Annotated in this window: 150 protein-coding genes, 1 other RNA gene and 1 pseudogene (1 of these 152 cut by a window edge); 41 read left to right on the top strand and 111 right to left on the bottom strand. The window is 71.1% G+C overall.

The features are described from left to right. From ACIREE_RS08570 to ACIREE_RS08510, 13 genes and pseudogenes are all read right to left on the bottom strand, one after another. Positions 1-326 (bottom strand): annotated as a pseudogene (locus ACIREE_RS08570) (NAD-dependent malic enzyme); the annotation flags it as partial. A gap of 389 nt (positions 327-715) precedes the next feature. Continuing rightward, the gene (locus ACIREE_RS08565) at positions 716-3,103 is read right to left on the bottom strand and encodes a HelD family protein (RefSeq protein WP_404148158.1); all 2,388 of its coding nucleotides are present in this window, start codon (positions 3,101-3,103) and stop codon (positions 716-718) included. Positions 3,104-3,194: 91 nt separating this feature from the next. Next, on the bottom strand, positions 3,195-4,007 hold the full coding sequence (locus ACIREE_RS08560; protein ID WP_404148156.1) for a zf-HC2 domain-containing protein: 813 nt from the start codon (positions 4,005-4,007) through the stop codon (positions 3,195-3,197). Continuing rightward, complete coding sequence (locus ACIREE_RS08555) at positions 4,004-4,579, bottom strand: sigma-70 family RNA polymerase sigma factor (RefSeq protein ID WP_365573088.1); 576 nt, start codon at positions 4,577-4,579, stop codon at positions 4,004-4,006. The genes ACIREE_RS08560 and ACIREE_RS08555 overlap by 4 nt, the downstream gene beginning before the upstream one ends. 128 nt (positions 4,580-4,707) lie before the next feature. After that, positions 4,708-5,313, bottom strand: a complete 606-nt coding sequence (locus ACIREE_RS08550) for a CGNR zinc finger domain-containing protein (RefSeq protein WP_404148154.1) — start codon at positions 5,311-5,313, stop codon at positions 4,708-4,710. A gap of 64 nt (positions 5,314-5,377) precedes the next feature. After that, positions 5,378-5,920 carry a GNAT family N-acetyltransferase gene (locus tag ACIREE_RS08545; RefSeq protein ID WP_404148152.1) on the bottom strand — a complete coding sequence of 181 codons (543 nt, stop codon included), beginning with the start codon at positions 5,918-5,920 and terminating at the stop codon, positions 5,378-5,380. 63 nt (positions 5,921-5,983) lie between these two features. Next, complete coding sequence (locus tag ACIREE_RS08540; protein ID WP_404148150.1) at positions 5,984-7,150, bottom strand: uroporphyrinogen-III synthase; 1,167 nt, start codon at positions 7,148-7,150, stop codon at positions 5,984-5,986. A gap of 139 nt (positions 7,151-7,289) precedes the next feature. Beyond that, on the bottom strand, positions 7,290-8,651 hold the full coding sequence (locus ACIREE_RS08535; RefSeq protein ID WP_404148148.1) for a nitrate/nitrite transporter: 1,362 nt from the start codon (positions 8,649-8,651) through the stop codon (positions 7,290-7,292). A gap of 133 nt (positions 8,652-8,784) precedes the next feature. After that, positions 8,785-9,681 (bottom strand): hypothetical protein, encoded by an 897-nt coding sequence (locus ACIREE_RS08530; RefSeq protein WP_404148145.1) that lies wholly within the window; start codon positions 9,679-9,681, stop codon positions 8,785-8,787. Between the two features lie 161 nt (positions 9,682-9,842). Further along, positions 9,843-11,135 (bottom strand): acyltransferase, encoded by a 1,293-nt coding sequence (locus ACIREE_RS08525; RefSeq protein WP_404148225.1) that lies wholly within the window; start codon positions 11,133-11,135, stop codon positions 9,843-9,845. Between the two features lie 404 nt (positions 11,136-11,539). Continuing rightward, on the bottom strand, positions 11,540-13,726 hold the full coding sequence (locus tag ACIREE_RS08520) for a glycosyltransferase (protein ID WP_404148143.1): 2,187 nt from the start codon (positions 13,724-13,726) through the stop codon (positions 11,540-11,542). Further along, positions 13,727-14,536 carry a hypothetical protein gene (locus tag ACIREE_RS08515; protein WP_404148140.1) on the bottom strand — a complete coding sequence of 270 codons (810 nt, stop codon included), beginning with the start codon at positions 14,534-14,536 and terminating at the stop codon, positions 13,727-13,729. 184 nt (positions 14,537-14,720) lie between these two features. Next, positions 14,721-15,725: a LysR family transcriptional regulator gene (locus tag ACIREE_RS08510; protein ID WP_404148137.1), complete on the bottom strand. Its 1,005-nt coding sequence runs from the start codon at positions 15,723-15,725 to the stop codon at positions 14,721-14,723. Between the two features lie 83 nt (positions 15,726-15,808). Here ACIREE_RS08510 and ACIREE_RS08505 point away from each other — a divergent pair, with 83 nt between their 5' ends. After that, positions 15,809-17,134, top strand: a complete 1,326-nt coding sequence (locus tag ACIREE_RS08505) for an MFS transporter (protein WP_404148134.1) — start codon at positions 15,809-15,811, stop codon at positions 17,132-17,134. 10 nt (positions 17,135-17,144) lie between these two features. Here ACIREE_RS08505 and dacB read toward each other — a convergent pair whose 3' ends face one another. The 7 genes from dacB to ftsE form a co-directional block, all read right to left on the bottom strand. Then, positions 17,145-18,743 (bottom strand): D-alanyl-D-alanine carboxypeptidase/D-alanyl-D-alanine-endopeptidase, encoded by a 1,599-nt coding sequence (dacB, locus tag ACIREE_RS08500; RefSeq protein WP_404148130.1) that lies wholly within the window; start codon positions 18,741-18,743, stop codon positions 17,145-17,147. 53 nt (positions 18,744-18,796) lie between these two features. After that, positions 18,797-19,765, bottom strand: a complete 969-nt coding sequence (locus tag ACIREE_RS08495; RefSeq protein WP_404148127.1) for a PHB depolymerase family esterase — start codon at positions 19,763-19,765, stop codon at positions 18,797-18,799. 190 nt (positions 19,766-19,955) lie between these two features. Next, positions 19,956-20,343, bottom strand: a transfer-messenger RNA (tmRNA) gene (gene ssrA, locus ACIREE_RS08490). Between the two features lie 142 nt (positions 20,344-20,485). Further along, entirely contained in the window at positions 20,486-21,037 is a 552-nt protein-coding gene (gene smpB / locus ACIREE_RS08485; RefSeq protein WP_404148124.1) for an SsrA-binding protein SmpB, read from the bottom strand. 19 nt (positions 21,038-21,056) lie between these two features. Next, positions 21,057-22,220 (bottom strand): S41 family peptidase, encoded by a 1,164-nt coding sequence (locus ACIREE_RS08480; protein ID WP_404148120.1) that lies wholly within the window; start codon positions 22,218-22,220, stop codon positions 21,057-21,059. A 79-nt stretch (positions 22,221-22,299) separates the two neighbouring features. Next, positions 22,300-23,217, bottom strand: coding sequence for a permease-like cell division protein FtsX (gene ftsX, locus ACIREE_RS08475; protein ID WP_404148117.1), 918 nt, complete (start codon positions 23,215-23,217; stop codon positions 22,300-22,302). A gap of 68 nt (positions 23,218-23,285) precedes the next feature. Further along, positions 23,286-23,975: a cell division ATP-binding protein FtsE gene (gene ftsE / locus ACIREE_RS08470; RefSeq protein WP_404148114.1), complete on the bottom strand. Its 690-nt coding sequence runs from the start codon at positions 23,973-23,975 to the stop codon at positions 23,286-23,288. 308 nt (positions 23,976-24,283) lie between these two features. Between ftsE and ACIREE_RS08465 the strand changes: the two genes are divergently transcribed. Continuing rightward, positions 24,284-24,475, top strand: coding sequence for a hypothetical protein (locus ACIREE_RS08465; protein ID WP_404148111.1), 192 nt, complete (start codon positions 24,284-24,286; stop codon positions 24,473-24,475). Between the two features lie 78 nt (positions 24,476-24,553). Here ACIREE_RS08465 and ACIREE_RS08460 read toward each other — a convergent pair whose 3' ends face one another. The 4 genes from ACIREE_RS08460 to ACIREE_RS08445 form a co-directional block, all read right to left on the bottom strand. Beyond that, a complete protein-coding gene (locus tag ACIREE_RS08460; RefSeq protein ID WP_404148109.1) occupies positions 24,554-25,324 on the bottom strand; it encodes a hypothetical protein in 771 nt (256 codons plus the stop codon). Between the two features lie 338 nt (positions 25,325-25,662). Beyond that, positions 25,663-26,781, bottom strand: a complete 1,119-nt coding sequence (gene prfB / locus ACIREE_RS08455) for a peptide chain release factor 2 (protein ID WP_404148107.1) — start codon at positions 26,779-26,781, stop codon at positions 25,663-25,665. 67 nt (positions 26,782-26,848) lie between these two features. Next, entirely contained in the window at positions 26,849-28,087 is a 1,239-nt protein-coding gene (locus tag ACIREE_RS08450; protein ID WP_404148104.1) for a serine/threonine-protein kinase, read from the bottom strand. Positions 28,088-28,231: 144 nt separating this feature from the next. Beyond that, a complete protein-coding gene (locus ACIREE_RS08445; protein WP_404148101.1) occupies positions 28,232-29,896 on the bottom strand; it encodes a protein kinase in 1,665 nt (554 codons plus the stop codon). A 424-nt stretch (positions 29,897-30,320) separates the two neighbouring features. Between ACIREE_RS08445 and ACIREE_RS08440 the strand changes: the two genes are divergently transcribed. The 6 genes from ACIREE_RS08440 (at position 30,321) to ACIREE_RS08415 (ending at position 40,631) form a co-directional block, all read left to right on the top strand. Then, on the top strand, positions 30,321-33,419 hold the full coding sequence (locus ACIREE_RS08440; RefSeq protein ID WP_404148098.1) for an FHA domain-containing protein: 3,099 nt from the start codon (positions 30,321-30,323) through the stop codon (positions 33,417-33,419). Positions 33,420-33,641: 222 nt separating this feature from the next. Further along, positions 33,642-35,012 (top strand): ABC transporter substrate-binding protein, encoded by a 1,371-nt coding sequence (locus ACIREE_RS08435; protein ID WP_404148095.1) that lies wholly within the window; start codon positions 33,642-33,644, stop codon positions 35,010-35,012. Positions 35,013-35,151: 139 nt separating this feature from the next. Continuing rightward, positions 35,152-36,480: a carbohydrate ABC transporter permease gene (locus ACIREE_RS08430; RefSeq protein WP_404148221.1), complete on the top strand. Its 1,329-nt coding sequence runs from the start codon at positions 35,152-35,154 to the stop codon at positions 36,478-36,480. Beyond that, the gene (locus ACIREE_RS08425) at positions 36,477-37,358 is read left to right on the top strand and encodes a carbohydrate ABC transporter permease (RefSeq protein WP_404148093.1); all 882 of its coding nucleotides are present in this window, start codon (positions 36,477-36,479) and stop codon (positions 37,356-37,358) included. The genes ACIREE_RS08430 and ACIREE_RS08425 overlap by 4 nt, the downstream gene beginning before the upstream one ends. A 159-nt stretch (positions 37,359-37,517) precedes the next feature. Beyond that, positions 37,518-39,734 (top strand): CDP-glycerol glycerophosphotransferase family protein, encoded by a 2,217-nt coding sequence (locus ACIREE_RS08420; protein WP_404148091.1) that lies wholly within the window; start codon positions 37,518-37,520, stop codon positions 39,732-39,734. Positions 39,735-39,779: 45 nt separating this feature from the next. After that, complete coding sequence (locus ACIREE_RS08415; protein ID WP_404148088.1) at positions 39,780-40,631, top strand: class I SAM-dependent methyltransferase; 852 nt, start codon at positions 39,780-39,782, stop codon at positions 40,629-40,631. On the opposite strand, the gene ACIREE_RS08410 is transcribed toward ACIREE_RS08415, so the two are convergent. The 7 genes from ACIREE_RS08410 to ACIREE_RS08380 all read right to left on the bottom strand — a co-directional run bounded on the left by ACIREE_RS08410 (position 40,632) and on the right by ACIREE_RS08380 (position 52,839). Beyond that, positions 40,632-41,777 (bottom strand): glycosyltransferase, encoded by a 1,146-nt coding sequence (locus tag ACIREE_RS08410; protein ID WP_404148085.1) that lies wholly within the window; start codon positions 41,775-41,777, stop codon positions 40,632-40,634. After that, the gene (locus ACIREE_RS08405; RefSeq protein WP_404148082.1) at positions 41,774-44,518 is read right to left on the bottom strand and encodes a CDP-glycerol glycerophosphotransferase family protein; all 2,745 of its coding nucleotides are present in this window, start codon (positions 44,516-44,518) and stop codon (positions 41,774-41,776) included. Before ACIREE_RS08405 ends, ACIREE_RS08410 begins: the two co-directional genes overlap by 4 nt. Then, positions 44,515-47,979: a CDP-glycerol glycerophosphotransferase family protein gene (locus ACIREE_RS08400; protein WP_404148079.1), complete on the bottom strand. Its 3,465-nt coding sequence runs from the start codon at positions 47,977-47,979 to the stop codon at positions 44,515-44,517. The genes ACIREE_RS08405 and ACIREE_RS08400 overlap by 4 nt, the downstream gene beginning before the upstream one ends. 164 nt (positions 47,980-48,143) lie before the next feature. Further along, positions 48,144-48,974, bottom strand: a complete 831-nt coding sequence (locus tag ACIREE_RS08395; protein WP_404148076.1) for a TylF/MycF/NovP-related O-methyltransferase — start codon at positions 48,972-48,974, stop codon at positions 48,144-48,146. Between the two features lie 60 nt (positions 48,975-49,034). Then, positions 49,035-50,165: an acyltransferase family protein gene (locus ACIREE_RS08390; RefSeq protein ID WP_404148073.1), complete on the bottom strand. Its 1,131-nt coding sequence runs from the start codon at positions 50,163-50,165 to the stop codon at positions 49,035-49,037. Then, positions 50,162-52,072, bottom strand: a complete 1,911-nt coding sequence (locus ACIREE_RS08385) for a hypothetical protein (RefSeq protein ID WP_404148071.1) — start codon at positions 52,070-52,072, stop codon at positions 50,162-50,164. Before ACIREE_RS08385 ends, ACIREE_RS08390 begins: the two co-directional genes overlap by 4 nt. 62 nt (positions 52,073-52,134) lie before the next feature. Further along, positions 52,135-52,839, bottom strand: a complete 705-nt coding sequence (locus ACIREE_RS08380; protein WP_404148068.1) for a methyltransferase domain-containing protein — start codon at positions 52,837-52,839, stop codon at positions 52,135-52,137. Between the two features lie 133 nt (positions 52,840-52,972). Between ACIREE_RS08380 and ACIREE_RS08375 the strand changes: the two genes are divergently transcribed. Further along, positions 52,973-54,733, top strand: coding sequence for a hypothetical protein (locus tag ACIREE_RS08375; RefSeq protein ID WP_404148063.1), 1,761 nt, complete (start codon positions 52,973-52,975; stop codon positions 54,731-54,733). A gap of 14 nt (positions 54,734-54,747) precedes the next feature. On the opposite strand, the gene ACIREE_RS08370 is transcribed toward ACIREE_RS08375, so the two are convergent. Together ACIREE_RS08370 and ACIREE_RS08365 are read right to left on the bottom strand one after the other, a co-directional pair. Continuing rightward, complete coding sequence (locus ACIREE_RS08370; protein WP_404148060.1) at positions 54,748-56,295, bottom strand: hypothetical protein; 1,548 nt, start codon at positions 56,293-56,295, stop codon at positions 54,748-54,750. Positions 56,296-56,358: 63 nt separating this feature from the next. Further along, on the bottom strand, positions 56,359-58,452 hold the full coding sequence (locus ACIREE_RS08365; protein WP_404148057.1) for a CDP-glycerol glycerophosphotransferase family protein: 2,094 nt from the start codon (positions 58,450-58,452) through the stop codon (positions 56,359-56,361). A gap of 128 nt (positions 58,453-58,580) precedes the next feature. Here ACIREE_RS08365 and ACIREE_RS08360 point away from each other — a divergent pair, with 128 nt between their 5' ends. Both ACIREE_RS08360 and ACIREE_RS08355 read left to right on the top strand, forming a co-directional pair. After that, the gene (locus ACIREE_RS08360) at positions 58,581-62,045 is read left to right on the top strand and encodes a CDP-glycerol glycerophosphotransferase family protein (protein ID WP_404148055.1); all 3,465 of its coding nucleotides are present in this window, start codon (positions 58,581-58,583) and stop codon (positions 62,043-62,045) included. Further along, positions 62,042-63,553 (top strand): hypothetical protein, encoded by a 1,512-nt coding sequence (locus tag ACIREE_RS08355; RefSeq protein ID WP_404148052.1) that lies wholly within the window; start codon positions 62,042-62,044, stop codon positions 63,551-63,553. The genes ACIREE_RS08360 and ACIREE_RS08355 overlap by 4 nt, the downstream gene beginning before the upstream one ends. Positions 63,554-63,556: 3 nt before the next feature. Here ACIREE_RS08355 and ACIREE_RS08350 read toward each other — a convergent pair whose 3' ends face one another. Beyond that, positions 63,557-63,970, bottom strand: a complete 414-nt coding sequence (locus ACIREE_RS08350; RefSeq protein ID WP_404148050.1) for an organic hydroperoxide resistance protein — start codon at positions 63,968-63,970, stop codon at positions 63,557-63,559. A gap of 133 nt (positions 63,971-64,103) precedes the next feature. On the opposite strand from ACIREE_RS08350, the gene ACIREE_RS08345 reads away from it, so the two are divergent. The 4 genes from ACIREE_RS08345 to galE all read left to right on the top strand — a co-directional run bounded on the left by ACIREE_RS08345 (position 64,104) and on the right by galE (position 68,640). Continuing rightward, entirely contained in the window at positions 64,104-64,568 is a 465-nt protein-coding gene (locus tag ACIREE_RS08345) for a MarR family winged helix-turn-helix transcriptional regulator (RefSeq protein ID WP_404148048.1), read from the top strand. 55 nt (positions 64,569-64,623) lie between these two features. Next, positions 64,624-65,844, top strand: coding sequence for a glycosyltransferase 87 family protein (locus ACIREE_RS08340; protein ID WP_404148046.1), 1,221 nt, complete (start codon positions 64,624-64,626; stop codon positions 65,842-65,844). A gap of 57 nt (positions 65,845-65,901) precedes the next feature. After that, the gene (locus ACIREE_RS08335) at positions 65,902-67,569 is read left to right on the top strand and encodes a glycosyltransferase family 2 protein (RefSeq protein ID WP_404148219.1); all 1,668 of its coding nucleotides are present in this window, start codon (positions 65,902-65,904) and stop codon (positions 67,567-67,569) included. An 84-nt stretch (positions 67,570-67,653) separates the two neighbouring features. Continuing rightward, the gene (gene galE, locus ACIREE_RS08330; protein ID WP_404148044.1) at positions 67,654-68,640 is read left to right on the top strand and encodes a UDP-glucose 4-epimerase GalE; all 987 of its coding nucleotides are present in this window, start codon (positions 67,654-67,656) and stop codon (positions 68,638-68,640) included. A 110-nt stretch (positions 68,641-68,750) separates the two neighbouring features. On the opposite strand, the gene ACIREE_RS08325 is transcribed toward galE, so the two are convergent. The 4 genes from ACIREE_RS08325 to ACIREE_RS08310 form a co-directional block, all read right to left on the bottom strand. Then, positions 68,751-69,050, bottom strand: coding sequence for a hypothetical protein (locus ACIREE_RS08325; RefSeq protein WP_404148041.1), 300 nt, complete (start codon positions 69,048-69,050; stop codon positions 68,751-68,753). 216 nt (positions 69,051-69,266) lie between these two features. Then, positions 69,267-69,920 carry a LysE family translocator gene (locus ACIREE_RS08320; RefSeq protein WP_404148038.1) on the bottom strand — a complete coding sequence of 218 codons (654 nt, stop codon included), beginning with the start codon at positions 69,918-69,920 and terminating at the stop codon, positions 69,267-69,269. A 55-nt stretch (positions 69,921-69,975) separates the two neighbouring features. After that, positions 69,976-70,641, bottom strand: a complete 666-nt coding sequence (locus tag ACIREE_RS08315) for an O-methyltransferase (protein ID WP_404148035.1) — start codon at positions 70,639-70,641, stop codon at positions 69,976-69,978. Positions 70,642-70,693: 52 nt separating this feature from the next. Then, entirely contained in the window at positions 70,694-71,587 is an 894-nt protein-coding gene (locus tag ACIREE_RS08310) for an SDR family oxidoreductase (RefSeq protein ID WP_404148033.1), read from the bottom strand. Between the two features lie 190 nt (positions 71,588-71,777). Here ACIREE_RS08310 and ACIREE_RS08305 point away from each other — a divergent pair, with 190 nt between their 5' ends. Further along, positions 71,778-72,347 (top strand): TetR/AcrR family transcriptional regulator, encoded by a 570-nt coding sequence (locus tag ACIREE_RS08305; RefSeq protein ID WP_404148030.1) that lies wholly within the window; start codon positions 71,778-71,780, stop codon positions 72,345-72,347. A 43-nt stretch (positions 72,348-72,390) separates the two neighbouring features. Here ACIREE_RS08305 and ACIREE_RS08300 read toward each other — a convergent pair whose 3' ends face one another. Together ACIREE_RS08300 and ACIREE_RS08295 are read right to left on the bottom strand one after the other, a co-directional pair. Continuing rightward, on the bottom strand, positions 72,391-73,104 hold the full coding sequence (locus ACIREE_RS08300) for a LuxR C-terminal-related transcriptional regulator (protein WP_404148028.1): 714 nt from the start codon (positions 73,102-73,104) through the stop codon (positions 72,391-72,393). Next, a complete protein-coding gene (locus tag ACIREE_RS08295; protein ID WP_404148025.1) occupies positions 73,101-74,420 on the bottom strand; it encodes a PspC domain-containing protein in 1,320 nt (439 codons plus the stop codon). Before ACIREE_RS08295 ends, ACIREE_RS08300 begins: the two co-directional genes overlap by 4 nt. Before the next feature lie 174 nt (positions 74,421-74,594). On the opposite strand from ACIREE_RS08295, the gene ACIREE_RS08290 reads away from it, so the two are divergent. Beyond that, entirely contained in the window at positions 74,595-75,878 is a 1,284-nt protein-coding gene (locus ACIREE_RS08290) for a PspC domain-containing protein (protein WP_404148022.1), read from the top strand. Next, entirely contained in the window at positions 75,868-76,071 is a 204-nt protein-coding gene (locus ACIREE_RS08285; RefSeq protein WP_404148019.1) for a hypothetical protein, read from the top strand. Before ACIREE_RS08290 ends, ACIREE_RS08285 begins: the two co-directional genes overlap by 11 nt. 601 nt (positions 76,072-76,672) lie before the next feature. Here the strand turns inward: ACIREE_RS08285 and ACIREE_RS08280 are convergent. Both ACIREE_RS08280 and ACIREE_RS08275 read right to left on the bottom strand, forming a co-directional pair. After that, a complete protein-coding gene (locus ACIREE_RS08280; protein WP_404148016.1) occupies positions 76,673-77,197 on the bottom strand; it encodes a DoxX family protein in 525 nt (174 codons plus the stop codon). A gap of 130 nt (positions 77,198-77,327) precedes the next feature. Then, positions 77,328-78,599 carry a hypothetical protein gene (locus ACIREE_RS08275; protein ID WP_404148013.1) on the bottom strand — a complete coding sequence of 424 codons (1,272 nt, stop codon included), beginning with the start codon at positions 78,597-78,599 and terminating at the stop codon, positions 77,328-77,330. A 203-nt stretch (positions 78,600-78,802) separates the two neighbouring features. Between ACIREE_RS08275 and ACIREE_RS08270 the strand changes: the two genes are divergently transcribed. Then, the gene (locus tag ACIREE_RS08270; RefSeq protein ID WP_404148011.1) at positions 78,803-79,666 is read left to right on the top strand and encodes a DUF4429 domain-containing protein; all 864 of its coding nucleotides are present in this window, start codon (positions 78,803-78,805) and stop codon (positions 79,664-79,666) included. Positions 79,667-79,709: 43 nt separating this feature from the next. On the opposite strand, the gene ACIREE_RS08265 is transcribed toward ACIREE_RS08270, so the two are convergent. Continuing rightward, a complete protein-coding gene (locus ACIREE_RS08265; RefSeq protein WP_404148009.1) occupies positions 79,710-80,501 on the bottom strand; it encodes a class II aldolase/adducin family protein in 792 nt (263 codons plus the stop codon). 129 nt (positions 80,502-80,630) lie between these two features. Between ACIREE_RS08265 and ACIREE_RS08260 the strand changes: the two genes are divergently transcribed. Then, the gene (locus tag ACIREE_RS08260; protein WP_404148007.1) at positions 80,631-81,110 is read left to right on the top strand and encodes a pyridoxamine 5'-phosphate oxidase family protein; all 480 of its coding nucleotides are present in this window, start codon (positions 80,631-80,633) and stop codon (positions 81,108-81,110) included. A gap of 24 nt (positions 81,111-81,134) precedes the next feature. On the opposite strand, the gene guaA is transcribed toward ACIREE_RS08260, so the two are convergent. Continuing rightward, complete coding sequence (gene guaA / locus ACIREE_RS08255) at positions 81,135-82,715, bottom strand: glutamine-hydrolyzing GMP synthase (RefSeq protein WP_404148004.1); 1,581 nt, start codon at positions 82,713-82,715, stop codon at positions 81,135-81,137. 334 nt (positions 82,716-83,049) lie between these two features. On the opposite strand from guaA, the gene ACIREE_RS08250 reads away from it, so the two are divergent. Next, complete coding sequence (locus ACIREE_RS08250; protein ID WP_404148002.1) at positions 83,050-83,322, top strand: chorismate mutase; 273 nt, start codon at positions 83,050-83,052, stop codon at positions 83,320-83,322. 513 nt (positions 83,323-83,835) lie between these two features. On the opposite strand, the gene ACIREE_RS08245 is transcribed toward ACIREE_RS08250, so the two are convergent. Then, positions 83,836-84,543 (bottom strand): hypothetical protein, encoded by a 708-nt coding sequence (locus ACIREE_RS08245; protein WP_404148000.1) that lies wholly within the window; start codon positions 84,541-84,543, stop codon positions 83,836-83,838. Positions 84,544-84,902: 359 nt separating this feature from the next. Here ACIREE_RS08245 and ACIREE_RS08240 point away from each other — a divergent pair, with 359 nt between their 5' ends. Together ACIREE_RS08240 and ACIREE_RS08235 are read left to right on the top strand one after the other, a co-directional pair. Then, the gene (locus ACIREE_RS08240; RefSeq protein WP_404147998.1) at positions 84,903-86,981 is read left to right on the top strand and encodes a glycosyltransferase family 4 protein; all 2,079 of its coding nucleotides are present in this window, start codon (positions 84,903-84,905) and stop codon (positions 86,979-86,981) included. 138 nt (positions 86,982-87,119) lie between these two features. Next, on the top strand, positions 87,120-88,133 hold the full coding sequence (locus ACIREE_RS08235; protein ID WP_404147996.1) for a peptidase: 1,014 nt from the start codon (positions 87,120-87,122) through the stop codon (positions 88,131-88,133). Between the two features lie 118 nt (positions 88,134-88,251). Here the strand turns inward: ACIREE_RS08235 and ACIREE_RS08230 are convergent, their stop codons facing one another. The 8 genes from ACIREE_RS08230 to ACIREE_RS08195 form a co-directional block, all read right to left on the bottom strand. Next, complete coding sequence (locus tag ACIREE_RS08230; RefSeq protein WP_404147993.1) at positions 88,252-90,033, bottom strand: GMC oxidoreductase; 1,782 nt, start codon at positions 90,031-90,033, stop codon at positions 88,252-88,254. Positions 90,034-90,099: 66 nt separating this feature from the next. Then, a complete protein-coding gene (locus ACIREE_RS08225; protein WP_404147991.1) occupies positions 90,100-91,743 on the bottom strand; it encodes a succinic semialdehyde dehydrogenase in 1,644 nt (547 codons plus the stop codon). Positions 91,744-91,895: 152 nt separating this feature from the next. Beyond that, a complete protein-coding gene (locus ACIREE_RS08220; RefSeq protein ID WP_404147988.1) occupies positions 91,896-93,578 on the bottom strand; it encodes a serine/threonine-protein kinase in 1,683 nt (560 codons plus the stop codon). 74 nt (positions 93,579-93,652) lie between these two features. Next, complete coding sequence (locus tag ACIREE_RS08215) at positions 93,653-95,230, bottom strand: serine/threonine-protein kinase (protein ID WP_404147985.1); 1,578 nt, start codon at positions 95,228-95,230, stop codon at positions 93,653-93,655. A 66-nt stretch (positions 95,231-95,296) separates the two neighbouring features. After that, on the bottom strand, positions 95,297-96,904 hold the full coding sequence (locus ACIREE_RS08210) for a serine/threonine-protein kinase (protein WP_404147982.1): 1,608 nt from the start codon (positions 96,902-96,904) through the stop codon (positions 95,297-95,299). A gap of 123 nt (positions 96,905-97,027) precedes the next feature. Beyond that, positions 97,028-99,358: a protein kinase gene (locus ACIREE_RS08205; RefSeq protein WP_404147979.1), complete on the bottom strand. Its 2,331-nt coding sequence runs from the start codon at positions 99,356-99,358 to the stop codon at positions 97,028-97,030. Between the two features lie 140 nt (positions 99,359-99,498). Continuing rightward, the gene (locus tag ACIREE_RS08200) at positions 99,499-101,520 is read right to left on the bottom strand and encodes a serine/threonine-protein kinase (RefSeq protein ID WP_404147976.1); all 2,022 of its coding nucleotides are present in this window, start codon (positions 101,518-101,520) and stop codon (positions 99,499-99,501) included. A 403-nt stretch (positions 101,521-101,923) separates the two neighbouring features. Further along, complete coding sequence (locus tag ACIREE_RS08195) at positions 101,924-103,630, bottom strand: glycerol-3-phosphate dehydrogenase/oxidase (RefSeq protein ID WP_404147974.1); 1,707 nt, start codon at positions 103,628-103,630, stop codon at positions 101,924-101,926. Between the two features lie 310 nt (positions 103,631-103,940). Between ACIREE_RS08195 and ACIREE_RS08190 the strand changes: the two genes are divergently transcribed. Both ACIREE_RS08190 and ACIREE_RS08185 read left to right on the top strand, forming a co-directional pair. Then, positions 103,941-105,194, top strand: coding sequence for a nucleotide sugar dehydrogenase (locus tag ACIREE_RS08190; RefSeq protein WP_404147971.1), 1,254 nt, complete (start codon positions 103,941-103,943; stop codon positions 105,192-105,194). A gap of 60 nt (positions 105,195-105,254) precedes the next feature. Continuing rightward, positions 105,255-105,845 carry a hypothetical protein gene (locus ACIREE_RS08185; protein ID WP_404147968.1) on the top strand — a complete coding sequence of 197 codons (591 nt, stop codon included), beginning with the start codon at positions 105,255-105,257 and terminating at the stop codon, positions 105,843-105,845. Positions 105,846-105,919: 74 nt separating this feature from the next. Here the strand turns inward: ACIREE_RS08185 and ACIREE_RS08180 are convergent, their stop codons facing one another. The 4 genes from ACIREE_RS08180 to ACIREE_RS08165 form a co-directional block, all read right to left on the bottom strand. Further along, the gene (locus tag ACIREE_RS08180; RefSeq protein ID WP_404147965.1) at positions 105,920-107,044 is read right to left on the bottom strand and encodes a GuaB3 family IMP dehydrogenase-related protein; all 1,125 of its coding nucleotides are present in this window, start codon (positions 107,042-107,044) and stop codon (positions 105,920-105,922) included. A gap of 104 nt (positions 107,045-107,148) precedes the next feature. Further along, positions 107,149-108,651: an IMP dehydrogenase gene (gene guaB, locus ACIREE_RS08175; RefSeq protein WP_404147961.1), complete on the bottom strand. Its 1,503-nt coding sequence runs from the start codon at positions 108,649-108,651 to the stop codon at positions 107,149-107,151. A gap of 128 nt (positions 108,652-108,779) precedes the next feature. Further along, positions 108,780-109,367: a sigma-70 family RNA polymerase sigma factor gene (locus tag ACIREE_RS08170; protein WP_404147957.1), complete on the bottom strand. Its 588-nt coding sequence runs from the start codon at positions 109,365-109,367 to the stop codon at positions 108,780-108,782. Between the two features lie 293 nt (positions 109,368-109,660). Further along, the gene (locus ACIREE_RS08165; RefSeq protein WP_003948568.1) at positions 109,661-110,272 is read right to left on the bottom strand and encodes a response regulator transcription factor; all 612 of its coding nucleotides are present in this window, start codon (positions 110,270-110,272) and stop codon (positions 109,661-109,663) included. A gap of 390 nt (positions 110,273-110,662) precedes the next feature. Here ACIREE_RS08165 and ACIREE_RS08160 point away from each other — a divergent pair, with 390 nt between their 5' ends. Continuing rightward, complete coding sequence (locus tag ACIREE_RS08160; protein WP_404147954.1) at positions 110,663-111,004, top strand: WhiB family transcriptional regulator; 342 nt, start codon at positions 110,663-110,665, stop codon at positions 111,002-111,004. A gap of 82 nt (positions 111,005-111,086) precedes the next feature. Here ACIREE_RS08160 and ACIREE_RS08155 read toward each other — a convergent pair whose 3' ends face one another. Continuing rightward, the gene (locus tag ACIREE_RS08155) at positions 111,087-111,983 is read right to left on the bottom strand and encodes a LysR family transcriptional regulator (RefSeq protein WP_404147952.1); all 897 of its coding nucleotides are present in this window, start codon (positions 111,981-111,983) and stop codon (positions 111,087-111,089) included. An 82-nt stretch (positions 111,984-112,065) separates the two neighbouring features. On the opposite strand from ACIREE_RS08155, the gene ACIREE_RS08150 reads away from it, so the two are divergent. From ACIREE_RS08150 to ACIREE_RS08130, 5 genes are all read left to right on the top strand, one after another. Beyond that, positions 112,066-112,779, top strand: a complete 714-nt coding sequence (locus tag ACIREE_RS08150) for an MOSC domain-containing protein (protein ID WP_404147949.1) — start codon at positions 112,066-112,068, stop codon at positions 112,777-112,779. A 62-nt stretch (positions 112,780-112,841) separates the two neighbouring features. Further along, positions 112,842-113,615, top strand: a complete 774-nt coding sequence (locus tag ACIREE_RS08145) for an SDR family NAD(P)-dependent oxidoreductase (protein ID WP_404147946.1) — start codon at positions 112,842-112,844, stop codon at positions 113,613-113,615. Positions 113,616-113,829: 214 nt separating this feature from the next. Continuing rightward, positions 113,830-114,201, top strand: coding sequence for a WXG100 family type VII secretion target (locus ACIREE_RS08140; protein ID WP_404147943.1), 372 nt, complete (start codon positions 113,830-113,832; stop codon positions 114,199-114,201). Further along, positions 114,198-115,814: a hypothetical protein gene (locus ACIREE_RS08135; RefSeq protein WP_404147940.1), complete on the top strand. Its 1,617-nt coding sequence runs from the start codon at positions 114,198-114,200 to the stop codon at positions 115,812-115,814. Before ACIREE_RS08140 ends, ACIREE_RS08135 begins: the two co-directional genes overlap by 4 nt. A gap of 16 nt (positions 115,815-115,830) precedes the next feature. Beyond that, positions 115,831-116,553, top strand: a complete 723-nt coding sequence (locus tag ACIREE_RS08130) for a hypothetical protein (protein ID WP_404147938.1) — start codon at positions 115,831-115,833, stop codon at positions 116,551-116,553. Positions 116,554-116,641: 88 nt separating this feature from the next. On the opposite strand, the gene groL is transcribed toward ACIREE_RS08130, so the two are convergent. From groL to ACIREE_RS08110, 4 genes are all read right to left on the bottom strand, one after another. Next, positions 116,642-118,264, bottom strand: a complete 1,623-nt coding sequence (groL, locus tag ACIREE_RS08125) for a chaperonin GroEL (protein WP_404147935.1) — start codon at positions 118,262-118,264, stop codon at positions 116,642-116,644. 127 nt (positions 118,265-118,391) lie between these two features. Further along, on the bottom strand, positions 118,392-118,700 hold the full coding sequence (gene groES, locus ACIREE_RS08120; protein WP_266486653.1) for a co-chaperone GroES: 309 nt from the start codon (positions 118,698-118,700) through the stop codon (positions 118,392-118,394). Positions 118,701-119,002: 302 nt separating this feature from the next. Beyond that, on the bottom strand, positions 119,003-119,860 hold the full coding sequence (locus ACIREE_RS08115; RefSeq protein ID WP_404147931.1) for a polysaccharide deacetylase family protein: 858 nt from the start codon (positions 119,858-119,860) through the stop codon (positions 119,003-119,005). Next, positions 119,857-120,807 (bottom strand): polysaccharide deacetylase family protein, encoded by a 951-nt coding sequence (locus ACIREE_RS08110; protein WP_404147928.1) that lies wholly within the window; start codon positions 120,805-120,807, stop codon positions 119,857-119,859. The genes ACIREE_RS08115 and ACIREE_RS08110 overlap by 4 nt, the downstream gene beginning before the upstream one ends. A 90-nt stretch (positions 120,808-120,897) precedes the next feature. Between ACIREE_RS08110 and ACIREE_RS08105 the strand changes: the two genes are divergently transcribed. Continuing rightward, positions 120,898-122,085, top strand: coding sequence for a methyltransferase domain-containing protein (locus ACIREE_RS08105; protein WP_404147925.1), 1,188 nt, complete (start codon positions 120,898-120,900; stop codon positions 122,083-122,085). A 39-nt stretch (positions 122,086-122,124) separates the two neighbouring features. Here ACIREE_RS08105 and ACIREE_RS08100 read toward each other — a convergent pair whose 3' ends face one another. Next, positions 122,125-123,324: an RNA polymerase sigma factor gene (locus tag ACIREE_RS08100; RefSeq protein WP_404148216.1), complete on the bottom strand. Its 1,200-nt coding sequence runs from the start codon at positions 123,322-123,324 to the stop codon at positions 122,125-122,127. A 124-nt stretch (positions 123,325-123,448) separates the two neighbouring features. Next, complete coding sequence (locus tag ACIREE_RS08095; protein ID WP_404147922.1) at positions 123,449-123,805, bottom strand: YciI family protein; 357 nt, start codon at positions 123,803-123,805, stop codon at positions 123,449-123,451. Between the two features lie 235 nt (positions 123,806-124,040). Between ACIREE_RS08095 and ACIREE_RS08090 the strand changes: the two genes are divergently transcribed. Next, positions 124,041-124,625 carry a class I SAM-dependent methyltransferase gene (locus ACIREE_RS08090; protein ID WP_404147919.1) on the top strand — a complete coding sequence of 195 codons (585 nt, stop codon included), beginning with the start codon at positions 124,041-124,043 and terminating at the stop codon, positions 124,623-124,625. A 25-nt stretch (positions 124,626-124,650) separates the two neighbouring features. On the opposite strand, the gene ACIREE_RS08085 is transcribed toward ACIREE_RS08090, so the two are convergent. The 5 genes from ACIREE_RS08085 to tsaB form a co-directional block, all read right to left on the bottom strand. Beyond that, a complete protein-coding gene (locus ACIREE_RS08085; protein ID WP_404147917.1) occupies positions 124,651-125,688 on the bottom strand; it encodes an LCP family protein in 1,038 nt (345 codons plus the stop codon). Positions 125,689-125,796: 108 nt separating this feature from the next. After that, entirely contained in the window at positions 125,797-126,045 is a 249-nt protein-coding gene (locus ACIREE_RS08080) for a hypothetical protein (RefSeq protein ID WP_404147914.1), read from the bottom strand. Then, positions 126,042-127,169: a tRNA (adenosine(37)-N6)-threonylcarbamoyltransferase complex transferase subunit TsaD gene (tsaD, locus tag ACIREE_RS08075; protein WP_404147911.1), complete on the bottom strand. Its 1,128-nt coding sequence runs from the start codon at positions 127,167-127,169 to the stop codon at positions 126,042-126,044. The genes ACIREE_RS08080 and tsaD overlap by 4 nt, the downstream gene beginning before the upstream one ends. After that, the gene (gene rimI, locus ACIREE_RS08070) at positions 127,162-127,737 is read right to left on the bottom strand and encodes a ribosomal protein S18-alanine N-acetyltransferase (protein ID WP_404148213.1); all 576 of its coding nucleotides are present in this window, start codon (positions 127,735-127,737) and stop codon (positions 127,162-127,164) included. The genes tsaD and rimI overlap by 8 nt, the downstream gene beginning before the upstream one ends. A 26-nt stretch (positions 127,738-127,763) precedes the next feature. Beyond that, on the bottom strand, positions 127,764-128,429 hold the full coding sequence (gene tsaB / locus ACIREE_RS08065) for a tRNA (adenosine(37)-N6)-threonylcarbamoyltransferase complex dimerization subunit type 1 TsaB (RefSeq protein ID WP_404147908.1): 666 nt from the start codon (positions 128,427-128,429) through the stop codon (positions 127,764-127,766). A gap of 164 nt (positions 128,430-128,593) precedes the next feature. Between tsaB and ACIREE_RS08060 the strand changes: the two genes are divergently transcribed. Next, a complete protein-coding gene (locus ACIREE_RS08060) occupies positions 128,594-129,148 on the top strand; it encodes a hypothetical protein (protein ID WP_404147905.1) in 555 nt (184 codons plus the stop codon). A gap of 65 nt (positions 129,149-129,213) precedes the next feature. Here the strand turns inward: ACIREE_RS08060 and ACIREE_RS08055 are convergent, their stop codons facing one another. The 5 genes from ACIREE_RS08055 to ACIREE_RS08035 all read right to left on the bottom strand — a co-directional run bounded on the left by ACIREE_RS08055 (position 129,214) and on the right by ACIREE_RS08035 (position 133,504). Continuing rightward, complete coding sequence (locus ACIREE_RS08055; protein WP_404147903.1) at positions 129,214-129,432, bottom strand: hypothetical protein; 219 nt, start codon at positions 129,430-129,432, stop codon at positions 129,214-129,216. Positions 129,433-129,581: 149 nt separating this feature from the next. Beyond that, complete coding sequence (tsaE, locus tag ACIREE_RS08050) at positions 129,582-130,130, bottom strand: tRNA (adenosine(37)-N6)-threonylcarbamoyltransferase complex ATPase subunit type 1 TsaE (RefSeq protein ID WP_404147900.1); 549 nt, start codon at positions 130,128-130,130, stop codon at positions 129,582-129,584. After that, the gene (locus tag ACIREE_RS08045; RefSeq protein WP_404147897.1) at positions 130,093-131,325 is read right to left on the bottom strand and encodes an alpha/beta fold hydrolase; all 1,233 of its coding nucleotides are present in this window, start codon (positions 131,323-131,325) and stop codon (positions 130,093-130,095) included. The genes tsaE and ACIREE_RS08045 overlap by 38 nt, the downstream gene beginning before the upstream one ends. 43 nt (positions 131,326-131,368) lie before the next feature. After that, the gene (alr, locus tag ACIREE_RS08040) at positions 131,369-132,532 is read right to left on the bottom strand and encodes an alanine racemase (RefSeq protein WP_404147894.1); all 1,164 of its coding nucleotides are present in this window, start codon (positions 132,530-132,532) and stop codon (positions 131,369-131,371) included. Positions 132,533-132,583: 51 nt separating this feature from the next. Continuing rightward, a complete protein-coding gene (locus ACIREE_RS08035; protein ID WP_404147891.1) occupies positions 132,584-133,504 on the bottom strand; it encodes a L,D-transpeptidase family protein in 921 nt (306 codons plus the stop codon). 152 nt (positions 133,505-133,656) lie between these two features. On the opposite strand from ACIREE_RS08035, the gene ACIREE_RS08030 reads away from it, so the two are divergent. From ACIREE_RS08030 to ACIREE_RS08020, 3 genes are read left to right on the top strand one after another with little or no spacing between them, the layout of a single operon-like run. Further along, a complete protein-coding gene (locus ACIREE_RS08030) occupies positions 133,657-134,271 on the top strand; it encodes a TetR/AcrR family transcriptional regulator (RefSeq protein WP_404148211.1) in 615 nt (204 codons plus the stop codon). Next, positions 134,268-135,101: an alpha/beta fold hydrolase gene (locus ACIREE_RS08025; RefSeq protein ID WP_404147888.1), complete on the top strand. Its 834-nt coding sequence runs from the start codon at positions 134,268-134,270 to the stop codon at positions 135,099-135,101. Before ACIREE_RS08030 ends, ACIREE_RS08025 begins: the two co-directional genes overlap by 4 nt. A gap of 1 nt (position 135,102) precedes the next feature. Continuing rightward, complete coding sequence (locus tag ACIREE_RS08020) at positions 135,103-136,557, top strand: NAD(P)H-hydrate dehydratase (protein ID WP_404147885.1); 1,455 nt, start codon at positions 135,103-135,105, stop codon at positions 136,555-136,557. A gap of 206 nt (positions 136,558-136,763) precedes the next feature. On the opposite strand, the gene ACIREE_RS08015 is transcribed toward ACIREE_RS08020, so the two are convergent. From ACIREE_RS08015 to ACIREE_RS08005, 3 genes are all read right to left on the bottom strand, one after another. Then, positions 136,764-137,135, bottom strand: coding sequence for a holo-ACP synthase (locus tag ACIREE_RS08015; RefSeq protein ID WP_404147883.1), 372 nt, complete (start codon positions 137,133-137,135; stop codon positions 136,764-136,766). 38 nt (positions 137,136-137,173) lie between these two features. After that, positions 137,174-138,748 carry a VCBS repeat-containing protein gene (locus ACIREE_RS08010; RefSeq protein ID WP_404147880.1) on the bottom strand — a complete coding sequence of 525 codons (1,575 nt, stop codon included), beginning with the start codon at positions 138,746-138,748 and terminating at the stop codon, positions 137,174-137,176. Between the two features lie 82 nt (positions 138,749-138,830). After that, the gene (locus ACIREE_RS08005) at positions 138,831-139,238 is read right to left on the bottom strand and encodes an ATP-binding protein (protein ID WP_404147877.1); all 408 of its coding nucleotides are present in this window, start codon (positions 139,236-139,238) and stop codon (positions 138,831-138,833) included. 223 nt (positions 139,239-139,461) lie between these two features. On the opposite strand from ACIREE_RS08005, the gene ACIREE_RS08000 reads away from it, so the two are divergent. After that, the gene (locus ACIREE_RS08000) at positions 139,462-140,313 is read left to right on the top strand and encodes a helix-turn-helix domain-containing protein (protein ID WP_404147875.1); all 852 of its coding nucleotides are present in this window, start codon (positions 139,462-139,464) and stop codon (positions 140,311-140,313) included. An 8-nt stretch (positions 140,314-140,321) separates the two neighbouring features. Then, the gene (locus ACIREE_RS07995; RefSeq protein WP_404147874.1) at positions 140,322-140,546 is read left to right on the top strand and encodes a DUF397 domain-containing protein; all 225 of its coding nucleotides are present in this window, start codon (positions 140,322-140,324) and stop codon (positions 140,544-140,546) included. On the opposite strand, the gene glmS is transcribed toward ACIREE_RS07995, so the two are convergent. Together glmS and ACIREE_RS07985 are read right to left on the bottom strand one after the other, a co-directional pair. Further along, positions 140,507-142,354, bottom strand: a complete 1,848-nt coding sequence (gene glmS, locus ACIREE_RS07990; RefSeq protein ID WP_404147871.1) for a glutamine--fructose-6-phosphate transaminase (isomerizing) — start codon at positions 142,352-142,354, stop codon at positions 140,507-140,509. The two genes, ACIREE_RS07995 and glmS, sit on opposite strands and share 40 nt — an antisense overlap. A 10-nt stretch (positions 142,355-142,364) precedes the next feature. Then, positions 142,365-142,625, bottom strand: a complete 261-nt coding sequence (locus tag ACIREE_RS07985) for a hypothetical protein (protein WP_404147868.1) — start codon at positions 142,623-142,625, stop codon at positions 142,365-142,367. 196 nt (positions 142,626-142,821) lie between these two features. Between ACIREE_RS07985 and coaA the strand changes: the two genes are divergently transcribed. Continuing rightward, a complete protein-coding gene (gene coaA / locus ACIREE_RS07980) occupies positions 142,822-143,832 on the top strand; it encodes a type I pantothenate kinase (protein WP_404147865.1) in 1,011 nt (336 codons plus the stop codon). A gap of 85 nt (positions 143,833-143,917) precedes the next feature. Here coaA and glmM read toward each other — a convergent pair whose 3' ends face one another. The 3 genes from glmM to rplM all read right to left on the bottom strand — a co-directional run bounded on the left by glmM (position 143,918) and on the right by rplM (position 146,381). Then, the gene (gene glmM / locus ACIREE_RS07975; RefSeq protein ID WP_404147863.1) at positions 143,918-145,276 is read right to left on the bottom strand and encodes a phosphoglucosamine mutase; all 1,359 of its coding nucleotides are present in this window, start codon (positions 145,274-145,276) and stop codon (positions 143,918-143,920) included. Positions 145,277-145,374: 98 nt separating this feature from the next. Then, entirely contained in the window at positions 145,375-145,893 is a 519-nt protein-coding gene (rpsI, locus tag ACIREE_RS07970; protein ID WP_404147860.1) for a 30S ribosomal protein S9, read from the bottom strand. Positions 145,894-145,937: 44 nt separating this feature from the next. Beyond that, the gene (rplM, locus tag ACIREE_RS07965) at positions 145,938-146,381 is read right to left on the bottom strand and encodes a 50S ribosomal protein L13 (protein WP_404147858.1); all 444 of its coding nucleotides are present in this window, start codon (positions 146,379-146,381) and stop codon (positions 145,938-145,940) included. Between the two features lie 338 nt (positions 146,382-146,719). Between rplM and ACIREE_RS07960 the strand changes: the two genes are divergently transcribed. Further along, positions 146,720-147,568, top strand: coding sequence for a hypothetical protein (locus ACIREE_RS07960; RefSeq protein WP_404147855.1), 849 nt, complete (start codon positions 146,720-146,722; stop codon positions 147,566-147,568). Here ACIREE_RS07960 and ACIREE_RS07955 read toward each other — a convergent pair. From ACIREE_RS07955 to rplP, 29 genes are all read right to left on the bottom strand, one after another. Next, complete coding sequence (locus tag ACIREE_RS07955; protein ID WP_404147852.1) at positions 147,519-148,094, bottom strand: GtrA family protein; 576 nt, start codon at positions 148,092-148,094, stop codon at positions 147,519-147,521. The two genes, ACIREE_RS07960 and ACIREE_RS07955, sit on opposite strands and share 50 nt — an antisense overlap. Next, entirely contained in the window at positions 148,091-148,879 is a 789-nt protein-coding gene (locus ACIREE_RS07950) for a polyprenol monophosphomannose synthase (RefSeq protein ID WP_404147850.1), read from the bottom strand. Before ACIREE_RS07950 ends, ACIREE_RS07955 begins: the two co-directional genes overlap by 4 nt. After that, entirely contained in the window at positions 148,876-150,189 is a 1,314-nt protein-coding gene (locus ACIREE_RS07945; RefSeq protein ID WP_404147847.1) for a UDP-glucose dehydrogenase family protein, read from the bottom strand. The genes ACIREE_RS07950 and ACIREE_RS07945 overlap by 4 nt, the downstream gene beginning before the upstream one ends. 71 nt (positions 150,190-150,260) lie before the next feature. After that, a complete protein-coding gene (locus tag ACIREE_RS07940) occupies positions 150,261-152,099 on the bottom strand; it encodes a glycosyltransferase family 39 protein (protein WP_404147844.1) in 1,839 nt (612 codons plus the stop codon). Beyond that, positions 152,099-153,145 carry a glycoside hydrolase family 26 protein gene (locus tag ACIREE_RS07935; protein ID WP_404147841.1) on the bottom strand — a complete coding sequence of 349 codons (1,047 nt, stop codon included), beginning with the start codon at positions 153,143-153,145 and terminating at the stop codon, positions 152,099-152,101. Before ACIREE_RS07935 ends, ACIREE_RS07940 begins: the two co-directional genes overlap by 1 nt. After that, positions 153,145-154,731: a glycosyltransferase family 2 protein gene (locus tag ACIREE_RS07930; RefSeq protein WP_404147837.1), complete on the bottom strand. Its 1,587-nt coding sequence runs from the start codon at positions 154,729-154,731 to the stop codon at positions 153,145-153,147. Before ACIREE_RS07930 ends, ACIREE_RS07935 begins: the two co-directional genes overlap by 1 nt. Before the next feature lie 200 nt (positions 154,732-154,931). Continuing rightward, a complete protein-coding gene (gene truA / locus ACIREE_RS07925) occupies positions 154,932-155,786 on the bottom strand; it encodes a tRNA pseudouridine(38-40) synthase TruA (protein WP_404147835.1) in 855 nt (284 codons plus the stop codon). A gap of 143 nt (positions 155,787-155,929) precedes the next feature. Beyond that, on the bottom strand, positions 155,930-156,424 hold the full coding sequence (rplQ, locus tag ACIREE_RS07920; RefSeq protein WP_404147832.1) for a 50S ribosomal protein L17: 495 nt from the start codon (positions 156,422-156,424) through the stop codon (positions 155,930-155,932). A 116-nt stretch (positions 156,425-156,540) separates the two neighbouring features. Beyond that, on the bottom strand, positions 156,541-157,563 hold the full coding sequence (locus ACIREE_RS07915; protein ID WP_306939468.1) for a DNA-directed RNA polymerase subunit alpha: 1,023 nt from the start codon (positions 157,561-157,563) through the stop codon (positions 156,541-156,543). Between the two features lie 132 nt (positions 157,564-157,695). After that, positions 157,696-158,100: a 30S ribosomal protein S11 gene (gene rpsK, locus ACIREE_RS07910; RefSeq protein WP_003948617.1), complete on the bottom strand. Its 405-nt coding sequence runs from the start codon at positions 158,098-158,100 to the stop codon at positions 157,696-157,698. 66 nt (positions 158,101-158,166) lie between these two features. Then, positions 158,167-158,547 carry a 30S ribosomal protein S13 gene (gene rpsM / locus ACIREE_RS07905; RefSeq protein WP_404147828.1) on the bottom strand — a complete coding sequence of 127 codons (381 nt, stop codon included), beginning with the start codon at positions 158,545-158,547 and terminating at the stop codon, positions 158,167-158,169. Positions 158,548-158,765: 218 nt separating this feature from the next. Further along, the gene (gene rpmJ, locus ACIREE_RS07900) at positions 158,766-158,879 is read right to left on the bottom strand and encodes a 50S ribosomal protein L36 (protein ID WP_003974245.1); all 114 of its coding nucleotides are present in this window, start codon (positions 158,877-158,879) and stop codon (positions 158,766-158,768) included. A 57-nt stretch (positions 158,880-158,936) separates the two neighbouring features. Then, positions 158,937-159,158, bottom strand: coding sequence for a translation initiation factor IF-1 (gene infA, locus ACIREE_RS07895; protein ID WP_004927214.1), 222 nt, complete (start codon positions 159,156-159,158; stop codon positions 158,937-158,939). 234 nt (positions 159,159-159,392) lie between these two features. Next, positions 159,393-160,229, bottom strand: a complete 837-nt coding sequence (gene map / locus ACIREE_RS07890; RefSeq protein WP_404147825.1) for a type I methionyl aminopeptidase — start codon at positions 160,227-160,229, stop codon at positions 159,393-159,395. 129 nt (positions 160,230-160,358) lie between these two features. After that, positions 160,359-161,006 carry an adenylate kinase gene (locus ACIREE_RS07885; RefSeq protein ID WP_404147822.1) on the bottom strand — a complete coding sequence of 216 codons (648 nt, stop codon included), beginning with the start codon at positions 161,004-161,006 and terminating at the stop codon, positions 160,359-160,361. Further along, positions 161,006-162,319 carry a preprotein translocase subunit SecY gene (gene secY, locus ACIREE_RS07880; RefSeq protein WP_404147819.1) on the bottom strand — a complete coding sequence of 438 codons (1,314 nt, stop codon included), beginning with the start codon at positions 162,317-162,319 and terminating at the stop codon, positions 161,006-161,008. The genes ACIREE_RS07885 and secY overlap by 1 nt, the downstream gene beginning before the upstream one ends. Before the next feature lie 236 nt (positions 162,320-162,555). Then, the gene (rplO, locus tag ACIREE_RS07875) at positions 162,556-163,011 is read right to left on the bottom strand and encodes a 50S ribosomal protein L15 (protein ID WP_404147816.1); all 456 of its coding nucleotides are present in this window, start codon (positions 163,009-163,011) and stop codon (positions 162,556-162,558) included. Positions 163,012-163,013: 2 nt separating this feature from the next. Further along, entirely contained in the window at positions 163,014-163,196 is a 183-nt protein-coding gene (rpmD, locus tag ACIREE_RS07870; protein ID WP_404147815.1) for a 50S ribosomal protein L30, read from the bottom strand. Then, entirely contained in the window at positions 163,196-163,801 is a 606-nt protein-coding gene (gene rpsE, locus ACIREE_RS07865; protein ID WP_356491262.1) for a 30S ribosomal protein S5, read from the bottom strand. Before rpsE ends, rpmD begins: the two co-directional genes overlap by 1 nt. Before the next feature lie 41 nt (positions 163,802-163,842). After that, positions 163,843-164,226 (bottom strand): 50S ribosomal protein L18, encoded by a 384-nt coding sequence (rplR, locus tag ACIREE_RS07860; RefSeq protein ID WP_404147812.1) that lies wholly within the window; start codon positions 164,224-164,226, stop codon positions 163,843-163,845. 3 nt (positions 164,227-164,229) lie between these two features. Continuing rightward, positions 164,230-164,769, bottom strand: coding sequence for a 50S ribosomal protein L6 (gene rplF, locus ACIREE_RS07855; RefSeq protein ID WP_404147810.1), 540 nt, complete (start codon positions 164,767-164,769; stop codon positions 164,230-164,232). Between the two features lie 24 nt (positions 164,770-164,793). Then, a complete protein-coding gene (gene rpsH / locus ACIREE_RS07850; protein ID WP_326020850.1) occupies positions 164,794-165,192 on the bottom strand; it encodes a 30S ribosomal protein S8 in 399 nt (132 codons plus the stop codon). Positions 165,193-165,402: 210 nt separating this feature from the next. After that, positions 165,403-165,588, bottom strand: a complete 186-nt coding sequence (locus ACIREE_RS07845) for a type Z 30S ribosomal protein S14 (RefSeq protein WP_003948630.1) — start codon at positions 165,586-165,588, stop codon at positions 165,403-165,405. 5 nt (positions 165,589-165,593) lie between these two features. Beyond that, a complete protein-coding gene (rplE, locus tag ACIREE_RS07840; protein ID WP_324772721.1) occupies positions 165,594-166,151 on the bottom strand; it encodes a 50S ribosomal protein L5 in 558 nt (185 codons plus the stop codon). Continuing rightward, positions 166,151-166,474, bottom strand: a complete 324-nt coding sequence (rplX, locus tag ACIREE_RS07835) for a 50S ribosomal protein L24 (protein WP_324772723.1) — start codon at positions 166,472-166,474, stop codon at positions 166,151-166,153. The genes rplE and rplX overlap by 1 nt, the downstream gene beginning before the upstream one ends. Positions 166,475-166,476: 2 nt before the next feature. Continuing rightward, entirely contained in the window at positions 166,477-166,845 is a 369-nt protein-coding gene (rplN, locus tag ACIREE_RS07830; RefSeq protein WP_003974257.1) for a 50S ribosomal protein L14, read from the bottom strand. Between the two features lie 105 nt (positions 166,846-166,950). Then, positions 166,951-167,235: a 30S ribosomal protein S17 gene (gene rpsQ / locus ACIREE_RS07825; RefSeq protein WP_018528358.1), complete on the bottom strand. Its 285-nt coding sequence runs from the start codon at positions 167,233-167,235 to the stop codon at positions 166,951-166,953. Beyond that, entirely contained in the window at positions 167,235-167,459 is a 225-nt protein-coding gene (gene rpmC / locus ACIREE_RS07820) for a 50S ribosomal protein L29 (protein ID WP_404147804.1), read from the bottom strand. Before rpmC ends, rpsQ begins: the two co-directional genes overlap by 1 nt. Then, positions 167,459-167,508: the end of a 50S ribosomal protein L16 gene (rplP, locus tag ACIREE_RS07815; protein WP_018528356.1), read on the bottom strand. The gene runs 370 nt beyond the window's last position; only the last 50 of its 420 coding nucleotides appear in the window; its start codon lies beyond the right edge, outside the window — the gene reads right to left on this strand; its stop codon occupies positions 167,459-167,461. Before rplP ends, rpmC begins: the two co-directional genes overlap by 1 nt.

Genomic DNA, 167,508 nt, shown 5'->3' with positions numbered 1-167,508 from the left:
TCGTCACGGTTGCGGATGGGGTGCTTGGACTGCATCTCGATCTTGCCGCCGAGGTGCATGAGGAACGTACGGTCGGAGACCTTCCCGAGCGTCACGCCCTCGATGCGCCGCAGCTCCGTGACGATCTCGTCCGCGTGGGACGTCGAGCTGGCCGCGATCGTGACGTCGATCCGGAGCTTCTCGTGGCCGGAGGCGGTGACGTCGAGGCCGGTCACCGAGCCGCCGGAGGACTCCACGGCGGTGGTGAGCTGCGAGACAGCCGTACCGCTCGCGGGCACCTCCAAGCGGACCGTCATCGAGTAGGAGACGCTGGGCGCCGTTGCCATGGCCGACTTCCTCTGCTTTCACCGTGTACTTGTTGCTGTCCGATGGTCGCACCTACTGCCGAGTACGTGGTACTCGCATCGGATTGTGAACCTTTCGTTCACCGCTCTTTCGGATGCGCCCCCAGGGACGCATCTTTCGGAAAGTAGTTTCCACCATACGAGAAGTTGCGGGAAACGAGAAGAGGCCCACGTCACGGGGTGACGTGGGCCTCTCTCTCAACGTTCATGACACCGGCCCGCCATGCTCGCCTCGCGGCAAGTGGTCCCTCTGAGGGACGAAGGTTGGGCCCGGGGGCTTGGATCGAACCGGTGCCGTCATCAACGGTACTGCATTCTCTGGGAACACCCCAGACCCCGGCGGCGCCCGCGGACACCTACGGACACAAGGGTCAGTCGCGCAGCAGGTCCGGCACCCCGTTCGCGTCGGGTTCGTCGCGCTCGCCGGAGACCACCGTGAGCTGCTGAGTGGCGCGGGTCAGCGCCACGTACAGGACCCGAAGGCCGGCCGGCGACTCGTCGGCGATCTCGGCCGGCGAGACCACCACCGTGGCGTCGTACTCCAGGCCCTTGGCCTCCAGCGAGCCGAGCGCGACCACCCGCTCGCCGAGCCCGGCGAGCCAACGGGCCGCCTCCGCGCGGCGGTTCATCGCCACGACGACGCCGACCGTGCCGTCGACCCGGTCGAGCAGCCGGGCCGCCTCCTCCTTGACGGTGTCGCCGAGCCTGCCCCGTACGGCGCTGAAGCGCGGCTCGACGCCCGTGGAGCGCACCGCGGACGGGGAGTCGGATCCGGGCATCGCGAGCGCCAGGACCTTGGCGGCCAGCTCCGCGATCTCGGACGGATTGCGGTAGTTGACGGTGAGGGTGAAGCGGCGGCGCGGGCGCGAGCCCAGCGCGTCGTCACGGGCGGCCGCCGCCTCGTCCGGATCGGACCAGGACGACTGGGCCGGGTCACCGACCACCGTCCACGTGGCGTGCCGGCCGCGGCGGGCGACCATGCGCCACTGCATCGGCGTGAGGTCCTGCGCCTCGTCGACGATGACGTGCGCGTACTCGGTGCGCTCCTGGGCGAGGCGCTCGGCGCGCTCGCGCTGGGTCTCCTCGCGCTGCGGCATCAGCTCCTCGAGGCCGGTGAGCTGGTCGAGCGGGTCGTACTCGCGCCTCTTCCTCGGGCGGGCCGGGGCGCCGAGGACGGCGGTCAGCTCGTCGAGGAGCGCGACGTCGTGCACCGAGAGTGCCTCGCGCCGCAGGGACCGGGCGACCTTGCGGACCTCGCCCGGGTTCAGGATGCGGCGCGCCCAGCGGCCCAGGCGCCGCTCCTCGGACATCGCGGACAGGACGGCGCGGGGCGTCAGCTCCGGCCACCAGGCGTCCAGGAAGCGCAGGAAGTCGTCCTCGCTCGTGATGTCCTCGTCGAAGGAGGAGCGCAGCTCGGCCGCGAGCTCCGGGTCGCTGTGCCGGCCCCCCGCGCCTGACCGCTCCCACAGGGCGTCGAGAAGGAGCTTGCGGGCACGCGGACGCAGATGGTTGACCGGCGCCGTGCCACCGAGGGCGGCCTGCCGGATCCGGTTGAGCTGGTCGGCCTCCAGCTCCAGGCGGCGGCCGAAGGCGACGACCCGCAGACGCGTGGGCGTACCGGTGGCAGCCGGGGCCTCGTCACCGTCCTCGTCACCGAAGGCGAGCTGCCCCGCGGCGGGCGCGGCGGGGCGGCCCGACTCCAGGGCTCCGCGCGCCGCCCTGCGCAGCACCTGCAGCATCCGCGACGAGCCCTTGACGCGGGCCACGGCCGGGCTGTCGTACTCGGTGGCCTCGGCCCCGTCGACCAGGGAGCCGACCGCGCGGATCGCGACCTGGCCCTCCTCGCCGAGCGAGGGCAGCACGCCCTCGGTGTACGCCACCAGAAGGGGCGTGGGCGAGACGATCAGGATGCCGCCCGCGTACCGGCGGCGGTCCTGGTAGAGGAGGTAGGCGGCGCGGTGCAGCGCCACCGCCGTCTTGCCCGTACCCGGGCCGCCCTCGACGTAGGTCACGGACGCGGCGGGCGCCCGGATCACCTGGTCCTGCTCGGCCTGGATGGAGGCCACGATGTCGCGCATCGTGTGGCTGCGGGCCTGGCCGAGCGCGGCCATCAGGGCGCCGTCGCCGACGGCCGGGAGCCGCTCGCCGCCCAGGTACGCGGTCAGCTCGGGGCGCATCAGGTCGTCCTCGACCCCGAGCACCTTGCGGCCCTTGGAGCGGATGACGCGGCGGCGCACGACGCGGCCCGGGTCGACCGGCGTGGAGCGGTAGAACGGCGCCGCGGCCGGCGCGCGCCAGTCGATGACCAGCGGCGAGTAGTCCGCGTCCAGGACGCCGATGCGGCCGATGTGCAGGGTCTCCGAGATGTCGGCCGTGTGGTCCGCGCGCACCGCGCCCTCGGCCGGTTCGACGGCCGTGTACGCGCCGTCCGGGCCCTTCTCGCCGTCCCTGCCCTGGAGCAGGTCGATACGGCCGAAGAGGAAGTCCTCGAACTCGTTGTTGAGACGGCTGAGGTGAACACCCGCGCGGAAGACCTGCGCGTCGCGCTCGGCGAGCGCGCCGGGCGTGCCGACCTGTCCGCGCTTGGCGGCGTCGTCCATCAGGAACTCCGCCTCGTGGATCTTCTCTTCCAGGCGGTGGTAGACGGCGTCGAGATGCTGCTGTTCGACGTCGATCTCGCGGGCACGAACGGAGTCCGTATCCGAGTCCACCGCTGGATCCTGGTCCACCGCTGGATCCTGCTGAGCCTGAGCGGCCACCGGGCCCCCTTCTGACGTGCTGGGCAGCCGTCAAAGGTACGCGAAAGGGGGCCCCGGAAGCTACGTCCGTGACGGTCGGCTCACCAGGCGGTCACGCGTTCACCTCCACGAGCCGCTTCCCGTCGAGCGTCTCGACCTCGAAACGGGCGATCTGATTCCGCTCGAAGGCCGCGCCTCCGTGCACGTACAGCGGGTATTTCGCGCTCTCGTGCGGGCTGGAATCGATCCCGTACCCCCACTTCGGGACGGCCCAGGTGGTGACCGTCTCGCGCTCGCCGTTCTTGCCGACCGCGACGAGGGAGCACGTGAGCGGGCCCTTGACGTTCTTCAGCCGCAGGACGGTGTGGGTCCCCCAGGCCTTCTTCTCCATGCCGATGGTCGCGCTGACCTTCGTCGTCGCGTCGGTGCCCGACACCTTCTCGTCCATGTGGTGGAAGAAGGCGTCCTCGGCGGGGCTCGTGGGGTGCGGCTCCGCGACGCTCCCCGTGGTGCCGCCGCCGTCGGTGACGGCCATGACCGTCAGCGGGCCGCCGATGATCAGTGCCGCGGCGGCCGCCACCAGGTACAGGCCCCGGCGCCGCTTCTTCACGCGGCTGCGGGCGACCTCACCGATCAGGGACCGGGCGAGACGGGAGCTGGGCGCGGCCGCCAGGGACTCCCCGATGTGCCGCACGGCGGGCGCGTCGCGCCGGGGCGGCAGATCGGCGAGAGCCGCGAGCATCGGCTCCATGCCGGCGAACTCCTCCAGCTGCGCCGCGCACCGCTCGCACGTCGCCAAGTGGGCCTCGAACGCGGTCGATTCGGCGTCGTCGAGGATGCCGAGCGCGTAGGCGCCGACCGCCTCGTGCCCGTCGTCCGCCGGCTCGTGACCGGACGGTCCGTACGATCCGTACGCCGACGTCATGCCGTCACCCCCCGCTCCTCAAGCGCCAGCTTCATGGAGCGCAGCGCGTAGAACACGCGGGAGCGCACCGTGCCGCTGGGGATGCCGAGCGTCTCGGCCGCCTCATTGACGGTACGCCCCTTGAAGTACGTCTCCACGAGCACTTCGCGGTGGGCGGGGGTCAGGTCCTCCAGGGCATCGGAGAGGGTCATCAGCCACAGCGCCTTGTCGATCTCGTCCTCCGCGGGGATCACCTCCAGCGGCGACGCGTCGACCTCCTGCGGCCGGGCCTGCCGGCTTCGGTGGCCGTCGATGACGATCCGTCGGGCGACCGTCACCAGCCAGGGGCGTACCGAGCCGGTCGCACGGTTGAGCTGGCCGGCGTTCTTCCAGGCACGGATGAGCGTCTCCTGCACGACATCCTCCGCGCGCTGCCGGTCCCCCGCCACCAGGCGGAGCACGTAGGCGAGAAGCGGCCGCGCGTGCTCGGCGTAGAGCGCGCGCATGAGCTCCTCGTCCGGCTCCGGGGGCCGGGACGCGCGATGTCGGGCCCGCGGAGGGCGTTCATCGGCCACGGCGGAATCCTTGCGCACGCCTACCTCCGGTGTCCCCGGTTCGACGATCCGGCCGTCTCGTTTCGGCTGGGCTCACGGGTGGGATACGTAGGCGAACGCACGGATGTTCAACGGGAGTTCGGGATGTCGCGAGGCAACGCGCGGGGTCACGCCCGCGCCAGCGCCGCCCTGCGACGATGCCGGGCCACCCGCTCCCGGTTGCCGCACACCTCACTGGAGCACCAGCGGCGTCTGCGCCCACGGGACGTGTCGAGGTAGATGATCGGGCAGTTGTCGCCCTCGCACTGGCGCAGGCAGCCCCGTGCGGCGGGGTCGGTGAGCAGGTCGACGACGTCGCGGGCGACGGCCGCCAGCAGGGCCGGGCAGTCCGGCTCGTCGTGCAGGGCTTTGACGAGGCCGCCGTCGGCGGCGCGGACGGCGCGCGGGGCGGGCGGGGCGGCGCGGGCGAGCAGGTTGACGCGTTCCAGCGCGGCGGGCGCGGGATGTCCGGCGAGCTCCCCGCGCACCAACTGGCCTACACGGCCGCGCAGTTCGCAAAAGGCGGCGAGCCAGGCCGACGTGCATACGGGCAGCGCGGCGGGATCGGGGACGAGTCCGGCGCCGACGAGCCAGGCGCGCAGCCGGTCGGTGGAGGTCAGGCGTTCGTCGGGGTGTGCGGTGGCGACCAGGTCCAGGCAGAGGCGTCCGGAGTCGAACCGCAACTCATGCGGAGGGAGAGGGGGGTGGGAGGGCTCTGTGGGTACTGCTGCCATGTCCTCTACAGTGCCCGCCTCGACGCCCTGCCGGAACCCCGCCGGAACTCCCGGTAACGCCGGACTACTTGGGGATGTGCGCGGGCGGCCCGTCGTGCAGCAGCCGCTGGAAGAGGACGTGGTCGCGCCATTGTCCGTCGATGTGCAGGTAGGCGGGGGCCATCCCGTACTCGACGAAACCGCACTTGGTGAGCACCCGTTGCGAGGCCTTGTTGTCCGTGAGGGTGCCCGCGTCGAGGCGGTGCAGGCCGAATTCGTCGCGGGCGGCGCGGCAGAGCTCCTCGACGGTGGCGGAGATCAGGCCGCGGCCGCCGTACTCGCTGTCGATCCAGTAGCCGAGGCTCGCGCTGCACAGGGGGCCGAGCACGATGCCCTGGAGCGCGGCGCGGCCGACGACGCGTCCCCCGGCCGCGTTGTCGAACAGCAGCCACATCGCGTTGCCCGGCTCGGCGATCCGGGCGGCCTGCGCCTGCGCCGTGTAGTAGTCCTCGCCGCGGTACGGCTCCCAGGGGCGCAGGTACTCCCGGTTGCGCACCATGGCGTCGGCGAGAGCCTGGGCGTCGGCGGGGTCGGCTCGGCGGAGTTCGATCTCGGGGGTGATCAGCATGCTCGTACGATAGGACTTCGCCCCGCGGCGGCGGATCCGCTGTCGGACCTCACCGGGCGGGGATCACGTGTCCGCGTACTTGGCGTCGGCCGACGTCGGGTCGAGCGCCAGCCGGTACCCCCGCTTCACCACCGTCTGGATCAGCTTCGGCGCGCCGAGCGCCGACCTGAGCCGCGCCATCGCCGTCTCCACCGCGTGCTCGTCGCTGCCCGCGCCGGGCAGCGCGCGCAGCAGCTCCGCGCGGGCCACCACCCAGCCGGGCCGCCGTGCAAGGGACCGCAGCAGCGACATGCCGGCCGGCGGCACCGGGCGCAGTTCCCCGTCGACCACGACCGCGTGGCCGCGGATCTCCATCTGGTGGCCGGCCACCGGCAACGTCCGGGCGCGCGAGGGGAGTTCGCGGCAGAGCAGCTGGACCAGCGGGCCGAGCCGGAAGCGCTCCGGCTGCACCGTGTCCACGCCGTGCGCCTGCAGCGGCAGCGCCGTCACCGGGCCCACCACGGCCGGGACCACGTCGTGCTGCAGCGCCGCGACGAGGTCGGGCAGCAGCCCGCGCTCCTCGGCCCGGTTCAGCAGCGACGCCGCCGCCGGCGCCGAGGTGAACGTCAGCGCGTCCACGCCCCGCGCCACCGTCGCGTCGAGCAGCCGGTCCACGGGCCCGATGTCCTCCGGCGGCATCCACCGGTACACCGGCACGCCCACCACCTCGGCACCGGCCTCCCGCAGCGCCTCGACGAAACCGGGCAGCGGTTCGCCGTGCAGCTGGACCGCGACCCGCCGGTCCTGGACGCCCTCGGCGAGGAGCCGCTCCAGCACCTCCGCCATCGACTCCGACGACGGCGACCACTCCTCCGTCAGACCCGCGGCGCGGACCGCGCCCTTCACCTTCGGGCCGCGCGCGAGGAGCTCCACCCCGCGCAGCCGGGCGATCAGCTCCTCCCCCAGGCCCCAGCCGTCGGCCGCCTCGACCCAGCCGCGGAAGCCGATGGCGGTCGTCGCCACCACCACGTCCGGGCCGTGGTCGATCAACTCCTTGGTGGCGGAGAGGAGTTCGCTGTCGTCGGCGAGCGGCACGATCCGCAGCGCGGGCGCGTGCAGCACCGTGGCGCCGCGGCGCTGGAGCAGCGCGCCCAGTTCGTCGGCCCGGCGCGCGGCGGTCACCCCCACGGTGAAGCCCGCGAGCGGGCCGTGCGGCTGCTCGGCCCTTGAGGCGTGCTGTTCGTCGTCCATGCTGCTTCTCGTCCCGCTCGACGGTCGTCCCGTGCACTGCTGTGCTGTCGCGTCCGCTGTCCTGCCGTGGTCCGAGCCTGTCAACCCACCGTGACGGGCCCGGATCAGCGTGATTGCGTGCGTGTTACGCCCCCGATCCTTACACCTCGGCGTAGCTGAGCTGCGGCTCGGCCCCGGCAGTGGGGGCGGGGGCGGACCGCGCGGCCGAGCGGCGAAGGTATACGGCCCAGGTCACCGCGAAGCACACCGCGTAGAAGACGAGGAAGGAGACGAAGGCCCCGGTGCCGGTGCCCGCTGTCTGGAAGGACTGGCGGAACGCGAGGTTGATGCCGAGCCCGCCGAGCGCCCCGACCGCGCCGATCAGCCCCATGGAGGCGCCGGAGAGGCGTCGCCCGTACGCGGCCGCCTCCTCGCCCGTGAGGCCCATGCCCAGCGCCTTGGCCTGGAAGATGCCGGGGATCATTTTGTACGTGGACCCGTTGCCGAGGCCGCTCAGCACGAACACGACGATGAACGCGACCGTGAACAGGGCCAGGGACTTCTCGACCGACGCGAGGGTGACCACGGCCGTCGCCGCGGCCATCGCCACGAAGTTCCACAGCGTGATGCGGGCCCCGCCGAACCGGTCCGCGAGCCGGCCGCCGACCGGCCTGATGAGCGAGCCGAGCAGCGGCCCGATGAAGGTGACGCCGGCCGCCTGCAGCGGCGTACGGCCGAACTGGGTCTGCAGGACGAGCCCGAACGCGAACGAGTAGCCGATGAACGAGCCGAACGTGCCGATGTAGAGGAACGCCATGATCCAGGTGTGGGCGTCCTTGACCGCCTCCCGCGCGGCGCCGGTGTCGTTCTTCACCGTCGTCAGGTTGTCCATGAAGAGGGCCGCGCAGAGCGTCGAGACGAGGATCAGCGGGATGTAGATGCCGAGGAGCACGCGCGGGCCGCCGCTCAGGCCGATGACGGCGAGCGTGACGAGCTGGATGACGGGGACGCCGATGTTGCCGCCGCCCGCGTTCAGGCCGAGCGCCCAGCCCTTCTTGCGCATCGGGAAGAAGGAGTTGATGTTCGTCATGGAGGAGGCGAAGTTGCCGCCGCCGATGCCGGTGAGCGCCGCGCACACCATGAACGTGCTGTACGAGGTGCCCGGCTCCATCACGACGAACGCGGCGATCGTCGGCGCCAGCAGCATGCTCGCCGCGACGATCGTCCAGTTCCGGCCGCCGAACAGGGCGACCGCGAACGTGTAGGGCACGCGCGCGAAGGCGCCGACGAGGGTGGCCATCGAGACGAGGAAGAACTTCCCCGCCGGGTCGATGCCGTACTCGGGCCCCATGAACAGGACCATCACCGACCACAGGGTCCAGACGGAGAACCCGACGTGTTCGGAGAGGATGGAGAAGACGAGGTTGCGCCGGGCCACCTTCGCGCCCATCTCCTCCCAGAACGTCGCGTCCTCGGGGTCCCACCGCTCGACCCACGTGTGGGTCCGGCTCCGGCCTGCCATCTGAACGCCTCCAGGGTCGCGGTTCCTGCCTGCCGCGACCGACGGTAGGGAGACCGGATTTCCGGGCTGTGGCGTGCGATGACCGGTGGGGAACGTTGCTCTCACCCGGGGCTGCGGCGCGCGGTGAGGCGGATCAGGTGGAGCCCTCCCCGGACCAGGGCAGCTTCACCGAACCGCCCTTGTCCCATTTCAGCGTGATGACGTCGGAAGCCTGCGTGAGGTTGGCGGCGAACACCTCGTCGCCGGTGTCCTGGCCCAGGCAGGACACGGCGATCCGGAAGCCGGTCCCGTTCTGCGTCTGCCCGATGCCGCTGCAGATGCCCTTACCGCCCGAATCGATGTAGGAGACGCTGTACTTGCCCTTGGCGTTGCCCGACGCGATCTTGGCACCGACGGTGAGGGTCTGTGTCTTCTCGTTCTGCCACTGCCCCTGGTAGCCGGTGTCTCCGGCCGGGCGCTCGCTGGGCCCGTCGTCGTCGGCGTACGGGTCGTCGGTCGGCTCGTCGCTGTACGGGTCGTCGGAGGCGGACGGATCGGAATCCGGGTCGGCTCTCTCGCTGGGCGGCTGGCTCACGCTGCCCGTCGCGACGATGCTGCTCTGCTCGGCGACCGGTTTGTCGTTGCCGTTGTCCCCGCTGGTGGCCAGCAGGATGCCGCCGCCGGCCAGCGCGGCGACGACCACGACCGCGACGGCGATCAGCACGGCCCGCTTCTTGCCGCCGCCCCCGCCGGGGCCCTGCCCCGGCTGAGGCGGGAACGGGCCCTGCGGCGGCGGGAATTGACCGTACGGGGGCTGCTGCGGCTGCTGCCCGTAGCCGGGTTGCGGCGACTGGCCGTGCCCCGGCTGCTGCCCGTAGCCCGGCTGCGGCGCGGTGGGCGCTCCCGCGTACGGGTTGTCGGCGCCGTACGGGCCCGGCGGCTGGGGCGGGGCGCCGTAGGGGCCCGGTGCCCCGTAGGGACCGGCGGGCGGCTGTTGCGGCGGCGGTCCGCCGTACCCGTACCCCTGACCGTCCTGCGGCGGCTGCGTCATGGTCGTCCCCGTCCCCGTGGTCCCCGTGGTTCCTCGTGCGCACCGTGCGGCTCACGCCGCACAGTTCGCACAAGTCAACCCGGAGGGAGCCTCCGGGCACAACCCCCACCGCTACCGGAGCCCCGCGCCTCGGTGGCGCTTCTGTTCAGTGGCACTTCTGTTCAGTGGCGCTTCTGCTTCTTCTTTCTGTTCTTCCTTCCGCCGTCGGGCCACAACCGGGGCGGACGCTTGGCGGCGAGGTCCTCGATCCAGCCCATACTCACGATCGCGAGCGCTATCAGCGGCCACACGAGGACGAACGACCAGAACATGTAGGTCGTGTCGAGGGCGGAACTCAGCCGGTCGTTCATGAACGGAAGCGAATAGAGCAGGTCGATCAGCGGGAACGTCGCCATGATCAGCAGGTTGTGCCAGAGGTAGATCGTGACGGCCCGGTTGTTGGCCAGCGTGATCGGCCTGTCCCAGCGGGCGAGGCGCCCCGGCAGTTGCTGCCAGGAAGGCGAGTACTGGAGCAGGATGACGACGAACCCGAAGGACCAGGTGGCCTGGGCCAGCGGGATCTCGTTCAGGTCCCAGCCCTCGTCGGTCAGGTGCCCGGAGGCCCACCACAGCCCGAAGGCCATGACGAGCGTGGCACCGGAGACCGCCAGATACCTCGGTACCTTGGCGAGGACGCCCTCGTGGTGGGCGAAGCCCAGCACCCAGCAACTGCCGTAGACGGCGAAGTCGGTGACCGTCTCACCGGTCCGGCCGGGGATGGTGACCAGGCCCGTGCCCACGACGGCGGTGAGGGCCAGCGGCGCGAGCAGCGTCGCCCACGGCACCTTGCGGAACGCCCACAGGAGCAGGGGCGAGGCGATGACGAACCAGAGGTAGGCGCGGAGGTACCAGAGGGGGCCGATGCCCTGCTCGGCCCAGGTGCTCTCCAGGAAGCCCGGCGGGTTCGCCATCTCGAAGGGGAAGGCCGGCGCGCTGATCGGGACGACGTAGTCGACGATGCCGAGCCAGCCCCAGAGGCCTCCGCTGTCCGGGTCCTTGCCGGGGTTCCAGCCGCCGATGTACAGCAGGGACAGGGCGAGCGCGCTGAACGCCCACAGGGGCGGCAGCAGTCGCCGGATGCGCCCGCGGATCACGCCGAGCGCGGGGCGGCCGAGCGAGCGCGCCATCAGCGAACCGGCGAGCGCGAACATCACGCCCATGGACGGGAACAGCACGCTCAGCCACGCCCACCCGAAGAGGTGGTAGGCGACGACGCGGACGAGCGCGATGGAACGCAGCAGGTCGAGATACCGGTCCCGGCCCGGCTTCTTGGGCGCGGCCGGAGCCGGGGCGGCCTCTTCCTGGGCCGGTTTCGGTATCTGCCTCGGCGCGTACGGAAAAGGGTGTGTGGGGTACGTCTGCCGGGGCGCCGCGCCGAGCCGTGCGGTCGGCTCGGGGTGCGGGAAGGAGGACATCGGCCGGGACTGCGGCCAGGATGTCGTCGGCTCGGGCTGCGGGAAGGCTGGTGTCGGCCCTGGTTGCGGCCAGGATGACGCCGGTTCGGCCCGCGGCCCGGAGGATGTCGGCTCGGGCTGCGGGAAGGACGACGTCGGCTCGGCCTGCGGGAAGGACGACGTCGGCTCGGCCTGCGGGAAGGACGACGTCGGCTCGGGCTGCGGGAAGGACGACGCGGGCTCGGCCTGCGGGAAGGAGGACGTCGGCTCGGCCTGTGGCCACGACGAGGTGCGGGGTCCGCCCGTCGCCGCCGACGGCCAGCCCGGCCCGGCACCGGCGGTGTCCGCCTCCGTCTCGCGCCGCCACTCCGCTTCCCGGCGGGACGCCCCGGGGACCCCGGAGCCGTCTTCGTAGGAGGGATGCGTCATGCCACCGGCCTCCTGTCGCCGCCGGACACCGAGGCGGACCGCTGACTCGGCAGTCCGTTCAGTGCGGAACCCAGCGCGCCCGTGCGGCGCAGCTTCTGCCAGCGCAGCCGGCCGCCGGTGAGAGCGGTGATCCACGACTGGAGCAGCACGACGTACATCAGCTGCCGGTAGAGGAGTTGCTGGAGCGGAAGCGAGATGAGGTGGGTCATGCGTTCCTTGTCGAGCCGGAAGGCGTACGCCGCGCAGACCGCCTGGACGGCGAGCACGCCGAGCCAGGCCACGATCGTCTTCTGGGTGGGGCCGAACACCACCCCGTACAGCAGGAAGACGTCGATCAGCGGGGCCAGAAGCGGGGCCAGGACCATGAACAGGGAGACCAGGGGCAGACCGACGCGGCCGAAGCGGCCGGAGGGGCCGCGCTCGATCAGGGCGCGGCGGTGCTTCCAGATGGCCTGCATGGTGCCGTACGACCAGCGGTAGCGCTGCGACCACAGCTGCTGCACGGACTCGGGGGCCTCGGTCCACGCGCGCGCCTTCTCCGCGTACACGACGCGCCAGCCGTCGCGGTGCAGCGCCATGGTGACGTCGGTGTCCTCGGCGAGCGTGTCGTCGCTCATGCCGCCGATGCGCTCGAGGGCCGACCGGCGGAAGGCTCCCACGGCCCCCGGGATCGTCGGCATGCAGCGCAGGAGGTCGTACATGCGGCGGTCGAGGTTGAAGCCCATCACGTACTCGATGTGCTGCCAGGCGCCGATCATCGAGTCACGGTTGCCCACCTTCGCGTTGCCCGCGACGGCGCCCACGCGCGGGTCGCCGAACGGCTGGACCAGCTCGCGCACGGTGGCCGGTTCGAAGACGGTGTCGCCGTCCATCATCACGACGAGGTCGAACCGGGCGTTCGCCAGGCCCCTGTTGAGGGCGGCCGGCTTGCCCGCGTTGTGCTGGCGCACGACCCGGACGCCCGGCAGCCGCAGGCTCTCCACGATGAGGGCGGTGCCGTCGGTGGAGCCGTCGTCGATGACGATCACCTCGACGGGGTGCTCGCTCGCCATCAGGGAACGGACGGTGCTCTCGATGCACTTGGCCTCGTTGTACGCCGGTACGAGCACCGACACCGGTTCCGTGACCGGTGGGCCCCAGGCGAAGCCGCGGCGGCGCACCCGGCGGGCGTGCAGCGCGGACAGGAGCAGCATGAGGCCGAAGCGGCCCATGACGAGGACGCCGATGACGGCGAGCCCGACGACCAGGACGCCCGTGATGTTCTCCGAGGCCTGGACCGCGTAGATCCACGCCCGGCCCTTCCACAGCTCCACGCCGGTGACGGGCGTATGCGCACTGGGGATGTCGAGGGCTTCGGAGAGGTTCAGGAACTTGTAGCCCTCGCCCTGCAGTTGGGGCAGGAAGCGGTCGAGCGCGGCCACGGTCTGCGCGCGGTTGCCACCGGAGTCGTGCATCAGGACGACGGCGCCCTTGCCGCCGTGCGGTGTGGCGCGCCGGATGATCTCGCCGACGCCGGGGCGCTTCCAGTCCTCGCTGTCGGTGTTGTTGACGACCGTGATGTAGCCGCGGCTGGCCGTGTACTCGGTCACCGGCCAGGACTTGTCGTCGAAGGCGTCGGAGAACGACGAGTAGGGCGGCCGGAACAGCGAGGTGCGGATGCCGGCCGCGCCCTCGACCGCCAGCTGGCTCTGCGACAGCTCCCAGTCGATGCGGCTCTTCGACTGGTAGGAGAGGTCCGGGTGGTTGAAGGTGTGCAGGCCGACCTCGTGCCCCTCCGCCACCATGCGGCGCACCAGGTCCGGGTAGCGCGAGGCCATGGTGCCGGTGACGAAGAAGACGGCGTGCGCGTGGTGCTTCTTCAGGACGTCGAGGACCTTGGGAGTCCACTCCGGGTCGGGCCCGTCGTCGAAGGTGAGCACGAGCTTCTGGTGCGGGATCCGGGCGGTGTTGATGTGGTGGTCGCGGGCGTCGATGACGGGTCCGCCGTCGAGGACACGGTGCGGCACCTTGTCGGTCGCCGCCTCGGGCTGGATGCGGTGGTCGGCCATGATCTCGCTGTGGACGTAGCCGCGCAGCATGAGCATCGCGATCATCGCCACGAGGAGCAGCGACGGCAGGAGGTAGCGCAGCGGAAGCCGGCGCTTACGGGCACGGGCCCGCCGGGAACGTGAGCGGACGGACATCTACAGGACGCTGCTTTCGGGGGACGCGGCGGACGATGCCGACGGAGTGCCGCCGGAGAGCTGCTCGACGGACGCACTCGACCCGGTGCCGTCGGCGACGGTCTGGGTGCCGGTGCCGCCGGAGGGCTCGGAGACGGGATCGGACGGGCCGGCCGGTGTGGACGGGTCGGCCGGCGGCGTCGTGTGGTTCCCCGGCTTGGTCGGGTCGGCCGGCGACGTCGTGTGGTTCCCCGGCTTGGTCGGGTCGGCGGGCGGCGGCGTCCTGTCGTCGGCGGGCTTGCCGGGCGCGGTGCTGCCGGTACCTGCACCGGCGCCCTTGCCGGGCTTCTTGTCGTCCGTGCCGGCCCCCGCGGACGGCGCTGTGCTGCCGCGCCGGGTGGGGCCTGCGCCGGGCGTGGTGCCCGTGGCGCTCGGGCCCGGGACGATGCCCGTCGACGTGGACGGTGACGAGGAGTCGGCGGGCACCACCGGCTTGGTGTCGACCTTCTCCGCGGGCGCCTTCGGCATGGGCAGCCAGGGTGCGCTCGAGTTTCCGGACAGCAGGGTGATCACGATGGTGACCGCGTACACCGCGCAGGCGATGCCGACCAGCACGCCGACACGTCGGAACGTACGGCTGCGCCGCCCCGAGTCGTCGACGAAGACGGGTATGTCCTTGCCGTCACCCGGTGGCCTCGCGGGCTCTCCCGGTAGCCCTGGTGTCCCTGACCGTCCCGGCTTTCTCTCCGCGTCGAGGAGACTGCCCAACTGGCGGCCTGCGCCGTCGAGTTGCACCGTCACTTCGTTCGGATCGTGAGTCTGTCCGGGCAAGGCGTTTTCTCGCCAATTTTCCACCGTACGCACATCCCCCCAAGGACATGTTCAATGGGTGCGCGCACGACTCGCCGGGCATTTGTCGGCCGGACCGGGCCCCCACCCGATCCGAGCGCCCCCCTTATCACACTGCACCCGGACCACGAATGTAGCGCACCGGAGTGTCAGCCGTGTCCGCCCGTCAAACGTGACTCATCATAATGAGTGCATCTGTGGCCGGTATCCACCCATTCTCGGGGCGGATGAGCCATCCTTCCTCGTCGGCAAGTGCGGCCGCGGCAGCCCTAAGTGCCTCAATTCCTGCGTGTTTACGCCCCTTTCGCCACACCAGCGACACCGGTGACAGCGGGACGGGGTCGATCAGCGGCCGGAGCACCGATCCAGGCATGGCCGGAAAATCGACGCCGACGAGGACCGGATTCCGGTACTTTGCCATGATCCGCCGGAACTCCTCCTCGCCGACGGCGAGCGGCGCGGGCGGCGCGATCGCGATACCGCGCCCGGCGAACAACTGCCGTGCCAGGTCGGTCCATTCGGGCGTACGGGGGTTGCCGGCACCGGCGTAGATCGTCTCGCCCGCGAGCCGGCCGAGCGGCACGGCGTCGAGGCCGGCCAGCGGATGGTCCACGGGGAGCATGACCGCCATCGGCTCGTACCGCATGGGCTGCTGGGCGAGGCGTTCGCGCACGGCCGGGTCGAGCCCCGCGAACCGGCCGAAGGAGACGTCGATCCGCCCGGCGAGGAGTTCGGCCGCCGCGCCGGTCAGACCGCTCTCGTAGCGGGCCATCAGCTCGTGTTCCGGGACGAGTTCGCGCGCTCGGGCGAGGACGCGTTCGTGCACGAGGCCGGGGCTGTTGACGTCGACGAGCAGCGGCCGTGCCTCGGGCGCGGACCGGGCGAAGGCGGCGAGCAGCTCGTCCTGTGCCTCGATCGCGCGCCGCGCGTAGGGCAGCAGCCGCGCACCGTCCGCGGTGAGCGTGACCTGCCGTGTGGTCCGGCCGAACAGCTCGGCTCCGAGCTCGCGTTCGAGGCGCCGGATGTCCCGGCTGAGCGCCTGCTGGGCGACGTAGAGCCGGGCGGCGGCGCGGGTGAAGTGCAGCTCGTCGGCGACGGCGAGGAACGCGCGCAGCAGGCGCGGCTCGACGTTGCGAGGAACGGCCGAGGGGGAGCTCGGGGCGGGCAGCATCGGGCGAACTTACAACAGTGGTGCGTGAATTGGCGCCGAGTAGGTGTTGGACCGCGTACGTGACCTGCGGCGACGCTCTTCACATGCCTGACGCGACCACGCCCATCACTTCAACCACGCCCCCCACCTCGACCACGGCCACGCCGCCTACGACCACCACTTCGACCACGGCCACGCCGCCTACGACCACGGCCACCGCACCTTCACCCTCCGCCGCCCCCCGGAAGATCACCTACGCCCGGCTCTTCACCATCCCCGGAGCCCGCGCCTTCACCCTCGGCAACCTGATAGCCCGCTTCCCACAGGGCATGTTCAGCATCAGCGCGGTCATCATGATCTCCGGGGCGCGGGGGTCGTACGCGCTCGCGGGTGCCGTCACCGCGACGGGCCTGGTGGCCAACGCGGTCGTCGGCCCGTGGACGGCCCGGCTCGTCGACCGTTACGGGCAGGCGCGCATCGCCGTCCCGGCCACGGTGATCTCCGCGTGCGGCTCGCTCGCCCTGCTCCTGTGCGTGCATCTCGGGGCGCCGGACTGGACCCTGTTCGCCGCGTACCTGGCATCGGCCGCCACCCCCAACACGGGCGGCATGTCCCGGGCCCGCTGGGCGCATCTGTTGAAGGGCGACGCGGACGCGCTGCACACGGCGAACTCCTTCGAGCAGGCGGCGGACGAGCTGTGCTACATGCTCGGCCCGGTGATGGCCGCCTTCTTGTGCGGATCGCTGTTTCCGGAGGCGGGCACGCTGGTCAGCGCCGTACTCATGGTGACGGGCGTGCTGATCTTCACCGCGCAGCGCGCCACGGAACCTCCGGCGCATGCGCGTACGGAGGCGACGAGAACGCCGCTACGCGCGCGTGGCATGCCGCCGCTGCTGATCGCGTTCCTCGCCATGGGTGCGATCTTCGGCTCCCTGGAGGTCGTCACGGTCGCTTTCGCGGACGCGCAGGGCCACAAGGTGTGGGCGGGCGGCATCCTGGCGCTGCAGGCGGCGGGTTCGTGCGCGGCGGGCCTCGTCTTCGGGGCGACGAAGCCGACGGGTCCCGCCGACCGGCGCCACCCGATGTGCGTCGCGGCGATGGCGGCCCTGATGACGCTGCCGCTGCTCGCGGCCGCCCTCACCGGCTCGCTCCTCGCGCTCGGCGGGGCGCTCCTGATCGCCGGAATGGCGACGGCGCCGACGATGGTGACGGGCATGACGCTGGTCCAGCGACGCACCCCCGAGGGCCAGTTGAACGAGGGCATGACGCTCGCGGTCACCGGCCTGCTCGGCGGCATCGCGTGCGGCTCGGCGACCGGTGGCGCCGCGGTGGAGCACTGGGGCCCCACCGCGGCGTACACCGTGCCGGTCGCGGCGGCGGCGACGGCACTGCTCCTGTCGCTCTACGGCTACGTACGGCGCCCCAAGTAGCCCGGGGCGCTCAGCACAGGGCGGGCTTGCGCCACGAGCACTCCAGGTTCCCGTTCCGCTCCGCGGCGGGCAGGGACCTTGCGGACTTCGGCGTGACGGCCCTCGCCTCGTTCGATGTCGACTTGGCGAGGGTCACGACGATCGCGTCCTCCAGCGGTTTCACGGAGTCGACCAGGTAGTTGTTCTGGACGACGCTGTAGACGAGTTCGCGTCCGTCGGCGTCCTTCACGTAGCCGGACAGCGCGCTGGCGCCCGTCAACGACCCTGTCTTGCCACGGGCGTTGAGGGCGGCCGGAGTGCCGCACATCCGCGACCGCAGCGTCCCGCCGACGAACCGGTCCGGGGCGCAGGCCACCGGCAGCGAGGTGTACCAGTCGGCGTACCAGGGCTCGTGCCGTACGGAGAGCAGCAGGTCGGCGATCTGCCGTGCGGCGAAGTTGTCCTTGCGCGAGAGCCCCGAGCCGTCGACCTGCCGCACCTTCGTGGCGTCCACCCCGGCGCTCTTCAGGTAGGAGGCGATGGCGGCGAGCCCGTCGCCCCAACTCCCGGCCCGGCCCGTCGACTTGTACCCCATGGCCTTGGTGAGGGCCTCGGCGTGCATGTTGTTGGAGAGCTTCATGAACGGGACGAGCAGGTCCTTCAGCGCCATGGAGTCGTGCGAGGCGACCACCTTCGCGCCGGCCGGGGTGGCGCGCCCCAGCCTGGTGGCGCCGCTCACCCGTACTCCGTGCGCGGCGAGCGCGTCGCGGAAGACGGCGGCCGCGTACCCGGTCGGCTCCCACACGGTGACCCATTCCTTGGTGGTGTCCCCGCCCACCGGCACGGTCCCGCCGACGGTGATCGTGTTGGTGCCGTGCCGCCGCTCCACGGCGACGCTGTCCGTACCCCCGGCGGCCACGGTGCTCGCCCGCACGTCGACGTGCACGTAGTCCGTCTTCGGCGTGACGCGCACGACGGGCTTCTCCCCCGCCTTCTTGTCGGGCGCGACCTCGACGATGACGGTCCCGGCGTCGTAGTCGGTGTCGGGAGCGACGCTCAGCGCCGAGATCTGGGCGGCGTAGTAGGAGGACTCGTCGTCGGCGCCCCAGGTGTCGCCCTGCCGGTGGTCGTCGAAGCGTGTGTCGTCGGCGATCAGCCGCCCGCTCACCTTCTTCACGCCGGTGGCGGCCACCTGCGCGGCGAGCTTGTCGTAGTCGGCGGCGAGCGTGGTCGGGTCGCCGGTCCCGCGCAGATACAGATCCCCGTCGAGCGCTCCGCCGCGCACCCGGTCGCCGGCCAGCACGTCGGTGGTGAACGTGTATCCGGGGCCGAGGAGTTCCATCGCCGCGGTCGACGTGGCGAGCTTGGTGTTGGAAGCGGGCATGAGCCGCCCGGTCGGATCGTGCTGGTACAGGGTCTCGCCGGTGGTGGCATCGGCGACGACGACACTCGCCGCGCCGCCCTCCATGCCCGGGTCGCCGAGGATGGTGTCGATGGCCTCGGGCAGCCCGCCGGGGACAGAGTCGGCCCCGGCGGGCGCGCCCCACGTAAGGGTGGCGGCGGCCACGCCGAGGACAGCGGGCCAGACCCATTTCCTGATCCCCGTACGGGTGTTGGCGCGTGGTGCCACGGGAGGTCCGTCAGCTCTACTCATGCGACAGGAGCATCCCGGACGCCCGCCGATCAGCCAAGACCCCACGAGTGGCCGAGGACCTGGGCGGCGCACAGATTCACATCGAGGACGTACGCCCCCGCGGTCCCGCACTGCGCCGCTCCGCTCCCCGGATCGACGGGCTGCCCGTGCCCCATCCCCGTGATGCTGTACGTCTCCACGGCCGTGGCCCCGGACGCGTCGCGGAAGACCTGGTGCGGGAACCCGGCGACGGTGTCACTCGTATCGGCGGCCTGGTCGGCGCCCCGGACGTCGGTCCACTGCTTCATCAGGTCGCTCATGTTGACGGGCTTCACGGTGTAGTCGGCGCTGCCCTGGAACACGGTCAGCCGCGGCCAGGGCCCCGTGTACCCGGGCCGCGCGGCCCGCACCCGGTCGCCCCACTGCTTCGGCGTCTGGGTGGCCCCCACGTACATGCACACGTACGGCGACCCGGCGGCCTGCGCGCACCCGTACGGCAGCCCGGCGACGACGCCACCGGCGGCGAACTTCTCCGGGTACGCGGCCATCATCACGGACGTCATGCCGCCCCCGGCGCTGAGCCCGGTCACGTAGACCCGGGAGGCGTCCCCGCCCGCGTCGGCGAGTTGCTTGTCGACCATCTGCGCGATCGACGCCGCCTCGCCCTGGCCGCGCGCGATGTCACCGGCCTGGAACCAGTTGAAGCAGGAGCTGAGGTTGTTGCCCGAGGTCTGCTGCGGCAGCACTACGGAGAACCCCCACCGATCGGCCAGGTCGGTCCATCCGCTGCCGGTGCCGTACCCGGCGGCGTTCTGCGTACAGCCGTGCAGGGCGACGACGACGGGCCGCCCGCTTGGCAGCCCGGCGGGAACGTACCGGAACATTTTCAGGGCGCCCGGGTTGGCCCCGAACCCGGTGACTTCCTGAACGGCCGGGGCGGCCTGCGCGGTGGCGGGCAGGAAGAAGGCGAGCAGCGCGGTGAACAGTGCTGCTGCTGTTGCGGCTCTGGTGTGTGTCATGAGCAGCGAAGGTAGGACCGGTCCGCGCCCCCCGATATGGGGCGGGCCCACACAACGACAAAGGCCCGACTGTGGTGACAGTCGGGCCTGAATCGCATGGGATGAGGGGGTCTGGGGGCATGCCCCCCAGAAATCCCCGACGGGACGGATTCTGCTCGCGCAGTGTGCGAGCAGAATCCATGCATCCGTCTCGTGGAGATGGCGGGAATCGAACCCGCGTCCAACGGTGCAGCAGCAGGGCTTCTCCGTGTGCAGTTCGCTGCGATTTTCTCGGCCCCGGTGATCACGCGAACAAGTCGCCGACGGGCCCAGTCACTGTTTGATTTCCCATCGAACCCCGTGACCGGGCTCGATGGTTTAGTTCCCTAGATTATGCCAGGATCCGGGTCGGGAACACCCCCGGGCTGACACCCTTTTAGGGTCCTTCAGTCGCTGTTATTAGGCAGCGAGGGCGAAGGACTGGGAATCGCTCTTGGAATTGGCGATTATTGGTTGCGACATATGGTTAACGAGATCATTGCCGCTTCCTCGACACGCTTCACCTGCTTCGACAGCCGCTGTCGAAACCGATCATCCCCATGTTGTTTTTTCAAAGTGGACCTTGCGATCCGATGTCCCTGCGGTGAGGAACAGCCCCATCGTACGTGACCAACGCAGGTCGGTGCCAGCGTATTCCTCCGGCGCCCGCCGCGAGGGCCGGTCAGCGCCTGTCAGCGCCCGTCAGCGCTCCTGTGCCCGCTGCCGCCGCTTCGCCGACGCGATGGCACGGTCCGAGTCCCGCCGGTCCTGCTGCTCGCGCAGCGTCTGCCGCTTGTCGTACTCCTTCTTGCCCTTGGCGAGCGCGATCTCGGCCTTGGCGCGGCCGTCCTTGAAGTAGATCGCGAGGGTCACGATCGTGTGCCCCGCCTCCTGCGACTTCGACTCCAGCTTGTCGATCTCGTCGCGGTGCAGGAGCAGCTTGCGCTTGCGGCGCACGGCGTGGTTGGTCCACGTGCCCTGGCTGTACTCCGGGATGTGGGCGTTGTGCAGCCACGCCTCGTTCCCGTCGATCTGGACGAAGGCGTCGGCCAGGGACGTGCGGCCCTGGCGCAGCGACTTGACCTCCGTGCCGCTCAGCACGATGCCGGCCTCGTAGGTGTCGATGATCGCGTAGTCGTGCCGCGCCTTCTTGTTCTGCGCGACGATCTTGCGCTTGCCGTCCTTCTTGCTGGACGCGTCCCCCTTGCCCTGCTTGGGCTGGGACTCCTTCGGTACGTACATTCCCTTAGCCATAGTGCTGGCCATTTTCGCACTACGAGGGGGACCCGAGGCCACTCAATACTGTCTCGCCCCTACGGAGGGCCTCGTCGTCGGCCTCGAGGTCGGGGGTGATGCCGCGGCCGTCGACGCTCCGGCCGGAGGGGGTGCGGTAGTGGCCGACGGTCAGCTCCGCGACGGAGCCGTCGGGCAGCCGGCTCGGCATCTGGACCGAGCCCTTGCCGAAGGTTCTGCTGCCCACGACGACCGCGCGGCCGCGGTCCTGGAGGGCACCGGTGAGCAGCTCGGCCGCGCTCATCGTCCCGCTGTCGACGAGCACGACCACCGGTCTGGTGGTGTCGCCGCCGCGCTCGGCGTGCAGGGCGCGCTGCGTACCGCGTACGTCGTACGTCGCCACGAGGCCGCCGTCCAGGAAGGCCGAGGCCGCGCTGACCGCCTCGGCGACCAGGCCGCCGGAGTTGCCCCGCAGATCGAGGACGATGCCCGCGCGCGCGGGTGCCTCGCGCACCGCTGTGCGCACCTTCGTACCGGCCCCCTTGGTGAAGGCGCTGACCTTCACCAGCACTGCCCCGGAGGCGAGGCGCGTGGTGGTGACGGGGTCGGTCGACAGGTTCGCGCGGCGCAGCGTCTCGCTCCACGCGCGCGTGCCGCGCTGCAGCCCGACGCGGACGGCCGTACCGGCGTGCTCGCCGCGCAGCAGACCGAGGACCTCGGTGACGGGGCGGCCGGTGACCGTCCTGCCGTCGACGGCCGCGATGCGGTCGCCCTCGCGGATCCCGGCGTCCTGCGCGGGCGAACCGGAACGGACCTTGGTGACCTGGACGTCGCCGTCGGTGCCCCGCCGCGCCCGCAGCCCGACACCGGTGTACTCGCCGTCCAGGGCCTGCTCGAACTCTTCGTACTCGCCCTGCGAGTAGACGGCGCCCCAGCGGTCGCCGCTGCGGCTGACGGCCTCTTCGGCGGCCTGCACGGGGGACTTGCCGTCCTCCATCGCCTCGGCGGCCGCCTCGGTCGGGTCGTCGTACGGGGCCTCGTGCGCGGCGACGACCGAACTGCCCGGTTCTTCCGCGGCTTTCCGGCCGTCGTCGGGCAGGGAACCGGTCGCCGCGCCGGCCGCGAGAACGCTGGCGAAGACCAATGTCAGGGCCGCCCCGCGGCCGATGCGGCGGGGCCGGGAGAACAGATCCGGGCCTGACATGTCGGTGAGTCTAGGACAACGCGGGGCGCCGTACGGGAGGTTGGCCCGCACGGCGCCCCGCGTTGCCGGGGGACTCTCGTCACACCTTCAGGTACTTGCGCAACGCGACGAAAGCGGCCAGTGCAGGCATCACGACGCTCACCGCGAGGATGAGCGGCAGCTTCGTGAGGACCGCGTCCCAGCCGATGAAGTTGATGAGCTGCAGCTTGTCGGAGAGCGCGACGCCGTTGTCGATGACGAAGTACTGACCGGCCGCCAGGAACACACAGGCGATGCCGCCGCCGATGAGTCCGGCGACCGCGGCCTCCATGATGAACGGCGCCTGGATGTAGAACCCGGACGCGCCGACAAGGCGCATGATGCCGGTCTCCCGGCGGCGGCTGAACGCGGACACCCGCACGGTGTTCACGATCAGCAGCAGTGCGACCACCAGCATCACCGCCATCACCGCGCCCGCCGCGTAGTTCAGGTAGCTGAGCAGCCGGAAGAGGTTGTCGAGCACGCCCTTCTGGTCCTGCACGGACTGCACGCCGGGCCGCCCGTTGAACGCGGTCGCGATGACCTCGTACTTCTCCGGGTCCTTGAGCTTGATCCGGTACGACTCCTGGAGCTGGTCAGGGGTGAGGGAACTGGCCAGCGGGGAGTCGCCGAACTGCTCCTTGTAGTGCTTGTACGCCTGGTCCTGGGACTCGTACGCGACCTTCTGGACGACGGCCATCTTGCCGAGGTCGGTCTGGATCTGCTTCTTCTGCTCGGCGGTGACCGGGCCCTTGGCACAGTTCGGGTCGGACTCGGAGTCTCCCTTGTTGCACAGGAAGATCGAGACGTTGACCTTGTCGTACCAGAAACCCTTCATCTGGTTGACCTGGTCGCTCATGAGCAGCGAGCCGCCGAACAGGGCGAGCGAGAGGGCCACCGAGATGATGACGGCAAAGGTCATCGTGAGATTGCGGCGGAGACCGACACCGATCTCCGACAGAACGAATTGGGCACGCATAACGCTTACTGAGCCTTTCGCAGCTTCTCTCTCGGTACTACTTAGTGCTGGTAGCCGTAGACGACTACTTAGTGCTGGTAGCCGTAGACGCCGCGTGCCTGGTCGCGGACGAGACGGCCCTTCTCCAGCTCGATGACGCGCTTGCGCATCTGGTCCACGATGTTCTGGTCGTGGGTGGCCATCACCACGGTGGTGCCCGTGCGGTTGATGCGGTCGAGCAGCTTCATGATGCCGACCGAGGTCTGCGGGTCGAGGTTGCCGGTGGGCTCGTCCGCGATCAGCAGCTTGGGCCGGTTCACGAACGCCCGCGCGATGGCCACGCGCTGCTGCTCACCACCGGACAGCTCGCCCGGCATCCGCTCCTCCTTGCCGCCGAGGCCGACGAGGTCCAGGACCTGCGGAACGGCCTTGCGGATCTCGCCCCGGGACTTCCCGATGACCTCCTGCGCGAACGCGACGTTCTCGGCGACGGTCTTGTTGGGCAGCAGGCGGAAGTCCTGGAAGACCGTGCCGAGCTGGCGACGGATCTGCGGGACCTTCCAGTTGGAGACGCGTGCGAGGTCCTTGCCCAGCACGTGCACCTGGCCGTGGCTGCACCGCTCCTCGCGCAGGATCAGCCGCAGGAACGTCGACTTGCCGGAGCCGGACGAGCCGACCAGGAAGACGAACTCACCGCGCTCGACCTCCAGGGAGACATCCCTGAGGGCGGGCCGGGTCTGCTTGGGATAGAGCTTGGAGACGTTGTCGAATCGGATCACGGGGGCGCCTCGGAGCGTCGGGGGCGTCGGGGACAGGTGAGCGTGACCATACGCGAACCGGCATGCGCGGCGCAGGCGCCGTCCCCGGTTGCGCGTTTTGTCCCGGCGTGGTGCCGGTTGTGGCGCCGGTTTTGTCCTTCCCGTGGCTGGTCAGAGACGGTCCTGGGAGCGGGCCGCGCCGAAAATCGGGGAAGCTGGCACAGTGGTAGGGGGAACGGTTGCGTTTCCCGGAGCGTTGAGCGGAGAGAACCAGTGGGAATCTGGCGTAATTTTCCGTCGGCTCCGCCGCGCGGGAGGAGGACGAGCGCATGACCTATGACCGGTTGGTGTGCGCGAACTGCGCGGCGCCCGTGAGCGAGGGCCGCTGCCCGGTGTGCCGGGCGAACCGCCAGCGACTGCAGCAGCAGAGCCCGCTGTCCGGGCTGAACCCGATGGCGTTGATCGCGCTCGTGGCCCTGCTGGTGGCGGCCGTGGCGCTGCTCGCCCATCAGACCGTCTAGCCCGCCGAGACATACGAGTCAGGGCCCGGAGCTGATCAGCTCCGGGCCCTGACTCGTATGCACTGTGTCGCTCAGGCGTTACGCCGCGGCGCCGCCGCCGCGGTTGCCGGCGAGGCGCGGCAGGAAGCGGAAGCCGACACCGCCCGCGATCATGGTCGCGGCGCCGATCAGCAGGATCGTGGTGCCGTCGGCACCGGTCTCGGCCAGCTCGCCGCCCTTGCCCTGGGCGCCGGTCTGCGCGGCCGGGGTGGAGCCGGTGTCCTGCAGGCTGTCCTTGCCCTGGCCCTGCTCGACGGGGTTGTTGTTGCCGTCGGGGTTGGTGTTGTCGCCACCGGTGGTGGAGCCGCCGCCGTTGTGGCTACCGCCGCCGTTGTCGCCGCCGTTGTCACCACCGTTGTCGCCGCCGTTGTCACCGCCGGGGTTGCCGGGGTCACCCGGGTTGCCGGGGTCGCCAGGGTCACCCGGGTCGCCGGGGTCACCCGGGTCGCCAGGGTCTCCGGGGTCACCCGGGTCACCGGGGTCTCCGGGATCACCCGGGTCGCCGGGGTCTCCCGGGTCGCCCGGGTCCCCGGGATCACCCGGGTCGCCCGGGTCAGTCGGGTCGCACTCCGGCGTCACCACGATGGTGCAGTCCGGGTCACCCGGGTCGGTCGGGTCAGTCGGGTCGTCGTCGTCCCCGAGGCTGGCACTGACACCGTCGGCCCCGGCGTGCACATCGGCACCGATGCCGAGGATGCCGATGTTCACGTCGGCGGCGGAAGCGGCACCCGCGGCGGTCAGCGACGCGCCGGCGGCGATCACCGCGCCGGCGGCTATCCGCGCTACGCGCATCCGCGTCTTCTTGGTCATATGTCTGCTACCCCCAGTAGCCAATCGTCATTGGAGCAGCGCCCGGGACCGCGTTCAAATAGGGGCAGCAGGCATCACGTTCGACCGGCCCCCGTTCACACACGTCCCACTGATACGCATGCCGCGCGCCAGCCTTCCCAGTTTTCAGTTCAACGTCAAGGTCGTTGCGTACGCGTTGCCCCGAATAGGGCGATCTGACCGTCGTACGGACATGTGACTGTGACGTAAAAGGCCGACAGACCTTCACAGTTGGGTGCCAACCGCGGAAACGACAAGGCAACTACCGCTCCGTGAGCGGCAGTTGCCTTGTCGATAAATCCCGGGTTCTACCTCCCGGGTTACTTCTCCTGCTGCTTGCGCCAGCGAATTCCGGCCTCGATGAAGCCGTCGATCTCACCGTCGAGGACGGCCTGCGGGTTGCCGACCTCGAACTCGGTGCGCAGGTCCTTGACCATCTGGTACGGGTGCAGCACGTACGAACGCATCTGGTTGCCCCAGGAGCTGCCGCCGTCTCCCTTGAGGGCGTCCATCTTGGCCCGGTCCTCCTGGCGCTGGCGCTCCAGGAGCTTGGCCTGCAGCACGTTCATCGCCGTCGCCTTGTTCTGGATCTGCGAGCGCTCGTTCTGACAGGAGACGACGATGCCGGTGGGGAGGTGGGTGAGACGGACCGCGGAGTCCGTCGTGTTGACGCCCTGGCCGCCGGGGCCCGAGGAGCGGTAGACGTCGATGCGCAGCTCGGACTCGTCGATCTCGACGTGGTCGGTCTGCTCGACCACGGGGAGCACCTCGACGCCGGCGAACGACGTCTGGCGGCGGCCCTGGTTGTCGAACGGGGAGATGCGCACCAGGCGGTGCGTGCCCTGCTCGACGGAGAGCGTGCCGTAGGCGTACGGCACCTGGACGGCGAAGGTGGTCGACTTGATGCCGGCCTCTTCCGCGTACGACGTCTCGTAGACCTCGGTCTTGTAGCCGTGGCGCTCGGCCCAGCGCAGGTACATGCGCTGCAGCTGCTCGGCGAAGTCGGCCGCGTCGACGCCGCCGGCCTCCGCGCGGATGTTGACGAGGGCCTCGCGGGAGTCGTACTCGCCGGAGAGGAGGGTGCGCACCTCCATCTCGTCGAGGGCCTTCTTCACGGAGGTCAGCTCGGACTCCGCCTCGGCGCGGGTGGCCGCTGATTCCTCCGGGTCGGATTCCTCCTCGGCCATCTCGAAGAGGACGGAGAGGTCGTCGATACGACCGCGCAGCGCCTCGGCCTTGCGGACCTCCGCCTGGAGGTGGCTCAGCTTGCTGGTGATCTTCTGCGCCGCCTCCGGGTCGTCCCACAGGGACGGCGCGGCCGCCTGCTCCTCGAGCACGGCGATATCTGCCCTCAGCTTGTCGAGGTCCAGGACGGCCTCGATCGACTCCATGGTGGAGGAGAGGGACTTCAGCTCTTCGGAAACATCGACGACTGCCACGGGACCAGCCTAACGGCTGGTGCAAGTGATCCGTTCCGGGCGGTCGGGCCCCTCCTGCTCCGGGGCCTCAGGGGTTCGCCGGAGCCGAGTTGTTGTTGTCGGTGGGCGGGGCCTCGTCGGAGCCGGAGGTGGCGGCCCAGATGCCGCCGCCGACCACCACCGCGAGGACGAGGCCGGCCACGCCCAGCGTGATGCGGCGGCGCCGCGCGGGGTGCCGGTTGCGGGCCGAGCCGGGGCGGCGGGCGCCTGCGGCGCGTGGGGCGCGGGCCGTGCCACGGGCGCCGCCCGCCAGCTCGTCCGGGGCCGGGACGCGCATCGACGTATGGGTGTCGCGGTTGGAGTCCGCGGGGGCGGCGCCGGGAACCAGGGAGACCGCGCCGCGCCGCGGCGGGGCGGGCTCGGCCGGCTCCGGCGCCGGGGCGTCCTGTGACTCATCGGGGGCCGGGTCGGTGTCGGGTTCGTCGACGTCCAGCGGGGCCATGCCCTCCAGGAGGGGTCCCAGTTCGCGCAGCCGGGCCGCCAGCTCGGAGGCCCGCAGCCGGGACGCCGGGGCCTTCGCCAGGCACTGGATCAGGAGCTGCCAGAGCTCGTCGGGGATGCCGGGGAGCGGGACGACCGTCTCCGTGACGTGGCGGCGCAGGATGGCACCGGGGTGGCCGCCGCCGAAGGGGGTGAAGCCCGCGAGGAGTTCGTAGAGGACCGTCGCGAGGGCGTAGATGTCGACCGCCGCGCGGGGCGGCAGGCCCTCGATGATCTCGGGGGCCAGGTAGTCGGGCGTGCCGATGATCTTCGTCGCGCGGGTGCGGCGCGGGGTGTCGATGAGTTTGGCGATGCCGAAGTCGGTGAGCAGGGCCGGGTGCGAGCCGCCGGGGCCGAGCGGGCCCTGCATGTCGAGCAGCACGTTCTCCGGCTTGACGTCGCGGTGCACGATGCCCGCGGCGTGCGCGGCGGCCAGTGCGTCGGCGACGTCCGCGGCGATGGCGACCGCGGACTCGGGGGCCATGCGCCGCTCGCGCTCGAGGCGGGTCCGCAGATCCGTGCCGCGGATCAGGTCCATGACCAGCGCCAGGTCGTTCCCGTCGACGACGAGGTCACGGACGCCGACCACGCGCGCGTGGTCGAGACTGAGCAGGGCGGTGCGCTCCTGGACGAAGCGGCCGACCAGCTCCTGGTCGGAGGCGAGGTCCTCGCGCAACAGTTTGATGGCGACCGGACCGTCGGGTCCGTCGCCCAGCCACACCGTGCCCGCACTGCCGCGCCCCAGGATCTGGTGTGCGGTGTACCGGCTGCCGATCTTCCGTGCCAAGACTGCTCCTACAGACGCGTGTTGGCGCCCAAGCTACGCGGCTCGGACGCCAACCAACGCATCAGCGGGGGAAATCACCCGCAGGATGTCGACAAATCTCCAACCTCACCGTTCGGTTGCCCCAATTGCTGCCGTTCAGTTGTCCTACTTGCCGCTCAGGTCGCCGATCCAGCCGGTCACCGTCGAGAACCAGTCGGAGAGCTGGGCCCAGTACCCCTTGCCGGTGCCGATCCAGTCCTGGAGCGGCGTGAACTCCCAGACCAGCCAGCTCACCACGAACAGGATCACGATCATGAACAGGCAGCCCTTGAGGCAGCCGAGCCCGGGGATCTTCATCGGGTTGGAACTGCGCCGGCGCGGCTCGCGCGGCTCCCGGGCGGGCGGGGCCTGGCGGGGCGGCGGCTCCGGCGGGGAGTACTGCTGCGGCTGCTGACGCTGGGGCGCCGCGTACTGCTGCTGCGGCTGCGGAGTCGATCGGCGCGGCTGCTGCGGTGCGTACTGCTGCGGCCTGGGCTGCTGCTGGGGGCGGGACACCTGGCGCTGCGGGCGGTGGCGCAGCGGGTCGTCGTTCGGGTCGAGATGGGACTGGACCTGCGTCTGCTCGTTGCGGTCGCGGGCCGCCCGCATCTGGTTCTGCCAGGGGTGCTGGTCGTCCGGGGTGCCGCCCTGCGGGTTCTGGCCCGGCTGGTGCGGCGGGACCGGCGGCATGACGGCGGTCGGGTCGGCGGCGCCCCGGTTCGGCAGCACGGACGTGGGGTCCGCGTCGCCGTACTGGTTGGGCTGGCCGGCCTGGTTCCCCTGCTGCTGCATGACGCTGGTCGCCGCGTTCGGGTCGTACGACGCGGCGTTGCTCGGCAGCACCTGGGTCGGGTCGGCGGCGCCGGGGACCTGCGCGGGGTCGGGATCCGGCATCAGCAGGATGCCCACGCCCTCGGCGGCGGCGATCTGCGCGCTGTTGGCGTGCACACCGATGCCCTCGGCGACGGTGCGCAGACCCCGCGCGAGGTTCTCGGCACTCGGCCGGTCGTCGGGGTTCTTGCGCAGGCAGCGCTCTATGACCGTCCACAGCGGGTCGGGGACCGTCGAGGGGCGGCGCGGTTCGGCGCTGAGGTGCTGGTGCAGGACTTCCAGGGCGGAGCCGCCGGAGAACGGCGGGCGGCCCGTGACCAGTTCGTAGAGCAGGATGCCCGCGCCGTAGATGTCGACGGCGCTGGTCTGCGGGCGCCCCTCGGCGGACTCCGGCGCCACATAGGCGGGCGTGCCGACGAACTCGTGGGTGCGGGTCAGCCCCGGGGAGTCGGCGAGGCGCGCGATGCCGAAGTCGGTGAGCATCGGGTGCATCCCCGCGTCGTCCTGTTTGAGCAGCACGTTGGCGGGCTTCAGGTCGCGGTGCACGACGCCGTCGGCGTGGCTGGCGGCGAGCGCGTCGGCGATCTGGGCGGTGAGCAGCGCGGCGGCGACCGGCGAGAACGGGCCGTTCTCGCGCAGGTAGCGGTGCAGGTCCGGGCCGTCGACCAGGTCCATCACGAGGGCGAGCAGTTCGCCCTCGACGACCAGGTCGCGGGTGCGCACGATGTTCGGGTGGGTGAGGCGGAGCAGGACGGAGCGCTCGCGCAGGAAGCGCATCACCACGTCCGCGTCGTTCGCCAGCTCTTCCTTGAGGACCTTGATCGCGACGGTCTCGCCGGGCTGCCCGGCGACGGCCGCCTCGGCGCCCGCGGTCTCGCGCTGGCGGGCTCGCCAGACGGTGCCCGTGGCGCCGCGTCCGAGCGGCTCCTCGAGCAGGTACTTGCTCCCTACCGGCCGCACGTCATGCGCTCCCTGCATCGGTACTTGCTTGGTCTGCCCGGTCCCGGGTGTCGCGACCCACTCTAGTGGCGGGCCCCCGTAGTACCGGCTGTCGATCCTCTTTGGCCTTTCCTGACCACATTCCGTGGCCGAGACCCCCGGCAAACCCGTGTTCGACGAGAAGACGCATACGCCGTGCTCTTGGTTGCCGCACGACGACGTGACTGATCTCAAGCGGCATCCAGGAGGCACGCAGCAGGCACTTTTGCGGGCAGAGCCGACCAATCAAGATCACTTACGGGTGGGTGCCGGGCGTGTTGTCGGTGGCAGGTGCGAGGATGCCTCCAGCACTGGCTGACGTGCCCGTAGCAATGGGGGAATCTGCGGTGGGGGACCGCGGGCTGTCCCGTTCCGGGCGCCCGCGCAGAAGGGACCGCAGACGGCGATGCAGATCCGCCTTACCGTCGTAGACCCCCTGGGCACGCGCCCCGACGCGTCCGCGCGCGCAGGAGCCGCGGGCAGCGCGGTGGACGTGCTGGTCACCGCGCCGAGCGGCACCGCGCTCGCCGCCGTCGCCTCGGGCCTCGCCACCGCGGTCGCGGGCGGCGACGCCCCCTCCTCCGTCCTGTACGCGGGCGCCGAGCGGCTCGACGCGCAGCGCTGCCTACTGGGCGACCCGCCGCTGACCGACGGAGCGGTGCTCTCCCTGGGTGCCCCCACGGATCCAGGACCGGAGCCGGACGGCGCGGCGGCGCAGTTGCACGTGGTGGCCGGTCCGGACGCGGGCGGCGTCCATCTGCTGCACGGCGGGCAGATCCGCGTCGGCCGCTCCGCCGACGCGGACGTGCCGCTCGACGACCCGGACGTGTCGCGGCTGCACTGCGCGGTGACGCTGGCCGCCGACGGCCAGGTCTCGGTGATGGATCTGGGCTCGACGAACGGGACGACGGTCGACGGCCGCCCCCTCGGCGAGCGTCCCGTGCGCCTGGCCCCCGGCACCCTGTTGCGTCTCGGCGAGTCGGCGCTGCGGGTCGTGGTCGCGGGTGACGCGGCCCGCCCGGCCCCGGTGGACACGGCGCCCGACGGCGAGGGGCACGTGCGCATCGCCTTCGGCGCGGCGGAGCCCGCGAAGAAGCCAGGCGACACCGCTGCCGTCACCCCGGGCGAGACCCGGCACGCGTACGGGGACGCCTCCTGGGGCGCCGCCGGCGAGAGCCAGCCGCAGGGCGCCGAGCCCATGGTCCCCGAGCAGGGCGGGGCCCCCGACCTGGAGCAGACGCGGTCCGGTACGCCGCCCCGTGGCACCACGCTGCCCCGCAGCACCCCGCGCCGCCGTGGGGGCCTCGGGCGGCTGCTGCGGCGCGGCCGCGACGAGCAGGACCAGCAGCACGAGATCCACGAGCCGTACGTGCTGCGCACTCCGCACACCCCCGAGTCCTACGAGGACGGGCCTGATCCGGCGCCGCTCCCCGGGCCTCCCGCCGCTGCCGAGACCTGGCCCGACGCCGCCGCGCTGCTGCTCACCGCGCTCGGCCCCGGACCCAGGCTGTGGGAGCGCGGCCCCGGGCATCCGGAGGCGCTGGCCGTGCGGCTCGGCACCGTGGACCGCGCGGGCCCCGGCGGCGGTGGGGTGCTGCCCGCGGTTCCGGTGACCGTGGGGCTCGCCGAGGCGGGCGCGCTGGGTCTGGCGGGGCCGCGGGAGCGCCTTGCGGGGTTGGCCCGCTGCGCCCTCGCCCAGCTCGCCGCGCTGCACGCGCCGGACGGCCTGGAGATCGTGCTGATCGCCACGGACCGGGCGAGGACCGCGGAGCAGCGCGTCGCCGACTGGTCCTGGCTCGGCTGGCTGCCGCATGTGCGCCCGGCTCACGGTCAGGACTGCCGGCTGCTGCTCGCGTACGACCGTGAGCAGGCGGCGGCCCGCACCGGCGAGCTGCTGCGCCGCCTCGACGATCACGCGGCGGGGCTGCGCCCCGGCCGTGCCGGGTCGGCGGGCGGCGAGGCCGTCGCCGTCTCCACGGTGGTCGTCGTCGACGGCGACCCCGGGTCGGCCACCCTGCGGGAGGCCACCGTGCGGCTCGCCGCCGACGGGGCTCCGGCCGGGATCCACGTGCTGTGTCTGGCGGAGGCGCCGGCCACCTCGCCCGCGTCGCCCGTCTCCGAGACGTACGAGGCGGCGTGCGCGCACAGCCCGGCGCTCCGCGCGTGCGGCGCGGTGGCCCTGCTCAGCGGGGACGTGGCGACGGCGCTGCGGCTGCACCGGGCGGCTCGCGGGCAGCTCGTCGGGCAGGGCACCGTCGCCGCGGTGGACGCCGTCTCGCGTCCCTGGGCGGAGCGTTTCGCTCGGGCGCTCGCCCCGCTGCGTACGGACACGGCGACCGGTTCCGGCGCCCGGCAGGCCCGCGTATCCGCTCCGCTGCCGCAACTGGCGCGGCTGCTGGACGAGTTGGGGCTCGCGCGGGCCACACCGGCGTCCTTGATGGCCCGTTGGGCCGCCGCCGCGGACGATCCGGGTTCGCTGGGCGGCCGGGTGTGGGCGGTGCTCGGGGCGGGGCCGCGCGGTCCCGTCGCCGTCGACCTGGCCGCCGAAGGACCCCATCTGCTGATCGAGGGGCCCGCGGGCAGCGGCCGTACGGAGCTGCTGCGCTCGGTCACCGCGTCCCTGGCCGCGGCCGAGCGGCCGGACCGGCTCGGCGTCGTGCTCGTCGACGGGCAGGCCGACGGCACGGGCGGCGAGCGCGGTGAGCGGATCGGCGGGCTGCGCGTGTGTACCGATCTGCCGCACGTCACCACGCATCTCGCCGCCAACGACCCGGTCCGCATGCGGGAGTTCGCCCAGTCACTGACGACGGAGCTGAAGCGGCGGGCCGAGCTCATAGGGCGTACGCACTTCACGGAGTGGCACACCCAGCGGGCCGTCTCGGGGCGGATGATCGCCCAGCGCGTCGCTCCGTCACCGGCCGGCGGCGCCGGTGATCTGGAGGCGCCGCCGAGCTCCACGATCCGGCTGCGGCCCGGCGGGGCGCGGGAGAAGACGGAGCCCGCGCCTCCGCTGCCGCGGCTCGTGGTCGTGGTCGACGATCTGGACGCGTTGCTCGCGCCGCCGCTCGGCTCGCCGGGGCGGCCCGCCGCCGGGTCGGTCGTACGGGCCCTGGAGGCCGTGGCACGGGACGGGGAGCGGCTCGGTGTGCATCTCGTCGCGGCGTTCGCCTCCGGCGCGGCGCCGGGGTGGACGGCGCGGCCGCTGGTGGTGCTCGACCCGGTCGGGTCCGACGCGGAGGATCCCGCGCCGGGGCGCGGGCTGCTGCACGGGGCCGACGGCCGGGACGTGGGCCTGCAGGCGGGGCGGGTGACCGGGCGGATTCCGCGGACGGCCACACAGCGGCCCACTGTGGTCGCCCTCGACTGGGCGCGGATGGGCGACCCGCCGGACCGCCGCCCCGTAAGGGAGTTGGGGAACGGGCCGACCGATCTCGCCCTGCTGGCCAGCGCGTTGGAGCGGGCCGCCCGGTCCGTTGCGGCGCAGGAGGTGCCGTCGCTGTTGTGAGGCCTCTGGGGCGGTTCGGGTAGCCGCCGCCCGGAATCCGCATCGGGCGGCTTGCCCCAACTTCCGTACCCCCCAATTGCGTTGACTCATCACGACCCCGTCACGATCATCGTCCTGACACCACGGGCACTCTTGCCGGTTATCCCTGGTCGGGCGTAGACCAGTGCGCACGGACACCGCTCAGTACGTACGTTCAGCGTTCAGGACGAGAACGGGGCAGCGATGCGCAGCACTCTTCGTACACCCATATTCCGCCGAGCCCTCGTGGCCGTGGCCGTGGGGTCACTGGCCCTTGGGCTCACTTCCTGCGGGGACGACAAGAAGGACGACAAGTCGAGCGGGGACAACAGCAGCAAGTCGCCCGCCTCCGGTGTCCAACTGCCGAAGCTGGACGGTCAGTCGCTGGAGATCGCCGCGGTGTGGACCGGCGACGAGCAGAAGAACTTCAAGCAGGTCCTGGCAGAGTTCGAGAAGCGGACGGGCGCGAAGGTCACCTTCGTACCGGCGCAGGACCCCATCATCAACTTCCTGGGGTCGAAGGTGGCGGGCGGCGCCCCGCCGGACATCGCGATGCTGCCGCAGCCCGGCGCGATCAAGCAGGCCGTCGACAAGAAGTGGGCCAAGCCGCTCGGCGCGGACGCCCAGGCCCAGCTCACCAAGAACTACAGCGCGGGCTGGCAGGAGTTGGGGAAGGTCGACGGGAAGCAGTACGCGGCCTATTACAAGGCCGCCAACAAGTCGCTGGTCTGGTACAACGCCAAGGCGTTCGACAACGCGGCGGCGAAGGTGCCGAAGACCTGGGACGAGTTCCTGGCGACCGCGCAGACCATCTACGACTCCGGTGTGACGCCCGTGTCGATCGGCGGGGCCGACGGCTGGCCGCTGACCGACTGGTTCGAGAACATCTACCTCTCCCAGGCGGGCCCGGAGAAGTACGACCAGCTGGCCAAGCACGAGATCAAATGGACGGATCCGTCCGTCAAGCAGGCGCTGACCACGCTCGCGCAGCTGTGGGGCAAGAGCGACTTCATCGCGGGCGGCAACAAGCAGGCCGTGCAGACCGAGTTCACGAAGTCGGTCGAGCAGACCTTCACCGGCGGCGACCAGCCGAAGGCCGCCATGGTCTACGAGGGCGACTTCGCGCAGGTCAACATCGAGCAGACGAAGGCGAAGATCGGGACGGACGCGAAGGTGTTCCCGTTCCCGGCGGTCGGCGACAAGGCGCCGGTGGTCAGCGGCGGTGACGCGGCGGTGATCCTGAAGGACTCCAAGGCGTCGCAGGCCCTGGTGACGTGGCTGGCCTCGCCCGAGGCGGCGACGATCCAGGCCAAGCTGGGCGGCTACCTCTCCCCCAACAAGAACGTCGACCTGTCGGCGTACCCGAACGAGGTGCAGCGCACGATCGCCAAGGCGCTGGTCGACTCCGGCGACGACTTCCGCTTCGACATGTCGGACCAGACCCCGCAGGCGTTCGGCGGCACGCCCGGCAAGGGCGAGTGGAAGGATCTCCAGGACTTCCTGGTGAATCCGAAGGACATCGCGGGCACCCAGCGGACGCTGGAGGCCGACGCGGCCAAGGCGTACAAGGACTGACGCGGCGATGACACCGGCCGCCGACGGCGGGGGCCCGGACCGCGCCGCCAAGTCGCAGGACAGCTCAGGCGACTTGGCGGCCCCGCCCGGGCCCGCCGGCAACGCGAAATCCGACAAGCCCCCACGACGCTTCAAGAGCGTGACCGGTACCCGTAGAACGGTCGCGCTGCTGTTCCTGCTGCCCGCGCTGGTGCTGCTCGGCGCGCTGGTCGTGTATCCCATCGGGTACTCGGTCGTGCGCAGCTTCTTCGACACCACGGGCAGTTCGTTCATCGGGTTCGACAACTACGAGACGCTGTTCACCCGCAGCGACACCAAAGCCGCGATCAACAACAACCTCTTCTGGGTGGTGCTCGCCCCGACGGTCGCCACGGCGCTCGGCCTGATCTTCGCCGTGCTGACGGAGCGCATCCGCTGGGGCACCGCGTTCAAGCTGGTCGTCTTCATGCCGATGGCGATCTCGATGCTGGCCGCGGGCATCATCTTCCGGCTCGTCTACGACCAGGACCCGGAGAAGGGCGCGGTGAACGCGGTCGTGGTCGGCGTCCACGACACGTTCGCCCAGTCGTCCGCCTTCCCGAAGGCGCATCCGCGGCCGAACGGAACGCTCGCCGGGAAGAGCGGCGGCCCGTTCCTCACCAAGGAGCCGGTGCGGGCCGGGCAGCCGATGAAGCTCGCGCTCGTCGGGGTCGCCGCCGACCAGATGCCGAAGGACGCCGAGCCGGCGAAGGAACCGCGCAACGCGCGGGACGAGGTCACCGGCACCGTCTGGCAGGACTTCACCCTCGGCAAGGGCGCGGGCGGCCTGAACGGGATCGACTCCTCCGAGGTCGGCTATCCGGGCATGCGGATCGAGGCCGTCAAGGACGGCAAGGTGGTGGCCTCCACATCGGCCGCGGCCGACGGCACGTTCAGCCTGCCCGCGAAGGCCGACGGCGCTCAACTCCGGTTGCCCGCCTCGAACTTCGTGGAGCCCTACAACGGCGTCGACTGGCTCGGCGACAAGAAGTTCTTCACCGTCCACCTCGGCGGATTCGACCTCTACCTGAACATCGTGACGACCTCGATCATGGTCTCGTACGTGTGGATGTGGGCCGGCTTCGCGATGGTGCTGATCGGCGCCGGACTCGCCAGCATCCCCAGGGAACTGCTGGAAGCGGCCCGGGTCGACGGGGCGACGGAGTGGCAGGTGTTCCGGCGGGTCACGGTGCCGCTGCTCGCGCCGGTGCTCGCCGTCGTCATGGTGACGCTGATGATCAACGTCCTGAAGATCTTCGACCTGATCTTCATCATCGCGCCCGGCTCCTCGCAGGACGACGCCAACGTACTGGCGCTGCAGCTGTACCGGTCGGCGTTCAGCGAGGGCAACGAGGGCCTGGCCAGCGCGATCGCGGTCCTGCTGCTGCTCCTCGTGATCCCGGTGATGTGGTTCAACATGCGGCGACTTCGGCGGGAGGCACGACGATGACCACCGTCGACGAGACAGTGAAGAAACCGCGGTCGTTCGCGAGCCGCGTCACCGAGAAGGTCGGCGGCGGCTTCCTGCAGTTCGTCCTCATCCTGGTGGGCGCGCTGTGGCTGGTGCCGACGGTGGGGCTGCTGCTCTCCTCGCTGCGCAGCCCGGAGGACATGGCGGCGAGCGGCTGGTGGAAGGTGTTCAGCAAGCCCTCGCAGCTCACCTTCGACAGCTACAGCAGCCTTCTGGAGAATTCCGACGTCACCAAGTCCCTGGTCAACACGGCCCTGATCACGGTGCCGGCGACGCTGCTCGTCATCGTCATCGGCTCGCTGGCCGGGTACGCGTTCGCGTGGATGGAGTTCCCTGGCCGCGACTGGTGGTTCCTGATCGTGGTGGGCCTGCTTGTGGTGCCGGTACAGCTCGCGCTGGTGCCGATCGCCAAGCTCTTCGGCGACATCGGGATCTTCGGCTCGCTCTTCGGCGTGATCCTCTTCCACGTCGGGTTCGGGCTGCCGTTCGCGGTGTTCCTGCTACGGAACTTCTTCGCGGAGATCCCACGCGAACTCCTGGAGGCCGCGCGCCTCGACGGCGCGGGTGAGCTGCGCCTGTTCGTCCGCGTCGTGATGCCGCTGGGCGGTCCGGCGATCGCCTCGCTCGGCATCTTCCAGTTCCTGTGGGTGTGGAACGACATGCTGGTCGCGCTGATCTTCACGGACACCGACAGCCAGCCGATCACGGTCGCCCTGCAGACGCAGGTACGGCAGTTCGGCAACAACGTCGACGTGCTCGGTCCCGGCGCGTTCATCTCGATGGTGATCCCGCTGGCCGTGTTCTTCGCGTTCCAGCGCCAGTTCGTGTCCGGGGTGATGGCGGGCGCGGTGAAGTAGCGAACGAACGATCATGCGGCATCGAGGGGCGGGCCAGGGAACCACGGCCCGCCCTTCCCCTTCGCACGTACGTCCCCCGTCTGCCACATCCGGCGTAACCGAACACTCCGTCGGGCGTTCCCGGGCAGTATGCCCGTGTCGACCCCTGGATGTGCCGTCTTGCCCCGGTTCAGTGTCATCGTCCCCGCGTACAAGGTGCAGGCATACCTGCACGCATGCCTCGCGTCGGTTCTGGAGCAGTCCTTCACCGACCTCGAAGTGATCGCGGTGGACGACTGCTCGCCGGACGCCTGCGGGGCGATCATCGACGAGTTCGCGACGCTCGACCCGCGCGTCAGACCGGTCCACCTCGACGAGAACGTCGGCCTCGGCCGCGCCCGCAACGCGGGCCTGCTGCACGCCACCGGCGAATACGTCCTGTTCCTCGACAGCGACGACACCCTGACACCGGGCTCGCTGCGGGCGATCGCGGACCGCGTCGAGGAGACCGGCTCCCCCGACGTCCTGCTCTACGACTACGCGCGCACCTTCTGGGACGGCCGCGAGGTCCGCAACCAGTACGCGCACCTGCTCACCCAGGAAGGCCCGGTCTCCTTCCAACTCCTCGACAGGCCCGATCTGTTGAGGCTGCTGATGGTGGTGTGGAACAAGGCGTACAACCGGGAGTTCATCGAGCGGGAGGGCTTCGCGTTCCCTCCCGGTTACTACGAGGACACCCCGTGGACCTACCCAGTACTGATGGCCTCCGAGACCATCGCGACCCTGGACCGGGTCTGCGTCCACTACCGGCAGAGACGTCAGGGCAACATTCTGGGTACGACCTCCCGCAAGCACTTCGACATCTTCGACCAGTACGAGCGCGTCTTCGAGTTCCTCGAACAACATCCCGACCTGGACGCCGAGTGGCGCGCGGTCATCTTCCGGCGCATGGTCGACCACCTGTCCACCATCTTCACCAAGCGAGGGCGGCTGCCGCGCCGCAGCCGAGCCGAGTTCCTGCGCAGGGCCCGCACGCTCTACGCCCGGTACCGGACCGTCGGGGCGCGCGTCCCGGCCCGTACCCGCATGCGGCACGCCCTGATCCGCCTCGGCTCGCACCGCACGTACCGCACCCTGTGGACGGTCCTGCGCGTCCAACGGCGCGTGAGCCGGTACGCCGCCCTGACCCGCCGCAACCTCAGAGCCGGCGCCCTGCAGTTCCACTACCGCGTCCAGCTCCGGCTTCCCGTACGGGAGAACGAGGCCGTCTTCGCCAGTTACTGGGGACGCGGCCACAGCTGCAACCCGGGCGCGCTGGAGGAGGCGTTCCGCGCGTACGCCCCGCAGGTGCGCACGGCCTGGATCGCGCGCCCCGAGCACCACCACACGATCCCGGCGGCCACCCGCCGGCTCACCCCCGGCACGGCCGCGTACTGGACGGCGCTCGCCCGCTCCAAGTACCTGGTCAACAACGTCAACTTCGACCGGCGCCTGATCAAGCGCCCCCGCCAGATCCTGATCCAGACCCAGCACGGCACCCCGCTGAAGAAGATGGGCCTGGACCTCCAGGACCATCCCGCGGCCGCCCGCGACACGGACTTCGGGCAGCTGATGCGCAGCGTCGACAAGTGGGACTACGTCCTGTCCTCCAACCGGCACTCGACCCTGGTCTGGGAGCGGGTCTTCCCGTCCTCGTACACGACGCTCGAATACGGCTATCCACGCAACGACCGCTTCCTCCGGGCGACGGCGGAGGAGGTCGCGCGTCTCCGCGAGACGCTCGGCATCCCGCGCGACACGATCGCGATCCTGTACGCCCCCACGCACCGCGACTACCGGGCCACCCAGCGCCTCACGCTGGACCTGGAGCGGATGCTGCGTACGCTCGGCCCGCGCTTCGTGATCCTCGCCCGCTCGCACCACGAGTACGAGGCGCCGCCCGCCCCGGCAGGGGGCGGCCGCGTCATCGACGTGACGGACCACCCGAGCGTCGAGTCCCTCTGTCTCGCCTCGGACGCGCTGGTCACGGACTACTCGTCCCTGATGTTCGACTACGCCTGCCTCGACCGGCCGCTGGTGATCCACGCCGATGACTGGGAGGCGTACGAGGCGGCCCGCGGCACCTACTTCGATCTGCGGTCCTTCCCGCCGGGCGCGGTGGCCCGCTCCGAGGACGAGCTGATCGACATCTTCGCCACCGGGCACTGGCGCGGCTCGCGCTCCGCGCAGCTGCGGGCCGCGTTCCGCGAGCGGTTCTGCGCGTACGACGACGGGCGAGCGGGCGAGCGTGTGGTGCGGCGTCTGGTGCTCGGCGAGACCGTCGCCGCGCCGTCGCCCGCGTCCGGCGCGACGCACCGGATCCCCGAACCACCCGGCGCGGCTCTTCCCCACCCCTGAAAACCCCAGAATCCCCTGAAACCCCACATCGATCCGGGAGTTGACATGCAGCACGAGCCTGACACTCTGCCGCGACCGGCCACCCTCGACGAGGTCAAAGGCTGGTTCCACAACATCGACCAGGTGCTCTTCGACTGGTTCCTGTCCCGGCAGCGGGAGCGCGGCCAGCAGGGAGATCTGCTCGAACTCGGCGTGTACCTGGGCAAGAGCGCCGTCTTCATGGGGCAGTACCTGGAGGACGGCCAGGCCTTCACGGTCTGCGACCTCTTCGACTCGCCCGCGTCCGACACGGCCAACGACAAGGAGATGAACAAGTCGTACAGCACCCTGACGCGGGCCGCGTTCGAGGCCAACTACCAAGCGTTCCACGATGAACTGCCGCGCGTCGTCCAGGGGCCCTCGCACGTGATCACGTCGCTGGTGGAACCGGACAGCTGCCGCTTCGTGCACGTCGACGCCTCGCACCTGTACGAGCACGTGCACGGCGACATCGCGGCGGCCCGCGAGCTGCTCGGCGAGGACGGCATCGTGGTGCTCGACGACTTCAGGGCCGAGCACTGTCCGGGGGTGGCCGCGGCCACCTGGGGCGCCGTGGCCACGACAGGGCTGAAGCCGCTGTGCATCACGGCGACCAAGTTCTACGGGACCTGGGGTTCCTTCGAGCCGGTCCGCGGCGAGCTGGGCGCGATGCTCGCCGGCCGTGACGACTTCTGGCACGGGGCCGAGGAGGTCGCCGGGCACTCGATGATCCGCATCGACGGCCGCAGGGCGAGAGTCCCGGCCCAGCCGACATCCCGGTATGTGGCCGAGGCCGAGGCCGCGCCCGCCGCGACCCCCGCGCCGGCACCCTCGAAGGCTTCGCCGAAGCGGCGGCTGAAGTCGCTGCTCGGGCGGTAGCTACCGCTCCAGGAGGGCGAACAGGTCCTCCCACCTCTCCAGGACCCGCTCCTCGGAGAACCGCTGGACGTTGACGCGTGCCCGCTCCCCCATGGCGTCCCGCATCCGCGGGTTGCCGGTGAGCCGCAGCAGCCGGTCGGCGAGGGCGTCCAGGTCCCCCAGCGGGGCGAGGAGGCCGTCCTCGCCGTCGCGGACGATCTCGCGGACGCCGGGTGCGCAGTCGAACGCGGCGCACGGCACGGCGCTGGCCATCGCCTCCATGAGGGCCAGCGGGAAGCCCTCGCCGCGGGAGGACTGCGCGAACACGGAGGAGGCGGCGAGAGCGCCCGGCACGTCGTCGGTGCGGCCGAGCCACCTCACCGAAGTGTCGAGCCCCAACGCGGTGCACTGGTGCCGCAGTTGGGGCTCGTCCGCGCCCGCGCCGTATACGTGCAGCTGCCAGTCCGCACGGAACGGCGCGACCTTCGCCCAGGTGTCGAGGAGCATGTCGACGCCCTTCTGGTCGGCGAGCCGGCCGATCGAGCAGACGACCTTCTCCGTGCGCGGCGAGGGCAGCGCGGGCAGGTGACCGAGGGCGTTGGGCATGAAGTCCACGTTGTTCAGGCCCTCGGCCGTCCAGATGTCGGCGTCCTCCTGGGTGAGCGCCAGCCAGCGGTCGACGTGCGGATAGTGCCGCTTCACCCAGTGGTAGCGGTGACAGGCGCGGGAGTAGGCGAACGACTCGTGGCTCATGCCGACGATCGTGAGGTGCGAGGTGTCGATCTCGCGCAGCCACTCCATCGGCCACACCTGGGTGACGACGACGACGGAGCCGGGCCGCGCCGGGCGCAGGATCGACTCGAGGGTGGCGACGGCCCGCTTCTTCGCGGCGACCCTGTGGCTCTCGCGGCGGCGCGCGGGCACACTGAACCGGCGGGCGCCGCGCAGCGGCCGCGGGGTCGGCGGGTGCTGCTTGTAGAGGCTGGTCACCGGGTAGCCGGGCGCCTCGGGCACCGCCATCTTGAGGTCGGACTCGTGGACACCGATGACGTGCACACGGTGGCCCGCGCTCGTGAACAGGCGGGCCATCTGGTGGGTCCAGGCGGTGACGCCGCCGAGTTCGTCGGTGGTGTTGGCGACGAGGAAGAGGTCGCGGGCCGCGGTCATGGGCGTGCCTTTCGCGTGAAGAGCGCGTCGACGACGGCGCGGGCGGCGCCTCCGTCGTCGTACGTGCCGAACTCGGCGGCGAACGCCCGCCGCGCCTCCTGCCAGTCGCTGTCCGACTCCTTGATCCCGGCGAGGGTGCGGTGCAGTTCGTCCTGGGTGGCGACGACCGGGCCGCCCGCACGGGCGCGCAGGTCGAAGTAGCTGCCGCGCTCGGCGGCGTACGCGTCGAGGTCGGGGGCGAAGTGCACGATGGGGCGGTCGAGAAGCGCGTAGTCGAACATGATCGACGAGTAGTCGGTGACCAACACGTCTGCCAGGCACAGGAGTTCACTGACGTCGTGGTGCGCGGAGACGTCGATGACGGTGCCCGGCGGAGTGACCGGCAGGGTGGCCGCCTCCATGTAGTGGGCGCGCACGAGCAGCACGTGCGTGTCGCCGAGCCGCTCCGCGAACTGCCGTACATCCAGCGCCAGTTGCACCTTTTTCTTCTTCGGTGTGCCGCGGAACGTGGGGGCGTAGAGGACGACCGTGCGGTGGTCGGGGATGCCGAGTGCGGCGGCCGGGGCCGGCCGCGGGAAGCGGCCTGTGCGCTCGTCACGCTTCCGCGCCTCCACGAGGCGGTCGTTGCGCGGGTAGCCGACGCGCATCAGGCGGTCCCCGGAGATGCGGTAGGCGTGGGCGAGGGTGCTCACGTCGTGTTCGGAGCGGACCAGGAAGTGGTCGAACCGGTCGACCGCGCGGGCGAGCTGTTCACGCTGCGGGGCGTTCTGCGTCTTGTGCCGGATCTCGTCGAAGCCCATCCGTTTGTACGCGGAGCCGTGCCAGGTCTGCAGGTACGTGGTGTGCTTCGGCTTGTCGAGGGCGTGCGGGAAACCCTGGTTGTCGACCCACCACTCGGCGCGGCCCAGGGCCCACAGATACCGCCAGGACCAGCGGCGTACGAGCTTGGCGTCCTTGGGGAAGCCGTCCGGGGACGTCGCGTACGACCACACGACGTGCGCCCCGCGGCGCCGGGCGACGAGCTCCTCGTGGATGGCGCGGGGGCTGTCGCCGTAGCACTTTCCCATGTGGCTCTCGAAGACGACGGTGCCGCGGCTGACGGGCAGGCGGCACAGGACCCGGCGGTAGACGCGGATCTTGACGCGCTGCGAGTGCAGGGCCTGGTACTTCTTGCGGAGCTTCTTCCAGAGCTGCTTGATTTCGCGGGCCGGGCGGAAGTGCGTGGCATAGCGGGCGAGGGCGTTGGTCTTGCGGGCGGCCCTGCCGCGCGGCAGCAGGCAGACGGCGAGGTGGTGCTTCGCGGTGACGTACGGCTGCCAGGTGTCGGCGGTGAGGCGGGTCAGCCGGGGCCGGGCCGGGAGCGCGGCGCCCTGGCCCGGGACGGTGTCCTGCTCGGCGAACAGGTCGAGCGGGAGCAGGAGTTCACCGTCGATACCGAGGCGAAGCCGCGGGTCCCATACGCGGTCGCCGATGCCGCGGGGGCGCAGCGCCCGGGTGAGCGGGACGGCGACGCGCCACGCGATGACGCCGCCGTGCTCGCCGTGTTCACCCTGGAGGCGCACGTCGTCGACGGGCACGGTCACCGTCTTCTCGCCCGCGTCGCGCACCTTGAAGTCGAGGGTCGCGGTGAGGACGCTCGCGCGCTCGCCGTCGAGCAGGCCGAGAGGCACGACGACTTCGCCCTCGACGACGAGCCGCCCGTCCTCGCGGGCGCACCGGGTGACGCGGTTGAGGAGCGCGAGGTCGCGGGGCGCCCGGTGCTGGTGCCCGAGTTCGGTGACGTCGTACGCGGCGTCGGTGTGGCCCGCGCTCCAGTGGACGCGGCCGCCGTCGCCGCGGGCCAGCGGCGTGACGACGGTGCCGGGCCGCTCCAGGGCGTACGCCGCGGTGTGCACGCCGCCCGCGTCCCCGTCGGCGAGCAGTCGGGCGGCGACCCGCTCCAGGGCCGGGAGCCGAGCCAGCACGGCGGCGTCGAGCAGCCCGTCCAGCAACTGGGCCGCCTGGGCCGCCAGTTGGGCGCGGCGCGTGCGGTCGAGGCCGAGGAAGGCGCGGGCGCACGGCAGGACGTGGTCGACGACGAAGGCGTGCGTCCGGCGGGACCGCAGCTCCGGGTCGGCGATCAGGTCGAGGGCGCGGCGGTGTTCGGCGGTGGCCGCGGGGAGGTCGCCGAGCGGGTCGGGGGCGGCGCGGTGCGTGGTGATCAGGTTGGGGACGAGGGCGATGCGGCGGGCGGCGACAGCGCGGCCGAGTCCCGTGGTGGCGCCCTCGATCAGGGCGCGCCGCACGCAGTACCCGGCCGTCAGCGCGGGCCGCGTCAGCAGCTCGGGCTCCTCGCTCACGGTGTCCAGGACCCGCGACCTCGCGTACAGGTCGGCCTGCCACCGGGGGGCGCGTTCCTTCGTGCCGGTGCCGGTCAGCCGGGTCCAGCGGCCCGCGACCAGGTCGGCGTCGGTGCGCCGGGCCGCCGCGTAGAGGTTGCGGCAGGCGTTGCGCTCCAGGAGTTCGCCGGGGGCGAGCGGCAGCACGTAGGTGCCGCGGGGGGCGCCGAGGCGGACCCGGCGGGGATGGTCGGCGACCAGGGCGAGGCCTGTTTCCCCGACGCCGTCGCCGGTGAGCACGGCCTCCGTGCCGACGAGGGTCTGGGCCAGGGCCGAGCGGACCGAGGCCCGCAGCCGCGCCGCGTCGGTGCCGGGCGGGCAGTCGAGAAGGACGCTGACGTCGACGGCCCGGTCGGCGCTCATCGCGGGCCCCCGCCCGTGCCGTGGGCGAGCATCGCGTCGGCGACCTGCGCGGCGGCGGTGCCGTCGTCGAGGTCGCAGAAGGCCTCACGGAACCGCGCGTACGCGTCCCGGTGCCCGGCGACCGCGGCGTCCGGGTCGAGCAGCGCGGCGATCACCTCGTCGCTGCTGCGCAGCAGCGGCCCGGGGGCCTGGGCCGCGAAGTCGAAGTAGAAGCCGCGCAGGGAGTCCCGGTAGTGGTCGAGGTCGTAGGTGTGGAACAGCATCGGCCGGCCGGTCTGCGCGAAGTCGAACATCATCGAGGAGTAGTCCGTCACGAGCACGTCGGCGATGAGCAGGAGTTCGGCCGCGTCGGGGTGGCGGGACACGTCGCGCACGAAGTCGGAGGCGGGCAGGGCGCCGCCGACCAGGTAGTGGCGGCGGACCAGCAGGACGTGGTCGTCGCCGAGGGCCGCCTGCGCCGCCGCCAGGTCCAGCTGGAGATCGAGGCCGTACCGTCCTGACTTGCGGGGCTGGTTCTCGCGCCAGGTCGGGGCGTAGAGGATGACGCGTTTGCCCTCGGGGATGCCGAGGCGTTCGCGTACGGACGCGGTGAGCTTGTCGCGGTCGGGGGCGTGCAGCACGTCGTTGCGCGGATAACCGGAGGCGAGGACCTCGCCGGTGTAGCCGAAGGCGCCGCGCAGGACCGGTGTGGAGAAGCTGTTCGGGGAGACGAGCAGCGACCACTGGGCGGCGCGGGCGGGCAGCGTGGCGATGAACCGCACGTCGGCGGAGGCGCTGCCCGTCAGGTCGCGGCCGATCCGCTTGAGGGGCGTGCCGTGCCAGGTCTGGACGACGTACTGGCCGTCGGCGCGCTCGAACCAGTCGGGCAGGTGCGTGTTGGTGACGATGTACCGGCAGCGGGCCAGCGCCTCGTGCCAGTCGGTGCTCCACATCGCGACGGGCGTGGCGCCGGGCGGCAGCTCCACCTGCTGGTCGCGCACGGCCCATAGGTGCTCCAACTCCGTTCCGCGGGCGGCCAGTTCGTCGAAGACGGCGCGTGGCGAGTCGGAGTGCTGGCGGCCGTCGAAGCTGACGTAGAGGACGGCGTCGCGGCGCGGCAGGGTGCGCTGTGTCGCGTAGGCGGCGCGCAGCGCGTTCTGCGCGCCGCGCCCGCGGTCCCGCTCGGGCAGCGACGTGCCCGAGGTGAGCAGGAGCTGGTCGTGGTGGCGGCGCTGCACGACGAAGTCCCGGCCGGCCAGCTCCCTGGTCAGCGGCAGATCGGGGTGGCGGGCGGGCGCGACGAGGACGGGGACGCGTGCGTCGGGGTCGCCGTCGCCGGTCGCGCGCAGGAACAGGTACCAGTTGCCTTCGGCCAGCGGCAGCGTGCCGGCCGGGCCCGGCAGCGCGTGCGGGTGCAGCGAGACCTCGAAGCGGCCGTCGGCGAGCGCGACCGGGACGACGGTCTCTTCGTCGTGCCCGCTGTGCACGAGGACCAGCTCGCGCCGCCCGGCGCCCGGGTAGCTGCCCGCGAGCAGCAGCCGGCCCGGCTCCTCCCAGCGGACGGTGTCGACGACGGGCCGTACCGTCTGGTCGCGCAGCTCGGTGTTGCCGGACGGGTTGGCGAGCACCATCAGCTCACGGCCGCCGCCGAGGCCGTAGCGGCCGGGCGCGATGTCGGGACGCACGGCGAGCGAGGACCAGCTGCCGTCCGCGCGGACCAGGCCGATGCCCCACGGGTCGGCCGGGCCGTCCGAGCTGCCGAAGAGGGCCAGCGGTACCTCGGCGGTGAAGGTGCGCCCGTCGACGGCGACGCGCAGATCGTGGGCTTCTTTGGTACGCCAGTTCTCGACGCGCACGGCGATCGGCACGGCTCGCCCGCTGACGGCCAACTCGCCTTGCAACAGCACGTGTTCGCCGTCGCTGCTGTGCCCGGCGAGGCGGGCGGGCAGCCGCTCCACGCGCAGCCGCAGCCGCCCGCCCTGCAAGGTCGGCGCGATCCGCAGGAAGTCGTCGAGGTGGCGTACGGGCAGCGGACACGGGCCGCTCATCCGCACCGGCCCGGTGCGCGGCAGCAGGCTGCCCGCGTACGCGCCGAGCTCCAGGTTCCAGGTGGTGCCGGCCCGTCCGGTGACCAGCTTCGCCGGGTCGATGGCCGCCTCGAAGCCGGCCCGGTCGTAGCTGTGCAGCCCCTGCTTGGAGGCGAGCGTCGCCTCGCGCGAGCGGACGGTGCGCAGCCGCAGCGGCACGGCCCGGCGCTTGCCGGCGCGCAGCCAGGCGACGCGGGCGCGGGCACCGAGACGGCCCGCGGGCAGATTGCGTACGTACGCGTAGCCCTTGAGCCGCAGCGTGCCGTCCTCGCCCCAGGCCGCGTGCGTGACGCGGGCGTCCAGCGGCAGGTCGGCCCTGGCGAGGCCGACGACCTTGCGGGGCAGCCGGCCGGTGAGCGCGGGGAAGTCGGCGCGGCGGCCGCGCAGCCCGCGGCGCGCCCGGAAGGCACCCGGGTTCCGCTTCTCGTACGCCATGAAGGCGAGCAGTTCCGTCATGCGGCGCTCGCGGATCAGCCGCCAGCGCACGCGCAGGCCGAGCGGCAGTTCGTCGAGGACGGCCGGGTCGACCCCGGCGGCGAAGGAGTTGGCGTGGTCGAGGAACGCCTCGTGGTACGCGGCGTCCCCGTCCGGCAGCGCCTCCATGAACATCCACAGGTCGCCGGCGAGGACGGAGGCGTCGTAGCGCCGCTTGGCCTCCTGCCACTGGGGCCGCCCGGCGAGGAAGCCGCTGACGTGGGCGACGGACGCGGTGCGGTCGTGGACGGCGCGCGGGAGGGCGCGGCGGTTGGAGATGGAGCCGTCGCGGTCGCGCCACAGGTAGACGGTGTCGTGCAGGACGTCGACGGAGCGGGCCAGGAAGTGGGCGGGCAGAACGACGGGGATGTCCTCGAAGAGCACGCCCTCGGGGAAGGCGAAGGAGTGCTCGTCCCAGAAGGCCCGCCGGAACACCTTGTTGCAGGCGATCCGGTCGGCGAGCAGGTCCCAGTCGCCGGTGACGTGGGTGGCGGTGCGGGTGGCGGCCATCGCCTTGCGGAACATGGGCGACTGCTCGGTGGAGCCGTCGGCGCGCAGCCGGTGGACGTTGCCGGTGACGAAGTCCGAGCCGGACTCCTCGAGGGCGCGCAGCATCAGCTCGTACGCGCCCTCGGGGATCACGTCGTCGCTGTCCACGAACGCGAGGTAGCCGCCGGTGGCGTACCGGGTGCCGGTGTTGCGGGCGGCGCCGAGGCCGGCGTTGGCCTGCTCGACGAGGTGGAACCGGGGGTCCCCGGCGGCGAACTCGCGCGCGATCCCGCCGCTGTCGTCGGTGGAGCCGTCGTCGACCATCACGACCTCGAGGTCCGGCATGGTCTGCGCCGACAGCGACTCCAGGCAGGCGCCGAGGTATTCCTCGACGTTGTGGATGGGAACGACGACGGTGAGGCGGGGTGTCATGCGCTGCGCACATTCCTTCCGGCGAACGGCGATGGGCCTACTCGTTAACAACCGGTGCCGCTGTTCCCGGTCACCCGTCCTGGGCCATACGAGTGATCACAGGTCGGCCCCCGCTCCACGCGACGCGGGGGCCGATCGTCAAGTACACGCAGGTGGGAAGCAGTTCACGGCTTGACCGCGATGCGCCCCTCGTCCATCCGCAGCAGGAGCAGCCGCTCGCCGGTCCGCTCCAGGAACTCGTCGACGGCCTGCCGGGAGCCCTGCCAGTAGCCGTAATCGTCGATGAGCAGGACGCCGCCGGGCACCAACCGGTCGTAGAGGTGGTCGAGTTCGTGCTTGGTGGAGGCGTACCAGTCGGTGTCGAGCCGCAGGATCGCGATCTTGTCGGGGGCCTCGCCCGGCACGGTGTCCTCGACCTTGCCCTGCACGTAGTGGACGCGCTCGGCCGGGTAAGGCACCTGCTGGAAACCGGACTTCACGTCGTCGAGGCCGGCGTACGCCCAGATCGCCTTGTCCTTGCCGTGCCGCGCGAGGATGTCGGCGGCGGGGGTGCCGTCGCGCCGCAGGTCCTCGTCGGTGGGCGGCGTCATGCCGTCGTACGTGTCGAAGAGGTACAGGTCGCGGTCGGCGACGCCGCAGCTGAGCAGCGTCTTCGCGCAGGCCTGCATCGAACCGCCGCGCCACACACCGCACTCGACGATGTCGCCCGGGATGCCGTGCCGGACGATGTGCCGGGTGGCGAGGATGAACGCGTTGAGCCGCTCAGGGGACGTCATGGTCCACGGCTTGACCGCGCGGATCGTCTCCTTGGCCTCGTCGTCGTAGTCGACGGGCAGGTCGAGCGCCTTGGACTTGGACTTACCGGGTGCGGGCGCGGGCGGCGCGGGCTTCGGGGCCTGCTGGGCCCCGCCGCGCGGAGCGGGCACCCGCGGCCGGGTCAGCTGGTATCCGATGAGCGTCCGGAGCGCGCCGTTGACGGCTTTCTTCCATGCCATGGGGCGGGACACTACGCGCATTTCACCCTTCATGTCACCCTGCGTCAGGAGTCGGTCACGTTAAGTGCACTGGCGGCGCGTCCACCAGCGCCGGGCGGGTTCCTCGGCGTAGGTGTACGCGGCCCAGGACAGGGCGGTGACGACGGCCGCGACACCGACCAGCGTGAACACGGACTCGTTCGAGGGCACCGCACGGCCCCAGTGGTCGACGATCAGGCGGTTGACCGTCTGGTGCAGCAGATAGAAGGCGTACGACCATGCGCCGAGCCGCACCATGACCGGCGTGCACAGCCAGCCGCGCTGCCCGTCCCTCTCGCGCTGCACGTACGCGACGATCACGAGCCCGAAGAAGAGCGCCGCCAACGGGCGTACGGAGTAGGTGAGTTGGCCGGTGACGGCGGAGTCGAACCACGTGCCGCGGTGCGCGTACACCACCGTGTACGCGCCGAAGACGGCCGCGAGGATCCCGGGCCGCAGCGGGACGCGCACGCCCCGGCCCACGGCGAGCGCGAGCGTGAGGCCGAGCGCGAACTCGGGCAGCCGGGTCAGCGGGTGCCGCATCACCCATTCGCTGTAGAACGGTGAAAGGTGCGTGGCCGTCCACCAGTTGAGGGCCCACATGGCGACGATCCCGGCCCCGCAGAGCCCGAGCAGGGTCCTGGTCCGCAGCCGGTAGGCGCCCCGGATGATGATCGGGAACAGCAGGTAGAAGAGCGCCTCGACGCTGAGCGTCCACGCCACCCCGTTGCCCGGGAACATCGGGACGACGCCGGGGAACCAGGTCTGCACGAGCACCAGCGACGCCAGGAAACTCGGCAGGTCCCACGGCACGCCGCCCCACACGTGGAACACCCAGATGCACGGCACGGTCGCGGCCAGGTGCAGCGGGAGGATGCGGCCCGCGCGCCGCAGGTAGAACTCCTTGGCGCCGGTCCCGGAGCGGTGCCCCCAGGCGAGCAGGAACCCGGACAGGACGAAGAAGAAGTCGACGCCGGTGATGCCGATCGTCGAGTAGGGGAACAGCACGGGCGCGTGGGCGACGCCACCGGACGGGCTCGCGCCCGTGAAGTGGTGCGTGAACACGGCGAACGCGGCGAGGAAGCGCAGCCCCGTCAGCGAGTCGAGCCGCTCGGCACGGGCCGGCCGGGCGCGCTGCCGCAGCGGCTGGGAGGGAACGAGCGCGGTGGTCACCGGAGCACCTCCTGGGAGACGGGCACGACGGGGGTCGGCCGGGCCGGGGCGAGCGGGATGGGTCGTACATGGCCGGCGCCCGGGGGCGGCTCCACGCCGGTCCCGGTTGCCGGGGGCGGGGGCGGCGTGGGCGGCTGCGGCAACTCCCGCACGGCGTCGGTGCGGTGGTGTCCGCCCGGGGCCGACGGGACGGCCGACGTCGTGGGCGAGGGCGGGACCAGGCGTGCCCCGCAGTCGCCGAGGTGGCCGCGTTCCTTCTGCTTCTCGTGGTTCATCCGGTCGATACGGGGCTTCGCCCACTCCCGTACGGCGTCGATGCGGTGCTGCCCGCCCGGTACGGCGGAGGCGAGGACGTAGTCGCCGCCGGCGCCCTCCGGGTACAGCGGCACGTATCCGGCGGCGGTGAGCCGGGGCCCGGTCAGGCCGGACTTGCCCGGCCAGGCGCCATGGGTGTGAATGAGCTCGGGGCGGGCCTCGCTCAGCACGTAACGCGCGAGGGCGGCCTTGTCGTGGGCCGCGTACGCGTCGGCGATCCTGCGGTCGGTGAGACCCGCGACGTCCACGACCCGCAGCCGGCTGGTGAGCAGCGTGCCGCCCAGGTCGGGCAGCGCGACACCGGCGCCGGGGCGCAGCCCGAGCCGGTCCGCGTACGCGTCGAAGGTGCGGCCGTAGCGGTCGGCGACCCAGCACATGGAGAGCGTCGGCTCGCGCCGGAACCCCTCGCCGCGTGCCCCCTGCCCGGCGAGGGAGAGCACCAGGGCGCCCGCCACGCCGCAGCCGAGCAGGACCCGGGCCCGCGGCCCGGCCCCGCCCGCGATCGCGGTGACGGCGAGCGCGGCGACGGCCGAGCCGAGCACCCACACCGGAGTGGCGAACCGGTACAGCGGCATCCAGTCCCGCGCGAGCGCGCCGTACGCGAGGAGGGTGAGGGTGAGCGGCACGCACAGCACGCCGATCACATGCCGCGCCGGGCCCGGCCGCCCCACGACGATCCCGGCGCAGGCGACGCAGAGGAGGACGAACGCCCAGCCCGCGTAGCCGAGCAGCTCTCCCACCTTCGCCAACTCCGCGAGTCCCGGCGGCCGTTGGGACTTGGCGACGGCCGTGTTGGGCAGCCAGCGCCCGAACTCCGCGAACCGCCACAGCAGGAAAGCGCCGTACCCCGCGCCGAACGCGGCGCAGTTGACCAGCGCCGCCCGCACCGCGCCCCGGTGCCGCAGCAGCAGCACGGTCAGCGGGTACGCGGCGGCGAGCACGGCGCCGTCGGGGCGGGTCAGCGCGGCGAGCAGGGCGAGCCCGGCGGCGCCGCACGCGACGCGGGGTGTGGCGGCGCCCCGGACGAGCAGCAGGGCCAGGGCGGCGGCGAGCAGCCCGTACAGGGAGTTCTCCAGGCCGGAGAAGCACCAGACGACGTAGGCCTGGTTCGCGGCGAGCAGCCCGCCCGTGCCGAGCACGACGAGCCAGGCGCGCGCGGGCAGCGCCACCCGGGCCGCTGCCCCGACGCACGCCAGCGTCCCGGCGACGCAGCCGAGGGCGAGGAGCTTCGGGAACAGCGCGAGGTCGCTCACCCCGAACCAGGCGCCGTGGTCGAAGAGGCCGAGGACCCGCCCGAGCAGCAGCAGCGCGAGCCACACCGGGTTGGAGTACCCCTCGACGGGTGGCGCCCCCGCCTGCTGCACCGGGCCGAGCCCGTCCCCGATGCTGCGTACGTAGGCGAAGGTGACGGCGGCGTCGTCGACGATCCACTGGCCGAGCGCCGCGGCACGGAGCGCGACGAGGGCGGTGCCGCCGAGCACGGCGAGGGGCACGGCCCAGGACCGGGCCGGCACACCGGGCGGGGCACCGGGGCGGCGGGCGCCGGGGACAGCCGGGCGGGCCGGGGCGGAGGGCCGGTTCAGGATCTTCATCCACTGCCCAACCCCCGCGGGGCCGCTCGGTCACCTGCACTGCCCCTGCCGGGTGACCTGCCTTAGCCCACCTGGGCGGGGACCCCCTGCGGTCGCGCGCACAGCTCGCGTCCGTCGAGCGGTGCCGGAACGGCGATGCCGTCGACGCCGCCGACCCGGTTCGCCCACCAGCGGGTCACCGTGCGCACGAGCCACAGCCGCAGCGCCGGGTACTTCTCCGGCCGCCGGAAGACGCCGACCGTGTCACCCCAGTAGGAGTGCTTGGCGTCGATGGACGGGTAGTTGTGGCGGATGCCCTTGAGGGGCGGGAAGTCGGTGTGCACTTCGACCAGTTCGAGCCCGGTGTAGGCGGCGAGCGCCCGCATGCCGTCCGGGTAGTAGCGCCAGCAGTCCTGCGCGTCGTGCGCGTGGCCGCGCGAGGGTGCGGTCACGAAGGCGGTGCCGCCGGGCCTGAGCACCCGGGCGATCTCCAGCATCGTCGCCCAGAAGAACGGGATGTGCTCGAAGGCCTGCCCCGAGATGACGAAGTCGGCGCTCCTCGACTTCACGGGGACGCGGTACGGCTCGGTCATCACCCGGTCCACGTTGCGCCCTTCGAGGACGTCCACGCCGATGTAGTCGATGTCCCGGTCGGCCAGGAGTGCCCGGTGCGTCCTGGTCTGCTTGTCGGAGATGCGCGAGCCCAGGTCGACGACCCGGTGGCGGCCATCGGCGGGCAGGTACTGCTCGACGCAGAGTTTCATGTGGGCGTACGCGGAGGGGTGCATGGGGTCTTGTTCCTCTCGGCTGGGACGTGGCGCACCCTCAACTTCCGAGGTGGCGCGGGAGCTACGGGTCGCGTCAATGCCGCGACGGCCACGTTTTCGTAACGTACCCACTTATGTACCGATAAGTTCAACTATGACCACTCTTCTCGGCGGCAGACGGCTGCCGTTCGTTCCGTCGCCGCAGGGCGGGCCCGCGTCCGGCCGGTCCACGTCACGCGGCCGCACCGCGCGCGCCGCGACCGTCGCCGGACCGGCCCTCACGCTCGCCGTACTCGGCTGGCACCACCGCTGGATCGGCGACGACGGCCTCATCTACACGCGGGTGGTGCGGCAGCTCCTCGCCGGTCACGGCCCGGTCTTCAACGTCGGGGAACGCGTGGAGACCTCCACCGGCACCCTGTGGGTGTGGCTGGTCACCGCGGCGACGTACGTCACCCGGCAGGACCCGGCGACGGTCGCCGTGCTCCTCGGCCTCGCCCTCGCCGTCGGCGGGCTCGCCCTCGCGCTGCTCGGGACGGTGGAGCTGTACGGCCGCCCCGCCCGGGTGGTGCCGCTCGGGGTGCTGGTGCTGCTGCCGGTCCGGGCGCTGTGGGACTACGCCACGTCGGGTCTTGAGACCGGGCTCGCCTTCGCCTGGCTGGGGGCGAGCTGGTGGACGCTGGTGCGCGCGGCCCGACACCCCTCGCCGGGGCGCCCGTTCACCGTCGCGGCCGTGCTCCTCGGGCTCGCCCCGCTGGTCCGCCCGGACCTCGCGCTGGTCGCCGTCGTGTACGCGCCGGTGCTCTGGCTGACGGTCCGCCCCGGCCCGCGGCGCACGCTCAAGGCCGCCGCCGCGGGACTCGCCCTGCCCCTCGCCTACGAGATCTTCCGCGCCGGCTACTACGGGATCCTGGTCCCGCTGCCCGCCGTCACGAAGGAGGCGTCCTGGACGCTGTGGGACCGCGGGCTCGTCTACCTGGCGGACTTCACCGGGCCGTACCACCTCTGGCTTCCGCTCACGGTGCTCGCGGCGGCGGCCGCGCTCCTGGTCCGGCGCCTGGCGCCGCGCGGGCACCGGATGCTGCTCGTCGCGGCGGCCCCGGTCGTGGCGGGCACGGCGACGGCCGTCTTCGTCGTCAAGGTCGGCGGCGACTTCATGCACGGCCGGATGCTGCTGCCGAGCCTGTTCCTGGTCCTGCTGCCGCTGTTCGCCGTGCCGTGGTCCAGGGTCACCGGATGCGCGCTCGCGGCGCTCGCCACCTGGGCGCTGAGCTGCGCGTTCCTGTGGCGCCCCGCGTATCACGGCGGTGACGGCACCTATCACGTGTACGACGAGCACGCGGGCTACGTGGCGAACACCGGGCTGGACCATCCGGTCACCCAACAGGCGCACGCGGCCCGGCGGTTCCTCTTCGCGCGGGAGGTCCGCGACGCCCGCGCGTCGGGCACCCGGACCCTGCTGATCGAGACGCGGTACGACCGCACGGTGCTGAAACTGCCGCTGGCGCCGCGCGTTCCGGCCGCGTTCGTCGGGGTGGAGGCCCGTCTCGGGCACGCCGGAACGGTGATCCCCCTCGCCGACAGGGCCGTCGACTCGCTGAGCCTCGCCAACCCGCTGGGCGCACACACCCCGCCCGTGCTCTTCAGCAAGGCGGGGCACGAGAAACCGGTGAACCCGGCGTGGCTCGTCGCCGACTACACGGCCCCGGCAGCCGGCGACAGCGCCGCGGTCCTGGCCGCCCGCCGCGCCCTGCGCTGCGGCGCGATCGCGGAGCTCCAGGACTCGGTGCGGGCCCCGCTGACCCCGGCCCGCTTCTGGCGGAACCTCATCGGCGCCCCGGCGCGCACCTCGCTGCGGGTCCCGGCGGACCCGGTCCGCGCGGAAGGGGCCTTCTGCGGCCGGGGCCCTGGCTGACGGCTGGACCCCGGCTAACGGTCGGCGCATCCGCGCGCCGGGCCGCCCACCCGCGCGTACAGCACAAGGAGACCGCTGCGGCGGCGTACCTGGGTCAGCGATACGAAGTCCCGGCGCAGGACGGCGAGTTTGGCCCGTTCGCCGGTGGAGTCGGTGTGCCAGCCGGGCCGGCCCGCCTCCGCGTCGAACAGGACCTGGACGCGGGACAGGCAGGCCATGCGGGCGGCCAGTTCGCGCGGGGGCACGTCGGTTCCGTAGAGCGTGCCGGAGGCGGCGCCCGACGCGCGCAGGGACACGTCGCGGACGCCCGCGACCGACGCCGGGTACGCCTCGACGTACCGGCGGCCCGCCTTCGGCAGGTACAACAGGGCCGCGCCCGGCTCCAGTTGGGCCGAGAGCATGCGGGCCACCGAGCCGAGGTCGTCGCGCCGGGCGTCCGCCGAGCGCTGGTGCTGCTGGAGCGGGAGCTGGACGAGGAAGGCGACGGCGACGAGGCCCGCGCCGGCCAGGGCCGGGACCGCCCCCGACAGCAGGCGCGCCCCACGGGCCGGGCGCGGCACCCGGGCGAGGAGCGCCTCCAGGCCCGCCGCCGCCAGGAGCGGCACCCCGGCGAACGCGAAGAGCGCGTACCGGGGCGCGTAGAGCGGGTGCCACTGGGAGACGGCGAAGAGGATCAGCGGGGGCACGAGGGCGAGCGGCACGGCGACCCCGGCCAGGCCGCACGCGCCGCGCGTCCGACGGACCGGCGGCCGGGACACGGCGAGCGCGATCAGGGCGAGCGTCACCGCGTACAGCAGCCCGTCATGGCCGGTCGCCGCGCGCAGCAGGGTCTCGGCCTCCGCCCGGCCCGGCGGCCGGATCCAGGACACCTGACCGCTCTGGTCCCGGGTCACGGCGGCGAGCGGCAGCAGGAGCAGCGCGGCGCACCCGGCCGCGGCGCACCAGCGGCGCCACAGCCGCGGGGGCACTCCGGTCACGGCGAGGGTGACGGCGTGCGCTGCGAGCAGCAGTACGGCGAACTCGTGGAGCCAGGCGGTGACGGTGACGGCGGCCGCGTATCCGGCCCAGTTCCGCGCCGAGGGCCGCTCGACACAGCGCACGAGCAGCAGCGTCGCGGCGGCGGCGCCGGCCGCGACCAGGGCGTAGGAGCGGCCCTCCTGCGCGTAGTACTGGGCGAAGGGCGCGATCGCGTAGAGAAGTCCCGCCCACAGGCCGACCCGGAGCCGCACCAGGCGCATGCCGAGCGCGGCGACCAGGCAGGCCGTCGCGCTCGCGCCGAGCGCGGAGGGCAGGCGGAGCATGAACTCGCCCGGATACAGCGGCAGCGCGAAGTGCATCAGCAGGTAGTACAGGCCGTGCACGGCGTCGACGGTGCCGAGCAGGTGCCACAGTTGCGGCAGGGTGCGGGAGGCGGCCATGACGGTGGCGGCCTCGTCGCGCCACATCGTGCCCCGGTCCAGGTGCCACAGCGCCAGGACGAACGCGGTGGCGCCGGGGACACCGACGGCCAGGGCGCGGGCGCGTGCGGGCCCCGGCTGCAGGATCTGCGGCATCAGCGGCATGCGACGAGCTTGTACGACTGGATGACGAATGCGGTCGTTCACGCGGCCCGCGCGGCGCGAACGTCACCCGTTCAGAAACAGCTTCCGTACGACCCGGTCGGCGGCGCCCCCGTCGTCGTAGGCGCAGAACCGTTCGCGGAAGGCGGCGCGCAGCCGGGTCGTCGCGGGGCTGTCCCAGCCGCCGTCCTGGAAGAGCGCGAGCAGTTCCTCCTCGGTGGTGGCGACCGCGCCCGGGGTGTCGCCGGGCAGGCCCGACAGGAGGTCGAAGTAGGTGCCGCGGGCAAGCCGGTACGCCTGCCAGTCGGGGGCGTAGGTGATGATCGGGCGGTCGAGGCAGGCGTAGTCGAACATCACGGACGAGTAGTCGGTGACCAGGGCGTCGGCGGCGAGGCACAGCTCCTCGACGCGGCCGTGCCCGGTGACGTCGATCAGCCGCGGGTGTGCGTCGGCGAGGCCGGCCTCGGCGCCGTAGAAGTAGTGGGCGCGGACCAGGACGACGTGGTCGTCGCCGAGGGCGTCGGCGAACCGGACGAGGTCGAGCCGGGGCAGGAAGCCCTTCTGGTAGTCGCGGTGGGTGGGGGCGTAGAGGATCGCGCGCTGTCCGTCGCCGATCCCCAACTCCCTTCGCATGGCGCGGATCTCGTCGTCGCCGGTGGCGAAGAACACGTCGTTGCGTGGGTAGCCGAGCTCCAGCGGGGCGTACGCCGCCGAGGGATACACGCGCTCCCACACCTGGGTGGAGTGCGGGTTGGCGGAGAGGCTGTAGTCCCACTGGTCGGTGTGGGCGAGGACCTTGGCGAAGCTGATGCCGTGCGTGCCGGCCGGGTAGCGGCGCTGGTCCAGGCCCATCTTCTTCAGCGGTGTGCCGTGATGGGTCTGGAGGTAGACCTGGCCGGGGCGCTTGGTGAAGCCGCCGGGGAAGGACGAGTTGTTGACCAGGTACTTCGCGGTGGCCATGGCCTGCCAGTAGCGGCGCGAGCCCTCGATGACGTACGGGACCCCGGCGGGGACGCGCTCCTGGTGGCGGGAGGAGACGACGAAGACGCCCTTGAGGTGCGGGGCGATCCGGCGGGCCGCGGCGTGGATGGCGGCCGGGTTGCAGCTGACGCCGCGGTTCCAGTACGCGCCGTAGACCGCGAGGTCCGGGTCGAGGCGCGCGGTGCGCAGATCGGTGCGGTAGGCGGCCTTCATGACGCGGGTGCGCAGCTTCTTCTTGTGCCGCTTCAGGGCCGAACTCACCGATGTCTTCAGCCCGTTGGTCCTCTCCTGCTTCTGGTACGCGGGCCAGGACCCGGCGGCGACGGCCTGCTCCCGCTCGCCCAGGGGCGTGTGCCCGGGGGGCCGGTGGGCGCGGTGCAGTTCGGCGGCGAGGCGGAACAGTTCGGGGCGGTCGGCGGGGGTGGTGCGGGAGGGATCGTCCAGGACGTCGAGGACGCGGCCGACGGCGACCGGGAAGAGGCGCTGGGTGGAGCCGGGCCCTGCGAGCAGCTCCCCGTAGCGCTCCACGACCGCGAAGTGCGCACGTCCGGGCGCCCCGGCCAGATTGCCCGCGCGGCGCCTGCGCCAGCGCACGCAGGGGCGCGGCAGCGTCGCGAGGGTGCCTGCCTCCAGGACGGCGCGGTGGGCGGGGACCACGTCCTCGTACGGGCCCTCCGCGGCGAAGGCGAGACCGCGCTCCGCCCAGAACTCGCGGCGCACGGCGCGGTTCCACGCGGCCGGGGTGAGGGTCAGCGGGTCGGCGTCCCCCGCCAGGTCGTCGCCGCTGGCCCGGACCTTGTCCCACCAGTCGGTGCGGTCGTGGTCGTAGAGCAGGACGTCGGGGTCCCCGGCCTCGGTGAGCGCCACGTCGATCGCGGTGAGGGCGCCGGGCAGCAGGGCGTCGTCGGCGTCGAGGAAGAGGAGGTAGGCGCCGGTGGCCAGGCGCATCCCTGCGGTGCGGGCGGCGCCGACGCCCTCGCGGGCGGGCAGGGTGACGGCCCGCACCCGCGGATCGCGCCGCGTGTACTCCGTGGCGATCGCGCCGCAGGCGTCCGGCGAGGCGTCGTCGACGACGATCAGCTGCCAGTCGGTGTGACTCTGGCCGAGCACGGAGTCCAGGCACTCCCGGAGATAGCCCTGGACGCGATACGCGGGAACAATAACGGAGAATCTGGACATAACACCTGACGGTACCTCAGCGCCCCGTCGCCGGGGCGCGCGCCGGAGCACGCCGGAGCACGCCGCCCGATTGACCCACACGGGCGAGTCGGGGCGAAAGTGCCGACACAAATGGGCAAATAACATGAATGCCCCAAAAGCCTCGCCACCCCCGCCTCAGCGTCGTCGTGCCCGTCTTCAACGTCGAGGACTACCTGGCCGAGTGCCTGGAGTCGATCGCCGCCCAGACCCTCAGGGACCTGGAGGTCGTCCTCGTCGACGACGGGTCCACGGACGACAGCCCGCGCATCGCCCGCGCCTTCGCGGACCGCGACCCCCGCTTCCGCTACGTCCGCCAGGACAACGCCGGGCTGAGCGCCGCCCGCAACGCCGGGGTGCGGCACACCGACCCCGCCGCCGCGTTCCTGACGTTCGTCGACAGCGACGACGTGGTGCCGCACGACGCGTACGAGCGGATGACCGCGAGCCTGGAGCGCACCGGATCGGACTTCGCGACCGGCAACGTGTGGCGGCTGAACGAGCGCGGCCGGCAGCAGGCCTGGCAGTACAAGTGGCTCACCCGGCGCCGCGAGCGCACCCACATCACCCGCGACCGGCAGCTGCTCTCCGACCGCGTCGCCTGGAACAAGGTGTTCCGGCGCGCGTTCTGGGACCGGCACGACCTCACCTTCCCGGAAGGGAAGCTGTACGAGGACACGCCCGTCATGATCCCCGCGCACTTCCTCGCCGAGTCCGTGGACGTGCTCGACGACCACGTCTACTACTGGCGGGTGCGCGAGGGCTCCATCACCCGGCGCCGCACGGACGTGAAGGGGGTCCGCGACCGGATCGCGGCCTGCGACCACGTCAGCCGCTTCCTCGCCGAGCGCTTCCCCGACCGGCCCGACCTGAAGAAGTCCTACGACACGTCCTGCCTGCGCGACGACTTCGTGTACTTCCTCGACGGACTGCCGATGGGCGGGCCCGAGTACCGGCGGGCGTTCTGCGACGGCACGGCGGCGTTCCTGCGCCGCGCCGACCCGGCGGCCGCCGACGGCCTCCCTCTCGACCTGCGCGTGAAGTGGCATCTCGTACGGACCCGGCGGATCGACGACCTCGTCCGCCTGCTCTCCTTCGAGCGCCGCAACGGCACCGCCTTCCGGCTCCGCGGGACGCTGCGCCGCAGCGCCGTCTTCCCGGGCCTGGCCCGCCTGCCCGAACGCCTCGTGAAGGTCGGCAGGCGCGAGATGCCGGTGGTGGCGCGGGTGCGCGAGACGGCGTGGGGCGCCGACGGGAAGCTCCGCGTCAGCGGCTACGCGTACGTGAAGAACGTGGCCGCCGCCCGGCCCGGACACTCGGTGAAGACCGGCCTGCTCAAGGCGGCGGGCAGCCGCGCGCAGCTGCGCCGGGTGCCGACCCGAAACGCCGTGGACCCGCTGGCCACCATCAACTCCGGCCAGGAACTGCACAGTTACGACCACTCCGGTTTCACCATGACGATCGACCCGGAGAAGCTGAAGGCAAAGGGGCGGTGGCGCCCCGGCACCTGGAACCTGGGCATCCTCGTCGCCGGGCACGGGCAGCTGCGCCGCGCGGCCCTGCGCGCGCTCGACGGTTCGGCGCAGCAGCACCTGGTGCGCGACCTCGGCGACGGGACCCGCCTCGTCGTCGGCCACACCAAGGGGCGGCTCGTCCTGAAGGTCGTGGCGCATGCGGCACTCGCCGACGACCACCACGCCGAGGGCGGTGCCATGGTGCTGGCGGGCCGCCTGCTGAACGGCATCGAGCCGCGCACCCTGCGCCTCACCCACAAGCACTCGGGCACCGAGCTCGCCTATCCGGTGACGTGCGCGGGCGGCCGGTTCCTGGTGCGGGTTCCGCTCGCGGACCTGGCGGCGGTGCCGGAGCCGCCGCACCGCGCGCCCAAGGAGGTCGAGCCGCCGCACGGCGACCGCTGGCAGGTCAACTTCTGCCTGGCCGACGGGAAGACGCGTTCGGTGGCGGCAGCGCTCGACCTGCCGCCCGGCCGGTACCCGGCCGGGGAACGCGAGCTGTGCGCGACCGCCAACGACCAGGGCCAGCTCGTCGTCGAACTGACCCGGCAGCCGGTCGCCGACCTGGCGGGCTGGGCGGACGACGGCTCGTTCGTCGTCGCGGGGACGGCGTCCGAACACTGCTGGCGGCAACCGGAGTTCGTGCTGCGGCACAGCTCGACCACCGAGGAGATCACCACCACCACCGAGCACCAGGAGGGCCGCTTCCGGGCGGTCGTCGCCGCCTCGAAGGTGTGGGAGGGCCGCTGGTACGCGTTCCTGCGCGAGGCGGACGACCGGCACGGCGACGGCGTCCCGGTCCGCGTCCTGACCTCGGTCGGCGCCGGCCTGCCCAGCCACCGCCCGGACTCCGCCCGCGACTTCACCGTGGACCGGCGCTTCGGCGACCGGCTGCTCCTCGCGGCGGGCCCCGCCCTGTCCCCCGCCGACCGCGGCCCCTACCGCCGCCACCGGCTGCGCACCCTCCACTACCCGGCCCAGCGCCTGCTCCCCCTGCGCGACGCGGTCCTGTACGTCGACGGGGACTCGCCACGCGCGGTCCACGCGGAGCTGGTGCGGCGCGGCGCGGCCGTCGAGCACCTGTGGGTGACGCGCGACGGCCGCACCCACGTGCCGCCGTCGGCGCGGGGCGTCGAGGAGTTCTCCGCCGAGTGGTACGCGGCCCTGGCGCGCTGCCGCCGTATCGTCACCGCCCACCAGCTGCCCGACTTCTTCGAGCGCCGCACGGGCCAGACCGTCGTACAGACCTGGGACGGCTCCCCGCTCAAGCGGATCGGCGCCGACCTCACGGACACCCTGTACGCGGACCACGACCACCTCACGCTGCTGCCGAAGCTGGCCCGCCAGTGGAACGTCCTGGTTGCCCCCTCGCGCTGGTCGGCCCCGCACCTGTCGCGCGCCCTCTCCTACGACGGCGAGGTCCTGCAGGCGGGCTCCCCGCGCAACGACGTCCTGTTCACCGCGGCCGGCGACCGCCGGGAGCGGGCCGAACGGCTGCGCCGCGACCTCGCCATCGACCCGGGCAAGCGGATCGTGCTCTACGCGCCCACCTACCGCGACCACCTCGCCCACTCCCCCGGCCGCTTCCGGCACGAGCCGGCCTTCGACTTCGCGGCGGCCGAACACGAGCTCGCCGCCGACCATGTGCTGCTGGTCCGCAAGCATCCGCAGGCGACGGGCCGCCTCACCGGCGCCCGCGCCCCGTTCGTCCGGGACGTCACCGGCCACCCGAGCGCGGCCGAACTCCTGCTCCTGGCCGACGTACTGGTGACGGACTACTCGTCGCTGATGTTCGACTTCGCGCACACCGGCCGTCCGATGCTCTTCCACACCTACGACCTCGACCACTACCGGGACACCGTGCGCGGCTTCTACCTCGACTTCGAGGACCACGCCCCGGGCCCGCTGCTCTCCTCCACGGCCGAAGTGGTCGGCGCACTAAGGGAGTTGGACACGCTCGTACCCCGGCACGCGGCCGCGTACGAGGCGTTCCGCACGGCCTACTGCGACCTGGACGACGGACAGGCGGCGGCCCGGGTGGCGGAACGGCTGATGCGATGACGCCGCAGGGCGCCGCCACCCTCACCCGGGGAACGGTCCGCGGCGCGACCGCGCTGCGCGGCGGCCGTTTCTGGCGCCCCACCCCGTTCTTCGTCCTCGGCGGCCTGTTCTGGCTGGTGATGACGCTCGCGTACTGGCGGGTGCCGATGTGCTGCGACTTCGGGCAGCACGCGGCGGTCGTCGAACGCCTCAAGACGTCACTGCTCCACCCCCGCCACCCCATGGCGGACCTGCCGGGCGCGGGCAGCCCCTACTACTCCCCGTACGCGGTCGCCGAGGGCGTCTTCGCGCGCCTGACCGGCCTTGCGGGCTGGGAGGTCGTGAAGCTGGCGGGCCCGCTGAACCTGCTGGTCCTGCTGACCGGCCTGAACCGTTTCGTGCGCTCCCTGACGTCCCGGCCGTGGGCGCCGGTCCTCGCCCTGGCGGCGATGACGCTGCTGTGGGGCACGCGCACGGCCTGGTGGAGCGGGTACCTCGGGCTGCTCTCGATGACGGGCAACCTCGGCTATCCGTCCACGTTCGCGATCGGCCTGGCGTTCTGGGCCTGGGCGTGGGCGGGCCGGCTGCGGCGGGAGAGTTCCTGGTGGGGATACGCGGGGCTCGGCGTACTGGTGGGCGTCATCCTGCTGGTCCACCCGATCTCCTCGGTGGCCGCGGTACTCGGCGTCGTGGCCATCGGGCTGCCCGCCCTCGACGTGCGCTGGGCGCTCACCGTGGTCACGACCGCGGCAACCGCCCTGGTCTGGCCGTACTACGACGTCCTGTCCCTGGTCGGCGACACCAGCGTCGACTCCATCCACCACCAGCTCTACACCGAGATGCCCGCCCGGTTCTGGCTGGCCTTCATCGGCCTGCCGGTGCTGTGGCGCAGGTTCCGCCGCGACCGGCGGGACCCGCTGGCCCTGATGTTCGCGCTCGACGTCCTGGTGATCGCGTACGGCTGGGTCTCCGGCCACTACACGTACGGCCGGATCATGGGCCTGGCCCTGGTCCCGCTCCAGTTCTCCCTGGCGATCGCGCTCGCGGCGCCCCGCCCCTGGACCTGGCCGCGCCGCACCCTGGGCCTGCTGGCGGCGGCGGGCGCGGCGCTCGGCTTCCTCACGGTGCAGGGCGGCGCGGTCGTGCCGCGCGGCTTCGACCAGCCCCCGATGTGGCCGACGTACACCTGGGCGGCGCGGCACATCCCGCGCGGCGACGTGGTCCTGACCAACGGCTACCGGCCGACCCGCTCGCTGCCCGGGTACGGCCCGAACCTGCTCGCACCGGCCTGGCCGGACCCGGCCCTGGACGAGCGGGAGCGCGAGCGGCGCCTGACCGCCGTGCGCGCCTACCTCTCCCCGGAGTCCACCCGCTCGGAGCGGACGGCCGTCGCGCGCCGCTACCGGGTGCGCTGGCTGCTGCTCGACAAGAACCAGAAGCTGCCCGCGGAGGCGGTGATGGTCGACTGGAGCCCCCGCACCGGCGAGGTGCTCGCGCGGGTCGACGGGGGCCCTGCGAAAGCCGGTTGACGCCTACTCGACGACGAGGTCCACGTCGATGTTGCCGCGGGTGGCGTTCGAGTACGGGCACACCTGGTGGGCCTGCTCGACCAGCTTGCGGCCCGTCTCGGCGTCGACCGAGTCGGGCAGCTCGACGCGGAGCACGACCGAGAGGCCGAAGCCCTCGCCCTGCTTGCCGATGGAGACCTCGGCGGTGACGGCCGCGTCGCTGACATCCACCTTGGCCGAGCGGCCGACGAGGCCGAGGGCGCTGCCGAAGCAGGCCGCGTAACCGGCGGCGAAGAGCTGCTCCGGGTTGGAGCCCACGCCGTTGCCGCCCATCGCGGTGGGCATGCCGAGCTGGAGGTCGATCACACCGTCGGAGGAGACGGCGCGTCCTTCGCGACCGTGGGTGGCGGTGGCGACGGCGGTGTAGATGGCGTCCATGAGGGGCTCCTTCTCGGGATCGGGCAAGTTCGCGTTCAAGTTCAAGTTCAAGTGCAAGTACAAGTACAAGTGCAAGTAGAGCACGCAATTCAATTGTGCACAACTAAATGATGTGTTCCGCTACCCTGGAGTCATGACCGACATCCCCGATGCGGACTTCCTGCGGCTGGACCGACAGATCTGCTTCTCGCTGAACGCGGCATCGCGCGCGTTCGGCAGCGTCTACCGCACCCTCCTCAAGGATCTCGACCTCACCTATCCCCAGTACCTGGTCATGCTGGCCCTCTGGGAGGACCCGGAGCACGCGGCGCTCCCGGTCAAGCGCCTCGGCGAGCGGCTGCGCCTGGACTCGGGCACGCTCTCGCCCCTGCTCAAGCGCCTGGAGGCGAACGGCCTCGTGCGCCGCGAACGCAGCGCGCGGGACGAGCGCTCGGTGAACGTGACACTCACCGAGCAGGGCTCCGCCCTCAGGGAGCGGGCGGCGCAGGTCCCGCGCAGCATCGCGCGGGCGACCGGCTTCGAGCTGGCGGAGATCGAGGACCTGCGGGAGCGCCTGAACCGCCTGACGGCGGCACTGGACGCGGCGACGCTCGACTGATCCGGGACACCCGGTTCAGCCCTCAGGGGCAACATGGGACATACGCTCCCACATCGTGACAGTCGACACGCGAGAACGTCCGACGGCCCCGGCCGCCACCCCCACCACCTGGGCCCGCCCGGCCCGCGCCGCACTCCCCGTCACCTGGCTGCTCACCCGCGCCGCGATGCTCTTCCTGCTCGTCCGGGACGGCACGCACCCGCTCGGGGCAGGCGGCGTCGCCCGCGAGGTCCACGACCTGTACGCGCGCTGGAACGTCACCCTCTCCCACGGCACGTTCCCCACCGGCGACCCCCTGTGGCAGTACCCGCCGGGCGCGGGCCCGGTACTGCTCGCCCCCGACCTGCTCCCGGGCCTGACGTACTTCCAGGCGTTCGTGACACTCACCCTCGCCACCGACGCGCTCGTCACGTACGTACTGGTGCGCGGCAGCCGCGACCCGCGCGGCGCCTGGCTGTGGACGGCGGGCCTCCCCCTCCTCCTGCACATCCCGCTCGCCCGCTACGACATCGAGGTCACCGCGCTCGCCGTCCTCGCGCTGCTCACCCTGCACCGCTCGCCGCGCCTCGCGGGCACCTTCGCTGCGCTCGGCGCTCTGGTGAAGGTCTGGCCGGCGCTCACCCTGCTGGGCGCGCCGCGGGGACGTACGACGAGGCAGGCATGGACGGCGGCGCTCGCCGCGGCGGCCGCGCTGATCCTGGTCCTGGCGCTGGCCTTCCGCTCGCCGTTCTCGTTCCTGCGCGGGCAGAGCGGACGCGGGGTGCAGATCGAATCGCTCGGCGGGACGGCACTGATGCTGGCCCGCCGGGCCGGGTGGCCGGGGCGGGTCCGGTACCAGTACGGGGCGATGGAGTTCGTCGGGCCGTACGTGGGCGTCGTGGCGGCCCTCTCGCTCGCGGCCACGGCTGCGGCCTTCGGGGTGCTGCTGTGGTGGCGCCTTCGGGCCCGTCGGTTCTCGGCGGCGACGCCGTACGACGCCGCGCTGTGCGCCGTGCTGATGTTCACCGTCACCAGTCGCGTGATCAGCCCGCAGTACCTGATCTGGCTGCTCGGCCTCGCCGCGGTCTGCCTCACCTCACGGCACACCACCCAGCGCCCGGTCGCACTGCTGGTCCTCGCGGCGGCGGCCGTGAGCGCGCTCGCGTACCCGGTCCTGTACGAGGACGTGAAGACCGGTACATGGCCGGGCGTCGCGGTGATGGCGGTGCGCAACGCCCTTCTCCTCGGAGGGGTTTTGGTGGCGTTCCGTTCCCTTTGCCGTGCCACAAAAGAGTAAAACCTTCCTCTTACCGGACAATTACCTGAAACCCCTAAGATTTACCCTGTGAACGCCCTGGACCCCCCGGCCCCGACCGCACCGACCGACCTGACCGCCTCGGCCGCCCCGACCGTCACGGTCGTCGTCATCGGTTACGACGACGCCGCCCATGTCCGCGACGCGGTGCGCTCGGCGCTCGCGCAGGGGCCGGCCGTGCGCGAGGTGATCGCGGTCGACGACTGCTCCACGGACGGCAGCGGCGCCCTGCTGGACGGGCTGGCCGCCCACGAACCGCGGCTGACGGTGGTGCGCCGCGAGACCAACAGCGGCGGCTGCGGCACGCCCCGCAACGACGGGATCGCCCGCGCCACCTCCTCGTACCTGATGTTCCTCGACAGCGACGACGTGCTGCCGACCGGCGCGGTGGACGCCCTGCTGGCCGCCGCCGTACGGCACGACGCGCAGGTCACCGCCGGGCTGTGCGTACGGCGCGAACTCCCCTCCGGGCACGAGTCCCCCTGGCAGCCCGAGCTCTACGCGAAGGCGGCCGTGGTGACGCATCCGGCCCGCCGCCCGCGCCTCGTCCACGACACCCTCTGCGTCAACAAGCTCTACCGCACGGACTTCCTGCGCGAGCACGCGATCCGCTTCCCCGACGGCCGGTTCGTCTACGAGGATTTCGTGTTCACGGCGCGCGTACTCGCCGCCGCTCCGCGCATGGCCCTGATCCCCGACCGGGTCTACGTGTGGCACGTACGCCGCGCCGCCGAACGGCTCTCCCTCTCGCTCGACCGGTCCGGCATCGACAACTGGCAGGCCCGCCTCGACGCCCACCGCCAGTCCGTCGACATCCTCCTCGCCGCCTCGCAGAAGCGGCTCGCCCGCGCGGCCCGCTCCTACTTCCTCGACCACTCCCTGCGGATGTACGCGCGTGAGCTCGATCTGCGCGGGCCCGAGTACCGCAGCCAGTGGTGGACCAGGACCCGCGCCTACCTGGAGTCCTTCGACACCGCCGACTTCGAGGCGGCCCCGGCTCCGGGCCGCGTCGTCGGCCGCCTGGTCCTCGCCTCCGCCGCCCCGCGCGACCTGCCCCGCGTCAAGGAGGTCGCCGCCCGCCCGGCCCGGCTGCTCCCCCCGTACACACGCGCCCCCGACGGCACGCCCGTCTGGTCGGCCGACCTGCCCCAGGTCTCCCTCGAACACCTGCTGCACCGCCCGATGGACCTGCTCCCGGTGACCGTCGACGGCGAGCTGCGCCCGAGCGCCCGCGGCACCCGGCTCACGCTCCGGCTGCACGAGCTGTACGGGCGGGTGGCCGACGCCGGGCCGCGCACGGCGGACGTGGAAATCATCGACCGGCGGCGCGGCACGGTACTGCAGCGCCGCACGGCGACGTTCGACGCTCTCCACGACGCGTACGCGGAGGAGGCCTCCTCGGATGACGCGGACGACGAGACGTGGGTGGCGACCTCCGTCCTCGACCTGTCCGCGCTCGGCCGCCCCGGCACCTGCGACATCCGGCTCCGCCTGCACTTCGCCGACGGCAGCCGCCGCGACGCCACGGCGCACGCCGTCCGCGGGCCGGGCCTGCTGCGCCGGGTCGCCGTACCGAGCCGCCGCCACGGGCTGCTGCTCGCCCAGCCGTACGCCACCCACTCGGGCGCCCTCGCGCTGCGCACCGCCCCGGGGCTGCGCGGGGTGGTGTCGGTGGTGCGGCGCAGGGCGGCACGGCTGCTTCACTGACCTCCGGGAGTGCACACGCACCGGTTCCGACCAGCATCACGAGCGACAGCGGCACGACGAGCACTACGAGGGGACTTCACCGACATGACCTGGCTGATCACCGGCGGGGCCGGCTACATCGGCGCCCACGTGGTGCACGCGTTGCGCGCGGCGGGCGAACACCCGGTCGTGTACGACGACTTGTCCACCGGCGTGGCCGAACGGGTGCCTTCCGACGTCGAGTTGGTGATCGGCTCGACCCTCGACCGCGCCCTCCTGGACCGGACGCTCACCGACCACGGCGTCACCGGGATCGTCCATCTCGCCGGGAAGAAGCAGGTGGGCGAGTCGGTCGAGCGGCCGCTGCACTACTACCACGAGAACGTGGAAGGCCTGCGGGTCCTGCTGGCCGCGGTCACGGCGGCCGACGCGGTCCGCTCGTTCGTGTTCTCCTCCTCGGCGGCGGTCTACGGCATGCCGGACGTCGACCTGGTCACCGAGGACACCCCGTGCGTGCCCATGTCCCCCTACGGCGAGACGAAGCTGGCGGGTGAGTGGCTGGTCCGGGCGACCGGCCGCGCCACGGGCCTGGCGACGGCGTCCCTGCGCTACTTCAACGTGGCGGGCGCGGCGACCCCGGAGCTCGCCGACACCGGCGTCTTCAACCTCGTCCCGATGGTCTTCGAACGGCTCACGGCGGGCGAGGCCCCCCACATCTTCGGCGCCGACTATCCGACCCCGGACGGCACCTGCGTACGCGACTACATCCACGTCACCGACCTGGCCGAGGCCCACGTGGCCACCGCCCGCCGCCTCGCCGACGCCGCCCCCGGCACGGACCTCACCCTCAACATCGGCCGCGGCGAAGGCGTCTCGGTCCACGAGATGATCACTCTCATCACCGCGGAGACGGGCTACGACCGCGCGCCCCTCATCACCCCCCGCCGCCCCGGCGACCCGCCCCGCGTGGTGGCCTCCGCCGACCGGATCGCGACGGAGCTCGGCTGGAGCGCGAAGCGGGACGTGCGGGACATGGTCGCGTCGGCGTGGGCCGGCTGGACCCGGCCAGGACCGAACCCCTCCGGCGGCTGAGGAGCGAGCCAGGCCCGTCGCCACCGGTTCGGATACGCGAACACCGCGCCTGGACGCGGGCAAACGAAAAGGGGCCCGCTCCTGCTCGGCGGGCCCCCTTCAGAGGTGCGTCAGTGGTTGTCGCCGAACTGCCCGTCGTGGTCGCCTTCGCTCCAGCCGGAGGCCTTGGTGATCCCGGAGGGACCGCCGAGGTTCTCGTAGCGGAAGCCGGCCGCCCAGCCGTTGTCGTGGTCGCCTTCGCTGTGGAAAGCCCCGGCCTTGGTGATCCCGGCGGGGCCGCCGAGGTTCTCGTAGCCGTAGGCGGACTGCGAGCCGTAATCGGCATCGTCGTGGGCGAGGGCGGTGCCACTTGCGCCCAGAACGGCGGCGGCGGCGAGGGCGGTGACTGCCACGGCAGTACGAATACGCATGGGGTCCCTTTCAGGTAGGTGTTCGCGACGTTTGCCCAGGTCATGCCCTCTTCTCAGACCGCACAGACGCCCTCCACCGCATTTCACCCGGATAGCCCCGGGCCGCCTCACCCGTCGAAAACCGACGCCGGGGACGGCCGCCCGGGCTCCCCCTTCAGTCCCCTTCAGTCCCCTTCAGTCCCCTTCAGTCCCCCTTCAGTCCCCCTTCAGTCCCCTTCAGTCCTTCCGCCCCGTGACCGCCACCGTCACGCCCAGGCCCACCATCGCCAGGCCGCCCGTCCCGCCGACCATCGCGAGGCGGCGCGGCGAGCGGGCGAACCAGGAGCGGGTCGTCGCCGCCGCCAGGCCCCAGACGCTGTCCGATGTCAGCGCGATGATGTTGAAGACCAGGCCGAGCAGCAGCATCTGGAGCGTGGTGTGGCCCGCCTCCCGGTCGACGAACTGAGGCAGGACCGCCGCGAAGAAGACGATCGTCTTGGGGTTGGCGACGCCGACCGCGAAGCCCTCCCAGAGGGTGCGCAGCGTTCCGGTGCCGGATCCGTCGGCGCCGTTCTTCGCCAACACCGTCTGCAGCGCCCGGCGTTGGTGTATCGCCTTGATGCCCAAGTAGACGAGGTAGGCCGCGCCGAGCAGCTTCAGTGCCGTGAAGACGACGATCGAGCGCTCTACGAGTGAGCCGACGCCCAGGGCAACGGCGACGACGAGGACGTACGCCCCGATCGTGTTGCCCACGACGGTCGTCAGCGCGGTGCGGCGGCCCTGGGCGAGGGCGCGGCCGATGACGAACAGGACGCTCGGGCCGGGGATCACGATGAGGACGAAGGACATCGCCGCGAAGGCGAGCAGGCGGTCCGGGGACATCAGTGACATGGCTTCCATGGAGCCACAGGTGCGGTCCGGGCCGCACTCCATATTCGGGGCCCGATCAGAGCCGGCAGCTGATTTCGAGGCCGTCGTCGACGGGGAAAGTGACGCTGTGATAGCCGTTGGCGGTCTCGCGGACGTGGTCGAGGTAGGGGCCGAGGTCGGGGAGGTCCACGTCGTCGGCGACGACAAGAGTGCCGGGCGCGATGGACGGCTCAAGGAGCCGCAGGACGGGCAGGCAGAGGTCCTTCCACCCGTCCAGGAACAAGAAATCGACCGGCTGCCGCGGTGTGGCGAGCGTCTGCAGGGCGTCCCCCTCCAGCACGGTGATCACGTCGTCGAGGCCGGTGGCGGCGAAGGTGTCGCGGGCGGCGGCCGCCTTCGTCCGGCTCATCTCCGTGGTGATGACCTGGCCCGTGCCGTTGTCGCGAACGGCGGCGGCCAGGTACAGGGTGGAGATGCCGTACGAGGTGCCGAACTCGACGACACGGGTCGGCCTGGTGGCGCGGATGAGGTTGTAGAGGAGCCTGCCGCCTTCGGCGGAGACAGGCATGTAGATCTCCTGCGCCGTGTCAGCGCGTTCCTGCGCCGTGCGCGCCCCCGGGTCGGAGGGCTGGTCGCGCCCCAGACGCGCCCCGGTCTCTCCGTCTCGGGCGGCGGCTTCGAACATGCGGGTCAGGGCGGCGGAGACACGTGGTTCTTCGAGCGTGCAGGGATGCGTGGGCACGGTGTCGGCTCCTTCGGTGGGTCTACAGGTGGGGGCAGCACGGGGTGTCTCGTCAGGCGGTGTAGGCGCCCGCGTCGATGTCCGCGAGTACGGACGGCCCGGTGGGCTCCCAGGAGAGAAGCTGCCTGGTCGCGTGGGAGGACGCGGTCATGGTGGAGGCGAAGAAGCTGCCGACGAAGCCGAAGTGGGCTCCGGTGTCCTGCGGGGCGACGGATTCGACCGGCAGGCCGAGGCTGCGGCCGATCGCCTCGGCGATCGCCTTGGTGGTGACGGCCTCCTCGGCGACGGCGTGCAGGCGCGTCCCCGCGGGTGCCCGCTCCATGCCGAGGCGGATGAGGCGGGCGGCATCGTCGCGGTGCACCGCCGACCAGGCGGCGGAGCCGTCGCCGACGTAGCCGGAGACGCCCTGCTTGCGGGCGGCCGCGGTCAGGAAGTTGACGAACCCCCAGTCGCCGCTGCCGTGCACGCTCGGCGCGAACCGGGTGATCACGGTCCTGACGCCCCGGGCCACATAGTCCAGGGCCAGGTTCTCGCTGCCGCCCCGGTTGGAGTCCGGGCCGATGGCCGGAGAGACGTCGTCCTCCGTGGCGGGCCGGCCCTCGACGAGGCCGGAGAGAGGCGCGGCGACGACGAACGGGCGGTCGGTTCCGGCCAGGGCGTCGCCGAGGGCCCGGACCGCGGCGCGTTCGGAGCGGTCGGACTCGGCGGGGTTGCCCCAGTCGTGCTTGTTGGCCATGTGGATGACCGCGTCCGCCTGGGCGGCGCCGCGCTGCAGGGAGGCGAGGTCGTCCAGGTCACCGCGGAGGACATCGACGCCCTTGGCCGCGAGAGCCTGCTCGGCCCGGTCGGACCGGGCCAGGCCGATGACCTGGTGCCCCGCCGAGATGAGTTCGTCGACAACGGCGGAGCCGATCCAGCCGGTCGCTCCAGTGACAAATGCACGCATGAGCGTGACCTCCTTCGCCCCGAAAGGGCACGTGAACAGGACATGTGAACAGCGCTGCGGATGACGGAGACAGGTGGCGGGTGGCGGGTGGCAGAGGGGAATGCCCTGACCGCCGGACACCCATTTACGAGTCACCGTGCACCGCAAAGGTAACACATGCGAGACACCGTGCCTCGTATAGAGTGGCGGCATGGTGGATGGAAGTGGCCGCGGCCGGCCCCGCAGTGAGAGCGCACGCACCGCCGTGCTGCACGCCGTCGACGACCTGCTGATCGAAGTCGGGTACGCCGCCCTCACCATGAAGGGCATCGCCGAACGGGCGGGCGTGGGCCGTCAGACCGTGTACCGCTGGTGGTCGAACAAGGCGGAAGTCCTCTACGAGGCCAGCGCCATCGACGCCCGGCAGGAACTCTCCGTGCCCGGCAGCGACGATCCCCGCAAGGACCTCGAGACGTACCTCGACGCCCTGGTCACCTTCTTGTCCCGCTCCCACGCGGGCGCGGCCTACCGCGCGCTCCTGGGGGAAGCCCAGCACGACGCGGACGTCGCCGCGCTGCTCGCCTCACGCGACATCCTCGGGGAAAGCGCCGCAGAGGTCGTGGAGGCGGTGCGGAAACCGAGCGGCACCGCTCTCACACGCGAAGAGGCGACCGCGCTCCTGATCGGCCCGCCCTTCTTCCACATCCTGTCCGGGCGCAGCGCGGACACCATCGACACCGGACAGCTCGCGGAGCAGTTCATGCGCGCCCTGAACCACTAGAAACCGGCCTGCGCAGCGACGGGCGTCCGGCCGGGTCGAACGGTCAGACCAGGCGTCGCGCCGTCGCCCACCGCGTCAGCTCGTGCCGGTTCGACAGCTGCAACTTCCTGAGCACCGCCGAGACATGGGACTCGACCGTCTTCACCGAGATGAAGAGCTGCTTGGCGATCTCCTTGTACGCGTAGCCGCGCGCGATCAACCGGAGCACCTCCCTCTCCCGCTGCGTCAGACGGTCCAGGTCCTCGTCGACCGGGGGCGCGTCCGTCGAGGCGAACGCGTCGAGGACGAACCCGGCCAGCCTCGGCGAGAACACCGCGTCGCCCTCCTGGACACGGAAGATGGAGTCGACGAGGTCCGTGCCGGTGATCGTCTTCGTGACGTAGCCGCGCGCCCCACCGCGGATCACGCCGATGACGTCCTCCGCCGCGTCCGACACCGACAGGGCCAGGAAGCGGACCGGGTTCTGCGCGTCCGACATCAACTGGGCGCTGCGGCGCAGGACTTCGACCCCGCCGCCGCCGGGGAGGTGGACGTCCAGCAGGACCACCTCGGGGCGCGTCGCCGTGATGACGGTGACCGCCTGGTCGACGTCGGCCGCCTCGCCGACCACCTCGACGCCCGTCGACTCGGTGCGGCCGATCTCCGCCTGGACGCCCGTACGGAACATGCGGTGGTCGTCGACCAGCACCACACGCACGTGCCGCCCGGGGCCGCTTTCCTCGGTGGACTCCGCAGTGGACTCCGTCGGTTCCGTCATGACGCCCTCTCCGCCCTCTTCATGGTCAGTTCGACCTCCGTGCCGCCGTCCGGGACGGCCCGCAGCCGGGCCGTCCCGCCGTTGCGTTCCATCCGGCCGATGATCGATTCTCTTACGCCCATGCGGTCCACGGGGATGGAGTCGAGATCAAAGCCGGGGCCGCGGTCCCGTACGGACACGAACACCTCGCCCCCGGCCACTCCTACTCCCTCGACTTCTGCGAAAACCTGTACCGCCCCGCCCTCGCCACCGTACTTGGCGGCGTTCACCATCGCTTCCCTCGCGGCCTGCATCTGTGCGCGCAGGCCGTCGTCGAGCGGGCAGTCGCCGACGACCACGACCTCCAGGGGGACGCCGTGCTTGTCCTCCACCTCCGCCGCGTTGCGCTTGACCGCCTCGGCGACCGTCTCCGGCTCCTGCGGATACTCGGCGGCGGCCGGCTTGTACAGCCACGCCCGCAGGTCGCGCTCCTGGGCGCGGGCGAGACGGCGTACTTCGGAAGCACTGTCCGCGTTGCGCTGGATCAGGGTGAGGGTGTGCAGGACCGAGTCGTGGACGTGGGCCGCCACTTCCGCGCGCTCCTGGGCGCGGATGCGCATCAGCCGCTCCTCGGACAGGTCCTGGGTCATACGGATCAGGTAGGGGCCTGCCAGGAGCGCGATGCCTACGAGGACGGCGAGCGCGGCCTGGAGGATCGAGCCGAGGTGTTCGGTGGCGCCCTGGGTCACGAAGATGCCGGTGACGCCCGCGCCGACCAGGACGACGCCCGCCGCGGCGCGGGCCAGGTTCAGGGTGCGTCTGCGGCGGCCGACCTCGGCCCAGCGGGCCCGGCGCGCGTTGTCGGCCTGGCGCCAGACGAGGGCGACACCCGCGCCGACGAGGACCGTGGGGATCAGGTACGCCTTGGTGTTGCCGGTGAGGTTCACGTTCTGGACGAAGATCATCGCGACGATGACCATCAGCAGCAGCGCGAGGATCTGGCCCTTGTCGGGACGGCGCGCGACCAGCCTGCGGCGCCCGTCGGAGGCCGTCTCGGTGGCCAGCACGGGCGGCCGGTCGGTACCGACCCCGCCCACGCCCAGCGGCACGAAGAACCAGAACGCCGCGTAGAGCAGGGCCCCCAGCCCGTCCGCCATGAACAGGCCCACGAAGACCAGCCGCACCCAGACGACCGGCAGACCGAGATGCCCCGCAAGACCCCGCGCGACCCCGCCGAGCCAGCGTCCGTCGCTGCTGCGGTAGAGCTTGCGCGGCGGCCGCGGGTCACGCGGGTCCCGCGTGTCTTCCTTGAGAGGGACGGTCGCTGCTTCCGGCATGCCACCGATCGTCACACGCCGGACCAGCAACCGGCATCAGGGTCGGCCCCGGATACTCCCCCGATAGGTCCCTGATCTCCGGGCCCGTACGAGGCCGGGCTCAGGGGTGATCTCAGGGTCCGGCCAGGGTTGTCCCGACTGCCGTCGGCGGCGCGGGCCCGTCACCATGGACGTATGACGGAGTACGCCCCGCACGACGCGGTGCCCCACGCAGAGACGGAACCGCCCGCCCCGCCGCGCCGGTTCCGCCGGGACCGGCCGCACAAGACGCTGGGCGGCGTCTGCGCGGGCCTGGGCCGGCACTGCGACATGGACCCGGTGATCTTCCGGATCGGCCTCGCCGTACTCGCCGTGACCGGCGGGATCGGCCTGATCTTCTACGGCTTCGCGTGGCTCTTCGTCCCCTACGACGACGAGGACGAGAACGAGTTCCGCAAACTCCTGACGGGGCGCGTGGACGGGCCGGGGCTCGCCGCCATCGTCACCGCGCTGGTCGGCTGCGGCGTCTTCCTGTCCATGCTGAACAACGGGGGCGCCCTCACCTTCGCCGTCGTCCTCGCCCTGCTGCTCGCGGGCGCCGGCTACTGGTCGCAGCAGCGCCGTACCGCCGACCCCGACCCGGTCACCGCGCAGGCCGCGGCCGACGCCCCGCCGGAGGCGCAGGCCCCGCCGGTCTCCCCGGCGCCGTCGTGGTGGCGCGACCCGATCGTGAAGGACGGCACGCACGTCGGCGGCACCGGCTACTTCTGGGGCCCGTCGGACAGCGAGAACCTCACGGACCTCACGCCCGGGCAGGCCGCCGCCCGGTCCGGGTCCGCGGTCGCACGGCCCGCCGCGCCCCGACGGCCACGCGGCATCGGCGCCCTCACGTTCCTCGCCGCGCTCATCGCGGGCACCGCCGGTACCGGCGCGTCCTGGGAGTCCCGCTCGCTCGGCGCCAGCCTGCAGACCGGGCTCGCCATCGCGCTCGGCGTCTTCGGCCTCGGCATCGCGATCAGCGCGTTCCGCGGCCGGACCGGCGCGGGCTCGATGATCCTCGCGGTGCTCACCGCGGGGCTGCTCGCCGCGTCGGCCGCGCTGCCGTCGAACATCGGCACCGACTGGGTACGGACGGACTGGGCACCGGCGAGCGCGTCGGAACTGCGGCCGCACTACGAACTGGGCTCGGGGGTCGGCACGCTGGACCTGTCGAAGGTGAAGGTGGCCGAGGGCGAGACGCTGGCCACGCACGTCGAGGTCGGAGCGGGACAGGCGAAAGTCGTCGTGCCGACGGGCAGCACGGTGAAGCTGCGCATCGAGGTGGGCGTCGGGGACGTCCAGCTGCCCGGCGACGAATCGAACGACGTCGACATCCGGCCCAGCGTCGAGAAGACCGTCACCTTCGGGGACTCAGGCGGCGTACTGGAGATCAATCTCGAGGTCGGTCTCGGACAGGCGGAGGTGTCCCGTGCGGCATGACTTCCACCCCGGGCGGCTGATCGCGGGGCTCGCCCTGATGATCGCGGCCGTCATCTACTTCGGCGACGCGGGCGGAGCGTGGGACACACCGTGGTTCGTGGTCATCCCTGTGGTGTGCGGGGGGCTCTGCCTGGCGGCGGCGGTGGGGACGGCGACCCGGGCCATCCGCCTCAAGCGCCGACGCTCCGCTTGAACCGGGTTTGGGCGGGGCCCGGTTGAACGGGGTGGGCCCAGGCCCCGGTTTGAACGGGGTCGGCCCCGGCCCGGTGGGGCGTGGTCGACCGCGGGCCCGGTCTGAACGGGGTCGCCCCCCGGCCCGGTTTGAACGGGGTCAGCGCCGGCCCGGTGGGGCGTGGTCGACCCCGGGCCCGGTCTGAACGGGGTCGCCCCCGGCCCGGTTTGAACGGAGTCAGCCCCGGCCCGGTGGGGCGTGGTCGACCGCGGGCCCGGTCTGAACGGGGTCGCCCCCCGGCCCGGTTTGAACAGGGTCAGCCCCGGCCCGGTGGGGCGTGGTCGACCGCGGGCCCGGTGGGGGCTGGTCGCGCAGTTCCCCGCGCCCCTGAGATGCGCACTGCGTGCGCCATCTCAGGCCATGGGGCTGCGGCGAAGCCGCATGCTCCAGGGGCGCGGGGAACTGCGCGAGAAGCCCCCACCGGGCCCGCAGATCCCATACGGCAGAACCAGGCAGACGCTCAGGGGCGCGGGGAACTGCGCGACCCGCGCCCACCGGCCCGCGGCGACCATACGGCCGAACCCGGCAGACACTCAGGGGCGCGGGGCGCGGCCGGCACCGGTCAACCCCGCCACCGCGGCCGCCACCACGCATCCACCGACCACACCGCCGCCCCCGCCAAAACCAACGGCAGCCACGCCATCAGGTACGCCAGGTCATTGCCCAGGTAATACGGCTCCGCAGCCCAGCTCACCGTCAGCCACAGGCTCAGGGAGATCAGCGCACCGCCGACCGCCGCGATCCGAGCCAGCAGCCCGATCAGCGTGCCGATCCCCACCGCCAGCTCGCCGAAGGCAATCGCGTAGCCGAACCCCGTCGGCGACTTCAGCGCCAGGTCGACGAGTTGAGGGATCGCGGCACTGTCGCGCACTCCGCGCATCTGATCCCCGATGGACCCGGCGCCGCTCGCGTGCAGGAACGAGCTGCTGGTGAGCTTGTCGAGCGCCGCGTAGATGAACGTGACGCCGAGAAAGACGCGCAGGGGCACCAGGGCGTACCGCTGGGCGGTGTCGCGCCAGTCACGGCGGCCGCCGCTGCCTCTTTGCAGGTAGCTGCTGTGCAGGTCTGTTCGCATACCGTGCGTCATCGCCGGTCCGCCGCCTCTCGCGCGCTTCTCGCACCTGATGCCTTTACCCGACCATACGTACGAGAAGGCGGCCGGGCTCACTTCCGGTACCGATCAGCTGAAACGATGCACAGCTCAGCGCGAAATCCACTCACTCGACGACGTCGATGGCGCAGCGGTTCGTCTCGACGCCCGTCGCCGTGATCACCTGCACCTCGACCCGGCCGGGCTCGACGTCCACCGGGACCGGCACGGTCAGCAGCGCGTCCGCCGGATTGGTGAAGCCGCCGGGGACGGGGACGAGCGGCACATGGACATGCACGGTGCCGATGCGCACGGCGACCCGGGCGAGCTGGTCGGCCGGGCCCGCGCCGGGCGGCACGAACCCGGCGCCGCGGATCTCGATGTCGTCGCCGGTACGGATCGGCGCGTCCAGGTCGCCGGCCTCGCGGGCCCGCACGACGGAGAGGACGACGGGGCGGCCGCCCTCCGCGTATTTGCCGCAGATGTACGTAGCCGCCGAGACCGCCACCAGAACGGCGAGGCTCCACGGCAGGTCGGGCAGCTGGTCGGGGCGGCGGGCGAGGCGGGCCGCGGCCCACACGAGGGCGGCCGCGCACACGGCGACGTACTGCGTGTCGGTGAAGCTGCCGCGCCCGGAGTCGTCGGTGAGCAGGTCCGCGGCACGCGGCCGGGCGGCGGGCACCTTCTGCAGCCGCTGGCCGAGCACGCGCACGCCGACCACCCGGCGCACCAGCACCGCGACCGCGCACACCACGGCCAGGACGGTCAACAGGCCTGCCCCGCGCGCGAGTTCGAGGCCGTCGATCAGGTCTTCGCGGGCCGCGCGGCCGGACGCCGAGGCCAGTTCGGCGGCCAGGACGAGCACCGCGTAGACCGCGAAGAGCACCATGCCGCCCGCCACCGCGCGGGACGTCGACAGCCGGTTGTCCTCGCCGATCAGGGGCGCGAGGACACCACCACGGGTCCGGTGCACGGACGCGGCGCCGCTCAGCAGCCCGCCCACCACGACGGCGGCGACGAGGCCCGCCGTGCGCGCGGTGCTCCAGCCCGCGCCGATCGCGGTGAGCGCCTGCACGAGCAGCAGCGCGACGACGCCGCCCCACACCACGTACAGGGTGCGCGGCCGCAGGCCCGCCAGCCAGGCCGCGCCCTCCTCACGGCCGCGGTCGGCGACCGCCCGCGCGGACTGGGTGAGTTCGTCGGAGATCCACTGCCGGGAGGCCCCGGCCGAGTGCGCGACGGCGGCCGGCAGACCGCCCCCGGACGCCAGCACGTCCCGCTTCGCGAGGAACGCGGCCACCGCCCTGCGATGCCCCTCGCGCGCCCCGTGCGGACAGTCGCCGCACGTGCATCCGCCCTCGTGCGCGCCCTGCCCCTGCCGCGCTTCCTGCACCGCCACCGCGACGCCCCCGCCCTCAGCTTCTGTGTCGTCCGTCAGTTGGTTGCATGACTCGTCTAGTTGCGTAACCCGTCAACTTCTTTGTGGTGAAGAGGAATTGTGCCGTACGCGGCGCGCGCCCCGGCGCACGGGACCGCCCCCGCAGAGTGAACAGCGTCCGTCCGTATTGACCGGAGCGTTGACGGCACTGCGAGAATTTCCGTATGGCCGAGATCATCCAGCGTGACGGAACCTGGGCCTTCGACGGAACCACGGTCCGCATCACTCCGGGCCTGCACCGCAGCGTGGCCCTGCTGCGGCAGACGTACGGCGAGATCAGCGTGCCGCTCACGGCCGTGACCGGGGTCGCCTACGAACCCGAGCGCAAGCGCGGCCGGCTCCGCCTCACCCTGCGCGAGGCCGCCGACCCGCTGCTGCAGGCCACCGGCGGCCGCCTCCCGGACACCGCCGATCCCTACCGGCTCGCGGTCGACGCGGACCGCTCCGGCGTCGCGGAGTACGTCGCCGAGGAGATCCGCCAGGCACTGATCCTCGAGCAACTCCCGGACGGGCCGGCCGATTCGTACCTCGTGCCGGGGCCCGCGGTCCCGGTCTCCGTACGCTCCAGCGACGGCACGGTCTCCTTCGACGGCAGCCGCATCCGGATCGACTGGAGCGACACCTCGGACCGGGTGAAGCGGGTGACGGGCCCACGCGTCATCGCGCTCGGCGACCTCGACGGCGTCGACTGGGTGCCCAACTCCGGCTACGAGGACGGGGTACTGCGCTTCGTCCTCAAGGGCACGCCGTACGCGAAGCTGCCGCCGGAGAAGGACCCCTACGCCCTCGACCTGTGGGGCAACGCCCGCAAGGACCTGCTGACAGCCCTCGTCGCGGCCGCCGTCACGGCCCGCCTGCCGCACCCGTCCATGCCCCCCGACACTCCCGCCCTGCCGGGGCCGCTCCACACCGACCACGACATACTCCTGCGCCGATTACGGGAGTTGGGCGAGCTGCACCGGCAAGGGGTGCTCACCGAGGAGGAGTTCGCGTTGACGAAGCGGGTCGTGCTGCGCGACTTCCGCTAGCGGAGCGACCCCCAGGCTCCCAGGGGCCCCGGGGCCTCTGGGGTCACGCCAGCAGATCCGGCTCGCTGCGCGTGATGTCCTGCCACATGGACTGGTAATTGATCCACGCGACGAGGTCGCCGCCCGTCTGGTCGCGGGTCGCGGTGGCCTGCCGCCGGTCGATCAGGATCGGCCGCCCGGCCGCGCGCGCCGCGAGCTGCACCTCGCAGCACCGCTCCATCGCGATGAACCACCAGGCCGCCGCGTCCACCGAGTCGCCGACGGTCAGCACGCCGTGATTGCGCAGGACGAGCGCCTTGTAGCCGCCCAGCGCGGCGGCGATCCGCTTGCCCTCGCCCGCGTCGACGGAGACCCCCGTGTACTCGTCGAGCAGCGCCTGGTCCTCGTAGAAGGCGCAGGCCTCCTGGGTGATCGGCTCGACCAGCTCGCCGAGCGCGGCCAGCGCGCGCCCGTACGTGGAGTGGCAGTGCGCCACGGCGACGAGCTCGGGCCGGGCCCGGTGCACCTCGGCGTGCACGGTGAACGCGGCCTGGTTGACGTGCCGGCGGCCCTCGACGACCTGCCCGTCCCCGTTGGCGAGGACGAGGTCGCCGACGGTGATGTGCCGGAAGGGCATCCCGAACGGGTTCACCCAGTAACAGTCGTCGAACTCCGGGTCCCGGGCGGTGATGTGCCCCGACACCCCGTCCTCGTACCCGAGCCGCCCGAAGATCCGCAGCGCCCCCGCGAGCCGTTCCTTGCGGTACCGCCGTTCGTCGGCCGCGTTCGTGTGCACCGGCGGCATGGCGAAGTGCAGCTGGTCGGGGGGTATCGGGACGGGGTTCTGCGTAGACATGGAGCGGAAGGTACCTCTGTGACCTCCAAGGCGACAGGCCCCCGCTGTGAAGAGATCGCGGCGAATCGCCGCCGATACCGATATCGATACCGGACAGAAGGTGTCGGGTATCCGCGTCAGTCTCGACGCATGACGTCGAACTGGGCTGCCTTCGCCACCGCCGAACCGGACCTCGCCAAGACCGTCGAGGCCCGCTTCGGCCTGCATACGCACCACACCCTGGCGACCCTCCGCAAGGACGGTTCGCCCCGCACCTCGGGACTCGAAGTCCGGTTCCCGCACGGCGAGTTGTGGCTCGGCATGATGCCGGACTCGCTCAAGGCCCGCGACCTGCTGCGCGACCCGCGGTTCGCCCTCCAGGCGAACCCGGGCGAGGGCACGACCATGGGCGGCGGCGACGTGCGGATCAGCGGCCGCGCCCACCTCGTCGAGGACCCGGCCGTCATCGCCCGCTACACCGACCAGGTCGACGTCCCCGACCCGGACGACTTCCACCTGTTCCGCACGGAACTGACCGAAGTCACCCGGACGTACATCGAGGACGACAGGTACCTGGTGGCGCAGGTGTGGAAGCCGGGCGAGGCCGTACGCACGATGAAGCGGTCGTAGCAGCGGAAGCCGTGGTGGGTACGGCTACTCCCACTCGATGGTGCCCGGGGGCTTGCTCGTCACGTCGAGGACGACGCGGTTGACGTCCTTGACCTCGTTCGTGATCCGCGTCGAGATCTTCGCCAGCACCTCGTACGGCATCCGCGTCCAGTCCGCCGTCATGGCGTCCTCGGACGAGACCGGGCGCAGCACGATCGGGTGGCCGTAGGTGCGGCCGTCGCCCTGGACGCCGACCGAGCGGACGTCGGCGAGCAGCACGACCGGGCACTGCCAGATCTCGCGGTCCAGGCCGGCCGCGGTGAGCTCCTCGCGGGCGATGGCGTCGGCCTCGCGGAGCAGGTCGAGGCGCTCCTTGGTGACGTCGCCGACGATCCGGATACCGAGGCCCGGACCGGGGAACGGCTGGCGCTGGACGATCTCGTCCGGCAGGCCCAGCTCGGCGCCGACCGAGCGGACCTCGTCCTTGAACAGCTGGCGGAGCGGCTCGACGAGCTCGAACTCGATGTCGTCGGGGAGCCCGCCCACGTTGTGGTGCGACTTGATGTTCGCGGTGCCGGTGCCGCCGCCGGACTCGACGACGTCCGGGTAGAGGGTGCCCTGCACGAGGAAGGCGACCTCAGGGCCGTCCTCCTGGAGGATCTCCAGCTGCGCCTGCTCGAAGACCCGGATGAACTCGCGGCCGATGATCTTCCGCTTCTCCTCGGGGTCGGAGACCCCGGCGAGCGCCTTGAGGAATCGGTCGCTCGCGTCGACGACCTTCAGGTTCGCGCCGGTCGCGGCCACGAAGTCCTTCTCGACCTGCTCGGTCTCGCCCTTGCGCATCAGACCGTGGTCGACGTACACGCAGGTCAGCTGCGAGCCGATGGCCTTCTGGACGAGCGCCGCGGCGACCGCCGAGTCGACGCCGCCGGACAGGCCGCAGATGGCGCGCTTGTCGCCGACCTGCTCGCGGATCGCGGCGACCTGCTCCTCGATCACGTTCCCCGTCGTCCAGGTGGGCTTGATGCCCGCGCCCCGGTACAGGAAGTGCTCCAGGACCTGCTGGCCGTGCGTGGAGTGCATGACCTCGGGGTGGTACTGGACCCCGTACAGCTTCTTCTCGTCGTTCTCGAAGGCGGCGACCGGGACGACCTCGGTGGAGGCGGTCACGGTGAAGCCCTCGGGGGCGGCGGAGCAGGCGTCGCCGTGCGACATCCACACCGGCTGCTCGGCCGGGGTGCCCTCGAAGAGCGTCGAGTCGGCCTTGGAGACGGCGAGCGGGGTGCGGCCGTACTCGCGGGCGCCGTTGTCGTCCACGGTGCCGCCGAGGGTCGTCGCCATCAGCTGGAAGCCGTAGCACATGCCGAAGACGGGGACACCGGCCTCGAAGAGCGCGCGGTCCAGGCTCGGGGCGCCCTCCGCGTAGACCGACGAGGGGCCGCCGGAGAGGATGATCGCCGCCGGGTTCTTGGCGAGCATCTCCGTGACCGGCATGGTGCTCGGCACGATCTCGCTGTAGACCCGGGCCTCACGGACGCGGCGGGCGATGAGCTGGGCGTACTGCGCACCGAAGTCGACGACCAGGACGGTGTCGGGGGCGGCGGCAGCGGAAGTCGCTGATGACACGGGTTGCCTTCCGGCGGCTTTAGCAGGGGGTCGTACCGTTGATTCTAACGGCTCGGCTCGGCTGTCCCTCAGGTCACGGGGCTCCGCCCCGGACCCCGCTCCTCAATCGCCGGAGGGGCTTGAGTTGAGCGCGCTATAGTGGCGCCCATGTTCTCGCAGACGACCTTCGTCTTTACCTATGGCAGCCGGCCCGCCGGATGCCATGGTCGTGCTGCTTGAGTTACTGACAAGCGACTTCCCAGGCGCCCCGGGCCGACAAGGCCCGGGGCGTCTGTCGTTTCCGGGTCGTGCCGGTCCCGGGCTCCGCCCGCCACTGAGACTGGAGCCCGATCCCATGACCACCACCGAAACCACCACCGAAACCCCCGCCGACGTCATCGCCGGTGCCCGCGAGCGCATCGACTCCCTCGACGACCGGATCATCGGTCTCGTCCAGGAACGCATGGCCGTCTCCGCCGTCGTCCAGGAGGCGCGGATCTCCTCCGGCGGGCGGCGCGTGCACCTCTCCCGCGAGATGGAGGTGCTCGGCCATTACAGGGACGCGCTCGGCAAGCCCGGTACCTCGCTCGCGATGACTCTTCTCGAGCTCTCGCGGGGCCGGATCTGAGTGCGCATCCCAGTTCTAATCCGCCCTCACCCGTACGGCGCGTGACCCGGACGCGGCGGGCTTCGTTGGTCCCGGTGTCCGTGCCAGCCAGGGGCGGTCCGATCGAACCACGCGTGGCTCTGCTGGAGCGATGAGACGTCACGGTCATGCCGTACGTCGTGGGACCTCGCTTCAGTGCAGTGACCGGACGGCAGGGGACAGCAGCCCGGTCACATAAGAGAACGGCCGGCCCTGGGGACGCCCGGGACCGGCCCGCCTCCCTTCCCATGAAAACAGCCCCATCGAACGTCACCGAGCACTACCGATCACCACCGAGCACGATGCGCGGGTATCCCCGAGCCTGTGCGTCAAGTCCCCTGCTCCCCAGGTGAGTCGACCCACCCATACTTGCGGCGCGACCCCCCGGCGCCGCTGCGCGGCACCGACGACGCTGCCCTGACGTCGGAGCCGATGCCGAAGGGCCCCGCAGATCCGTCCTGCGGGGCCCTTCGCCCGTCTCGGCCGCGCCGGCCGTCAGGAAGCCTTCGCCCGGGCCACCTTCTTCACCTTGGCGAGCTGCGCATCGACGATCTCCGCAGGCACCTCGGCCTGCTTCGCGTCCGCCATGTTCATGGCGTAGAAGGCGGCCAGGGTGGAGCCACTGCGCACGACGACGTACGTCATCGGGATCGTCTCGCCGTCGACCTTGCCGGTCATCCCGTACGAGACGGCCTCGTCGCCCAGGTCGGGGGCCTCGCGGGGCTTGATGCCGCTGTACTTGTAACCCGTGTGCTCGTAACCGTCACAGTTCTCGCTCGCCGTGCGCAGATCCGCGATCACCTTCTTGGCGTCCGCCTCCTCGTGCGCGAGGAGGCCCATCTGGACCACGGTGGCGTCCGTCTCGGTGAGGCTGGTCAGTGACCGCGCCACGCGTGCGGCGGCGTCGGGTTCGGAGCCGAGCAGGAACATGTCGGCGATCGCCTGGCAGGCGGCCGGTTTCGCGGGCACGCTCACGTCCGGGATCTCGCTGTCGGGCACTTTGCCGACGCGGTACCCCCGCACGTCCGCCCCGGTGATCACCGCTTGCGTCAACTGCGCCTCGCTGAGCGGCTTCAGGGCCGGCTGCGCCGCGGACGCGTCCCCGTTCTTGCCGCCGCCCTTGCCGTCTTCCTTGCCGCCTTGTGCCCCCGAACCGCACGCCGCCGTGGCGGCGAGCGCCGCCGCCACACAGACGCCGGACATCACACGCCCCAGACCTGATCTCACGTCGTTCCCCACCCCACACGCACCCGGGCACGTCCGCCGATCCGGCCGCACCGAGCCGCCATCAAAGCCCGGACCTGCGACGTTTACCAGTCCTTTAGGGTCACTTTGCGTAACGATCGGGGATCGGCGAAATGGTTGTACGGCAGAGGCATGGAAATTGGCGCATTCCCCACGCGATGCTCAACGGGGCGCCCACTGGGAGAGTTCACGCACAGTGCACAACCGCAACATAGACCTCATTCTGTGACTCCTGCCACATTAGGCAACGTTTCACCTCCCCAGTGGTCTCAACCAGTTCACGAGCCGACGTGGCTCGTCTCCTGGGGGGGGAACACATGAAGATCGTCTTCTTGATCAACAACGCATACGGCATCGGCGGCACCATCCGCGCCACTGCCAACATGTCGGGTGCCCTGGCCACCCGGCACGAGGTCCACGTGGTCAGCGTGAACCGGACCGCCGACCGGACGGGGCTGCCCTTCGACCCGCGCGTCCGGACGGCCACCCTGGTCGACCTGCGTGAGGACAGCCCGGAGTACGCGGGCGACGACCCGCTGACCGGGCAGCCCTGCGCGATGTACCACGAGAAGGGCACGCTGGAGGGGCGGCAGCGCTACACCGCGCTGCACGACCGGCGCATCTCCGAATTCCTCACGGAGACGGACGCCGACGTCGTCATCGCCACCCGCCCGATCCTCAACGGCTACCTGGCCCGCTACGGCACCGACCGCTATCTGCGCATCGGCCAGGAGCACCTCTCGCTGGCGGGCCACGCCGACGACGTACGCCGCGCCCAGAACGTGGCGATCGGACAGCTGGACGCGTTCGTCACCGTCTCGGAGGCCGACGCCGCGCAGTACCGCGCCGCGCTGCCCCAGGTGCGTACGACGATCACCTGCGTGCCCAACTCGGTGCCCGCCAGTGACGTCCAGCCCTCGCCGCGCGACTCCAAGGTGATCGTGGCGGCCGGGCGGCTCATCCCCGTCAAGCGCTACGACCGGCTCGTCGACGCCTTCGCGAGGGTCGCGGGTGACCACCCCGACTGGACGCTGCGGCTGTACGGGCGCGGCCCCCAGCGAGACGCCCTGCGCGCCCGCATCGACGAACTGGGGCTCTACGAGCGGGTGTTGCTGATGGGCCCGGTCTCCCCCATCGAGACCGAGTGGGCCAAGGGCGCGATCGCGGCGGTCTCCTCCGACATGGAGTCCTTCGGCATGACCATCGTCGAGGCCATGCACTGCGGGGTGCCGGTGATCGCCACGGACTGCCCGCACGGCCCCGCCGAGATCATCACCCACGAGGAGAACGGGGTGCTCGTGCCGCTGAAGGAGGGCGACAGCGGCATCCAGTCGTACGCCGACGCGCTCGGGCTGCTCATGTCCGACACCGAACTGCGCGACAGACTCGGCGAATCGGCGCGCACCCGCGCCGCGGACTTCGAACCCGCCGCCGTCGCCCGGCGTTACGAGGAACTGTTCCGGACGCTGTCGGCCCGCCGCCACCAGGAACGGGAGCGGGAACCCCAGCGGCGCCGCCCCCTCCTCTGGCGCAGGAACAGAACCACCGCGCCCGCCCAGCCCGAGCCGGCCGAGGTGCCGAAGGCGCCGGTCAGCCCGGTCGCGTTCGTCCGCTCCACCGCCGACGGCGGGTTCACCGTGCGGTTCGACGCGGCGTCCCTGCCGCCCGGCTCGCTCGACTTCGTGGCCCGGCTGCGCAAGGACCCCAAGGGACGGGAGATCCGGGTGCCGTTGCCCGAGGTCGCCACCGCGCCCGACCTGGGCGCGATCTCCGCCACCGTCGCACCCGGCGAACACTCCCTCGCCGAGGGCCGCTGGGACTGCTACATCGCCCGCCGCGGCACGAACCGGCGCACCCGCCTGATCTGCGGCCTCGCCGAGCGGGCCCGGCGCGTGGGCGCGGCCCCGCTCACCGGCCCCGACGGGGTCACGGCCTGGCTGCCGTACCCCACCGTCGACGGCTTCCTCGCCGTGCGCGCCTGGCAGCGGCCCGTGCACGCGGAGGTGCTCCGTGTCGAGATCGGCGAGGAGGAGGCCACGTTCGGCGCCGTGCTGCTCGGATCCCGCGACACCCTCGCCGGGGCCCGCGTCGTGGCCGTCTCGCGCACCGACACGAGCCAGGACTTCTCCGTGCCGGTGACCCAACTCGCGGACGGCGCCTTCGAGTTCACCCTCCCCTACACGGAGGCCGCCGCGCGGCGCGAGGCCACGCGCGACCACTGGGACCTGCGACTGCACTGCGCCACACCCGAACCGGCCGCGGTGCCGCTCGGCCGGTTCGGCGGCGACATAGTCGACCGCAACAAGACCGACCTGTTCCCCGAACTCGGCGCCCACGGCGTGCGCGTGTACGTCACCGCGGCGAACGACCTGGCACTGAGCGCAAGCGAGCGGTGAGTGATCCAGTTCACATAAAGATCTCGTGAGTGAAGGGACAACCATTCCCTCCCATCACAGGTCACATGTGCTGAACCAACGGCCACATCCGCGACCGCCACCGCGGCGGCCTCCGCCTTCGTACCGATCGAGGTCTTGATGAAGCTTCGCCGCGCACTGGTGACGGCGGCCGCGACGGCCGCCATAGCCCCGATCGCGCTCCTGTCCGCCCCGGCCGCGTTCGCCGACCCGGTGCCGAGCGCGTCCGAGACCACCGCGACCACGGAGCCGTCCTCGTCGACGTCGGAGTCCGCGACCGAGACGCCCGCGACGAACACGCCGGACCCGACCGACACCGAGTCGACGGGGCAAACGCCCCCGGCGCCCACCGACGAGACGACCTCGCCGGCCCCGTCCGACACCACGACGGCGCCGACCGACTCCGCGTCCCCCGACCCGTCCGAGTCCGAAGACGAGGACGAGTCCGACGACGAGTGCACCGCCTACGAGGACAGCCCCGGAACCCTCGCCGAGCTGCGCGATCTGCCCTCCGAGATCGTCGCGGGCTCCGGCTGGCACGGCTTCACGTTCCGCGTCTCGAACAAGACGGACGCTGACTTCGAGTCGGTCTCCGCCCAGCTGTACGCCTTCTCCTACGCGTACGACGAGGACACCACGGAGACGAGCAAGTACCTGCACGTCCAGTTCTCCGACAAGTCCGGCTGGCACGACATCGACACCGCCATCGACGTCGAGAACGACGAGCCGTTCACCGAGCTCGGTCCGCTCGCCCGGGGCAAGCACACCGACGTCAAGCTCCGCATCAAGGTCGACGCCAAGGCTCCGGCCGGGCTCGGCGGCGGAGTGGCCTTCGCCACCAGCGTGGACGGCGAGGGCGTCTGCGGCTACAGCGTTCCCGAGGACCAGGAGTACCGCTTCGAGGTGCTGCCCGCGGGGACCAAGCCCGGCACGGTCCCGCCGGCCACGAGCGCGCCGAAGCCGAGCAACACCCCGGCCCCGCAGAGCAGCAGCACCCCGCTCGCCGGCTCGCTCGCCGAGACCGGCTCCAGCTCGATGCTGCCGACCCTCGGGACCATCGGCGGTGTCGCCGTCGTCGCCGGTGCCGGTGTCGTCTACTCCGTGCGTCGCCGCAAGGTGGGCAGCGAGGCGTAAGCGCCCGTCGCCAGAACCCCGCACGTAACGCGAAGGACCCGCACTCGGAGGGGGGTGCGGGTCCTTCGCGTTCAACTGCCGCGCTGTTACTGCTTCTTACTGTTACTGCTTCTTACTGCTACTGCTTCTTGGGCGGCACCGCCGGTATTCCCAGGAGCGGCAGCTTCAGTGCGCCGAACGCCTCCGCCGGGACCGCCGGGCTCTTCGGCTCGACGGGCGCGAGCCGCACGTAGGCCGCGCCGACCGCCGGACGGGGATCGTCCTCGCCGTGGTTCGGCCAGTACGACATCGCGCGCTCGGCCTGCGCCGTGATCGTCAGCGACGGATTGACGCCGAGGTTCGCGGAGACCGCGGAGCCGTCGACCACCGTGATGCCCGGGTGACCGTAGACCCGGTGGTACGGGTCGATCACGCCGGTGTCGGCGCTGTCGCCGATGGGGCAGCCGCCGAGGAAGTGGGCGGTCAGCGGGGTGCCCATCAGCTCGCCGACGTTCGACCCGGCGAAGCCGTTGATCTCGGCGGCGATGGCGGACGCGCCCTGCGAAGCCGCCTTGATCTGCTTGGGGTTGGGGGCGCCGTGGCCCTGCCCGGCGGTGAGCAGGCCCTTGCCGACGCCGTCCGGCTTCAGGTAGGTGGTCAGCGAGTTGTCCAGGGACTGCATGACCAGGCCGATGATGGTCCGCTCCGACCAGCGCCGGTTGGAGAGGGAACGCACCAGCAGGCTCGGGTGCTTCGCCACGTTCGCCAGCCAGCCCGCGACCCTCGACGACCCTTCTGCGTAAGGGACTTGGAGGATGGACATGCCGCCCATCGCGTTCGATCCCTTGCCGTAGCGGACGGGCTCGATGTGCGTGTTCGCGTCCGGGTGGACGGACGAGGTGATCGCGACGCCCTTGGTGAAGTCGACCTTCGCGGCGCCGTGCCGCTTGCGGTAGCGCCGGTCGGTGGTCTGCGCGCCCACCAGGGCCTCGGAGTTGGTACGGGTCAGCTCACCCAACTTCGCGGAGAGGTGCGGGAGTTGCCCGCTCGCCTTCATGCGGTGCAGCAGCGTCTGCGTACCGTACGTGCCCGCCGCGACGACGACCTTGCGGGCCGTGAAGACGCGCCCGGCCGACTTCTTCTTGTCGTCGGTCGGCAGCGTCGCGACCGCGTACCCGCCCTGCGAGTCGTCGGTCACGGACACGACGGACGTCATGGGGTGGACGACCGCGCCCGCCTTCTCGGCGAGGTACAGGTAGTTCTCGTTGAGGGTGTTCTTCGCGCCGTGCCGGCAGCCCGTCATGCACTCGCCGCACTCGGTGCACGCCTTGCGGGCCGGTCCCGCGCCGCCGAAGTAGGGGTCGGGGACCTGCTGCCCCGGCTTCGCCCTGGCGCTCCCGTCGGCGTCGTCACCGTCGCCGAAGAAGACGCCGACCGGTGCCATGTGGAAGGTGTCGCCGATGCCCATGGACTGGGCGGCCGCCTTCAGATGCACATCGGCCGGGGTCATCGTCGGGTTGAGCCGCACGCCCAGCATCCGCCGCGCCTGGTCGTAGTACGGCTTCAGCTCCTCCTCCCAGTCCGTGATGTCCTTCCACTGGGGGTCCTCGAAGAACGGCTTCGGCGGTACGTAGAGGGTGTTGGCGTAGTTGAGCGAGCCGCCGCCGACGCCCGCGCCGGCCAGCACCATCACGTTGCCGAGCAGGTGGATGCGCTGGATCCCGTACATGCCCAGCTTGGGCGCCCAGAGGTAGTTCTTCACGTCCCAGGAGTTCTTCGGGAGCGTGCCGGGGGCGAACCGGCGGCCCGCCTCCAGGACGCCGACCCGGTACCCCTTCTCGGTCAGCCGCAGGGCGGACACGGATCCGCCGAACCCCGAGCCGATCACCACCACGTCGTAGTCATAGCCGTCCTGCGTCACGTGTGCGTTCTCCTTTGAACAGCCCTACGACAACCAGCCCTAAGACACCCGGCCCTACGACAACCGCTACTTCAGCCGGAGCTTCTTCATCACGCTCAGGCTGCGGCTCATGAACGCCGCGTACTTCTCGTCGTCCATCCCGAACGACGGCGCCATCGGCATCACGCGCTGGTGCGCGACGGTCTGCGCCTCGGTGTACTTCAGGAGGCCCTCGGAGCCGTGCCGGCGACCGAGCCCGGAGTCCTTCATGCCACCCATGGGCGACTGGACGCTGCCGTACGCGGGCGCGTACCCCTCGTTGATGTTCACGGTGCCGGTGCGCAGCCGGGCCGCGACCGCGTGGCCGCGCTTGGCGTCCTTCGTCCACACCGACGAATTCAGCCCGTACGGCGTCGCGTTGGCGAGGGAGACGACCTCGTCCTCGTCGGTGAAGCGGTAGATCGAGACGACCGGGCCGAAGGTCTCCTCGGTGCAGACCGCCATCGGCGCCTCCACCCCGTCCAGGATGGTCGGCTCGAAGAAGTACGGGCCGATGTCGGGGCGCGCGACACCGCCGGCGACGAGCTTGGCGCCCTTGGCGACGGCCTCCTCGACGTGAGCCTTCACGGTGGTCAACTGCCGCTCGCCCACGAGCGATCCCATGTCGGCGCCGTACGCGAGCGACTTGCCGAGCCGCATCGCCTTGGTGCGCGCGGCGAACCGCTCGACGAAGGCGTCGGCGACCGACTCATGGACGTACAACCGCTCGATGGAGATGCAGAGTTGGCCCGCGGAGGAGAAGCAGGCCCGCACGGCGCCGGCCGCGGCCTTCTCCACGTCGGCGTCCTTGAGCACCAGCATGGCGTTCTTGCCGCCGAGTTCGAGCGAGACGCCGACCAGCCGGGCGGCGGCCCCCTGCGCGACCTCGCGGCCGGTGCGGGTGGACCCGGTGAAGGAGACGTAGTCGGCGTGCTTGACCAACTCGGGCCCCACGACCGGGCCTTCACCGAGCACGACCTGGAAGACCTCGGCGGGCAGGCCCGCCTCTATCAGGAGGTCGCGGGCCCACAGGGCGGTCAGGCAGGTCTCCGTGTCGGGCTTCATCACGACGGCGTTGCCCGCGACGAAGGCCGGCAGGGCGTCGCCGACGGACAGCTCGAGCGGGTAGTTCCAGGGCGCGATCTGGCCCACGACGCCGCGCGGCTGACGCAGCTCGGTCACCTTGGTGAGCATCGGGACGGCGCCGGTGTGCCGCTTGGGCTTCAGGTACGAGGGGGCCGAGCGGCCGTAGTGCCGGGCCGCGACGACCACGGCCTGCACCTCCTCGTGGGCGTGCAGCCGGGCCTTGCCCGTCTCCAGCTGGATCAGGTCGAGGACCTCGGCCTGACGGGCCAGGACCAGATCGTGGAAGCGGAGCAGCACGGCGGCGCGCTGCCGCACCGGCGTCTTCGCCCACACGTCCTGGGCGGCGCGGGCGCGCTCGAAGGCCGTCGCCACGTCCTCGGGCGTCGACTCCGGAAGATCGGCCAGCTTCTCACCGGTGAACGGCGTGTGGTTCGCCGTCCGCCCCGAGCCGACCACGCCCCGGGTGAGCTGGGCGACCAGCTCGGGCGTGACCACGTCCGCGGCCGTGCGCGCGCCTTCGGGGGCGGCGGCCGGCGGATTGGTGCCGGTCCGCGCCGCGGTCTCTGCGTTCTCGGGGCTCTCGGTGGTGGCCTGCGACTCCGTCATGTGGGGGAGCGTATGCCGTGGCGGACGCTTTCGGTACCCATCGGTAATGGGCTTTCACCGAGTACACACACCGCGCCAGTGATCGCTGGCAGCAAAGCCGCTGATCAGGAGCTTTACGGCGCTGCTGAGTCGACGATCAATTCTTTCCCGGCTCAGGACCCCTCGGTGATGTCCAGGTTGGCCAGAACGTCCTCGGCCACCTCGCGGCCCCGGTCGGTGAAGTCGCCCTTGCCCGGATAGCTGATCGACACCCGGTACATGTCGCCGGCCTTGTTCTTGAAGTAGAAGAAGCGGATCTCGCGCGGCAGGGGGTTCTCGGTGTCGTCCGTCTTGTAGACGACGGTGTTCTGCGCGGCGTCCTGCTCCTTGTACTTGGCGTTCGCGTCCGGGGTGGTCGCGGCGCCCTTCGGCATGTCCAGGACCGAGTCGCCGGAGTCCTTGAACCCGGTGTCGTCGTCGTACATCTGCGCCCTGGCAGAGCCCTTGATCTGGTTGAGGGTGTCGTCCTTCTTGCGGGCCACGTTCACGCCCACCCGGATGCTGCCGCTCCAGTCGGTGTACGTCACCCAGTTCTTGTCGGTGTCCGTATCCGTGGGCCTGCCGGTCCGGTACTCCTCCGGCACCGCGACCGTCACCCCGAGCGCCTTCGTCTCGCGCCCCTTCCAGCCGTCCGGCAACGGCCCCGCGAACGGGTCCGCGACCACCAGGTACGCGGCCACGGCCAGGACCACGACGCCCGCCCCGATCCCGATCAGCGTCCTGCGGCCGAGCCGGAGCCCGCCCCGGGCGGACCCGATCCGTACGACCTGGGTGGGCGCGGGGGCCGGCGGCTCCGCGGCGCGCTCCAGGAGGGCGCGGACCTGCGCCGCGTTCGGACGTCTCGCCGGGTCCTTCTGCAGCAGCCCGTTGATGGCGTCGGCCAGCGGCCCCTGCGCCGAGGCGGGCGCCGCCGGGGTCGCGTTCAGCACGGACTGCAGCGTGGCCGGGGTGTTGCTGCGGCGGAACGGGGAGACGCCCTCCGTCGCCGCGTAGAGGACGACGCCCAGCGACCACAGGTCGGACGCGGGGCCCGGCCGCTGCCCCAACACCCGCTCCGGGGCGATGAATTCGGGCGAGCCGACGAAGCCCCCGGTGTCGGTCAGGTTGGTCTCGCCCTCGATCTGGGCGATACCGAAGTCGGTGAGGATCACCCGGTCGTGCCGGCCGAGCATGACATTGTCCGGCTTCACGTCCCGGTGCAGGATCCCGGCGGCGTGCGCGGCCTCCAGGGCGCCGAGCACTTCGAGACCGACGCGGGCGGCTTCCCGCGCGCCGAGCGTGCCCTCCTGGAGTGCGGCGCCGAGCGAGCGCCCCTGGACGAACTCCATGACGATCCACGGGCGGCCGTCCTCGACGGCGACGTCATGGACGTTCACCACCGCCGGGTGGTCGAGGCGGGCCGCGGCCCGCGCCTCGCGCCGCATCCGCTCGAAGACGTTGGCCCGCTCCCGGTCCGGCAGATGGTCGGGCACCCGGGGCTCCTTGACGGCGACCTCGCGGTCCACCGTCTCGTCCTTGGCCCGCCACACGGTGCCCATGCCGCCGTGCCCGAGCTTGCTCAGCAGCCGGTAGCGGCCGGCCACGAGACGGCCCGCGCCCGGGTCCGACTGGGGCGGCACGGCCTGCGTGGGCGCCGGTTGGTGCGTCTGGCGCGGCTCATGCGACTGGTACGGCTGGTGCGACTGGTGCGGCGCTGCCCCGGCGTACGGGTTTCCCTGCTGCGGAGGCCGCGGCGGCTGCAGATCAAAGCTGGTGGGCTCGTTCGGGCCGTAAGAGGCTCCCCCGTTGTCACTCATGGCACCATCCCTACCGTGCGGACGCCCACGGTTCCACTCGGGTCACGGAGTTGTGACCGGCCCGGTGCCCCGCGTCATCCCGCGGAAGGGGCGAACGTGTCGACGGCGGCGTCGAAGTACGCCCGTGCCTCATCGATTCTGCCGACCGGCGCCGACACCCACACGTCGTACATCCGGCCGCCCTCCTCCCAGCACAGGTCCACGGTGCGCCGGGCGCCCTCGGCGGTGCTGAACCCGTTCCAGGTGAACTCCCACAGCGCGGCGTCGTGCCCGTCGTGCGAGGTGTCGGTGACCTTCCCGCCCCGGTAGCCGGGGTTGGTGCTCGGCCCGTTCGCGGCCGCCCGCCGCTGCGCGGCAGCGGGCCCGCCGTCCTGCTTCCCGGTGATCCGTACGCCGATACGGAACGTTTTTCCCGGCGACATGTAGAACACCCGCGGCCCGTCGAGGGAGCGCGTGAACCCGTCGGGCACCGCGAGGCTGAACCCCTTCTCGTCCTGCACGGTGCGGTATCCGGTCGGCGCGGTGGGCCGCGGCGTCGCCGTGCGGGTCTCCGACCGGGTGACGGTGACGGTCGGGGTGGGCGAGGCCGACGGTGTCGCAGGGTGCGACGGCTCGGAGGCCGAAGTCGTGGGCGCCGGTGGCGTGTTGTGGTCGCGCCCCGCGAGCAGCGCGGTCGCGGCGAGAACCGCCCCGGCGGCCGCCGCGACGAGCGCCGCGGCCACGAGCAGCACCCGCGCCGAGATCTTTCGGTGATGCACGGCGAGCGCGTCCGGCCGGGTCGGCGTGTACGCGGCCCGGGGCGGGGCCGGTTGCGGGGTCGCGCCCGTGGCGACGTACGCGCGCAGCAGCCGCTCGGCCTCGTCGAGCCCCGTCCGCCGGGCGGGCTCCCGCTCCAGCAGGCCCCGGATCACCGGGAGCAGCGGGGCGGCCTCGGCCGGCGGGTGGATCTCCTCGTAGACGACCGCATGCAGGATTCCGCCCAACGAGTCGCGCCGGAACGGGGATTCACCGGCCAGCGCGGCGCACAGCAGCGCGCCCAGCGACCACAGATCGGCTCCGGTGCCCGTCCCGCCGCCCGACATCCGCTCCGGCGCGGTGTACTCCGGCGACCCGACGAACCCGCCGGACTCGGTCAGCGTGGTGGCGCCCGCGACCTGGGCTATCCCGAAGTCGGTCAGCACGACCCGGCCGGTGCCCGCCTCCAGGAGTACGTTCGCGGGCTTGAGGTCGCGGTGCAGCACCCCGGCCGCGTGGGCGACGCGCAACGCGCCGAGCAGCGCGAGTCCGATCCGCGCGGCCTCCACGGGGTCGACGGGGCCCTGGCGCGCGAGCCGGTCGGCGAGCGATCCGCCGTCCACCAGGTCCATGACGATGTACGGGCGTCCCTCGTGCACCACCACGTCGTGCACGACGATGATGTTCGGGTGCCGCAGCTGGGCGACGGCCCGCGCCTCCCGCAGCATCCGCTCCCGCTGCTGGGCCGCCTCGTCCTCGGAGAGCGTCTCGTCGACAGCGAGTTCCTTGACGGCGACCTGCCGCGCGAGCAACGTGTCGGTGGAGCGCCAGACGACCCCCATGCCGCCCCGACCGATCCTGGCCTCCAGCCGATAACGGCCGCCGATCACGCGGACGTTGCCCCCCTCGGTCCCCATGCGTCCCATCATGCCGCACGGTTGTGACCCGGCGTCCTCCGGTTCAGGACAGGCCCCGCACGTCGGCTAGGCGGGCCGCCAGCTCCGCAGAATGGCGTCGAACTGCTCCCGCGCGGTGCCCCAGTCCCCGGCGGGCACGGACAGGTAGATGGCGTACTCCGTGCCGTCCGTCTCCCGGTACGTCTGCTCTATGGCGCGCCGCGGCCCGGACGTCGTGTCCTTGGTCCCGGCCGTCCACGTGAAGTCCCACAGCGAACCGGACAGGTCCCGGAACATGTTGGAGTCGAGCTTCACCCGCTGGTAGTCCGGCAGCGAGCGTTGCAGGTTCTTCTCCAGGGCCAGCTGGTGCTGGTACGAGTCCTGCCAGTCCGACTTCTTGTCGATGGCGATGCGGACGAAGTGCTGACCGTCGTCCGGCGTGTAATCGATCTGCGACCCGTTCGCCTCGCGCGTCCAGCCGGGCGGCAGCATCAGGCTGAACCCCTCGACGTCGTGCTTCCGCTTCCAGTTGTCGGGGATCGCCCCGTCCTGGGTCCCCTGGTTCCCCTGGTCCCCCTGGTCATCGGCCGATCCGTCCTGCCCCGCGACGTCTTGGCCCGTAGCGGTCCCCTGCCCGTCGCCGCGGTGGTCGGCGTAGTACAACGCCCCTCCGACCGCGCCGCCTCCGATGACCAGGACGGCGGCCACGGCGAGGAGCACCCGGGGCCAGCGCCGCCGCGCGGCGGCCGGTACGGGCGTGCGGGCCGGCGCGGGCGGTGACACGGTCGTGGCGGTCTCGGGTCCCGGAACCGGCGTGGGTGCGGGCGCCGGTGCGACCACGTCCACGCGCGTCGGCACATAGGCCTGCGCCGCGCCGGAGCGCCGCCCCTCGGCGGCCTCGGCGAGCATGACCTCGGCCTCGTCGGCGCTGGGCCGGTCCGCGGGTTCCTTGCGCAGCAGCGCGGCGATGACAGGACCCAGCGCGCCCGCGTACTCGGGGACTTCGGGCTCTTCCTCGATGACGGCCTGCATCGTGCTGATCGGCGACGTACGTCTGAAGGGCGATATCCCTTCGATGGCCGTGTACAAGGTGGCGCCGAGACCCCACAGATCGGAGGCGGGCCCCGGCTCGGAGCCCCGCACCCGCTCCGGGGCCAGATAGTCCACGGATCCCACGATCTCGCCGGTCCGCGTAATGGTCGAGTCGCCCTCGACCTGCGCGATCCCGAAGTCGGTCAGCTTGACGCGGCCGTCCTTGGCCAGCAGCACGTTGCCCGGCTTCACATCGCGGTGCAGCACCCCGGCCTTGTGCGCGGCGCGCAGCGCCCGCAGCGTCCACAGCCCGATCCGCGCGGCCTCGGCGGGCACGATGCGGCCGTGCTCCTTGACGGCGTCGGCGAGCGAGGGCCCCTCGACCAGCTCCATGACGATCCACGGCCGGTCGTCGTGCTCCAGCACGTCGTGCACGGTCACGACCGCGGGGTGGTTGATGCGCGCGGCGGCCCGCGCCTCCGTCTGCGTGCGCGCGAGCAGGACCGCGCGGTCGGCCTCGGCCACCCACTGAGCCGCGGTCAACTCCTTGATGGCGACCGCCCGGTGCAGCACTTCGTCATGCGCGCTCCACACGCGGCCCATGCCGCCGCGCCCGATCGACTCACCGATCCGGTAGCGGCCCGCGAGTAGCTGGCCCTGCATCTGATTCACTTTCCCACCAATGGTCTTGACAGGGCCACACTAGGGAGCGGGCGCCTCTCAAGGAACAGGCGGGGTGCCATGAAGACAGCACTGTGACACGTCTCGCGTCCGAAAACTCCCGATTCAGCCGCCGTACTGGTAAGTAGCCGACGCCTGGTCGTACAGCCGCGTCACCTCGTCGCGCTCCGCCTCGGGACCTCGTACCTGTATGACGTGGTATTTCCCGCCGACGACCATGGCCAGATTCCGCACAAAAACTTCACGTCCGTCGGATCCCTGCCAGGTGAACTGCCCCTCGGCCATGCTCTTTCCGCCGACGTCGATGGACTTCATGCCGCTCGACGTGGCCCAGGTGGAGTCGCGGAACGGCTGCAGCTCACGCTCGTTCTCCCGCTGATACTTCATGGGGTCCGCCCCGTACGAGGAGGTGGAGTCCCGCCCGGGGACCAGCAGGAGCTCGAAGTTCCCGTGCGTGTAGAGGATCTGGCCCCGCCCGTTCTTCGACTGCCGCTGCCAGCCCTTGGCGACGGCGACCTCGAACCCCTCGGGGTCCTTGCGCAGGGTGAACCCGGCGGCGACATCGGACTGCGGCTGGGTACTGGTCGGGTCGGAGCTGGTCTTCCCGTCGGGCGACGCGGCGGACTCGGGCGAGGACGGCTTCCCGCCCCCCTTGCCGTCGGATCCGGACGGGGACCGGTCCGGCGCCCCGCCCACCGAGTTGGCGTTCTCCTTCGCACTCGAATCCGAATCGCTCTTCGGCATGAAGGCCACCGCGTACGCCACCGCGCCGACGAGCCCGACGAGTACCAGCACCAGCAGCCACCGGCCGAGCGACCGGGGCCGCCCCTGCCGCGCCTGCTGAACCCGCGGTGCCCTGGGGGCCTTCTGTGCCTTCTGTGTCTGCGGCGCCCTCGGCGCCTTCTGCGGGCTCTGTGCCCTCTGCGGCCTCGGCACCCGCTCGGCGCGGCCGCGCTTGTGCCGGGCGTGTGCCGCGGCGGCCTGCCGCGACCGCCGCCTGCGGACGAGCTCGCCCCGGCGGCGCACGATCGGCAGCCGCGCGGAGTCGAACGGGGGCACCGGCACGACATTCACCCCCGCCTCGGGCTCCGGCGCGGACCGCACCAACGACCGCAGCCAGCCCCGCAGTTCCTCGAAGTCGAGCCGCTCCGTGGGGTCCTGCCGCAACAGGGACTCCACCACGGGCCGCAGCGGCCCGCACTCCTCGGCGAACGCGGGCGGCTCCGCGCACACCATCTGTACGAGCTCCGGCGTGGACTCCTCCGGGTACGGGGCGTGCCCCTGCACCGCCCGGAAGAGCAGGGCCCCCAGGGCCCACAGATCGGTGGCGGGCCCCACGGGCGCCGCCAGCTGCCAGCTCTCCTGCACGGGATAGGCCTGCTCGGGCGCCCACCGCTCGGTGACAGGCCCGACGACAGTCATCCGCACCTGCCGAGCCCGCTCAGCGGCGACGCCACCTAACTCCGGCCCAGCTCCGGCCCCGATTTCAGCCCCTCCGGCGCGTGAGGAGCGGGGTCCGGGGCGGAGCCCCGTGTCTTCACCCCCAGCGACCAGCTCATCCCAACGGGCGGGCTGCACAGCGGAGCCAGAAGGTGAGATGCCCTCGACCGAACGACCGGGCCGAGGCGCGGCCCCGTGCCAGGACTCATCGACCCCGTACGGATCATCGTCCCGCTCCGCGGCAGCGGCCCGCGCTCCCGCGCGATACGCGGCGATCGCCCCCGCCCGAGCGGCCCGGTAATCCCCGGGATCCGGCGCGACAGCGGGCACGGCCGGCAAGGGAGGCGACGGCGGCTCGGGCTCCGCCACTTCCACGGCCGCACCGAACTCAGGCTCTCCGGACACCGGCTGGGGCCGCGGGTCGTACCCGCACAGGGCCTCCTCTGCGGCCCCCGCGGCCATCCCGGTCAGCACGATCCGCCCGTCGTCACAGACCAGCACCGTCCGGGCGGTGATGTTCCGATGGACCCACCCGTGCGCGTGCAACGCCCGTAAGGCGGTCAGCACATCCGAGGCGACCTCGGCTGCCCGGTACGGGCTCAGCGGCGCCTCGGCCAGCACCGCGGCCAGCGGCCTCGCCGCGACGACCTCGCTGACGACCCACAGCGACCCGCCCTCGGCGAACACGTCGAAGACCTGGTCGAGCCGGGGGTGGTCGGGTATCTGCGCGGCGGCCTGCGCGGCCTCGATGGCCCGCGCCACGGCGGGCTCTGCGGACACCCGCGCGGCCGGAGCCCCGGGCCTGAACCCCTCCGGCAGCCCGTCCGCGTCGAGCACCTCGGCCTCGACGACCTCGGGCAACGGCACCTGCCGGACGAGGACTTCCTGCCCGCTGTACGTGTCGAAGGCCCGGGAGTCGTCGAACTCGAGCGTGTCGGGCGCCGGGACGGGCAGGCGGTAACGGTCGGCGAGCACCCGTCCCGCGTACTCGTCCACAACGCCTCCCCCTGACCCGCCCTGCGGTCAATTCCGTTCGCCATGTGCCCAGTTATACGAACTGTTGCGTCACGACGCCTCCTGATACGGCTGCGTACGGTCCGCAAGCACTCACGATACGTGCCGAAGGCGCCTGGGGGTCAGGACTTGGGCTTGAAGCTCTGTGTGAATGTCTTCCACGTCGACTTGCGCTGCGCGCCGCTCCAGTCCGCGTCCTTCGCGGTGTACATCATTCCGTAACCCAGCGAGCCGTTGACCACGAATCCACGGTCTATCGAGCGGTACTTGGTGCCCCCGTCGACGTAGGTGAACTCCCAGTCGGCCGTGTTCCAGCCGCGATAGTCCACCGCCTCTATGCGGATGCGGTCGTACTGGGCACGCCGCATGTAGCCTTCCTGCTTCCGCCAGTCCGCGACCGGGTCGGACTTCGGCGTGCCGGTCCAGCCGACCAGCAGCTTCTGCCCGTCGGGGCCGGTGAAGCGCGCCCCGGCGGCGCTGGTGGAGGCGTACTTCCATCCCTTGGGCAGAGCGATCGAGAAGCCCTGGGAGTGCTTGTACGTCTTGGCCGAGGCGTCGACGCCTGAGCCGTCCTTGCTGGGTGACGCGCCCTGGCCGGGAGCGGTCGCCCCGCCCTCGTTCTCGTCCGGCTCGTTCTCGTCGGGCTCGTTCTCGTCCTCGCCCGAGCCCTTGTCCTCACCCTTGCCCTTGCCCGTCTCCTCGCCCTTGCCGCTGTCGGCGGCGCCGGTGGCACTGACGGACGCGGCCTTGTCGCCGCCCTTGGCGTTCTTGCCGCTGTCGTCACCGCCACTGAGGGCGATCCCCACGACGACGCCGATGACGACGAGCGCGACGAGGGCCGCGATGATCACGAGAGTGCGGCGCGGTACGACATCGGTGATCGAGGCCTTGGGGGCGGGGGTGCGCGGCGGCCCCGCGGGCTGTGCCGGGATCCGCCCGGTGGACACCGGCGCGGAGGGGGAGGGCGCGGCCGACTTCTGCGCGGCCGACTTCTCCCGCGCGGCCGTGGCGGCAGCGGCGGCCTTGCGCACCGACGTGAGCGCGCCCCGCAACCTCTCCGCGGCCTCCTCGCCCTTGGCGGCGACGGCGGCACCGACCTTGCCCGAGGGCTTGTCGAGGGGCGGCACCGGCGGCAGCGGCACGACCCTGGTGGCGTCGACCGGCTCCGGCTCCGGGGCCGGCTTGGGCTCGGGCGCGTGGATGACGGCGTTCAGCAGGGCGCGGGCGCCCGCGTCGTCGAGGCGCTGCGCGGGGTCCTTGGCGAGCAGGCCGTAGATCACCTGCTCCAGCGGGCCCGCGTTCTGCGGCGGGTCGACCGGCTCGGTCATCACAGCGGTCAGCGTCGCGATCGCCGACCCCTTGTCGTACGGGGGCACACCCTCGACGGCCGCGTACAGCAGACCGCCGAGCGACCACATGTCGGCGGCGGGTCCCGGCTTGTGCCCACGGGCCCGCTCGGGCGAGATGTAGGAGGGCGCTCCGACGAGCATGCCGGTGGACGTGACGGAGGGGTCGCCCTCGACCTGGGCGATGCCGAAGTCGGTCAGCACGACCCGGCCGTCCTCGGCGATCAGCACGTTCGACGGCTTCACGTCGCGGTGCAGGATGCCCTCGCGGTGCGCCGAGCGCAGCACGTCGAGGACGGCGAGCCCGACCTCGGCGGCACGCCGCGGCTCCAGCAGCCCGTCCTCCCGCACGGCCTCGGCGAGGGACTTGCCCTCGACGAGCTCCATGACGATCCACGGCCGGTCGTCCTCGTCGACGACGTCGAAGACGGTGACGGCGCCGTTGTTACGGATCCGGGCGATCGCCTTCGCCTCGCGCAACGTACGCGTGATGAGGCGCCGCTTCTCCTCGTCGTCGATGCTCGACGGGAAGCGCAGCTCCTTGACCGCGACCGTGCGCCCGAGTGTCTCGTCCTTGGCCCGCCACACCGTGCCCATGCCGCCGCGGCCGAGCACGTCGCCGAGCCGGTACCGGCCGGCGAGCAGCCGCCCGGTCACGTCCCGGCCGGAAGAGGAGTCCCGATCGGAGGGCCCCTGCCCGTCCTGATCGTCGCGTACGTCCTGAACGTCCTGCGCGGACGAGTCCTGACGAGCGCTCTTGCCTTGACGGGTCTCGCCCGCCCGCTCCGCCTCCGACATGCGTCCCCTCTGCAACCCGCCCTGACAGAGCCTTCATTGTCCCTCACGCAAGGACCGTCCGACGCCCAGGGTCACCCCTGCCACACCATGCACGGATACATCCCGCATGCAGGACCGCGCTGTCGAAGGGGCCCTCATGCCCGTACTCCGGACACTCCGGGCCATACCTGTGGCGGCGGTTCTTTCTGGCTGGATCCGGGCAGCACGCCACCCGTTGATCCATTTGTGGGCGCCACTCTTCCGTTGCTCGTCACCAAGAGCAAGGCCTCGGCCACAACCCTCCTGACCACCGGGGAAACAGCGACCCTCCGGTAACGCCCTTCAACGCCCGCCCCGCACACGGCCACTGCGCGCCGGGGCGTCGAACACGGCTTGCCGGTGGCCGAGTTCTGTCAGTGGTCCGTCAGAGCGGTGCGATGTCCGGCGCCCCGAGCCGGGCGGCGTCGGCCGTGAGGTCGTCCGGCTGCAGCTGCGACTCCCGCTCCGCCTCCACCCTCTTCTCGTAGTGCTGCACCTCGCGCTCCACCTGGTCCTTGTCCCAGCCGAGCACCGGCGCCATCAGTTCGGCGGCCTCCCGCGCGGACCGCGTACCCCGGTCGAAGGTCTCGATGGAGATCCGGGTCCGCCGCGTCAGCACGTCGTCGAGGTGCCGGGCCCCTTCGTGCGAGGCCGCGTACACGATCTCCGCCCGCAGATAGTCGTCGGCCGCGCTCAGCGGCGCCCCGAGACCGGGATCCGCGGTGATCAGCTCCAGCACTTCCTGGGCCAGCGCCCCGTACCGGTTGAGCAGATGCTCGACGCGCACCACGTGCAGCCCGGTGCGGGCGGCGATCCGCGCCCGCGCGTTCCACAGCGCCCGGTACCCCTCTGCGCCCACCAGCGGCACGTCCTCGGTCACGCACTCGGCGACCCGCTGGTCGAGCGCGTGCACGGCCTCGTCCACGGCGTCCTTCGCCATGACGCGGTACGTCGTGTACTTGCCGCCGGCGACGACGACGAGCCCCGGTACGGGATGCGCGACGGTGTGCTCGCGCGACAACTTGCTGGTGGCGTCGGACTCCCCGGCGAGCAGCGGGCGCAGACCGGCGTAGACCCCTTGCACGTCGTCGCGGGTGAGGGGCACGCCGAGCACGGAGTTCACATGCTCGAGGAGGTAGTCGATGTCGGCGCTGGACGCCGCCGGATGGGCCTTGTCGAGGTCCCACTCCGTGTCCGTCGTGCCGACGATCCAGTGCCGCCCCCACGGGATGACGAACAGCACGCTCTTCTCGGTCCGCAGGATCAGCCCGGTCGTCGAGTTGATCCGGTCCTTCGGCACGACGAGGTGGATTCCCTTGGAGGCGCGCACGTGGAACTGCCCGCGCTCCCCGACCATGGCCTGCGTGTCGTCGGTCCACACCCCGGTGGCGTTGACGACCTGCTTGGCCCGGATCTCGTACTCTCCGCCGCCTTCCACGTCCTGGACCCGCGCCCCGACGACCCGCTCGCCCTCCCGGAGGAAGCCGGTGACCCGGGCCCGGTTGGCGGTCTTCGCCCCGTACATCGCGGCGGTCCGCACCAGCGTCGCGACGTACCGCGCGTCGTCCATCTGCGCGTCGTAGTACTGAAGGGCGCCGACCAGCGCGTCCTTCTTCAGGCACGGCGCGACCCGCAGCGCGTGCTTGCGCGTCAGGTGCCGGTGCATCGGCAGCCCGCGCCCGTGCCCGCGGGCCATGGCCATGCCGTCGTACAGGGCGACGCCCGATCCCGCGTACAGCCGCTCCCACCCCTTGTGCTGCAAGGGGTAGAGGAACGGCACGGGCTTCACGAGATGCGGCGCGAGCCGCTCAAGCAGCAACCCCCGCTCCTTCAACGCCTCTCGTACGAGCGTGAAGTCCAGCATCTCCAGGTACCTGAGCCCGCCGTGGATCAGCTTGCTGGACCGGCTCGACGTGCCCGAGGCCCAGTCCCGCGCCTCGACGAGGCCGGTGGACAGGCCGCGCGTCACCGCGTCCAGGGCGGTCCCCGCGCCGACCACCCCGGCGCCCACGACAAGAATGTCCAGCTCGCCCTCGGCCATCGCCGCGAGGGCCTCCGCACGCTGCTCGGGTCCCAGTGTCGCTGCCTTCACTGCTGCCTCCCGCTGTCATAGGCGCCGGCCTCACCGGCAGATGTACCCGGGCTCGCGGGACGCAAGCAGGGGACCGGATGCGGCATGCCCCGATTCTTCCCCCCTTGCCCGATTTCAGCCACCACGAGGACGGCAGGGCCGCACTCCACGGCCGGGCAACACTCCGCAACCCAAGGCCGCGCAATACCGCATATCGGTCATATTTACTCCTAGTCTGACATTGCGCTCGTCCATCCTGTCCACCGGACTTGCGCACTCGTCCCACTCCGGCTAGAAGCCGGGTCCGCCTCCGGGAAGGACGGCCATCGCCATGCCCGCAGATCTCGCCGTCGTCGGCCTCGGCCACCTCGGCCTGCCGCTCGCGCAGGCCGCCGTCGCCGCAAGGATCGCGACTGTCGGCCACGACCCGGCCCGCGCCCAGGACCTCGCCGCGGGCCGCATCCCCGGCGCCGGCGACGACGCGGCCCTGACCGCCGCCGACGTCCGCCGGATGCTCGCCGGCGGTTTCCGCCCCACCGCGAACCCCGCCGAACTGGGCCGGGTCCGCACCGCCGTCATCTGCGCGCCCACCCCGCCCGGGGCCGACGGCACCCCCTCCCTCGCCCCCGTCATCGAGGCGACCCACACCCTGGCCGCCCACCTCCGCCCGCACACGACGGTGATCATCGAATCCCCTGTCCCCCCGGGCACCACCGAGACCGTCCTGCTCCCCCTCCTCGAAGAGGGCTCGGGCCTGCGCGCCGGCCGCGACTTCCACCTGGCCCACGCCCCGGGCCGGCTCGACCCCGGCAACCGCGCACAGGCCTACGCCGCGACCCCCAAGGTCATCGGCGGCCTCACCCCCGCCTGCACGGAATCGGCGGCGGCCTTCTACGGCCGCCTCACCGACAAGGTCGTCCGCGCCCGCGGCCCCCGCGAGGCGGAGACCGTCCACCTCCTGGAGACGAACTACCGCCACGTCAACATCGCCCTGGTCAACGAGATGGCCGTCCTCTGCCACGACCTCGGCGTCGACCTCTGGGACGTCATCCGCTGCGCCGAGACCAAGCCCTTCGGCTTCCAGGCCTTCCGCCCCGGCCCCGGCGTCGGCGGCCACGCGCTCCCCCAGGACCTCTCCTCGCGCCACCTCCCGGCCCGCCCCCTGCGCATGGTGGAAGTGGCCCGCCAGGTCAACAACCACATGCCGGCCTACGTGGTCCAGCGCGCGGCCACGCTCCTCAACGAGCACGGCAAGTCCGCCCGCGGCGCCCGCGTCCTGCTCCTCGGCGTCACGTACAAGCCCGACCTCGCCGACCAACAGGCCGCCCCCGCCCAGGAGATCGCCACCCGTCTCATGCAACTCGGCGCGGCCGTCAGCTACCACGACCCGTACGTCCCGTCATGGAACGTCCTGGAACGTCCGGTCCCGCGCGCCGACTCCCTCTACGAGGCCGCGGCCGACGCCGATCTGACGATCCTGCTCCAGCACCACCGCACCTACGACCTCCAGGGCCTGGCGGTCAAGGCCCAGCTCCTCCTGGACACCAGGGGGGCGACTCCGGCGGGCGCCGCCCATCGTCTCTGACTGCTACTCTGCGGCCTCTCTGGGCACACCCGTGCCCATGTTCACTCTTCGGGGGACCGCATGACTCAGCCGCCACACCCACAGCCGCAGGACGGCAACCCGTACGCCCAGCAGCAGCCGCAGAAGCAGCAGCAGCCCCAGCCGGGCTACGGCTACCCGCAACAGCAGCCGCAACAGCCGTACACCCCGTTCCCGCAGCAGCAGGCCACCCCGGGAGGCTTCATGCCTCCCGCGCCGCCGGTGGGGCGCAGCGGCAACACGGCCCTCGGCATAGTCGCCGCCGTCGTCCTGGCCTTCCTCACGGCCTGGATCTACGGCGCCGTCATGAAGGCCACCGAGCACGAGATCGGCTACGCGGCGGTGGCGGTCGGCCTCGTCATAGGGTTCGCCGCAGGCAAGATCGGCGGCCGCAACACCGTGCTGCCGTTCGTCTGCGCCCTGCTCTCGCTCGGCGCGGTCTACCTGGGGCAGCTCACCGGGTACGCGATGGCGCTCGGCGAGTACGCCCACATCTCGTTCATCAAGGCACTCTTCGACAACTTCAGCCTCATCACCGACGCGTGGCAGCACGAGGCGGACATCAAGACCTACCTGTTCCTGGCCGTCGGCGCGTTCGCGGCGTTCGGCGCCGCCAAGCGCGCGGCCCAGTAACACCCCCGCACAGCGGAAAGGTCGGGCCCCGCCGATTCGGCGGGGCCCGACCCATTTCCTGCTACGACACAGCGTCAGCGCCGGTGCTGGGAATCAGCGACCGTCACCTCGACCCGCTGGAACTCCTTGAGCTCGCTGTACCCGGTCGTGGCCATGGCCCGCTTCAGCGCGCCGAAGATGTTCATCGACCCGTCGGGCGTGGACGAGGGCCCGGTCAGCACCTCTTCCGTGGTCCCCACGCACCCGAGGTCGACCTTCTTGCCGCGCGGCACGTCCTCGTGGACGGCCTCCATGCCCCAGTGGTGACCGCGGCCCGGCGCGTCCGTGGCGCGGGCCAGCGGCGAGCCCATCATGACGGCGTCGGCGCCGCACGCGATGGCCTTGGGCAGGTCGCCGGACCAGCCCACGCCACCGTCGGCGATGACGTGCACGTACCGGCCGCCGGACTCGTCCATGTAGTCACGGCGGGCGGCGGCGACGTCGGCGACGGCCGTGGCCATCGGCACCTGGATGCCCAGCACGTTCCGCGTCGTGTGCGCGGCCCCGCCGCCGAAGCCGACCAGAACGCCCGCGGCACCGGTCCGCATCAGGTGCAGCGCGGCGGTGTACGTGGCACAGCCGCCGACGATCACCGGCACGTCGAGCTCGTAGATGAACTGCTTGAGGTTCAGCGGCTCGGCGGCGCCCGACACGTGCTCCGCGGAGACGGTGGTCCCCCGGATCACGAAGATGTCGACGCCCGCGTCCACCACGGCCTTGGAGAACTCGGCGGTGCGCTGCGGGGAGAGCGCGGCGGCGGTGACGACACCGGAGTCGCGCACCTCCTTGATGCGCTGCCCGATCAGGTCGGCCTGGATCGGGGCCGCGTAGATCTCCTGGAGGCGACGCGTGGCATTGTCGGTGTCCAGCTCGGCGATCTCGTCGAGCAGCGGCTGCGGGTCCTCGTACCGGGTCCACAGACCTTCGAGGTTCAGCACGCCGAGCCCGCCCAGCTCGCCGATGCGGATCGCGGTCGCCGGCGAGACGACGGAGTCCATGGGGGCGGCCAGGAACGGCAGCTCGAAGCGGTAGGCATCGATCTGCCAGGCGATCGAGACCTCCTTCGGGTCGCGGGTGCGCCGGCTCGGAACGACGGCGATGTCGTCGAAGGCGTACGCGCGGCGGCCGCGCTTGCCGCGCCCGATCTCGATCTCAGTCACGTTGTGTGGGCCTTTCCCTCTGGGTCTGCGTGTCCAGTATCCCCGACACACGAGTGAGGGGCGGCCCCGGCAATCCGGGGCCGCCCCTCACACCGGCGTCGGTGTTACTTGCGGCTGTAGTTCGGCGCCTCGACCGTCATCTGGATGTCGTGCGGGTGGCTCTCCTTGAGACCCGCGGACGTGATGCGGACGAAGCGGCCCTTGGACTCCATCTCGTCCACGGCGGCGGCGCCCACATAGCCCATCGTCTGGCGCAGGCCGCCGACGAGCTGGTGCAGCACGTTGGCCAGCGGGCCGCGGTAGGGCACCTGGCCCTCGATGCCCTCGGGGACCAGCTTGTCGTCCGAGGCCACGTCGGCCTGGAAGTAGCGGTCCTTGGAGTACGAGCGGCCCTGGCCACGGGATTGCATCGCCCCGAGGGAACCCATGCCGCGGTAGGACTTGAACTGCTTGCCGTTGATGAACAGCAGCTCGCCCGGGGACTCCTCGCACCCGGCGAGCAGGCTGCCCAGCATGACCGTGTCGGCGCCGGCGGCGAGCGCCTTGCCGATGTCGCCCGAGTACTGCAGGCCGCCGTCGCCGATGACCGGGACACCGGCCGCCCGCGCGGCGAGCGCCGCCTCGTAGATGGCCGTGACCTGCGGGACGCCGATACCGGCGACCACACGCGTCGTACAGATGGAACCGGGTCCGACGCCGACCTTGACACCGTCGACACCGGCGTCGATCAGGGCCTGCGCGCCGTCACGCGTCGCGACGTTACCGCCGATGACGTCGACGTCGACGCTGGACTTGATCTTCGCCATCCAGTTCAGCGCGTTGCTGTTGTGGCCGTGCGAGGTGTCGACGATGAGGAAGTCCACGCCCGCTCCGGCCAGCGCCTGGGCGCGCTCCAGCGCCTCGGGGCTCGCGCCGACGGCGGCGCCGACGAGGAGCCGGCCCTCGGCGTCCTTCGCGGCGTTCGGGTACTTCTCCGCTTTCACGAAGTCCTTGACCGTGATGAGGCCCTTGAGGATGCCCGCGTCGTCGACCAGCGGCAGCTTCTCGATCTTGTGGCGGCGCAGCAGCTCCATGGCGTCGACACCGGAGATCCCGACCTTGCCGGTGACGAGCGGCATCGGCGTCATGACCTCACGGACCTGACGGCTGCGGTCGTTCTCGAAGGCCATGTCGCGGTTGGTGACGATGCCGAGCAGCTTGCCCGCCGGGTCGGTCACCGGGACGCCGCTGATGCGGAACTTGGCGCACAGCGCGTCGGCCTCGGCCAGCGTCGCGTCCGGGTGCACCGTGATCGGGTCGGTCACCATGCCGGACTCGGAGCGCTTCACGAGGTCGACCTGGTTGACCTGGTCCTCGATCGACAGGTTGCGGTGCAGCACACCGACGCCACCCTGCCGCGCCATGGCGATGGCCATGCGCGCCTCGGTGACCTTGTCCATCGCGGCGGAGAGCAGCGGGATGTTCACGCGGACGTTGCGGGAGATGCGGGACGAGATGTCGACCGCGTTCGGGAGGACCTCCGAAGAGCCCGGCAGCAGCAGCACGTCGTCGTAGGTCAACCCGAGCGTCGCGAATTTCTCGGGCACTCCGTCGACGTTTGCAGTCATGACACCTTCCCCAAATGGCCTTGATCGGTGCGGATGTCCATGCTAACGGGAACTATAGGTGTCTCATTCCACGATCAAGATCATCGGCCTACTTTGTACGTTCCCACGTAGGCGGCCGGGGCCCTGTGCTACTGCTCGGCGAGTGCTCGCAGGCGGCTCAGCGCCCGGTGCTGCGCGACGCGCACGGCTCCGGGTGACATGCCCAACATCTGCCCGGTCTCCTCGGCGGTGAGTCCGACGGCGATGCGCAGAAGCAGCAGCTCCCGCTGGTTGTCGGGGAGGTTCGCGAGGAGCTTCTTGGCCCACTCGGCGTCGCTGCTCAGCAGCGCCCGCTCCTCCGGCCCGAGGGAGTCGTCGGGCCGCTCCGGCATCTCGTCCGACGGCACCGCCGTCGAGCCGGGGCCGCGCATGGCGGCGCGCTGCAGATCGGCGACCTTGTGCGCGGCAATGGCGAAAACGAACGCCTCGAACGGGCGCCCGGTGTCCTTGTAGCGCGGCAGCGCGAGCAGTACCGCGACACAGACTTCCTGAGCGAGATCCTCCACGAAATGCCGTGCGTCGCCCGGGAGTCGGGAGAGACGCGTCCGGCAGTAGCGGATGGCCAGGGGGTGGACGTGCGCGAGCAGATCATGCGTGGCCTGCTCGTCGCCGTCGACGGCGCGGCCGACGAGCGTACCGACGACCCCGCGCGGGGTCACTGCCTCGTCGTCACGCATCGGTCCATGGTGCCTTGCCGACGCGCGGTCCGTGGCACCGCGCCCTGGGTTGTGCACCGAAGCGTTATGAGCGGGTGCGCCGGAACTCATCTCCTGCGCCCTCCCCTCTCGCTGACCTTGCTCGCCCGACTCGTCGTCCCCGAGGAACTCCACACCTCAAGGATGCGGCATCACTCGCGAAGCGGCGAAAAGCCGTGGTGCGGCGGGTGGGGCCCGCACCTCTCGCGGCCCCGTCCGCCCTGCGACGGACGGGGAACACCGGCCCCTCATGGGCGGGCCGGACCAGGGAGGCGCTACCTCACCAGGCCCCAGCGGAAGCCGAGCGCCACGGCGTGCGCGCGGTCCGATGCGCCGAGCTTCTTGAAGAGTCGGCGTGCGTGTGTCTTGACCGTGTCCTCGGAGAGGAACAGCTCACGCCCGATCTCGGCGTTGGACCGGCCGTGGCTCATGCCCTCCAGCACCTGGATCTCACGCGCGGTGAGTGTGGGCGCGGCGCCCATCTCGGCCGAGCGCAGTCTACGCGGGGCCAGTCGCCACGTCGGGTCGGCGAGCGCCTGCGTCACCGTGGCCCGCAGCTCGGCGCGCGAGGCGTCCTTGTGCAGATATCCGCGGGCACCGGCGGCGACCGCGAGCGCGACCCCGTCGAGGTCCTCGGCCACGGTGAGCATGATGATGCGCGCACCGGGGTCGGCGGAGAGCAGCCGCCGGACCGTCTCGACGCCGCCAAGGCCTGGCATGCGGACGTCCATGAGAATGAGGTCCGAGCGGTCGGCGCCCCAGCGGCGGAGAACTTCCTCGCCGTTGGCCGCGGTCGTCACGCGCTCCACGCCGGGCACGGTCGCGACCGCGCGGCGGAGCGCTTCTCGGGCAAGCGGGGAGTCGTCGCAGACGAGGACGGATGTCATGTCCGTCCTCCGCAGCTGATGCGCGTCACCTTGAGCCTCCAGGCTTTGTACGAATCGTCACCTGTGCGGTCGACACTCGCAAACAACCGGACAGTTGCCCGAGCGCTTGTTCTTTCAACCGCCTCCGCACTCTCAACGATGGTCACTCGAAAGAGTTACGGGTCGGACGGCCTCGTTCGGCACTCTACGTGAGGGGCCGCACACAGCGCAGACGGCGCAACGGACCCTCAAGCTTTCAACACAAGCTATGCCCCATTTAGCGGCTTTTCTTCCCTTTTGCTGGTGTCTGTAGCTAGATTCGCAATGAGTCATATTTTCATCTCCTTAGACAGTAGATGTACGGTCATGGGCACCGTATCCGCGTCACAACGGCTACAAGGGGACAACGCAATGGCAGATTTCTCCCGCCTTCCCGGACCGAACGCAGATCTGTGGGACTGGCAGCTCCTCGCGGCCTGCCGCGGGGTCGACAGCTCGCTCTTCTTCCACCCGGAAGGTGAGCGGGGAGCGGCGCGCAGCGCCCGTGAGAACTCGGCGAAAGAGGTCTGCATGAGGTGCCCGGTGCGCGCGGAGTGCGCTGCTCACGCCCTACAGGTGCGTGAGCCGTACGGCGTGTGGGGCGGGCTCACCGAGGACGAGCGCGAAGAGCTGATGGGGCGGGCCCGCAACCGGCTCGTCACGGCGACGGCAGCGGGTGGCGGTGGGACCGCGGCAACCGCCGCCCATAACTGAAGGAACGTTTCTGCAACACTTCCGCAATACGCCGACCGCAGGCGGCGACCGCGGGCGCACCCAGGTGCGCCCGCGCGCGGGGTCAGCGCGTGGCGGCCTTCGCCAGGTGGTCGAGGGTCGCGGCGACCGCCGGAACCTGGGACAGATCGGGCAGGGTGAGGGCGACGATCTCGCGCAGTACGGGCGGCTCCACCGTCACTGTGCGTGCACCCTTGGGCCGAACGGACTCGATGGCCAGTTCGGGCAGGACGGCAACACCGAGCCCCGCGCCGACAAGCCCGACCACCGCCGGATAGTCGTCCGTGGCGAAGTCGATGCGCGGGGCGAACCCGGCGCCGCGGCACACGTCGACGAGCTGGCGGCGGCAGCGCGGGCAGCCCGCGATCCACGGGTCGTCCGCGAACGCGTCGATGGTCACCGAGCCCGCCCCGGCGAGCCGGTGGCTCTCGGGGACCAGACCCACGAGCCGGTCGGCGAGCAGCGGGCGTACGACGAGGTCGTCCCATTCCTCCGCGGCGTGCGCGCCTTCGTAACGGAAGGCCAGGGCCACGTCGCAGTCGCCCTCGCGCAGCATCTCCACCGAGCGCGGGGGCTCGGCCTCGACCAGGGAGACGCGGGTTCCCGGGTGTTCGGCGCGCAGGGCGGCCAGGGCCGTCGGGACCAGCGTCGAGCTGCCGCTGGGGAAGGAGACGAGGCGGACGCGCCCGGCGCGCAGGCCCGCGATCGCGGCGACCTCCTCCTCGGCGGCGGTGAGCCCGGCGAGGATGCCCGCCGCGTGCCGGACGAGGGCCTCGCCGGCCTGGGTCAGGCGCATCTCGCGGCCCGTGCGGATCAGCAGCGGCGTACCGGCCGAGGTCTCCAGGGCCTTCATCTGCTGGCTGACGGCGGGCTGGGTGCAGCCGAGCTCACGGGCCGCGGCCGAGAAGGAGCCGGTGGCGGCCACGGCGCGCAGGACACGGAGATGACGGGCCTCGATCATGGTTCAAGCATAAGCGGCACTTGGGGGTAACGCCGATTAATGCGTGGCGACTTTGGTCACGGGTCCCGTAGCGTGCCGTGCCATGAAGATCCTGTCGCTGAATCTGGGGCGCGCCACGCCCGTCGCGTACACCGACCAGCCCGAGGGCGTGACCGGCATCGACAAGCAGCCGGTCACGGGACCCGTGCGGGTGGCCGCGCCCGGGGCGAAGGGGACCGGCGCCAGCGGTCTCGCCGGGGACGCCGTGTGCGACCTGCGGCACCACGGCGGGGACGATCAGGCGGTGTACGCGTTCGCGCGCGAGGACCTGGACGCGTGGGAGCGGGTCCTGGACCGGACGCTGCCCAACGGGGTGTTCGGCGAGAACCTCACCACCGAGGGCGTCGACGTGTCCGGGGCGAAGATCGGCGAGCGCTGGCGGATCGGCCGCGATCTGCTTCTTGAGGTGAGTTCGAGCCGGATACCGTGCAAGACCTTCCAAGGGCATCTGGGCGAGAAGACCTGGGTCAAGCGGTTCACGCAGGAGAAGAAGCCGGGCGCGTATCTGCGGGTGATCGAGCCGGGCGAGATCCGGGCCGGGGACACCATCGAGGTCGTGCACCGGCCGGAGCACGAGGTGACCGTCGCCTTCGAGTTCCGGGCCGTGACGACCGAGCGCGAGCTGCTGCCACGGTTGCTGGCCGCTGGGGACGCGCTGCACCACGAGGTCGAGCGGCTGATCCGGGAGTACGTAGACAAGTACGGCGCCAAGGACGGCGCCAAGTATGGCGAGGAGTACGGCGCGCAGTCCGCGTGACCGGGCCGGGCCGGCGCTCCCGGTGATCACGAGCATCACCGGAGCGTCACTAACCTTGCTCCATGACTACCGCACTGATCACGGGATCCACCGCGGGCATCGGCGCCGCCTTCGCCCGGCGCCTCGCCGCCGACGGCCACAATCTGGTGCTCGTCGCCCGCGACACGAAGCGGCTCCAGGAGCAGGCGACCGAGCTGCACGACCGGCACGGCATCGAGGCCGAGGTGCTGACCGCGGACCTCGCCACGGACGACGGCATCGCGGCCGTCGAGGAGCGGCTGCGGGACCGTAGGGCCGCGGTCGATCTGCTCGTCAACAACGCCGGGTTCGGCAACAAGGGCCACTTCCTTGAAGTGCCCATGGCCGACGAGCTGACGATGCTGAAGGTGCACTGCGAGGCGGTGCTGCGGCTGACGTCGGCGGTGACGGAGGGGATGCGTGAGCGCGGGCGCGGCGGCGTGATCAATGTGGCGTCGGTAGCGGCCTTCGTGCCGCGCGGCACGTACGGGGCGTCGAAGGCGTGGGTCGTGCAGTTCACGCAGGGCGCGGCGAAGGATCTGGCGGGCAGCGGGGTGCGGCTGATGGCGTTGTGCCCCGGCTTCGTGCGGACGGAGTTCCATCAGCGGGCCGGGATGGGCACGGGCAACATTCCGAACTGGATGTGGCTGGATGCCGACAAGCTGGTCGCGGCGGCGCTCGGGGATCTCGCGCGTGGGAAGTCGCTGTCGATCCCGGACCCGCGGTACAAGGCGCTGATGGGCGTCGTGAAGGTGACGCCGCGTGCCCTGCTGGGCGGGGTCACGTCGCGGACGGGGCGCAAGTACGGGCCGCAGTAGCGGAGGTTCCGGCACGAAGGGGGCGCCCTGTGCGATTGCGAAGGCCCGTGCATGCGGGGCCAGTAGCGGGGATGGGCGCCCTCGGCAGGTCTGACCTGGTGCAGACTTGAACGGAATTTTCCCTTCCATTTAATGCCGTCACAACAGCGAATTACCTTGATCAACTAGCGTGCTGGGTGCCGATCTGGCAGACGCGGGAGATTACGGGGGCGCCATGGGTGACACGGGCAGCGGCGGCGACGGCGAGATACTCGACATCAAGATCGCCGATCTGAAGGCGACGGCCCCGCACTTCCACACGCACAGCACCGACCTGGCCAAGGCGCTCACCAAGCTCAGGACGAGCCTCGCGGCGGCGGGTTCTCCGTGGGGTGACGACAAGCAGGGCACCGAGTTCCACCAGAGCTACGGGCCGCAGGTCACGAAGATGGAGAACGCCGCCGGCATCCTCTCCCAGGGCCTGGACAGCATCCACGACGCGATGGTCGACATGGCGGACGGACACATCGACAACGAGGACCTCGTCCGCTCGATGTTCAGCAAGATCCAACCCCGGCCGGGCGACGGCGGGGGACACGCCAAGTGAGCAGTGCCGCCGACAAGGCCAAGGAAATCCTTCAGGACGTCACCGGCATGTGGTGGCCCGCCGCGGACGAGGACGGTCTGCGGGACGCGGCCCAGGCGTGGCGGGACTTCGCCGACGACATCGAGGACGTCACCGCGGCCGCGAACAAGACGGCCCGCGGCATCATCACGCACAACAAGGGCGTGGCGATCTCCGCCTTCGACGACCCGTTCTGGCGCCGCTACTACTACGACGGCCGCGGCTGGCTCCAGGACATGATCGACGGCGCCCGCGACATGGCGAAGGCCCTCGACCAGTTCGCGGACACCGTCCACAAGGCGGTCAAGCACCTGGAACACGAGCTGGAGATCATCGGCGCCACGATCATCGCCGGCACCGCGCTTGCCATCTTCACCTTCGGCATCAGTGAGGCCGCCGCCGCGGCGGCCACCGCGGCGATCGTCGAGCTGTCCGCCACCCTCGGCGTCACCGTCTCCACGGAGATCGCCACCATCGTCGGCACGACCCTCACCACCGCGGCCATCGGCAGCATCGAGTCGGTCACCGTCGACCTGGCGGTCTCGCAGCCCCTCTCGATCGCCCTCGGCGAGAGCAAGGGCATCAGCCTCGACGAGCTGGGCAAGTCCGCGGCGTTCGGCGCGGCCGGCGGCGGAGCGGCCGGTGCGATCGGCGGGACGGTGAAGACCCTGTCCGGAGCCGGGCGAGGGCTGGGAACCGCCGCCGAGGACGTGGCCGCTTCGGGTGGCCGCGCGGTCGTGCCGGACGAACTCGGCACGGAGCTCGACGACATCGTCACGCACGCCCCTCCCCGGGTCTCCCAGGGCGACGCCCCCGCGCCCACGCCTCCGCGCCCGGTGACACCCGACGACATCCCGGCCCCCAGGACCTCACTGGACGACGCCCCCGCTCCTACGCCTCCCAGGCCGGCGACACCGGACGAGGCCCCCGCGTCCCCGCGGCCCACTCAGCTGGACGACGCGCCCGCCCCCGCGCCGGAGTCCCCCAGGGCCCCCGAGCCGACCCGGCTCGACGACGCCGGCGCCGACGGGCCGCCCCGGCTGACCCGCCAGGACGACGACTTCGCCGCGACCCACAGTAAGTTCGGCGGCGGCCTGAGGAAGTCGCACTTCGACCCGGACCGTGGCCTCGTCCCCGCCGACCCGGAGGGCTCGACCACTCCGCTCCAGCACGTGCTCGGCGGCAAGAACAAGGCGGCCAAGGAGTCCAGCCCGTACACGTCGTTCGCGCCCGAGAACGGCACCGGCAAGGTGTACGGCAAGGAAGAGATCCAGGTCGACTACAAGCGCCTGCAACAGGACATCGACGCGGGCAAGGTGGAGGGCGTGAAGATCCTCGCGCCCAAGGACGTCCAGGGCTCCATCGGCGACGAGATCAACAAGGCCGCCGGGCGCGACATCGACGTACCCGGCAACCTGCAACCCGACAAGGTCCAGGAGTTCGTCGACGACCTCGCTCTCAGCAAGGCCAAGTCCCGTAAGGTCACGGACCGGATCGTGGCTCTGCTCAACACCCGCCGGGACGGCGAGTGGCTGATCGGCGGGGTCGTCCCCAAGGAGTACGTCACCGGCCCGCACCCGACCGCGGGCTCGTAGGAAGAAGAACACGACCATGGCCGAGACCCCGCCCCCGGACCACTGGGAGCCCAGCCCCGAGATGCGCGCGCTGCTGTTCACCGACTTCGACGGCGCCCCCGCCGACCCGGACGACGTGATCGCCGACGCGCTGGACGGCGGCTACGCGGAGCGCACTCCCGCCCTGCTCGCGATCCTTCAGGACACCTCGGCCGACCCGGCCGAGCGGCTGCTGGCCTGCGCCGCCCTCACCAGCTGGGCGGACCCGGCCGGATACGCGGCCGTGCTCGCCGCCGCAGAGGCACCCGACGACGCGCCCTGGCGCGGCCAGTCCCACGACCGCTTCTTCTCCCAGGACGACACCTTCGGGCAGCTCGCCGACGCGGTCGCCTCGAGCGCGGACATGGTCGACGAGCGCGGCACCGCGGCGCTGCGCATCGACGCGGCCCGCGCCCTCATCGCCCTCGCGGACGAGGTCCAGTTCGACCGGCATCTGGCGCGGCTCCTGGACGACGGGATCACCGGCGCCTGCCAGGACACCATCCGCTCCGCCCTCGACCGCGGCACCCGGCGCCTGACCGCCGGCCCCCCTCACGCCTTCGACCTGGGCCTCCAACTGGCCCTGCTCGCCGTCGCCCTGCACCGCGTCGACGAACCCGCGGCCGCCGACGCGATGCGCCGCCTCGCCGCCGCGGACCCGGGTGACCGGGCCCGCCGCGAACTGGCCGACGCCACGGGCAGCTCGCTGTGGCTGATGTGAGCGTGCCGGTCGCCGGCGACCGCTGATCCGGAACGCACCGAGGCCCGGCCCCCGCGACGGGGACCGGGCCTCAGATGTGTGCGTCGGGTCAGTGCGAGTGACCGTGGCCGTGACCGGCCTCGGGCTCTTCCTCGGCCGGCTTCTCGACGACCAGGGTCTCGGTCGTCAGGAGCAGGGAGGCGATCGACGCGGCGTTCTCCAGGGCGGAGCGCGTGACCTTGACCGGGTCGATGACGCCGGCCTTGACCAGGTCGCCGTACTCGCCGGTCGCGGCGTTGTAGCCGGAGCCCTTCTCGAGCTCGGCGACCTTGGAGACGATCACGTAGCCCTCGAGGCCCGCGTTCTCGGCGATCCAGCGCAGCGGCTCGACGGCGGCGCGGCGGACGACCGCGACACCGGTGGCCTCGTCGCCGGTCTTGTCGAGGTTGCCCTCGAGGACCTTGACGGCGTGGACGAGCGCGGAGCCACCACCGGAGACGATGCCTTCCTCGACCGCGGCGCGGGTCGCGGAGATGGCGTCCTCCAGACGGTGCTTCTTCTCCTTGAGCTCGACCTCGGTCGCGGCACCGACCTTGATCACGCAGACGCCGCCGGCGAGCTTCGCGAGGCGCTCCTGGAGCTTCTCGCGGTCCCAGTCGGAGTCCGTGTTCTCGATCTCGGCCTTGATCTGGTTGACGCGGCCGACGACCTCGTCGTGGTTGCCGCCACCGTCGACGACCGTGGTGTCGTCCTTGGTGATGGTCACGCGGCGTGCGGTGCCGAGCACGTCCAGGCCGACCTGGTCGAGCTTGAGGCCGACCTCTTCGGCGATGACCGTGGCACCGGTGAGGGTGGCCAGGTCCTGCAGCATCGCCTTGCGGCGGTCACCGAAGCCGGGGGCCTTGACGGCCACGGCGTTGAACGTGCCGCGGATCTTGTTCACGACCAGGGTCGACAGGGCCTCGCCCTCGACGTCCTCGGCGATGATGAGGAGGGGCTTCGAGCCGCCGGCCTGGATGACCTTCTCCAGGAGCGGGAGCAGGTCCTGGATGGACCCGATCTTGCCCTGGTGGATCAGGATGTACGGGTCGTCGAGGACGGCCTCCATACGCTCCTGGTCGGTGACGAAGTACGGGGACAGGTAGCCCTTGTCGAAGGCCATGCCCTCGGTGAAGTCGAGCTCCAGGCCGAAGGTGTTGGACTCCTCGACGGTGATGACACCGTCCTTGCCGACCTTGTCCATCGCCTCGGCGATGAGCTCGCCGACCTGGCTGTCCTGGGCGGACAGACCGGCGACGGCCGCGATGTCGGCCTTGTCGTCGATCGGCCGTGCGGTGGCGAGGAGCTCCTCGGACACTGCCTTGACGGCGGCGTCGATGCCCTTCTTCAGGGCGGCCGGGGAGGCACCCGCGGCAACGTTGCGCAGGCCTTCCTTGACCAGGGCCTGGGCCAGCACGGTGGCGGTGGTGGTGCCGTCACCCGCGATGTCGTTGGTCTTGGTCGCCACCTCCTTCACCAGCTGCGCGCCCAGGTTCTCGTACGGGTCGTCGATCTCGACCTCGCGGGCGATGGTGACACCGTCGTTGGTGATGGTGGGGGCGCCGAACTTCTTGTCGATGACGACGTTGCGGCCGCGGGGGCCGATCGTCACCTTGACCGTGTCGGCAAGCTTGTTGACGCCGCGCTCGAGGGCGCGACGGGCGTCCTCGTCGAACTTCAGGATCTTCGCCATGGGAGCGATTCAGCCCTCTCGGAAAACTAGGGGTGAAGCTGGTGAACGAACCGCGCCCCCGACCCCGGCTTCTTACGGTCGCGGGTGCCAGGGGCGCTGTTCAATGCAAAGGTGCTTCTCGGCTTGCTTACTTCTCGACGATCGCGAGAACGTCGCGGGCCGAGAGGACGAGGTACTCCTCGCCGTTGTACTTGACCTCGGTGCCGCCGTACTTGCTGTACAGCACGACGTCACCGGTCTTCACGTCGAGCGGAAGGCGCTCACCGTTCTCGAAGCGGCCCGGGCCCACGGCGAGGACGACGCCCTCCTGGGGCTTCTCCTTCGCGGTGTCCGGAATGACCAGGCCAGAGGCCGTGGTCTGCTCGGCGTCGAGCGGCTGGACCACAATGCGGTCCTCGAGCGGCTTGATGGCAACCTTGGAGCTGGCGGTCGTCACGATCCGGTCTCCCCCTTCGGAGATCTACGGGGTTAACAGTCTGGGGTGGCGACCAGGTGGATCCGTCGTCGCGGGTGCCGGACCTGCCCGTCGCTGTTGGCACTCTCCAGTGGTGAGTGCCAGGGCCGAGACTATGACCGCGATTAGCACTCGGTCAAGCGGAGTGCCAATCGACTCCGTCGCGGCGGAGGTTTTCGGGCGGCCCGCGCCCGGCGCGGCCGCTCGCCACGGGAGCTCGGATCCCTGGCCGGGAAACCCCCCTCGGCCGTGGTGGCCTTCGGCGCGTCGGCGACCCACGCCGCTCAGAGATAGTCCTCCAGGCGCCCCACCGTGAAGCCCTGTTCCTGGATACGGCGCAGTGTTCGCGCGGTCGTCTCGGTCGGGCTCGTTTCCTTCCGGAAGCCGGTCAGGATGATGTCGCCGGGGCGGAGGGCGTCGTTCTGTGTCGAGGCGCGTCCGAGAACGATCGCGTCGATGCCGCACGCGCCCGCCGCGCGCAGGGTGTCCGCGTCGTAGGTGCCGTGGGGCGGGCGGAGCAGCCGCGGTGCCGTGCCGAAGCGGGCCTTGAGGTGGTCCTGCTGGCCGCAGATCTCGGCGTGCTGCTCCACATAGCCGAGGCCGGGCAGGAACGGGTGCGTGAGGGTGCGGTTCTCGATGCCGGCGCCGAGCGCGCGGAGCCTGCCGAAGTGGTCGTGGCCGGGGGCCCCGACGGGGTGCGTGAGGAACATCGAGATCGGCAGGCGCAGATCGCGGACCATGTCGACGAAGCGGGCGTCGTCCCCCGCGCCATGGTCGTACGTGTCGCGGTACGTGTCGTCGTACGTGAGGAAGACGACCTTCTCCCTGGTGGGGACGTGGTCGACGACCGGGGGGACCGCGCCCGGGGCGCGGGGTGGGAGCACCCGGTGGGCAGGGGGTGCCGGGGCCAAGGGAGCCGCGAGGCCCCAGCGGCGGTGGGCGCCGGGAGCCGGGGCCCCGGCCGCCGTGCCCGTGCCGGTCCGCGGGTGGTGGCGGACCTTCTGCGCGGCCTTCCTGCCCATGCGCTCGATCGGGTCGACGGACTGCGCGCACCCGGAGAGCAGCACGGCGGCGAGGGCGCAGGCGACCGCGCGCCGCGCCCCCGCCGCCCTGACGGCCGCCCCCGCCAGGGGAGTTGTCACAGGTAGTCCTCAAGGCGGGCCACCGCGTACCCCTTGCCGGTGACGTACTTCATGAACGTGCGGATCATGTCGGGCATCGTGCCGTTCCAGTCCTTACGGCCCCGGAAATGCGTGAGGATGATGTCGCCCGGGTGGATGTCCCGGTCCCACTCGCGGTAGTCCATACGGTCCACGAACGCCTCGGCGTTCCAGATCGGCGCGTACTTGATGCCGCAGGCCTTGGCCGCCTTCAGGGTGTCCTGGTTGTAGTCGCCGAACGGCGGCCGGAAGAGCGTGGGCCGCTTGCCGTACTTCTTCTCGATGACGTCCTGCATGCCGCAGATCTCGTGCTTCTGCCGCGCGTAGGACAGGCCCGGCAGGTAAGGGTGGCGCAGCGTGTGGTTGTTGAGGGTGATGCCCAGGTTCTGCGCCTTCTTGAAGTAGCCGTACCCGGGCTTGACCTCGGCGTCGGTCAGGAAGGCCGTGTACGGGATCTTCAGGTCGCTCATCATCTTCAGGAACCGCGGGTCCTTGTCGGCCCCGTCGTCGATGGTGAGGAAGACGATTCTGTGCTTGGTGGGGATGGTCGTGAAGACCGGCGGCAGGCCGAGCGCGGCCTGGTCGTCGACCTCGAAGCCCTTGCGCGGCGTGATGACGGGCTTCTTCGCGGGCGGCGCGGGCGCGGCGAGCGGCACCTTCGCCAGGCCCCAGCGCCTGGCGGCGGCGGCCCGGTGCGCCTGTTCGGCCTTGAGCCTGGTGGCGTACGAGTCGAGGGCGCGGGCGGGCGGCGCGTTCAGGGCCTGCTGCCCCGGGGCCGGCTTCACGGCGTCGTCGGATCCTGCGGCGCAGCCGGTGGCGAGCGCGGCGGCGGCGAGGGCGGCGGCCGTGGCGCGGAGCGCGGCCCGCTTCCCGGATCTCGCGCGGGTCGCCTTTGGTGCAGTTTCTTCATTTTGTCGTACTAGTTGCATGGCGCCGGATCCTCGCAGCTCAAGGCCCCGGGCAAGGGCCGACACCGCCGCCGGGCGCGCGGCATCCTCCGACTGGCCCACAATGATCCGGTGAACGACTTCTCCGCCCTGCTCACACCGCCCGGCCAGGCCCTGCTCGACGCCTTGCGCGATCACGACCCGGCGCAGGAGCTCGCGCTCGCCACCCGGCTGCGCCGAGAGCACCCGGCCGAGCTCGTCTCGGCGGCGCTCGCCCAGGCGCGGCTGCGGCAGCGGGCGGTGGCGAAGTTCGGGCCCGAGGACGCGGCCCGCATGTACTTCACGGCGAACGGGGTCGAGCAGGCGACCCGGACGAGCGTCGCCACGTACCGCGCCGAATCCTTCCGGGCGCTCGGTGTCCGGTCCGTCGCCGACCTGTGCTGCGGCATCGGCGGCGACGCGATCGCGCTGGCCCGCGCCGGGATCTCCGTGCTCGCCGTCGACCGGGACCCGGCGACGTGCGCGGTGGCACGGGCCAACGCGACCGCCCTCGGCCTCGGTGACCTGATCGAGGTGCGGGAGGCGGATGTGACGGAGGTGGACACCTCCTCGTACGACGCCGTCTTCGTGGACCCGGCCCGGCGCTCGGACAAGCGCGGCCGGATCTTCGACCCCGAGGCCTACTCCCCTCCGCTGTCCTGGGCCGTCTCCACCGCGCTCACGGCACCGCTCGCCGCCCTGAAGATCGCGCCGGGCATCCCGCACGAGGCGATCCCGGCCGAGGCCGACGCCGAGTGGATCTCCGACGGCGGCGACGTGAAGGAGGCCGTGCTGTGGTTCGGCACGGAGCCCGGCCGGATGCGGGCCGCGCTGCTGCCGGGGCCGCGAGAGCTGGTCGGGCGAGGACTGCCGGACCCCGAAGTGCGCGCTGTCGGGCGGTACTTGTACGAGCCCGACGGCGCCGTCATCCGCGCGCATCTGGTCGCCGAGATGGCCGCGCAGGTCGGCGGCGGGCTGATCGACGAGACCATCGCGTACGTCACCGGGGACGAGCCGCACCCGACTCCGTACGCCTCCATGTACGAGATCACGGATCAACTCCCCTTCAACGTGAAGAAGTTGAAGGCGCTGCTGCGGGAGCGGGAGGTCGGGGTGCTGACCGTGAAGAAGCGCGGGTCAGCGGTGGAACCGGAGGAACTGCGCCGCAAGGCCATGCCGAAGCCCTTCGGGAAGCGGGCGGTGACGGTGTTCATGACCCGGGTCGCCGGCGCCCCGACCATGCTCGTCGGACAACCAGGACCAAGCCCCTCCGGCACTTGAGGAGCGGGGTCCGGGGCAGGGCCCCGTGCCCGACGCCGGTCAGCGATCGATCCGCCCGAGCAGGAACTCCCGGTCCCGTTCATTGCGGGCCAGCCCCAGCGCCCGGCGGAACTCCGCCCGCGCCTCGGCGCCCCGGCCCAGCCGCTCCAGGAGATCGCCCCGCACGCTCGGCAGCAAGTGATATTCCCGAAGCGCCGGTTCACCCGCGATCGCGTCCACGAGCGCGAGCGCCGCGCCCGGCCCCTCCACCATCGACACGGCCACGGCCCGGTTCAACTCCACCACCGGCGACGGCGTGCGCGCCGCGAGGAGGCCGTAAAGGGCAGCGATATGGCCCCAGTTGGTCTCCTCGTACGCGTACGCCCGGGCGTGACACGCGGCGATCGCGGCCTGTAGGGCGTACGGACCCGGCGGCCCCGAGGAGACCTCGTCCGCCCGGCCGAGCGCGGCGAACCCGCGCCGGATCAGCATCGTGTTCCAGCGCGTCCGGTTCTGGTCCCTGAGCAGGACGGGCGATCCGTCGGCCGCCGTGCGAGCGGCCGCGCGGGAGGACTGGAGCTCCAACAGGGCGGCCAGGCCGTGCACTTCGGGCTCCTTGGGCATGAGCGCCTGAAGCACCCGGGCGAGCCGCAGCGCGTCCTCGCAGAGGCCGGGCCGCAGATGGTCGTCGCCGGCCGTCGCCGCGTACCCCTCGTTGAAGATGAGGTAGATGACCTCCAGGACCGGGCCGAGCCTGGCCTCGCGGTCGGGGCCGGCCGGCACCTCGAAGGCGACGTTGCGCGTGGCGAGGGTGCGCTTGGCGCGGACCACGCGCTGGGCGACCGTCGGTTCGGGGGCGAGGACCGCGCGGGCGATCTCGGCGGTGGTCAGACCGCCGAGCAGCCGCAGCGTGAGCGCGACCCGGGCCTCCGCGGAGAGCGCCGGGTGGCAGCTCATGAAGACGAGGCGCAGCAGGTCGTCGTCGATGTCGTCCGGGTCGGCGGCGACCGGCGCCTCGTACGCGAACTCCGTTGCCCGGCCCACCTCTTCGAGCTTGCGCGCGTAATTCTCCCGGCGGCGCACCAGGTCGACGGCACGGCGCCGGGCGACGGCGGTGAGCCAGGCCCCGGGGCTGTCCGGGACGCCGCTCACCGGCCACTGCTCCAGAGCGGCGACGAGCGCGTCCTGCGCCAGTTCCTCCGCGATGCCGACGTCACGCACGACACGGGTGACGGCGGCGATGATGCGCGGCGCCTCCATGCGGAAGACCGTCTCGGTGGCGCGGGCCGCGGCGGCGTCCTGGCGGGCCGTGGAGCGTTGCTCTGTCACAGCTCACCATCAGACACCGGCGACGGCCCGCGGCCAAGCCGTGGCCCCTGCGGGGTCAGCTGCCGACGATCTCGCGGACCTCGGAGGTGATGGTCCAGTGGTCCTCATGGACCTTGAGGAACCGCTTGGTCCACTCCAGGGCCTCGGCCTCGTCCTTCGCCTGGATGACCGCGTAGCCGCCGATGACCTCCTTGGTCTCGGTGAACGGGCCGTCGGTGACGGTGATCTCGCCCTTGTCGTAGTGCACGCGCTTGCCCTGCGCGGTCGGGGTCAGACCTGCCGTGTCGAGCAGCACGCCGGCCTTCGTCATCTCCTCGATGAGTACGCCCATGCGCTGCATCAGCTCCTCACTGGGGCCCTCGGCGGGTGCGTTCCGCTCGTCGATGCGGATCATCGTCAGGTAGCGCGGCATGTTCGTCTCCTACGTTCTTCGGGCGTTCTTCGGGCGTTCTTCGGGGCGGGCCGGTGGCTGTGCTCCCCGGCCTCTCACCTCTGCGTCGAACGGGCGGCACCTGGATCGACACGGCCGCCGGATTTTCTTCGAAGAATTTCCGGCCGTACGTTTTCGCAGGTCAGCACGGAGCCCAGAGCCCTCGAAGACACGCTCTTACACCCAGCTGATCCGCCGCCTGCCAGGGTGCTCCCCCATGCCATTCGACCACAACGACCACTACCACGGTCTTCTGCTGCGCCACCTGCCGCCGGGCGGCCGTACCGCGCTCGACGTCGGCTGCGGCACGGGCCGCTTCGCGCGCCGTCTCGTCGCGCGCGGCTACCGGGTCGACGCGCTCGACCCGGACCCGGCCACGCTCGGCGCGGCGGAGGCCGCCGGCGGCGGCCCGCGCTACCGCCTGGCGGACGCCGGGACGGAAGAGCTCCCGGGGGCCCACTACGACGTGATCACCTGCCTGGCCAGCCTGCACCACATGCCGTTCGGGACGCTGACCCGCTTCCGCGAGGCCCTCGCGCCCGGCGGCCGCCTGCTCGTCCTCGGCTGCTACGCAGGCGCCACGTCCTGGGACCTGGCCGCCGTCCCGGTGAACGCGGTGGCCCGCGCGGCCGTGTACGGCGCCGAGCGCGCCCGCGGTGTCCGAACGGCCCCGCGCAAGGCCCCGGTCCGGCAGCCGGAGATGACGCTGCCGCGGCTCCACGCGGAGTCGGCGCGTCTGCTGCCCGGCAGCGAGCTGCGTCAACTGCTGTTCTGGCGCTACCTGTTGACGTACACGAAGTAAAAACAGCGGTGCGCGGGGCACGCGGTCAGCGCAGCGACTTCCACAGCTTCCCCGCCTCCGGTTCGTCGGCCACCACCCGGTTCGCGTCCGAAGGCGCCTGCACCACCGGCATCATGACCGTCTTCAAGGAGTCCGCCGACAGCTCGCTCACGCTCCGCGCCAGGCCGCTCAGTTCGGTGAGCGAGTCGAGCCCGGTGTCCGCGGTGAGGCTGCCGGTGGCCGCGTCGGCGATCTTGTAGAGGCGGGCCGGGTCGGTCAGCAGGCCGTCGGTCGAGAGCTTGCCGATCAACGCCTTGACGAGCTGCTGCTGGAGCTTGATGCGGCCCAGGTCGCTGCCGTCGCCGATGCCGTGCCGGGTGCGGGCGAAGGCGAGCGCCTGCGCCCCGTCGAGGTGCTGGTCACCGGCCTTCAGGTGGAGATGGCTGAGGTCGTCGTCGATGGCCTCGTCCGTGGTGACGTCCACGCCGCCGAGCGCGTCGACGATCTTCGCGAAGCCCGCGAAGTCGACCTCCAGATAGTGGTCCATGCGGACTCCGGTGAGGTGCTCGACGGTCTTCACGGCGCAGACCGGACCGCCCACCGAATAGGCGCTGTTGAACATGACGTTGTACGCGACCACGGTCGTGCCGCCGGACTCCGTCGGGCAGGAGGGGCGTTCGACGAGGGTGTCGCGGGGGATGCTCACCACCGTCCCCCCGGTGCGGTCGGCGTCGAGGTGCACGACCATCGCGGTGTCGGAGCGGGCCCCGCCGCTGTCGCCGCCGCCGAGCGCCTTGTTCGCCTTGCCGGTGCGTGAATCGGAGCCCAGGACAAGGATGTTGAGGACGCCCTTCTCGACCGGCTCGGACGACGGCGACGCGGCTGCCGTGGGCGAGGCGGCGGCAGCCACCGGCCTGGCCGGGCGGTCGTCGCCGAGGGCGCTGTCGATGTCGATGCCGCGTATGTTGTGGTCGAGGTGCCAGTAGACCCACCCGGTCCCCGCCCCGCCGAGCACGAGGACACAGCCGAAGGCGATCGCCACCGTCTTCACCACACGCGCGCGGAACCGTTTCTGCTCAGTCACAGAGGGAACATAAGTCCGAATTATTACAACGATAAACCAGTCGGCACACGAAATTCGGAAATCTCAGTCAGTTCTCAGCTGCCCGGGAGCCCGGCGGCGGACCGGGCATCAGACCGCCTCGAAGCGCCACCTGTGCACGGTCCGCGTCACCAACTCATCCCCGGGCTCGGGGAGTTCGGGCAGAACGGCGTCGTAGTCGGCGTCCCACCACGTGATCACGAGGACCCGGTCCTGCGGCGCGCGCAGCGTCTCGCGGCGCTCCGGCTCCCGCTCCAGAACCTGCGCCTTCACCCAGGCCAGCAGAGCCTCGCCGCGCCCCTCCACGGCCCGGGCCTCCCACATCAGCGCGACGCTCACGAGTACAGGTTCTCCTTGCTGACCTCGTGCACGTGATCGTGCCCGTGCCCGTGCTGGTGCCCGTGGTCGTGGTCCTGGTCGTGTCCGGGCACGTGCGGCTCCGTCACCGGCAGCGACGAGTCCGCCGACAGGTCCCAGGACGACGGCTGCCGGTTACGCCCGACCATCTCGGCGCCGAGCGCGGCGACCATCGCGCCGTTGTCCGTGCACAGCTTGGGGCGCGGCACGCGCAGCGTGATCCCGGCCCGCTCGCAGCGCTCCTGGGCCAGGGCCCGCAGCCGCGAGTTGGCGGCCACACCGCCGCCGATCATGAGGTGGTCGACGCCCTCGTCCTTGCAGGCACGCACCGCCTTGCGGGTCAGCACGTCGACGACCGCCTCCTGGAAGGACGCCGACACGTCGCGCACCGGCACGTCCTCGCCGGCCGCCCGCCTGGCCTCGATCCAGCGGGCCACGGCCGTCTTGAGGCCGGAGAAGGAGAAGTCGTACGCGGCGTCGCGCGGGCCGGTCAGACCGCGCGGGAAGGCGATCGCCTTCGGGTCGCCCTCCTTCGCGTACCGGTCGATGACAGGGCCCCCGGGGAAGCCGAGGTTCAGCACGCGCGCGATCTTGTCGAAGGCCTCGCCCGCCGCGTCGTCGATGGTCGCGCCGAGCGGTCGTACGTCCGAGGTGATGTCGCTGGAGAGCAGGAGCGAGGAGTGGCCGCCGGAGACCAGCAGCGCCATCGTCGGCTCGGGCAGCTTTCCGTGCTCCAGCTGGTCGACGCAGATGTGCGAGGCCAGGTGGTTGACGCCGTAGAGCGGCTTGCCGAGGGCGTACGCGTACGTCTTCGCGGCCGAGACACCGACGAGCAGCGCGCCCGCGAGCCCCGGCCCCGCGGTGACGGCGATCCCGTCGAGGTCCTTCGCGGTGATGCCGGCGTCCTTCAGGGCCCGCCGGATCGTCGGGACCATCGCCTCCAGGTGTGCGCGGGAGGCGACCTCGGGCACGACGCCGCCGAAGCGGGCGTGCTCGTCGACGCTGGAGGCGACGGCGTCGGCGAGCAGGGTGGTGCCGCGGACGATGCCGACGCCGGTCTCGTCGCAGGAGGTCTCGATGCCGAGGACGAGCGGTTCGTCAGCCATCATTCTTCTCTTCGGTTCCTGATTCGGGTCCTGATGCGCTTCCCGATGCGGTTCCCACTACGGGAGTCACGGGAAATCCTGGTACGGGCTCCTGGGTGGTGGTCAGGCGCATCACGAGGGCGTCCACGTTGCCCGGCTGGTAGTAGCCGCGGCGGAAGCCGATCGGTTCGAAGCCGAAGCGCTCGTAGAGCTTCTGCGCCCGCTTGTTGTCGACGCGCACCTCGAGCATCACCTCGGTGACCTCGAAGGCGGTGGCGTGCCGCAGGAGTTCGGTGAGCAGCCGGGCGCCGAGCCCGCTGCCCCAGTGGTCGCGGGCGACGGCGATGGTCTGCACGTCGGCACCGTCGGCGGAGCCGCCCTCGGTGCCGCCCCCTGAGTCGGTCCCGGCCACGGCGAGCCCGCCGTAGCCGACGAGCCGGTCGCCGTCGTACGCGACGACGTAGCGCCGCGTCGAACCGACACCGCGCGCGTGCGCGAGCTCGGACCAGAACATGCCGCGTGACCAGGCGTCGTCCGGGAAGAGGTCCTTCTCCAGGGCGAGCACGGGATCAATGTCCCACCAGCGCATCTCGCGCAGTTCCGCCGTCACCGTCGTCACTTGGGGGTGACCACCTTGTAGTTCTTGGGGACCTGGGCGTCGGGGCGGCGCAGATACAGGGGCCGCGGTTCGGGGAGTTCCTCACCGGCCGCGAGCCTCTCGGCGGCGAGGGCGGCCAGCGCGGCGGCGGACACGTGCTCGGGGCCGCGCGGGTCGGTGAACGTGTCGGGGTAGAGCAGCGCGCCCGCGCCGACCGCGGGCAGTCCCGCGACGGCCTCGGCGATCTCCGCGGGACGGTCGACGGCGGGGTCGGTGACCCGGGTGCGCCGGTCCGTGTAGCGCGCCCAGTAGACCTCTTTGCGCCGCGCGTCGGTGGCCACCACGAAGGGGCCCTCGGTGTCGTCGGCGAATTCTGCGGCGTACGCGAGGCCGTCCAGCGTGCACACTCCGTGCACGGGGACGTCGAGCGCGAGCCCGAAGGTGTCGGCGGTCATCAGTCCGACGCGCAGTCCGGTGTACGGTCCCGGGCCCATGCCCACGACGATCCCGGTGACGGCGTCGAGGCCGACTCCGGCCTCGGCGAGCACCCGGTCGACGGCAGGCAGCAGCAGCTCCCCGTGTCTGCGGGCGTCGACCTGACTCGTCTCGGCGACGGCGGTCGTGCCGTCGTGCAGGGCGACGGTGACGGCGGGGGTGGCGGTATCCATGGCGAGCAACAGCACGCAAACAGCCTACGGCTCCGGGAGGGCGCACACGTCCCGGCTGAGGCAAGCCAGGAGGCAGGTCACTGGCTGCTACCGTCACTCAAAGCTGTTATTGGCGTAATAAATGCGTACATACATACATGCGTGCATACGTACATGCGTACTGGAGAGGCAGGCACCTGGTGACACGGAGCAGCACCGGAATCGTGACCGCGCTGACCGCGGGCGCGCTCGCCGCGGTCGGCTTCCTCGCGTACCAGGCGTCGGCGAACTCACCGGCCGACCTCGGCAGACCGAAGGCCGCCGCCTCTCCCTCCGCGACGGCGCCCCGCTCCCCCGACGGCAGGACGGACCCCGCCGCGCTGCCCGCGCAGTCCGGCGTGGGCGAGCGCGTCGTCTACGCCCTGGGCGCCGACCGGGTCTGGCTGGTCGGGGAGAACGCGAAGACGCAGCGCACGTTCCAGGTGACGCCCGGCACGGTGGAACCGGCCGCGGGCACGTACGCGGTGACCTCGCGCTCCGGTTCCGTCACCGGCACCGACGGGGTGCCGATCGAGCACGTCGTGCGGTTCACCAACACGGGCGGGGTGGCGGTCGGGTTCAGCGCGGCGGTCGACGGCTCCACGCCGTCGCCCGATCCGTCGAAGCAGACCGGCGGCATCAGGGAGACGCGGGCCGACGGTGCGGCGATGTGGGAGTTCGCGACGTTCGGCCGGAAGGTCGTCGTCGTCCCGTGACGTCGGGCCGTTCGCCCTCCGGCGCCTAAGCCCCGTTCCCTGCCGCCTGAACCGCCTTCTGGCGCCTAGGCGCAGCGCGGGGTCGCCTCTTCCTCGGGGGCGTGCACCGTACGTGGCCGGTCGTGCTCCGCGCCGCTCTGCCGGGGCGGGGTCGACACGGCCCGCGCCGCCGCGCACGACGCCAGCAGGTCCCCCATCGACACCCCGCGCGCGACGTCCCGCGCCGAAGACGGCTCGGCGCGCCGCACAACACGTTCCGAAACGACACGTTCCGAAGCCGACATGAGCGCCTCCTGAGCAGGCGTGGTTAGGTAGACCTAACTAAGTCTGGTCTCCATGTGAACACGCCGGACACGCGCCGCGCAACATTTTGCCGACGCGTTGTCGGGATACGGGTGGGAAGCGCTCGGGACGCGGGCGGGACGCGGGCGACTCAGCCGGTCAGGGACTCGGTCAGGGATGCGAGGCCGGCCCGGCCCCAGCGCTCCCCGATGCCGTGCAGCGTCACGACGCGCACCTCGTCCGTGGTGTCGCCGGTCGCCCGGTCGATGAGCACGTGCAGCCGGTCGTCGGACAGCTCCTCGACCTTGCCGTCGCCCCACTCCACGACGACGACCGAGTCCGGCAGGGACACGTCGAGGTCGAGGTCCTCCATCTCGTCGAGGCCGCCGCCGAGCCGGTACGCGTCGACGTGCACCAGGGCCGGCCCTTCGGCCAGGGGCGGGTGCACGCGGGCGATCACGAACGTCGGCGAGGTGACCGCGCCCCGCACGCCGAGCCCCTCACCGAGCCCGCGGGTCAGCGTCGTCTTGCCCGCGCCCAGCTCGCCGGTGAGCATCACGAGGTCGCCCGGGTGCAGACGCTTGGCGAGGGCGAGGCCCAACTCCCGCATCTCGTCCGGGGAGTTGACCGTGACCGTGACGGTCGTTACGGGCGTGGCGGGGTCAGCCGCCGGGCTGTGCGGTGCTGCCGGTGTCTCCATGGCTCCCCACGGTAGCGCCAGCGCCCCGCACTCCCGCGCGGGCCAGCAGATCCGCGAGGCGGCCCGTGACGGTCTCCGGGTGTTCCATCATCACCAGGTGCCCGGCGTCCGGCACCAGGACGAACTCGGCGTCGGGAAGCAGCGCCGCGATCGCCTCGCTGTGCCCGCTCGGCGTCACCAGGTCCTGCTCCCCCGCCAGCACCAGGACGGGCAGCGGCGCGAAGCGCTGCAGCGCGGCCGTCTTGTCGTGCTCCTGGAACGCCGGATAGAACTCGGCGACCACGTCGATCGGCGTGCCCTCGATCATCCGCTCGGCGAACCGGGCGATCGCCGGGTCGACGTCCCGGGTCGCGAACGAGTACCGCTTGATGATTCCGGCGAACAGGTCCGCCGTCGCGCGCCGGCCCTTCTCGACGAGGTCGGCCCGCTGCCCGAGCGCCTTCAGGAGGCCGGGCAGCACGCGCCGCACCGCGTTCACCCCGGCGACCGGCAGCCCGTAGTTGACCTCGCCGAGCTTCCCCGACGACGTACCCACCAGGGCGACGCCCACGACGCGCTCGCGGATCAGCTCGGGGCACCGGTCAGCCAGGGCCATCACCGTCATGCCGCCCATGGAGTGGCCGACCAGCACGATCGGGCCCTCGGGCGCGGCCGCGTCCAGGACGGTCCTGAGGTCCTCGCCGAGCCGGTCGATGGAGACGGGGACGCCCTCCTCCAGCTGCTCCGCCCCGCGTTCCGAACGGCCGTGGCTGCGCTGGTCCCAGTACACACAGCGCACGACACCGCGCAGGGCCGCGCGCTGGAAGTGCCAGGAGTCCTGGTTGAGGCAGTAGCCGTGGCTGAAGACGACGGTGACGGGGGCGGGGGCCTTGCGGCCGAAGACCCGGCGTCTGCGCGTGCCGTCGGCGGTGTCCGGCTCCACCTCGTCGACCTCGTAGTACAGCTCGGTGCCGTCGGAGGCGCGGGCCCGGCCGGGGATGCCGCGCAGCGCGCCGTACGGGCCCGAGGCGTCGAGAGCCAGCCGGGCCCTGCGGCGCATGCCGCGCCCCACCGTCAGCCGCTCGACGGCGACACCGGCCGCGGCACCCGCGGCGACCACGCCCAGCGCGGCGCCGGCGAAACCGGCCCGCCGCCAGCTCGTCGAAGCCGCGGCTTCGACGACGGCCACCGTCGCCTGTGCGCTGCTCTCGCTCACGTGCCGCTCCTCCTACGGAGTGTCGGGTCGTCGTCCCAGAAGGTCAGAAGGTGCGGTTCTGCCCCGCGTCTACGTAGACGCGAGGTACCCGGGAACCGATCCGCGTGACGATCTCGTACGCGATGGTTCCCGACGCGGCCGCCCAGTCCTCGGCGGTCGGCTCCCCCGCGTCGCCCGGACCGAACAGCACCGCCTCGTCACCCGCGGCCGGCTCGTCCCCGCCGAGGTCGACGACGAACTGGTCCATCGCGATCCGCCCTGCGACCGTGCGCCGCTTGCCGCCGATCAGGAGCGGGCCCGTACCGGACGCGTGCCGCGGGATGCCGTCCCCGTAACCGAGCGGTACGAGGCCCAGCGTCGTCTCGCCGGGTGTGACGTAGTGATGCCCGTAACTGACGCCGAGCCCACCCGGCGCGTGCTTCACCAGCGCGAGACGCGCCTTGAGCGTCATCACGGGGCGCAGCCCGAAGTCGGCGGGCGTGCCGAGCGCCGGGCTCGGCGAGATCCCGTACATGGCGATACCGGGGCGGACCAGGTCGAAGTGGGTCTCGGGGAGGGTGAGCGTGCCCGGCGAATTCGCGATGTGCCGCACCTCCGGGGTGACGCCCTCCCCTTCCGCGTACGCGACCATCTCGCGGAAGCACTCCAGCTGGGGCGCGATGGAGGGGTGCCCCGGCTCGTCGGCGCAGGCGAAGTGCGACCACAGGCCGGTGACCGTGACGAGGCCCGCGGCCTGCGCCCGCAGGGCTTCGCGCACCAGCTCCGGCCAGTCGGCGGGCAGGCATCCGTTGCGCCCGAGTCCGGTGTCGGCCTTCAGCTGGATCCGGGCCGTGCGGCCCGATTCCCTTGCCGCTTCGGTGACTTCGCGCAGGGCCCACAGGCCGCTCACCGACATGTCCAGGTCGGCCTCGACGCCCTCGCGCCAGGGCCCGCCCGGCACCCACAGCCAGCACATGATGCGGCCGGGCAGGCCCGCCGCGCGCAGCTCCAGGGCCTCCTCCGCGGTGGCGGCACCGATCCACTCGGCACCCGCCTCCTTCGCGGCGCGGGCCACCGGGATCATGCCGTGCCCGTACGCGTCCGCCTTCACGACGGCCATGAACGCGGCCCCCGGCGCATGGGCGCGCAGGGACCGCACATTGGCCTTCAGGGCGCCCAGATCGATCTCGGCGCGGGCCCGGAGCGGGGCAGTCACGTTCTCGTTCATCGTGGGCCCAGTCTCTCAGAGCGGTCCGACAAGCCCTCGGGTACCGGGCTTTCAGGTACCCGGCTTGCGGCCCCACACGTAGACCCGGTCGTTCTTCTTCAGGACGCGCCACAGCTTCTTGGCGTCGGCGACCCGCATGTTCACGCAGCCGCGCGATCCCGGCGGGTTGTACACGCTGCCGTAGATGGCGTGGAAGGCCTGCCCGCCGCTGAAGAACTGGCTGTACGGCATGGGGGTGTTGTAGATCGACGACCAGTGGTTCTTGTGCTTCCAGTAGACCTTGTGCCAGCCCGCGCGGGTCGCGTATCCGGCCCGTCCGCTGCGGATCGGGACCGGCCTGAAGACGATCTTCTTGCCCTTGCTCACCCACATCAGCTGGCGTCGCAGGTCGACGCAGGCGACGCGGTACGCGCGCGTGGGGCACTTTTTCGCCTTGTTCGGGTTCTTGCGCGCGCTCAGCCACTGCATCCGGGACCAGGTGACGGGCCCCGCGTAGCCGATGGCCGGGCGGATGCCCTGCTTGGTCTGGAAGGCGCGGATGGCCCTGCAGTCGGCGGGCGACTGTTTGCCGTCGACCGTGCGCTTCAGCCAGCGCTCGACCCGCCGCTGGTACCTGCCGGTCTTCTTGGTGCAGGCGGCTGCGGCGGGCGCGCCGAGGCTGCCCGGCGCGGACTGCGCCTCGCTCGGCGGCACGTACTCGATGAGCGCGTCGGAGCCGGCCGGCGGCTCGTACGGCTCGATGGAGTCCTCCGCGGCGCCCGGTGCGTACACGCGGGGCGGGAGCGACTGGTCCGGGGTGTCCAGGGGCCGGCTGTCGTAGGGCGTGGTGGGGATGCCGGGAACGAGGGCGGCGGCCGGGCCGGGGGTGGCGGGCCTCGGCGGATCCGGGGCCCCGAACGCCGGCCCGGCGGGCAGGACGGCGGCGAGGGCGAGCAGCGCGGCGAGGGCGCCGCGCACGGGTGGGCTGGTCATGGGCCGAGGGAAGCGGGCCGGATGCCCGATCACCGGCTGCCGCGCGGCGGGTCCCCCGGAAATCCGTTGATCAGCCCAGCGGAACCTAGGTACCGTAAGGAAAAACCTAGGGCCCCTAGGTTATTGAGATGGGGAGTGGAGGCGCGCTCATGATGGCCAGGGCAGGCCTGACGAGGGAGCGGGTGGTGGCGGCCGCCGCCGATCTCGCGGACACCGTCGGCTTCGAGCACATCACCGTCGCGGCGCTCGCCCGCGGCTTCGGCGTGAAGGACGCGAGTCTGTACGCACACGTCAAGAACCTCTCCGACCTGCGTATCCGGGTCGCGATCCTGGCCGGGCTCGACCTCGCCGACCGGATCGCGGACGCGCTCGCGGGCCGGGCGGGCCGGGGCGCGCTCGTCGCCTTCGCGGACGCCTACCGCGATTTCGCCCTCGCCCACCCCGGCCGGTACGCGGCGACCCAGCAGCAGGAACTCGACCCGTCCGTCTACGACGACCATCCGGGCCTGCGCCGCAACCTCACCTGCGCGTACGCGCTGCTCCAGGGATACGACCTGGCCGAACCGGACCTGACCGACGCGGCCCGGCTGCTGCGCAGCACCTTTCACGGCTTCGTCAGCCTCGAACTCGCGGGCGGCTTCCGCCATCGGCGCGAAGCGGGCGCGAGCTGGGCCCGCGCGGTGCAGGCCCTGCACGTCGCCCTCACCAACTGGCCGCCGTCTGCCACCGACACTGCCACCAACAGGCCGGAAAGAGAACGCGGTTGATCACCGCCGACCGGCTTCGCGTGCCCGGCGCGACGCTCTACCACGAGACCCGGGGCGAAGGCCCGCCCCTCCTCCTGCTGCCCGGCGCGGGCGGCGACGCGGCCGTCCTCGACCCGGTAGCCGACGCCTTGGCCGACACCTTCACCGTGCTCACGCACGACCCGCGCGGGTACTCGCGCAGCACGCTTGACGGCCCTCCCGCCGAACAGCGGGTCGACGTCCACGCGGACGACGCCCTGCGCCTGCTCGACGCGGTCGCGCCCGGCGAACCCGCCTACGTGGCCGGCGCGTCCAGCGGCGCGATCGTCACCCTCGACCTGCTGGCCCGCCATCCGGAACGGCTGCGCGGGGCACTGGCGCACGAGCCGCCGTCGTGGAGCGTGCTGCCGGACGCGGCCGAGCAGCTGGCGTTCTTCCAGGAGGTGTACGACACCTTCATGGCCGAGGGGCTGGGAGCGGCGGGCGAGCGCTTCATGGCGGGAATCGGCCCGGTGCTGCTGCCGATGCCGCACGAGGACCCGCTTGCGGAGCGGACCCGGGCCATGCGGCAGCGGCTGTCGGCGAACGCACCCCTCGCGCTCCGCTACGAGCACCGCAGTTTCGCGGCGTACGTCCCTGATCTCGACGCCCTCGCGGCGGCCTCCACCAAGCTGACCCTGGCGGCGGGCACGGGCACGCGCGGCCATCTCCCGTACCGTCCGGCGGCGCTCCTCGCCGACCGTCTTGGCCTGCCCCTTGCGGAGTTCCCCGGCGCGCACAACGGCTGGTCCACGCATCCCGCCGAGACCGCCGAGCTGCTCCGCACCCACCTCCTGGGGGACACTCGATGACATGCGTACTGCCTACGACGTGGAGACGATCCGGGCCGCCGAACGCGCGCTGATGGCGCGGCTGCCCGACGGAGCGCTGATGCAGCGGGCGGCGGCCGGGCTCGCCGCCGCCTGCGCCGGCCTGCTCGGCAAGGTCTACGGGGCGCGGGTCGCCCTGCTGATCGGCTCCGGGGACAACGGCGGCGACGCCCTGTACGCGGGCGCCCGCCTGGCCCGGCGCGGCGCGGGCGTCACGGCGCTGACGCTGTCGCCGGAGCGGACGCACGCGGGGGGCCTCGCGGCGCTGCGCGCGGCGGGCGGCACGGTCCTCGACGCGGAGTCCGACGCCGCCGCGCAGGCCGTGGCCCGCGCCGACCTTGTCCTCGACGGCATCGTGGGCATCGGCGGCAAGGGCGGCCTGCGCCCGCGTGCGGCCCAACTGGCGTCTGTGGCAACGGAGTCGAGGGGCCTGGTCGTCGCCGTGGATCTGCCCAGCGGGGTGGACGCGGAGACCGGCGAGGTGCGCGGCGACGCGGTGCGGGCGGACGCGACGGTCACGTTCGGCGCGTACAAGCCGGGGCTGCTCGTCGACCCGGCGCACGAGTACGCGGGGGTGCTCCGGCTGGTCGACATCGGCCTGGACCTCTCCGCCTCCGCTACGGGCCTGGAGGCGCTGCAGCACGACGACGTGGCGGCGCTGCTGCCGAAGCCCACCGGCGAGAGCGACAAGTACCGGCGCGGTGTGGTCGGCGTCGTCGCGGGCTCGGAGCGGTACCCGGGCGCGGCGGTCCTGGCCACGGCCGGGGCGCTGCACGGCGGCGCGGGAGCGGTCCGCTACGTGGGCCCGGCCGCGGACTCGGTGCTGTCCCGCTTCCCGGAGACCCTGGTGTCGGCGGGCCCGCCGTCGAAGGCGGGCCGCGTACAGGCGTGGGTGATCGGGCCCGGCCTCGGCGACGACGCGGCGGGTCTGTCGGACGTCCTCGCGTCGGACGTCCCCGTACTGATCGACGCGGACGGGCTCCGGCTCGCCGACGTGGAAGCGGTGCGGGGCCGTTCGGCGCCCACGGTCCTGACCCCGCACGCCGGGGAGGCGGCGGCGCTCCTGGGCTGCGCCCGGGAGCGGGTCGAGGGTGAACGCCTCGCGTCCGTGCGGGAGTTGGCGGCACGGTACGGGGCAACGGTGCTGCTGAAAGGTTCGACGACGCTGGTCGCGTCGCCGGACGGGGACGGCGCCCCCTCCCCGGTCCGGGTGAACCCCACGGGTACGCCCTGGCTCGCCACGGCCGGCAGCGGCGACGTCCTGTCGGGCCTGACGGGTTCGCTCCTGGCGGCGGGACTCCGGCCGGTGGACGCGGCGTCGGTGGGCGCGTACGTCCATGGTCTGGCGGCACGCCATGCGGCGCAGGGCGCGCCCGTCTCGGCGCAGGATGTGGCGTCGGCGGTACGGATGGTGTGGCGGGACATCAGCGCCGCCTAGCTTCTGCCGAAAGCGGGTGCACGCCGGTGGGGGCTGAGCGCGCAGTTCCCCGCGCCCCTGAGATGCGCACTGCGTGCGCCATCTCAGAGGGCGCGTAACGCGCCCCATGGGGCTGCGGCGAAGCCGCATGCTCCAGGGGCGCGGGGAACTGCGCGAGAAGTCCCCACTCAGGCGCACCCGGCAACGCACAAGCCACCCCGACGGCGCTACCCCTCAGCCACCACCACAGCGGAAGCGACCCCCGCATCGTGGCTCAGCGACACATGGAACCCGGTCACACCCAACTCCGCGGCCCGCGCGGCCACCGACCCCGTCACCCGGAACCGCGGCTGCCCGCTCTCCTCGACATAGACCTCCGCGTCGAGCCACCGCAGCCCGGCCGGCGCGCCCAGCGACTTCGCGATCGCCTCCTTGGCCGCGAACCGCGCGGCCAGAGAAGCGATGCCGCGCCGCTCACCGCCGGGCAGCAGCAGTTCGTCCCGCAGAAACAACCGGTCGGCCATCCCGGGCGTACGCTCCAGCGACGCCGCGAACCGCTCGATCTCGGCCACGTCGATCCCGACCCCGATGATGCTCATGCGGGCACCCTACGGCCCGGCAAACCGTCGGAAAACACCTAGCGGGCGATCCCGCCGCCTCCCAAGTGGAGGCTCAGCTTCCCGGTGCGCTCGAAAGAGTCGCCGTACAGCCGGGTGACGCCGCCGGTCGACAGCCCGCGGCCCGTGCCGGGCAGCACCCACAAGGACCCGCCCACCTTCTCGTCGTCCGGCGCGGCCACCGTCAGGTCGGCCCGGTGGTCGCCGTCCATGTCGACGAGGCGCACCGTTTCACCGAACGCGGTTCGCGCGCTCTTGCTGCCGCCGATGTCGCCCGCATCGACGACTTGGGCTCCTTCACCGGTCAGGCCGCCTGGACCGCCCAGCAGGAGCAGTACCTGTTCGGGGCCGGTCTTCGCGTACGCCTTGCTGCGGGGGGAGCCGGCCACCACGTCCGCGTAGCCGTCACCGTTGACGTCACCGGTGTCCAGGGAGGTCAAGGCGGCGTCCTCGTCCTGAGGTTCCTCGCCGGGTACGCCCGGGGCGTCGCGGTCGATGGTCGCCGACCGCTTTCCCTCCCCCGGTCCGGCCTTCGAGCCGTACACGACGCTCACCGCGCTGTGGCTCACCTTTCCGCGCCGGGGACTGAGCACGAGGTCCGCGAGGCCGTCGCCGTCCACGTCGCCGACCGCACCTGCCGCCGCGTCGGGGAGGTCGATGTCATCCGGCTGGACGAGGCCGCCACGGCGGGCATGGAAGTAACTGAGCGGCCGGCGTTCCTCGTACGTGGCTGTGCCGAGGGGCTCGTCGTGGTGGAAGGCGATCAGCTCGTCGGCGCCGTCGCCGTCCAGGTCCCCGGCGACGAGGTCCTCATAGGTCGCGCTGCTGACGACCCCGGCGGGCTTGCGCGGTGCGGACACCGGACCGGTGCCCGCGGGGGCGCCGTCGCGGGTGAAGGGACCCTTGAGCAGGCCCTTGTCGGAACCGAGCCCGAAGACCAGGTCCGCATGCCCGTCCCCGTCGAAGTCACCGGCGACGAGTCGCTCTTCCAGGATCGGGTCCGGCACCCAGGAGACATGGCTGCCGTCCGTGCCCGGCACCCGGGCGGCGCTCTTCAGCCCGTCCGGGGACCCCCACATGATGATCACGCTCGGTTCGTCGTCGTAGACGGCGGTGGCGAGGTCGGTGTACCCGTCCCCGTCGAAATCGCGTGCAGCCGTCCAGGACCCGAAGAACGCCTCGTAGTTGGCCTCTCCCGGTATCGCGGCGTCGTTCTGCGTCAGGTACTGGCAGCGGGCGAGCCCGGTACCGTCGCCCGATCCGTACGCCACCGCGATGCTGCCACCGGCGCTGGCCTTCTCCACGTCGCCCAGTGCTCCCGTGGCCAGGTCGGGGTGACCGTCACCGTCGAAGTCAGCGGCGGGCACGGTCCCGGCCGGTGCCTTGGCGCCTTTCGCCGGGGCACCGGAGGGCGCGGTGCCGTGGGCCGCGGTGTGGCAGGTACGGGGTGCGGCGATGCCGGGGGTCCCGGACCGGGCCAGAACCACGCCGACCGCGACGGCGACCGCGACAACGGCCGCGCCGCCCACGATCACCCACCGGCGTGTGCCGCCGCGTTTCCGCTCCGCCCCCTGCTCATCATTTTCGACGTCCATGTGATCAAGCACGTCCCGACGGTGACCAGCGGTTCCGGGCGCCCGGTTGCGAATGGATCACCGCCCTGACGTGCCAGTACACCTAGGCCGCCGCCAGCTCACACCACACGTACTTGCCCCGGTTCTCCCCCGCGCCCAGCGGATGCCACCCCCACCCGTCGGCACACGCCCGCACCAGCACCAGACCCCGCCCCTCCTCCGCCCCGGCGTCCCACTCCCCCGCGTCGGGCGGGTCGGGCGGCTCCGGGTCCGTGTCCCAGGCGCCGATGCGCAGCACCCCGACCGCCCACCGCACCCGCAACGCGGCCGGGCCCTTCGTATGCCGTACGGCGTTGCTCACCAGCTCCGCGGCCAGTAGCTCCGCGACGTCGACCAGGCGGATCAGGCCGTGCATGGTCAGGATCAGGCGCAGGGTGCGACGGCTGACCGTCACCGCGCGAAGGTCGTTCGGGATGTACAGGGAGTACTCCCAGGATTCGCTTTCAGGCATGCGTCAACTCCGTTCGGTGCAGGGGGAGTTATCGGTTCCCGGGCGGTGGCATGCCGCGCCGCCGTGGCACGGCGGAGCAGTGCGCTTCCGGTACCCCGGGGAACGCGCAGAGTGTTTCTTGCGTCACTCAACGTAGACCTGGATTTACAGGTTGAGCAAGCCGATCGCGTAACCTGCCCCCGAACGGGCTGTGCGCTACGCGCCCTACAGCGAGGAGAAGTTGATGGCACTGAGGCGTGACCCGACAGCGCGCCAGAAGCGCCTGGGGGCCGAACTTCGCAGGCTCCGCGAAGCCGCGGGCCTCCTGGGTCGCGAGGCGGCGGAACTCCTGGGAGTCAGCTCCAGCCAGATCAACCAGATCGAGTCCGGCCTCGCAGGCACCAGCGAGCAGCGCCTGCGCCGCATGGCTGTCAACTACTCCTGCACCGACAGCGAGTTGATCGATGCCCTCGTCGCCATGGCGACGGACCGCACCCGGGGGTGGTGGGAGGAGTACCGGTGGCAGCTGCCCACGTCATTCCTGGACATCGCGGAACTGGAACACCACTCGACGTACCGGCAGGACGTCGAGCTGCTGTTCATCCCGGGCCTGCTCCAGACGGAGGGGTACGCCCGCGCCGCCTTCTCCTCACGGGTACCCGAACTCCCTTCTGAGGAAGTCGAGTTGCGGGTCCGCCATCGAATGCGACGCAAAGCCATCATCGAGGGGCAGGACCCTGCCCCGTACGTGGCCATAATCCACGAGGCGGCGCTCCGCATCCGAGTCGGCGACCGTGCCCTCGCACGCGCCCAGCTCGCCCACCTCCTGGAGCTCTCCGAGGCGGAACACATCACCGTCCGCATCGTGCCGTTCGACCTGGACGGCTTCGGCGCGACATGGAGCCCCATGATGCTGGCGGGCGGCGCTCGTCCACGGCTCGACACGGCCGTTCGTGACGCACCCCATGGCACCGCCTTCGTGGATTCCGAGGCCCAACTGGCCGTGTTTCGAACGCTCTTCCGTAAGGTGGAGACGGCGTCGTGGGACGCCATGCGTTCCCGTGACGTCATCCACAAGCTGTCCAAGGAGCTGTGAGGTCTGCCGTGACCACTTCCCCCCTCTGGCGAAAGTCGTCCTACTCCGGCGGCGGCGACGGCAACAACTGCGTGGAGATCGCCGCCCTCCCCACTCACATAGGTATCCGCGACTCAAAAACCCCGGCCCGCGCCACCCTCACCGTCGCCCCGACCGCCTTCACCCCGTTCCTGGACGGGCTGAAGACGGCAGGTCACTCCACGGTCACCGACTTCGCCAGGTTCCGCGGCTGATCCACCTCGTTGCCCCGCGCAGTGGCCAGCTCGCAGGCGAAGACCTGCAGCGGCACCGTAGCGACCAGCGGCTGCAGCAGCGTGGGCGTGGCCGGTACCAGGACCAGGTGATCGGCGTAGGGGGCCACGGCCTCGTCGCCCTCCTCGGCGATCACGATGGTCAGAGCCCCGCGCGCCCGGATCTCCTGGATGTTGGAGACCATCTTGTCGTGCAGGACGGACCGGCCTCGCGGCGACGGAACGACGACGACCACCGGCACGCCCTCCTCGATCAGCGCGATCGGCCCGTGCTTCAACTCACCGGCGGCGAAGCCCTCGGCGTGCATGTACGCCAGTTCCTTGAGCTTCAGGGCGCCCTCAAGAGCGACCGGGTAGCCGACGTGCCGGCCCAGGAACAGCACGGTGTCGTGCTCGGCCAGCGAACGGGCCAGCTCGCGCACCGGCTCCATCGTCTCCAGGACCCGTTCGACCTCCTCGCCGATCCGCGCGAGGTCCCGTACGACCGGGAGGATCTCGTCGGCCCACTTGGTGCCGCGCACCTGCCCCAGGTACAGCGCCACGAGATAGCAGGCGACGAGCTGTGTCAGGAACGCCTTGGTCGAGGCGACCGCGACCTCCGGGCCCGCGTGCGTGTACAGCACCGCGTCGGACTCGCGCGGGATCGTCGAACCGTTCGTGTTGCAGATCGCGAGGACGGTGGCGCCCTGCTCGCGCGCGTGCCGCAGCGCCATCAGGGTGTCCATGGTCTCGCCGGACTGCGAGATCGCGATCACCAGTGAGCGGGCGTCCAGGATCGGGTCCCGGTAGCGGAACTCGCTCGCCAGCTCCACCTCGCAGGGAATCCGCGTCCAGTGCTCGATGGCGTACTTGGCGATCAGGCCCGCGTGGAACGCCGTGCCGCACGCCACGATGACGACCTTGTCGACCATTTTCAGGACCTGCGGGGGGATCCGCAGCTCGTCCAGGGTCAGCTGGCCCCCGGCGCCGATCCGGCCGAGCAGCGTGTCCGCGACGGCCTTCGGCTGCTCGGCGATCTCCTTGAGCATGAAGTAGTCGTAGCCGCCCTTCTCTGCGGCGGAGGCGTCCCAGTCGACGTGGTAGCGGCGCACCTCGGCGGGCCGCCCCTCGAAGTCGGTCACCGTCACCGCGTCCCTGCGCACCTCGACGACCTGGTCCTGGCCGAGTTCGATGGCGGAGCGGGTGTGCGCGATGAAGGCCGCGACGTCCGACGCCAGGAACGCCTCGTCCTCGCCCACGCCCACCACGAGCGGCGAGTTCCGGCGCGCCCCCACGACCACGTCCGGGGCGTCCGCGTGCGCCGCGACCAGCGTGAACGCGCCGTCGAGCCGACGGCACACCAGGCGCATCGACGCGGCGAGGTCCCCGCAGGCCGAGAACTCCTCGGCGAGCAGGTGCGCCACCACCTCGGTGTCCGTCTCCGAGGCGAGCTGGTGCCCGCGTTCGGCGAGCTCCGCGCGGAGTGCGGCGAAGTTCTCGATGATCCCGTTGTGGACGACGGCGACCCGGCCCGCGTTGTCCAGGTGCGGGTGCGCGTTGGCGTCCGTGGGGCCGCCGTGGGTGGCCCAGCGGGTGTGTCCGATGCCTGCGGTGCCGGCCGGCAGCGGCCGGTCCACCAGCTCCTTCTCCAGGTTGGCGAGCTTGCCGGCCTTCTTCGCCGCGGACAGGACCCCGTCCGCGAGTACGGCCACGCCCGCCGAGTCGTAGCCCCGGTACTCCAGCCGTTTCAGCCCGGCCAGCACGACGTCACGGGCCGGCTGCGAACCTACATATCCCACGATTCCACACATGGGCCGCAGCCTAGGACCGGTCTTCGCGCCCCCACAGGAGCCGGTCCCGCGCGTCCTGCACCAGGCCCAGGTACTCGACTTCCTCGCAGCGCGGCTTGCTGCCCATCTCGTAGAAGTCGAGGCAGTCGTCGAGGTCCTCGCCGATGTCCTCGTCGGGCAGTTCGAGGGCCAGCTCGCTGCGGACGTGTCCGGCCCACTCCTCACCGGCCTCGTCGGCCTGTGCCGCGCCGGTCAGCCGCCGCACGAAGCCGGGCAAGCGGAGTACGGACATGACGATTTCCCTCCCGGTCCCTCCCGCCCCGCGGAGACAGCTCTGTCCCACGACGGTCAGGGGAACGTACCGGCCATCTCCACCTCGGGTCCATACCTGTGCACAAGCTGTGACGATCGGTGGCAGGCGGCGCGTCCCCTGTGCCGCGTGACGCACCCCACCCCCCGCGCTGTCCATACAGCCGTAACAATGGACTGTGATCTCTCCGGTCTCCGAGCCCCTGCACTCGACCTCCCGGGGCGCCCACCGGCACAAGCCGGAGGCGACTCCCTACGTCGACCTCACCCGAACCGAGTGGAGTGCCCTGCGTGACAAGACGCCCCTGCCGCTGACCGCCGACGAGGTGGAGCGGCTGCGCGGTCTCGGCGACGTGATCGACCTCGACGAGGTCCGCGACATCTACCTGCCGCTCTCCCGCCTCCTGAACCTGTACGTCGGCGCCACCGACGGCCTGCGCAGCGCCGTGAACACCTTCCTCGGCGACACCGGCCAGAAGGCGTCCCAGGCCGGCACGCCCTTCGTCATAGGGGTCGCGGGTTCGGTGGCGGTCGGCAAGTCGACGGTCGCCCGCCTCCTCCAGGCCCTGCTCTCGCGCTGGCCCGAGCACCCGCGCGTACAGCGCGTCACCACCGACGGCTTCCTGCTGCCCACCAAGGAGCTGCAGGCCCGTGGGCTGATGGCGCGCAAGGGCTTCCCCGAGTCGTACGACCGGCGCGCCCTGACCCGGTTCGTCGCCGACATCAAGGCCGGCAAGGACGAGGTGACGGCCCCCGTCTACTCGCACCTGATCTACGACATCGTCCCGGACCAGAAGCTCACGGTCCGCCGCCCCGACATCCTCATCGTCGAGGGCATCAACGTGCTGCAGCCCGCCCTGCCCGGCAAGGACGGCCGCACCCGCGTCGGCCTCGCCGACTACTTCGACTTCAGCGTGTACGTGGACGCGCGCGCCGAGGACATCGAGCGCTGGTACCTCAACCGCTTCCGCAAGCTGCGCGCGACCGCGTTCCAGGACCCGTCGTCGTACTTCCGCAAGTACACGCAGGTCTCGGAGGAGGAGGCTCTGGAGTACGCGCGCACGACCTGGCGCACCGTCAACCAGGTCAACCTCCTGGAGAACGTGGCCCCCACGCGGGCCCGCGCCGGCCTCGTCATCCGCAAGGGCGCCGACCACAAGGTGCAGCGGCTGCGACTGCGCAAGCTCTGACCCCCTGTGCACACGCGCGCGGCCCCGCCCGGAAGTACTCCGGGCGGGGCCGCGCGCACGTACGGCGAAGTGCCGTGGAAGTGCCTTATCCGAGCGCCGACTTCACGACGTCGGCCAGGCGTCCCGCCACGGCTCGCGCCTGCTCGATGTCGGCGGCCTCGACCATCACGCGCACCAGCGGCTCGGTGCCGGAGGAGCGCAGCAGCACCCGCCCGGTGGCGCCCAGTTCACGCTCGGCGTCGGCCACGGCCGTGGTCAGCTCCTCGGAGGTGGTCACCCGGGACTTGTCCACGTCCGGCACGTTGATGAGCACCTGCGGGAGGCGCTCCATGACGGACGCGAGGTCCTTTAGGCTCCGGCCCGTCTGCGCGACGCGCGCCGCGAGCAGCAGCCCGGTCAGCGTGCCGTCGCCGGTCGTCGCGTGGTCGAGCACGATGACGTGCCCGGACTGCTCGCCGCCCAGCGCGTACCCGTGGCTCTTCATGGACTCCAGGACGTACCGGTCGCCGACCGCGGTCTGCACGAAGGTGATGCCCTCGCGCTCCATGGCCAGCTTGAAGCCCAGGTTCGACATGACGGTCGCGACGACGGTGTCGTCGCGCAGGACGCCCCGCTCGCGCATGGCGAGGGCGATGACGGCCATGATCTGGTCGCCGTCGACCTCGGAGCCCGTGTGGTCCACGGCCAGGCACCGGTCGGCGTCGCCGTCGTGCGCGATGCCGAAGTCGGCCTTGTGCTCGACGACGGCGGCCTTCAGCAGGTCGAGGTGGGTCGAGCCGCAGCCGTCGTTGATGTTGAGCCCGTCCGGCTCGGCGCCGATCGTGACGACGTCGGCACCGGCGCGCTTGAACGCCTCGGGCGACACATGGAACGCGGCGCCGTGCGCCTCGTCCAGGACGATCTTCAGGCCGTCGAGCCGGTTCGGCAGCACACCCACCAGGTGGGCGACGTACTGGTCGAGCCCCTGGTCGTACGCCTTCACCCGGCCGACGCCTGAACCGGTCGGGCGGTCCCAGGGAGCGCCGGTGCTGTGCTGCTCGTAGACGTCCTCGATGCGGTCCTCCAGGGCGTCGTCCAGCTTGTGGCCGCCGCGCGCGAGGAACTTGATGCCGTTGTCCGGCATCGCGTTGTGGCTCGCGGAAAGCACCACGCCGAGGTCGGCCCCCAGCGCACCGGTGAGATACGCCACCGCCGGGGTGGGCAGCACACCGACGCGCAGTACATCGACACCGGCACTCGCAAGTCCCGCGACGACCGCGGCCTCCAGGAACTCGCCCGAGGCCCGCGGGTCACGGCCGACGACCGCGACCGGGCGGTGCCCCGCGAAGGTGCCCGCCTCACCGAGTACATGCGCCGCGGCGACGGAGAGTCCGAGCGCCAGCTCGGCCGTCAGATCCGCGTTGGCCACACCGCGCACGCCGTCGGTGCCGAAGAGTCGTCCCACTTGATGTCCTCCGAAACTTCACGTCATCCATAAGCCGAACGCCCCGGCGGCACGGAACGTGCCGCCGGGGCGAACAGGAAAAGACAAGCAGGCAGCGATTAGCGCTTGCTGTACTGCGGGGCCTTACGGGCCTTCTTGAGACCGGCCTTCTTGCGCTCGACCGCACGGTCGTCACGCTTGAGGTAACCGGCCTTCTTGAGCGCCGGGCGGTTGTTGTCCACGTCGGCCTCGTTCAGCGCGCGGGCCACGCCGAGGCGCAGGGCACCGGCCTGACCGGAGACGCCGCCACCCGAGATGCGGGCGATGACGTCGTAGCGGCCGTCGAGCTCGAGCACCTTGAAGGGCTCGTTGACTTCCTGCTGGTGGACCTTGTTCGGGAAGTAGTCCTCGAGCGTGCGCCCGTTGACCTTCCACTTGCCGGTGCCGGGCACGATGCGAACGCGCGCGATGGCGTTCTTGCGGCGGCCCAGGCCGGCGGCCGGCTGCGGGTCACCGAAGCGGGCCGGGTTGGACTCCGAGGTGTACTCGCCCTCGACAGGCGCGTCCGACTCGGTGGTGTAGCTCTCGACGTCGACGATCTCTTCTTCGACCGGCGTCTCGGCGGTGGTCTCGGCCACGATGCTCCTCAGATTCTTTTCTGTCTTTGGGGGTGTGGCCGGAACTACTGCGCGACCTGGGTGATCTCGAACGGCACCGGCTGCTGGGCAGCGTGCGGGTGCTGGTCGCCCGAGTAGATCTTCAGCTTCGAGAGCACCTGACGGCCCAGGGTGTTCTTGGGGATCATGCCCTTGATGGCCTTCTCGACGGCCTTCTCGGGGTTCTTCGCAAGAAGCTCGTCGTAACGGACGGAACGCAGACCACCCGGGTAACCGGAGTGGCGGTACGCCATCTTCTGCGTCTTCTTGTTGCCGGACAGGTGCACCTTGTCCGCGTTGATGATGACGACGAAGTCGCCCATGTCCATGTGCGGGGCATAGGTCGGCTTGTGCTTGCCGCGGAGGAGGATCGCGGCAGTGGAGGCCAGACGGCCCAGGACGATGTCCTGCGCGTCGATGACGTGCCACTGGCGAGACACGTCGCCGGGCTTAGGGCTGTACGTACGCACTTAGTAGCCTTCGCTTCTTCAGTGGATGGTTCCTGACACTTGGCATCACTGAAGCGATCGTGCAGCTGGGGACGACAGTGCCGGGAACGCTGCCCGTATGCCGCCCACTGGTAACTGCTCCAGGGAACCGGTGTAAGAGCTCCTCACGTGAGAATGAGTAAGCCGATACACATAACGACTAGGCAGAATACCCGTGGCGCCCCGGATGGGTCAAAACGCTGTCCGACCACGGCTCCGGGACCAGGGTCCGCCCGGTCCCCTCCAGCCTAACGGCCCAGTCGGACCCGACCGCATCAGGCGTATCCCTGGCCCCATCCGAGCCGTCTAAGATGCGCCCCATGAGTTACGGGCAGGGGGGACCCCCGTGGGGGTCCGGTGACAGCGGGGGCGCCCCGGACTGGGCGGCGCTGGCCGAGGCATCGGAGACACGCGCGCGCAAGAAGCGCTGGATGATGATCGGCGGGGCCGTCGTCGCCACGCTGGCGGTCGGCTCGGTCGTCGCCTGGGGCATCGTCTCCGCGAACAGCGACAGTGAGGCCGGGAACAAACCCGCCGACCAGCTGCCGAGCACCGCGGACATCCCCAGCGCGGGAAAGACGCCGGGCCCCTCCTTCGCGGAGACGACACCGCCGCCGCCGCTGAATCCGAACGACTTCATCGACAGCGCGGCCAAGGACAAGGCGCCGCTGAGCGCGGACGCCCTGTACCCCGGCAAGACGATCACCGTCGGCGGCCACGTCTACACGAAGGGCGCCACGGCGCGTACGACGGACTGTGCCTCCGTGGGCACCAAGGGCCTGCCCGGCGTCCTGAAGAAGAACGGCTGCACGCAGGTCATCCGCGCCACCTACTACAAGGGCGACGCGGCGGTCACCATCGGCGTCGCGGTGTTCGACACCAAGGCCGCGGCGACCCGGGCCAAGGAGCAGTACGACCTCGACGGCGTGGTCATCTCGCTGCCCGGCTCCGGCGCCCCCACGTTCTGCCGCACCACGGTCTGCCGCCAGACCGCGAACTCCGTGGGCCGCTACGCGTACTTCACCAACGGCGGCCTCACCAACGGCAAGGACGCCACCAAGAAGGACACCGCGGTGTACACCCTGGGCAACGACCTCCAGGAGTTCACGTTCCAGCAGATCAAACGCCGCGGCGAGACGCAGGCCTCGGCGGCGGCCCTGGCGGGCTGACCGCGCGCAGCGTCAGCGTCTCCTCGACCGACTCGACGAAGCCGGCCGTGTCGAAGCCGTGGTGCGCCACCGGAACCCGCGGTGCGCTCTTGAACACCCAGGTGCGGTACGACCAGAACCGGAACAGCGTCGCGACGCCGATGCCGGTGAACTTGAAGAAGTTGCTCCACAGGGCGTCGTGCAGGCCCAGGCCGTACGTCGCCCCGAAGAGCACCCCGTTCTCGATCAGCAGCCCGACGGCGCTGAAGAAGGCGAACAGCGCCATCTCGCGCCGCCGGCTGACGGCCGATTCCCGGTCCCGGTAGGTGAAGTACCGAAAGCCCACGTAATTGCCGACGATCGCGACCGCGGTGGCGGCGACACTGGCACGCACCGTCGGCAGAGTCGTGGCCCAGCGCAGCAGATTGAACGCCGCGAGGTTCACGACGATGCCGAGCAGGCCGACCGCACCGAATTTGGCGATCTCGGCGTACAGCCTGCTCAGCGCGCTCGGAGCGCCCCCGTGCCGCCCGGTCACCCGGGTCACGCCCCGCGGTAACGGCGGCGCAGCCGCAGCGGGATCATGGCCGACTCGATCTGCGTACCGAGGCTCATCTTCGATTCACCCTCGGTCCGCTCCTCGAACCGGATCGGGATCTCTACGACCTCGCACCCGCCGCGCACCGCCTTGTACTTGAGCTCCACCTGGAAGCTGTAGCCCGCGCTGTCCAGGGACCGCACATCGACGGCGGCGAGCACGTCCGCGCGCCACATCGTGAACCCCGCGGTGATGTCGGAGATCTGCCGCGTCCCGAGCACGGTCCGCGCGTATCCGTTGGCGAACCGCGACAGGGCCTTGCGGTGCCAGCCCCACTCCTCGTCGAGCGAGCCGCCCTCGACGTACCGGCTGCCGACGACGAGCCCCGCGTCCGAGTCGAGCGCCGCCGCGAGCATCCTGGGCAGCGCCTCCGCCGGGTGCGAGCCGTCGGCGTCCATCTGCACCACGTACCGCGCGCCCTCGGCCAGCGCCGCACTCATCCCGGCCGCGTACGCCCGCCCGAGCCCGTCCTTCTCCACCCGGTGCAGCACACTCATCCGGGGCTCCCCCGCGGGCGGGTCCGCGTTGTACTTCTCGGCGAGCTCCTCGGCGATCCGGCCGGTCCCGTCGGGGCTGGAGTCATCCACGATCTTCAGATGCAGCCCCGGAACGGGCTGCCCGAGGACCAGCTCGGCGATGCGCGGCAGGTTCGCCGCTTCGTTGTAGGTGGGCATCACCACGGTGACACCGCTGCCGGGTCTCCCCTGACCTCTGCCGCCCATGTCGTACGTCATCTCTTCCCCTCCCCACCGGGCGGCCTCCCCAGCCCCCGGAAATCCCAGCCCGACGCGGCCCATGCGGCCGGATCGAGCGCCCCTCGCCCGTCCACGATGCGTGGCCGGGACACCCAGTGCCGGACCTGCGCCGGATCCAGGGCCCGGAACTCGGCCCACTCCGTCAGGTGCAGCACGACATCGGCGCGGTGCAGCGCCTCCCGCGCCGACAGCGCGTACCCGAGCAGTGGGAACGCCTTGCGGGCGTTGTCCATCGCCTCCGGGTCGTAGACCGTGACGTCCGCGCCGTCCAGCTGCAGGCGCGCGGCCACATTCAGCGCGGGCGAGTCACGAATGTCGTCCGAATCCGGCTTGAACGCGGCCCCGAGCACGGCGATCCGCGCGCCCATGACCGATCTTCCGGGGCCGCCGCACAGCTCACGGGCGAGTTCCACGACCCGCTCACGACGTCGCATGTTGATCGCGTCGACCTCGCGCAGGAAGGCGAGCGGCGCGCCCAGCTCCTCGGCGCGGTGGGCGAAGGCGCGAATGTCCTTGGGCAGGCAACCGCCGCCGAAGCCGACGCCCGCCCGCAAGAACTTCGGCCCGATCCGGTCGTCGTGCCCGATCGCCTCGGCGAGCACCGAGACATCGCCGCCGGCCACCTCGCACACCTCCGCCATCGCGTTGATGAAGGAGATCTTGGTGGCGAGGAAGGCGTTGGCGGCGGTCTTCACCAGCTCCGCCGTCGGAAAGTCGGCGGTCACGAGCGGCGTGCCGGCCCCGAGCACGGGCGCGTACACCTCGCGCAGCAGCTCCTCGGCCCGCGCCGACTCCACCCCGAACACCAGCCGGTCCGGCCGCAGGGTGTCCTGCACGGCGAACCCCTCGCGCAAGAACTCCGGGTTCCACGCCACGTCCACCGGGTGGGCGTCCGCGAGCCGCCGCGCGGTACCCACCGGCACCGTCGACTTGCCGACCAGGAGCGCGCCGGGCTCCGCGTGCCGGGCGATGGCGGCGAACGCCGCGTCCACGTAGCGCAGGTCGGCGGCGTCGGAGCGGCGGCTCTGCGGTGTGCCGACGCACACGAAGTGCACCTCGCCGAAAGCGCCCGCCTCCTCGTAGGAGGTCGTGAAGCGCAGTCGCCCCGAGTCCAGATGCCGCCGCAACAACTCCCCGAGCCCCGGCTCATGGAACGGCACCCGCCCCGCCCCCAGCGCGGCGATCTTGTCGGCGTCCACATCGACCCCGATCACCTCGTGACCGAGCTCCGCCATGCAGGCGGCGTGGGTGGCACCGAGGTAGCCGGTGCCGATGACTGTGAGCCGCATGAGGACGGCCTTTCCTACGGAGACGGTGATGAGGACGAGGACGAGGAGAAGCGGATGCGAGGGAAGACGGCTCAGGCCGTCTTGACCCAGATCCGGTACGTGCCGGTGCCGCTGGAGTTCGTGAAGGGGATATTGCCCAGGAGCCGGTAGTGCGGGTTGCCCTTGACGGAGGCAGCGACGATGTCGTCCACCCGCGGGTTGGTGAGCCCGTCGAGCACGATCAGGTCGAAGTCGCCGTCGCGCACCGCCGAGCGGTATGCCTCGTCACCCGTGAGGTACTTGCCCTTCTTGTTCGCGTACTCCATGCCGAAGACGCTCGCCCACTGCCGCTGGCTGGTCTTCTCCCGCAGGTAGTAGACAGGCACCTCGGGCGTCGAACTCAGGTAGTGGCCCTTGGAGTTCACGTGCGGCGAGATCGTGCGGACCATCTGCGAAGAGTCCGGCCAGACGCCGAAGCGCCAGTCCGCCTGCGAGATGCCCAGGCACAGCACGGCCGTCCACAGCAGAATGCCGAGCTGCGGATAGCGGAAGTGCGCCCCGATCAGTCGGGTGACGCCGATGCCCGCCATGGGCGCCGCGAAGAACAGGCCGAAGCCGACGTGCTTGTAAAGCGAGACGACGGTGGCCAGATGGACCTGGTACGCGGGTGCGAGCAGCGCGGTCCCGCAGAGCAGCAGACCCACCAGCGCACGCCAGCGCCAGCCGGGGTTGCCGAGCCGGCGGGCGAGCGGCGACTCGTTCATCCGGCTGCGCCGCACGTACGAGATCGCGCCGCCCGCCGCCGTGAGGAACATCAGCCCGCCCCACTTGGCGGACTGCTCCAGGAGGAAGCGCGTGCTGTCGGAGCCGTGGTCACGATTGGTGGTGGTCTGCTTCACGCCGTCGAGCAGATCGGTGGCGTATGCCCCGGCCGCGAGCAGCGCGCCGATACCGAGCGCGAGCACCACCATCCGCAGGACCGAGGACTTGGCGCCACGCCGTGGCCAGGCGGTGAGGAGCGCCAGCACCACGATCGTCGGCAGGTACAGGGCGGACGCGTATTTCACACCGACCGCGAGTACCGCGACGGGCGCGGCGAGCAGCACAGCGATCGCGGGCAGCCGGTCGGTGCGCACCACGATCCAGGTGGTCAGGGCGAGCAGGAAGAGAGCCATCGCGTCGTACGTCGCGAAGTACCCCATGACGACGGTCGACTGGACCACCGCGAAGAGTCCGGCCGCGGCCAGCGCCGCCCGCTCGTTGAACATCCGTCGCGTGATCGCGTACAGCAGTCCGGTGACGGCCAGCATGAAGACGAGACTGAGCGAGCGTGCGCCCGCGAGCCCGAACGTCCCGTCCACCAACGCCGCCAGTACCGGATACAGCTGCGGCGAACCGGAGAAGTACGCGGCGTAGTCGACGGGCAGCGGCGTCCCGTGCAGCAGGTGCGCGAGCTCGGCATGGCCCGCGCTGAGATACAACGCCTCGTCCTGGAACGCCGTGTTGGACAACCGCAGTGAAAGCACCGCCTGGATCGCAAGGACGCACAGCAGCACACCGCGGCTCACCCAGGCCCGGCGCCGACTGGCCGTCATGTCCCAGCCGGCTTCCGGCGTCTCCGGTATCTCGTAGGCCGGCCCGGCGGGCACCTCCTCCACCGTGTGCAGCGCATACGTGGGCTGATCGCCCTGCCGCTGCTCGGGGATGGCCCGGGTGTGCGGCTCCGCGTAGTACTGCTGCGGCGGCGCGTACACCTGCCCGTACGGCTCCTGCTGGTACGGGTAGGCGTTCGGCTCGTACCCGTGGTCGGCCGGGGTCCGGTCCTGCTGATCCTGCTCGTCGGAGCGCCCGTCGGAGTTGAACCAGGTGAAGTCCTCTTCGCCGTAAGGATCGTAGGGCTGCGGTACGTAAGGGCTTTCGTTGCGACTCATCACGGCTTCCGTACGTCGAAGCCGAAGCGGTCGTCGGCGGCGAGCCGCTTGAACTCCTTCAGCGCCAGCGGACTCGCCTCCAGACGCCAGTCGGCACGCTTCTTGTGGTTGAACCAGACGAACCCGATGAGACTCTCGTCGGCCTCGACACCGGCGAAGAGGTTGCGGATGTCCGCCCGGCGGCGCTCCCCGCCCGCGGCTGCCGTCTCGGCCAGCAGCACCGGCTTCTTGGTGAACGTACGGACCTCGTCGATGGTCGGACCGAACACGGACGAGAACGCGTTGTCCTCCTCGGCCGTGAAGTAGCCGATGAGCCCGACCCAGTCGACGTACCCGTCACCGGGGTAGTACGGCTTCAGCCGGACGTCCTTGACCGGGTTGATGATGTTGGGCGCCCAGGCCCAGATCACGTTCGAGGCACCGGCGTCGGTGAACGTGTCGTGGATGTGGCGCCACGCGGCGACGTACTCCTTCGGAGTCGTGTGCTTGGTGCCCCACTTCTCCCAGCCGCCGTTCATCTCGTCGGCGAAGTCCATGACGACGGGCAGGTTCAGCTTCTTCACCGCGGCCGCGTACTGCTTCAGGTACGTGTCGGACTTGCCCGCGACGATGTCCGCCATGGTGACGTCGAAGGGCTCCCAGGACATGTAGGTCAGAGCGCCCTCGGCCCACGCGTTGCGCACACCGGTGGCGTCGAAGCCGTCGCCCCAGGCGGCGTAGTACTCGATGAGGTTGGGCTGTTTGCCGGTCATCCTCGTGTACGCGTCGACGGCTTTCATCGACGTCGGCGCGTCCTTGACCGCGGCGCCGAAGTACTTCTTTTCCGGCTTCAACAACGGTGTCACGTCGTACGGCGCCTGACTGTCGGCCTCGGCCGAGGCGCCCGTTCCAGCACCGTCCGCGGACTTCGAACTCCCGCCGTCGGAGCCGGAGTCGTCGAGCAGTGAACAGCCGCCGAGGGCGAGGGACGCGGCCAGCGCGAGACCGCAGGCCCGGGTGGCCCTGACGCGGGAAGTCGCGGCGCGAGTGGTCCTGGTACGGAACATCAGACGGTGCTCTCCGCTCGAGGCTGCACGAGGACCCGGCCGACGACGAGCGCGTAGAAGAGCCCGGAGGACAGGATCAGGGCGAAATCGGGGGCGTGCATCGTGAACATGCGCCACACGGCGGCGCCCACCCAGAGCAGCGCGGTTCCGCCGCCCCAGATCCACATGCCGATCCAGAACCGGCGGGTCTTGTTCTTCTTGGCACCGGAGGAACCGGTGGGCTGCCAGCCCATCCGGTTCTTGCGCAGGATGTCCCAGATGGCGAAGACGTGCGCCCAGCCGTACATCATGCGGGCCGCCCACGCCTCCAGGCGGTAGGGCGCCTTGTGCCACATCGGGAAGATGATCGTGGTGTAAAGGATGCTGGGCAGGACGAGCAGCAGATGCTCGACCTTCAGCTTGCCCGGCATCGTCAGCAGGAGCACGAGCGGGATGACCGGCGCCGCGAACGTGAAGAGCGCGGTGTGGATGTAGTAGAAGAACCCCGACATGTAGCAGAGCCGGCTGGAGAACTTGATCTTCCGTTGCCAGAATTTCTTGCTGGCCATCAGGCTCATCGAACCCGAGCACCACCGGTACTGCTGGTTGAAGAAGGCGCCTGCGCTGTCCGGGCACACGCCTGTCGACACGGCGACCGGCACGTACCGCAGATCCCAGCCGAGCCCCCTCAGGTCGAACCCGGTGTGCACGTCCTCGGAGTGCTCGATGAGGGTGGTCCCGCCGTTGCTCTCCAGCGCGGCCCGCCGGTACACGGCGCAGCTGCCCACGCAGATCGCGCCGTCGCTGCCCTGCCGCGACACCTGGACCGAGCGGTAGAACAGCTCCTGCACGGCGCCCGCGCCGCGCTCGATCCAGTTCTGCGAGTCGAGCACCCGGAAGTACTGCGGCGACTGCACGATGCCGATGCCGTCGTCGGCCTCCATGTACGGGAGCAGTTCCTCCAGCAGGTCGGCGCGCGGCGTGAAGTCGGCGTCGAGGATGAGGATGTACTTGCCGTCCGACTGTCCGAATCCGAAGTGCAAATTGCCGGCCTTCTTGAACCAGCCGCGGTTCTCCCGGGTGCCGTACCGGAAGCCGAAGTCCTTCGCCATGGCGGCAAGATCGGGGTTCGCCCCGTCGTCGAGGACGAACGGCACGCACTCCCCCGGATACCGGTCGGCCATCGCCCGCACGTGCCGCCAGGTGTTGTGCAGCACCTCGATGGGCTCGCCGCACACCGGCAGGAACACGTCAACCGACGGATAGACCTCCGGCCGCCAGTTCTGCACGAGCCGCCGGTGGTGCTTGATGTCGAAGTCGCGGGTGAACCCGTTCACCCGCAGCGACACCAGGTAGTAGATGACGGTGAACACGAGCAGCGGCGTGTACGCCCAGAGCAGTGGCGTGGACTGCGCCAGCTTGAACTGACTGACGACCAGGCAGCAGAAGCTGATCAGTGAGCTGATGGTCAGGATCCACAGCCGCCTGCGGGCATAGGAGTACTTTTCCCTGTCCGACGGCGGCAATGGCAACAGACCGAGCGGCGCGCGTCCCCGCAGGCGCGCAGCGCGACGCCCCCCGGTCCGCACAGAGCCAGATGAACTCATACGGAAACCCCCCGGGCCGTACGCGGCCCGTGCTACCCCCACTTCATCCGGCCACCCCATTCGAACCCCTGGCCGGACCGCGGAAGCATAGCCGAGTTACGAGGGTTAAATACGAACAGACGTGTTACCTGAGGATTTCGTCTCTTCTCGCCTCAGCCGTACAACCATCCCCCTGTTTCAACTGTCGGCACTTCAACGCCTCAGCAGCACCCAGCCCCCGGCAACGTCCGCTTGTTCCGCGCTTCCTTGTTGCGGGCCGCCAGCAACTCATCGGCGGGATAGCCCACTTCCTCCAGTGTCAGACCGTGCGGCCGCACCACGTGCACGGCGGAGTCCCGCACCCCGGCGGCGAGCACCTTGCCCGGCCAGTCGGGGCCCCGGTGCCCGTCCCCCACGAACAGCAACGCCCCGATCAGGGACCGCACCATGTTGTGGCAGAACGCGTCGGCCCGCACGGTGGCGGTGACGATCCCGTCGTCGCCGCGCACGAGACTCAGCTCCTGCAGCGTACGAATGGTCGTGGCACCCTCACGCCGCTTGCAGTACGCGGCGAAGTCGTGCTCCCCGAGCAGGTGCTCGGCGGCAGCGTTCATGGCGTCGACGTCCAACGGCCAGTCGTGCCAGAGCACATGACCCCGCAGCAGCGGATCGACGCCGCCCTGATGGTCGGTCACGCGGTACGCGTAGCGCCGCCAGACCGCCGAGAACCGGGCGTTGAACCCGCTGGGCGCCTCCTGGACCGACCACACCCGCACATCCTTGGCCAGCCGCCCGGCGAGCCGCTTCAGCAGCTTCTCCCGGTGCTCGGCCCACACGCTCTCCGGCAGATCCACGTGTGCCACCTGCCCGCGCGCGTGCACCCCCGAGTCGGTCCGCCCCGCCACGGTCAGCTCGTACGCGGACGAGGACCGGGTCACGGTGCGCAGCGCGTCCTCGATCTCCCCCTGCACGGTCCGCCGCCCGCCGGCCTGCTTGGCCCACCCGGAGAAGTCCTTGCCGTCGTACGACAGATCGAGCCGCACACGCACGAACCCGTCGGCTGCTTCGTCACTCACTCGCAGATCCTTTCAACAACACGAAAGCGGGCCCGCCCCCACGAAAGGGAACGGGCCCGCCAAGCGCCCCGCAGGGGCGCGGGGAACTGCGCGACCAGCCACGACGAAGCCGCAGCCGCCCACAGACAGCACCCGATGGACGACTAGGCGTCCTTCGACTCCTCGGCGGCAGCCGGCTTGGCGTCCTCGACGACCTCGGCGGCCGGAGCGGCAGCCTCGGCGTCCTTGGCGGAACGCTTGGTGGCGGCCTCGGCCTCACCAGTGGCCTGCTGCGCGACCGTCAGGGCCTCGACCAGCTCGATGACAGCCATGGGCGCGTTGTCGCCACGACGGTTACCGATCTTGGTGATACGGGTGTAACCACCCGGACGGTTCTCGTAGCGCGGGCCGATCTCGGTGAAGAGCGTGTGGACGACGCTCTTGTCCGTGATCACCGTGAGCACCTGACGGCGGTTGTGAAGGTCGCCCTTCTTCGCCTTGGTGACCAGACGCTCCGCGTACGGGCGCAGACGACGGGCCTTGGCCTCGGTCGTCGTGATCTTGCCGTGCTCGAAGAGCGACTTCGCGAGGTTCGCGAGCAGCAGCTTCTCGTGCGCGGCACTGCCGCCCAGACGGGCACCCTTGGAAGGCTTCGGCATGATGTTTCTCCTTGGTGTCTGCTCCGGCCGTATCAGGTACCGAAGTCAGTATCCGAGCAGGCGGTCGCCTGTCGGAGATCCGGGGGGCGTGGATCATGCCCCCCGGAGGAGACCGATCAGTACTGCTCGGTCTCCACAAAACCCGCGTCCGCGTCGTCGTCGGCGCCGAAGGCGTCCGCGGCTGCGGTCGGGTCGAATCCGGGCGGGCTGTCCTTGAGGGCCAGGCCCATGCCGACCAGCTTCGCCTTGACCTCGTCGATCGACTTCGCACCAAAGTTACGGATGTCGAGCAGGTCGGCCTCGGAGCGGGCGACGAGCTCACCCACGGAGTGGATGCCCTCACGCTTGAGGCAGTTGTACGACCGAACGGTGAGCTCGAGCTCCTCGATCGGCAGCGCCAGATCGGCGGCCAGGGCGGCGTCCGTCGGGGACGGACCCATGTCGATGCCCTCGGCGTCGATGTTCAGCTCGCGGGCGAGACCGAACAGCTCGACCAGCGTCTTACCGGCAGACGCCATGGCGTCACGGGGACGCATGGCCTGCTTGGTCTCGACGTCGACGATCAGCTTGTCGAAGTCGGTGCGCTGCTCGACACGCGTCGCCTCGACCTTGTACGTGACCTTGAGAACCGGCGAGTAGATCGAGTCGACCGGGATGCGCCCGATCTCCTGACCGACCTGCTTGTTCTGCACCGCGGAGACGTAGCCGCGACCGCGCTCGACGGTCAGCTCCATCTCCAGCTTGCCCTTGCCGTTGAGCGTGGCGAGGACGAGGTCGGGGTTGTGCACCTCGACACCGGCCGGGGGCGCGATGTCGGCGGCGGTGACCAGACCCGGGCCCTGCTTGCGCAGGTACATCACGACCGGCTCGTCGTGCTCCGAGGAGACGACCAGCTGCTTGATGTTGAGGATCAGGTCGGTGACGTCCTCCTTGACGCCCGGCACGGTGGTGAACTCGTGCAGGACACCGTCGATACGGATGGACGTGACCGCCGCACCCGGGATCGAGGAGAGCAGGGTCCGGCGCAGGGAGTTGCCGAGGGTGTAGCCGAAGCCCGGCTCCAGCGGCTCGATCACGAACCGGGAGCGGAACTCGTCGACGACCTCTTCGGTCAACGAGGGACGCTGAGCGATCAGCATGTAAATAAGTCCTTCAGTTCAGGGGCACCCACTATTTGATGCCCTGAGATACATCAAAGGGTACGGGCGGTACCGCCCAAAAGAGCCGTACCGCCCGAAGACCTCAGACCAAGCAGCGACCTGCGTCGAAAATCAGACGCGGCGACGCTTGGGCGGACGGCAGCCGTTGTGCGGGGTCGGCGTGACGTCCTGGATCGAGCCGACCTCGAGGCCGGTCGCCTGCAGGGAACGGATGGCGGTCTCACGACCGGAACCCGGGCCCTTGACGAAGACGTCGACCTTGCGCATGCCGTGCTCCTGCGCGCGACGGGCAGCCGACTCGGCAGCCATCTGCGCGGCGAACGGCGTGGACTTGCGCGAGCCCTTGAAGCCGACGTGGCCGGCGGAGGCCCACGAGATCACGTTGCCGGTCGGGTCCGTGATGGACACGATCGTGTTGTTGAACGTGCTCTTGATGTGCGCGTGGCCGTGAGCGACGTTCTTCTTTTCCTTGCGGCGCACCTTCTTGGCAGCGCCCTGACGTCCCTTGGGGGGCATGTCGTTCTCCTACGGGGGAGGTGGTCGGTCCTACAGCGAAGACCGCTGATGAGCGTCCGCTGAGGACTACTTCTTGCCCGGCTTCTTCTTACCGGCGATGGCGCGACGCGGGCCCTTGCGGGTGCGGGCGTTCGTGCTGGTGCGCTGACCGCGGACCGGCAGACCACGACGGTGGCGCAGACCCTGGTAGCAGCCGATCTCGACCTTGCGGCGGATGTCGGCCTGGATCTCGCGACGGAGGTCACCCTCGGTCTGGAAGTTCTGGTCCACGTACTCGCGGATCTTGACGAGGTCTTCCTCGCTCAGATCACGAACGCGGGTGTTGCGGTCCACACCGATGGTGTCCAGCGTGAGCTGGGCGCGCGTACGGCCGATGCCGAACACGTAGGTGAGGGCAACCTCGATGCGCTTTTCGCGCGGGAGGTCAACGCCTTCAACGCGTGCCATTCATGGCTCCTGTTGATTTTCGGAGGTCTGTAGCAGAGCCACTCCCAGGCCGCCGTCCCCGCTGTCTCCAGCGGTTCGGTACGACTGGGTCCCCGGCCTCCGACCGAAGGTGTCGCCGCAGTGTCCGTATGGGTCCACTGCCGGCGGGCCCTGCATATGTACTCAAATGTTGCGTGCGTCGCGCGAAACTCTGCGAACGAACTGCAGTCAGTCGTGCGTCAGCCCTGGCGCTGCTTGTGGCGCGGGTTGTCGCAGATCACCATGACCCGACCGTGACGGCGGATCACCCTGCACTTGTCGCAGATCTTCTTGACGCTCGGCTTGACCTTCATGGGTGAGGTTCTCCGGGTCAGTTGCCGGCGGCCCGCGGAAAGCGGGACGGGCAAGATCTACTTGTACCGGTAGACGATCCGGCCACGCGTCAGGTCGTACGGAGACAACTCCACCACGACCCGGTCGTCAGGGAGGATACGGATGTAGTGCATCCGCATCTTTCCGCTGATGTGAGCCAGGACCTGGTGGCCGTTCTGGAGCTCCACCCTGAACATGGCGTTCGGAAGAGACTCGACGACAGTGCCTTCGATCTCGATGGCACCTTGCTTCTTGGCCACGCTTCGCCCTTCGAATCGACTACCTTGATCGACTCTTTGATCGCATGCAGGCATGCAGATACACGAGAGCCGACGAGTCAGTCTACGTCAGCACCCCCGGAAAGACGAATCCGAGAATTCTGCCCTATCCGGGAGATCAATAAGCCCCACGACCCACCCCGGCTTCACGCCGACGGATCAGACGCAGCAGCCCCACCGGCTCCGCCCGACCACCGCCCGGGGAGGTCAGGCGGGTCACGCCAGCGGATCAGGCGCCGCCGTCACACCCAGCTCCGCCAGCTTCGCCTTGCCGCCGTCCGGGGAGGTCAGGACCAGCGGGCCCTCCTCCGTCAGAGCCACCGAGTGCTCCCAGTGCGAGGACCAGGTGCCGTCCGTCGTGATGACCGTCCAGTCGTCCTCCAGGACCTCGGTCCTGGGGGTGCCGAGGGAGACCATGGGCTCGATGGCCAGGCAGAAGCCGGGGACGAGCTTGGGGCCCTTGCCGCGGCGGCGCTCGACGTAGTTCAGCAGGTGCGGGTCCATGTGCATCTCGGTGCCGATGCCGTGGCCGCCGTAGTCCTCGACGATGCCGTACTTGCCGCCGCCGGGCTTCGGCTGGCGGCGGATGTAGGACTCGATCGCGCGCGAGATGTCGACCAGCCGGTTGCCCGCCTTCATGGCGGCGATCCCGGCCCACATCGACTCCTCCGTCACCCGGGACAGCTCGGCGAGCTCCGGCGCGTGACCGGTCCCGACGAGCGCGGTGTACGCGGCGTCGCCGTGCCAGCCGTCGATGATCGCGCCCGCGTCGATGGAGACGATGTCGCCGTCCTCCAGGACGACCTTGTCGCTCGGGATGCCGTGGACCACGACCTCGTTCTTGGAGGTGCAGATGGTCGCGGGGAAGCCCCCGTATCCCAGGAAGTTCGGCTTCGCCCCGTGCTCGGCGATGACCTTGCGGGCGACCTCGTCCAAGTCCTTGGTGGTCGCGCCCGGCACGGCCGCCTCACGGGTCGCGGCATGGATCGCCGCGACGACAAGCCCCGCCTCCCGCATCTTGCGAATCTGGTCGGGGGTCTTGATCTGCACCATGGGGGCCTGCGCTCTCCGTCATCCAGTACGAGGTGTACGTACACCAACACTAAGGCCGCGGCCCCCCTGACAGGGAACCGCGGCCTCAGCCACGTACAGAAGAAGAACGTGTACAGAAGGAGAACGGGACTAGCGTCCCAGGGCCTCCATGGCGCGCGCCGTGACCTCTTCCACCTTGCCGAGCGCCGAGATCGTCTTCACGAGCCCCTGCTCCCGGTAGTAGTCGATGATCGGCTCGGTCTGCGTGTGGTAGACCTCGAGCCGCTTGCGCACGGTCTCTTCCTTGTCGTCGTCGCGCTGGTACAGCTCGCCGCCACAGATGTCACAGACACCCTCGGTCTTGGGCTGCTTGTACGCGACGTGGAACACGTGCGCCGAGTCGTTACGACAGATGCGGCGGCCGGCGATGCGCTTGACCACCTCGTCCTCGGGGACCTCCAGGTCCAGGACCGCGTCCAGCTTCACGTCATCCGCCTTCAGGGCGACGTCGAGCGCCTCGGCCTGCGAGACGTTGCGAGGGAAGCCGTCGAGCAGGAAGCCGTTCACGGCGTCCGGCTGCTCCATGCGGTCCTTGGCCATCCCAATGGTGATCTCGTCCGGTACCAGCTGGCCCGCGTCCATGAACGCCTTGGCCTGCTTGCCCAGCTCCGTGCCCTTGCTGATGTTGGCACGGAAGAGGTCGCCCGTGGAGATGTGCGGGATCGACAGGTTCTTGGCAAGAAACGCGGCCTGCGTTCCCTTGCCGGCACCAGGCGGCCCGACGAGGACGATTCGCATCAGCGGAGGAACCCTTCGTAATTGCGCTGCTGAAGCTGGCTCTCGATCTGCTTCACCGTCTCCAGACCAACACCCACGATGATCAGGATGCTGGTGCCGCCGAACGGGAAGTTCTGGTTTGCCCCGAAACCAACCAACGCCATCGTCGGTACGAGAGCGATGAGCCCCAAGTACAGCGAACCCGGCCAGGTGATCCGATTGAGCACGTACGAAAGGTACTCAGCGGTCGGTCGGCCAGCCCGGATGCCCGGGATGAAGCCACCATACTTCTTCATGTTGTCCGCGACTTCGTCGGGGTTGAACGAGATCGCCACGTAGAAGAACGCGAAAAACACGATCAAGAGGAAGTACGTAACGATATAGATCGGGTGGTTTCCCTTGGTCAGGTGATCGTCGATCCACAGCTTCCACGACGAGTCACCACCGGCGAACTGGGCGACCAGCGCAGGGATGTAGAGCAGCGACGAGGCGAAGATGACCGGGATCACACCCGCCTGGTTCACCTTGAGCGGGATGTACGTAGACGTACCGCCATAGGAACGGCGGCCGATCATGCGCTTCGCGTACTGCACCGGAATACGGCGCTGGGCCTGCTCGACGAAGACGACGAGGCCGACCATGACGAGGCCGACGAGGATGACCGTGCCGAACTCGATCCAGCCGTCGGCCAGCGAGCCACCCTGCTTGATGGCCCAGAGGGCGGACGGGAAGGTGGCGGCGATCGAGATGAACATCAGGATCGACATGCCGTTGCCGATGCCCTTGTCGGTGATGAGCTCACCGAGCCACATCATCACGCAGGTGCCTGCGGTCATCGTGATGACCATCGTGATGGTGATGAAGATCGATTGGTCCGGCACGATCTGACTCGCGACGGGGCACCCTTGGAACAGGGCGCCGGTACGGGCGGTGGCGACGAGGCCCGTGCCCTGAAGGATGGCGAGTGCCACGGTCAGGTAGCGGGTGTACTGCGTGATCTTCGCCGTACCTGCCTGACCCTCCTTCTTGAGGGCTTCGAGGCGCGGGATCACCACGGTGAGCAGCTGCAGAATGATGCTCGCGGTGATGTACGGCATGATGCCGAGCGCGAAGACCGTGATCTGCAGCAGCGCGCCACCGCTGAACATGTTCACCAGACCGAACAGTCCGGTGCTGGATTTGGCCACGTCCATGCACGTCTGGACGTTCGAGTAATCCACTCCGGGGATCGGCACGTGCGCGCCGAGCCGGTAGATCACGACGATGCCCAACGTGAAGAGCAGCTTCTTGCGCAGGTCGGGCGTCTTGAACGCCCGGGCGAACGCGGTGAGCACGGTGCCTCCTGCGACCCCCGCGCGCGTGCGTCAGAGGTGACGGTCTTGAGGATTCGACGAATGGGTAACGGTCAAGACCCGGGATTGGTGCCGGGGGCACACAACTAGCCCGGAAATTAACAGCGGTCGCCACCTTACCGGCGTACCCGCCCCCCTAGGAACGACCAACCGGGGATACCCCATTTGTGGGGTATCCCCGGTCGGGATCGCTCATGTCATCGAGACGGCGTCTGAGATCAGACGAGCTCGGTGACCGTACCGCCCGCGGCGGTGATCTTCTCCTTGGCGGAGCCGGAGACGGCGTCGACCGTCACCTGCAGCGCCACGGAGATCTCGCCCTGGCCCAGGACCTTGACGAGGCTGTTCTTACGGACAGCACCCTTCTCCACCAGACCCGCGACGGTGACTTCGCCACCGTCGGGGTACAGCGAGGTGAGCTTGTCCAGGTTCACGACCTGGAACTCGACCTTGAAGGGGTTCCGGAAGCCCTTGAGCTTCGGGAGACGCATGTGGAGGGGCATCTGGCCACCCTCGAAGCGCTCCGGAACCTGGTAACGGGCCTTCGTGCCCTTGGTACCACGACCGGCCGTCTTACCCTTCGACGCCTCACCACGACCAACACGGGTCTTGGCGGTCTTGGCGCCGGGGGCCGGACGGAGGTTGTGGATCTTGAGCGGGTTGTTCTCCGCCATGATCAGTCGACCTCCTCGACCGTCACGAGGTGGCGGACGGTGTGCACCATGCCGCGGAACTCGGGACGATCCTCCTTGACGACCTGCGTGTTGATGCCCTTGAGACCAAGGGAGCGCAGGGTGTCACGGTGGTTCTGCTTGCTGCCGATGTACGACTTCGTCTGCGTGACCTTGAGCTGTGCCATTACGCAGCACCAGCCCCGGCACGTGCACGAAGCAGAGCCGCGGGGGCGACGTCCTCGAGGGGCAGACCACGGCGAGCCGCGATCTCCTCGGGGCGCTGCAGACCCTTCAGGGCCTCCACGGTCGCGTGCACGATGTTGATCGCGTTCGACGAGCCGAGCGACTTCGACAGGATGTCGTGAACGCCGGCGCACTCGAGCACAGCACGCACCGGGCCACCGGCGATAACGCCGGTACCGGGGGAAGCAGGCTTGAGCAGGACGACGCCCGCGGCCTTCTCGCCCGTGATCGGGTGCGGGATGGTGCCCTGGATACGGGGGACCTTGAAGAAGTGCTTCTTGGCCTCCTCAACACCCTTGGCGATGGCGGCCGGCACCTCCTTGGCCTTGCCGTAACCGACACCTACGGTGCCGTCACCGTCGCCCACCACGACGAGCGCGGTGAAGCTGAAGCGACGGCCACCCTTGACAACCTTGGCGACACGGTTGATCGCGACAACGCGCTCAACGTATGCGGTCTTCTCGGCGGCAGCGCCACCGTCGCGACCCTTCCGGTCCCGCCGCTCGCCGCCACCGGCACCGCTTCCGCGGCGCTGGGGTCCAGCCATTGGAATTACCTCTCTCTGTTTCCGCTAGCTACGGAACCGGCTCAGAACTTCAGTCCGGCTTCGCGGGCGGCGTCCGCCAGGGCGGCGATGCGCCCGGCGTACTGGTTGCCACCACGGTCGAACACGACAGTCTCGACACCGGCGGCCTTGGCGCGCTCGGCGACCAGGGCGCCGACCGACTTGGCCTGCGCGGACTTGTCGCCCTCGCCGCCGCGGATCGACGTGTCCAGGGTGGACGCCGACGCCAGGGTGTGACCCTTAACGTCGTCGATCACCTGGGCGACGATGTTGCGGTTGGAGCGCGTCACGACCAGGCGCGGACGCTCGGCCGTACCCGAGATGTGCTTACGGATACGGATGTGGCGGCGCTTGATAGCCGCGCGCTTGTAAGCGTCGCCCTTAGCGATCTTCTGACCGTATGCCATGGCTTACTTACCCGCCTTTCCGACCTTGCGGCGGATGACTTCGCCTTCGTACTTGACGCCCTTGGCCTTGTACGGGTCGGGCTTGCGCAGCTTGCGGATGTTGGCCGCAACCTCGCCGACCTTCTGCTTGTCGATGCCCTCGACCGAGAACTTGGTCGCCGATTCGACCTTGAACGAGATGCCCTCGGGCGCCTCGACCAGGATCGGGTGGCTGTAGCCGAGCGAGAACTCCAGGTTGGAGCCCTTCGCCAGAACGCGGTAACCGACACCGCTGATCTCGAGCTTCTTCACGTAACCCGTGGTCACGCCGGTGATCATGTTCGCCACCAGCGTGCGGGACAGGCCGTGCAGGGCCTTGTTCTGACGCTCGTCGTTGGGGCGGGTGACGTTCAGAACGCCGTCCTCACCCTTGGCGATGTCGATCGGCGCGACGACGGTGTGACTCAGGGTTCCCTTGGAACCCTTTACCGTGACGTTGCGGCCATCGATGGTGACGTCCACGCCGGCGGGAACCGTGATGGGGAGCTTGCCAATACGCGACATAGCTGTTTCCTCCGTTCCCTTCCGCTACCAGACGTAGGCGAGGACTTCCCCACCCACGCCCTTCTTGCCTGCCTGCTGGCCGGTCAGGAGACCGTGCGACGTGGAGATGACCGCCACGCCGAGGCCGCCGAGGACCTTCGGCAGGTTGGTGGACTTCGCGTAAACGCGCAGACCCGGCTTGGAGATCCGCTTGATGCCGGCGATCGAACGCTCACGGTTCGGGCCGAACTTCAGCTCCAGGACGAGGGACTTGCCGACCTCGGCGTCCTCGACCTTCCAGCCGGTGATGAAACCCTCCTGCTGGAGGATCTCGGCGATGTGCGACTTGATCTTGCTGTGCGGCATAGCCACGGTGTCGTGGTACGCCGAGTTCGCGTTCCGCAGACGCGTAAGCATGTCTGCGATCGGATCAGTCATGGTCATGAATTGGCCTTCGGCCTCTCTCGCCGGGGTTTCCGATGCGCCATCCCTCTCCCCACACAGGGGCGGGACGGGTGCGGCGCGGGGACCTACGGCGTAGTAAGTCGGTGAGGGCGGCAGAGCGCCCAACCCTCCTAGCCTAAGCCATGAGAGCAGGAGCCTCTGCCGACCCCTTACTTACCGAGAGATCCAAGCAGTCCCGAAAAGCGGGAACTACCAGGAGCTCTTGGTCACGCCCGGCAGCTCGCCACGGTGAGCCATCTCACGAAGGCAGACGCGGCACAGGCCGAACTTGCGGTACACGGAGTGCGGGCGGCCACAACGCTGGCAGCGGGTGTAGCCACGCACACCGAACTTGGGCTTACGAGCAGCCTTGGCAATAAGAGCCTTCTTCGCCATCTCGCTTACGCCTCCTTGAACGGGAAGCCGAGGTGACGAAGGAGGGCGCGGCCCTCGTCGTCATTGGTCGCCGTGGTGACCACGGTGATGTCCATACCCCGGACGCGGTCGATCTTGTCCTGGTCGATCTCGTGGAACATGACCTGCTCCGTGAGACCGAAGGTGTAGTTGCCACGGCCGTCGAACTGCTTGGGGGACAGACCACGGAAGTCGCGGATGCGCGGCAGCGCGAGCGACAGGGTGCGGTCCAGGAACTCCCACATGCGGTCGCCACGGAGCGTGACGTGGGCGCCGATCGGCTGGCCCTCGCGCAGCTTGAACTGCGCGATGGACTTACGGGCCTTGGTGATGGCCGGCTTCTGACCCGTGATGGTGGTCAGGTCGCGGACGGCACCGTCCATGAGCTTGGAGTCACGCGCGGCGTCACCCACACCCATGTTGACCACGATCTTGACGAGGCCGGGGATCTGCATGACGTTCTCGTACGAGAACTCTTCCTGCAGCTTGCCCTTGATCTCGTCGCGGTACTTCTGCTTCAGACGCGGGTTCGTGGTGGTAGTCATCAGATGTCCTCACCCGTCCGCTTGGCAACGCGGATCTTGTTGCCCTCGTCGTCGAAGCGGTAACCGACGCGCGTGACGACCTTGTTGCCGTCCTTCTCCACGACCAGCGAAACGTTGGAAACGTGGATCGGGGCCTCGGTGGTCACAATGCCGCCGGCCTGCGAGCCGGAAGCCGTGGGACCGGCCTTGGTGTGCTTCTTGACCCGGTTGACACCCTCGACCAGGACGCGCTCGTCGCGCGGGTAAGCGGCAATGACCTTGCCCTGCTTGCCCTTGTCCTTGCCGGTGATGACCTGGACCAGGTCACCCTTCTTGATCTTCATGCTTACAGCACCTCCGGCGCGAGCGAGATGATCTTCATGAACTTCTTCTCGCGCAGCTCACGGCCCACCGGGCCGAAGATACGGGTGCCGCGAGGGTCGCCGTCGTTCTTCAGAATGACGGCGGCGTTCTCGTCGAAGCGGATGTACGAGCCGTCCGGACGGCGGCGCTCCTTGACGGTGCGAACGATGACCGCCTTGACGACGTCACCCTTCTTCACGTTGCCACCGGGGATCGCGTCCTTGACGGTGGCGACGATGACGTCACCGATGCCCGCGTAGCGGCGACCCGAGCCACCGAGAACACGGATGGTGAGAATTTCCTTCGCACCCGTGTTGTCGGCGACACGCAGTCGCGACTCCTGCTGGATCACGTCTATCTCCTGATTGTCTGCCGGTTCCCGGCAGGGGCTGCTCTCTGACGAGAGGGCCCCTGCCGAGCCTGGCGGAACGAACTCCGAGGGATACCCCTCAGAGAATTACTTGGCCTTCTCGAGGATCTCGACGATGCGCCAGCGCTTGGTCGCCGACAGCGGACGCGTCTCCATGAGGAGGACACGGTCGCCGACGCCGGCAGCGTTCTGCTCGTCGTGCGCCTTGAGCTTGTTCGTACGGCGGATGACCTTGCCGTACAGCGCGTGCTTGACGCGGTCCTCGACAGCGACGACGACGGTCTTGTCCATCTTGTCGCTGACGACAAGACCCTCGCGGGTCTTGCGGAAGCCGCGGGCGGCAGTCTCTTCAGTCACAGTCTTCTCGCTCATCAGGCGCTCTCCACCGTCTCGATGCCCAGCTCGCGCTCACGCATGAGGGTGTAGATCCGCGCGATGTCCTTGCGGACGGCCTTGAGCCGGCCGTGGTTCTCGAGCTGACCCGTCGCCGCCTGGAAGCGGAGGTTGAACAGCTCTTCCTTGGCTTCGCGGAGCTTGTTGAGGAGCTCCTCGTCGCCCAGCTCGCGCAGCTCCGACGCCTTGGTACCGGTCGACATCACGCTTCACCTGCCTCGCGCTTGACGATCTTGCACTTCATCGGCAGCT

The organism is Streptomyces sp. NPDC102467 (assembly GCF_044765445.1).
In the GTDB taxonomy this organism is placed as follows: Bacteria; Actinomycetota; Actinomycetes; order Streptomycetales; family Streptomycetaceae; genus Streptomyces.
The sequence above is the reverse complement of the archived record's forward strand: the minus strand, read 5'-3'. Positions and strand labels throughout refer to the sequence as shown.

Coding starts and splice junctions, on each gene's coding strand:
- rpmC (WP_404147804.1), bottom strand. CDS start 167,459: ATGTCGACCGGTACCAAGGCGTCGGAGCTGCGCGAGCTGGGCGACGAG.
- ACIREE_RS08000 (WP_404147875.1), top strand. CDS start 139,462: ATGGCACTGAGGCGTGACCCGACAGCGCGCCAGAAGCGCCTGGGGGCC.
- ACIREE_RS08415 (WP_404148088.1), top strand. CDS start 39,780: ATGCAGCACGAGCCTGACACTCTGCCGCGACCGGCCACCCTCGACGAG.
- ACIREE_RS08100 (WP_404148216.1), bottom strand. CDS start 123,324: ATGGAGGCGCCGCGCATCATCGCCGCCGTCACCCGTGTCGTGCGTGAC.
- ACIREE_RS07950 (WP_404147850.1), bottom strand. CDS start 148,879: ATGACGTACGACATGGGCGGCAGAGGTCAGGGGAGACCCGGCAGCGGT.
- rpmJ (WP_003974245.1), bottom strand. CDS start 158,879: ATGAAGGTCAAGCCGAGCGTCAAGAAGATCTGCGACAAGTGCAGGGTG.
- ACIREE_RS08250 (WP_404148002.1), top strand. CDS start 83,050: ATGACCACCACCGAAACCACCACCGAAACCCCCGCCGACGTCATCGCC.
- ACIREE_RS07985 (WP_404147868.1), bottom strand. CDS start 142,625: ATGTCCGTACTCCGCTTGCCCGGCTTCGTGCGGCGGCTGACCGGCGCG.
- ACIREE_RS08310 (WP_404148033.1), bottom strand. CDS start 71,587: ATGCGTGCATTTGTCACTGGAGCGACCGGCTGGATCGGCTCCGCCGTT.
- tsaE (WP_404147900.1), bottom strand. CDS start 130,130: ATGGAGACACCGGCAGCACCGCACAGCCCGGCGGCTGACCCCGCCACG.
- ACIREE_RS07945 (WP_404147847.1), bottom strand. CDS start 150,189: ATGCGGCTCACAGTCATCGGCACCGGCTACCTCGGTGCCACCCACGCC.
- ACIREE_RS08010 (WP_404147880.1), bottom strand. CDS start 138,748: ATGGACGTCGAAAATGATGAGCAGGGGGCGGAGCGGAAACGCGGCGGC.
- ACIREE_RS08365 (WP_404148057.1), bottom strand. CDS start 58,452: ATGTCCAGATTCTCCGTTATTGTTCCCGCGTATCGCGTCCAGGGCTAT.
- ACIREE_RS08380 (WP_404148068.1), bottom strand. CDS start 52,839: ATGCACCCCTCCGCGTACGCCCACATGAAACTCTGCGTCGAGCAGTAC.
- ACIREE_RS08030 (WP_404148211.1), top strand. CDS start 133,657: ATGGCCAGGGCAGGCCTGACGAGGGAGCGGGTGGTGGCGGCCGCCGCC.
- ACIREE_RS08435 (WP_404148095.1), top strand. CDS start 33,642: ATGCGCAGCACTCTTCGTACACCCATATTCCGCCGAGCCCTCGTGGCC.
- ACIREE_RS08155 (WP_404147952.1), bottom strand. CDS start 111,983: ATGATCGAGGCCCGTCATCTCCGTGTCCTGCGCGCCGTGGCCGCCACC.
- rplR (WP_404147812.1), bottom strand. CDS start 164,226: ATGGCATACGGTCAGAAGATCGCTAAGGGCGACGCTTACAAGCGCGCG.
- ACIREE_RS08320 (WP_404148038.1), bottom strand. CDS start 69,920: ATGTCACTGATGTCCCCGGACCGCCTGCTCGCCTTCGCGGCGATGTCC.
- ACIREE_RS08440 (WP_404148098.1), top strand. CDS start 30,321: ATGCAGATCCGCCTTACCGTCGTAGACCCCCTGGGCACGCGCCCCGAC.
- rimI (WP_404148213.1), bottom strand. CDS start 127,737: ATGCGCTGGTGGGACATTGATCCCGTGCTCGCCCTGGAGAAGGACCTC.
- ACIREE_RS08305 (WP_404148030.1), top strand. CDS start 71,778: ATGGTGGATGGAAGTGGCCGCGGCCGGCCCCGCAGTGAGAGCGCACGC.
- galE (WP_404148044.1), top strand. CDS start 67,654: ATGACCTGGCTGATCACCGGCGGGGCCGGCTACATCGGCGCCCACGTG.
- ACIREE_RS08150 (WP_404147949.1), top strand. CDS start 112,066: ATGAAGATCCTGTCGCTGAATCTGGGGCGCGCCACGCCCGTCGCGTAC.
- ACIREE_RS08535 (WP_404148148.1), bottom strand. CDS start 8,651: ATGGCAGGCCGGAGCCGGACCCACACGTGGGTCGAGCGGTGGGACCCC.
- ACIREE_RS08545 (WP_404148152.1), bottom strand. CDS start 5,920: ATGCTGATCACCCCCGAGATCGAACTCCGCCGAGCCGACCCCGCCGAC.
- ACIREE_RS08015 (WP_404147883.1), bottom strand. CDS start 137,135: ATGAGCATCATCGGGGTCGGGATCGACGTGGCCGAGATCGAGCGGTTC.
- ACIREE_RS08405 (WP_404148082.1), bottom strand. CDS start 44,518: ATGAGCGCCGACCGGGCCGTCGACGTCAGCGTCCTTCTCGACTGCCCG.
- alr (WP_404147894.1), bottom strand. CDS start 132,532: ATGAACGAGAACGTGACTGCCCCGCTCCGGGCCCGCGCCGAGATCGAT.
- ACIREE_RS08350 (WP_404148050.1), bottom strand. CDS start 63,970: ATGGACGCCATCTACACCGCCGTCGCCACCGCCACCCACGGTCGCGAA.
- ACIREE_RS08290 (WP_404148022.1), top strand. CDS start 74,595: ATGACGGAGTACGCCCCGCACGACGCGGTGCCCCACGCAGAGACGGAA.
- ACIREE_RS08355 (WP_404148052.1), top strand. CDS start 62,042: ATGACGCCGCAGGGCGCCGCCACCCTCACCCGGGGAACGGTCCGCGGC.
- ACIREE_RS08160 (WP_404147954.1), top strand. CDS start 110,663: ATGGCAGATTTCTCCCGCCTTCCCGGACCGAACGCAGATCTGTGGGAC.
- ACIREE_RS08295 (WP_404148025.1), bottom strand. CDS start 74,420: ATGCCGGAAGCAGCGACCGTCCCTCTCAAGGAAGACACGCGGGACCCG.
- ACIREE_RS08345 (WP_404148048.1), top strand. CDS start 64,104: ATGACCGACATCCCCGATGCGGACTTCCTGCGGCTGGACCGACAGATC.
- ACIREE_RS08425 (WP_404148093.1), top strand. CDS start 36,477: ATGACCACCGTCGACGAGACAGTGAAGAAACCGCGGTCGTTCGCGAGC.
- ACIREE_RS08260 (WP_404148007.1), top strand. CDS start 80,631: ATGACGTCGAACTGGGCTGCCTTCGCCACCGCCGAACCGGACCTCGCC.
- rplX (WP_324772723.1), bottom strand. CDS start 166,474: ATGAAGATCAAGAAGGGTGACCTGGTCCAGGTCATCACCGGCAAGGAC.
- rplE (WP_324772721.1), bottom strand. CDS start 166,151: ATGACTACCACCACGAACCCGCGTCTGAAGCAGAAGTACCGCGACGAG.
- ACIREE_RS08540 (WP_404148150.1), bottom strand. CDS start 7,150: ATGGACGACGAACAGCACGCCTCAAGGGCCGAGCAGCCGCACGGCCCG.
- ACIREE_RS08400 (WP_404148079.1), bottom strand. CDS start 47,979: ATGACACCCCGCCTCACCGTCGTCGTTCCCATCCACAACGTCGAGGAA.
- guaB (WP_404147961.1), bottom strand. CDS start 108,651: ATGACTGCAAACGTCGACGGAGTGCCCGAGAAATTCGCGACGCTCGGG.
- ACIREE_RS08095 (WP_404147922.1), bottom strand. CDS start 123,805: ATGCCGCGCTACCTGACGATGATCCGCATCGACGAGCGGAACGCACCC.
- ACIREE_RS08395 (WP_404148076.1), bottom strand. CDS start 48,974: ATGGCATGGAAGAAAGCCGTCAACGGCGCGCTCCGGACGCTCATCGGA.
- ACIREE_RS08505 (WP_404148134.1), top strand. CDS start 15,809: ATGCCTGACGCGACCACGCCCATCACTTCAACCACGCCCCCCACCTCG.
- ACIREE_RS08200 (WP_404147976.1), bottom strand. CDS start 101,520: ATGTCGGAGGCGGAGCGGGCGGGCGAGACCCGTCAAGGCAAGAGCGCT.
- ACIREE_RS08110 (WP_404147928.1), bottom strand. CDS start 120,807: ATGCAACTAGTACGACAAAATGAAGAAACTGCACCAAAGGCGACCCGC.
- ACIREE_RS07885 (WP_404147822.1), bottom strand. CDS start 161,006: ATGCGAATCGTCCTCGTCGGGCCGCCTGGTGCCGGCAAGGGAACGCAG.
- ACIREE_RS07930 (WP_404147837.1), bottom strand. CDS start 154,731: ATGAGTTCATCTGGCTCTGTGCGGACCGGGGGGCGTCGCGCTGCGCGC.
- ACIREE_RS08375 (WP_404148063.1), top strand. CDS start 52,973: ATGACCACTCTTCTCGGCGGCAGACGGCTGCCGTTCGTTCCGTCGCCG.
- map (WP_404147825.1), bottom strand. CDS start 160,229: ATGGTGCAGATCAAGACCCCCGACCAGATTCGCAAGATGCGGGAGGCG.
- ACIREE_RS08225 (WP_404147991.1), bottom strand. CDS start 91,743: ATGACGGAGTCGCAGGCCACCACCGAGAGCCCCGAGAACGCAGAGACC.
- rpsM (WP_404147828.1), bottom strand. CDS start 158,547: ATGGCACGCGTTGAAGGCGTTGACCTCCCGCGCGAAAAGCGCATCGAG.
- rpsK (WP_003948617.1), bottom strand. CDS start 158,100: ATGCCCCCCAAGGGACGTCAGGGCGCTGCCAAGAAGGTGCGCCGCAAG.
- ACIREE_RS07845 (WP_003948630.1), bottom strand. CDS start 165,588: ATGGCGAAGAAGGCTCTTATTGCCAAGGCTGCTCGTAAGCCCAAGTTC.
- ACIREE_RS07935 (WP_404147841.1), bottom strand. CDS start 153,145: ATGTTCCGTACCAGGACCACTCGCGCCGCGACTTCCCGCGTCAGGGCC.
- ACIREE_RS08190 (WP_404147971.1), top strand. CDS start 103,941: ATGCCCGCAGATCTCGCCGTCGTCGGCCTCGGCCACCTCGGCCTGCCG.
- rpsQ (WP_018528358.1), bottom strand. CDS start 167,235: ATGAGCGAGAAGACTGTGACTGAAGAGACTGCCGCCCGCGGCTTCCGC.
- ACIREE_RS08385 (WP_404148071.1), bottom strand. CDS start 52,072: ATGAAGATCCTGAACCGGCCCTCCGCCCCGGCCCGCCCGGCTGTCCCC.
- ACIREE_RS08520 (WP_404148143.1), bottom strand. CDS start 13,726: ATGTCCGTCCGCTCACGTTCCCGGCGGGCCCGTGCCCGTAAGCGCCGG.
- ACIREE_RS08020 (WP_404147885.1), top strand. CDS start 135,103: ATGCGTACTGCCTACGACGTGGAGACGATCCGGGCCGCCGAACGCGCG.
- ACIREE_RS08005 (WP_404147877.1), bottom strand. CDS start 139,238: ATGCCTGAAAGCGAATCCTGGGAGTACTCCCTGTACATCCCGAACGAC.
- groL (WP_404147935.1), bottom strand. CDS start 118,264: ATGGCGAAGATCCTGAAGTTCGACGAGGACGCCCGTCGCGCCCTCGAG.
- ACIREE_RS08185 (WP_404147968.1), top strand. CDS start 105,255: ATGACTCAGCCGCCACACCCACAGCCGCAGGACGGCAACCCGTACGCC.
- smpB (WP_404148124.1), bottom strand. CDS start 21,037: ATGGCTAAGGGAATGTACGTACCGAAGGAGTCCCAGCCCAAGCAGGGC.
- ACIREE_RS08300 (WP_404148028.1), bottom strand. CDS start 73,104: ATGACGGAACCGACGGAGTCCACTGCGGAGTCCACCGAGGAAAGCGGC.
- ACIREE_RS08280 (WP_404148016.1), bottom strand. CDS start 77,197: ATGACGCACGGTATGCGAACAGACCTGCACAGCAGCTACCTGCAAAGA.
- ACIREE_RS08460 (WP_404148109.1), bottom strand. CDS start 25,324: ATGACCAAGAAGACGCGGATGCGCGTAGCGCGGATAGCCGCCGGCGCG.
- ACIREE_RS08510 (WP_404148137.1), bottom strand. CDS start 15,725: ATGCTGCCCGCCCCGAGCTCCCCCTCGGCCGTTCCTCGCAACGTCGAG.
- ACIREE_RS08495 (WP_404148127.1), bottom strand. CDS start 19,765: ATGACACACACCAGAGCCGCAACAGCAGCAGCACTGTTCACCGCGCTG.
- ACIREE_RS08530 (WP_404148145.1), bottom strand. CDS start 9,681: ATGACGCAGCCGCCGCAGGACGGTCAGGGGTACGGGTACGGCGGACCG.
- ACIREE_RS08165 (WP_003948568.1), bottom strand. CDS start 110,272: ATGACATCCGTCCTCGTCTGCGACGACTCCCCGCTTGCCCGAGAAGCG.
- ACIREE_RS08270 (WP_404148011.1), top strand. CDS start 78,803: ATGGCCGAGATCATCCAGCGTGACGGAACCTGGGCCTTCGACGGAACC.
- rplF (WP_404147810.1), bottom strand. CDS start 164,769: ATGTCGCGTATTGGCAAGCTCCCCATCACGGTTCCCGCCGGCGTGGAC.
- ACIREE_RS08245 (WP_404148000.1), bottom strand. CDS start 84,543: ATGTCCGGCGTCTGTGTGGCGGCGGCGCTCGCCGCCACGGCGGCGTGC.
- ACIREE_RS08210 (WP_404147982.1), bottom strand. CDS start 96,904: ATGCAGGGCCAGCTACTCGCGGGCCGCTACCGGATCGGTGAGTCGATC.
- ACIREE_RS08235 (WP_404147996.1), top strand. CDS start 87,120: ATGAAGCTTCGCCGCGCACTGGTGACGGCGGCCGCGACGGCCGCCATA.
- rpsE (WP_356491262.1), bottom strand. CDS start 163,801: ATGGCTGGACCCCAGCGCCGCGGAAGCGGTGCCGGTGGCGGCGAGCGG.
- ACIREE_RS08130 (WP_404147938.1), top strand. CDS start 115,831: ATGGCCGAGACCCCGCCCCCGGACCACTGGGAGCCCAGCCCCGAGATG.
- ACIREE_RS08215 (WP_404147985.1), bottom strand. CDS start 95,230: ATGGGGACCGAGGGGGGCAACGTCCGCGTGATCGGCGGCCGTTATCGG.
- rplQ (WP_404147832.1), bottom strand. CDS start 156,424: ATGCCGAAGCCTTCCAAGGGTGCCCGTCTGGGCGGCAGTGCCGCGCAC.
- glmS (WP_404147871.1), bottom strand. CDS start 142,354: ATGTGTGGAATCGTGGGATATGTAGGTTCGCAGCCGGCCCGTGACGTC.
- ftsX (WP_404148117.1), bottom strand. CDS start 23,217: ATGCGTGCCCAATTCGTTCTGTCGGAGATCGGTGTCGGTCTCCGCCGC.
- ACIREE_RS08550 (WP_404148154.1), bottom strand. CDS start 5,313: ATGGCAGCAGTACCCACAGAGCCCTCCCACCCCCCTCTCCCTCCGCAT.
- ACIREE_RS08370 (WP_404148060.1), bottom strand. CDS start 56,295: ATGCCGCTGATGCCGCAGATCCTGCAGCCGGGGCCCGCACGCGCCCGC.
- rpsH (WP_326020850.1), bottom strand. CDS start 165,192: ATGACCATGACTGATCCGATCGCAGACATGCTTACGCGTCTGCGGAAC.
- rpmD (WP_404147815.1), bottom strand. CDS start 163,196: ATGGCACAGCTCAAGGTCACGCAGACGAAGTCGTACATCGGCAGCAAG.
- ACIREE_RS08240 (WP_404147998.1), top strand. CDS start 84,903: ATGAAGATCGTCTTCTTGATCAACAACGCATACGGCATCGGCGGCACC.
- ACIREE_RS08140 (WP_404147943.1), top strand. CDS start 113,830: ATGGGTGACACGGGCAGCGGCGGCGACGGCGAGATACTCGACATCAAG.
- ACIREE_RS08090 (WP_404147919.1), top strand. CDS start 124,041: ATGCCATTCGACCACAACGACCACTACCACGGTCTTCTGCTGCGCCAC.
- ACIREE_RS08560 (WP_404148156.1), bottom strand. CDS start 4,007: ATGACGTCGGCGTACGGATCGTACGGACCGTCCGGTCACGAGCCGGCG.
- tsaD (WP_404147911.1), bottom strand. CDS start 127,169: ATGGCTGACGAACCGCTCGTCCTCGGCATCGAGACCTCCTGCGACGAG.
- ACIREE_RS08170 (WP_404147957.1), bottom strand. CDS start 109,367: ATGCGTGACGACGAGGCAGTGACCCCGCGCGGGGTCGTCGGTACGCTC.
- ACIREE_RS08145 (WP_404147946.1), top strand. CDS start 112,842: ATGACTACCGCACTGATCACGGGATCCACCGCGGGCATCGGCGCCGCC.
- ACIREE_RS08265 (WP_404148009.1), bottom strand. CDS start 80,501: ATGTCTACGCAGAACCCCGTCCCGATACCCCCCGACCAGCTGCACTTC.
- ACIREE_RS08410 (WP_404148085.1), bottom strand. CDS start 41,777: ATGACCGCGGCCCGCGACCTCTTCCTCGTCGCCAACACCACCGACGAA.
- ACIREE_RS08325 (WP_404148041.1), bottom strand. CDS start 69,050: ATGCGTATTCGTACTGCCGTGGCAGTCACCGCCCTCGCCGCCGCCGCC.
- ACIREE_RS07960 (WP_404147855.1), top strand. CDS start 146,720: ATGAGTTACGGGCAGGGGGGACCCCCGTGGGGGTCCGGTGACAGCGGG.
- ACIREE_RS08220 (WP_404147988.1), bottom strand. CDS start 93,578: ATGAGTGACAACGGGGGAGCCTCTTACGGCCCGAACGAGCCCACCAGC.
- ACIREE_RS07940 (WP_404147844.1), bottom strand. CDS start 152,099: ATGAGTCGCAACGAAAGCCCTTACGTACCGCAGCCCTACGATCCTTAC.
- ACIREE_RS07915 (WP_306939468.1), bottom strand. CDS start 157,563: ATGCTGATCGCTCAGCGTCCCTCGTTGACCGAAGAGGTCGTCGACGAG.
- ACIREE_RS08055 (WP_404147903.1), bottom strand. CDS start 129,432: ATGTCGGCTTCGGAACGTGTCGTTTCGGAACGTGTTGTGCGGCGCGCC.
- rplO (WP_404147816.1), bottom strand. CDS start 163,011: ATGGCGGAGAACAACCCGCTCAAGATCCACAACCTCCGTCCGGCCCCC.
- ACIREE_RS08465 (WP_404148111.1), top strand. CDS start 24,284: ATGACCTATGACCGGTTGGTGTGCGCGAACTGCGCGGCGCCCGTGAGC.
- ACIREE_RS08480 (WP_404148120.1), bottom strand. CDS start 22,220: ATGTCAGGCCCGGATCTGTTCTCCCGGCCCCGCCGCATCGGCCGCGGG.
- ACIREE_RS08360 (WP_404148055.1), top strand. CDS start 58,581: ATGCCCCAAAAGCCTCGCCACCCCCGCCTCAGCGTCGTCGTGCCCGTC.
- ACIREE_RS08035 (WP_404147891.1), bottom strand. CDS start 133,504: ATGACCAGCCCACCCGTGCGCGGCGCCCTCGCCGCGCTGCTCGCCCTC.
- ACIREE_RS08525 (WP_404148225.1), bottom strand. CDS start 11,135: ATGTCCTCCTTCCCGCACCCCGAGCCGACCGCACGGCTCGGCGCGGCG.